The sequence below is a fragment of the Rhodococcus sp. Ni2 genome, assembly GCF_021352185.1.
Taxonomy (GTDB): domain Bacteria; phylum Actinomycetota; class Actinomycetes; order Mycobacteriales; family Mycobacteriaceae; genus Rhodococcus_F; species Rhodococcus_F qingshengii.
On record NZ_WOXZ01000003.1, the window covers coordinates 458,936 to 689,621 of the forward strand.

A 230,686-nucleotide genomic window follows, 5' to 3' on the forward strand; every position below is an offset into this window, starting at 1 on the left:
TGGGCATCGTTCGATTCTCCGATCGATCGTTCTACTTGACGAACGGTGTCACTTCGTTCAACATAGAATACATGCGTTCTTTATGGCGAACAGTTGATCGAGACACGGTTCGGGTGAGCGTGCTGATCTGTCTCTCCGTGGCCATCGTCGGTGTGTCCTACGGTGTGACGGCGGGATCGGCTGGATTCTCGTTGTGGCAGCTTTTGGCGTTGGCTGTACTCGTTCTGGGAGCGTCTTCGGAGTTCTTGTTCATCGGAATCATCGCGGCCGGAGGCGGCGCCGTCGCTGCAGTTGTAGCCGGCTTGCTGATCAACTCCCGAAACTTCGCCTACGGATTGGCAGCGGGATCTTTTCTCGGCGAGGCTCGCCACACGGATTCAGGCTGGCGCAGGGGCTCGGGCTGGCGCAAGTTGGTCGGCGCGCACCTGGTCAACGACGAAAGCGTCGCGGTTGCCATGGCGCAGGGCTCGGTGAAGCAGAAGCGTGCGGCCTTCTGGTTCTGTGGGATCGGGATCGCGGTGTCGTGGCCGATCGGAGCTCTCCTGGGCGGGCTGCTCGGCAGAGTCGTCCGAGACCCCGGCGCGTTGGGATTGGATGCCGCGTTTCCGGTTGTCATTCTGGCCCTTGTCTTGCCTGCGCTGAAGGAAAAGGTGACGCTGCTTGCCGCCCTGATCGGTGCAGCAGTCGCGGTGGCCACGTCGCCGTTCCTGCCGTCGGGTACCGCTCCGCTCGTTGCGCTGCTGAGTATCGCGGTGACGATACCGTTCCGGGAGAAGGTTCGATGAATACCGCGTCGGTCTGGATCGGTATCGTCGTGTTCGCTTGCGGTTCTTACGCTTTGCGGGCAAGTGGCGTTCTGCTCCGCGCTCGGGTGAAGCTTTCGGTTTTTGCCGAGAAAACCCTCGATCGTGCTGTCGTGGTCCTGCTGCTCGCAGTGGTTGTGACATCGACGGTCTTCACCGGGCATGACGTTGCGGGGCCGGCGCGGATGCTCGGCGTGGTGGCCGGAGGCATCTGCGCCTGGTTCAAGGCGCCGTTGGTGGTCGTGGTGATTGTCGCGGCCGGCACTACTGCAGTACTCCGACTGTCAGGAGTGTCGTAGAGTCGATTCGGTGCGCGTTGAATGTGTGGTCGAATTCAGGCGAGTGCGGATGCCGTCGATGAACAGGTCCAGGCCGAACTGGAAGCGCACTGTCGGATCGCCGTCGAGGAGGTCCTCGTCGGAACCGCCGCCGATCACCTCGGGGGAGTCGGGGGAAATGGGCGCTCGGGTCAGTGCCCCCATTTCTTCCATCTGCGCTCGGGACTGCTCGTCCACGGTATGGCCGAGTACGTAATACAGCAGGGCGTACGCCGCGAGTTGGGCGTGCTCGCGTGAGAGACCGGATTCTTGCCCGGCTTGTACGAAATGCTCGCGCACCTTGCTGTTCGTCATCCGCGAGGCGAAGGTGGCGCTGACCAACTCGGCGCCGTCGCGGTGCGCCAGTAGGGCAGACCGAAGTCTGTGTGCCAGTTCGGAATACGCTTCTTGCCACGTGTCTGCGTCGACGGGGGCGTCGAGGTCTTCGAGGATCTTGTCGACGACCGCGCCGAGCAAGGTCTGTTTGTTCGGGAAATGCCAGTAGAGAGCGCCGGGTTGGACACCTAGTGAGGTCGCGAGCCTGCGCATCGTGAGGTCGGCAAGTCCGAACTCGTCGAGTATCGCCATGGCGCCGTCCAGCACGTCGCCGCGTCGCAACTGCACTTGTTGCTCCCCTCGTTTCGTCCCGCTGTGGAGCGCTTTCGATCGAATGTCGATCGGACCCGCCTTTGACAGTATTCCACCACGTCTCTAACGTGAACACCGTTCAACTTGTACGGTGTTCAATTTTGCTGGTTTCGAAGGAGACGTCTGTGACCCCGCCCCCGATTAGCACGGCCCCTGCGACGGTCGACATCCTCGACCAGGCGCGCGAGCAAGTTCTCGAAAGAGGAGTTGGCCTGACCGAAAGCCAGGTGCTCGACGTACTCCGACTCGACGACGACAGGCTCGAAGACCTGCTGGCTCTCGCCCACGATGTGCGTATGAAGTGGTGTGGACCGGAGGTCGAGGTCGAGGGCATCATCAGCCTGAAGACGGGCGGCTGCCCTGAGGACTGCCATTTCTGCTCGCAGTCCGGACTCTTCCAGTCGCCGGTTCGCGCGGCGTGGTTGGACATCCCGAGCTTGGTGGAAGCTGCCAAGCAGACTGCGAAGTCGGGCGCTACCGAGTTCTGCATCGTGGCCGCCGTCCGCGGACCCGACGCCCGGTTGCTCGCTCAGGTTGCCGCAGGCATCGAGGCGATCCGCAACGAGGTCGACATCCAGATCGCCTGCTCGCTCGGCATGCTCACCCAGGAGCAGGTCGACCAACTGGCCGCCATGGGTGTGCACCGGTACAACCACAACTTGGAAACTTCGAAGTCGCATTTCCCGAACGTCGTGACCACGCACTCGTGGGAAGAGCGGTGGAACACGCTTCGGATGGTTCGTGAAGCAGGCATGGAAGTGTGCTGCGGCGGAATCCTCGGCATGGGCGAATCCCTGGAGCAGCGCGCAGAATTCGCGGCCAACCTGGCTGAACTGGAGCCGGACGAGGTCCCGCTCAACTTCCTCAACCCACGTCCGGGTACCCCGTTCGGTGATCTGGACGTGCTGCCCGCCAGCGAGGCGCTCAAGTCCGTGGCGGCATTCCGTCTCGCGCTGCCTCGCACGATCCTGCGCTTCGCGGGTGGACGCGAGATCACTCTCGGCGACCTGGGTGCCAAGCAGGGCATCCTCGGCGGAATCAACGCCGTGATCGTCGGCAACTATCTGACGACCCTCGGACGTCCCGCCGAGAAGGATCTGGATTTGTTGGTGGATCTGCAGATGCCGATCAAAGCACTGAACGACACTCTGTGAGCACTCCGGTGACCGAGGAGCGGTACAACCCGTTCACCGGGCGTCGGATCGTCGACGGCGTCGACGATCCGACGCCGACTGCGGCGTCGATGGGGCTCGAGCCTCCTCGCTTCTGCGAGCAGTGCGGGCGCCGCATGATCGTTCAGGTCAGCCCTGACGGATGGTGGGCGAAATGCTCCCGACACGGTGTCGTCGACTCGATCGACGTCGCGCGCAGGTAGCGTCACTCTGTGTGATCTCTCTTCGGCAGATTCGTCTGCGCACCGCGATCGTGATCGCCGCAACCATTGCGGGCGTGAGCGTGCTCGTCGGTGTGCTGTGGGCGTTCTTGGCTCCGGCCGAGCACCTGTTGGTGGTGTCCGAGGGGCGCGGCGTCGCGTTGACGGGTGAGAGCCTTCATCAGTTCGACGCGAGCGCCGTGTTCATCTGGCTGGCACTGATCGTCGGTGTGCTGTCGGCGGTGGCGGCCTGGTTGGCACGCCTGAGTCGAGGTCCTTACGCCCTGGGCGGGTTGATAGTCGGTTCAGTGGCAGGTACCGGACTGATGGCACTCGTGGGTTCGGGCGTGACAAAACTGCGTTTCCCCACGGCCGACAATCCGGCGGTCGGGGAGATCATCGCGCGGGCCCCGAACGTCGGAACTTTGCTCGTGCTTCTGTTTCAGCCGCTCGCGGCGTGCGTCGTGACATTGGTTCTTGCAGTGCTCAATCCGTACGACGACCTCGGGGTGGGGGACCACCCGGAATCCGGGGATCCGGAATCTGGGGATCCGGCCACCGACACCGAACAGGCCGAAGTCGAAAGCCAGCCGAAACTTCCGTAACTGTTGCGTCGCTACGCCGCAGAGGTCGACGAGCGCTTGGTTTCGGCTTTCATTCGCACGTCACCCAACAGTCGCCCGGAAATCAGCGCGCCCAACCGGCGGGTTGCGAAGCGAGTGCTGATCGAGGACACCCAGTTCGGCAGTCCCGATACGACGGTCGGCGGCGCGTAGCGTCGATCCAGTGCTCGGAAAGCGGTGTCCACCACCTGAGTTGCCGTCTGCATTCGCCCGACCGCCGCGTCTTCGGAGCCGACTACGTCGAAGAACTCGGTGCGCGTCGGACCGGGGCACACCGCCAATACAGTCAATCCGCTGCCGCGAGCTTCGGCCCAGAGTGCTTCGGTGAAGTTGAGTACAAACGCCTTGGACGCGCCGTAGACGGCCATGCCCGGTGTCGGCTGGAACGACGCTGTGCTGGCGATGTTGACCAGTGCTCCGCGGCCGGTGAGAAGGTCGGGCAGGAATGTGTGTGTCAGCTCGACCAGCGTGGCGATGTTGAGTTGAATTTCGGACGTGACGCGCTCGAGATCTTCGTCCACGAATGCCCCATGTGTTCCGAATCCGGCGTTGTTGATCAGCGAGTCGACGGTGATGCCACGGTTTGTCAGCTCCTGGTGCAGCGATGCACCGACGCCGGGTGCGGCCAGGTCGGCGGGCAGGACTGTCACGATGATGCCGTGGACGCCACGGAGTTCGGTGGCGAGTGCCTCGAGGCGGTCGGCCCGCCTGGCGACCAGAACCAGGTTTGCGCCGCGAGCGGCAAAGCGATGAGCGAATTCCACTCCGAGCCCAGCGCTGGCTCCGGTGATGAGGACGGTGGTTCCGGCTACGTCGATGGCCATGGTGGCTCCTTCGGTTCGGGTGATCCCAAATGTAGGCACTGACACCATAGTTGTCAATGACAACATTTTGATATGGTGCCACCATGCCCGCCCACGAACAGCCGTATCATCACGGCAGCCTGCGACAGGAACTCCTGGCGTCGGCCGAAGCGACACTCGAACGAGATGGCGTCGACAAGTTGTCGCTGAGGCAACTCGCGCGTGAGGCGGGCGTGAGCCACGCGGCTCCGGGCAAGCACTTTCGTGATCGCCAGGCTTTGCTCGATGCCTTGGCCGAAAGTGGATTCCATCGGATGACCGGTGCGCTCGAGCGGGCAGTCGCGGATGCTCCACCGACCGCGAGGGCCCGGTTCTCCTCGCTCGCCAATGCCTACGTGGATTTTGCGCTGGAGCATCCGGGCCTGCTCTCTCTGATGTACAGCAACAAGCATGCGCCGGGCGCCGCCGAAACTGTCGTCAACGCGGGGCACGCGACGATGGACCTGACCGTCCGGCTCGTGTCGGAAGCTCAGGCCGCAGGTGACATTGCCGCCGGTGATCCGGAAAGCATTGCGCTGGTTGCCTTTGCGACGTTCCACGGCGTCGCGACGCTTGCTGCGGGCGGAATGTTGGGCGACGTGCCGGTGGGCGAGGTGGTGAACGCGGCCTCGACGGTCTTCTGGGCGGGCCTTTCCAGGGCTGTCTGAGGTGGGGCGCGCAATTCCCCAGAGTTCTCACAGAACCAGCACAAGGGAAGCACAAGATTGCGGACTTACATAGGAGTCAAGAAGTTTGATTCCGAGTGGAGGTTCGGCAATGAGTGTTTCAGAGATCGCCCCCAACAGGGGAGTTGTACTTGTCACGGACATCGGATTCGAGCACGGTGCGCGCACGGCCGCCGAGTTTCTCGACGCTGGTTGGAGCGTGGCAGTCACGGCGCGGACGGTCACCGAATTGGTTCGCGTCATGGCGGGAAAACCTGCCCATCGCTTCTTTGCGATTGTCGCCGATCCGACGGATCGTTGGCAGGCCGATCGGATTCTCGATCGGGTGACGACTCGGTTCGGTGTAATCAACCGGGTCATCGATCCGGCCGGCGCCGTGACCTCGGTGTGGTTGCAGCGCGGAAGTCTCGAAGCTGTTGCCTGACAGTGCGATCGGTGTCAGCTTGGCGGCCGTAGTGCGGCGAATTCGTCGGTGACCCGCAAGGTGGAGTCGGTGAAACGGTACAGGGCGGGTGGACGTCCACCCGACTTGCCGGACGGTGCGGTGTTGCCGGTGGGAGTCAGAACGCCTCGACGCCCCAGCACGCGTTGCAAGTTGGTGGCATCGACCTGGTAACCGAGGGCAGCGCAGTAGATTTCGCGCAGTGTCGACATCGCGAACTCTTCCGGGGCCAGCCCGAATGCGATGTTGGTGTACGAGAGTTTCGCGGCAAGTCGATTGCGCGCGTGCCGTACGACGGTTCCGTGGTCGAACGACATCTCCGGCAACTTCGAAACGGGGTGCCAGGCCGTGTCCGGTGGCAGTTGTGGGTCGGCGCTGAGGGGAACGAGTCCGAGGAAGGTCGACGCGATGCGGCGCGGACCCGGCACGCGCTGTGGATCACTGAAGACGGAGAGCTGTTCGAGGTGGGCGACCTTTCTTAGGTCGACCTTCTCGGCGAGGAGTCGTCGAGCGGAGGTCGTCAGGTCCTCGTCGTCGCGCAAAGTGCCCCCGGGCAGGGACCACGTGCCCTTCTGTGGGTTGAGTGCACGCTGCCACAGCAGCACGGCCAACTCTTCACGCCCTTGCGGGCAGTGATCGCCGTCACCTGCGGCGATGCTTGCGGGGAAGGTGCGAACTTGGAACACCGCTGCAAGCACTTCGTGGGTGGTGTTACTATTGGGCACGTTTTCGATCCTAAGTCGAAAACCTCGAATACGGAAATCCGGGCCAGCCCGTCCGGATTTGAACTGGGTGACGAGCCCGGGTTCACGGTGAAGGAGAACGCCATGACGACCACGACGTTATGGGAGGGATCGGCCTCGCAGATTCACGACGGCCCCGGCGGATACAACGGAGTCGAAGCGACCCCCGAGTGGGCCGCTGAGATCAAACGTCTGGCTCGCGAACGCGGCGCGACGATTCTTGCGCACAACTACCAGCTGCCTGCGATTCAGGACGTCGCCGATCATGTCGGTGACTCCCTCGCGCTGTCGCGAATCGCTGCCGAGGCGCCCGAGGACACGATTGTCTTCTGCGGTGTGCACTTCATGGCCGAGACCGCGAAGATCCTGTCGCCGTCCAAGACCGTGCTGATCCCGGACGAGAGAGCCGGCTGCTCTCTGGCCGACTCGATCAATGCCGAGCAGCTTCGTGAGTGGAAGGCCGACAACCCGAACGCGCTGGTGGTGTCGTACGTGAACACAACCGCAGAGGTGAAGGGTCTCACCGACATCTGCTGCACCTCGTCCAATGCCGTCGACGTGGTCAACTCGATCGATCCCGACCGCGAGGTTCTGTTCCTGCCGGACCAGTTCCTGGGAGCTCACGTCAAGCGCGTGACGGGCCGTACCAACATGCAGATCTGGGCCGGTGAGTGCCACGTGCACGCCGGCATCAACGGTGACGAGCTAACGGCCAAGTCCAAGTCGCACCCAGACGCCGAGCTGTTCGTGCACCCTGAATGTGGTTGCGCTACTTCGGCTCTGTACCTAGCCGGTGAAGGCGCGGTCCCCGCGGACAAGGTCAAGATTCTCTCCACCGGCGGAATGCTCGACGCTGCCCGCGTCACCAAGAGCAAGCAGGTTCTGGTCGCGACCGAGATCGGGATGCTGCACCAGTTGCGCAAGGCAGCGCCCGACGTCGATTTCCAGGCCGTCAACGACCGCGCGTCGTGCCCGTACATGAAGATGATCACGCCTGCCGCGTTGCTTCGCTGCCTTCTCGAGGGCAAGGACGAGGTCCACGTCGATCTCGAGATGGCCAAGCGTGCACAGAAGTCAGTGCAGCGCATGATCGAGATCGGTAATCCGGGCGGCGGCGAGTGACCAGCCCTGCCGGGCGTTTCGCCTGGGAGGCTCATGCCGACCTGGTCGTCGTGGGAGGCGGTGTCGCGGGCCTCACCGCTGCGCGCACCGCTTCTCTGCGGGGACTGAAAGTACTCACGGTCAGCAAGGGCGGTCCGACGGACACCGCGACTCAGTACGCGCAGGGCGGCATCGCGGTCGTCGACGATCTGAATACGGATTCCGTCGAGTCGCACGTTTCGGATACGTGTGAGGCCGGCGTCGGTTTGTGCGACGAGGAAGCCGTCTATTCCATCGTCGAAGCTGGTCACGACGCTGTTGCTGCGCTGGCCGCGTTGGGAGCGGTCTTCGATCGCGGGCGAGACGGCGAGGTGTCGCGCACCCGCGAGGGTGGGCACAGCACGCGTCGGATCATCCATGCCGGCGGCGACGCCACTGGCGCGGAAGTGCAGCGGGCTCTCAATGCTGCCGGGCTCCCCGTTCTGTTCGGTGCAGCGGCAGTCCAGGTGGTGACCAACCGGCGTGGGGTGTGCGGACTCATCGTCTCCTCGCCGGAAGGCCTCGGAGTGATCCATGCGCCCGCGGTGCTGCTCGCTACCGGCGGACTCGGTCAGCTGTATGCCTGCAGCACAAATCCGCCCGGAGCGACTGCCGACGGAATCGCGTTGGCACTCGAAGCCGGTGCGGCGATTGCGGACCTGGAGTTCGTTCAGTTCCATCCGACGGTGCTCTTCACTCCGGGCGGGGTAGGCCGCCGACCCCTGATCAGTGAGGCGGTCCGCGGCGAGGGCGCGATTCTTGTCGACACCAGCGGTGATTCGGTCACCGCAGGTGTTCATCCGCTGGGTGATCTCGCCCCGCGTGACGTGGTCTCGAGGGCAATCGCAGCACGCCTACGCGATCTCGGCACTGATCACGTCTATCTCGACGCTCGCAAGCTCGACGGTTTCGATTCGAGATTCCCGACCATCACGGCGTCCTGCCTCGAAGCGGGCATCGATCCACGCACCCAATTAATTCCGGTCGCTCCGGCCGCGCACTATTCGTGCGGCGGAGTCGCCACCGACGTCCATGGACGAACGGGAGTGCCTGGTCTCTACGCAGCAGGCGAAGTGGCTCGCACGGGATTGCACGGCGCGAATCGTCTTGCGTCCAACAGCCTTCTCGAGGGTTTGGTAGTCGGGGAGCGTGCAGGAATCGCAGCTGCCGAGCGTCGCGAGGTTCATGCCGAAGTGGTCAACGTGGTGCGCAAGCCGATGCCGATCCTGCCGCGAGAGACCGTGCAGTCCGTCATGACGGCACACGCGTCGGTGGTTCGCGACGGAGGCGGTCTCCAGATTGCGCGAGCCGCGCTTGCCGACGCCGAACAGACAGTGGCGGTGGCTGCTCCGGACCTCGAAGACGCGGCGCTCACGTTGACCGCGACTGCATTGGTCGACGTGGCCGTGGCGCGAACCGAGAGCCGTGGCTGCCATACCCGCACCGACTATCCTGAAACAGATCCGAATCAGCGTCGCAGCACTCGGATCAAGATGGGTGCCGACGGAGCGCTCGAAATACCCGACATGTTGTTGACAGGAGTTCATTGATGACCGAGCAGAAGATCCTGCCCGCGCCGCTCGACCGTGACGAGCTGCTCACATTGGTCAGGCTCGCTCTGGACGAGGATCTGCGCTATGGCCCCGACATCACTTCTACCGCAACGGTTCCCGCCGATGCGGTCGCGAAGGCGTCGGTCGTCTCACGCTCCTCGGGTACTGTCGCCGGCATCGACGTCGGACTGCTTGTTCTCGACGAGGTGATCGGCGCGGGTAACTACGAGGTCGTTGATCGGGTGGCCGACGGAACTCGGGTTGCGCCAGGTCAATCGGTGCTCACTGTTGTCGCGCCCACCCGCGGACTTCTCACGGCAGAGCGCACGATGCTCAACCTCGTCTGCCATCTCTCGGGAATCGCCACGGCGACATCACAGTGGGTCGACGCCATTGCCGGCACTCATGCCAAAGTGCGGGACAGCCGAAAGACGCTGCCCGGACTGCGTTCTCTGCAGAAATATGCAGTCCACGTGGGCGGAGGCGTCAACCACCGTATGGGATTGGGCGACGCGGCGTTGATCAAGGACAACCATGTTGCTGCTGCCGGTTCGGTGGTCGCAGCACTTCGTGCGGTCCGTGAGCTCGCCCCGGACATCGAGTGCGAAGTTGAGGTCGACAACCTCACTCAGCTCGATCAGGTGCTGGCGGAGAACGTGGAACTTGTTCTGCTGGACAACTTCCCGCTGTGGCAGACGCAGATCGCGGTCCAGCGCCGAGACGCTGTTGCTCCAGAAACCAAACTCGAGTCATCCGGTGGTCTCACCATCGACGTTGCCGCAGAGTACGCCCGAACCGGCGTCGACTACCTCGCTGTCGGTGCCTTGACGCACTCGGTGACGGTCCTCGACCTCGGGCTCGACATGTAGGTGTCGCTATTGCTCGGCGTCGAGCAGTTGCGGGACGGCCGAGCGAAGCGCGTTTGTCACGGTTGCGACCGCCGGGTGAGCGTCGGAGCCCGCTCGGTGTGCAATCTTGGTCCTTCGTCGAATGGGCATCGGCGTCAGGCGCACACCTAGCGGCGGATGGATTGCTCCGAGTTCAGGAACCAGCGAAACACCCTGTCCCGCAGCGACGAGGGCGAGAACGGTGGCGAACTCGTCGATGTGGTGTCGCACTTTCGGGGTGAATCCAGCTGCCTGGCATGCGCGAATAGTCATTGCATGACAAGCAGTTCCGGGAATTGCGGTAATCCAGGGACGTTCTACGCAGTCGGTCAGCGATGCGACAGCGTCGTGGGGATCTGACTCGATGTCACTCGATGCGAGGTACACGGCTTCGCTGCACAGCGGCAATGTCGTCAGGCCCGGTTCGGTGGGGCGAGGGACGAAGTCGTAGTCGTGAATCAACGCCAAGTCCAGAGTCCCAGCTCGTAGGTCGTCGGCGACGTCCGCCGGGTCGATCTCCGAAACCATCGGTTCCAACCCGGGATGCTCGCGAGACAGGGCGATCAATGCCGCCGGGAGGATCGCCCGTGCCGCGGTCGGGAACGTTCCGAGGCGCAGCGGCCCCGCCAGTCCACGACGTGCGTCGACCAATTCACCTGACGCCTGCTCCAGGCGTTGCAGGATGGCTTCGGCATGACGTGCGAGGTTCTCACCGGCGGGTGTGAGTCGGACGCGACGGCCTGTTCGTTCCAGCAGCGGCACGCCGGCTTCACGTTCGAGGACGGCCAACTGCTGCGACACCGCGGAGGGACTGAACGACAGCGCCTCGGCAACGGCAACGATGGTTCCGCGCAGCGCTAGTTCGCGCAAGAGCTTCAGTCGGCGAACATCGAGCATCAGCTCAGCTTACGCTCGACGATGGAAATGCGAACTAGACCTACAAGGTTTGTTCGGTGAGGCTGAGTTCTATGACTACGACTCGAGTTGACCTGGCCGGAATCCATGTTCCACTGATCACGCCCTTCGAGAGCGACGGTCGTATTGCAACCGATGCACTCGAACAGCTTGCGCACCAGGTCCTCTCCGAGGGTGCGGTCGGACTCGTTGCGCTGGGGACTACAGCGGAAGCCGCAACACTCACCGAACAGGAGAGAGTGACCGTTCTGGATATCTGTGCGAATGTGTGCCGTGCGAGAGGTGCGACGTTGATCGTCGGCGCGGGCAGTAACGACACGGCGGCCAGTGCGCAGGCGCTCGGGAGGCTGGCTCGGTGGCCTGAGGTCTCGGCGGCGTTGGTGCCGGTTCCCTCCTTCACGAGGCCGTCGAAAGCCGGTGTGGTGGCGCATTTCGCGCATCTGCAGTCGTCCAGCCCAGTGCCGCTGATCGTCTATCACGTGCCGTACCGGACTGCGTGCGATCTGGACAGCGGCACTTTGCAGGAGGTGGGTACTTTGCCCGGGGTTGTTGGTGTGAAGTATGCCGCGGGCGGTATCGACGCAGCTGCCGTCGAACTCTTCGCGGATCTTCCGGGCGACTTCGCCGTACTGGCGGGGGATGATCTATTTCTCGCGCCTCTTCTGGCCTTGGGTGCGGCCGGTGGCATCTTGGCGTCCGCTCATGTGTCGACCGCTGAGTTCGTCCGCTTGGTAAAAGCTTGGGACAGTGGCGATGTGGACGGCGCCCGTGACCTCGGGCGGAGTTTGTCGAAGCTGTCCGGAGCTCTGTTTTCCGAACCGAACCCGACTGTGATCAAGGGCGTATTGCATGCGTTGGGACAGATTCCGACTCCCCATGTGCGACTGCCGTTGCTACCTGCGGGTGACGAATCGGTAGCGCGGGCGCTCGAGGTCTACCACTCTTGACTCGAACGGGTGTTCGAGTATGATTTGAGGAGGGGATCGGGGGATTCAATGACTGTCTTGTTGTCGGATGTGGTGTCTGGTTCTGCGGTGGGGTTACGCGGACGGTTGTGGCGGTTGACTGCTGCTGAGTTGCGCGCTGCTGCGGTGTCGGCGAGTGCGGAGATTCTGCGCCTCGAAGCCGTTCGTGTGGCGGTGGTCGACGAACTTTCGTTGCGTTCCGATGATCAGGTGATTGCCAGCCGCGGTGTGGGTGCGTGGTTGGCGGCGAACACGATGCTGCAGGTTCGGGACGGGAAGAAGATCGCCGCGTTGGGTGCGGCTTTGCGGCCGTTTCCGGCGGTGGCGGCTCGGTTCGATGGCGGGGACTGCTCCTTCGATCATGCCGTGTTGATCGTGGCGTTCTGTGAGTCACCGCCGAAGGGGATGCCGGAGGAGGCGCTACCGAAGTGCATCGATTTGTTGTTGGCTGCGGCATCGGGGGTGGAGGCGACGACCACGAAGGTGCGGAACGTAATCGCGACCTTGGAGCGGTTGTTCGAATCGGATGAGATCCCGCCCGCCGAGGATGTCGATCTCAATGAGTTGCGGATCGCCTCGACGCTCAATGGTCGAGTGGTGGTGCGTGGTGATTTCGATGCCCTGACCGGTGAAATGTTGTTGTCGGCGTTGTCGAGTCTGACGATGCCGACCCCGGCACCGGATGGGACGCCGGATTCTCGGTCGGCGGCGAAGCGGACTGCGGATGGGTTCACCGAACTGATTCGCCGCTATCTCGATTGCGCCAAGACTGGTACCGATGGTGGTCAGCGTCCGCATGTGAACGTGCACATCAATGCTCGGAATCTGGCGGAGCATCGGGATTGCGCCGCCTCGCCTTCCGACGGTGAAGAGTCTCTGTCGGATCTCGATGTCGGGCACATGCCCTGGCTCGGACCGCTGTCGGTGTCGCAGAGCAGGCTTCTCGGGTGTGATTGTTTCCTCTCGACCGTTCTGCTCGACGATCACGGCGCGCCCTTGGATGCGCAACCAGGAAAGAGGTTGGTGAACGCCGAACAGCGGGTCGCGTTGATTGCCCGAGACAGAGGCTGCGCGTTCCCGGGGTGTTCATGTGTGCCCGCGTGGACTGATGCGCACCATATCCGGCACTGGGCGAACGGTGGCCCGACGGTGATGAACAATCTGGTCCTGCTGTGCCGTTCACATCATCGGTTGATGCACCGGAAATCAGGGTTCGTCGGGAAATGGGCGATCCGCATCGGGGTCGACAACAAACCGTGGTTCATCCCACCACCCTCGATTGACCCGCAGCAGCATCCGCGACCGGCCAACACCACATTCAAAACCTGACTGAGTGGTGACACCCGTTCAGACGCATAACTTCACGCCGATAGGCTTCAACTCGTAGATACACCCGGGTTGGGGCCTGGAGGCCGTGTTGTTGTGAACGGCTGCAGATTTGGGGGAGGTGGTTGTGGACGTTGTGCAAGCGGTCGAGACCGATGGGCCGGAGATTCTGGCGCTGCGGCATGCGGCAGAAGACTGGTTGGCAGAACGCGGAATCATCCAGTGGCGCCCGCGTGAAGTGTCTGTCGAGCAGGTCGAGCAGCAGATTTCGAGAGGGGAGTTCTTTGTTGCGCGAGACCGGGAGCAGTCGAGGATTGTCGGCGCCCTGCGGTTGATCTGGTCGGACCCTGTGGTCTGGCCCGATTCGAACGAGCGTGCTGGTTACGTGCACGGATTGGTCATCGATCGAGAATTCTCGGGAACCTCGATGGGCGAACGCTTACTCGTCTGGGCCCATCGACGGTCCGCGCAGGAGAACGCGCAGTACCTGCGGCTCGATTGTGTAGAAACCAACGTGCGGTTGCGCCGCTACTACTTGGACGCCGGTTTTACCGAGGTAGGGCGTCGTGACTTCGGAGACGATGCCGACACCGGTTGGTTCAGCGTCGTGCTGTTCGAGCGCTCCCTGACCTGAGCCATTCACAGCAACTTTCCAGCCGGCTCCCAGTGCCGCCAGGGTTGGAGACGCGATCGTTGGCGGGACAGTAACTCGTGAAGGGACTTCCTGATGACCGCCGTTCTGCATCCGGCCCCGCGTCAGCGGCCGGCACCAACTGCCCATCGCGCGGAGCCCTCGCCGTCGTGGTTCCGCACGCGCAGTACAGGATTGGCGCTGACGATCCTGTTGGCAGCAACGGCAGTCCTGTATTTGTGGAATCTGACCGCGAGTGGCTACGCCAACACCTTCTACGCTGCAGCGGCGCAGGCCGGCTCCCAGAATTGGAAAGCGTGGTTCTTCGGGTCCCTCGATACCTCGAATTTCATCACGGTCGACAAACCGCCCGCTTCATTGTGGGTCATGGGTGTGTCCGGGCGAATCTTCGGATTTTCGAGTGCCAGCCTTCTAGTTCCGCAGGCATTGATGGGCATCGGATCAGTTGCGCTCGTATACGCGGCCGTCAAACGAGTGGCGTCGCCCGCTGCGGGTTTGGTGGCGGGAGCTGTGTTGGCAGCTACGCCCGCTGCCGCCCTGATGTTCAAGTTCGACAATCCTGATGCGCTGTTGGTTCTGCTCATGACTCTTGCCGGCTACTTCGTGATTCGGGCTATGGGCACGGCGATCGGTCGTCGAGCCGCGATGTGGGTGGCGCTCGCAGGAGTAGCGCTGGGGTTTGCCTTTCTCACCAAGATGCTGCAAGGGCTGATGGTGTTGCCTGCATTTGGTGCCGCGTATTTGATCGCCGGACAGGTGCGCTTGCGGACTCGCCTGGCCCACCTGGTCATCGGTGCTGCGTCCGTTGTCATATCGGCTGGGTGGTGGGTGTTGGCAGTGTGGCTGTGGCCCGCTGATTCTCGCCCGTACATCGGCGGATCGACCAACAACAGCGTCATGGACTTGGTAATGGGATACAACGGATTGGGTCGACTTTTCGGGAGCACCGGTGGCGGTGGCGGAATGGCCGGTGGCAGTGCGGGTTCGAGCTTCGGGGGGAGTACCGGACTGGAGCGGCTGTTCGGCAGCGAGATGGGTATCCAGATTTCCTGGCTGATACCTGCGGCACTGATCGCAGTGGTGTTCGGACTGCTCGCTCGGGGACGCGCACCGCGCACAGATCTTGTCCGTGCGTCGTTGATCCTTTGGGGTGGTTGGTTTCTCGTTACCGGCCTGATCTTCAGCTATATGTCCGGCACGATCCACCCCTATTACACAGTTGCGCTGGCGCCCGCCGTCGCGGGGATGATCGGGACCGGTGGATACGCTCTGTGGTTGGTCCGTGCCCGTTGGATCGGACGTTGCGGGTTGGCTGCGACGATGCTGGCCGCAGGAATCTGGAGCTGGGTGTTGTTGCACCGCAATGCCGACTGGCTGCCGATGCTGAAGTGGATTCTGTTGGCGGGCACTGTCGTCGGCGCGATTTTGGTTTTAGTGGGAGCCAAGGATCGATTCCGCAAGCTCGCTGTCGCTGGATTGATTCTTGGATCGTTGGCAGGGATAACCGGTTCTGCGTCTTACGCGATTGCCACTGCCGCAACAGCGCACGGCGGATCCATCCCGACGGCCGGACCAACCGGCGCCGTGTCCGACTCCGGAATGGGCGGGGGAGGAGGTATGGGTGGGGGCCCAGAGCTGCAAAACGGTGACGCTCCGCCGAATTCTTCTGACGCGACTGTAAATCCGGCGTCGAACGGGCAAGAACTGAGTAGCGGCAGTGAAAGTACTTCCGAGTTGACGGGAATGCTGGTCAATGCGGGCACCACGTGGTCGGCCGCGACCAACGGCTCGCAAAGCGCAGCAACCTACGAGTTGGCCAGCAATACCGCGGTGATGGCGATCGGCGGTTGGAGTTCCGATCCCGCACCGACATTGGATCAATTCATCCAGTACGTGGCAGACGGAAAAATTCACTACTACATTGCGGGTAGCCAGGGCGGAAGCCAGAGAGAGGGCCAAAGCGGGGACAGCACGTCGAGTGCCATCCAGGAATGGGTCGAAGCCAATTTCGCATCGACGACCGTGGGAAATTCCACGGTTTACGACCTCACTGGGTATGTCGGATAGTGACGTAGTTGTTGCCGTAGGCAATGATCGAGAAATGTCTGGGCGCACCGCACACGAGTCGAACCGTCGCCGCGAGCAATGGACCTGGCGTGACGGGCTGGTGATCGTCTCGATCGTCGCCTTGGGAACTGTTGTCGCGGCGGTGACGAACGAGGACACGGGCACGTCGATTCCCGGCTGCGATTCGGTGGCATCGCCGGGTCCGCCGGTGCGTATCAACTACGGTTTTGCCGGTGAGCCCGGTTATGACGACCCGGACTATCCATGGTTCTCGGGACCGAAGGCCACCGCCATGAGCGACGCACTACTCGAATCGCTGCCTTCCGATGTCGACGTTGTATTTGCGAGTCCATCGAAATCGCTCGAGTTTGCGCCGATCCAGAATTACCGGGGTGCCTCGTTTCCTGACGGGGTCGACCCGATCGAGTTCAGCGGTTCTACGTCGGCGAAGGGAACCTTGACTCGCGTCGGGCGGACTGCGGATATCTCGGTTCAGGTGCGTGCATGGGATCAGCCGGTGCCGCCGTGCTTGGAGGGTCTGGTGGATCGGCGGGAGCATCTCGAAAACGGAACAGTGCTCGACATCGCCGATTTCGAGGACAGAGCCGATTTCGAAGACAAAGACGGTTCGGAAGTCGGGGGCGAGCGCGGAGTCGTCGCGTATCTCGGTGATGGATCCCGGGTTGTTGCCAGCGTCGACACGTCGACCGGAACTTCGTCGGATGCTTCCCCGCTCTTGACGATGGACGAACTGATCGCGTTAGCGACCGCGCCGGGGCTTGCGGTGACTGCGCAGGTTCCAGACTCGACGCCGCCGCCGATGGCATCCTGCTACACCGATTCTGTGAATGCCGGTCCACCTGCGTCGCGCATGGATATCGACCGACTGAATCAGTTGCTCGATGCACGTTGGAAGGATCTCGGCGCGGCAGGCGTCACTTTGGAGCGCCCGCTCGGTTCGTTGGTTCCAGATGATTACGGACAGGGAGGAGTGTGCGAGCGGATCGTCGCCTCGACAGCGGACGGCAGCAGCGATGTCGAAATATCAGTTGGTACCGCTGTGCCGGAACCGGGTGAGACACTGACGTTGCCAGGCTCCACCACCGTGACTCGCCTGGTCGATCCCGATGGCTCGGGCGATGACACGGTCCGAGTTGTTCACCCCTCCGGCGAAACAGTAGTGGTGACCCAGTTCGTGTCATCGGCGGGCTCCACATCGGCGTCGCCTTTGACGATCGAACAGCTCGAGTTCATCGCAACCACTCCAGGGCTGGTGATTTCGGCTCGGTGACGGTGGTGCTGGCACAATAGTGGCGAATTGTTCGTACCCAGAGACGTCGGAGGCTCAACGAATGGGCGATGCCAGCCCTGCTCGCGGTGACGACTTCTCCACGTGGTTCATCGATCAGTTCTCCGTGTACTGGCAGTCCGGCGGTGGGGCCCGCATCGAAGGACGTATTGCGGGCTATCTGCTGATCAGCGAGTCGCCAGGGGTCAGCGCCGAAGAGTTGGCGCAGGCACTCGGAGCAAGTCGCGGATCGGTGTCCACCTACATTCGTCGGTTGATCGAACGGGGGTTCGTCAAGCTCACGCGCAAGCCTCGGGATCGGACTCACTACTACGTCATGGATTCCGACGTGTGGGGCGGATTCCTCGAAACAGAGCACGTGTATCTCGAGAATCAACGCAAGCTTGCGACCGAGGCCCTGCAGTACGCAAATCCCAACGGTCCCGCGTACATTCGTGTGCTCAACATGCGCGATTACATGGGGTGGATCATCGACAATCGCATGCTGAGCAGTGAGTGGATGCGATTCAAAGCTGAACGCGACGGCAAGAAACCCGCGTCCGAATAGGACGCGGATTTCTCGATCGCACGATGCTGATCTACATCACTTGTTCAGCTTCGCGATTGCCTCGTCGATCATCGGCACGTAGCGCTCGAGCGACCAGGGCACGGTCAGAGGGTTGATCATCGAGGAACCGGTGACGAAGGGCTGTTCGGTCGGAGCGATGACAGTTCCCCGAGCCACAGCGGGGATTGCCTGGTAAGCGGGCTGCGCTTCGATCTCGGCCCGATTGGCCGGGTCCGAGTAGAAGGTGAAGAGCAGGTCGGACTTGTCGAGGAGGTTTGCGTTCTCGAGGCCGATGACGGCGGAGTCTGTTCCTTCGGATTCCGTCAAGGTGTAGACGACGGGATCCACCTGCAGGCCAAGTGCGCGGACCATGGCCACACGCTGCTCTTCGGCGAAAAAGACGCCGAGGGTTCCTGGGCCCGTGTTGTAGATGAAAGAGAAGCTGACGTCGGCGTAGTTCGGATGTGCTGCAGTCGATTCCGCGAACTGCGACTTGATCTTGTCGATTTCGGCTGTCGCCTTCTCGGATTCGCCCATGGCTTTGCCGATGACGTTGATCTGGTCTTCCCACGTGATGGTCCAGGGGCTCTCGGCGTAGGCGACGGTCGGCGCGAACGCGTTGAGTGAGTCGAACTGCTGCTGTGTGATGCCGGACCAGGGGGCGAGGATCAGGTCGGGTTCGAGAGCGATGATCGCCTCGATGTTGAGATCGGTTCCGCCGGTGAACTGCTCTGGCAGTTCGCCACCTTGCTTCGTGACCGCTTCGTGGACCCACGGCAGATACCCGGTGTCGTCGCTGCCCCATGCGTACTTTTCGACGCCGACGGGGATCGTGCCGAGCGCTATTGCGGTCTCCGCCGACCCCATGCCGAGAGTCACGATTCGCTCGGGCTTTTCGGTGATGACGGCGTTTCCGAGCGCACTTTCGATGGTGACGGTTTCGAAGTCGCTGCTGCTCGATTCGGTTGCGGTGTCGTTGTTACTGCATCCGCCGATTACCAGGGCGGCAATGACCAATCCACTCAGCGCCACAGTTCGGCGAAGTGAGCGCACACGGGCGTATCGCATGGGGTACCTTCCGTTGTCGATGCGCCGAGGAGTGAGACTCCGACGGATCGCAGCCGACGGCCGGTTCCAGGCGCGTCAGGAAGCATAGGCTAGCCTTTGCCAAAGTTTCAAATCTGCTGAAAGTTCACGAGTCCGACAAACGGCGACATGCCAGGGGCCTCGTCGACGTTTGCCGGACAAGCTCAGCAGCTAGGAACGTCGACGGTAATCTTCGGGTCGTCGACAAGCGGCTGGACCGGTACGCGAGCTTCGCCCTCGGCTGTGGGCTCGGTCAGATCGAACTTCAGCTCAACCGTCTGGCCTCGCGGAATGACGGCCCTGGTCATGTAGGCCGGGTGACCCTGTTCAGTTCCGTTGACGGCAAACGAAATCTGTCCACCCACGGAGACGGCATCGAGTTTGGCGCCGGCTGTCGCAAGCAGAGTGACTGCAGCCACATTGGTGCCATTGGGCAGTCGTCCGGGGTTGTCGACGATCCCGCTGACATATTCGGTCAGGTCGGCGTCGGGCGCGTTGTTGGTCAGTCGAACGGTGACCGTTGTCTTTCGGGTGTCGCCGGTGCACGTCTGGGCTGTGTAGTCGATTTCTCGTGTGAGGTAGTAGTCGAGCTTGTTGCCGGCTTGGTTGTTGATCACCACACCGGCATACGGAGCCGCATCATCGGGAATGGTGTGCCCGAGGACGGTGTCGTCAAGAACCGATTGTTCGTCGGGGTGAGAGCTCCACACTGCGATTCTGCCCTCGCTGACACCTCTGCCCAGAGCCTCCAGTAATGCGCTCGGCGACTTGATGTTCCCGGTCATCTTCGCCACGACACGGGCCGCGATTGTCTGCAGATACTGCTTTCGTGCCTTGTTGTCGGAGGGAAAGCGTGCGTACGCGGTCGACTCGGTCAACTCAACGACGTTGTCGGCGGTGACCGACTCTCCGTCCGGCATCTCTACTGGTCCCACCGCCGCGAGGAGGTAACTCAGTGCTATCGGATCGGTCGCTATCGCGCCGTCGACCAGCTCACCCCCGGACTCCTGTGACCACAGGGACTGCCAGATCTGCGCTGCGTAGGGAAAGTGCGAGCTGAGGTTGCTGTTGCGAAAATCGGTGGTCGGTCGACTGTTTCCGTACAGCTGGTTGAAGTCAGGACCAAGGTCTATCGGTTGATTGTCCAGTGTTAGTTCGGAGTTGGGGGAGAGTGTGTCCACCCGAGCGGCGCCGTTGTCGACTCGGACGATGCCGTATCCACCCAACAGGCCGCCGGTTCCTCGCGCTTCCGCATTGGTCTGGAAACCGATGAAGTAGTTGCGCGGTCCGTCGGTGCCGAGCATCGCCGGTGCGATGCGCGCCGCGGTGGCGGTGTTCGTCAGGAGGGTAGCCAGTTCGCTTGTCTGCGACTGTAATTCTGCTCTGGCATCGTTAACTCGGCCCAGGTACTTCGATTCGGGAACTTCCTGTGCCTGCGACGACAGCAATTCCGCGGCGATAGCTGTTTCGGCCAGTTTCGGTTCCGCTTCGCGTAACGGTGCGAGTGCCAAGCGCCCACCGGGCTGCACCAATTCCGTTGGTGCGAGTGAAGTTCCGGTAGTCACGGCAGGGCCGAGAACGTCACGCGTAAGCCCCTGAACGACCTCGGTCATCTGGCGCGTCGACTCGAACGGCGACCCGATGACGGGAATTGCGGCGGTGATGTTCCAGGGGAGTGAATGGGTGTTGTCATATGCGGCCGATGCTTCGCGATCGGCTTCCGCCGCGGCAGACTCTGCGACTCCCGTATCTCCGGCCAGGAGAGCGCTCTTCGCCGACTGTGCGTGGTCGCGAGCCGCCTCCAGGTTGTCTTTCGCCTCGTATGCCGTGTACCCGAGCCATGCCACGAAACCGCCCACTACCAGCGTCGTTGCGGTGATCGCGACTGCCGTTCTACGGCTTCGGAGAAAAGCGGCCGCCCCCTTGGTTTCGCGCTCCGGGCCCCTCGGTGGGATGGTGTTGGAGCCGCTCGGTTCAGCCCCGGAATCGTCGTCGGACTTTGGTCCCACCGTGTCGTTGTTCATCCGCTGAAGCTCCTGACGTTTGAGTGCGTGAAAGCTGCGTCGACATGTCTAGCAGTGTTGGCCCAGTGGTGAAAACTTAGACGAGACAGTAGGGTTCGGTTCGGCCGTTCGTGGTGTTCGCTCCCATGGATTCACGTGATCAGCCACCGAACGTTCGTGAAAAACAAGGCTGGTGAAATGTGAGGTGACGGGTTGAGTGCTTTTCCGTTGTCTCGGGCTCAGCTCGCGCTGTGGTTCGCGCAGCAATTGAGTCCGTCAACTCCGTTCGTGGTGGCTCAGTACGTGGAACTACGCGGACCGGTTGACGTCGACGCGCTGATCGAGGCAACGAATACGGCATGTCATGAATTGGAGTCGCCGTTCGTTCGCCTCGTCGCTACCGATGCCGAGCCGGCACAGGTCGTCGATCATTCGATCGTCGACGATCTCGCATACCTCGACTTACGCAGCGACCGCGACCCGGTTCAGCGCGCGAACGAGTGGATGACAGCGGAATACTCACGGCCACTTGACGTGATGTCTGACCGCCTGATCTCGGCAACCTTGCTTCACCTGGCAGATGAGCACTACTACTGGTACTCGCACGCCCATCACCTCGTGCTCGACGGACATGCGGCGATGACACTCACCGCTCGGGTGGCCGAGCGCTATTCGCATCTGGTTCATGGCAAGACGCTGACTCCTTTCGGTGGTCTCGGGGTACGTGCACTGCATGACCTCGACGTCGATTACCGATCCTCGTCGCGGTATCGATCGGACGAGCAGTACTGGACGGAGATGTCCGAAGGCCTGCCCCGCCCGGTTCGCCTCGCCGACGGCGCCGGCCTGACGTCCATGCCGCAGCGCATGATGGTTCGGACACTGAATCCAACTCTTGCAAAACAGCTTTCGGATGTCGCGACCGAGTGGACTACGTCCGAGGTGGCGGTCCTCGTCGGTGCATTCGCGTCCTATCTCGGTCGCATGACTGATTCCGATGACGTAGTCCTCAGCTTGCCGGTGTCCGGCCGCACCACGGCGACGTCGAGACGTTCAGGTGGGATGCTGTCCAACATCGTGCCTGTTCGTGCGCAACTCGAACGGGATCTGTCGCCACGAGAACTGGTGCGTCAGATCTCGGTTCAAATGACCGGTGCGCTACGCCACCAGCGATTCCGCTACGAGGACATGGGCTTCCAGGAAGGTCAGGGCGGATCCCGTGAGGCGGCGGGCCCGGCCGTGAACGTCATGATGTTTCACGAAGCCATTCGGCTCGGCGACGTCGTCGGCGAGTTTCACGTCCTCACATCCGGCCCCACCGAAGACCTGTTCTTCAGCATCTATCCGTCGATCGCGGGGGAGAACGTTCGCCTTTCCTTCGAAGCCAATCCGCACCTCTACAGTGAACGTGACCTGGCGATGCATCATCGTCAGTTCGTTCGGCTACTCGAGGGGTTCCTCGACTCTGCTACCCGTGCGCTCGGTGACCTCCGCATCCTCTCGACGGATGAAGTGAAGGATCTGGTCCCCGCGCTGGGTCCGCGGACGGACGGATTCGCGACGCTCGATTCGGTCATCAGAGGCGGCGCAGGGCAGGGGAGTGCTGTCGCGATCCGCGAGCAAGGTGTGGACGTCACTTATGACCAGCTCGGCGCTCGCGCGGATGCACTCTGCGCCTTGCTCGTGGAGAACGGAGTCGGACGAGGCGACGTCGTCGGGATCCTCACCGAGCGCTCGACCGATTCCGTAGTTGCATTCCACGCGGTAGTGCGGGCTGGTGCTGTCCTTCTTTTCGTGGATCCTCAAACACCCTCCGAGCGTGTCGCTTTCATTCTCGACGACGCCGACGTGTCCGTTGTGGTCGGTGGCGAACTCGTGGACGTGCCGGCTTGGGTGTGCGTCGTTGATCCCAGTGGCGACGAGACCGTCGAAGGGCCGGTGGATCGACGCGTGGGGGCGGGTTCATCTATCGCCGACCTGTCTCTGGACGACACCGCCTACGTGGTCTACACCTCTGGTTCTACCGGGCGACCGAAGGGTGTCGCGGTCACGCACCGAGGCATTGTGCCGTTGCTGCGTTCTCACGCACGGCGTCTGAACATCGATAGTTCCTCCCGCGTCGCGCTCCTTGCAAACACATCGTTCGACGTGGCGATCCTCGAGATTCTGCTTGCACACGGCTGCGGCGCGACCGCAGTGATCGTTCCTCCCGGATTGATCGGCGGAGTGGACCTCGAAGACTATTTGCGGCTCGAAGGTGTCACGCACCTGAACTCGACGCCATCGGTTCCGTTGACGATGGATCCTCGGGCTTTGCCGGAACTTCGAGTCCTGAACGTCGGCGGCGAGCGACCGCCGGGAGCGCTAGTGGATGCGTGGTCGAGTCACGTCGACATCGTGAATTCGTACGGCCCCAGTGAAGCGACCGTCGCGGCATTCATGAGCGAGCCACTCGAGCCTGGCGGTGATACTCCGATCGGGCGTCCGATCGACGGCGTTGCCGCTGTGGTGTTGGATTCGTGGTTGCGTCCGACTCCGGTCGGCGCCGCGGGGGAGCTGTACGTGATGGGACACGGACTGGCGCGAGGGTACCTTTCTCCGACGCTCACCGCGGAGCGTTTCGTAGCGGCGCCCTTTGGTGCCACTGGTGCCGGCGAGCGCATGTACCGCACCGGGGATGTCGTGCGATGGAACGATGCCGGTCAACTCGAGTTCTTGGGTCGCTCTGATCAACAAGTCAAGATCCGTGGAGTACGCGTCGAACTGGGCGAGATCGAGGCTGTGCTCCTGTCGACTCCCGGCGTTGCGCAAGCAGCGGTGGTCGAGCGATCCGGGTTGCTTGCGGCGTATGTGACCGTGGCCGAAGGTGCAGCTCATCCGTTGAGCCAGACGATGGTGCTCGATCATCTGGCTTCCCGACTTCCTCGTTCCATGCTGCCGAGTTCGGTGACTATTTTGGCAGCATTGCCCGTCACGAGCCATGGAAAGACTGACCGTTCAGCGCTCCCCGAACCGGCGTCGTCCGCGCCGGCCGAGCAGCGCGCGGCGGTCAACCGTCCGATCGAGTACGACGAGGAATTGATTGCCTCGGTGATGGCCGAGGTCCTCGGCGTCGGAGTTCTCGGACCGCACTCCGACTTGTTCGCCTGGGGCGGTAGTTCACTCGACGCCGTGTATGTTGCCGCGCGAGTGAGTTCCGCTCTCGGAAGACGGGTTGGTGTCAGGGACGTGTTCGGTGCCCCGACGCCGGCGCGCCTGGCCCGGGTAATCCGTGCGGGGCGGGCGGAGTGGATGGTGGAACCCCAACGCATTTCGGACGACCTCGTCGTGGAAATCGCACCGGCGCAACAACGCCTGTGGTTACTCAACCGTCTGGATCCCCAGTCGTCGGCGTACAACATTGCGTTCGAGGTCGCGTTCAGTGGTGCTCTGGATATCGAGGCGATGAGGGCGGCGGTAGGTGACCTGACCGATCGCCATCTCGTCTTGCGTACTGTTTTCTCGTTCGACCAGAATCACGATGCGTGGCCGATCCAGGTTGCGACCGCGACTCCGGTGACTCTGATCGAGGTTGCGTCCGAGGATTACGAGGCTGCGTCAGCGGATTTGGTTGCGGCGGGTTTCGACCTGGCGACCGATGCGCCTCTTCGCTTGATCCTCGCCTCGGGCAGCGACGCCGACCACCGCATGACCGTGGTTGCCCATCACATCGCCCTGGACGGCCTTTCGTTCGCGACGATCGTCTCGGACCTCATCGCGGCGTACGACGCTCGCGCCGACGGACGGTCGCCGATCTGGCCTTCGCCCGCTCTCGACTACCGCGACTATTCCGCTTGGCACAGAACCATTCTCGGTGATCCCGCGGATCCACAGAGCTTGGCAGGACGCCAGCTGGAATTCTGGTCCGACACACTCGCCGGTGTTGATCCGACTCTGGCGCTTCCCGTGGACAGATCCCGCCGGCCGGACCAACCGTCGTCGGCGCGGGACGTGACGTTCGAGTTCCCCTCACCTATCCATGCGGCGCTGAACGAGATCGCTCGCGCGCACGACTGCACAACCTTCATGGTGTTGCACGCCTGCCTTGCGATCGCACTGAGCAAGATCACCGGTGCGTCCGATGTGGTCATCGGGACCCCGACCTCCGGACGAACGCATCCTTCGTTCGACGGTGTCGTCGGTATGTTCGTCGGGACCGTCGCGCTGCGAACGCTCCTTCGCGGCGGAGACACGTTCGGTGAGTTCTTGACTCGGGTGCGCGAGGTTGATGTGGCGGCCCTGTCCAATGCGGACGTCCCGTTCGACTGGGTGGTCGACCGTGCGGTCGGTGGGGCCGTAGGCGAGAAGAATTCTTTCCTCCGAGTTGTTCTCGCTGTCGATCCGGTAGCGCCCGACTCCGAGATCGCGATGGGAACTCTGACGGCGCACGGCACTCCGCTACCCCCCGTGCACCCTCGCTTCGACCTCGAAGTGACGGTGCGCGAGGATCGTACGATTGACGGCGACGCGAGCGGTATTCGCGGTACATTCCGATATGCCGACGATTTGTTCGATGCAGGCACCGTGCAGAGCTGGGTCGAGCGGCTTCGTCGAGTGTGTGGCTCGATTACCGAGAACTCGTCAATCATGCTGCGTGACATCGATGTTCTCAGTGTTGCGGAACGCGAAGAATTGTCGGCTCGGGTGCCGGCGCCGTCGATTGTCGCGCAGTCGCTGCCTGACCTCTTCGGGGCCGTCGCAGCCCGGCATCCGAATGCAATCGCGGTGTCGAGTGGCGATACTCGTTTCACCTATGAAGAGGTGCGAGTTCGTTCGGAGGGCCTTGCCGCTGTCTTGATCGATCGAGGAATTCGAGTCGGTGATCGCGTGGCGGTCGCCCTGCCTCGATCGGTCGACCTCGTCGTAGCCATCATCGCTGTCGTTCGCGCGGGCGCGACGTACGTACCGATCGACTTGCAGTATCCCGACGCTCGTATCCACTACGTACTTGCCGATGCAGGCCCGAAAGCGATTCTGTCGACGGACGAATCTGCTGGGCGGTTCGTTGGGTACGAGCAACTTGTCATCTTCGTGGACGAGACGACTGACGCTACGGCCGACTGGCCCGTTGCACAGTCGGAGTCCGCCGCCTACGTGATCTACACTTCCGGATCAACTGGAGCACCCAAAGGCGTAGTGGTGTCTCAGGACAACGTGTTGGCGCTGCTCGCCTCGACCCGAGAGATCTTCGACTTCAACGCCGAAGATGTATGGACGATGTTTCATTCGTACGCATTCGACTTCTCGGTCTGGGAGATGTGGGGTTCGTTGACCACTGGCGGATCCCTCGTGATCGTGGACGGTGATGTCGCGCGCTCACCCGAAAGATTCGCGGATCTGATTGTGCGGGAACGAGTGACCGTTCTCAATCAGACCCCGGCCGCCTTCTATGCGTTGGCGGAAGTCACGCAGGAAATGCTGCTTCCGCTCCGGACGATTGTTTTCGGCGGTGATCGCCTCGACGCCGGGCGCGTGGAGGCTTGGTTCGATCGGCACCCGGACGTGCGGGGCGTCAACATGTTCGGAATCACCGAAACCACAGTCCATGTCACCAGTTTCGATCTTGTCCCCGGTGACGAGACTGTCTCGCCGATCGGGTCCCCACTACCAGGGTTGCGCAGCTACGTACTGGACGCGTCGTTGAAGCCCGTCCCTCCGGGATCTGTCGGCGAACTGTATGTTGCGGGTCCGCAGGTGGCCGAAGGCTACTTGGGTCGACCCGCGATGACGTCTTCGCGATTCGTGCCTGAACCCGGATTCGATGGATCACGGATGTACCGCAGCGGCGATCTGGTCCGTTGGCGAGCCGGCCGACTCGAATATGTTCGCCGCGCCGACGGTCAGATGGCACTGCGCGGTTACCGCATCGAACCGGGCGAGGTCGAATCCGCGCTGTTGGCTCACACGTCGGTGGAGCAGGCCGCGGTAGTGGTGAGAGAACTCGACAGCGGGCCGACTTTGGTCGGTTACATCACCCCGGGGAGCGGACACGACCTCGACGGCGTCTTGCGGACTGCTCGTTCGTTGCTGCCCGCGCACATGGTTCCGTCGGCTTTGATGGCGCTCGCGTCATTACCGGTCACGATCAACGGCAAAATCGACCGAGCATCGTTGCCGACCCCGGTGTCTCTCACGCAGCCGACTCGGCAGTCGCGAGACTTCTTCGAGCAGACAGTCGCAGCCATTCTGAGCGATTTGATGGAAGTTCCGCATGTCGATCCGGTCCGGAACCTCTTCGATCAAGGCGCCAATTCCTTGATCGCCACTCGTCTTTCGTCGCGTCTGAACTCCGCCCTGGGCTGTAACCTCGACGTCCGCGATGTGTTCGAGCACCCATCCGTCGATCAGCTCGCAGACATCGCTGCTGCGCGGATAGGTGTAGGGCGAACCGGCGCGGAGCACGCGTCTGACGTGTCCTTGGGGCCTCGTTCGGACAACACGGAAGTGCACCTGTCAGCTTCCCAGCATCGAATGTGGATTCTGAATCAGTTGGATACAGACTCCGCCGGATACAACATCCCGATCGTGCTGCGCTTGGCAGGCGAGCTGGACGTGGTTGCGGCCGAACTGGCAATTCGTGACGTGATCAATCGCCATCGCACTCTGCGGACCGTGTACCCGGTTGTCGGCGGCGGCCCGGTTCAGACGGTGCTCGACGCCGAGGATGCGCTTCCGGCCTTTCAGCTCGAGGCACTCGACGGCGGCGACGCCGAAAATTGTGTAGCAGAACTGGTGGGTTCGGGCTTCGATGTCACCGTTGATCCGCCCGTACGTGCGGCACTTCTCCAGGTTTCACCTGTCGAGCACATCCTGGCTGTCGTCGTCCATCACATTGCCGCCGACGCTCGATCACTCGAATTGTTGGTCCGCGACTTCACTGCGGCGTACATCGCCCGCTCGGCGCAGCACGCTCCGCAGTGGTCGCCGCTCGCGCTCGAATACTCCGATTACAGTGCATGGCAAAGGGAATCGGGGATTCCCGAGACGGTACGCAGCTACTGGATGCAGGCTCTCGAAGGACTTCCCGAGCAGGTGACGCTTCCCCTCGATCGTCCACGTTCGACGTTCGCCCGTGCGTCGAGCTGTCGGGTGGAGATCTCAGGTTCGGTACGAACGGGCCTTCAGACACTCGCACGATCGAACAACGCGACCATGTTCATGGTTGTACACGCCGCTCTCGCGGCGCTGTTGGCGAGGTACAACGGTAGCGATGACGTAGCTGTCGGCACTGTTGTGTCCGGACGCGTCACACCTGAACTCGACGAGCTGGTCGGCATGTTTGCCGGCACGATTGTTCTTCGAACCGAAGTCGATCCGTCGAACTCGTTCGGCCGGTTGGTCGAGCAGGTTCGTCAGCGTGACGTAGCGGCGTTCGCGCACGCAGAGATGCCCTTCGAATCGCTGGTCGATCTGATCGACCCACCGCGATCGCGTTCGCGACATCCGTTGTTCCAGGTGGCGCTCTCGTTCCGAACTGCTGAGACCGCCGCGTGGTCGATACCAGGGCTGGACATCACACAGATTGCTCCTGAAGTCAGGCACGCAAATTTCGATCTGCAGGTCAACGTCACGGACGAGGGGGTCGGGGGCGAACTCGGTCTCGAATTCGTCTACAACGCTGATCTATTCGATGATCTGACGGTATCGAGCTTTGCGGGCCGGTTCGAGCGCTTCCTGAATCAAGTGTCTGTCGACCCGAATGTCGCCGTAGGGCAAATCGACCTGTTGGACAGTGCGGAACGAGCTCTTCTCGTCCCCGCACACGGCGCGGTCGACCGGCCTGATCGATCTCGACTTTCCGGTACGACACTTGCCTCCATGCTGCGCTTCGGCGTCGAATCCGCCCCGGACGCTGTGGCGGTCGAGGGTGAGGGCAACACACTGACTTACCGGGAACTCGATGCCCAGTCGGATGTCGCAGCCGACGAGTTGCGCTCCCGGGGAGTTGGAGTCGACCAGGTCGCTGCTTGGACTGCAGATCGGTCGATTGCGTCGATCGTGCAACTGTGGGCAATCGCGAAGGTCGGTGCAGCTCCGGCATTGACGGACCCGGAACAGCCGCAGGCGCGAGTACGCGATGTCCTCGAAACACTGGGCACCGGAGCGATCGGCGGCCGCAACGCTGGTGGTGAAGACGCTGGTGCTGAAGACGCTGGTGGTGAGAAAGTCACCGACTCGGTGCGCGAATATTCCGAGAACCTGGCGGCCTACGTAGTTTTCACGTCAGGAACGACCGGAACCCCCAAGGCTGTGGTCGTGACCAACGGCGGGCTCGGTGTGATCGCCGAAGACCTGCCCGGTCGATTCTCGGCTGGGCCAGGTTCTCGCGTATTCCATCGCGGAGCGCCAGGATTCGACATGACGTTGCTCGAGGTGCTCATCGCCAGTGCGTCCGGTGCCACGCTCGTTCTGGCGAAGAACGAAGAACTGTTCGGCTCGGGACTCGCATCAGCACTGAGGCGCGAGCGAATTACTCATCTGTGCGCCACACCTACTGTCGTCGCCTCGATCGGCGATCCTTCGCTGCCGGACCTTTCCACGGTGATGTTCGGGGGCGAGCGACTCGGCGGCGCGTTGGCGAAGCGCTGGCAAGCCGGACGCCGAGTCATCAACGGATACGGACCTGCCGAGTCGACGATGTATTCGCTTGCTACCGAACCACTGTCGATCGAACAACTGTCGGGTGACACTCACGACGGATCGATCGGGTATCCACTGGCCGGGGTCGACGCCGTCGTGCTCGATGATCGACTCGAACCGGTGCCGCCGGGAGTCGCCGGCGAACTGTATCTCTCAGGTCGAATGCTCGCTCGCGGTTACGCCGGCCAACCGGCCCGAACTGCGGAACGATTCGTGGCAACCGGTTCAGGCGCCCGGATGTACCGGACGGGCGACCTGGTGATGTGGAAGCCGGAAAGCCCCAAATCCGAGGGAAATACGTATCGCCTGCATTATCTCGGGCGAACCGACGTGCAGGTGAAGGTCAACGGTGTCCGGATCGAACCGGGTGAGATCGCGGCAGTCATTCAGTCTGTCGCGAACGTCGACTTCTGTGTCGTCGGGGTTCGGTCGGCCGAAGGTGGAAGTCCTCTGTTGGTCGCCTACGTGAGAAGTTCAGGTGCCGAAAGAGTTGACACTGGTCAACTTCGCGCTGCCGCCGCAGAAGTCCTTCCGACGTACATGGTTCCGCATGCCATCGTCGACATCGAGGGCGAGCTTCCGATGCGGAACGGCAAGGTCGACTTCGCCCGTCTCCCGTCTCCGACACTGGATGCTTCCCGTGCAGAGGGGCCGGCCACCGCCACCGAACGTGTTGTAGCCGGAGCTTTTGGTTCCGTCCTCGGTGGGAATGAGGACGACCGCGACGCAGACTTCTTCTCGCTCGGGGGCAACTCGCTGTCGGCCGCGGAGGTTACCTCGCTCTTGAGTAGTACTCTGGGGCTGGTTGTTCCGCTCAGGACCGTATTCGAGCATCCAACAGTTGCGGCGTTGGCAGCCCGGCTCGATTCGCTCGAGCAGAACGACTCGGTGACCGATCTTGTCCGACTGGAACCGCGCCGCGACCCCACGCCCGCACCCCTGTCACGAAACCAGCGTGCGATGTGGGTACTGAATCAGCGGAACACAGCGAGTGGTGCGTACAACCTGCCGATCTGCATCGAGATCGACGGTGAACTCGACGTGTCCGCGCTGCGTCAGGCAGCGACGGATCTTGTCGGTCGTCATGACGTCCTCAGAACCCGGTATCCGGGCACTCCACCGGTTCAGGTCGTGGAACCTCCGACCTCTGTGACAATGGAAACGCGGCTGGTCGCCGACATCGAGGTCGAGGTGCTGCTGCGAGAGTTCGGCTCGCGCGGTTTCGATGTAGCGGCAGACCTGCCGGTGCGCTGGATGCTGCTCCAGGTGTCACCGGTCCGGCACGTTCTGGCAGTGAGCTTTCATCACATCGCAGTCGACGGGGTGTCGATGCGAACGGTGGTCGGCGACCTGCTGACCGCCTACGGCAAGCGACGAGCTGGACTGGATTCGCAATGGTCTCCGTTGCCGATCCAGTACGGGGATTTTGCCGCGTGGGAGGCAGCACGTGACGTTTCCCCTGGCGTCGAGCAGTTCTGGCGCCGAACGCTGGACGGTGTGACATCTGTGTCTCCGCTGACGGTGGATCACTCCGATGGCGGGCCGGATACCTTAGCGCAGCGAGTGAACTTCGTGATACCAGCCGTCATCACCTCGGCACTGCAGGCGCGAGCCGACCGATTGAAGGTCTCGCTGTTCGCGGTGGTTCATGCGGCGTTGTCGGTGGTGCTTGCCAAGCTGAGTGGAAATCCCGATGTCGTGATCGCGACAGCTGTCGACGGACGGCGGGCGCCTCAGCTCGACGGCGTGGTCGGCATGTTCGTGGATACGGTGCCTCTTCGCCTTCGGATCGACGGGGACGTGCCGATCGATCTTTTGTTGGGTGCAGCTTTCGATGCTGATGTGGCAGCGTTCGAAAACAGCTCTGTTCCTGCCGAGTTGGTTGGTGAGCTGCTCGGTGGACGAACTCCCCAGATTGCGCTGGGTCTGCAGAACTTCGCGATCCCTGCCGTGGAGGTTTCCGGCCTCACGATCGAGGCTCGCGAAATCGAGACCGCGACAACGAAGTTCCCCATGCATGCCTCGCTCGCACCCGCTGACGACGGTTCATTGACCGGAGCGCTCATCTATGCCGCGAGCGCATTCGATCCTTCGAGCGCCGACGCGGTTACCCGACAGCTGTCGAGAGTGCTCACCTCGATTGCCGAGGATGTACCAGTACTCGTTTCGGATCTCGTGGTGGGCGCGGCGCCCAGTTGGACTGCTGCCGAGGTCGATTCGTCCCGCACACTGACCGAGATCTTCGCCGCCACCGCGGCGCGATTCCCGAACAACATTGCACTCGACGACGGACACCGCACGGTGACGTATGCCGAACTCGACTCTGCCTCGGATGCCCAAGCCTGGGAACTGGTGGCTCGGGGAGCAGGACCGGGTGCCGTGTACGAGATTCCGGCGGTACGGACTATCGCGTACCTGGTCCGAATGTTGGCGATCTCGAAGACGGGAGCGGCATTCGTGCCGATCGACCCCGACCTACCGCCGGCACGTCTGAAGCAGCTGCGCACCGTCCTCTCCGATCGCAGCCCTGTTCCGGGTCGGCAGTATCCGGATTCAGTCGCGTACGTTGTTCACACGTCCGGGTCGACCGGTGAACCGAAAGGCGTTGCAGTCACCCACCGAGGACTGGGCCTGCTGACCGACGATGCTGTCCGCAAGTACGGCGTGACTTCGGACTCGGTTGTGCTGCACGGTTACAAACCGACGTTCGATGCAGCAATCCTCGAGATGATGTTGGCGATCGGCGCCGGGGCTACCTTGGCGGTCGCTCCTCGGGAGGCTTTCGGCGGAAGGGCACTCGAAGAATTCGTCGCAGAACGCGGCGTCACTCACATGTTGTCCACTCCAGCCGTTCTCGACACGATGGCTCCGGAGCGGTTCGATTCGCTCGAGGTGGTGGCAGTCGGTGGCGATGTGCTCTCACCTTCCACCGCGCGTGCGTGGAGTCGCCGCGCGCGAATGCTCAATGCGTACGGACCGACGGAATGCACGGTGGTCACCACTGTCGCCGAAGTGGATCATCGGGTCACCATCGGAGTCCCGCTCGCCGGAATCGGTGCAGAGGTGCTCGATACGCGACTGCGTCCGGTGCCGTGGGCCGGGATCGGTGAGTTGTACGTCAGCGGGCCCGGGCTTGCGATGGGCTATGCCGGAGATCCTGCCGGCACCGCCACGTCGTTCATCGCAGCACCCGGTGGGCACCGCCGTTATCGGACCGGTGATCTGGTTCATCGCCGCACGGATGACACGCTCGGATTCGTCGGACGTTCCGACCGTCAGATGAGCGTGCGAGGAATCCGCGTCGAGCCCGCCGAAATCGAATCAGCTCTGCGTCGGTGCACGGGCGTCGAGGCTGCGGCGGTTGTCCTCGTCGACGACATCGCCGTTGCGTGCGCGGTTGGCGATGGTGTGGAGGCGGATCAGCTGACAATCGAGTTGGCCGCGATGTTGCCTGCGTATCTGATGCCCGGCCGCGTGGTCGTATTGGAGTCGATCCCGCTCACGACGAACGGAAAACTGGATGCAGATGCGTTGCGGCGCCATGTGTTCGAGAGCCAGGCGCCCGATGCAGCAGTGACGGTTTCGGAGGAACTCGTCACCGCTGTCATGTCGGAACACGTGTCCGGAAGTTTCGGCGCTCTGCACAACCTGTTCGAATCAGGTGGTGATTCGTTGGCCGCGGCAGCGGTGGCAGGTCGACTCGCCTCGATCTTCGCGCGAGATGTGCCTGTTCGCGCCGTCTTCGACAATCCGTCGCCGCGAGCGATGTCTCAGTGGCTGTCGGCGAGCGCGTCTGATGGCAAACGCCGCGAACTGACTCGACGTGATCCCGGCAAGCCGGCCCCGCTGGCGCCCTCGCAACAACGACTCTGGCTGATCAATCAGCTTCAGCCGGAATCGACTGCGTACAACCTGACGTTTGCAGCGGTCCTGTCAGACGACATCGATCGTTCGGTCTTGAGCAGCGCCCTCGGCGACGTCGTCGATCACCATGCCGTATTGCGAACTGTCTGTGTTCCGGGCGAATTCGGTCCGCAACAACTTGAAATGGACTCTGTTGCATTCGATCTCACTGCGGTATACGTCGGCGATATCCGTGCGAGCGCTTCGGCATTCGCGACTGTGCCGTTCGATCTCGAACGAGATGTTCCGTTCCGTGTGCGTGTGTTCACCGAAAAGGCGGGAGTCGACTCTGCAGGACTGACGGTCCTGGTCATCGTTGTTCACCACATCGCGATCGACGGAGCGTCGATGGGCCCGATCCTGACCGATTTCGTGGCAGCCTTCGAGGCCAGGTCGGCAGGTCTTCCCTGGGATCGCTCGTCGGGGGAGATCAGCTACGGCGACTACAGTTTCTGGGCGAGAGAGAGCTTGGGTGACCCCGAGGATTCTCTCAGCATGGCCCACCGGCAACTCGACTACTGGTCGGACGCACTTTGTGGCGTCGAGGATGTGTTGGCTCTACCCGTCGACAACCCCCGGAGTCCCGTGTCTTCACGATCCGAGGAGATGGTGACGGAAGTCCTCGACGGCGCCACCTACGACGCGTTGTCGGCGTTGGCTCGTTCGCATGGCGTCACGGTATTCATGGTCGTCCACAGCGTGATTGCCGTGCTGCTCGCTCGCGAGTGCGTCACGGACGACGTCGTGGTGGGAGCAGCTGTGAGTCTGCGGAACGATCCGGCGCTGCTGAGCGTCGCCGGAATGATGGTGGGTACTGTCGCATTGCGCACGAGGATCAACTCCACCGATCGCTTCGCTGCTGTTCTGGACGAGGTTCGCCGTGCCGATCTGGAAGCAATGGCGAACGCGGACGTCTCGTTCGACGACGTCGTTGCGAAGGTCGATCCGCCGCGCAGGATGAACGAGCATCCGCTGTTCACGGTCATGCTGGCGTACCGGCGAGCGCTGGAGTTGCCGCAGATCGACGGCATTACCGTCTTCGACATCGACAACGCAGGGGCGTCGACCGGTTACGACTTGACGTGGGACCTGGTCGACACCGGTGACAGTCTGACTATTCGATTGCTGTATGCGACGGAGAAGTTCCGCGAGTCGACCGCGGAACTGTTCATGCAGCGGGTGAGACGTATCGCCGAATCAGTGACCGCGGAACCCGAGATTGTGATCGGGGAGATCGAACTGCTGTCCGGACTCGAACGCTCGGCGCTGACTGCTGCGAATCCTCGCCACGTCGAACCTCTGACGATTGCCGACATTTTCGAACGCGCTCTGCGTCAGGCGCCCGACGGCGTCGCGCTGGAAGAGAACGGCAGACGCTGGACTTACCGCGACCTGCACGAGGAGTCGTCGCACTGGACACGCGAGTTGGTGGTCCGAGGAATCGGACCCGACGACGTGGTGGCCGTTGCGCTCGGGCGCGGGCATCTGTGGATCGTTGCGTTGTGGGCAGTAGCGCGTGCAGGCGCAGCGTGGCTGTCGCTCGATCCGGCGCTGCCGACAGCGCGCCGGCAGACGATGGTCGAGGAATGCGGTTCGGTTGTCGGTTTGACAGCGGGAGGTGCATCCGAGAGTTTGCCCGAGTGCGTCGAGTGGGTGGCGATGGACGAATCCCGCACTGCTGGTGGCGCTGCCGAGGTATCGGCAACGCCGGCTCACCCCGACAACCTCGCCTACGTCATCTACACGTCGGGTTCCACGGGAAGACCCAAGGGCGTGGAGGTTTCACACCGCGGAATCATGAACGTCTGCACCGCACACGCCGAGATCGCCGAGCTCGAGCGTGGCCCCCGAGTCCTGCAATTGGCGTCGTCGACCTTCGACGCGTCGGTGATCGAGATCCTTCTCGCGGCTGCAGGGTGTGGAACGCTGATTCTGACTCCCGACTTCGTCTACGGGGGAGAAGAACTCACGAATCTGCTGATAGCCGCCGACGTAACACATCTGATCGTGACGCCGACGGTCCTGGCGACAGTCGATCCGGATGCAGTGCAACCGTTGATCGTCGAATCGATGGGGGAGCCGCTCTCTGCGCGCCTTGCGTCGGCGTGGTCACCCCGACATCGCATCGTCAACGGATACGGACCGACCGAATCAACGATCGCGGCATCGATTTCCGCACGGATCACTGACGCGGACGTCACTGTCGGCACTCCAGTCCCTGGTACGACAGCATTTGTTCTCGATCAGAGGCTCCGACCGGTTCCGGATGGCGTTGCGGGAGAACTGTTCCTCGCCGGTGAGAATGTGGCACGGGGGTACGTCGCTTCCCCGGCTCTGACGTCCGAGCGCTTTGTTGCCAATCCTCATGCGGTGGGGACCCGGATGTATCGCACGGGTGACCTCGTGCGTCGTAGGCGTCACGACCGAGCGCTCGAGTACCTGGGTCGCAACGACGCGCAGGTGAAGGTGCGGGGTGTCCGCGTGGAACCGGCGGAGGTCGACGCGGCTCTGTCAAGCCATGGAGCAGTGGCCTTCTCGGTAACCGTTGTCTGTGACGACGGGCACGGATCCGCTGAGCTCCGTTCGTATGTGACGTTGGCGGAAAACGGTTCGGCGACGGAATCGGAGCTTCGCGGGTTCGTCTCCGGCCTGCTGCCGAAGCACCTGCTGCCTTCGTCGGTGACGATAGTGGGCGAGGTACCGTTGCTCGCTTCGGGGAAGATAGACGCAGCGGCACTTCCTGCTCCTTCACCGCAGCCGGGGTCGAGTGCGGATCGACCCATCTCGGATACCGAACGTCACGTGGCACAGGCATTCGAGGGCGTGACCGGCGCGAAATCGGTCGGCCGCTACGACGACTTCTTCGAGCTCGGCGGGACATCGATGGGTGCAGTTCGAGTGGCTACGCGCTTGCGTGAGAGCCTGAACAGGGAATTCCCGGTTCAATGGATTTTCACCGACCGAACTGTGGCGGAGCTTGCCTCTCGGATGGATCTCGTTCATGCCGATGTCTTCGAGGGTGATTCGCTTCGTTCGGATCCGCTGGACACGGTCGTCATGCTCGGCGGCGACCCCGATGACCAACGGCCGCCGTTGTTCTGTGTGCATCCGGTCAGCGGAATCGCCTGGTGCTACGCCGGACTCGTCGGTCAGCTGCGGGGTCGACGGGTGTACGGCATCCAGGCAACGGGAGCAGGTGAATTGCCAGGCACGGTGGCGGAGTTGGCGTCGGGGTACGTCGATGCCGTACGGACGGTGCAGCCATCAGGTGAATACCATCTACTCGGTTGGTCTGCCGGCGGAACGATCGCGCTCGAGATGGCGAGCCAACTCGAAGAGGCCGGCGATCTGGTCGGTTCGGTTGTCATGCTCGACGCGCTGTTACCGGAGATGATGCCATCGGTACAAGCGGCTCCGAAACCTTCCGAACTATTCGCGCAGATCGGGCTATCCGAGGTTGAAACTGAAACTGCAGCACTGACTTTCACAGACGTTGCGACAGAGATCCGAAGGCAGACCGGTATGGATTTCCTTTCCGACACGGTACTCGAATCCGTAGTGGGTCGGGTGGAAAAACTGTCGCGAATCGTTCGGGACCACACGCCGAGGCACTATTTCGGGTCAGTGGAACTGTTTGTGGCGCAGCATGATCTGCCTGAACATCGTCACCTGGTCGAAAGGTGGTCCGAACTGGTGGGGCCGTTGCGGGCGTACCTGGTCGACTGCTCCCACTCGGAAATGTCGAGCACTGAGGTGTTGGCGGAGGTCGCCCAAGTTCTCGTCGGCTATCTCGAAGGTGTCGATTCGGATTCGAAGGATCGCAATCATACTGGGGTGCAGTAGATCTAACGGGCCGGGACTTTGGTCCGGAATTGTCACTCCCGTGGTCCCCTTGCTTCAGTTCCGCAAGTGGAATCGGTATCATTTCCCTTGTGGCAGTAAGCCATTCAGAAACTATCTCCGGAGGATCGTATGTTGGGTTCCCTTTTTTCCATCAGCTCTGAAATCGGTGTTCCGTCCGTCGACGCGCTCTTCGAGGCTGCTCGGACCATCATCGGCGCGCTCTTCGGCCTGAGCTGACACGTCGCAGCGACCTTCCCCCGCGGTGAAGAAAGTCCCTGTTCTCCGACAAGGAGGACAGGGACTTTCGTGCAGCCTGCCGGTGAGCGTTTGCGTGGCGGTGAGTGAGTGACCTACCGGCCGTTCTGTTGATACGCGATCGCTGTCAGCAATCCGACTTCGTCGTTCACGTCTGCGGTGCTGCTGAGCCCGATCTTGTGGGTCGACTGCCCGGGAGCTTTGGCCGGGACAAGAAGTTCGGATTCGGGGGCCTCGACAAAACGTAGTCCGAGGTCGACTCGGGCCTTGGTGGCCGCTGCGATGGCGGCGAATTGGCGAGCGCGAACGAAGGGCGTGTAGGTTCCGCGGCCTTCGACCCGAACATCGGTTCCGAGTTCGTCGATCAGACGTCGGGCTGCATCGAAGATCGGCCGCAGTGCCGCCTTCGGGCCGCTGTACTGCTGGTCGATGTATTGCTCGACGGTCGGCTCCACCCATCCGGACTGTTCGGCAGTCTCGAATGCAATTGCCCACTGCGAATTCTGCGGCACACCGTGCTCTGCTTTCAGCCACTTGCGCACTTCGTTCTGATCGAGCGGGTCGACCCCGGACGTCCGTACGGCCTCAACCCATTCTTCGAGGGTGCGCCCGGTACGGTCGCGCATGGACGAGGTGACTGCGGCCATCATGTCGGAGGGTTCCATGTGTCTGTTCTATCGGTTGTCACTGTTCTACTGGTTGTCGCTGTTCTTCCGGTTGTCGCCGCTCTCTCGGTTCTCACTGTGCACGGGGAGCTCGCTCAGTCGATGCCGAGCATCGTCTTGAACGCGCGCACGCCGGTCACTTCGACGGGATACGGCGGTGCGACAAAATCTTCGCGGCTGAGGGTGAAGAGACGACGCACGGTCATGCGACCGTCGGCAGCCAACTCCTCTACTGTGCCGTCTGCGCGGTACCCGACTTTGGTGGACACCGTGATCGAGGCGGGGTTGTCCGAGAATGCCGACGACACGACGCTTCGTGCACCCAAAGAGTCGAATGCGAATGCGCAGATTGCCTGTCGGGCGAGAGTGCCGACACCCCGGCCTTGGAACCCGCGTCCGATCCACGAGCCGGTTTCACCGGTACGACTGGTAGGAAAGTCCGTCGCGGCGAACGCCTGGCAGCCGACGATTTCTCCGTCGACGACAATGGCTGTTTCGAATTTCCAGTCGGTCATGGTCATCGCTCCGCGGACCGACCAGTGGTATTGGATGAATCTTCGCGACACTTCGTCGGGAGTGCCCACCGTCCAGGGGACGAGAAACGGCATCTGTTCGGCAGGGTGAATGCCGGCTCGGACCAGCGCAGTGAGTTCGGGGAAATGATCGTCGCGCACAGGGAGCAAGGTGATGGGCCCACACGTGATCGTGACTCCGTACGGAGGCCAGATCTCTCGCAGTGGGTCAACCATCGTCTTCAGACCTTCGTTTCGTGTGCGAATCGGGTCACAGTCTGGCATGCCAGGCACGTCCGAGTGAGCGACTTCTGGTCATCGGGATTCTTTTGCCCTCGCGGTACGGAGTCGTGACATTAGTGTGTGGACGGTGACTACAGACAAACCGGTACGTCTTCGTGAAGGTAGATCGCCTGACAGGCTTTCGCGTGGTGTGGTGGCCGGATACGCAGCGGGAAGTGTCGGTACGGGTGGATTCGGTGTTCTGCCAGGTCTGGTACTGGCGTACTACCTGACCGACACGCTCGGCGTTGCCGCGGCGCTCGCGTCGCTTGTGGTCATTGTCCCGAAAATCGCCGACGTCCTGATCGATCCGCTGATCGGGTCGATCAGCGACCGAAGCTCTCATCGAACTGGTACGCGAGTGCCACTCATGCTCGCAGGCGCTCTGGGACTGCCGTTGCTCTTCATTCTCACGTTCTCGGCCCCGGTGTCGGCCGGCCCCGGAGTCGGGGCGATGTGGGTGCTCGTCTTCTTCCTGCTCGCGGCGAGTGCCTACAGCCTCTTTCAGGTGCCGTACATCGCGTTGCCGACCGAGTTGACCGGCGATTACCACGAGCGTACCCGGTTGGTATCGGTTCGAATTGCGGTGTTGGCCCTGACAATTCTGGTCATCGGCGCCGGCGGACCCGAGCTACGCGACGCTGCCGGGGGCGGAGCACGCGGTTATCTGGTCATGGCGATCGGGGTGTCGGCGCTGATGTGCGGGGCAATGATCTGGGCAGTTCGCGGAGCCGCGCGCCACACGGTGACTCACGCGGACGCGCCGGTCGGCTCGTTGCTCTCGCAGTACCGGGACGGGTTCGACGCGATACGACGTACCCGCGCGTTCCGATTGCTGGTCATCGTCTTTGTGCTCCAAGCTCTTGCCACCGCTGTGATGTTGGCGGGTGCGCAATATCTGGCGACCTATGTGATGGGCAACGAAGGTGCGCTCACCGGTCTGTTCGTTGCACTCGTCGGACCAGCTCTCGTCGTCATGCCGCTGTGGTACCGGTTCTCGCATCGGTACGGAAAGCTTCGCGGTTACGTGGTGTCTTCGGTTCTGTTCGTCGTCGCCACGGCGTTGTTGACGCTTGCGGCTGTCGACGCGGGTTCGTGGATCTACGGTGCCGTCGCGCTTGCCGGCGTCGGCTACGCCGGCATGCAGGTGTTCCCGCTGGCGATGCTTCCGGACGTCATCGAGGACGACGCGCGAATCGGTGGGCGCCAACGCGGTGGTTCGCTCAGTGGTATCTGGACCGCCGCGGAAACCGCAGGCCTTGCCCTGGGACCCGCGGTGTTCTTGGGTGTACTCGCGGTGACCGGCTTCGTCTCGAAAACTGCGGGCGAGACTGTCGTGCAACCGGAATCGGCGCTGACCGGAATTGCCCTCGGCTTCTCGGTCGTGCCGGCGATCCTGGTTGCGATCAGCCTGGTCGTATTGCGGAATTACCGCACCGAACAAGAATCCACTCACGAGAACGAAAGGTGAACGATGAGTTCCACTCGGGCCGAGGAACTTCAGGGCAAGATCGTCGAGAGCGCAAACCTCGAGAAGAGGGCGGCCGACATCTTGAGTCGGTTGCGTTCGCTTCGCGAGCAGGACGCTCCGACGCACGGAGGCCGGGTTCTGTCGTACGTGTACGACAGCGGCCTCGCAGCGCTCGACGAGTTGGCAGCGGACGCAGCTCGATTGGTTCAGCCGGTCAACGGTCTCGACCCGACGGTGTTCCCGTCCACCGCGGTGATGGAGCGTGAGTTGGTTGCGTTCGCACGCGAGTTCCTCCATGGAGCTTCAGACCCAGCCGCAGATACAGACGCCGGAGGCGTAGTCGTCGGCAATGTCACCAGCGGCGGAACGGAGAGTTGTGTGTTGGCCGTCAAGGCAGCTCGCGACTTCCGTGGGCTCCCGCCGGGTGAGGGTTCGCTGGTTCTTCCGACCACCGCGCATGCCGCTTTCCACAAGGCAGCTCACCTGCTCGGACTGGAACTGATCCTGGTACCAGTAGATCCCACGTCGGGGCGCGTCGGCGCACAAGATATTGCGACGGCAGTTCGGAAAGACACGGTCTTGATCGTCGTCTCCGCGCCCAGCTACCCGTTCGCGGCGCTCGACCCGATCGCCGATGTCGCGGAAGTTGCTCGTGCACATTCGATTCCACTGCATGTCGACGCCTGCATCGGTGGGCTTGCGTTGCCGTGGTGGGGTGATCTGCCACCCTGGGATTTCCGGGTGCCCGGGGTCACCAGCATGTCCGTCGACTTCCACAAGTACGGATACTCGCCCAAAGGCGTTTCGGTCCTGCTGCACCGAGGGCGAGATCTGCATCGCAAGCAGTATTTCGGACTCACGGACTGGCCGGGGTACCCGGTGGTCAATCCCACGCTTCTCGGTTCCAAATCCGTTGCTGCTCTTGCCGGTGCTTGGGCGATTTCGCAAGTCCTCGGGCAATCCGGGTACGCCGAATTGGTGTCCCGGGCGCAGCGGGCCACTCGTGCACTGATCGGCACGGTCGAGGCAATCGAGGGTCTTCGCGTCGTGGGCTCGCCGGTGGGACCATTGTTCGCGGTCGCTACCGACGATTCCGTGCCGCTCGAACGGCGAGTGGATCCGCATCGCTGGGTGAGCGCTGTCGGTGCTCGCGGCTTCGTCCTTCAAGGGCAGCCGGCGTCGACGCAACCTGACGGGACGACGTTGCCTCGAACAACCCACCTCACCGTCACCCCGGTGACGGAATCTGTGCTCGGCGAGTTGACCAGCGCACTCGTCCTCGGTGCCGACGACGTTCGCGGCTCGGCGGCAGCCGAGGCGCCGCCGGCCCTGGCAGAGTTGGCCGGAGCATTCGAACGTGGCGATGTCACCGTCGCCGATGTTCTTGCGTTGCCCAGTGACGCCGTCGCGGCAGCGTTGACGTCGGCGGGGCTGGATCCTCGGGGCTCTTCCGATTCTCCCTTGGACATGGCGGCCGTCCTCGCGGCAGTGGAATCGCTGCCACGTGAGGTCACGAAGAGACTGCTGGTGGAATTCCTCGCCGGAATGGTGGAGCCCTGAACTCGGCGATGAATACCGAAACCGCGATGAACACTGTCCAAAACTCGGACAAATGGCGCGAAAGATTCGCGAATCGGGCGTAAGTTTTCTGTCATCGGCTAACCATCTTTTGTCGGAGGGTTGATCAGTGACTGGTGCCGCGGCCAAGATTTTGACGGTGTTCGAGGAAGTGATCGGGGTTCCGCTTCCGGTTCGCGTGCGATGTTGGGACGGTTCGGAGGCAGGGCCACCGGACGCCGCTGCGCAGGTTCACTTCCGGAATCGGCGTGCCCTACGGCGGGTCCTTTACTCTCCCAACGAATTAGGGCTGGCGAGGGCGTACGTTTCCGGCGATCTGGACGTAGACGGCGATATCTTCGCGCTCCTCGACGTTCCGGAACTGGTCACGCGGCTCGGTGAGAATCGTTTGTCGACGTTGCCGCTGCGCTCGATTGTTCGCGCCGCCGGTACTTTCGCCGGCTTGGGAGCGGTGGGTCCACCACCGTCACCCCCGGCGATCGAGATGCGTAGTAAGCGAGGCAAGCGGCACAGTAGATCACGCGATTCGGCGACTGTCTCCCATCACTACGACGTCGGGAATCGCTTCTACGAACTGTTCCTCGGGCCGAGCATGGTCTATTCGTGCGGATACTGGCCGGAAGGTGTCGAATCTCTCGAAGCTGCTCAGTACGCGAAGCTGGACTTGATTTGCCGCAAGCTCGATCTGAAGCCGGGAATGCGACTGCTCGACGTCGGCTGCGGTTGGGGATCGATGGCATTGCACGCCGCCCAGAACTACGGCGTCGACGTCGTCGGAGTCTCGCTGAGCAACGAGCAGGTCGAATACGCCAAGGGGCGAGTTTCCGACGCGGGTTTGACCGATCGCATCGAGATTCGGGTGCAGGACTACCGCGACGTCGACGATGGCCCTTACGACGCGATTTCGAGCATCGGCATGTCCGAGCACGTGGGCCTGGTCAATTTGCCGGTGTACACGGCAAAACTCTACGACCTGCTCGTGCCGCAGGGTCGTCTGCTCAATCATGCCATCGCCGCGGTGAAGTCGTTGTCGGACAACGTCGATGACGGTCCCAGCTTCATCGACAGGTACATCTTCCCGGACGGTGAGATCCTTCCTTTGAGTAAAACCATTGATGCGCTGGAACTTTCGGGTTTCGAGACGCGTGACAGCGAAGCGTTGCGCGAGCATTACGCACTGACACTGCGCGCATGGGTGCAGAACCTTCGCGAGAACTGGGACGCATCGGTCTTACAGGTCGGTGCTCCCCGGGTGCGTACCTGGTTGCTGTATCTCGCTGCCAGTGCCCTGGGTTTCGAGGAGCCGCACAGGCTTACGATTCATCAGGTTCTGGCCGTGAAACCAGGGGATCGGGGGGCCAGCGGCATGGCCCGCTCGCGTGACAGTTGGTATCGATCGATTGAAGTCCCGCAGATCGAAACCGGTCCGCGCGTCGACTGAGGCCTATACGTTGGATTTCCATGAGCACCCGGAAGGTTGTCCTCGCGGCACTGAAGGTTTCGGCCGTTGCGGTATCGGCGCTGTTGCCGACCTCGCTGCTGTTCACACCGATGTCGAACGCCGAACCTGTGAACGATTTCTACGATGCGATTCCGGGCGACGTCGGTGATCCGGGTTCGGTGATTCGGACGGAACCGCTGGCTCTGGCCGGTGCCGTCGGCGGAGTGCCTGGTGTGGGGACCCGGATCCTGTATTCGAGTACCGACGCCCACGGATCCAAGGTTGCTGTGTCGGGCTCGTACCTGGAGCCGGCTGCCCCGTGGTCAGGAGCGGGCCCCCGCCCGACGGTGGTGATCGGTCCGGGTACGCAGGGCCAAGGTGATCAGTGCGCGCCGTCGAGGATGTTTCCCACTGCCGGTCAGCTCCGCCTGGCGGAACCCGGGAATCCGTCGAACTACGGTGCCGGTGTGGACAGTGTCGGTGTCAACTACGAGTCAGCTTTTGCTTTCGCTTTCCTCGCCCAGGGCGTTCGTGTATTCGTCACCGACTACATCGGACTCGGAACACCCGGCGTCCATACCTACGTCAATCGCGCCGAGGAAGCCCATGCGATGTTGGACGGTGCACGCGCTGCCCGAGCCCTCGCGCAGGCAGGAGAGGACGATCCGATAGCGCTGTGGGGCCATTCGCAGGGCGGCGGCGCCACTGCCGCTGCAACCGAACTGGCACCCGAATACGCGCCTGAGTTGAATCTGGTCGGGAGTTACGCGAGCGCGCCCCCGGCAGACCTGGCAAGCGTTCTGCGTCATATCGACGGTACCGGCCTGATGGCCGCGATCGGTTACACGATCAACGGCGTCCTCGACCGCTATCCCGCCGCCCGAGAGCCGATCGAATCTCGACTCAACGACTACGGCCGGTCCGTGCTCGCCGACGTCGCCGGGCAATGCCTCATCGATTCCCGAACCAAGTACGGGAAGCAGTCGACGGCGTCGTGGACCACAGACGGACGACCACTCGCCGACGTGGTGGAATCGGTACCGGAGATCCAACAGGTGATCGAGGAACAACGCATCGGGTGGCGAACCCCGGCCTCGCCGATTCTGGTCAACGGAGCGCTCAACGACGATTTCATCCCGTACGAGCAAACCCGGCGCCTGGTTCAGGACTGGTGCGCGCGCGGGGCCGAGGCGACGTTGTTCACCGACACTTTGCCTGCGGTGAATCCGGGGAGCGGCAACAACCACCTCGCGCCGGCCGTAGCGGATTTCGGCGTCGGATTGCAGTACGTGCTGGACAGATTCAACGGCAAGCCGATAGTCGGTGCGTGCAACGCCTGAGTCGCCGTGTCACGTAACCACCGTCTCACTTCTAACAGTGGTTGACTGAGCCCGTGAACGATCGACCGCACGACCTTCCGATCAACCCGGTTCCACGGAGCGCCCTGGGTGCCGGGCCGGCGCTGAGAGTGTCGACGGGTCTGCTGCTCGGTGTGGCCGCCGGTGTCGTCACGGCGTTGGTCGGCTATCCCCGATTCGCGTTTCTGATCGGCTGGGATGTGGCGGCGATGGTGTTCACGGTGTGGACGTGGATTCTGGTCTGGCCCTTCGACGCGACGCTCACCGCAAGCCACGCAACGCGCGAAGAGCCGGCCCGAAACGTCGCGCACCTGCTGATTCTCGGTGCCGCCGTCGCGAGCCTGGTCGGTATCGCGTTCCTGCTCCTGGCGGCACCCGACGGACATCACTACCAAGTAGTGGCGGCATCGGTTGCAGTCGGCAGCGTCGTGATCTCGTGGCTGGCGGTCCACACGCTCTTCGCCCTCGGATATGCACGGCTGTACTACTCCGGCCCCGACGGCGGAATCGATTTCAATCAGGAAGAACCGCCGAGGTACAGCGATTTCGCCTACGTGGCGTACACGGTCGGGATGAGCTTCGCGATTTCCGACACCAACTTGAAGTCGTCGGACATGCGCGCGATGGCACTCGGCCACGCATTGCTGTCGTACCTGTTCGGTTCGGTGATCGTGGCGTCCGTCGTCAACTTGATTGCGGGCCTGTGATCTCTCGAGCCGTGTGACCGATCAAGCCGCTGCACGCCCGATGCTCGAGAGGAAGCCGGCGGCTCCGAAGAACAGACCGGCGAACACTCGATTGGTGGTTCGCTGCTGTTTGGGGGAGCGCATCAAGGTGAGCACCCGGGCGGCCAGGCCGGTGTATCCGGTCATCACGATCACGTCGACTGCGCACATCGTGGCGGCGATGATCAGATACTGCGGCAGCAGCGGCGCCGACGGGTCCAGGAACTGCGGGAGCACTGCGAGCATGAAAACGACGGCCTTCGGATTGCTCGCGTTCACGAGAAATCCGCGAAGCATCATCATCGGACCGGAGCTGCTCGCGGCTGCCTCGTCGGTCTCCACCTCGGTGGGCGCCGATCGCCACTGCCTGATCCCCAGGTAGACGAGGTATGCGACACCGAACCACTTGATCAAGGAAAAGGCCACGGTCGAACTGGCGAGAATTGCACCGACCCCCGCCGCGACAATTCCGATCTGCAGCAACAATCCCAACTGCAGCCCGAAGATGTTCCAGTATCCGCGTCGCAAGCCGTAGGCAAGTCCCGACGACATCGACGCAATGGCGCCGGCCCCCGGCGACAGGCTGATCACCCAACTTGCTCCGAAGAACGCCAACCAGACGTGCCAACTCATGTCGAAAGTCCTTTGATCGGGAAATACTCCCGACAACGAGCACGCACGGGATCAGAAAAGTGTAGACGGACAGTCCTGCTCACTGCTCGCGACAGTGCAATGATCGGGAGATGACGTCGTATCCCGTACTGGACCTGACACCCGACGAATTGCTGACCACAACGCGGACCGTTCGAAAGCGTCTGGATCTGACCCGTCCCGTGCCGTTGGACCTGGTGAAGGAATGCCTCCAGATCGCCCTGCAAGCGCCCTCCGGTTCGAATCGCCAGGGCTGGCAGTGGATGGTGGTGACCGATCCGGCACTGCGTGCAGCAGTCGGGCAGATCTACAAGGAAGTCACCGACGAGTACCTTGCCTCTCACGGTTCGGCGGCAAAACTCTTCGCCGATGATCCCGATCGCGCGCCGATTCAACAACGCGTGGGCACCAGCGTCGCGTGGCTCGGTGAGCACATGGGTGAGGTGCCGGTCCTTCTCATTCCGTGTATCAAGGCGGGCAAGACGCTGCCGGAGGGGAACCAAGCCGGCCTGTGGGGTTCGCTACTCCCGGCTGCGTGGAGTTACGCGCTGGCCGCGCGGGCACGTGGGCTCGGTACGGCGTGGACGACATTGCATTTGCAGCGTGAAGCGGAAGTTGCCGAGCTGCTGGGCATTCCGGCCGGATTCCATCAGGCTGCGCTCATCCCGACGGCGTACTTCACCGGCGAGACGTTCAAACCCGCCGCCCGTGAACCGGTCGACAACGTGCTGCACGTGGACCGATGGTGAGCCTGATCTACTCGGCGATCTGCTCGATCGACGGGTATGTGGCCGATGAGCAGGGGAACTTCGACTGGGCGGTTCCCGACGCGCAGGTCCACGCGTTCGTCAACGAGCTAGAGAGGGGAGTCGGCACGTACCTGCTCGGGCGCCGGATGTACGAGACGATGATTCCCTGGGAAACAATGGCGTCCGAGGATCTCGAGCGTTCTTCGGTGGCAGGAGGACCTTCGGCTCCGGGCGAGTTTGCCGGTATCGAGGCGGCGACCGCCGAGTTCGCTCAGATCTGGCGTGGAATCGACAAGATCGTGTACTCCACGACGCTGAACGAGGTGTCGACCGCACGTACCAGGATTGTCCCGAGCTTCGATGAAGACTTCATCCGTTTGCTCGAGAGTGAAGCGGTACAAGATATCTCGATCGGTGGACCGACGGTTGCGGTTAGTGCTTTCGCGGCGGGTTTGGTCGATGAAGTCAGACTGTTCCTGTGTCCGGTCAATATCGGTGGCGGATTGCGAGCTCTCCCGGAAAGCCGGCTTGATCTGCAACTGCTCGAGGAGAAAACCTTCGACGGCGGCGTCATCTATCTGCGATACGCCGTTCGCTAAGCAATCACCATCACTGCCGTGACGACGCCGAGTAGAGCGATGTAGGCGGCGGCATGGACTTGGTCCGGTATGGCGCCGACGATTCGTCGGCTCAGCGCGATCGCCGGTAGGGAACCGGCGAGTAGTGCACAGACGGCCAGAAGGTCGACAGCGCCGACTCTGCCCGCCGACAGATCCGAGGCTGAACTGTGCCCTGATGAGACCGCATACACCGCAGTCGCGACGACGGCGACAGGCAAGCTCAACGGGTTGGCGCTCGCGGCGGCGTCGGCCATCGGAACTCCGCGGCGTCGCATCATCGGAACCGTCATGACGCTCCCGCCGACTCCGAGGAAACTTGCGACGGCACCGATGCCTATCCCGACAGCGCGGACGCCGTGACGGTCAAGATGTTCGCGAGGTTCAGATGGTGTCAGAAACCCTTGTCGCAGAAGACTGTCCAAGATTGTCACCAGCAGGTAGAGCACAAACAGAATCCGGACGACGCCGTCGTCTACGTGGCCCGCCGCAACCGCTCCGAGCCCGGCTCCGAGTGCGACGGGGCCGATCAGAGGTCTGATGTACTCCGTCCGAAGCCGTCCTGACTTCCTGAATGCGACTGTGGCACCGAGTGAATTGACCACCATCACAGCCGCCGAGGATGCTACGGCGACATGCATCGGATCGATGACGTCCGGCCTCAGCGTCGATGCAGCGTAAACGACTGGGACAGTGACAAACCCGCCACCGAATCCGAACAGAACGGTGGTGACTCCGGTCAAGGCGCCGAAAGCGAGAAGGATGAGGGCGTAGTGAAGCACTCGATGAACGGTAGCGATTTCTCCGCTGGCGCACATTCGAAGGTTCGCCAGGTTCCATTGTCAATCAGACACGGACTCGGTAGGTTCCTCCGGTGCGCAACATCTCGATCAACGACGTCGATCACTCACCCCGCGGTGTTCTCGCAATCGGAACCGACTACCCACCCGGTCACGTGCTGGCCGCCCACGAACATCGACGAGCCCAGTTTCTCTTCGCTGTGAACGGTGCGATGAACGTCGAAACCGAAGACGGTGAGTGGACTGTTCTGCCGTCCAATGCGGTCATGATTCCCGCCGGTGTCGCTCATGCCGTGACAATGGACGGCGTCAGCACGCGAAGCCTCTACATCGAACCGTCCGCAGCGCCGTGGTTCCCGGTCAGGTGCCGAGTCGTCGCAGTATCGTCGCTCCTGCGTGAGTTACTTGTCGCTGCAGTCGACGTGGATGTCGAGCTGAATGTGGAGGACGACTTCCCCGCACACGGACGCAGCGCCGCGGTATTTCAGCTGATCCTGCACGAACTTCGCGATCTTGCGCCCCTACCTGTGGAACTCCCGCTGCCTCGGCACCCGGGATTGCGGGCGTTGTGCGCGCAGTATCTCGCAGCCCCGTCGATCCATGACTCGCCCACGCGGTGGGCTGACCGACTCCACGTCAGTGAACGGACACTGCACCGCTTGCTGATCTCGGAAACGGGGATGAGCGCGTCGTCGTGGATGCAGCGTGCCTGCATTCTTCACGCGCTTCCGAAACTTTCTGCCGGGGCCAGTGTGACGGCCGTTGCGTCTGAACTCGGATACTCGACGCCGGCTGCCTTCGCGGCGATGTGCACCCGAGTCTCGGGTGCACCGCCCAGTAGCTATCGGGCGCGCGTCACGACACAGACACAGGGATGATGTCGGCGACGACGTCGTGGATGAGACCGTCACGGACTTCGAAGGTTTCACGAATCTCCACGGTCATGAGGCGAGTGCCGCCGATTCCCGCGTCCAGCAGGTAGGTGGTCGAGACGATGTCCCCGGCCTCCGACATCTCGAGGTCTCGGACGCCCTGGATAACGCGGTATTGGATGCCGTTTTCGAGGTCGGCGGACATCTGTGGTCCGGAGAACCCCGTCTTGAGTCCGGCTTCGACGCGGGTCGCATCCGGGGCGAAATGAACATCGGAGACGTCATGGGAGACGAGGGCGTCGATGTAGGCGCGTGCTTGCGCCTCGCGGGGTGAATCGGCCGGGTTCGGGGCTGCCGTCGCAGCGCCTCCGGCAACCAGGATCAGGACAGCGGTGGCAGCGGCAGTTCCGGCGATATTTCGCAGTGTTCGCATGGGACATCCTAACGACGAGGAGTGGAGGAAATTCGGAAAACGGCCCTCATCGAGTAGCCGTACAGCTGCGGGGAGGATCGACGAGCGAGCAGAAAGCCGGGGCCATGACGGGCACGTAGTCGGCTCCGACGCCGTTGTCGTGGATGATTCGGCGGTAGGCGGCGACGCCGTCGGTCGGGATTCGGGCCGCAGTGGGATCGCCGAGAACATCGACCGTGTAGAGGCCGAATCGAGGTCGGTACGAACCCCATTCGTAGTTGTCGGTGATGGACCAGTAGTTGTAGCCGATCACGTCGGCACCGTCTTCTCGGGCGCGTTCCATCCAATAGATGTGATCGCGTAAGTGATTCGCGCGTGTGTATCCGTCGGCGCGCGGCGCTCCGTTGTCGGTGGGCATGCCGTTCTCGACGATGTAGAGGGGGAGTTCCGGATACTTGCCCGAGTACCGCATCAATGCGTCGTACAGGCCTTCGGGCTGCGGCGTGACGTTGTAGAACTCGTCGAGTGCGGCGTACGCGGCAGTCGGATTGTTCAGGGCCACACCGTAGTAGTAGTCGATGCCGAGAAAGTCGAGCTTGTCGCGCACTCGATCCGTGAATACCGAATCGATCGCCTCGGACACGCCGGGAATGAAGGAGAAATTACTGCTTACGCGGGCACCGGGATCGAGAACATGGATGCGGTCGTAGATCGCCCGGTGGACTCGGACCAATGAGTCGAACATCGACGGCGCCTGCGTGAGTGCGATTCCGCCGTAGGTCAATTCGCGCTGAACGTACACAGTCGGCTCGTTGATCGTGATCCAGAGCGCCCCGATTCCGGAGTACCGCTCGACTACCTTCTCTGCGTTGACCAGCCAATCGGCTTCCGTCTTCGGATTTGTCCAGCCGCCTTGATCGACAACCCATCCCGGATACACCCAGTGGTCGAGTGTGATCATCGGAGTCATGCCCCGCGCGCGGATGTGAGCTACCACGTCGTCGTAGTAGGCGAATTCGGTCTCGTTCCAGCTCCCGGCGGCGGGCTGAACTCGCGCCCACTCGACGCCGAATCGGAAAACCTTCGATCCCAGATCGGCCGCCCGGTCGATGTCCTCGGCGTAGCGATGACGGAAGTCGACCGAGTCACCGATCTTGTCGTGGGTTCGTCCGGAATCGGAGTATCGAGACCAGTTGCTGTCCGGCGACGAACCTTCCGATTGGAACCCGGAGGTGGCAACGCCCCAGAGGAAGTCATCCGGTACCTCAGCCGAGGCGTGAGCGGGAAGGGCCAGCACCCCGAACAGGCACGTCAGTGCCATCAGCGCAGGCGCAATAGACCGTGACAGGGCTCCCATGCCTGGGAGACTAAGTCATACAAGTGTCCAGTCGCAGGCGTTTCGTCCGATCCGCCCGCGGCAGGACCGTGTCACTCAGTGACCCAGCCGCTCAGAAATTCCGCTCAGAAAACCATGGTCATCGATCCCGGGTTCCACGTCCCGGAGCGCTGAACGGTCGTTTCGTCGACCTGGGCAGGTACTGCACTCGGATCGATCGGTGTGTACTTCTCGATCGAACCCCAGTCGCGAGCCCAGTCGTTGTCGAGATACGACGGAATGGTCTGAGCGGTCAGGAGCAGATCGATCCACCCCAACGGTCCACCACCGTAGTGGTCCTGCCAGGCACTGGTCACGAGCGCGCCGGAATGGTCGGGAAGGATCCGATACTCGGGGACCTCGGCGACACCGACCCGATGATCGAAGGGGCGTTGGCATGGGAATGCCAGTCCGACAGCCCAATCCAGCATGACGGGCGCCTGTGAACCGACGACGTCGTTGAGCTTCTGGGTCTTCGGAACCCGCGGCGGGGTGACGGCCACCCATTGGTCGGGCTTGCTGTCGTAGTCGCTGACGACCAGTCGAATGCTGTTGGCTTCGACGGGAATCTGATCCAACGGCACACGCAGGTTCCGCCATGACGGCGCCGGGCCGATGTCGAGGGGCGCGATCTTTCCGAGTGTTTCGACAGCGTCTGTTTCGGCATCGTCGACGCCACGCGCTGTGCCGTACTCGACCTCGACGTTCTGGCCGTAGGTGACGATTCCGTCCTTGTCGACGGACCGAACACGACCAGCCGCGGCAATCGAGATGATGTCGCCACGTGTGGCGTTCTCGCCCACGTCGGGGAGTTGGTACCAGTCACTGGTCAGAGTGCCGGGGGAGGGCTGACCGTAACTACCCATGACGGGTGTTGTCGCCGGGTCGAGACCGAACGGCAACGCGACCGAACTGCCGTTGACTCCGGTCTGTCCGGCGCCACCGCCGGTTCCGGCCGAGTTGCCGGCGGTGTCCTCGGAGGTGTCGACGGTGTTCGCGCCGCCGGTAGCCGTGGCTTCCTTGTCTGCTCGAAGGTCGGAGGCGACGCCATTCGGATCGAATCCCGTAGCCCCACCGGCGGACAGTCCTGTGGCGACACTGCCCGAGAGGGGCGTCAGCATCGAGGCGTTCGGATCGGTCTCGAGCAGAACGTCGTTGGCGAGTCCGCAGTGTTGGCCGAGAACGGCGTCGACGTTTGCACGGCCCACCGAATAGGCCGGGTACTGGGTGACCGCGCCCTTGGCCATGGACAGCACCTCAAAGAGGACCATGGCACCTGCGGCAACCGTCAGTGGCGAGATGGCAAGCAGTCGAGCGTGCTTCGCGGACGGTTCCTTCCCCGCGGTGTACGGCTCACGGAAGAAGTACCACGCGGCGACGCCGAGCATCAGCACCGTCAGCCCGAGGAGGACGGTGCTCGCGCCGAGTCCGCTGATGGACACAGGCTTGTCCCACCACGGAACGCTGTAGCTGGACACGTAGTAGTAGCTGTTGCTGCCGGTGAATGCCACCGCGAGGAGGAACAGGACGGCCGCCGCGAAGAGGGCCCGATTGCGCGGCGAGCGCAGGAGTTTTGTTCCTACGGCGACGGCCGTCATCATCGCCAGAACGGCGGTGAGTCCGGCAAAGATTCCGAAGTGGTGCGTCCACTTGGTCGGCGAGAACATCAGCAGTGGCAGTGCGCCGATCGTCAGCCCCACGACGCGGCGTGACGGGCCGGCGGCCAAACCGGGAATCCGGCCCCCCTTGCGCAGCATCATCGCGGTGCAGACGCCAAGGCACAGAACCATGACGAACACACCGAATCTGCGAGTCAGGGAACCGTCGACGGAGATGTTGAAGAGGTACTGATAGCGGAGGTACTCGTCGAACCAGGGCTGATTCGGTGAGATCGAGTGGACGCGTTGCATCTCGATGACGGCGGCCAGACTTTGATCGCCGAACGCGGGGATGAGAATCGAGAGTCCGGCAGCTAGCAGTGGCCCGACAGCCGCGACGTAACCGGTGGTGCGCGCACGTTCGATGATGATGCGCATGATCGGGCGTATTCCGGCGATGAGTGCGGCAAAGCAGATGAGGCCGGAAGGGCCGGCAGTCAAGGTGAATCCGGCGATCAGGATCGCGACTGCGACCGGCAGAAGTCGTCTCGTCGCGACGGCGCGTTCGATCGAGCACCAGGTCAGCAGCACGCCGAGGGCAACGATCGGTTCGGGGCGCAGTCCGTTGTTGAACGGAAGCCAGAAAGCGAGGAAGACAAGCGCGCCGGTCCAGAGGGCGAGTCGATTTCCGCGAATGGCGGCGCCCAGCCGAGGCGCAACCTCCCGGCTGATGACGAGCCAGGTGATGATGCCTGCCAACAGAGCAGGCAGACGGACCCAGGGGCTTGCGGTGCTGACGTGGGCCAGGAGTCCGAGGATGTTGTAATACGGCGTTCCGAACGGGGTTTCGGGGACCGCGAACCACCGGAAGTAGTTGGACATGTAGCCCGATTGCTCGGAGGCTCTTGCCATCGTGAACTGGTAGCCGTCGTCGGTGGTGGTAGCGCCGATGAAGTGCCACAGCACCAGAGTTCCGACGACGACCCCGTCGAGGACGGTGAACTTCCACCATCGGGCGGGCAGAAATTTGCGTGTGCCCCGGCCGTCGCGGTTGTCGAGGCGGTGCAGCGCGAAGAGGGACACGACAGCCGTGAGTGCCCCGAGAATCATGGCGAGAGTCTTGATCACCGACGGGCTCGACGTGAAGCGAGAGTCCGCCTCGATCGAGACGTTCAAACCGGCTGCCGCCGAATCGAGGTCGCTGAAGACGCCGACTACCTGTGGTCGGCTGTCGCCCTCGATGACGCGCGGTTCGGAACCGGTGGCGCTGAAGGTGGTTCGGGTCGGCTCGGCGGCGAGCGTGAGCGCGCATCCAGTCTGCAGATCAGCAACGGGTGTCGAGAGCAACACTTGATCACGCAGGACAACGTCGACCCGAGCGGGAGCGTCGGCGGATTCGGGGGAGACGGTGGCAACAAATCCGTAGCGGCGCGCATCGGGGGCACCCGGAGGTGCAGTCGAGACGAGTGTTCCGCCGGTGGCGGCCAACTCGCTGATCGACGCGCACGGAATCGATGCCTCCATGCGCAACGGTGTGTACGAGACCAATGGCGCCTCGACGCTTGTCGTCGACCCGGCCTGCGGCCAGTTGACGACGGCGGTGTCCTGCTCGATCGGCAGGAACGGCACTGATCCGCACAAAACTATGCCGAGGATCGATGCGACAATCGCAACGATCCGTGCTCGGTTCGGTCCGCTGGATCGCTGAGGGGTCGGCAAGGCCGGAGGTGCGGTCGTGGCCACGTCACTGTCTGTCACGACTTTGGACCCTAGCTGTGCGTGACGTGTTTGTTATAAAAGCGCGAGTAATGGGATGGTCGTGTTCCCGGTGTCATTCCTCGGGGTGGGGTTGTCGGCGATCGAGGCGGGGGGTGCTGTGCGCGAATTTCACGAGTCCATTCCCCTGAGCCCACTACTGCGGCGTTCGGCGGTCGCATTGTGCGTCGTCCTCGGAATTGTCCTGGTAATTGTCTGCGGGTTCGCGGCAATCGTGGATCGCGACTCGGCGGGCTACGTCGGCGCCGTGTTGTCCGCGGTCCTGTCCTTCGGGTTGGCCGCGTACATGTGGAAGGTGCGCGTGATCATCACCACAGACGTCGAACGAGTGTCGATCGCGCTGTCTCCGGGGCTCCGTCAGGTATTTAGGTGGGACGAAGTTGTGTCTGCCACTGCAGTACATATCGGGATGGGCTCCGGAATCGGTTATCGAATGACCGGCCCAGGTATGCGGGTAATTCTCGCGTCACCCGGCGACGGGGTCCGCTTTCGTCTGCATGACGGCCGTGAAATCTCGGTGGCAACACCTCGAAGGGACGAGCTGATCGAACTCGCCCGGCGGCGGGCGCCGGACCTGCAGTGAGCGTTGCAGGTGGACCGGTGAAAAACGGGGTGCGCCTATCCTGGATAATTGACATCAGTTCTGTGTTTCAGGCGCGCTGTTCAGGGCCTGTGATGCCGGACCGGTTTGCTGCCGCTTGCACAGGCACCCCGTTTGCGTACGAGAGGAACTCTCATGCTTGCCCGCACCGACCTGCGTGGTCGTACCCCATCCACGGCCGAACTTCGCGCCGCGCTTCCCCGAGGTGGAGTGGATGTGGACGCGGTACTGCATCAGGTTCGCCCGATGGTCGAAGCCGTCCGTGATCGCGGGGCAGAAGCCGCCCTCGAGTTCGGCGAGAAGTTCGACGGCGTTCGTCCGGCTTCGGTTCGTGTACCAGCAGCCGAGCTCGAGCGCGCACTTCGTGAACTCGACCCCGCAGTCAAGGAAGCCCTCGAGGTTGCGATCGAGCGCACCCGCACGGTGCACGCCGACCAGCGTCGCAAGGACACCGTCACCGAGGTTGTTCCGGGTGGCACGGTCACCGAGCGTTGGGTTCCGGTCGAGCGCGTCGGGCTGTACGTGCCCGGCGGCAATGCCGTGTACCCGTCCAGCGTTGTCATGAACGTCGTGCCGGCTCAGACGGCCGGCGTCGGATCACTTGTTGTCGCCTCGCCGCCCCAAGCCGACTTCGGCGGATTGCCGCACCCGACCATCCTTGCCGCAGCAGCCATGCTCGGCGTCGACGAGGTGTGGGCCGTCGGCGGCGGGCAGGGCGTCGCCCTCCTTACCTACGGCGGAACCGACACCGATGGAACCGAGCTTGTCCCGGTCGACCTCATCACCGGTCCCGGCAACATCTACGTCACTGCCGCCAAGCGTCTGTGCCGCGGACTGGTCGGCATCGACGCGGAAGCCGGTCCCACCGAGATCGCGATCCTCGCCGACCACACCGCTGACCCGGTCCACGTTGCCGCCGATCTCATCAGCCAGGCCGAGCACGACGTGATGGCCGCCAGCGTTCTTGTCACGACCAGCGTCGACTTGGCCGACGCGGTCGACAAGGCTCTGGCTGCGCAGCTCGAGATCACCAAGCATCGCGAGCGCGTCACCACGGCACTGACCGGTAGCCAGTCGGGCACGGTGCTCGTTTCTAATGTTTCCGCTGGTCTGCGCGTCGTCAATGCGTATGCGGCAGAGCACCTCGAGATCCAGACCGAGGATGCAACCGGGGTGGCAGCTCAGGTCACCAGCGCTGGTGCCGTGTTCGTCGGCCCGTGGGCGCCGGTCAGTCTCGGCGACTACTGCGCCGGCTCCAACCACGTTCTGCCGACGGCCGGGTGTGCACGCCACTCCTCCGGTCTGAGTGTGCAGACGTTCCTTCGTGGAATCCACGTGATCGACTACTCCGAGTCTGCACTGAAAGACGTTGCCGGACATGTCATCACGCTGGCCAATGCGGAGGATCTGCCGGCTCACGGCGAGGCTGTGCGTCTGCGATTCGAGGCTCTGCGATGAGTAGTGCTCCTGGAGAGTCGATTTCGGTCGACGCCCTGCCGATTCGCGAGAACCTGCGTGGAAAGTCGGCGTACGGCGCACCGCAGTTGACGGTTCCGGTTCAGCTCAACACGAACGAGAACCCGCATCCGCCGACCCAGGCGCTCATCGACGATGTGGCCGAATCCGTGCGCGAAGCCGCGAAGGAACTGCACCGCTACCCCGACCGTGACGCTGTGGCGTTGCGGACGGATCTGGCGGCGTACCTGGCGAAGCAGACAGGTGTACCGGTCACCGTCGACAATCTGTGGGCGGCAAACGGATCGAACGAGATTCTGCAGCAACTTCTTCAGGCGTTCGCAGGTCCGGGACGTAGCGCGATGGGTTTTGTGCCTTCGTACTCGATGCACCCGATCATCGCCGACGGTACCGATACCGAGTGGGTCGAGGTCTTCCGTCGGGACGACTTCGCACTCGACGTGGATGCTGCCGTCACCGTGATCGCGGAACGTCGACCCGACGTCGTGTTCGTGACCAGCCCCAACAACCCGACCGGACACAGCGTCGGCATTGCAGAACTGCGACGCATCCTCGACGTGGCGCCGGGCATCGTGATCGTGGACGAGGCGTACGCGGAGTTCTCCGCTGCCCCGAGCGCGATGACGCTGATCGACGAGTTCCCGGCCAAGCTGGTTGTGACCCGCACCATGAGCAAGGCTTTCGCGTTTGCCGGTGGCCGACTCGGCTACCTCGCCGCCGCTCCCGCGTTCATCGACGCACTGTTATTGGTGCGCTTGCCTTATCACCTCTCGGTGGTCACGCAGGCGGCGGCACGTGCCGCCCTGCGTCACGCCGACGAGACCCTCGGCAGTGTGCATGCCTTGTCCGCCGAGCGCGATCGCGTGTCGAAGGCGCTGGCGGACACCGGTTTCCGAGTGATTCCCAGTGACGCGAACTTCATCTTGTTCGGACAGTTCACCGACAGTGCACAGGCGTGGAAGGAATACCTCGACCGCGGGGTTCTCATCCGCGACATCGGCATCCCCGGATACCTGCGGGCCACCGTGGGACTCGAAGCCGAGAACGACGCGTTCATCAAGGCCAGTGACGAAATCGCAGGCACCCAGCTGGTCGACACGAATTCAGGAGAGACGGCATGAGCGATCGCATCGCGCGGATCGAACGAACAACTCGGGAATCAAGCATCGTCGTCGAACTGAATCTGGACGGGACCGGCATCGTCGACGTCTCCACCGGCGTTCCGTTCTTCGACCACATGCTCAACGCCCTGGGTACGCACGCCAGCTTCGATCTCGACGTCAAGGCGAAGGGTGACGTCGAGATCGACGCTCACCACACCGTCGAGGACACCGCGATCGTTTTCGGCCAGGCGCTCGGCCAGGCTCTCGGCGACAAGAAGGGCATCCGTCGTTTCGGCGACGCTTTCATCCCGATGGACGAAACGCTGGCGCACGCGTCGGTCGACGTCTCCGGTCGCCCGTACTGCGTGCACACCGGTGAGCCCGACTACATGGTGCATTCCGTCATCGGCGGGTACCCGGGCGTTCCGTATCACGCGGTGATCAACCGCCACGTGTTCGAGTCGATCGCATTGAATGCACGTATCGCACTGCACGTTCGGGTTCTGTACGGCCGCGATCAGCACCACATCACCGAGGCGGAGTACAAGGCCGTTGCGCGAGCTCTGCGTGAGGCGGTCGAGCCGGATCCGCGCGTGAGCGGCGTGCCGTCGACGAAGGGCACACTGTGAGCGTCCTCTTCACCTACTTGCTGTTCATCGGCGCGGGTATTGCCGTGGGCGGCGCCTACTCGATGTTCAAGGTCAACAAGCTTGCGTCGGGAATCCTTCTGGCGTTGGCGGTTCTGGCGGCGGTAGCGGGCGCACTGCGTCTGTGACGCGAAAAGTGACTGTGTCTGAGACGCGAAAAGTGACTGTATCTGAGACGCAAGATCCTGCTCCATCGCCGGGGTTGCTTCGCACACCGGGCATGATCGGTGTCCTGATCATGGCGGCAGCAGCTTTCGGTGGCTGGTCGTTGCTGTTGCCGGTGGTGCCGTTGCTGGTTGCGCAGTCCGGCGGATCGGATGCGCTTGCCGGATCGGTGACCGGTGTCTTCATGGCGGCCACGGTCTTGACGCAACTGCTCGTGCCTCGGTTGTTGCGGACGCAGGGCTACCGGCGCGTGCTGGCGGTCGGGTGTCTGCTCCTCGGTCCACCGTCGTTGGTGCTGTTGATCTCGGCCGACGCCGGTCCTGTCCTGGCGGTTTCCGCGGTGCGTGGTATCGGTTTCGGCATGCTGACGGTGGCCGGCAGTGCACTGGTGGCGGAGTTGGCGCCCAAACGAATTCTGGGCCGTGCCACCGGTGCTCAGGGAATCGCGATCGCAGCGTCACAAATGGCGGGGCTTCCGCTGGGGCTTGCAATCATGGAACGGTGGTCGGCGACACCGGTGTTCGTCCTCGGTGCGCTGATCCCGGCGCTCGCGCTGGTGGCCATTGCCGGGTTGCCGAAGATCTTCGCCCAGCCGACCGGGGAATCCGTTCGACTGAGTGTGTTCGCCGTCTTGGTTCCGGTGCTCGCTCTGGCGTGTGTGTCCGCCTCGTTCGGCGGATTGTCGTCTCTACTGCCGATCGCAATCTCGGAGCGCGCGGCCGTTGCTGGAGTGGTGTTGGCGACCGCCAGTGGGTCGATGTTGGTCGGCCGGTACTCGGCGGGACTGATCGCCGATCGTCTCGGCAGTGGTCGGACACTCGCGCCGGCATTGGCGTCGTCGACCATCGGATTGGTGCTGTTCGCGATCAACGTCGACGGCGGGTCGACGCCGGCCTTGTTCTGCGCGGCGGTCCTTTTCGGGCTCGGGTTCGGGGCGGTGCAGAACGAATCCTTGGTCATGGCGTTTCAGGCTGCCGGCCCGAGGCAACTCGGATCCGCCAGCGCGATCTGGAACATCGGCTACGACGCCGGCACCGGACTCGGTGCACTGGCGTTGGGATTCGTGGCCACGACTGCCGGCTACGCATGGGTGTTCGCGGTCTCCGCGGTAGTTGTCGCGCTCCTCCCGGCACTGGCCGCGGGCGGCAAAGTGATCGGCAGCAGGGTTGCCCGATAGAGTTGGGGCATGAGCGCTTCCACGATTGCTGTCCTCGATTACGGCTCCGGCAACCTGCATTCGGCCACTCGCGCACTGGCGCGCACCGGGGCGCAGGTGGAGGTGACCAACGACATGAAGGTTGCACTGGCGGCCGACGGTCTCGTGGTGCCCGGCGTCGGCGCGTTCGCGGCCTGCATGGAAGGTCTGCGTGCAGTGCAGGGTGACCGAATCATCGGCAGACGCCTGGCCGGTGGCCGACCGGTGCTGGGCATCTGCGTCGGCATGCAGATTCTGTTCGACCGGGGAGTCGAATTCGGTGTCGAGGCGGAGGGCTGTGGCGAATGGCCCGGCACCGTCGAGAGGCTGCAAGCAGAGGTTTTGCCGCACATGGGCTGGAACACCGTGGAGGCGCCGGAGTCCAGCACCCTGTTCGAGGGCATAGACGCCGATACCCGCTTCTACTTCGTCCACTCCTACGGTGTGCAGAGTTGGGAGCTCGCGCCGTCCGAGCACATTGCACCCCCGAAGCTGACATGGGCCGATCACGGCGGAAAGTTCCTCGCTGCCGTCGAGAACGGTGCGTTGTCGGCAACGCAGTTCCACCCCGAGAAATCCGGTGACGCAGGCGCCGAGTTGCTGAGCAACTGGGTGCAGAGTTTGTGACCGGGGGATCCGGACCGAACCGCGGTGACGATTTCTCCCTCGCCCGTCTGGCGTTGTTCTCGCTCGGCGCCGCTGTGGCTGCGCTGGCGGTCGCAACCGTCGTCATCGTTGTTCTCAAACCATCGCCGGGCGTCGGCCTCGTGATCGGTCTCGTGGGGGTCGTCGCTGCGATTGCGGCAATGGGCGTCGTATCCAAGCGGATGACCCGAAAAGCGTTCGGTGACCCGGAAGACGGTTCGAGGTCCTGACCTACTAGGGTTACCGCACGTGAGCCTGGTCCTTTTGCCTGCTGTAGATGTCGTCAACGGTGAAGCTGTTCGCCTCGTGCAAGGAGAGGCGGGAAGTGAGACCGGTTACGGGTCGCCCCGCGACGCTGCTCTTGCGTGGCAGAACGACGGTGCCGAATGGGTGCATCTTGTCGACCTCGACGCTGCTTTCGGGCGTGGGTCCAACAGTGAACTGTTGGCCGGCGTCATCGGCGACCTGACGGTCAAGGTGGAACTGTCCGGTGGAATCCGCGACGACGCTTCCCTGGAAGCCGCACTGGCCACCGGCTGTGCTCGCGTGAATCTCGGTACTGCCGCTATCGAGGATCCCGAGTGGTGTGCGCGTGCATTGGCCAAGTACGGCGACAAGATCGCTGTCGGCCTCGATGTTCGTCTCGTCGACGGTCAGTACCGCACCCGTGGTCGCGGCTGGGTCACCGACGGCGGCGATCTGTGGGAGACCCTCGCGCGTCTGGACCGTGACGGCTGCACTCGTTACGTCGTCACCGACGTCTCCAAGGACGGCACACTCACCGGTCCCAATCTCGAACTTCTCAGCCAGGTCTGCGCGGTCACCGACGCGCACGTCGTCGCCTCCGGTGGTGTGTCGACCATCGAGGATCTACTCGCCATTTCCAGCCTGGTTGATCAGGGTGTCGAGGGCGCGATCGTGGGCAAGGCATTGTATGCCGGTCGCTTCACTCTCCCCGAAGCACTGGCAGCAGTTTCCGGATAGATTTTCCAGATGACTCCGACGCGTGACCTCGACGAACTTCTCGCGATTGCGGGTCGGCTTCTCGACGGCGTCCACGATCAGTTCGTCTCCGGTGTCGGCGCCCCGAGTGCGGTCCGCAAGGGCTGGGGTGATTTTGCCACCGAGGTCGATCTTGCGCTCGAGAAGCGGTTGACCGCGGAGTTGTTCGAGCAGACCGGCATCGAGGTGCACGGCGAGGAATTCGGCGGTCCCGACGTCGGTTCCGGGCTCGTCTGGGTTCTCGACCCCGTTGACGGTACTTTCAACTACTCGGCCGGATTGCCCACTGCCGGAACGTTGTTGGCGCTTCTCGACGACGGTGTCCCGGTGCTCGGATTGACCTGGCTTCCATTGATCGGTCACACGTACGCGACTCGCGCCGGCGGTCCGTTGTTGGTCAATGGAATCGCCGTACCGCCGCTGGAGCCAACCGATCTGGCGTCGTCGATCGTCGGCTTGGGTGCGCTCAACGTCAACAGTCGAGGGCGGATCCCCGGCAGTTTCCGTCTCGACCTCCTCGCCGAGATCAGCAAGGTGTCCTCGCGGATCCGGATACACGGTTCAACCGGAGTCGATCTGGCCTTCACCGCGGCCGGCATCCTGGGCGGTGCGATCGTCTACGGCCGCAACGCGTGGGACAACGCGGCCGGGGTCGCGCTCGTTCGCGGTGCGGGCGGGGTGGTCACCGACCTGGCCGGCCGCCCGTGGACCGTAGAATCGGAGTCGGTGCTCGCTGCCGCTCCGGGCATCCACGGTGAGATTCTCGATATCCTCAACGCGCTCGGTGATCCGCGCGCTTCGTCCTCAGGAGGACCACAGTCATGACCCTCGCAGTTCGTGTGATTCCGTGCCTCGACGTCGACGCCGGGCGAGTGGTCAAGGGTGTCAATTTCGAGAATCTTCGCGACGCCGGAGATCCGGTGGAACTCGCGGCAGCGTACGACGCTCAGGGCGCCGACGAACTGACCTTCCTGGACGTGACCGCCTCCACGTCGGATCGCGGCACGATGCTCGACGTCGTAAGTCGCACTGCCGAGCAGGTTTTCATTCCTCTGACCGTCGGCGGTGGAGTGCGCACGGTCGCGGATGTCGATCGTCTGCTGCGTGCCGGTGCCGACAAGGTCAGCGTCAACACCGCGGCGATTGCGCGCCCGGAACTGCTGAAGGAACTGAGTGAGCGTTTCGGCTCGCAGTGCATCGTCCTCTCGGTCGATGCCCGCACCGTTCCCCAGGGGCAGCCGGACACACCGTCGGGGTGGGAGGTCACGACGCACGGGGGCAAGCGCGGCACCGGGATCGACGCTGTCGAGTGGGCCGAGCGTGGTGCAGAGTTGGGAGTGGGGGAGATCCTGCTCAACTCGATGGATGCCGACGGCACCAAAGCGGGCTTCGACCTTCTGATGATCCGCGCTGTCCGTGCAGCGGTCCACGTACCGGTGATCGCCAGTGGCGGTGCCGGCCTGGTCGAGCACTTCGCCCCGGCTGTCGGAGCGGGCGCGGACGCAGTTCTCGCAGCAAGTGTCTTCCACTTCGGCGATCTGAGCATCCCGGAGGTCAAGGATGCGATGCGTGCCGAGGGAATCGTCGTTCGCTAGGCGTTCTCGGCGCGGATTCCGTCGAACATGAGGCGGCTGATGGCTTGGTTCAACGCCGTGCAGTCGACGGACGAACCGGCTCGCAATCCTTGAATCGCACTTGCCAGCATCATGCCGTTGACGGCGTGGGCAGTGTTGTCGACATCGAGGTCGGCGCGTAGATAGCCGCATTCGACTCCGTGGTGCAGGTACGCCGCGGTCAACGAAGCCGACTGGTCGAGTAGATCGAGCATCCGGCCCGTCAGATCGGCGTCGACGCCCGTCGTCTCGAACAGCAGAACCCGCGGGATGCGGGGGTCGTCGAAGAAGATGCGGGGGAGCGCCTCGGCGATCCGTCCCACCTGGGCGCGGTACTCGTCCAGTGTGCTGGCGGCGTCGGGAGCATTCTCGGTGGCCAGTGCGCTGATGATCTTTGCGACGAGGTCGTCGATGACGTGATCGATGATGTCGCGCTTGTTCTCGAAGTACCGGTAGAAGGTCCCGTGGCCGATTCCGAGAGTTGTTGCGATGTCGGCAATTCCGGTTGCGTGATAGCCGCGCTGGGCGAAGCACTCGAATGATGCGTCGATGATCTCGCGGCGCAATTCCGCCTTTTTTCGTTCCGCTCTGGTCATGGCCTTCGTCACATCAGGAATGATACCGTTCTCAATAACGGAATGACGTGTCAGTTTCTGATGTGCAGTTTTCTGATGTGCAGTTCACGAGAGGGATTCTCCGATGGCAGTGCAGTACGACGCAGTTGTGGTGGGGGCGGGCTTCGGCGGAATGGGTGCGGCCATTCAACTCAAGCGGCTGGGCCTGAACAACCTGGCGATCCTCGAGCGCGAGGACGATCTGGGTGGAACCTGGCACGTCAACCGCTATCCCGGTCTGGCTGTCGACATCGCGTCGGTCACCTACTCGTATTCGTTCGAGCCCAATCCGAACTGGTCCAGGCTTTTCGCACCGGGCGCGGAACTGAAGAAGTACGCCGATCACGTCGCGGACAAGTACGATCTGCGGAAGCACATGACGTTCGGTGCCGTGGTCAACGGAGCCCGCTGGGACGAGGATTCCTCGCACTGGGTCGTATCCGTCGAAGGCGCGCCGGACATCACTGCCAAGTACCTCCTGACTGCGACGGGTTTCCTCTCGCAACCGCATCGGCCCGACATCTCCGGTATCGACGACTTCGCCGGCAAGATCATCCACACCACGGCCTGGGACGATTCCTACGATCTGTCCGGCACCAAGACCGCAATCATCGGAACCGGCGCCACCGCTGTGCAGTTGATCCCCGAGGTGGCGCGGCAGGCCGCAGAGTTGACCGTCTACCAACGCACCCCGATCTGGGTGGTTCCCAAGATCGACGTCCCCATTCCGAATGCAGTGCAGAAGCTGTTCTCGCGTATTCCGCTCACCCAGCGAATCGCGCGCGCTGTCAGTTCGTCGATCCTAGAAATGATCATGGTCAGCGCGGTCCTGCACTACAAGCAGGTCAAACTGTTGAACAAGGGTGCGGCGGCCGCATCACGTGCGTTTCTGCGGTCCCAGGTCAGCGACGCCAGCCTTCGCAAACAACTCACACCGGACTACGACTTCGGGTGCAAGCGTCCCACATTTTCCAACAGCTACTTCCGTACGTTCACCAAGGACAACGTGCATCTCGAAACGACGCCGATCGACCACATCGCTGCCGACGGAATCGTCACCGCCGACGGTCGCAAGACCGAGATCGACACCTTGGTGCTGGCAACGGGATTCAACCTCTGGGATGTGAATTTTCCAGCCATCGAGGTTATCGGCCGTGAGGGCCGAAACCTCGGTAAGTGGTGGCGCGACAACCGTTTCCAGGCCTACGAAGGGGTCGCGGTTCCGTATTTCCCCAATTTCCTCACGCTCGCCAGTCCGTACTCGTACAGCGGGTTGTCCTACTTCACGACGATCGAATCCCAGATGCAGCACATGGATCGACTGTTCGGCGAGGTGAAACGGCGCGGCGCGGAAACATTCGAGGTCACCGAAACTGCCAACGCCGAGTTTCTCGACCGGATGACCGAGAACCTGGCGGACTCCGTCTTCTACGGCGGTAGTTGCCAGACTGCACGAAGCTATTACTTCAATCAGCACGGCGAGGCTGCGATTCTGCGGCCCACGTCTACACGGAATGCGTTCGTCGAAGCGAAACGCTTTCCGCTCGAGGACTATTCGATCATCTAGGCGGGCTTGTCCCGCGTTCGGCTATCTTGCCGAGCTGACTCCGGTCGGAACCGATATCACGGGATAACGGTTCTGCCGGTTCAGTCGGGAAGTGACCGAGATGTGCATCAGTCGGCTCACCGCGGAGGCAGCGCCTTTTCGCGGAGATCCGATCACGATGGTAAATGCGTCGTATTTGTCCGCGGTTGCGAGAATGACACCGGCCGGGTCTCCATAGGTGCAGTCGTACGTCCAGGTGTCGGCGTGTGAGGCAAGTGCCGAGGTTGTCTGCTCGCGTTGCGACACCATCTCGTCGTGCAGACGCGTTTCGAATTCTGGTGAGTCGGTTTCGACAGGTAGGTCCTCGGACGTGATGCAGTGAACGACGTGGAGGGCTGAATCCTCCTTGGCGGCAAGCGTCAATCCGTAGCTGATGACATTCTTGCTGGTAGCACCTGGGCCGATCCCGACAACGATGTGGCGGGCCGGGACGCGATCGGTACTCGGGTTCGCGAGATGGCAGATGTACTCCGGGTGCGGACCGTCATGACGTTGATGGTTCATGTCGGATCTTCTTCCAGAGCGAGAAGCGAAGGAACTTCCATTCTAGGGCGGCCGTGCAGGGGAATTCCACGGAAGTCACAGGTGGAAGGTATAAACGTCATATGAGCCTTGATCCCGCAATCGCGGCGAAGCTGAAGCGAAACGACGCCGGACTGTTCAGCGCGGTTGCGCAGGAGAAGTCGACCGGTGATGTGCTGATGGTCGCGTGGATGGACGACGAAGCGCTCGCGCGAACACTGGAAACCCGTAAGGGGACGTACTATTCGCGCTCGCGGCAGCAGTACTGGGTCAAGGGAGAGACCTCCGGGCACACCCAGTACGTGCACGAGGTGCGCCTCGACTGTGACGGCGATTCCGTCTTGCTGATCGTCGATCAGGAGGGCGCCGCGTGCCACACCGGCACTCACACGTGTTTCGACACCGACGTCCTGCTCGCTGCTGAGCAGTGACGCGAGATGGCCACTGACAAGACTCCACAACCGCTCGATTACTCGTTCACCGCTCCCATCGAGAAAGACGGTGCGTTCGCAACGTTCTTGACCGTGCCCGGCTCGGCGGAAATTCTGGGAACCAGACGCGCTGTGAAGGTGGTCGGAACCCTCGATGGTGAGCATCCCTTCGAGGCGACGCTGATGCCCTCCGGCGACGGACCTCACTGGCTTCCGCTGCGCGTGGCGCTGTGCAAGGCGATCGGCAAGAGCGCCGCTGGAGAAGAGGTAGCGGTACATCTACAGCAGCGACTGAGCTGAAAGTTTCGCTCGAACCGAGGAGTCTCATGGTCGACAAAGCAGTTGATTCGTTGCAGTTGGTGGCGCGAGAACTGGGCCCGTTCGGCGGAGACGAGGGGAAAACGCGCATGCTGCGCATGTCGCGGACTCTCGCGGCACCAATAGGCACGGTCTGGGCGGCGATCACCGAGTTCGACCGCATTCGCCAATGGTTCATGCCGGTCGCGGGAGAAGCCATGATCGGCGGCCACTATCAGCTCGAGGGCAACGCCGGCGGCGAGATTTTGGCGTGCGAAGCTCCTCGAACTCTTCGCATCACCTGGGAATATGGCGGCGATGTGAGCTATGTGACTGTAAATCTCGCCGAAAAGGGCAGTGGTGCAACGCTGTTCGATTTCGAACATGCCGCGGACGTGGAGCCGGATCGGTGGGCCGAGTACGGTCCAGGTGCCGTCGGCGTCGGGTGGGACATGGGACTGCTCGGGCTGGCTCGACACGTGGAACTGGGGATCGCGACGCCACTCGAGACACCCGAGTGGTCGGCGAGCGACGAGGCCAAGGCATTCATCGCGGGAAGCAGTGAACTGTGGGCCGAAGCTGCGATCGCATCGGGCGACGACCCGGATGCGGCTGCAGCCGCCGCGGCTCGCACGACCGCTGATACACCGGGTAGATCACCTCTACGAGGACTAACATCGGATTAGTCTGGTTGTTGCGGGACTTCCGCGCCACGAGCGGAGACGACGATGGTGTATCGGCTCATCGAAGTAGTAACGGTGTTCGTTCACTTCGGGTTTGTCCTCTATGTGGTGCTGGGTGGATTCGTGGCGTGGAAGTGGCGTCGTACCATCGGTTTCCACCTTCTTGCAGTCGTCTGGGGAGTCGGTTCGATAGCGGTCGGATACGACTGCCCGCTGACCAATCTCGAGAACTGGGCCCGCCGGATGGCCGGGATCGCGGAGTTGCCGTCCACCGGATTCATCTCGCACTACATCACCGGCGTGTTCTATCCGGCGAGTATCGAAGGCCTTGTACAGGCGCTCGCGGCGACAGTGGTTGTCGGATCCTGGGTAGGATACGTGCTGCTCGGACGGCATGCGAAGGGCGAGGTCAAAGCCTCTTCAGCGACCTGATTCCGTACAAACGATCCCAGCCGTTTCCGAATGGAAACGACTGGGAGGTGCTACCAGGATTTACGCGCGAGTCAGGGCTACCACCGGGATTGTGCGGATCCCAGCGGTCTTCTCCGCGTATTCGGCAAATCCCGGGTATCGACTGGCCTGCTCGTCGTAGATGCGGTCACGCTTCTCGCCGGTTACTTCGCTGACGGAGACCGGGTATGTTTCGGTGCCGATCTCGACCTCTGCCTGGTCGGTGGCAACGAGGTTGTAGTACCAGTCGGGATTGGTCGGGGCACCGGCCTTGGATGCAAAAACGTAGATGGTCTTCGGATCCTGCTCGTCTGCCAGATACATCATGGGACTCACGAAATCGCGTCCGGATTTGCGTCCTGTGTGGTGGACCAACACCATGGGCGCACCTTCGAAGGGGCCACCTACCTTGCCCTCGTTCTCCCGAAATTCCGCAATGATTCCTGCGTTCCAATCGTCGGTACTCATCGTTGTCTCCCGGTCTGCGAGTGGCGAAGGGCTCTGCCGCCAAGCTTTGCACAACTGGTGAATCGACGAGAGGTCATCTTCGGCGTCCAGCATGATCTACTATCTACGTATGAACGCAGATAGTGGTGTTTGTCGCCGTAAGCTTCCCGATGATCAAGTCGACCTCGTCGTCGAGGTGTTCCGCATGCTGGCCGACGCAACCCGTGTGCAGGTTTTGTGGGCATTGGTAGACCGCGAGTGCTCGGTGAACGAACTGGCGGAACGCGTCGGCAAGCCGGCGCCCTCGGTGTCGCAGCACCTGGCGAAATTGCGCATGGCAAGGTTGGTACGAACGCGCCGCGATGGTACGACGGTGTTCTATCGCCTGGAGAACGACCATGTGCGCCAACTGGTTACGGACGCGGTCTTCAATGCGGAGCATGCCGGACCCGGATTGCCGGGGCATCACCGTAGTGAAGGTGAACTTCGGGAGATACACCCGGAGCGCTCGGCGAACGTCGATCGGACCGATCAAGAAGAAGGTGCGTCGTGACGCACGAACCCAAGACGTCCCACGGCCACGGCCACGGCCACCGCCATGTCCACGGGCCGAAGGGATTTCGATCGGCAGTCCGCGAAGTGTTCTCGCCGCACAGTCACGACGCTGCCGACAGTGTCGACGACGCATTGGAATCGAGCGTAATCGGCATCCGGGCGGTCAAGATCAGTCTTGTTGCGCTCGGAGTCACCGCAGTTGCTCAGGTCGCGATCGTGGCGATCTCGGGTTCGGTGGCGCTGCTGGCGGACACCATTCACAACTTCTCCGACGCGCTCACGGCAGTCCCACTCTGGATTGCCTTCGCGCTCGGTCGGCGCGCTGCGACCAGGCGCTATACCTATGGTTTCGGGCGTGCGGAGGATTTGGCCGGACTGTTCGTGCTCGCCATGATCGCACTGTCGGCAGTGATCGCCGGTGTCGAGGCGGTGAGGCGATTGATCAACCCGGTCGAGATCGAGCACCTCGGTTGGGTAGCGGCGGCAGGTTTGATCGGTTTCATCGGAAACGAATTGGTGGCGTTGTATCGGATCAGGGTCGGCAGGCAAATCGGTTCAGCGGCCCTGGTGGCCGATGGATTGCATGCTCGGACCGACGGATTCACTTCGCTCGCAGTCCTTCTGGGGGCGGGGGGAGTTGCGCTGGGTTTCCCGTTGGCAGATCCGATCATCGGCCTTGTCATCACCGTTGCCATCGTGGCGGTGCTCAGGACTGCAGCGCGAGACGTCTTCCGGAGGTTGATGGACGGCGTCGAACCTGAGTTGGTGGACGACGCAGAGCATGCATTGATGCACGAACCTGGAGTCCTCGGTGTTCGTGATCTGAAGATGCGGTGGATCGGACACCGACTGCATGCCGATGCAGAACTCGACATCGATCCCCGGGCAACACTTGCCGAAGCTCATGCGATTGCACACAGCGCCGAGCATTCGCTCACTCACGCGGTGCCCAAACTCGCTACTGCCTTGGTGCATGCGTACCCGGCGCATGACGCGGCCAACTCCGAAGTCTGATACCGGCCGCCTTCCCGGTGATCTGTGCTTGATGTCAAGCGCAGGCGGCTTCCCAGGCGAAACCGTCTGGGTCTGTGAAGGTTTCAGACGCGCCGGCAACGGTCAGACGGTGTGATCCGGTGCCTTCCGGAGCAACCCCGGCATCCTTTGCCAAAGCGCGGCGACCATACAGTGCGAGTGTCACATTGTTTGCTGCACTGGTGAATTCGACGTACTTGCGACCGAAGCTCTTGGACACCTCGAGTCCGCGGTCGAGGTAGAACTGCTTGCTGGCCTTGACGTCTTCGGCGCCGAGCAGCAGCACGAGGCTGTCGATCGTGCGGGTGGCCGGCCCGTCGTTCTTCTTCGACGACGTGGCGATCTTCCAGATCGAACCGTCTGGAGCCTGGACGACTCCGCCGTATCCCCAGAGGGATTTCTTGACAGGCTTCAAGGCGGTGGCACCGGCTGCGAGTGCTGCGCCGACGAAGGCGTCGACGATGTTCGGTTGGGAGACGACGAGCGAAAGGGTGTACCCACGAAACCCTGTTGTCGGTTCGTTCGATTCGCGTAGCTGGATTCGATCTCCGACGCCGAGAGCGTTGTAGAAGGCTTCGGCTGCCGCGAGGTCGGGAACGTCGAGTATCACGGATTTCGCGGTGGTCATCTGGGCGCTCCCTGCTGATGTGTGGATTGGCGACGTGTGGTCGGAAGTGGACTTCTGTGGTGTGTTCATGTGTTTCAACGTAATTGCGGGTCCCGTGGTTGTGCTTCTCGATTTCTGATCGGTTTGCTGAGACTGCTTTCAAGGTGCAGCACTCACGCAGGCCTTAGGTGGGCGATTTGTCGTGAATATCCTGTTCAGCCGATGTTTTCTCGATAGGCTGGTGAGCGCTGATCGGACGTACCTCACGCCACCATGGAACGGGGAAACCAGTGATCGCACTGCGACGAAAGTCGTTAGCCGCAGCAGTTGTGGTGTCCATGACGATGGCGTTGGCCGCGTGTACCTCCGGTGAATCGGCGCCCGAGGTGGGCGGCAATTACGGCTCTGGCGGAACCGCCGTCGACTATCGGGAGCCGGTGAAACTGAGTAGCCGAGATGGTGTTCTCGAGGTGCGCTTGTCCGCTCATCAGGGAGTGATTCCGCTCGATACCGCTTCGGCGCCCGTGTCGAATTTTCTGCTCTTCGGGTACGAGGTCATCCGCGGTACGGCGTCGGACGGATCGACCTCGGCGAGTGACGTCTATCCGGCGCCGACTCTCCGCGTCAATCCCGGAGAGCGATTGATCATTCATTACGACAACGATTTGCAGGATCTCACGATCCAGGACTTCTACGATCCGGCATTCACACCTGCGGGCGGGGGCGTGCCGATCTATCCGCCGGCGCTGACGTCGGCTCCGCTGAATCTGCACACGCACGGAGTGCACGTGAGTCCGGACGGCAATGCGGACAACGTGTTGCTCAACATTCCAGCCGGCCAGGGAAACGTGTACGACTACGCGATTCCGGGGACGATGCCGAACGGTCTGTACTGGTATCACAGTCACCGGCACACCCTCACCGCCCAGCAGACGTACATGGGCCTGGCCGGGCTACTGGAAATCGGCCGGCCGGACGGCAATCTGCCTGTCGTGACGGCAAACGACGTTCCGATTCGCGATATGGCACTGCAGTACAACTTCGTATTCGACCGCAAAGGAAAGGGCCGACAGCTCAACGACGCGAACTGGCCCCAATTCGTCAGTACGTTGACGCCACCCGCCGGTACGGAACTAGCCGACGGGACGTACCGTCCGAGCCTTGCTCCGGTGAATTTCTCGGACACCACCGAGGGCGCGCAGTATTTCACCAACTGGTATACCGGACCGTTGTCCCCGGCCAATCATCGTGGACAGAATCAATTCGTTCCAGGCAATCTGCAGAGCTTCGTGGGTGAATCGACGACTGTACCGGCCGATCCCTCACTGCCGGACAACCAACGCGATGTGCAGTACACCGTGAACGGTCAGTTCCAGCCGTCGCTGAAACTGAAGCCGGGGCAGACCGAGATCTGGGTGCTTGCCAACATCAGCGACTTTGCCTACATGCCGGTCACGTTGACGGAAACCGCAACCGGCGCCCATCCGAAGTTCGCCATCGTAGGGCAGGACGGAAACCCGTTCGACGAGGTCAGGCCACCCGTGGACGGGGACGGAACCAGGCTGGTGATTCCGCCGGCCTCGCGATACGCGATCGCAGTGACGATGCCGGAGTCCGGCGATCTGGTGCTGGAGATGCCACCGCTCGAAGGTGCAAAGCCGGTGAGCAATCCAGGCATTCTCTACACCAACAACGGTACCGACAATCCGCCCGCCGAACTCGGAACCGTCACCGTCGACCCGTCGGTGATCAGTTACGCGGACGGATTCTTCACGTTCCCGACTCAGCAGTTGATCCGTGCGACGCCAGACGAGGGCGAAGGAAAGACGACTCCCTTCGAGTTCGGACAGAAGCTCGATACCTACACCTCGTTCGTGGATACCGCAGCGATGACGCCCGACGTGACCCGCAACCTCACAGTGTCCGGTGGGTTCGGAAACGAGAAGGCCAGCAACAGTGATCCGAAGGCCTTCACCTACGAATTCGCCGACAACACGTTCCCCAACATTCCGCTGATTCAACCGCGACTGAATTCCGTTGAGGAATGGAAGATCACGAACCTCAACAACGACGAACACCCGATGCATATTCACGTCAACGACTTCCAGGTAACGGAAGTTGTGGATCCCGTCGCAGGTACCACGACAGGGGTTCAGCCATGGGGAATCGACAACGTGAACGTGCCCGCTCCGGTGACTGACGAGAATGAGAATGCTCTCGAGCCTGCGTCAGTGACGTTGCGAACGAAGTTCACCGAGTACACCGGAACCTTTGTGATTCACTGCCACCGACTCAATCACGAGGACAACGGTTTGATGGCGACTGTCAACGTGATTCCCGAGGTATCGACATATGCCGTCGCGATACCTGGTTCGGCCGGCGTGCCCGCCAAGGTGCAGATATTCGATGCCAACGGCGACAAACTGATCACTGCTGTGACGCCCTTCCCGTCGTTCGAAGGCACCCCGAGTGTTGCGATGGCGGACGTGAACGGAGACATGGTGCTTGATCTGGTCGCTGGAACAGGTGCAGGCTCGGCTCCGGAAGTGGTGGCGTACAACGCAGTCGGCGGCGTGCCGTTCACCGACGAGTTGGCAAGATTTGCCCCCTTCGATGTGGGTTTTCGTGGCGGAGTGAACATCGGCGGCGTCGATATCGACGGAAACGCACTGGCGGACAACATCATCGTTGCCTCGGGCCCAGGGATGGAGTCGCAGGTCAAGATTTACTCCACCGACCTTCCGGCGGACAAGAGGTCCGCACCCGCAGAATTCGGTTCGTTCTCGCCGTACCCGGGATCGAGTAGCGGAGTCACGTTCGCAACCGGAATGGTTGACAGTCACTCCGGTCGAGCGAGCATCGTGACCGCACCGGGTGCGGGCGAGGAGCCGTTGATCAAGACGTTCCGCTACGACCTGTACGAACCGACGGCGGCTGCGCAGGGCGGCTCCGATGAACACGCAGGTCATACGGCTGGTCCTGTAATGACGTCGCAGTTCTTGGCATTCGATCAGGGCTACCGCGACGGGGTGTCTCTGTCGACGGGTTGGGTGGCCGGCGCCGAGGGCGGCGCAAAGTCGATAGTGGCAGGCATGCTCGGAGGAGAAGGATCAATCCGCGTCTTCTCGAGTGGATCCAGGCTCGACGGTGCACCCGAGATGTACCTCGAGAGTCCAGATCACCATTCGACGGACGTGGCATTTCGGAAGGTTGCAGCTTTCGACCCGTTCACCGCTCCAGAGTCGGGTGTGGGAGTGGCCACGACGAGCACGACTACCGGCGCGGATCTCCTCGTCAGCGGCAGCAACGGAACGGGTGCCGAAGTTCGGAAATTCACTCTCGGTCGTGCCGATCCGTCTGCGACCACATTGACACCGACGCTTGTGGGAACGCTGCCGCCCTATCCCGTCGGCGGGGGAGTTCTGCCGCTCGGCGGCCGATGATCCGGTTTTGAGAGTTGCTGAAAGTAGTTTCATATCAACGTGTCTCGAGCCTTCCTGTTCTCGAAGTTGTCCGGTTTGTCTCTGGTTATCGAAAGTGTGTTCGATTAAACTTTCGGTATGGACAGTCGGGGAGCGTGGCAGCTGGATGGTGAGGGCCTCAAGGGCGAGGTTCTGGGTCTGGTGCGTGTCCGGCACGAGTTGCAGTCGCGGATGGTGTTGTTGATCGTGGAGATGTTTTCCCGGGAGGTTCTCGGCGGGAGAGGTTTTCGGGCGATCGCGCAGTGGTTGCATGGTTCGACGAATTTGGAGATCGGTGAGTGCAGTCTGTTGGTCGGGTTGGCGAGGTTGTTGATGCTCGAGCCTGTTGTGGGCGATGCGTTTCACCGTGGTGACGTGGATGCGTTGAAAGCCCGTCAGGTGGCGTCGTTTTGTCAGCATCCACCGAAGAACATGACCCTGGCGGATGTGGACAAGGCTCGCGGGATTCTGTTGGGGTTGGCGTCGCAGAACATTGCCGATTGTGATGCGGTGCGGGCGGCGATCCGGCGGATCGAGAAGCAGTACGGCAAGCGTGAGGACGGCGTTCCGGTGGGTGAGGATTCGGAGCGTAACGAGTTCTACGCGTCGAAGGGTTTGTACGGGCGTGTGACCGTGAAGGGTGATCTGGATGCGGTGAACGGGGCCCGTCTGATCACGTTGTTGTCGAGTCTGTCTGCGCCGACGCCGGAGAAGGACGGCGTCAAGGACACGCGTACTCCGGCGCTGCGGCGGGCGGATGGGTTTTGCGAGTTGTTGCGCCGGTACGAGCGGGCGGGGTTGGGTCCGGTCGAGGGCGGGGTGAAACCGCACATCACGGTCACCGCCAGCGCAAAAGACATGACAGACCTCAAGGCGTTGAAAGACCTCTTGCCGTCCACTGAGGAGTTGGGTTTCGCGTGGGCGGATTGGGTGGGCCCGATCAGTATCGATACCGCGCGGATGTTGGCGTGCGACTGCACGGTCACGCGGATTTTGTTGGATGAGAATGGTGTTCCGCTCGACTGCGGTAAGGAAGCGCGAACAGCGACGGTGCCGCAGCGGCGGGCGTTGGCGGTTCGTGATGGTGGGTGTGCGTTTCCGGGGTGCGGGACTCCGTCGGGGTGGTGCGATGCTCATCATATTGTTCACTGGGGTGATGGTGGCCCAACGGATCTCGATAATCTGGTCTTGTTGTGTGGTCATCATCATCGGACGCTGCATCACACGGAGTGGCGGGTGGAGATCGGTCCGGATCGGAAATCGGTGTTCTATCCACCGATGTCGATCGATCCGTTCCAGCAGCCGATCGGCGGGAACAGCCCACCAACGGCCGCGTGAACGGACATAACTGAAAATGCCAGCGTATGCACCGGGGAAGAATCATGCCCCGTTACATGCGCTGGCTTTTCGTGTTCCGGAGAGTTCAGGGCAGCGACCAGAACTGAGTAGTCACGAGGTAGAAGACGATAACCCAGAACAAGGTCACAGCGGCGACGATTGCCACCCCTTGTGCGTTGGTTTTTGCGACAGGAATCCCCGGAGGCGGACGCAGCCAACGGCGCAGGAGTCGATTCACGTAGTACGGCATCGTGAAGAAACTCATGATGAAGCTCGACAGCAGATTGCCGATCAACAATCCGAGCCAGAGTGGCAGCTTCAGCGGTGACAGCGCCAAAGTAAGCAAGACGACAGTCGGGTAGAGACCGACCCAGACCGCGATCGAGGTTTTTGTCTCCGAAGGTGGAGGGGCCTCGTTTCCGTTCTCGTCGAAGGCAAACCAACTGCCGAACGAATTGTCCACGGTTCGCAGTTCGAAGTCGTGAAACTTGCGGCCCTCGGCGAGGAGTTGTTGTCGCTCAGGGGAAGTCAGCCACGTATCGAGGTGGGCAGCATTGTCGAAGCGATACAGCAGGGTCCATTCATCCTGCACACCGTCGACGGGGCGAAACAGTTCGGTGCCGCGGAATCCGTCGAAAGCACTCTCCACCTCCCGAAGGCGATCCTGCCAGGCAAGGAACTCGTCGATGCTGTCGTCACCTACTCGGTGCGTCACTACGACGGTCAGCAGTGGGTCCGGAGGCCTGATCCCGCCGCTCACTACCTGCTGCGTGGCCGGGCCGTCGAAGAACTGACGACCGCTGTCGAGGTAGTCCTGCCTCGTCGCGCTGTTGATCCACGCTTGAACATGAGCGATGGAGTCGAAGCGGTACACGATCACCCAATCAGGTTGGGTGGGCGTCGGAGCAGCGATTTCTGCCCCGAGGAAGCCTGCATAATCTGCGGCGGCTCGGTTGAGATCTTTCTGCCAGACCTCGAATTCTTTCTCCAGTCCGGCACGCACTCGCTGGCCGATGATGACCGTCGCGGCGCTGTCCGCCGACGTGTGCGCGGTCATCGGTTCAGGCCTGTGTAGATGCGTTCCGGGGTGAGCGGTAGCGACCGGAATCGTGACCCGGTTGCATCCTGCAGTGCGTTCGCCAATGCAGGGGCAACCGGATTGATGCAGCACTCCGCCATGCCCTTGGAGCGGAGAGGACCGACGGAGTCTGATGACTCGACGAGGATCACCTCCGTGCGTGGGATATCTGCATATGTCGGGATCCGGTAGTTACGTAGATTCGGGTTCATCATCGCGCCGTTTGCGTCTACGTGGAAGTTCTCGGTGAGTGCGAAGCCGATGCCCTGGGCGACGCCACCTTCGATCTGTCCCCGCACCTGCGCCGGATTGATGATCACCCCAGCGTCGGTGGCTTGGACGCTGTAGAGAATGCGGATCTCGCCGGTGATGCGATGGACGGCAATCCGGAAGCCATGAGTGTTGGACACCACGCTGCGCGGAGATCCGTATGCCTTCCGCGCCTCGGTGAATCGGATCCCGCGCGGGCGCGCGGCCTCGAGTATCTCTTGCAGTGTTAATCGAGTACTACCGCAGACGATCTTGTCGTCGTCCATCGAGCACTGGTCAATCGACACGCCGGTGTGGTGCGCGGCGAAGGCAAGTAGGCGATCGCGGAGCGCATTCGACGCGCGAAGTACCGCGTTCCCAGCCACAAACAGGCCGGCGCTGGCGAAAGCGCCTGTGTCGAAACCGGTTCGGTCGGTGTCCGACTGAATGATTCGTACACGCGACGGAGTTGTGCCCAGCTGATTTGCGGCGATCTGCACGTGGGCCGTAGAAGTTCCCTCACCGAATTCGACTGTGCCGATGGCAAGTTCGTATACACAGTCTTCGCCGAGGGTGAGCCAAGCCTCGGAAATGTGCTCGGTGGGTGGCGCGGTCTCATGTAGTGAACTGGCGGTACCGGTGCCGATCAGCCAATCGTCTCCGAGCGAGGGAACCTGTTGCCGCTTCAACGCGGTGTCGATCAGATCGATGCATTGCCCCAGTCCGTCTTCGGTGAAGATCACGTCGTCTGGGCCGTCTTCGAGTGCGATCAGCGAATCGCCCGGTCGGACGATATTGCGTCGACGCAGTTCGAGCGGATCCATGTCCAGCGTGATGGCCAATTCGGTCATGGCCGATTCCACGGCAAAGGCCGGTTGCGTCATCCCGTACCCACGTAGAGCGCCGCTCGGAACATTGTTGGTGTACACGGAATACGCATCGAACTTCTTGTTGGCGCAGCGGTAGAGCGAGACCGCCGCGCCGCCGGCAAAGAGTGTCTCTCCACCGTGGTTTCCGTACGCACCGGTGTTCGAGATGTTTCGGTACTGAAATGCCGTGAGGGTTCCGTCAGACTTGGCACCGAGCTTGATCGTGAGCTTCATCGGATGACGCGGCGACGCGGTGGTGAACTCTTCTTCTCGGGTGAACTCGAGGCAGACGGGACGACCGGTGTCGAGGGTGGCGAGCGCCACCAGATCCTCGCTGATCACTTCCTGTTTTCCTCCGAACCCGCCGCCCACGCGTTTGCAGAACACGCGTAGCTGATCCGGGCGGAGGTCGAAGAGATGGGCGAGTTTGACCTTGGCGATGGAGGGGGACTGCGAACTTGTGCGAACGTGAAGGCGTCCGTCTTCCATCCAGGAGATCGAACCGTGCGTCTCGAGGTGCGCGTGCTGAACCCGCGGCGAGAAGTAGGTGCCTTCGTGGATGACGTCGGCCTCGGCGAACCCGGCCTCGACGTCGCCCACATGACCGTGAAGTTCGAGCAGGATGTTGTGCTCTGGATCTCGAACAAAGGGATCGTCGGATCCGTGCAGGGCTGGAGCGCCGTCGGCCATGGCCTCTTCCGGATCGAACACAAAAGGCAGGATCTCGTAATCGACCTTCACCTTCCGACGGCCTTCTTCCGCAGCGACGACGGAGTCGGCGAGGACGGCCACTACACGCTGACCCACGAACCGCACGACGTTGTCGAGAATGTAGGTGTCGTCCGGATCGACAAGGTGGTCGGTATGTATTGCCGTGGTGAAGAGCTTGCGCGGCACGTCTTTCCAGGTGTAGACGCGATGGACACCGGGGACGGCGAGCGCCTCGGTGGTGTCGATGGAGGTGATGCGTGCATGTGCGTGCGGCGAGTGCAGCACTTTCAGGTGCAGCATGCCGTCGATGGCGGTGTCCATAGTGTATTCGGCTCGGCCGGTCACCACGTCGGTGGCCGCCGGCGCCCCGACGCTGGTTCCGACGGCCTGTCCCGGGAGGGCAACTTCGATAGCACCGACACCGTTGACCGCGTCTTCGATGGATCGGTAACCGGTGCAGCGGCACAGGTTTCCCTTGAGCGCTCGCGGCAAGTCTTCTTTCTGCGCGTCGGTGAGCGCCGCCGAGGTCATGATCATCCCGGCGGTGCAGAACCCACACTGAAAGCCGGGTGCATCCCGGAACTGCTGCTGAATCGGATGGAGATCTTCGGGCGTGCCGAGTCCCTCGATCGTGGTTACCGCGCGACCGTCGGCGCGAAAGGCGGGCGTGATGCAGCTGTGTATCGGTGTTCCGTCGAGCCACACTGTGCACGCCCCGCAGTCCCCGCCGTCGCACCCCTTCTTCACCCCGTGGTGTCCGAGGTGCCGAAGAAACGTCCGGAGACACTGTCCCGGGAACGGCTCCTCGTGGAACTGCCGGTCGTTCACCGTGTAGCTCATGACTGGCTCCCCGTGAGTTCGTTTCGGAGCTCGTCGGCGTAGTGGCGGGCGAGGTGGAGGCGGTGGTCTGGGGTTCCGTTGGGATCGTCGAACCAAATGTCGGCCGAAATGGAGTCGACGGCTCGTCGCAGAGAGTGCTCGTCCGGCATGGTGTCGAACGTCAGCCGGATCGGATGGGTGGTGCCGGCGGTGATGGTGAGGTGAAAGTCGTCGGCGCCAGGAGTCTGCGTCGCGATCATGAAGATCGTCGAACGGCCGAGGTGCGTGAGACTGAAGCGGCGGTGGGCGTGCCGTTTGGTGAGTGCGTGCACCGGGAACTCGATGCTCCGAAGGACTTCGCCCGGCTCCAGGACATTCTGGTGGTCACCGGTCACGAAGTCGCACGCGTCGACGGTCCTCACTGTTCCGTCGGTAGCCCATAGTGTGAACGAAGCCTCGAGTGCAACTGCCAGGGTGATCATCGGTCCGGCCGGAAGCGACATACAGATGTTGCCGCCTACGGTGGCCGAATTCCACACCTTGAAAGACGAGAGGAAGTACTCGCAGCTGACGCGAATAAGTGGACTCGCACGCCAATTGTCCGGCGGGACAAACGCATACAGTTCGGCAACGGTGCACGTAGCTCCGACACCGAAATGAGTCGGGCTGACCTCCAGTGGTGTCCAACCGAGCGCGGTGAGGTCGACCAGTCGACGCGTGTCGGGTTGTTCTGCTGAGAACAGCCACGTTCCTCCCGCGAGCCAGGCGTCGCCGGGACGCCACACGTCCCCTGGGCGATCCGGTGGTCGGCGTATCACGTCGGTAATGGTGGTGATGTCCATGCGCCTGCTCCCCTCGGGGGATGTGTCTTCTCGGAGTGGGACATTACCGAGGTGACGAGACGCATTCACACTTTTAGTACATATCGGGCACGCGAAACATGAGCGATACGTACGTGACATCGACTGGTGGGGCGGTGCATGCGCTTGCCGATTCTGGGTACGACTGCTTGAGAGGCGCGATCAGCCTCTTGCTTTCGCGCTGTTGATTCGGACGCGGCTACGCACTCGGCGGCCGCGGAGATCATGCGGGGCGGGGCGCTGTGAAACCCTTCGAGGTAAGTCGGACCGACCCTTCTGATGAGACGCTCTTTCCGCTCTCGGCCGCCCAACGGGCAACCTGGTTCGCTCAGCAATTCGATCCCGAAGTCCCGATTCTGATAGCGCACTACGTGGAGCTGCGCGGCGAACTCGACGTCGAACTGCTGGATCGCGAAACGCGAGCGGTGGCATACGAGTTTCAATCTCCTTTGCTCAAAGTGATCGAGATCGACGGTCAACCGATGCAGTATGTGGACGAGACATCTGAGATCACCGTCCGTCTTGTCGACCTCCGTGGGTCCCCCGATCCGATCGAGGATGCCCTCGGGTGGATGCGCCGAGATTGCCGGACGCAGCTCGACCTGGCAGTCGACGGAATCGTCGCGACCGCTGTGCTGCGCGTCGGGGACGCGCACTATCTGTGGTACAGCCGCATCCATCATGTTGCGCTCGACGGTTTCGGTGCCATGACCATGATGAACCGCATTGCGCATCGGTACTCGGCCTCGGCGGCGAGAAAGGACTCGCAGCCGAGTCGTGCCGCGACGCTGCGCACGCTGTACGACATCGACGAGCGGTACAGAATGTCGGATCGATTTGCCGCCGACCGGGAGTACTGGGCTGAGCGCAATACCACCCTCGCTGGATCCAGCCTGGCGGAGGCTTCTGGGCCCGCGCAAACCGAGAGCCGACTCGAAAGCACACTGATGTCGGACCGAAGTTGTGCCCTTCTCTACGAATCCGAGAACCACGCTGCACCGGTCATCGCTGCGCTCGCGTTGTACCTCGCGCGGATGACGGCGAAAGAGACTGTCCAGATTCATGTTCCGATGTCCGGACGGACTACGGCGGTGCTGCGGGACTCGGGCGGCATGATGGTGAACGTCACGCCACTGCTCATCCGTGTCGCGGCGGTCGACACCGTCGGTGAACTGTTCGCCCAGGTCCAACATGAGCTCATGGGTGCATTGCGGCACCAGCGCTGCAGCCTCGACGACATCCGTCGGGACGCAGGCGTGACGAGCGGTCTGGAAGGCGAAGACTCATATGCCGGGCCCATGGTCAACGTCATGCTGTTTCGCCAGGAGGTGCAGTTGGGCGAGGTGGTTGGGGAGTATCACATCGTCACCTCCGGGCCGGTGGAAGACCTTCTGGTCAACGTGTATCCGAGCGGCGACAGGCTGCGTGTCGACTTCCGGGCAAACCCGATCCGATACGAGGAGGCGGGTTTACGCGAGCACCACCGGAACTTTGTCGGCTTGCTGGAAGAGTTGATCGCGTCTGATTCCGGTGCCGAACTCGCAGACATTCACGGCCCGACGGCCCGAGAGGGCGAGCGACGACAACGCGAAGTCCGGCACCTCGAGTATTGGAGACATGAGCTCGCCGGGGCGCCCGAACTTTTGCAACTTCCCTTCGATCGACCCAGGCCTGCAACGCAATCGCTGGACAGTGCACAGGTTGAGGTCCTGATCGCCACCGACACCCACGCGCGGATCACGGCGATGGCGAGTGATCTCGGGACGGACACTCGTGCGGTCTTACATGCGAGCTTTGCTCTCCTGGTGAGCCGGTTGTCCGGTGCTTCGGATGTTGTGATCGGTACGCCCGCGGGATCCGACGCGAGCATCGTCGCCATCCGGAGTCGCATCGATCTGGAGACGCCGTTCACGGCACTCTTGGGCAGTGTCGTCGAGGTCCGAAGTAATGCGCTGCCGCACAGTGGGATACGGCTCGAGCAGTTGGTTCAGCCATTGCACGTGGAGGATGTACCCGCCTATGCGCCGGTTGTACAGGTGATGTTCGAGTCCGTCGCCGGCGCTGACGAGCACCCTCGCGACATCGGCCGCTTCGATCTCGGAGTGTCTGCAGTCGAGACTTTCGACGAGGTGGGTACGCCGTCCGGAATCTCGGTGAGGCTCGCGTTTGCCACCGATCTATTCGACGCCGAGACGGTACGCGGCCTCGGTTTGCGGCTCGCGTGCGTCCTGGAATCCGTCACAGCGGATCCGGCAATCATGGTCGGCGACATCGATATCTTGTCCGACGACGAGCGATCCGCGATACGGCCTGTCCGCGGTGACCCGCGCGCTTCGCATCGCACCCTGGCCGATTTGTTCGACGGTGCGGCGCGCACACACCCCGACGGCGTGGCCCTGTCGTATCTCGATGCCGAGTTGACGTATCGAGAACTCGACGAGCGTTCGTCGAAGTTGGCCCGAGTCTTGATCGACCGCGGCATCGGTCCGGAAAACAGTGTGGCGCTGGGTTTGACGCGTTCGATCGAATCGGTTGTCGCGATGTTGGCCGTGAGCAAAGCCGGCGCGGCATTCGTGCCGGTGGATCCGACCTATCCGGGTGAACGTGTTCGCTTCATGCTGACCGATTCCGGCGCCGTACTGGGGCTCACGGTCGTTTCCGAACTTCATCGTTTGCCGGATTCGATTTCCTGGATAGCAATCGACGACGCTGAGTTCCGTGGCCGACTTGCACGGTTGTCCGTGCGCTCCATCTCCGATGTCGATCGGGTGCACCCGATCCGGCCCGACAGTCCTGCATACGTGATCTACACGTCCGGATCCACCGGACTCCCCAAGGGGGTGACGGTCTCGCATCGTGGACTGGAAGCGCTTGCTGCCGAACAGCGTTCGCGGTTCGGTGCGACCCAGGATGCGCGAACGTTGCACTTCTCGACCCCGAGTTTCGACGCCTCGATTTTCGAATACCTGCTGGCTTTCGGTGCCGGAGCGACCATGGTGATTGCACCGAGCACGATCTACGGCGGTGACGAGCTGTCTCACTTCCTCGAATCCCAGCGTGTCACGCATGGTTTTGTCACTACTGCGGCGCTCGGAACAGTTTCTCCCGAGGGCCTTTCGGACTTCGGCGAAGTGGTGGTCGGTGGTGAGGCCTGTCCGCCGGATCTCGTGCAGCGGTGGGCTCCCGGCCGACGGCTGTGCAATGCGTACGGGCCGACCGAGACCACCGTCATGTCGAACATCGGCGAGCCGATGGTGTCGTCGGAGAACATCACAGTGGGCGGTCCGCTCCGCGGCTTCGAGGAGATCGTGCTCGATCAGCGATTGCACCCCGTCCCCGACGGTGTTGTGGGCGAACTGTACATCTCGGGAGACGCGCTCGCACGTGGATATCACCGGAAGTATGCGTTGACCGCAGAACGATTCGTGGCAGACCCCTTCGGCCTCCCCGGGCAGCGGATGTATCGAACGGGGGATTTGGTGCGGTGGCGCCGTGGCCGTGGACTCGAGTACGTCGGTCGTAGTGACTTCCAGGTGAAAGTTCGCGGATTTCGTATCGAACTCGGGGAAATCGACAGCGTCGTGCGGTCGTGTCCGCAGGTCGAGAATGCAGTCACCGTGGCGCGTGCGGCTCCCTCCGGGACAGCGATGATCACCACGTACGTCGTGCCTGCCGGCGGAAGTGCGCTCTCGACGGCCGAGCTGACGCGGTACGTCGCGAGCCGTGTTCCGTCGTACATGGTTCCTGCGGCATTTGTTCTACTCGACGAGTTGCCGGTAACTCCGGCGGGAAAGGTCGATCGCGCTGCGTTACCGGCACCTCGGCTCGATGCTCGGTCGGACGACTTTCGACCGCCCGAGGGCGCTGAGGAACTAGTGCTCGCCGAGATTTTTGCCGATGTTCTAGGCGTCGAGACGGTGGGTGCGGGTGACGACTTCTTCGATCTGGGCGGGAACTCACTGATTGCCACGAAGCTGATCGCTCGCGTAAATGCCGCTGAAGAAATCGATTTCGGGGTGCGGACTTTGTTCGAAGCACCGACTATCGAATCATTGGCCCGTCACGTGCGGGATGCGACGTCATCCCGCGTTGATCGCACGCGTTCGAAGCGTCCAATCCTGCAGGCACATTCGTACAGGGACAAGATTCCGGTGTCTGTGGCACAACGACGCCTGTGGTTCGTCAATCAGTTCGACACGTCGTCCCCGGCCTACAACATTCCGATGGTGGTCCGACTGTCAGGTGCCTTGGATGTCGCTGCGATGCAGCGCGCGGTGGGAGATGTTGTCGATCGGCATGAATCGCTCCGTACCGTCTACCCGGCGTCGGTCGACGGCCCACATCAGGTAGTAGTGCCTTCGGAACGCGTGACGTCGAAGATCGCGTGGGAAGTATCCGTGGACGAGGAAGCCTTGGACAGGCGCATCGCCGATCTCGCTCGCGAGGGGTTCGACGTGAGCGCGAACGTGCCCCTGCGCGGCTCCCTTTTTCGGGTCACGCCGGACGATCATGTCCTTGCGCTGGTGGTTCACCATATTTCGGCGGACGGAGCATCCCTCGAGCCGCTGGCCCGCGACCTGACCCGCGCCTACGCGGCGCGGGCTGCGAAACGGGCACCGGACTGGTCGCCTTTGCCTGTGCAGTACGCCGACTACAGCCAATGGCAGATCGAACTGCTCGGCAGTGACGACGATCCGGACACGCTCGAGGCGAAGCAGTTGGACTACTGGACGTCCACCCTGGCCGGTCTACCTGACGTGATCGACCTTCCGCTGGATCGACCGAGACCGGCGGAACGATCCATGCGCGGTGAATCGGTCCGATTCTCGGTGCCCGCAGACGTGCACAGTGAACTCCTCGAACTCGCTCGGAATCACAACACGACACCGTTCATGGTGATGCACGCAGTGCTGGCGGTTCTGTTGGCACGGCTGAGCGCCTCGCCGGACATAGCGATCGGGACTCCGGTAGGAGGGCGCGCCGAGCAAGTCCTCGACGATCTGGTCGGGATGTTCGTCAACACGGTCGTCCTGCGAATCACCGTTGACACCGCCGCGACTTTCGAGGAGATCCTTTCACGAACTCGCGAAGTCGATCTGGCAGCGTTCGGACAAGCCGAGGTGCCGTTCGAGCGAGTCGTCGATGCAGTTGCGCCGGAGCGTTCGTCATCTCGCTCACCGCTCTTCCAGGTTCTGTTGGAATTCCAGAACACCGCAGATCCCCACCTCGAACTACCCGGACTGGGTGTCGATGTTGTTCCAGTCGACGTCGGTGTCGCCAAATTCGACTTGCAACTGTCGCTCTCCGAGCAGCGTGGCAAAGACGGCGTCCCCATGGGTTTCGATGCCGCCTTCACCTATGCCTCCGATATCTTCGAGCGCACCACAGTCGCCGAGTTCGGCGAGCGTTTCGTCCGCCTCCTCCGGTCGGTCGTGTCGGATCCAACAGTGCCAGTAGGGGATACGGAAATTTTGGGCGCGCCCGAGCGTGGGTTGGTGGTGGGTGGTTGGGATGGTGTGGGGGTTGTGGTGGGGGGTTTGACGTTGGTGGATGTGTTGGATGGGCGGTTTGCTGGTGTGGGTGGTGGGGGGTTGGTGTGTGGTGGGGTGGTGTTGTCGTGGGGTGAGTTCGATGTTCGGGTGAATCGTTTTGCGCGGTTTTTGATTTCGTTGGGGGTGGGTCCGGAGTCGCGGGTGTGTGTGGCGTTGTCGCGGTCGGTGGAGTTGTTGGTGGCGGTGTTTGCGGTGGTGCGGGCTGGTGGGGTGTTTGTTCCGGTGGATGTGGGTGCGCCGGTGGAGCGGGTGGGGTTTGTGGTGGGGGTGGTGGATCCGGTGGTGGTGTTGTCGCGGGTTGGTGATGGTGGGTGTTTGCCGGTGGGGGTGGGGTTTGTTGATGTGGGTTGTGTTGATGTTTCGGGGTTTTCGGGTGGTCCGGTGGGGGTGGGGGATCGGTTGGGGGTGTTGTTGCCTGAGCATGCGGTGTATGTGATGTTCACGTCGGGGTCGACGGGTCGTCCGAAGGGGGTGGTGGTGTCGCATGCGGGGGTGGTGAATCGGTTGTTGTGGATGCAGGGGGAGTTTCCGTTGGGTGTGGGGGATGTGGTGTTGCAGAAGACGCCGGTGTCGTTCGATGTGTCGGTGTGGGAGTTGTTTTGGCCGTTGATGGTGGGTGCGCGGTTGGTGGTGGCGGATCCGGGTGGGCATCGTGATCCGGTGTATTTGGTGGGTGTGATCGAGCGGTGGGGGGTGTCGGTGGTGCATTTTGTGCCGTCGATGTTGGAGGTGTTCGTGGGGGAGTTGAGCGTGGGGGAGTTGGGGGTGGGGTGTTCGGGTTTGCGTCGGGTGTTTGTGTCGGGTGAGGGGTTGTCGTCGGTGTTGGCGGGGCGGTTTGCGGGGGTGTGTGGTGCGGAGTTGGTGAATTTGTACGGGCCGACGGAGGCGTCGGTGGATGTGACGTTTCATGTGGTGGAGGGTGTTGTGGGGGTGGGTGTTCCGATTGGTCGGCCGGTGTGGAATACGCGGGTGTTGGTGTTGGATTCGCGGTTGCGGCCGGTTCCGGTGGGTGTGGTGGGGGAGTTGTATGTGGGTGGGGTGCAGGTGGCTCGGGGGTATGAGGGTCGTGTGGATTTGACGGTGGGTCGGTTTGTGGCGGATCCGGTGTCGGGGGTGGTGGGTGCTCGGGTGTATCGGACGGGTGATGTGGTGCGGTGGGGGTGTGGTGGGGTGTTGGAGTTTGTGGGGCGCACGGATTTTCAGGTGAAGGTGCGGGGGCAGCGGGTGGAGTTGGGTGAGGTGGAGGCGGTGTTGGCTGCTCAGGTGGGGGTGGCTGGTGCGGTGGTGGTGTTGCGGTCGGGTGTGGGTGGGGATTTTTTGGTGGGGTTTGTGGTGGGTGAGGTGGGGGTGGTGGTCGATGAGGTGGTGGTGTTGGAGGGGGTGCGGAGGTCTCTTCCGGGGTTCATGGTGCCGTCGGTGGTGGTGGTGTTGGGGGAGTTTCCGGTGACGGTGCATGGGAAGTTGGACCGTAAAGCCCTCCCGGACGTCAACTTCGAACCTCAAGCGCTGCAGTATGTTGCGCCACGAACGCCGGTCGAGGAGACGGTTGCCGCAATCTTCGATGATCTGCTGGGAACGTCGACGGTGGGCGTGAACGACGACTTTTTTGCCCTGGGTGGGAACTCTCTCAGTGCGGCCAGGTTGGTTGCGCGAGTGAATTCTGTTCTCGGCGAACGGATCAATATTCGTGACGTCTTCGATGCTTCTACCGTTGCAGCGCTGGCCGAATTGGCGCAGTGTCGCGGAGGAGAGGGGGCCAAGCCGGCGTTGACGCCGCGGGTTATGACGACAGATATCCCACTTTCACCGGCGCAGGAGCGAATGTGGTTTGCGAATCAGTTCGCCCCCGAGTCCGCCGCCTACAACGTCGCGTGCGCGTTGAGGCTCGAAGGTGCAGTGAACGTGAGTGCGCTTCAGGCTGCATTTGTCGACGTCGTCGAGCGGCACGAGTCCTTGCGCACCGTTTTTCCTCTCATCGATGACGGCCCGCGTCAAGTGATCATGTCCACCTCACAGGTGGTATCGGATCTTGCACCGATACTTGTGCAGGGAGAGGAAGAGCTGCGCGAGCGTAGCCGGCAGATCGCTTCGGATGGTTTCGACGTCACGCAGCAGGTCCCGATGCGCGCCACCTTGTTGCGGCGAGATGACCAGGTCCACTCGCATGTCCTGGTGATCGTGATTCACCACATCGCCGCCGACGGATTCTCGACGGTACCGCTGGCCCGAGATCTCATGAGCGCATACTCCTCCCGAGTGAACGGTGAGGCACCGCAGTGGGCGCCGCTCGGGATCCAGTATGCCGACTACGCGTTGTGGCAACGTGGTTGGTTGGGCTCGGAATCGGACTCTCGGTCTCTGATCTCGAAACAGCTCGGCTATTGGGCCGAGAATCTTGCGGGCGCACCGGAGGTTCTCGACATTCCGACCGATCGACCGCGCGGTGATGTGCGTTCGCTTCGACGCGGACGGATCAGGTTCGTGTTCGGTCCGAAGGTGCATGCCGGTGTGGTTGCCCTGTCGCGCAAACACAACGCCACGGTCTTCATGGTTGTGCACGCAGCCTTGGCAGTGCTGCTGGCGAGGCTCAGTGATGAGGACGACGTAGCCGTCGGAACTCCCATCGCCGGGCGTGGGGAGCGCGAACTCGACGACCTGGTGGGCATGTTCGTCAACACGTTGGTCTTGCGCACTGCAGTGGACCGCGGCGCGACTTTCGGAGACTTCCTCGACCAGGTCCGAAACGTAGATCTGAGCGCCTTCATTCACGCGGACGTGCCGTTCGAAAGAGTCGTCGAGATCGTGAATCCTTCACGTTCGACGGCGTACTCGCCCCTGTTTCAAGTCATGTTGGAGTTCCAAGACATCGAACGGCCTGCACTCGAACTCCCCGACCTGCAGGTGACCGACGTGGGCGTCGAGATCGACACCATCAACTTCGATCTTCAGTTGACGGTGACGCAGAACGCCGGCGCAGCCGGCGAATCGGACGGTCTTCGCGCCGAATTCGGATATGCCACAGATATTTTCGACGAGGAAACGGTAGCGGGCTTCGCCGACCGCCTGCAACGGATTCTCGAGCGCGTTATCACGGATCCGCAATCACGGATCGGAGATATCGAGATCCTCGACGCCTATGAGTCAGCCGAACTGGTACCCGTGCGAGGTGAGATTTCCGCCGCTGTTCAGACCCTTCCGGATTTGCTGACTGCAGCAACAGATATGGCGACTGCCCAGGATCCCGGCGCCGTCGCGTTGGTGTTCGAGGAACGTGAAGTGACCTATCTCGAACTCGACGCGCAGTCGAACCGATTGGCCCGCATGCTGATCGAATCCGGAGTGGGTCCCGAATCGGTGGTGGCGTTGTGTCTCCCACGCTCCATCGAGTCCGTTCTGGCGGTGTGGTCCATTGCCAAGACAGGTGCGGCATTCCTTCCCGTGGACCCGGGACATCCTGCTGCTCGTATCGAGCACATGCTGGGCGACTCCGGTGCAGGGTGGGGGATAACGTCTCGCGCTCACAACGCGGCATTGTCCGGCCTCGTGCCGTGGCTGGTCCTCGACGATGCCGGTTTCGAGGAACGGCTGCGGGCGTACTCGCCATCGAAAGTCACCGACGCGGATCGGAAGGCACCGATTCGCATCGACAATCCGGTCTATCTGATCTACACGTCGGGGTCGACAGGAACACCCAAGGGCGTGACGGTCACACATCGCGGGTTGAGCGACTTCGCGCTCCAGGAGCGTGAGACCTTCGCCGCCACGACCCGATCCAGAACTCTGCACTTCGCTTCGCCGAGTTTCGACGCGTCGGTTCTCGAGCTCGTGATGGCCGTTGGTGCTGGAGCCACGATGGTGATCGTGCCACCGACCGTCTACGGCGGGTCGGAACTGGCGGCGTTACTGGAGCGCGAGCGCGTCACCCATTGTTTTGTGACTCCGGCGGCCTTAACGTCCGTCGACCCAGACGGTCTCACCACTGTCGGTTGTGTCGTGACAGGTGGGGAAGCGTGTCCGCCGGAATTGGTGGCCCGCTGGGCTCCGGGCAGAAAGATGTTCAACGCCTACGGTCCTACCGAGGCAACTGTCGTGTCGAGCATCAGTGCGGCACTGGCTCCGAACGACCCGGTCACTATCGGCACACCTACTCGCGGATTCAGCGAGGTAGTGCTGGACTCGCGTCTGCGAGCGGTACCGGTAGGTGTCGCGGGGGAGTTGTATCTTGCCGGGCCGGCTCTCGCTCGCGGCTATCACCGGCGATACCCGTTGACCGCCACGCAGTTTGTCGCAGATCCCTTCGGTGCGCCGGGAACGCGGATCTATCGCACGGGCGATCGCGTGCGGTGGACGCCCGACCGACGGCTGGAGTATCTCGGGCGCACCGATGCCCAAGTCAAAGTCCGTGGGTTCCGCATCGAACTCGGGGAAGTCGAGGTGGCACTGCAGACGCACCCGCGCGTGGCCCAGGCGGTGACGGCCGTCTGGAACGGCGACGGCAGGGATCGGTTGATCGGCTACGTGGTTCCCGATCGCGGAGCGAGTGTCGATCCGCGAGACGTCCTCGCCCATGCAGGCAAGCGCCTGCCGTCGTACATGGTGCCGGCGGCGGTGGTGGTGCTCGACGCCGTTCCGCTGACGGTTCACGGAAAACTCGACCGCGCAGCGCTTCCCACACCCGATTTCTCGTCCGCCGCCACACCCGACCGGCCACCGCGAACGGAAACCGAGAATCTTCTTGCCGCTCTGTTCGCGCAGGTTCTCGGTCTCGACGCGGTAGGAGTGCATGATTCGTTCTTCGAGCTCGGTGGCGACAGCATCATGTCCATCCAATTGGTGGCCCGCGCTCGCGATGCGGGTGTGATCATCTCACCCCGAGATGTTTTCGACCACAAATCCGTCGCCGCGCTTGCCGAGTCGGCGCACCTTGAGCAGGACAGGCCTGATGTACTCGCGGAGCTACCGGGATCCGCTGTCGGAACTGTTCCATTGAGCCCGGTGGCGCAGTGGATGCTCGACCGCAGCAGTGGCGGGCTGCGTGGCGGCGGAGTGAAACGGTTCTCCCAGGCGCTCTTGCTGACAGCTCCCGCTGATCTCACCCAGGACCTCCTTGTCCGTGGTCTCCAGGTGTTGCTGGACCGCCACGGAATGCTTCGAGCTCGCTTGGTTGAGAGTGACCGGGTCATGGAAGTCTTACCACCCGGCTCGATCTCGGCCGAAGGACTGATCCACCGCGTAGCTGTCGATTCGGTGGACGACGAAGGTTTCAGGGCCTTGGCGTCGGGAGAACTCGAGGCCGTGGCCGACAGCTTGGATCCCGCCACGGCTGACATGGTGCGCGTGATCTGGTTCGACCTGGCCGACAAACCTGACGTGTCGACCGGGCGGGGCCGACTACTTGTGGTGATTCATCACCTGGTTGTCGACGGCGTCTCGTGGCGCATTCTGGTCACCGACCTGGCGTCGGTGACAGCACAACTCCAGGCCGGTGTCACGCCCGAACTGCCACAGATCGGAACGTCGTTCCGGCGATGGGCGCATGGGCTTGTCGAGCACGTGGGCGACCGGAGCGTCGAACTGGACATATGGAAAACGATCCTGGACGGCGATGACCCGTTGATCGGTTCGCGCCCACTCGATCCCACGATCGACGTCGACGACACGGTCGACACCGTTACAGTGGACATCTCGCCTTCGGCGACCAGGAACCTTCTCACCACGGTTCCTGCGGCATTCCACGCCGGCGTGAACGACGGACTCGTCACCGCTGTTGCGTTCGCCTCGATCGAGTGGCGACGACGCCGCGGTATGGATACCGCTGCCGCCCTGATCACGCTCGAAGGACACGGGCGCGAGGAAGGAGCGGTTCCTGGTGCAGACCTCGCTCGCACCGTTGGTTGGTTCACCACGCTCTACCCGGTGCGCGTGGAACTTGGCGCAATCGACGTCGACGACGCACTGGCAGGTGGCGCCGACGCCGGGCGGGCTCTCAAAGCTGTCAAAGAGTACGTGCGTGCGATCCCCGATCATGGAATCGGATTCGGGATGTTGCGGTACCTGTCGGGCGAGAGCGACCCACTCGGCCGATTCCGTTCTCCTCAGATCAGTTTCAACTATCTGGGCCGGATCAGCTCCTCTGACGGAACACAGGACTGGCTGCCGGTGGAGGGCAATCGAAGGCTCGGCGGAACCCAGAACCCGTCCATGCCTGTGGCGTCCGTGATCGACATCAACGCCGCGGTTGAGGACCACGTCGACGGGCCGTGCCTGACAGCATCTTTCACCTTTCCCCGCGGAGTGCTCGACAGGTCTGACATCGCGGAGTTCGCGGAACTGTGGCGTCGTGCGCTCGACGGACTCACCGCGCACGCGTCGCGACCTGATGCGGGCGGTCTGACGCCGTCGGACATTCCCCTGGTCTCGGTGGACCAACAACAGATCGAACGCTGGGAGAACGACTTCCCCGGATTGCACGATGTCTGGTCGGTGTCGCCCCTTCAGGCCGGGCTGATGTTCCATGCCTCACTGGCGGCCACGTCGACGGACGTCTACACAGCGCAGTTGTGCGTCGAGCTCGAAGGATCGGTTGATTCCGAGCGTTTGCGCGGCGCTGCTGCCGGACTATTGGCAAACCACCCGAATCTGTGTGCAGCGTTCGTCTACGACGTACACGGCCTACCGGTGCAGTTGATTGTCGACGATGCCGTGATTCCCTGGACCGAGGTCGACCTGAGTGATCGCGGATCGGCAACCGACACAGATCTGGAGCGCCGCCTCGCCGAGGATCGCAGTGCACCCTTCGACCTCGCTTCGCCGCCACTGCTTCGGCTGACGTTGCTGCGAACCTCGCCGACGAGGTGTGTGTTGGTGGTGACGAACCATCACATCGTTCTCGACGGTTGGTCGATGCCGTTGCTGGTTCGCGAACTGTTGATGCGATACGCGGACGACAGTCTCTCGGTCGAGAGGGCCCCGGCCGATCTTCCCGAGACTCCGTCGTACCGCACCTATCTGGAATGGTTGATGCACCGCGATATGGAGACCTCGCTCGCGGCGTGGGAGGACGCCTTGGAAGGCGTCGACGAGCCGACGTTGTTGGCGCCTTCGACGCCGATCGCGGAGCAGCTGGTGCCCGAAGAGGTTGCCGTCGATCTACCCGATTCGGTGCGCGACGGACTCGGTGCGCTGGTCCAACGGAGCGGGATCACGATGAACACGGTGATCCAGGCGGCGTGGGGTGTCCTACTGTCTCGGATGCTTTCCCGTGACGACGTAGTCTTCGGCGTCACGGTTTCGGGCCGCTCACCCGAGTTGCCTGGTGTGGAAAACATGATGGGGCTGCTGATCAACACGTTGCCTGTCCGAGTGCAACTGGATCCGGACGAGACGTGTACGCAGCTGCTCGCTCGACTGCAAAGCGAGCAGACAGCTCTGCTCGATCATCACTATGTCGGACTCGGCGCGATTCAATCTGTCGTAGGGACAGGCAATTTGTTCGACACACTGTCGGTCTTCGAGTCGTATCCGATCGATACCTCGGGGATGGGCGGGAACACCGACATTGCCGGTATGCGCGTCACCGCTGTGAATGCCCGCGACGCCACGCATTACCCGCTCACCGTGCTGTCGGTCGCGGAACCGACGCTGCAGGTCAGCCTGCGGTACCAGCCGGCGGCATTCGACCGCGCCGCGGTCGACACCATTGCACAGCGAATGTCGCGGATTCTTGCCGCCTTCGCAGCGAACGCGGATACACCGGTGGGTGAGGTCGACGTGTTTGTCGCCGGTGAGCGTGGGTTGGTGGTGGGTGGTTGGGATGGTGTGGGGGTTGTGGTGGGGGGTTTGACGTTGGTGGATGTGTTGGATGGGCGGTTTGCTGGTGTGGGTGGTGGGGGGTTGGTGTGTGGTGGGGTGGTGTTGTCGTGGGGTGAGTTCGATGTTCGGGTGAATCGTTTTGCGCGGTTTTTGATTTCGTTGGGGGTGGGTCCGGAGTCGCGGGTGTGTGTGGCGTTGTCGCGGTCGGTGGAGTTGTTGGTGGCGGTGTTTGCGGTGGTGCGGGCTGGTGGGGTGTTTGTTCCGGTGGATGTGGGTGCGCCGGTGGAGCGGGTGGGGTTTGTGGTGGGGGTGGTGGATCCGGTGGTGGTGTTGTCGCGGGTTGGTGATGGTGGGTGTTTGCCGGTGGGGGTGGGGTTTGTTGATGTGGGTTGTGTTGATGTTTCGGGGTTTTCGGGTGGTCCGGTGGGGGTGGGGGATCGGTTGGGGGTGTTGTTGCCTGAGCATGCGGTGTATGTGATGTTCACGTCGGGGTCGACGGGTCGTCCGAAGGGGGTGGTGGTGTCGCATGCGGGGGTGGTGAATCGGTTGTTGTGGATGCAGGGGGAGTTTCCGTTGGGTGTGGGGGATGTGGTGTTGCAGAAGACGCCGGTGTCGTTCGATGTGTCGGTGTGGGAGTTGTTTTGGCCGTTGATGGTGGGTGCGCGGTTGGTGGTGGCGGATCCGGGTGGGCATCGTGATCCGGTGTATTTGGTGGGTGTGATCGAGCGGTGGGGGGTGTCGGTGGTGCATTTTGTGCCGTCGATGTTGGAGGTGTTCGTGGGGGAGTTGAGCGTGGGGGAGTTGGGGGTGGGGTGTTCGGGTTTGCGTCGGGTGTTTGTGTCGGGTGAGGGGTTGTCGTCGGTGTTGGCGGGGCGGTTTGCGGGGGTGTGTGGTGCGGAGTTGGTGAATTTGTACGGGCCGACGGAGGCGTCGGTGGATGTGACGTTTCATGTGGTGGAGGGTGTTGTGGGGGTGGGTGTTCCGATTGGTCGGCCGGTGTGGAATACGCGGGTGTTGGTGTTGGATTCGCGGTTGCGGCCGGTTCCGGTGGGTGTGGTGGGGGAGTTGTATGTGGGTGGGGTGCAGGTGGCTCGGGGGTATGAGGGTCGTGTGGATTTGACGGTGGGTCGGTTTGTGGCGGATCCGGTGTCGGGGGTGGTGGGTGCTCGGGTGTATCGGACGGGTGATGTGGTGCGGTGGGGGTGTGGTGGGGTGTTGGAGTTTGTGGGGCGCAAGGATTTTCAGGTGAAGGTGCGGGGGCAGCGGGTGGAGTTGGGTGAGGTGGAGGCGGTGTTGGCTGCTCAGGTGGGGGTGGCTGGTGCGGTGGTGGTGTTGCGGTCGGGTGTGGGTGGGGATTTTTTGGTGGGGTTTGTGGTGGGTGAGGTGGGGGTGGTGGTCGATGAGGTGGTGGTGTTGGAGGGGGTGCGGAGGTCTCTTCCGGGGTTCATGGTGCCGTCGGTGGTGGTGGTGTTGGGGGAGTTTCCGGTGACGGTGCATGGGAAGTTGGACCGTAAAGCCCTCCCGGACACTGATTTTGCGAGCGCTGCGTTTCGGACTCCCGCCACTCCTGCCGAAATCGGAATCGCCCGTGCTGTTGCCGACGTTCTCGGTCTCGACCAGGTGGGTGCCGACGACAGTTTCTTCGAACTCGGCGGGGATTCCCTCAGCGCCACTCGAGTCATCGCCCGCATCAACGCCGCATTGCACACCAATATGGGGGTCAATGCACTGTTCGACGCCCCCGTGGTCGCGGACCTGGCGGCCTCGATAGATCCAATCGACTCCGCGCCGGGCGAGCCTGGACTCGAGGAAGCTACTCGTGTGCCCCTCACGAGTAGGGCACGGCCAGAACGTATTCCGCTGTCGTTCGCGCAATCGCGGATGTGGTTCGTCAACCAGTTCGACACGTCGTCTCCGCTCTACAACATCCCCGTCGCACTACAACTGGACGGGTTCCTGGATTCGGGTGCGCTCCAAGCCGCGCTGGGTGATGTGGTGGAACGGCACGAATCCCTTCGAACGATCTTTCCTGCGTCCGCAGACGGGCCCTACCAGGTGATCGCCGAACCCGCGGTCGCTGCTCCTCGAATCCACCCCGTGCCGATTCCCGGCGAGGGGCTTTTCACGGACTTGCGCGCGTTCTTCGACATCGGATTCGATGTGTCCGAAGGGTTCCCGCTGCACGTGAGGTTACTCCGAACCGGACCGGAGCAGCATGTACTCGCGATCGTTGTTCACCACATCGCCGCAGACGGCTTCTCGATGGCACCACTGGCACGCGACCTGATGAGTGCATATACCGCGCGCACGCAAGGTCGGAGCCCGGACTGGGTGCCGCTGCCGATTCAGTACGCCGACTACACCCTCTGGCAGCGTGAGATCGTCGACGCAGACGTTGGTCCGGAAACTTCGCCCTCGGCCGAATTCGATTATTGGACAGCGAAGCTGTCGGGTATTCCGGACGTCTTGCCGCTCCCTCTCGATAGACCACGAACCTCGAAACGGTCTGCCGAGGGCGCGGTGGTTTCGATGGACTTCTCGCCCGAGATCCATCGAGCTTTGAACGAACTCGCACACCAGAACGGTTCGTCTCTGTTCATGGTGATGCATGCGGCTCTGGCGGTATTGCTGGCACGGCTCACTACAGCGGACGACGTAGTGATCGGGACTCCGGTCGCAGGTCGCGGTGCATCGGTGTTCGACGATGTGGTCGGGATGTTCGTCAACACGCTCGTCCTTCGCACACCTGTCTCATCCGGAGCAACCTTTGCCGAGGTGTTGGCCGCGGTGCGGTCAATGGATCTCGGTGCTCTGGACCATGCAGACATCCCCTTCGAGAGGTTGGTGGATTACCTCTCGCCCGACCGTTCCACCGAGCATTCACCTCTGTTTCAGGTACTCCTCGAATTCCAGACCGATACGGGACTGCGCTTCGACTTGCCGGAACTGACGGTTCGCTCGCTCGACGTCGATCTCGCGGTTGCGAAATTCGATCTGCAACTGAGTGTGATGGAGCACGTCGACGAGCACGGTGAGCCCGCTGGTATCAGCGCCGGTTTCCGTTATGCAACAGATATTTTCGATCGAATGTCGGTGGCGCGCATCGCGGCGCGCTTCGAAAGAGTGATCGGCGCCGTGACCGAGAACCAGTCGGTGGTCGTCGGTGATATCGACATGATTCTGGCCGGCGAACTCAGCGGGTTGCTGGTTGCGCCCACGCCCTCTGGCGCCGGAACAGACGAGGATTCGTTGTCGGATCTCTTCGATCGCACGGCGCGGACGTCCGGTGCTGCCGTGGCGGTGCGCTGCGGCGGATTGTCGGTTACGTACCGCGAACTCGACGAGCGAGCAAACCGCCTTGCTCGACTGTTGGTGGCGCAGGGGGTGGGGCCGGAAACCTTGGTGGCAGTCGCGATGGCCCGCTCGATCGACCTGATGGTGGCATTGCTGGCGGTGGTGAAGGCGGGTGGCGGATACGTACCGGTGGACTCGACTTCTCCGGTAAACCGGGTGGACTTCGTGCTGCGTGACGCCCGGCCGAAGTGTGTGTTGACCACCCGGGCCGACGGCGACTACATACGAGACAGTGACGCAATCGCAGACAGCGAGATTCCAGTGATTGCGGTAGACGACCCGGTGATTCTCGATGCACTGCACAGGTTTTCTCCGCTTGCGGTGACCGACCGAGATCGGCTGCTACCGCTCCGACCCGAATCGGTGGCCTACGTGATCTACACCTCCGGGTCCACCGGGCGCCCGAAGGGGGTGCAGGTTTCTCACCGCAGCGTAGTGACGTTGCTGGCAAACACCAGAGCGCTCTTCGGCTTCGGCAGCGGCGATGTGTGGACGATGTTCCATTCGGAGGCATTCGACTTCTCGGTCTGGGAAATGTGGGGCGCACTCGCACACGGTGGCCGACTGGTACTGGTCGACTACTTCACGGCCCGTTCACCAGAGGCATTCCTCGAATTGCTACGGCACGAACGTGTCACGGTGCTCAATCAAACTCCCACCGCCTTCTATCAATTGGCGGAAGCCGACCGGCTTGCCGGGGGTGCGGCCCTGTCATTGCGCTACGTGATCTTCGGCGGAGAAGCGCTCGACTTCGGACAGTTGACGCGCTGGTACGCCCGCCGCGGGACTTCGTCACCAGATCTGGTCAACATGTACGGCATCACGGAGACCACTGTGCACGTCAGCCATTTACCGCTCGATCGTGTGCTGGTGCGTCAACGATCGGCCTCGGTGATTGGTCGGGCGTTACCCGGATTGCGTGTGTATGTGTTGGATCAGCGGTTGCACCCGGTGCCGCCCGGTGTGGTGGGTGAACTGTATGTCTCCGGTGATCAGGTTTCACGCGGATACCTCGGCCGGTTCGGTCTGACGTCCGCGCGGTTCATTCCCGACCTCGCGGTCAGTGGTGCGCGTATGTATCGATCCGGTGACCTGGGGCGCTGGAACGACAGCGGGCAGCTGGAGTACCTCGGACGAAACGATCTGCAGGTGCAGGTGAAGGGGTACCGAATCGAACTCGGCGAGGTGGAGGCTGCACTGCTCTCCGGAGTGGGCGTGTCTCAGTCGGCGGTGGTAGCCCGCAGAGACCGGTTGGTGGGCTACGTGGTGCCGGAGTCCGGTGCCACTATCTCTCCGGCGGCGTTGCTCGAGTATGTCTCACAGAGGTTGGCGCCCCACATGGTCCCCGCTGTCGTGACGGTTCTCGAGGGTTTGCCGCTGACGGTGAACGGAAAGCTCGACCGGAATGCATTGCCTGAACCTGACTTCGGGCGACAGGCAACCGTAAGTCGTGGCCCCGCGTCCGCGACGGAAAACATCCTTGCGAGTCTGTTCGCCGAAGTTCTGGGACTCGAGGAGGTGGGGGTCGACGATTCGTTCTTCACTCTAGGCGGTGACTCGATCATGTCCATCCAGTTGGTGACGCGCGCCAGGTCTGCCGGAGTTCTGATCACACCGCGCGAGGTGTTCGAACGCAAAACTGTTGCGGCGCTGTCCGAGACGGCCGGAACGGCTGGCAACCGTGTCGTCGTCGACGAATTGCCTGGCGGCGGCGTCGGTGAGATCGAATTGACGCCGATCGTCGAATGGATGCTTGACCGTGGTGGAGATTTTCGCCGGTACTCCCAATCTGTTCTGCTCTCGGTTCCTGCCACGCTCGACGAGGTCACGCTGACACTGGCCATGCAGGCTGTGCTGGACCACCACGACATCCTCCGCGCAGGCATCCGGGCGACGCATCATCCTGAATCCGCTCGGCGGATGGACGTTGCGCCTGTAGGTACGGTGCGGGCGGAGACCGTCGTACGCCACGGGAGCCTCGGGGGTTCTGCCGCGGAGACGGTCTCGACAGAACTCGACGCAGCTCTGGGGCGGCTCGACCCGGAGGCAGGTGTGATGGTGCAGGCAGTCCTGCTCGACACCGACGGACAGATTCAAAAGGACCGGCAGAGCCGGAAACAGTTGCTAATCGTGGCGCACCACCTCGTGACGGACGGCGTTTCCTGGCGAATCCTGATCCCCGATCTTGCACTTGCCTGTGCGCAGGTGCAGTCAGGCGTCGACCCGTCACTTGCTCCGGTCGGAACCTCGATGCGTCGATGGGCACATGGCCTCGTCGACGCCGCGCGCGAGCCGGATCGGGTCGCTGAAATCGACTATTGGCGAGAGGTGCTCGAGGGCCCGGATCCGACTCTGGGTGTGCGCGCCCTGACGAAGAGGGACACCGCCTCGGCCACCATTGACATCGAAGTACGAGTTCCCACGGGATTGACCGAGGCCGTGTCGACGACAGTTCCGCAGGCGATTCATGGGAGCGTCGAGGACGGATTGTTGACGGCTTTGGCACTTGCGATGGTCCGCTGGCGCATGGACCGCGGCATCGACAATCCGGAGACATTGATCAGTCTCGAGGGGCACGGACGCGAGGAACAGGTGGTTCCCGGGGCAGATCTTGCTCGCACGGTGGGATGGTTCACGACGATCTTCCCGGTGCGGATCGATCTGAGCGGAGTGGATCCGGGTGACGCCTTCGCCGGCGGCCCGGCTGCCGGCGTCGCTGCCAAGACTGTCAAGGAACAACTCCGGGCGGTGCCGGACCGCGGCATCGGCTTCGGGTTGCTGCGCTATCTGAACCGCGAAACGGCACACACTCTTTCGCAACTTCCGGTGCCTCAGATCAGCTTCAACTACCTCGGACGCGTCGGTGGATCCGACGCCGACGCTTCAGCGGGATGGGTACCGATCCGTGACGAGGACCTGCGGACGGTTGCGGCCGTCGATCTCCCACTCGCCAGCGTCCTCGAGGTCAACGTGATGACGGTCGACAGCGATACCGAGGACGGTCCGCAGCTCGTTGCCGGCTGGACGTTCCCACCGGACATTCTGGGTGCGGACGACGTTCGGCAACTGGGGCAGTGGTGGCTCGACGCACTGGCCGGACTCGCAGAGTTCGCGGCGGGCGGCGGCGGATTCACACCCTCGGACTTCGATCTGGTCGATCTTCGACAGGAGGCGATCGACGACCTCGAAAGTCGGTGTCCCGACCTGAGCGATGTCTGGCCACTCTCTCCACTGCAAGCGGGGTTGTTGTTCCACGCCGAATTGGCCGAACGATCGGTCGACGCATACCTCGTACAAGTGGCTCTCGATCTAGCCGGCGCAGTCGATTCGGAGCGCCTGCGCCGCGCCGCCGACGCGCTGCTCGGCCGGCATGAGAACCTGCGTACCGCCTTCCTTCACAGCGCCGACGGCCGTGCCGTCCAGGTGGTCCGAAGCAACGTGGCAGCGCCGTGGCAGGAAATCGACCTCACGGGTGCACCAGATCAGGAAATTGATCGAGCGCTGGCCGAGGACCGAGCGCGCCCGTTCGACATGGCACGGGCGCCGTTGATCCGATTCACCCTGATCGCTCTCGCCCCCGAAAAGTTCACGCTCGTGCTCACCAATCATCACATCCTTCTGGACGGCTGGTCCATGCCCCTGCTGATCCGGGAATTGGCGACGCTCTATGCCGCCGACGGTCAAGTGGCGGCCTTGCCTCACGCGCGCGCGTATCGCGACTATCTGACCTGGATGAGCCGCCGCGATCAGCAAGCTTCCCGAGCTGTGTGGGCGAGGACGCTGAGCGGAGTCGAAGGACCGACGCTGTTGGCTCCAGCGGTTCGATCGCGTCGACTCTCCACCATGGCGGCCGAGTGGGTGTTCGATCTGGACGAGGAATTCACAACCTCACTTCGCGGAATGGCGCGTGAACTCGGGCTGACGATCAACACGATTGTTCAGGCATCGTGGGGGATCGTCCTTGCTGCACTGACCGGGAGAGACGATGTGGTGTTCGGAGCGACGGTGTCGGGTCGACCTCCCGAGCTGACCGGGATCGAAACCATGGTCGGGCTGTTCATCAACACAATTCCGGTCCGAATCACGCTGCGCCCGAGTGAAAGTATCGGCACACTCCTCGCGCGGATCCAGGCCGAGCAAGCAGAGCTGTCGGATCACCACTGTCTCGGGCTTTCCGAGATCCACGTAGGCGCGGGGCCGGAGATCGGATTCGACACGTTGACTGTCTTCGAATCGTATCCCGTTGACCGTCAGGGGCTTTCGTCCGATACCGATATTGCGGGGGTCCGGATCACCGATGTCGAAGCCAAGGACGCTGCCCACTACCCGCTCAGCCTCGTAGCATCGGTCGACACCAGGCTCCGCCTGAAATTCGAGTACATACCCGAGGTTTTCGGTGCCGCCGACATCGAAGAGATCGCCGGACGACTGCGGCGCGTACTCGAAGCGTGTACCCAGCCGGATCGTCCCTTGGCTGTGGTGTCGGTGCTCGCAGCCTCCGAACATGCTGAATTGGTGCCAGTCCGTGGCACGGCCGGCGGGTCGTCGCGCGTCTTCCCGGAGATCTTCGACGAGGCAGCCCAGCGTGATCCGAACGCACCGGCCGTGGAATCGGCGGACGGCAGCATGACCTACGGCGAGCTGGACATCCTTTCCAATCGCATTGCTCGCATGTTCGTCTCGCACGGCCTGGGAACCGAGGACTATGTAGCGGTCGGTGTCCCACGTTCTCTCGCGTCCGTGGTGTCGATACTTGCCGTCGCCAAGACAGGCGCTGCGTTCGTGCCGATCGATCCCGACTATCCGGACGAGCGGATCAATCACATGCTGATCGATTCGAAGGTCAGCTTCGGATTGACCACCACCGCGGGCCGAGATCGATTGCCCGATATCGCGGAGTGGCTGATTATCGACGATCCGCATTTCACGAAGAAGTGCGAGGGATTCTCGGGGAGCCCGTTGACCGACAACGACCGACTCCGTCCGATCGGGTTGGATTCAGCTGCCTACGTGGTCTACACCTCGGGGTCGACCGGCGTGCCCAAGGGCGTCGTGGTCACGCAGCGAGGGCTCGACAACTTCGCCCGAGACCAGCTCGAACGCTACGGCGCAACTCCACAATCACGCACGCTGCACTTCTCCACTCCGAGTTTCGACGGGTCGCTCTTCGAATATCTGCAGGCTTTCGGAGCCGGGGCGACGATGGTTGTCGCTCCACCCGGGATCTACGGGGGCGAGGACCTGGCGCAACTTCTGGCAGAGCACGCCGTCACGCACGCGTTCGTCACCACAGCGGCATTGGCATCGGTGGACCCGGCTGGGCTGGAACAACTTTCGGAAGTCGTATTCGGGGGCGAGGCGTGCCCGCCCGACCTCGTCGCTCGCTGGGCACCTGGCCGCCGCCTGTACAACGCGTACGGACCGACCGAAGCAACGATCATGTCCAACGTCAGCCCACCGATGACCGCCGGAGAACCAATCACCATCGGTGGACCCGTCAGGGGCGTCAGCGAACTGGTGCTCGACACTCGACTTCAAGCGGTTCCCGTCGGGGTCCCCGGCGAGCTGTACCTGGCCGGACCAGGCGTGGCACGGGGATATCACCGAAGGGCGGGGTTGACGGCAGAACGCTTTGTTGCCAACCCGGCTGACCCAGGAACGCGGATGTACCGCACCGGCGACATCGTGCGATGGACGGCGGACATGTGTGTCGAGTACGTCGGGCGAAGCGACTTCCAGGTCAAGGTTCGAGGCTTCCGTGTCGAACTCGGTGAGATCGACAGTGTGCTGATGTCGGAGCCCAACGTCGGTTTTGCCGTTACGGTTGCCGATTCCGGCCCCACCGGAGACACCCGACTCGTGTCGTACGTCGTGCCCACGGCGGGTCGACTGGACACCAGGATCCTGATTCGCGCCGTGGCCCGGCGCTTGCCTTCGCACATGGTGCCTGCCGTTCTCACGGTGCTGGAGAACATTCCGTTGACCGCTGTCGGAAAAGTCGACCGTTCGGCGTTGCCAAGACCCGAAATCGAGACGACCACAGGGGATTTCCGTCCCCCGGTCGGCCCGGTCGAACAGGCAGTGTCGGACGTGTTCGGCGAGGTGCTCGGCCTCGAACGAGTCGGTACCGACATCAGTTTCTTCGAGCTCGGTGGAAATTCTCTGAGCGCCACTTCGGTCGCGGCGAGGCTACGGGCGGTGCTCGGAGCTACCGTAGGCGTGCGGGATCTGTTCGAGACGCCGACGGTCGCCGAGTTGGCTACGGTGATCGGCCAGTCGGTTGCCGAAGGGTCGGAGCGACTGGGACCGCGCCCCCGACCCGACAACATCCCCTTGTCGTTTGCTCAGCAGCGGATGTGGTTCGTCAATCAACTCGACACCAGTTCTCCTGCATACAACATTCCGCTCGTGGTGCGGTTGAGCGGTGAACTCGACAAACCGGCCTTGAGATCAGCGATGTCCGATGTCATCGCCCGCCACGAATCGCTGCGAACGATGTTCCCGGTCCACGGTGACGGACCGGTCCAGCACATCCTGCCCACCGAGAGCGCCGAGCTGCCGCAACTGACCGAGACATCGGTGACCGACGAACATCATCTCCGTGACGAGCTTGCCCGGATGGTCTCGGCCGGTTTCGACGTCGCCGCACGAATTCCCCTGCGGGCAGCGTTGTTCACCATCGATGAGCGCGAACACGTGCTTGCCGTAGTGGTGCACCACATCTCGGCTGACGGCTTCTCGATGTCTCCGTTGACCCGAGACGTGATGATTGCATACGAGGCCCACGCGTACGGCGGGGATCCCCAGTGGACGCCGCTTCCAGTCCAGTACGCCGACTTTGCGCTCTGGCAACGGGAGATTCTGGGCTCAGTCGACGACCCCGGGTCGGTGATCAGTGAGCAGTTGGCTTACTGGCGACGTGCACTGTCAGGTGCTCCCGACCTCTTGGAACTTCCGCTCGATCGAGACCGGCCGACGCAACAGAGTTTTCACGGCTCGCGGATTCACTTCTCGATCAGCAATGATCTTCACCGCCGTATTCTGAACGTGTCGCGGCAGCACGAGTCCACTGCATTCATGACTGTGCATGCAGCGCTCGCGCTCTTGCTGGCACGTTTGGGCAGCACCGACGACATCGTGATCGGCACGCCGATCGCCGGCCGGGGAGATCGTGCCCTCGATGATCTGGTCGGCATGTTCGTCGGCACGCTCGCACTGCGCACACAGGTGGATCCGGCTCGATCGTTCCGCGAGTTGGTTGAGCATTGCCGCGAAGTCGACCTCGCCGCGTTCGCTCATTCCGACGTGCCCTTCGAGCGGGTAGTGGACGCGGTCGGGCCGAAACGGTCGAGCGCTTATGCACCGATTTCCTCGGTGTCGCTGGAATTCCAGAACAACAAACGACCGATTCTGAAGCTACCGGGACTGGAAGTCCGCGGGATCGACCCTGAACTCGAGGTAGTGAAGGTAGACCTGGAATTCCTTCTGGCCGAGGAGTACGACGATCGCGGTGAACCGGGAGGGATGAGCGGAGCCGTCGACTTTGCCACTGATCTCTTCGACCCCGGTACGGTCGGCGGTTTTGCCGACATGTTCGTTCGTGTGCTCGAGGCCGTGACCCGGAATCCGCAGGTACCGATCGGTGACATCGACCTACTCGGCGATCCCGAACGTCGCGAGTTGACGCCGGCGCATGGGCTCCCCGAAGTACCTCCGAAATTGTGGCCTGAGTTGTTGGCGGACGCCGTGGCGATCGATCCTGACTCGGTGGCCCTGTCGCTCGAGAACCGGCAGCTCAGTTATCGCGACCTGGACGAGTGGTCGAATCGTGTTGCCCGGGAGTTGTGCGGTCGCGGTGTGGGCCCGGAGACCTTCGTGGCACTGGGAATGCCTCGCTCGATCGAATCGGTGGTGGCGATCTGGTCGGTGACCAAAGCCGGAGCGGCTTTTGTGCCTGTCGATCCGGCCTATCCGCGCGAGCGCGTCGAATACATGCTCGCCGATTGCCGAGCCTCGCTCGGTTTGACTGTTCAGACCAGCCGAACTCACCTACCCGACGTTGTTCCCTGGCTGGAACTCGACGACCCACACTTCGCCCGGCGGGTAGCCGCGCTGTCGCCGGAACCGATCACCGATGACGATCGAACCGGTGAACTGAACCTCGATCATCCGGCCTACCTGATCTACACCTCGGGATCTACCGGGAAACCCAAGGGAGTGAACATTACTCATCGAGGTTTGGCGAGCTTCACGGCCGAAACTCGTGAGAGGTTCGAGGTCACTCACGACTCTCATGTCTCTCAGTTGGCATCGCCGAGTTTCGACGCTTCCATCTTCGAGTTGACGATGGCATTCAGCGCCTCGGCGCAAGTCGTGATCGTTCCGCCTGCTGTGTACGGTGGCGCCGAATTGGCCGATGTTTTCCGGCGCGAGCAGGTCACTCATGCCACCATTACACCGACCGCGCTGGCGGCGTTGGGTGACAACGGTTTCGAGGCGCTCCGTGTTCTCGATCTGGTGGGCGAGGCCTGCCCGCCGGAGGTCGTCGCGCAATGGGCGCCGGGTCGGAGGCTGCACAACGGCTACGGCCCGACTGAAACCACCGTGCAGGCGAGCGTCAGCGATTCGATGAAACCCGGTGCGGGAGTGAATATCGGCTCGCCGGCAGTGGGCTTCGGCTTCCTGGTGCTGGACGAGCGTTTGCAGCCCGTCCCGGTGGGCGTGCCGGGGGAGTTGTACATCATCGGTCCAGGTATGGCACGTGGGTACCATAATCGGGCGTCGCTCACGTCGGAACGATTTGTCGCGTGCTCGTACGGGTCGCCGGGGCGCCGGATGTACCGCACCGGAGATGTCGTGCGTTGGCGTGAATCCGGCGGTGACAGTGCCAAAATCGTTGGCTCCGGCGATGGAGTGCATCACACGCTCGAATACATCGGGCGCAGCGACTTCCAGGTCAAGGTCCGTGGTTTTCGGATCGAACTCGGGGAAATCGATGCAGTTCTCTCACGCCATCCGTCGGTGGACTTCGCCGCGACTGTCGGCCACACGGGACCGTCGGGTGAAACGGTCCTGGTGTCGTACGTGCGTGCGTCAGCTGCCGACGCCACCGGCACTGACGAGATACGGGCGTACGCAGCCAACCGACTACCCTCGCACATGGTTCCGTCGGCAGTGGTGCTTCTCGAGCGGATTCCGATGACACCGGTGGGCAAGCTCGACCGAAAGGCCTTACCGGAACCCGAATTCGGTTCGGCTGCAGCCGAGTTCCGCGAGCCGGTCACCGACACCGAGCGTGCCGTGGTCGACTCGTTCGTCGAGGTTCTGGGTGTCGACCGGGTGAGCACTACCGACAGCTTCTTCGACCTGGGCGGGTCCTCCCTGGTGGCCACCCGAATCGTCAGCGCACTGCACTCTCGTTTCCGACGGAGAATCCCGCTTCAGTGGATGTTCCTCGACCCGACACCCGCTGGAATCGCTCGACGCCTCGACATGCCGACAGCCGACGCCGGTATGGAAGAGCTTCTCGCCGTGGTTGTTCCACTGCGGACGAAAGGGACTGGGCGACCGCTGTTCTGTGTGCACCCCGGTATCGGCCTGTCCTGGGGGTATGCCGGCTTGGTGCGGTATCTGCCCGAGGACAGACCCGTGTACGGACTTCAGCTCCCCGCTCTCAGCGACGACGGTGACTATCAGTCGATCGAACAGTTAGCCCATCGCTACGTCGAAGAGGTGGAGGCCGTTTCGCCGGACGGGCCGTACGACTTACTCGGGTGGTCCCTCGGCGGAGTCATCGCGCACGCCATGGCCGTCGAACTGCAATCGTCCGGCCGCGACGTCGCCACACTGGCGATGATGGACAGCTACCCCGACAACGGCGATGCCCCTGCGTCAGCCGAACTCGACGTCCGAGACCTACTGCGAGGACTCGGCCTCGAGATCGAGACCGACCGAGATCTGACCTTCGACGAGGCGGCGGCCGTGTTGGCCCGGAGGCTCGGGCCCGAGACGGGAGTCGACGGTCGGGACCTCGAACGGATTGCCCGAGGGTACGAGACTTCACAGAGAATCACGCACCAGTTCGTTCCCCAGGTCTACGAAGGAGATCTGCTGATCTTCCTGGCATCGGGAGAAGACGACACGATTCCGCGCGACAGGTCGCCGCAGGAATGGAGCCCACTCGTGACGGGCCGGATCGTGGAGGTGCCCGTGCGCTGCGAACACAACGAGATGATCGAACCTCCGGCCATGGCGGTCATCGGACCGGAGCTCGCCCGGGTGCTCTCGATGTTTTCCGGATACCCCGAACGGGCATGACAACTTCAAGCCACCAAGCCGCACGCCCGCGAAGCGAGCGCCACCGAGCTGTTGCCGGGCACCGCAATCGAGCACGAGGAGCGGCAATGAGAAGAATCGGACGTACTCGGGCAATGCTTGTCGTCGCCCTCGTCGCGTGGACGGGACTGTTCGGCGAAGCAGCGTTGGCCTCGGCTGACCCGGCCCCGACATCCCCTTCAGGCGGTTCAGCTCTCGATCACGTCGAGGATATCAACGCCCGTCAGCTGACTATGTACGTCTACTCGGCTGCGATGGACAAGGTGATTCCGCTCGAGGTGATTCGGCCGGCAGACACAAGTGCGCCCCGGCCGACCCTCTATCTACTCAATGGCGCCGGCGGAGGCGAGGACACGGCGACGTGGCAGACACGGACAGACGTCGTCGACTTCTTCGGCGACAAGAACGTCAACGTCGTCACCCCGATCGGCGGTGCCTACAGCTACTACACCGACTGGGAGAAGCCCGATCCTGTTCTCGGACTGAACAAGTGGACCACATTTCTCACCCAGGAGTTGCCACCGATCGTCGATGCCACGCTCGGGACTACGGGTACGAATGCCGTTGCCGGATTGTCGATGGCAGGTACCTCGGTTCTGAGCCTGGCCGAGGCGGCGCCATCCGTTTACCGTGCCGTCGGTGCTTTCAGCGGGTGTGCCGAGACGAGTACTCAACCCGGTCAGGACTACGTGAGATTCGTGGTCGGATTCCGCGGCGGCAACGTGGACAACATGTGGGGTCCTCCCGGCGGTCCGGGCTGGGTAGCCAACGATCCTGTGGTCAACGCCGAGAGATTGCGGGGGGTCGACCTCTACATCAGCAATGGATCGGGCCTGCCCGGCCCACACGAGAATCTGGGCGGACCGATGGTCAACGGCGACCTCGGCGTTCTGGCGAACCAGGTGATCGTGGGTGGAGTCATCGAGGCCGGGACGAACCAGTGCACCCAGCGTTTGGCCGAGCGGCTCGACTCCTTGGGCATCCCGGCCACCTATGATTTCCGGGCAACTGGCACTCACTCTTGGGGTTACTGGCAGGACGATCTTCACAACTCGTGGTCGATGATTGCCGCGTCGATCGGTGCGCGTTAGCCGGCGAACCCTGGGGTCGGTGGCTGAGTTGTTTCTCACTCCGGGACGCTCTTGCCGAACCTAGCCGACCGAACTGCAGGTCAGCGGCGTTATAGTCGCCTCATGAGTTCAGAAACACTCGCTCCCCTCGACACCGACGTACTTGCGCGCAGGTTTGCGTGCCTGGGTGATCCGACGCGGCTGCGAGTGCTCCGACTTGCTGCCGGCGGTCCGATCGACGTCGACACGATTGCACACGCCGCATCACTCGAGCCGTCGGCGTTGAGTGCCCACCTCGAGGCCTTGATCGAGGTCGGTTTTGTCGAGGCTTCGGTGCGTGAAGGCACTTCGGTTGTCAGTGTTGCCGGAACGGCATACTCCGATCTGATGGCAGCGGCCGCCGTCGTGGCTGCTCGTGGTCCGGTCGAAGACACACTGGGAGTTCTTCCCGATGACGTGGTGGTGCGCCGCATGGAATCCGGCGACTGGGATGCCGTTCGCTCGATCTACCGCGAAGGAATCGACACCGGAACCGCGACGTTCACCACCTCGGTGCCATCCGCCGAGAAGCTCGACGCGCAATGGTTACCCGATCATCGATGGGTGGCCGAGATCGACGGCCGCGTCGAAGGCTGGGCGAGCCTCAGCCCGGTGTCCTCGCGTGATTGCTACCGCGGGGTCGCCGAGAACTCCATCTACATCGGTAGCGGCGCTCGCGGGCGCGGCGTGGGCAAGCTGCTGCTTCGCCGACAGGTGCAAGCCGCCGACGCCAGTGAGATATGGACAGTGCAGTCGTCGATTTTCCCGGAGAACCGGGCAAGCGTCGCCTTGCACCAGGCCGTCGGATTCCGAGTCGTCGGCACTCGCTCGCGTATCGCTCAACTGGGTGGGCGGTGGCGTGACACGTTGTTCCTCGAACGTCGCAGCGAGGACGCTGACATCTGAGAAGAGACGCTCAGCCCTTGGCAGCGCTGACTCCGGCGCGTCGCCCGTAGAAGCTGCCGTCTCCGAGGGACGTTCCGGAGGCGTACCCTCCAGCGCAGACGCCGGCGGTGCAGCGTCCAGCGGCAAACAAACCCGGGATCGGTTCGCCGGAGACGTGGATGACCTCCGAGTTGATCGACGTGCGCAGGCCGCCGAGCGTGAATCCGGCGGTGAAATTGCGAAGATCGAGCGCAGCGACGGGTGAGCCGATCGGCTTGACCCACTCCTTCTTCTTTCCCAGTACCGGGTCCTCACCACGGGCGGCGTGGCGGTTGTAGACCTCGACGGTCGACTGGAGGGTGCCTTCCGGCAGACCCATGTCGGATTCGAGTTCCTCGACGGTCTCGGCCACCCACTTGGGCTGGAATCTGAAGAACGGTGTGGAACTGTCGGCGGCGCAGCCCTCTTCGTAGGAAGCTTCGTCGATGATCAGGTAGGCCTGATTCTCGTTGCGCAGCAGCGTCTCCTGGCCGATTCTTCCCGGGTACGTGTCCTCGTTGACGTAGCGCTGGCCGCGTCCGTTGACGAGAATGCCGCGGATCATCAACTGGGGGTCGCCGAAGAATGCGACCTCGGTGGCGTCCATGTGCGCGAGGTCGGCCCCGAGAGCCTGCGCCATCTGGATGGACTTTCCGTCGTGCTCTTCGATAGCCGCACCGGGGCGCCCGATCAGCCGTGGGGCGTACGACTGGATCATCGCTTCGTTGTAGGCGAAGCTTCCCGTCGCCAGAACGACACCCGTGCGTGCTCGAACTGCCACTTCCTTGCCGTACTGCTTGGCGATGATGCCGACCACTCGATCTCCGTCGACGACCAGGCGCTGGACTCGCATGTCGTATTCTGCTCGTACGCCGAGGCTTTCGGCCGTCTCGATCAGTGGCTTCATCAACATGAAACCACCGCCCTTCTCCCCGGTGCGCTTGCCGCTCATCTGTGGAACGTGCCCGCGAGGGGCCGGTGTCGCGATCGTGTTGAACGGTGCCGAGTTCTCGCCGCCGGAATACATGAGTCCGTCGTCGAAGGGTGTTTCCCAGCCGGGTTGGCCGTAGAAACTCTCCTTGAACGGCACACCGTTGTCGACGAGCCAGTTGTAGTGCTCGACGCTGCCTTCGCAGTAGTCGGTGATCTTCTCCTCGTCGGCGCCGGGACCGAGTGCGGCCATCATGAACGATTTCATGTTGGCGGGGGAGTCCTCGAACCCGAGTGCCTGCTGCAACGGGGTCCCGCCGCCCAGATAGATGAATCCGCCTGCCAGCGCCGCAGCGCCGCCCCAGCCGCTCGTGCGCTCGAGCACCAACACGTCGGCGCCCGCTCGCGCGGCCTCGATCGAAGCACTCACTCCGGCAATGCCGTAGCCGGCGACGACGACGTCAGCCTCGAAGTGCCACTGCTCGATGTTTGCGGAGGACTGCGGACGGATTGAGCTGGCCTCGGCCATGGATTCGGATCCTTCGCTCTTCTGGTTGATTGGTGGGGGAATCGGTGGGTGTGATCGATGCCCTGATGGCAGTATCTCGACCGAAAGTCAGTCGGTGTCCGTTTTCGCGGAATCGGCCGCGGCCTTCTCCTTGGCGCGCGCGGCTTTACGTCTGTCGGCCTTCACGGCGATCAGCGCATTGTTGAGCCCGGTGGCCAGCGGCCAGCCGACGTAGTGGCACAGGAAGATTGCGGCCTCTTCGAACTGCTGCTCGGTCAACTCCTCGTTGTGGAGAGCAGCGTTGATCTGGATCTTCGCCACATCGTTCTGCCCCTGGGCGGTGATGGCACCGATCAGGAGTAGTCGTCGATCACGTACCGACAGTCCCGGTCGCGTCCAGATGTCGGCAAAGAGGTGGTCGGCGGTGACCGCGAAGAAGTCGCCGGGAACGTCGGCGGGAAGGTCCCAGCCGTACACCTCGTTCATCTTCGCGACGCCACGAGCACGGGCCTCGGAGATGCGGCTTTCGTCGGTTCCACCGGCATCGGTCATGTGAGTGGTGTCGGTCATGCGTGCTCCCGAGTAGTAGATGCCGTTGAAGGTTCGGCCGGCCTGTCTTCGCTGTCATTCCCGACGCCCAGACCGGCACCGAGTCCGGCGAGCGCAAGGTGCGCGAGCGGCAGGTCGAGATTCAGCCGATCACCGAGGTCGATGGCCAAGGCCAAGTCCTTCTCCCCGAGATTGCGAACATGCCGCAGTATCGAGAACCACGGGTCGTCCTCCGAGACCGGTGCGGTGGTGTCGCGGAGCATGATCGCGCCCGCGCCACCAGTGATCGCATCGGTGTGCCTGACGACCTTTCCGAGCGTGCGGAGATCGAGTCCTGCTGCTTCGGCGAGTCGCGCGGCCTCGGTCGTGGCGGTGAACGAGACGAAGTGAAGAAGGTTGCGTGCGAGCTTCATTCGCGTTCCAGTGCCGACGTCACCGGCGTGAACCACCAGCTCGGCCCAGGATCCGAAGGGCTCGCGGACGGCTTCGAACGCCTCGTCGGAGCCGCCGATCATCACTGCCAGCCTGCCCTGCGCTGCGCCGCCGGCACCGCCACTGATCGGCGCGTCGACCAGCAGAACACCACGCTGTTGACAGATGTCAGCGAGTTCCACCGCCGTGGTGTCCGAGATAGTGGAGTGAATCGCGACGACAGTGCCTGGCTGTGCGGTCGACAGAATCCCGTGCGGCCCGCACACAACCTCGCGTACCTGCGCGTCGTCGAGCACCGTGACGGAGATGATGCTCGCCTGCGCTGCAACGTCGGCGGGCGTCGATGCTGCGCTCGCGCCCGCAGCGGTGAACGGTTCGAGCGCTTCTGCGCGGGCATCACACACCACCAGTCCGCCCGGCCAGTCCAGGAGGCGCTGCGCCATCGGCGCGCCCATGTTGCCTAGGCCGATGTATCCCAGTCTGGTTTTCGAAGCGCTGGCTTTCGGCGCCGATTGCGTCATGACCGGTACACCTGGCCTCCGTCGACGTTGAAGATCTGCCCGGTCACCCAGCCTGCGTCGTCGGAGAGAAGGAACAGGCACATGCCGACGAGATCCTCCGGCGTTCCCATGCGCTGCAACGGGATTCGCTTCACCATGTCCTTGACGATGTTGCCGGGGGTGACGGTTCGAGTCGCCTCCGTGTCGATGGGACCGGGAGCGATGGCGTTGATCCGGATGTTCGACCAGCCGAGTTCGGTCGCGAGTTGTTGTGTCAGGCTGTTGACACCGGCTTTCGCGAGTCCGTAGTAGTTCGAGTACAGCCAGGCTGCTGTGGAGGACTGGTTGACGATTGAACCGCCCTTCGCTCGCATATGAGGTACGACCGCCCGGCACACGTGCAGTGCGCCGTCCATGTTGACGCTCATGAACTTTCGGTAGTAGTCCCAGTCCACCGTCAACAGGGAATCGATCTTCATTCCGCCGTAGATGGCAGCGTTGTTCACCAGGTGCTCGATGCTGCCGAACTGCTCGATCGTGAAGTCGGCGAGTGCCGCAGTCGACTCCCCGTCGGCGACGTCGACGTCCTTGAACACGGCATTTCCGCCGTCCGCGTTGATCTGCTTGGCGACTGCTTCACCGAGTTCGCGATTGAGGTCCGCCACGACCACGTTGGCCCCCTCCGCGGCCAGAGCGCGGGCATACGCCTCTCCGATACCCTGCGCTGCTCCGGTGACTATCGCGGTGCGACCGTCGAAACGTCCCATGTCGACCTACTTTCGTGGTGATGATCCTGTGGTGAGGGTGTGGAATGTCAGGAAGGTGAAGCGACGAGCTTGGTTTCGAGGTATTCCTCGAAACCCGCGAGGCCCATTTCGCGGCCGATCCCGGATTGTTTGTAGCCGCCGAACGGTGCGTCGGCCGAATACCAGACGCCGCCGTTGACGCTCAGCGTTCCGGTTCTGACACCGGCAACGACGTGCGCGACGCGATCGGGATCGGTGCCCCACACCGACCCGGACAGGCCGTAGGGGGAATCGTTGGCAATCCGGATAGCGTCGTCGTCGTTGTCGTACGGAAGGATCACGAGGACGGGCCCGAAAATCTCCTCCTGCGCTACGCGAGACGAGTTGTCCAGCCCCGCAATGAGAGTGGGCTCGACGAAGAATCCCCTCTCGCGATCGTCGGGACGGCCCCCACCCGTCACGATCGTGCCGCCCTCTTCGACCGCGAGGGCGAGGTAGCTCTCCACCCTGGCGCGCTGGCGCGCCGAGATGACCGGGCCACACACCGTTCCGCGCGCGCTGGGGTCGCCGGCTCGGATACCCGCCATCGCGGCAGATGCCGCGGCCAGAGCATCGTCGTACCGAGCGCGCGGCACCAGAAGTCTGGTACTGAGCGCGCATCCCTGACCGGCATGAACGCAGACGGAGAACGCGGCAACCGAGCATGCACCCTTGATGTCCGCATCGTCGAGGACGATGAATGCGGACTTACCCCCGAGTTCGAGGAAGACCTTCTTGAGAGTTTGCGCGGCCGTGGCCATCACTGTGCGTCCGGTGGCGGTGGAACCGGTGAAGGACACGAGATCGACGCGCGGATCGCTGCACAGCTGCGCGCCTAGGGAGTGATCCGTCGACGTCACGACGTTGACTACGCCGGCCGGGATCTCGGTTTCTTCTGCAATCACCTTGGCGACCAGCGCGGCGCACCAGGGCGTGTCCGGCGCGGGTTTGAGAACGATGGTGTTGCCGGCTGCGAGGGCGGGACCGAGCTTGGCGAAATTGATCTGGTGCGGAAAGTTCCACGGTGTGATTGCGCCGACGACGCCGACGGCTTCCTTGAGCAGTCGGCGATGGGTCGGAATCCCCATGGGTGACGCGTGCCCGAGATCTTGTTCCCACGAATAGGTTTCGATCAGATCGGCCCAGTAGCGAAGATCTTCGATCGGGCCTTCGAGTTGCGGACCGCTCGTCAGCATGACCGGTGCGCCGACCTCGGCGACGGTGATCTCACGCAACTCCTCGATGTGGGACTGGAGTGCATCGCACAGTTGGCGCAGGCAGCGAGCGCGAAACCCGTGATCGCGTGCCCATTCGGTGTCGTCGAACGCACGGCGCGCAGCGGCGATGGCCGCGTCCATGTCCGCGGCGGTGCCTTCGGCCGCACGGCCGATCAGTTCCTCGGTCGCCGGGTTGAAAACTTCGAAGGTTCCGCCGGATCCAGGAACCAGCTTTCCGTCGACGAGAAGTGCAGAACTGTCTGCGGGTCGAAGCGTCATAGCGCAAACCCTCTCTTTCTGGACATGTGTCTGGACTCTAGTTCACACTTGTGGTTGAGGCAATGGTTTCTGGGGCATAAGAGATTTCGAGAGCCCAGCAGTCTCGAGAGGGTCTCGGATCTGCTTCGACGAAAAGCGCCTCGTGTCCGGTGCGGCGCCGCTACGGTTCACCGCACATTCACAACCACGTCTTCACATCCACAGGAGAGAGGTCGAAATGAACAGAGTTGACGGAAAAGTGGTGTTGGTGACCGGCGCTGCTCGAGGTCAGGGGCGCAGTCATGCCGTCCGTCTCGCGCAGGAGGGCGCGCACATCATCGCCTTCGATCTGTGCGCAGACATCGCCAGCAACGAATACCCGCTCGCCAGTCCTGCCGATCTGGAGGAAACCGCTCGCCTGGTAAAAGAGGCCGGGCAGCAGGTGGTGACGGCGCGTGTCGACGTCCGTGATCGCGCCGGACTCGAAACAGCACTTGCCGAGGCGGTAGGGCAGTTGGGCGGATTGCATGTCGTCGTGGCGAACGCCGGTATCTGTCCGCTGGGCAAACACGTGTCGACCGCCGGTTTCGTCGACGCCTTCGATGTGAACTTTCTCGGTGTCGTCAATACAGTGCACGCGTCGATGGAATACCTCGGCGAAGGGGGTTCGATCATCGCGATCGGCTCTGTTGCCGGTCTGGTGCCGCAGACCGGATTCAACGGGCAACAGGCGCTCCAGGGTCCGGGTGGCGACGGATACGGCCTGGCCAAGAAGCTGATTCAGGCCTACACCAGTTCGTTGGCGCTGACCCTCGGGCCGAGTTCCATTCGCGTCAACGCGATTCATCCGACCAATGTGAACACCGACATGTTGCAGAGCATGCCGATGTACCGGACGTTCCGTCCCGACCTCGAGAATCCGACCGCCGAGGATGCGGCTGTGACGTTCCCGTTCATGCAGGCGATGCCGATCCCGTGGGTCGAACCCGCGGACATCTCGCATGCAGTCGTGTACCTGTCCTCGGACGAGTCGCGATTCGTCACCGGCCAGCAACTGCGCGTGGACGCTGGTGCCGGGATGAAGATCGGTCTGTAGTAGAACTTTTCGCGTCGCTGCTGCCTGTTCGTGGTGAATTTTCCAAGTTTCCCCATTTCGTTGCCCTGGACAGGACGCTGTAGTAACGTCCAGACACGTGTCCAGCAAACGGGGCGATTCAAGTGGCGGGGGATCGATTGTCTACGAATCCACTCGCAGGCGCCTCACGGGCAAACAGGCGGAAACTGTGGCCAGGCTTGCCGAAGCAACAGTGAAAGTACTACGCAAACAAGAGTTTTCCGGGCTGACTGTCCGTTCGGTTGCGGCCGAAGCGGGTGTAGGAACTGCGACCGCCTACACGTATTTCGCGTCCAAGGAGCATCTCGTCGCAGAGGTTTTCTGGCGAAGACTTCAGAACTCGTCGGCGCCTGATGGCTCAGGGTTGGATCGCACCGCGCACGTGCTGTCTGTACTTCGAAATATCGCGCTGCTTCTCGCGGACGAACCGGAGGTATCGGCCGCCGTGACCAATGCACTGCTCGGATCCGACCCTGAAGTTGAACATCTTCGCGGCCGGATCGGGCTCGAGATCCATCAACGACTCGCCTCGGCGTTGGATCCGAATGGCGAACCCGAAGTGTTGGAAGCGCTCGAAATGCTTTATGCCGGGGCGCTTCTGCGGGCAGGGATCGGCTACGGAACCTACGCGCAAATCGCTGGACGCCTCGAGGCCTCAGCTCTACTGATCCTGGAGAAATCATGACAGAAGCTTTGATCGATCCGGTGGTCTTCAATCCGTACGACTACCACTTTCACGACGATCCGTATCCGACGTACAAGCGTCTGCGCGAAGAATCACCCCTGTATCACAATCCGGACGTGGGATTTTGGGCATTGTCGCGATATGCGGACGTGGTCGACGGATTCAAGGACAACAAGCGTCTGTCGAGCGCAAACGGAGTATCACTCGACCCCGCAGCCTACGGTCCACACGCGCATTATGTGATGTCGTTTCTCGCTATGGATGATCCCCGCCATATGCGGTTGCGCCAGTTGGTTTCTCGCGGATTCACACCGCGGCGTGTTGCGGAGCTCGACGGCCGGATACTCGAACTGACGAAGCAACATCTGATACCCGCGCTGGGCGCGGGGGAGTTCGACTGGATTACGGAGGTGGCGGGAAAGCTGCCGATGGACGTCATCTCCGAACTCATGGGTGTCCCCGAACCCGACCGAGCCGAACTGCGGCGCAAGGCGGATCTGGTGGTGCATCGAGAGGCGGGTGTTCTCGACGTGCCGCAACCTGCGGTGGAGGCTTCGATCAGTTTGATGGGCTACTACAAGGAGATGATCGCGCAGCGTCGCCGATCGCGGACGGACGATCTGACCTCGGCCTTGCTCGACGCCGAGATCGACGGAGACAAGCTTTCGGACCAGGAGATCCTCGGATTCATGTTTCTGATGGTCGTGGCCGGAAACGAGACCACGACCAAGCTTCTCGGAAACGCTCTGTACTGGGGTTCGCACCACCGGGAGCAGATCGCACCGGTCCTCGACGATCCCGAACGAGCCTCGGAATGGGTGGAAGAGACTCTTCGCTACGACACGTCGAGTCAGATCGTGGCTCGGACTTCGGTTGTCGACCTCGAATACCACGGGCGCACGATTCCGGCGGGGGAGAAGGTCCTGCTCCTGATCGGATCGGCCAACCGAGACGCCGACGTCTTCGACGATGCCGACAGCTTCCAGATCGGCCGGAGTTCGTCGGGCAAACTCGCGAGTTTCGGTGGTGGCGTGCACTTCTGCCTCGGTGCCCACCTTGCCAAGCTCGAAGCCAAGATCGCCCTGGCGGAGTTCGGGCGTCGGGTCAGCGACTACGAAGTCGTCGAGTCCGGAATCGAGCGTGTTCATTCGACAAATGTCCGGGGCTTTGCGGCCCTGCCGGTGAAAGTGCAGGTGCGCTGATGCCTCGTTTCGAACCCAATCCTGTTCGCCGGCCGGCACTGATCAGTGGTGCGTCGTCGGGAATCGGCACAGCCACCGCGTATGCCCTGGCCGAACTCGGGCATCCGGTTGCACTCGGTGCGCGTCGAGTCGCCGAATGCGAAGCCATCGCCGAGAAGATCCGCAGCAACGGTGGTGAAGCGTTCGCCCACTTCCTCGACGTCACGGACGGTGATTCGGTCGACGGGTTCGTCTCGGCCGCAGAGGCAGTCCACGGCCCCGCGGAAATCGTCGTCTCCGGTGCCGGAGACCTCGAATTCGGGGCTGCGGACGAGATGAATCCTGAGGCGTTTCTACGGCAGATCCAAGTTCACCTCGTCGGTGCGCAGCGATTGGCGCATCGTGTTCTCCCCGGTATGAGGCAACGACAGCGCGGTGACTTCGTACTGATCGGCTCGGATTGTGCCGAGCGCCAGCGTCCACTCATGGGTGCGTACGACGCAGCGAAGGCCGGGCTCGAGGCAATGGGGCGTCAGATGCGAATGGAGCTCGAGGGAACAGGCATTCGCGCGTCGATCGTGCGACCCGGGCCGACACTGACCGGCATGGGGATGGACACGACGCCGGAGATCATCGGACCGGTCGGGGAATCGTGGAGCAAGTGGGGGTTCGCCCGCCATGGTTACTTTCTGCGCGCCTCGGACATCGCCAATGCCATCGTCGCCGTTGTGTCGGCGCCGCGAGGAGCACACATCGTGCTCGTCGAAGTTCAGCCCGAGGCGCCACTGGACAAACTTCCCACTGCGAACTCACAGGAGACGACATGACGCACGGAGTGCAAGAGACGTCGCGAACACTGCCAGAGCCGCCGCGGGTGTCCGGCGGGGATCTCCCGCACGGGCATCTCGAGGAACTGCGAACCGACCCGATAGCGCTCATGCGCCGGGTGCGTGAGGAATGTGGTGACGTCGGCGCCTTTCAACTTGCCGACCGCACAGTGATCTTGCTGTCCGGAGCCGAGGCAAACGAGTTCTTCTTCCGCTCCACCGACGAGGATCTCGACCAACAAGCGGCTTACCCCTTCATGAAGCCGATATTCGGTGAAGGCGTCGTCTTCGACGCCAGCCCGGAGCGGCGTAAAGAGATGCTGCACAACTCGGCTCTGCGCGGCGAACAGATGCGCGGGCACGCCGCCACGATCGGCCGCGAAGTCGAGGCGATGGTCGCGCAGTGGGGAGACGAAGGCGAGATCGATCTGCTCGACTTCTTCGCCGAGCTGACCATCTACACCTCGTCGGCGTGCCTGATCGGCAAGAAGTTCCGCGACGAACTGGATGATAGCTTCGCCAAGCTGTATCACGAGCTCGAACAGGGAACGGATGCATTGGCTTTCGTGGATCCGTACGCGCCGATCGATAGTTTCCGCCGCCGCGACGAGGCCCGGTTGGCGTTGGTCGCTCTGGTACAGGACATCATGAACGGGCGCATCGCGAATCCTCCGCATGGCAAGGATGACCGCGACATGTTGGACGTGTTGGTCTCGGTCAAGGACGAGAACGGCGACCTCCGGTTCAGTGCCGACGAGATCACCGGAATCTTCATCTCGATGATGTTCGCCGGCCACCATACGACTTCCGGCACGGCAGCGTGGTCGCTGATCGAGATGTTGCGGCATCCCGAAACCATGACGGACGTCGTCGACGAACTCGACAATCTGTACTCCGACGGCGCCGACATCAGTTTTCATGCCCTGCGCCAGATTCCGGTTCTCGAGGCTGTGGTCAAGGAAACCCTTCGACTGCATCCGCCGTTGATCATCCTGTTGCGGGTGGCACGTGGAGATTTCGAAGTGGGCGGCTTCGAGATCCGAGAGGGCCATCTTGTCGCCGCGACACCCGCGATCTCCAATCGAATCGCCGAGGACTTTCCCCGGCCGGACACCTTCGATCCCGGGAGGTACATCGACCCGAATCAAGAGGACATCGTCAACCGCTGGACGTGGATTCCGTTCGGAGCCGGCCGGCATCGCTGCGTCGGCGCTGCGTTCGCCCAGATGCAGCTCAAAGCGATCTTCTCGATCCTGCTGCGGGACTTCGAGTTCGAGATGGCGCAGCCGTCGGAATCCTACCGAAACGACCACAGCAAGATGGTCGTCCAGTTGCAGCAGCCGTGCGCGGTGAGGTACCGGCGCCGAACACGTCCCGGGCGTGAGGGGTGATCATGCACGTCGAAGTCGACCTCGACCTGTGCCAAGGCCATGCGGCGTGTGAGCTGGAGGCACCGGAGATCTTTGTCGTCCCGAAGCGGGGGAAGGTCAGTCTTCTGGACTCGGACCCACCCGAGTCGCTCCGCGGTGAAGCCGAGATGGCGGTCAGGTACTGCCCGACCGGCGCCCTGAGAATTGTCGATTGATTGCAGCGAATTCATGTGCTCGAGGGAGGAAGTTCAGATGACGGGTTTCGACCGCGCAGAGCTCGACGAGATGGTCCAACGCTGGATCGAGGCGAACAAAAAGGCCGAAGCCGCCGGCGATTGGAAACCGTTGGCGGACATGTATACCGAGGACGCCACGTACGGGTGGAACTACGGCCCCAAGCAGGATTTCATGGCGGTGGGGCGCGAGGAGATTCGCGAAGTCGCGCTCGGTCTCGAGATGAAGGGCCTCGAAGGCTGGGAGTATCCGTATCAAGACTTTGTGATCGACGACCGTAGCGGAAACGTGATCGGCTTGTGGAAGCAGATTTCCGATGCCAAGCGTGAGGACGGTAGCAACTACTCCGTCTACGGTATCGGTGGTAGTTGGTTCCGCTACGGCGGGGATTTCCAATGGTCGTGGCAGCGTGACTTCTTCGACTTCGGGAACGTGTCGGCACTGTTCATGGAGATGATCGGCAACAACGCTCTCTCGAAGGGGATGCAGGGCCGGATCCAGCGATCGATCTCGGGCGACCCGCTACCGGGCTGGTATCCGGTGGGCACCGCGCCGGTTTCGCTGTGGTGAGTCCGATGTCGGTGCGCGATTCCTTCGAGGCACTCTCGCAGCGCGACCTTGCCGTGCTGGTGCCCGAGTTGCTCCTGTGCGGGCAGCTGATCGATCGCTCGGGCATGGCGCATCTGATCGTCGAATTCGGACGCGAGGGTATGGCACAGGTGGCCGTCGAGGAGTGGGAGTCGGCCAGCCCCTGGTACACCCGCCGCATGCAGAAGGCTCTCGGATACGAGGGCGACGACGTCGTGACGATCTTCAAAGGATTACAACTCGACATCGGCGCTCCTCCACAGTTCATGGACTTCCGATACCGGGTCGACGATCCGCTGCACGGTGAATTCTGGCTCGACCATTGCGGAGCACTCATGGACGTCGAGCCGTTGGGCGATGAGTTCGTGACCTCGATGTGTCACGACATCGAGGATCCGACTTTCGATGCAACGGCCATCGCGACCAACCCGCGCGCCCAGATCCGGCCGATTCACCGACCACCGCGCAGGCCCGCCGACCGACATCCGCACTGCGCCTGGACCGTGTCCATCGACCCGTCGCACACGCCTCCCGTGATGACCGCGTACACCGAGCAGATCGGAAGCACCGCCGCGGTGACGGTCGAGCTGAGCCCGATCGATCACGGTGGGGACGGTAGGGCGGACTACTCGGGTCCGTTGTTGTCCGACCTGAGGTTTTCCGACTTCTCGCGATCAGCCTTGGTTCGTATCGCAGAGGAGATCTGCGTGCAGCATCATCTGTTGGCGTTGGGCTTTCTGGCAGCGGTTCGCCGCCGTGCCGACGAAGACAAGGCTCGCGAGATCACGCGAAAGCAATTGACCGGAATCGCGGGAGTTGCGGCACAGCGTATTCGAGATGCGCTCGGGCTTCCTTCGACGCTGGAATCGTTGGCATTGGTCCTGTCCGTGCATCCCTTGCTGAATCCGAAGCAGTATGTGGAGAGCGAGATTCGACAGGACGGCGGTGCTCTGGAGCTGCGGATCTCGCGAGAAGCTCTTGTCGACCGAGACGGCGGTTGGCCGACCTTGCTCGGCAGCGAGCACCTCGATCCTCTCCAAGCTTTGGTCCGCGGCGTGAATCCGCACTTCACCGTGAGAGTGGTGGCCGAAGATGCCGCGGGGCTTCTTCTGGCCGTCGACATCACCGAAGCTCCCGCTCCGGAATGCGTCGAAGTCGCCATCACGAAGGTCAGTACCGGCGCGGCATTCGTATTCGAAGATCGCGGAATCCCCTTGCCTCTCTTCGTCGTCTGACCGGCCGAACCCGAAGGACTCAACCTATGGCGTACACGTTTGCAGACCTGTTCGAGCATTCCGTCGATGCGATGCCCGATCGCCTCGCGCTGATCGTTTCCGGCGACGAGGTGACATACCGTGAGCTCGACGAGCGGGCCAACCGATTGGCGCATTACTTCCAGTCCGTCGGGTTAGGTGTCGGTTCGCACATCGGTATTCAACTGCACAACTCGATCGAGGCGATGGTTGCTGTCCTCGCGGCCTTCAAGATCCGCGGCGTTCCCATCACGGTGAACTACCGCTACACGAGCGACGAATTGGTTTACCTGTACGAGAACGCGGATCTCACGGCGTTGGTTTTCCATCGTGGTTTCGCTGAGCGGGTCGCCGAGGCGTTGGTGTCCGCGCCGCGGGTCAAGTACGTGATCGAGGTGGCGGACGAACTCGCTCTCGGGAACGAACCGTCGATTCCGGGGGCAGTGGCGTACGAGGATGCGCTCGGCAACCAATCCCCGCTGCGCGTAGGTGAACATGCTTTTCCCGAGCGTTCCGGCGACGACGTCTACGTTCTCTACACCGGCGGAACAACCGGACGACCGAAAGGCGTCGTCTGGCGGCAGGAAGACATCTGGCGCGTATTGGCCGGCGGTTACGACTTCTATTCGGGTGAGCCGATCGCCGACGAGTACCAGCAGTCGCGCGGTGGCGCCGCGGCAGCCGAACCGATGCGGTGGTGCATGCTTCCACCGCTGATCCACACCTCGGCACTGATGCCGACGTTCAACGCTCTGTTCTCCGGAAACACCGTCATCTTCGAACCGAAGTTCGATGCGGCACAGGTCTGGAAAGTCGTCGCCGAATATCGCCCGCAGGTCATGGTCATCACCGGCGACGCCATGGGCCGTCCACTGGTCGAAGCCCATCACGAATTGCAACCGGATGCGTCGAGCCTGGCCGTGCTCGCCTCCGGCGCTGCGCTCTTCTCCGGATCGGTCAAAGATGCGTTCTTCGACGTCTTTCCGAATCTGATGATCTCCGATTCGGTTGGATCGTCCGAAACAGGCTTCGGCGGAATCGGATTCGCAACCAAAGGGCTCGAGCAGCGTGGCGGACCCAAAGTGGGCGCCAACAGATTCACGGTCGTCGTCGACGACGACAACCGAGTGTTGGAGCCGGGCTCGGGCGCCGAAGGATGGCTGGCGAAACTCGGAAACGTTCCACTCGGCTACTACAACGATCCGGTGAAGTCGGCCGAGATATTCCGCGAGGTGAACGGCGCGCGGGCAGTGGTGACCGGAGACCGGGCGCGGATCGAGGACGACGGCTCGGTCACCCTCCTCGGACGGGGAAACATGGTGGTCAACACCGGCGGCGAGAAGGTCTTCGTGGAAGAAGTCGAAGCCGTGGTGAAGGCCCATCCCGACATCTACGACGCGACAGTGATCGGTGTTCCGGACGAGCGGTGGGGCAATCGGGTGGCGGCAGTGCTTCGCATCCGCGACGGTGTGGAACCGGATTTCGAATCCATCGAGAAGCACGCCCGCAGTCACCTCGCCGGCTACAAGATTCCGCGTTCCTTCTGGATCGCCGACGAGGTCGTTCGAGCGCCGAGCGGCAAGCCGGACTACCGCTGGGCCAAGGAGTTCTCACAGAACAGCGACCCGGTCCACCGGATCGACTAGCGCTCACACGCAACACCCGGCACCCGGCACCCATCCGTAAAGGAGCATCTGCAATGCCTGAGATCGACCTTCCCGACGGGTTCGACGTGACCGACCCACATCTGTACGGCGAGCGCGTCCCGCTTGCCGAGTTCGCCGAACTACGACGATGCGCTCCGGTCTGGTGGAACGCCCAGGAACCGGGTACCGGCGGATTTCACGACGGTGGTTGTTGGGTTGTCTCCCGCCACGCAGACGTCCGCGACGTCTCGTTGCGCAGCGAGGAGTTCTCGAGCAACGTCAACGGCTGCATTCCGCGGCATGAAGACAATATCTCGGCGGAGGAGTTGGAGGCGACAAAACACGTCCTCATCAACAAGGACGCCCCTGAGCACACACAGCTGCGCAAGTTGGTGGCGCGCTTGTTCACTCCGCGGTCGGTGGAAGCGATGCGGGCCGGGTTGGAAGCGCGGGCAGAAGACATAGCGTCGGCTGCCGTGGCGGAAGGTAGCGGTGATTTTGTCAGCCAGGTCGCCAGCGAGTTACCCATGCAGGCGATCTCGGAGCTGATCGGTGTACCGCAGGACGGGCGCCGTCAGCTGTACGAATGGTCGAATCAGATGACGGGATACGACGACGAGTCGCTCGCCGGCGAGTCTCGGATGGCGTCGGCGCAGATCCTGGGCTACGCCTATCAACTGGCTGAGGCGAGACGGGAGGAACCGCTCGACGACATCATCTCACGCTTGGTGCATGCCGACATCGACGGGCAGAAACTCACCCCGGAACAGTTCGGTTTCTTCGTCATCATGTTGGCTGTCGCGGGCAACGAAACGACGCGAAACGCAACGACACTCGGCATGATGGCATTTCTCGAGCATCCGGATCAGTGGGAATTGTACAAGCGCGAGCGTCCGCGCACCGCCGCGGACGAGATCATCCGCTGGGCTTCGCCACTGACGTCGATGCAACGAACAGCAGTGGTGGACACACAGATTGCCGGCACTGCGATTGCGAAGGGGCAGCGCGTCGTACTGCTCTACGGCTCGGCGAACTTCGACGAAACCGTCTTCGGGAACCCCGACGTCTTCGACATCACCCGAGACCCGAACCCGCACCTCGCGTTCGGAGGAACCGGGCCGCACTACTGCGTCGGCGCCAACCTGGCCAGAATGGAGGTCGATCTGATCTTCGGCAAGATCGCCGATCACATGCCCGACATCAGCAAGCTCGGCGATCCGAGCAGGCTCTCGTCCGGTTGGCTCAACGGGATCAAGCAATTCAAGGTCGACTACGGCAACTCCACGTCATGTCCTTCGGGGCATTGACGTGTACAGCGGAAGAGTTGCACTTGCGGGCCCGATGCGCGAACTCGGCCAGTTCTACCGGATGGGCGCCGATGTCGCAGTGGGCTTGTTCCGCACCCGCTTTCAGGTGCAGGAGTTTCTCGAGCAGAGTTGGATGATCGCCCGGGTGTCGATCGTGCCGACCGTATTGGTGGCCGTGCCGTTCACGGTCCTGGTGAGTTTCACGCTCAACATCCTGCTCCGTGAGATCGGTGCCGCCGACCTCAGCGGCGCCGGGGCCGCGCTCGGCGCCGTGACTCAGGTCGGTCCGGTGGTGACGGTGCTGATCGTGGCAGGTGCGGGCGCGACTGCCATCGCCGCCGATCTGGGATCGAGAACGATTCGTGAAGAGATCGACGCCATGGAGGTGCTCGGGATCGATCCGATCACTCGGCTGGTGATTCCTCGGGTGGTCGCGTCGACCGTGGTGGCTTTGCTGCTCAACGGACTCGTCTGCGTCATCGGCATCGCCGGCGGTTACGCCTTCTCGGTGTTTCTCCAGGGCGTGAACCCTGGCGCCTTCGTCGAGGGAATCACGTTGCTGACCGGCCTGCCCGAGGTGGCGTTGTCGATGGTCAAAGCTGCACTTTTCGGGATGCTGGCGGGATTGGTGGCCTGCTATCGCGGACTGTCGGTACGGGGTGGGCCGAAAGGCGTGGGGGAGGCCGTCAACGAAACGGTGGTGTACGCATTCATGGCGTTGTTCGTCGTCAACACCATCGTCACCGCGGTCGGCATCCGATTGACGGCGGGGTGATCGAGGTGACGCTGTCGGATTCGCTGGCACAAATCGGCAAGTTCGGACGCACGCGGGCGCGGGTGGCTCGAACGTCACGCTCGATCGACGACGTCGGGCGACAAGCTGTCTTCTTCGCGCGCGCCATCGCTCACATCCCGTGGGCAATTCGCAAACACCCGAAAGAAGTGTTGAGGCTGGTAGCCGAGATCAGCATGGGCACCGGAGCTTTGGCAGTGATCGGCGGCACGGTTGCGGTCGTAGGATTTTTGACTCTCGCCTCGGGCGGCACCATTGCGATCCAAGGTTTCAGCTCACTGGGAAATATCGGAGTCGAAGCGCTCACCGGATTCTTCTCCGCCTTCATCAACGTTCGTATCGCTGCGCCGGTCATCGCGGGAATCGGCCTGTCGGCCACGATCGGCGCAGGTTCGACCGCGCAGATCGGTGCCATGCGCATCAGTGAGGAAATCGACGCCCTCGAATCGATGGCGATCAGTTCGGTCCCGTACGTCGTCAGCACCCGCGTCACCGCAGGGATGATCGCGATCTTGCCGCTGTACTCACTGGCGCTCGTGGGATCATTTCTGGCCGGACGATTCACCACGGTCGTGCTGTTCGGTCAGTCCTCCGGTCTTTACGACCACTACTTCACGACGTTCCTCGATCCGGTCGACGTCGCATGGTCCTTCGTTCAAGTGCTCGTGATGGCACTACTGGTGATGCTGATCCACACGTACTACGGATACAACGCGTCCGGGGGACCGTCGGGCGTGGGAACTGCAGTGGGCCGCGGGGTTCGGCTCTCGCTGATCTGCGTCGTGGCGGTGACCCTGCTCGTCTCACTCGCGCTCTACGGCGGTTCCGGCAACTTCAATCTGTCCGGTTAGGGGGACTGCGTGCACAGATACGGCTACAAGTTGGCTGCTCTGGGCTTGGCTGCGGCGATCGTCGGGGTCATCGCGTTGTCGGTCGCGTCTTTCAACCAGGTGTTTGTCGCTCGCGTCCCGATCACGGTGATCGCGGAGCGCGCGGGGCTCGTGATGGATCCGGGCGTGCGGGTGAAGATGGCCGGGGTGACCGTGGGCTCGGTGGAGTCCATCACGCCGACTGACGACGCCACCGCACAACTGTCGTTGTCGATCGATCCCGAAGCGCTCGAATCGATTCCGTCAAACGTGAATGTGGCGATCACGTCGAACACGGCCTTCGGCGCGAAGTTCGTCAGCCTGTCCTCGCCGGAGCAGCCGAGTAGTGCGCGACTTGCCGCCGGAGCGACGATCGACGCATCCCGGGTGACCGTCGAGCTGAACACGGTGTTCGAGAAACTCACCACCGTGCTCCGGACGGTGGACCCGGGCAAACTCGATTCGACATTGGGTGCCCTCTCGACTGCTCTGCAAGGACGCGGCGAACGGCTCGGGGTCGCACTCGAACAAGCAGATTCTTCCTTGCTCGAATTCAACACTGCACGTGAGGCTCTCGATCATGTGTTGACGGATTTACCAGCCGTCACACAGACCTACCGCGACGCTGTTCTCGACTTGATGGACACCCTCGACTCGCTCACGACGACGGGAACCACTGTTCTCGACGAGCAGCAGAATCTTGATCTCCTCTTGCTCAACGTGATCGGGGTCGCCCGCACCGGAGAAGATGTACTGGGAGCCAACGCCGACGGTATCGACACCGTTCTGTCGTTACTGCGGCCGACCACCGCACTGCTCGAGGAATACTCCCCGGTGATTTCCTGCATGTTCCACGGACTTCAGGAGAGCAAGAAGATCGGCGACGGCGCCTACAACGGACAACCAGGAATCAAGATGTCGATCGGTCTGATCGCCGGAACCGAACCGTACCGATATCCCGACGACCTCCCGAAGGTCGCGGCAACCGGTGGCCCGCAGTGTATGGGCCTTCCACTGCGCGACCCGAACATCAATGCGCCGTACCTGGTGACCGATACCGGGGTGAATCCGTTTGCGCCCGAGCGTCAGCCGAATGGTGGGCAACCGATGAACACGGTTCCGGATCTGATGAGCTACCTGTTCGGGACGGAGATCCGATGAAAGTTCGTGGGTACACCGTCAAGTTCGGAATTTTTGTTCTGGTGATGATCCTCGTCAACGCCGGGCTGATCCTCGTGTTCGGCCAGATGCGAGGTGGCGAGGCGAGGTCGTACTCGGCGGAGTTCGTCAACGCCTCCGGGCTCAGAGCCGGCGACAAGGTGCGCATCGCCGGTGTGCCGGTCGGTTCTGTCGGCTCCGTCGAATTCGGTGGGAATCACCGTGCCCACGTGAGTTTCAGTGTGGATACGGGTGACACCGTGACCGTATCGACCAGAGCCGCTGTTCGATATCAGGATCTGGTGGGTAATCGATACCTCGAATTGCTCGACGATCCGGGGATCGCGGAACCGCAACCGGAGGGCGAGAGCATCCCCGTCGATCGCACCGCACCGGCACTCGACCTCGATGCGCTACTCGGTGGTTTCAAGCCGCTGTTTCAAGCCCTGGACCCGGAGCAGGTCAACGCGTTGTCGATGTCCTTGCTCGAGGTGTTTCAAGGCCAGTCCGGAACTGTGGCATCGGTGCTGGCGCACACCGGATCGATTACGAACACTCTCGCAGAGCGCGACCAACTGATCGGTCGAGTGATCGGCAACCTCGACGGTGTGCTCAGCGAATTGCGCAGCCGCGGTGGTCAGTTCAGTGACACTCTCGATCACCTACAACAGCTGGTCAGCGGGCTCGCGGCGGACCGGGAGATGATCGGGACTGCCGTCGAGAGTGTGAACACCGCATCAGGCACCTTCGCCGATCTCCTCGCCGGAGTTCGCCCGGACATCGCGGGAAACCTGTCGAAGCTGGACGCAAGCCTGAATCCGCTGATCGAGCAACAAAGTGAGCTCGATCGGATTCTCGCGTCCATGCCCTCGAACTACAAGCAGCTGATCCGAGTCGGCTCGTACGGGTCGTTCTTCAACTTCTATCTGTGCGGAATCGCACTGAAGGTCGACGGTGCCGACGGTACGCCGCTCACTGTCGACCTGGTGGATCAGACGACCGGAAGGTGCGCACCACGATGAGAGAGATGGCACAGAGCCAGGCCGTACGCGTGGGGGTCGTGGGATTGGTTGTCACGGCCGCCGTCGTATTGGCATCGCTCCAGTATCAGAATCTGCAGTTCCTGAAATCGGGTGTCGGGTACAGCGCGGTGTTCGCCGACGCCAGCGGTCTCGCGCCGGGAGACGAAGTCAACGCCGCCGGAGTGAAGATCGGAACGGTGAACCGGATCGAGGTCGAGCACGGACTCGCCCGCGTGGACTTCACACTCGACGGCTCGATCGGTTTGGGAGAAAGCACATCGGCGGCCGTCACCACGATGTCGTTGCTCGGCAAGCGAGCGGTATCACTCGATCTGGACGGTCCGGGAAGGATCGCGGTCGGCGGCGAGATCCCGGTCGAGCGAACAAGATCGGCGTACTCGCTGCCCGACGTACTCGGTGACCTCACCACGACGGTCGAGGACATCGATCTCGACCAACTCTCCGAATCGCTCGACGCAGTGGGACAGGTGATGTCCGACAGTGCGCCGAACCTGAGGCCGGCACTGGACGGTGTCGCACGGATCTCCGACAGCGTCAATAGACGCGACGACATGTTGCGCACCTTGCTGTCCGATGCAAACGACGTCGCCGGGACGTTGGCCGAGCGTGGACCACAGGTCAACGCGCTACTCGTCGACGGCAATGCCTTGTTGGGAGAACTGGATCGGCGACAGGCGGCGCTGGGGGAAGTGATCACGAACATCTCGGCGTTGTCGACCCAGCTGAGCGGACTCGTCCACGACAACGAGGCGCAGTTGCAGCCGGTCCTCGGCAAACTCGACACGGTTGTCGGCATTCTGCAGAACAACAAGGACAACCTTTCTCAGGGAATCGACGGTCTCGGTACGTACGTGGGCACGCTCGGTGACACCGTGGCCAGCGGCCCCTTCTACTACGCCTACGTTCAGAACCTGGTGCCAGCGCAATACACCCAACCGTTGATCAACGCGATGTTCGGGCTACCACCCGCGCCGCTACCGATTCCGGAGGTTCGATGATGGGTGCCTTACGAGTTCGCAAACCGGTGAACTGGCGTCGAATCGCCGTCGTTGGTGGAAGCGTCATCGGTGCGGCGATCGTCGTCGTGTCGGGATACCTTGCGGTGCAACATCTGCGCTACTACAACGTGACGGCCTACTTCACCTCGACGACCGGTCTGTATGTCGGTGACGACGTTCGTGTCGTGGGAGTCGACGTCGGCCGCGTCACCGCGATCGCCCCACAGGGAGATCGAATGCGTGTCGAACTGAAATTGGCGCGCGAGGTTCCCGTCGCCGAGGACGCGAAAGCGGTGATCGTTGCCCAGTCGCTGGTCTCGGCCCGCTTCGTGCAATTGACGCCGGCGGTGACGGACGGCGCCGACGCACTGAATGACGGTGCGGAGATCCCACTCGACAGAACGGCCGTCCCGGTCGAGTGGGACCAGATCAAGGAACAGCTGGGCCGGGCTGCCGATGCTTTGGGTCCCGTCGGGGACGATCGCGGTCCCGCCGCCAACTTCCTCGACGGTGCCGGATCCGCACTGGCCGGCAACGGGGAAGCGCTGGGGCGCTCGGTGACCGAACTCTCGGAGGCTATGAGCACACTCGACGAAGGCGGAGCCGATCTGTTCGGCACCATCCGCGGCCTGCAGACCTTCACGACCGCACTCGCCGCAAGCGACGAACAGATCGTTCAGTTCCAAGGACGACTGGCAAATGTCTCGAGTGTGCTCGCCGAGAGCCGGACGCAATTGGCTCCGGCTCTCGCCGATCTGGACGCCGCCGTCGTCGACGTACAGCGGTTCGTCGAACAGAACCGAACCGGCTTGACGGAGCAGATCGCGAAGTTGGCCGACGTGTCCCAGGTACTGGTCGACAAGCGCGCAGGCCTCGAGAAGGTACTGCATCTGGCTCCGACAGCGTTGTCGAACTACTACAACGTCTACCGGCCGGCCCAAGGAGCGATGGTGGGTGTGCCCGCATTCCAGAACGTCGGCAACCCGATCGACTTGATCTGCGGCGGAATCGCCGGCCTGGCCAACGACACCTCGAAGAAGGGCGCGGATTTGTGCATCGAATACCTCGGCCCGTTGCTCAACACGATCAAGGCCAACTACCCGGACCTGAGCATCAATCCGACCCGGGCGCTCGGCGCTCTTCCGGACCAATTGGTGTACAGCGAGCCTGATCTGGAACCGACTGGCGCCTTGGGCTTTCCGACGGTACCGGTGGCGTCTGATCTGACCGGCTTGCTCATGCCGTCGACAGGATCACGATGACTGGCCGCCGGTGGGGAACAGTGTGTGTGGCGGCGAGCGCCGTGCTCGTTCTGACGGGTTGTCAATGGAGCGGGCTGAATTCGGTGTCGCTGCCGGGCGCGGCCGGCCGCGGTGAGGGAAGTTTCTCGGTCGTGATCGAGATGCCGGACGTCACGTCGATCAGTCCCAACTCTCCGGTCATGGTCAACGACGTGACAGTCGGAAGTATCAGTGCGATCGAGACCGACAACTGGCACGCACGGGTGACGGTTGCGCTCGACGGTTCGGTGTCCCTGCCCGCCAATGCGACGGCCAAGATCGGCCAAACCAGCCTGCTCGGGTCCAAACACGTTGCGCTTGCGCCGCCTACCGATGTTGCGCCGGAAGGGCGGTTGTCGGAGGGATCGGTGATCCCCCTCGCGTCGGCCGGCGTCTATCCCACCACCGAGGAAGCGTTGACGGCACTGTCATTGGTCCTCAACGGCGGCGGGCTCGCTCAGATTCACAGCATCACCACGGAGCTGAACACGGCGCTCGGCGGACGGACCGACGCGGCTCGCGACCTGCTGAGTCAGATGGATACCGTGACCGAAACACTCGACCGCCAACGTGATGCGATGGTCACGACCATGGAGAATCTCGACGTCTTCGCCGGTGAAATCACGGCCCAGCGAGATGTTCTCGGTCAGGCCTTGGAGATGCTCGATCCTGCCTTGGCGGAACTGAGCGCCCAGCGCGTGAGCCTGACCACCGCGCTCGATGCGGTCGGTAGGTTCGGGGACGTCGGGACCGATCTGGTCGATCGGACCCGCGACGATCTGAAAGCCAATTTGAGCTCCTTGGAATCGACGCTGCAGAAGGTGGTCGAAACGGGGCCGGACCTGATCAACAATTTGGGCAACCTGAGTACCTTTCCCTTCCCTCAGACGACCATCGACGACGGAATGCGCGGCGATTACACCAATCTGTGGGCGCTGATCGACCTCACGAGTAATCGTCTCCAGTCGGGGCTCGGCTTCGGCACTCCGTTCGGGGCGCCGCAAACCCCCGTGGAGAACGGAGTACTGGTCGATCCCTTGACCGCCCCACTCGGCACAGGGCAGCCCGGCCCACCTGGCACAGCGCAACCCGCCCAGGGAGGTGGACGATGATTCTCACGAAGTTGGTGCGAAGGCAATTGACGATCTTCGCGATCCTGGCGGTGATAGGCATGAGCGCAGCGGCTATCTCGTACCTGAGAGTTCCGACCATGCTCGGCATCGGGCGCTACTCGGTGACAGTCGAACTGCCCGACGCCGGCGGCCTGTATCGGAACGCGAACGTGACCTATCGCGGCGACACCATCGGTCAGGTCAGGTCGGTGCGTCTGTCTCCGGGAGTGGTACGCGCCGAATTATCTTTGGAGAGTGCGGTTCCCGTTCCCTCCAGCGGGCTCACAGTAGCGGTGCGAAGCGTGTCGGCAATCGGCGAGCAATACGTCGACATGCAACCGAGCACCGCGGACGGACCCTTTCTGACCGACGGAGACGTGATCGGCCCCGACGCTGTCACGATCCCGACCGAGATCGGACCGGTCCTCGATCAGGCGCAGGCGATGCTCGCATCCGTACCGCAGGACAAGTTGCGATCGGTGATCGACGAGTCCGCGGCAGCTTTCGGAGGCAGGGGAGAGGATCTGGCTCGTCTGCTGGATTCGACCACTTCGTTCGTCGATCAGATGTCTGCTGCCACAACGCCGGCTACGACGCTCGTACAGCAGTTGGATCCGCTCCTGCAGACACAGGTGGTGACGGGCGATCAGATTCGCCAGTGGGCGTCCAGTGTCGCTCAACTCAGTGGACAGTTGGCGGTCGCCGACGGGTCCGTGCGCAATATCCTCGAGACCGGACCGGGCTTCGCGACTGAAGCCGACCTGCTGTTTCAAGGCCTCAAGCCCACTTTGCCTGTGCTGCTTGCCAATTTCACCAGCACCGCTCAGGTGGCTTTGACGTACAACGCCGGGTTGGAGCAGGTGCTCGTCATCTTGCCGCCACTGGTTGCGGCACAGGAAACCGTTGTCCAACGCGGGCAGGTGGACGGCGCCGCGAACGTCAACTTCCACCTCCAAGCGCAGGACCCCGCGGCGTGCTCGACCGGTTACCTTCCGGCCGATCAGCGACGGGACCCGACCCAGATGAGTGTGCCGGACACCCCGGCTGATCTGTACTGCAAAGTTCCGCAGAACTCGGTCTTCGCAGTTCGTGGATCCCGGAACATTCCCTGTATGGAGGTACCGGGCAAACGAGCACCGAGCCCGGAGATCTGTCGGAGCCCCGAAGCGTACGTGCCGTCGGGGACCAATGCTCCCGGCGAGTTGTACACCGGGCCTGACGGTGTCGACTATCAACACACGGAATTAGCTCCTGCTGCTTCCGATTCGGGGGAGGGTGAGCCGTGGCAACAGTTGCTGACGCCGACGAATCGTTGAGAGGCGAGGTGCTCGAGCCGGTCCTAGGGAAACGCGGTGTTCTCACTGCCTTGGCATGGATCGCACTCGCGGCTCTGAGCGTCGTTGTGGTCTTCGGTGCTCTGGCAGTTCAATCCGACCGGGCGCGCGAGACCCAGCGTCAAGAGTACGTCGACGGTGCGGTCGCAGGAGCCCTCGCTCTGATCGACGTTCACTCTGCCACAGTCGACGAGAATCTCGCGACGCTACAGGCCCTGAGTACGGGAGCCTTTGCCGACGAACTGAAGTCCGGCGAATCTGCGTTCGTCGCGTCCATCCGTGATTTTGCCGTCGATTCCGACGGGCGTGTCGACACCGCAGCCCTGGCATCGGAATCCGGAACCTCGGGGGTGGTACTGATCGCGGCATCGGCTCAGGTCGCCAATTCAGCGGGAGAGTCTTCGGCGCGAACCTACCGTCTGCGCGTCGGTGTCGAGGACGTCGACGGGCGGGTACTGATGTCGAGTGTGGAGTTCGTGCCGTGAAGCGCATGGTCATAGCGCTTGCAGCGTTGGTCTTGATGGGAGTCGGCGGCACTGCGATCTGGAGTCACCACCGTTCGGGGGACGCTGAAACCGCACGTGCCGAGGTGATCGGTGTGGCGCCCACGCTCGTCGAGAAGCTCTTGAGCTACAACAGCGATACCGTCGACGACGATCTCGCACGAGCGGCCGAAGGCGCCGGCGGATCGTTTCAGGACAGTTTCACCGAATTCGGATCGAAAACAGTTGCCCCACAGTCGAAGGAGCAGGGAATCAGCACGAAAGCGCGAGTAGTCGATGTCGGAGTGCTCTCCGCTGCTGCAGACCGAGCGGAATTGCTCCTGTTCGTCGATCAGATCACGACGAGTATCGCGCGGCCGGCACCAGCGTCGACGTCGAGCCGAGTCGAGGTGACACTCGATCGAGTCGACGGCACATGGCTGGTGAGTGCCATGACCCCCATCTAGTGAAGGTTGTCGCGGCCCGCCATGATCAGCCTGGCAGTGACTTCGAGCCGGTCTGCGATCTGCGAATAGGACTCGTAACCCATGCCGGCTCGGACAAGCGCTCCGGACCAGGAGATTTCGAGTGCTTCGAGTACGTCGGGATCGTATGACGGCCCCAGCGCCTCGATGAGCCGCTCGCGGATGTTCTTGCCGATACGTCCCCGAAGGTGTTCGACGTCGGGATCGTTGCCCATCATCGCCGTGGTCACGGCCGCGGCCAGCTCCGGTTCGTCGGAAACGAGGAGTGCGACGCTTCGAAGGACCGAGCAGACCTGCGCTTCTCGTTCCGCCTCGGGGGAGGGCTCGTGCGGTACCGCGTCGAGTCGGCGCCAGAACAGTTCTGCCACAAGGTGACTCTTGGACGAGAAATAGGTGTACGCCGTAGCCGCGGCGACACCGGCTTCCGCTGCCACCATCCGCACGGTCAGATCCGCAAACCCTTTGTCGCGCAGGACCGTGATCGCTGCCGCGGTCAATCGATCGACGGTTTCGGCTTGCTGCTGGGTCAGTCTGCGGCGAGTGGACTCGAACTTGGTCTTACCAGACATGTGTCCAGACACTACGGGATCAGACCCGTGCGAGCAAAGTGTGCGCTATCGCTGCTCGTTCTCGCTCCCGCTCGGCGTCATGTCTCGCTCCCGCTCGGCGTCATGTCTCGCTCCCGCTCGGTGGGACAGAATTTCGAACCCCCGCGATCGCTAAGTCCATGTGTTAGAACGATTTCTAGAACATGTTCGGAAACTGTGCCCAGAATCAGAGAGGCTGACGATGACGAAGTGGGACGAGACGTGCGACGTACTCGCTGTGGGATCAGGTGGTGGACTCACCGGCGCGTACACGGCAGCCCGCGAAGGCCTCGACGTCATTGCGATCGAAGCAACCGACAAGTACGGCGGAACAACGGCGTACTCGGGCGGCGGCGGAATGTGGTTCCCGTGCAACGCCGTTCTTCGTCGGGGCGGGGACGTCGACACCATCGAGGATGCGCTGGAGTACTGCCGATCAGTGGTGGGTGATCGTACACCCGCCGACGTTCAGGAAGCCTACGTTCGAGGTGGCGCCGGGTTGATCGACTACCTCGAAGAGGACTCGAACTTCGAGTTCCAGATACTGCCGTGGCCCGACTACTTCGGTGAAGAGCCCAAGGCTCGAGCGAGCGGACGGCACATTGTTCCCAAGCCGATGAACGCGAACAAGCTGGGTGCGCTTCGTGATTCGCTTCGTCCGCCGCTGGCGACGGAACGGCTGGGGGAGGAGTTGCCGAAGTACCTCGTCGGCGGCCAGTCGTTGATCGGTCGATTCCTGTTGGCTCTTGCGGAACTCCCGAACGCCACCATGCACCTGAAGACCACTCTCGAGGAACTGGTTGTCGAGGACGGAGTGGTGGTCGGAGCCGTCGTCGACCGAGATGGTCGGCGTCGAACCATTCAGGCACGCAGAGGAGTGATCCTCGCCGCCGGTGGATTCGAGCAGAACGAGACCATGCGTGCCGAATTCGGTGTCCCCGGATCCGCTCTCGACACGATGGGCTGCCCTGGCAACCTCGGGAAGGCGCACCAGGCGGCCGTCGCTGCGGGTGTCGACACCGACCTGATGGGCGAGGCCTGGTGGTCGCCGGGACTCACCCATCCAGATGGGCGCTCCGCGTTTGCGCTGTGGTTCACCGGCGGAATCTTCGTGGACGACGACGGTCGTCGATTCGTCAACGAATCAGCGCCGTACGACCGCTTGGGTCGCGCCGTCATCGAACACATGCGGGCAGGGAAAGTAACCACGCCGTACTGGATGATCTACGACAACAGAGAAGGCGCAGTGCCGCCGGTGAAGGCACCCAACGTACCCATGGCACAGACGGAGCAGTATGTGGCTGCGGGGTTGTGGAAGAGTGCACAGACACTCGAAGACCTCGCTGCCCAGATCGATGTTCCCGCAGCGGAACTGGTGGAGACCGTGAAGCGATTCAACGCGTTTGCGGCGACTGGCGTCGACACGGACTTCGGTCGAGGAGACACTGCGTACGACCGCGCCTTCTCCGAGGGGGCTTCGCCGCTCGTGCCGATCGATCAAGGGCCGTTTCACGCTGCCGCTTTCGGCATCTCCGACCTCGGGACCAAAGGTGGTCTACGGACCGACGCGACCGGGAGGGTGCTCAAAGCCGACGGTACGGCGATTGCCGGGTTGTACGCGGCGGGGAACACGATGGCAGCGGCCAGCGGGACTACGTACCCCGGCGGTGGAAACCCGATCGGAGCGAGCATGCTGTTCAGTCACTTGGCTGCACTCGACCTCGCGAAGCTGCCGTCTTGATCATCAGTCGCTCGTCTCGGGGATGTGGTCAGGCCTTGCCGAGTCCGGCGGCGATTCCCTTGTCCAGTTGGGTGAGCATTGCTGTACCCAACGACGAAAGCTGGGCGACCTGGCGATCGTCGAGGCCCTCGAAGAGGAGACCTTGAACTGAGGCGACGTGCGGCGGTGCGGCCGCGACCACCTTTGCCATTCCCTCATCGGTGAGCACTGCGTTGGAGCCGCGGCTGCCACGAATGACTTCCCGTTTCACCCAGCCGGCCTTCTCCATCTTCGTGATCACGTGCGAGAGGCGGGACAGGGACGCGTTCGCGCGCTGGGCCAGTACCGACAACTGGAGCTTGTGGTCGGGGGCGTCCGAGAGTGCCGCGAGTACGAAGTATTCGAAGTGTGTGAGTGCCGAATCGCGTTGTAGTTGAGTGTCGAGTGCGGCAGGCAACCGTGTCACGAGAGCGATCAGTGTCAGCCATGCTTCTTGCTGCTCGGCTGTGAGCCACTTCGTCTGAGACTGCGCGTCGGGCTGCGCGGTCGGTTCACTCATCGGTGACTTCTCCTTCGGGTCGAGCATTCTTCGTGCACGGAGCGTGCTTGTGTACAGCGTCTCAGACGCATGTCCAGAAGAATCCTGCGGGGAATAGTTGCGGGACGCAAGTGTTGAGTTCTATATTAGGTTGAATCTTCAACTTACGACGAATGTCTATCCCGAGGAGTCCGTATGTCCACCACAACCATGCCTGCGCTGTATCTCAGCCACGGTGCTCCGCCGCTGGTGGACAGCGCGTTGTGGGTCGACCAGTTGGGGGCGTGGGCCGGTGATCTTCCGCGGCCGACGGCAATCCTCGTCGTATCGGCGCACTGGGAATCAGCACCGCTGACGATCGGATCGACGACCACGGGCACCCCGCTCATCTACGACTTCGGTGGTTTTCCCGAGAGGTTCTACCGCGCGAAGTACAACTCTCCCGGCGCTCCGGAACTCGCCGCCCAGGTTGCCGCGTTGATGCCGGACAACGAACGCGTGGTTCAGCAGCCGAATCGAGGCCTGGATCACGGTGCCTACGTGCCGCTCACGGTGATGTACCCGGACGCAGACATCCCGGTACTGCAAATTTCGCTGCCAACCCTCGATCCCGAGCGTTTGCTCCATCTCGGACAGCGCCTACGGCCACTCCGTGAGCAAGGTGTACTGATCGTGGGATCCGGATTCACCACGCACGGGCTACCGTTCCTGCGCGATCCGTCACCGGAGGCGCAGGCCCCGGGATGGTCGGCGGAATTCGACGCGTGGGCAGGGGAGAGGTTCGCTGCCGGTGACGTCGATTCCTTGATCGACTTCCGCGCTCAAGCTCCCGGGATGCCGTACGCGCATCCGACCATCGAGCACTTCGCCCCGTTGTTCGTCACGCTCGGTGCGTCATCCGATCCGGAACAGGTGCCCACCCAGGTGATCGACGGATTCTGGATGGGGCTTGCGAAGCGCTCGATTCAGGTCGCCTAGAGATTTCAAATCGCGCAGAGAATCAGGTCGCCCAGGTGGGTCAGCTTCGATTGCGAAGGAACTCGAGCGCCTGGTCGCCGTGGGTGTTGGCGCGTAGTTCACTCGAGATGACTTTGAGGACGGTGCGGTCGGTGTCGATCACGAAGGTCGAGCGTTTGACCGGAGCCAACTTGCCCAGGAGTCCGCGCTTGACGCCGAACTGTTCGGCTACCTTGCCGTCGGTGTCGGCGAGTAGGGGGTAGTCGAAGGATTGTGCGGTGGCAAAGGTGGACTGAGCTTCGACCGTATCGGTGCTGATGCCCGCTCGCGAAGCGCCCACCGCGGCGAATTCGCTGCCGAGGTCACGGAAGTGGCACGCCTCGGCGGTGCACACCGGCGTCGAGGCTGCCGGGTAGAAGAAGAGGACCAGGGGTCCGTTCTCGAGCAGGCTCGTCAGCGAGCGCGGAGTCCCGTCCTGGTCGGGCAGTGAGAAATCGGGAGCGAGTTGGCCTGGTTTCATTCGGCCGAGGTTACCCGCGCACGACGACCGTGTGGGGGAGCCTGGGATGATGGAGGCATGCACGGCGAGCCCACCTCCATGTCCGCACGGTCGTCCGACACCGCGATCGTCGGTGACGCGTCCGATTCCACCACCACCCGGGAGCAGTTCCGTGCCCTCGCAGCTGAGCACCGGGTCGTTCCGGTCACTCGGAAAGTGTTGGCGGACTCCGAAACTCCGCTCTCGGCATACGAGAAGTTGGCCGGCAATCGTCCAGGCACCTTCTTGCTCGAGTCGGCCGAGAACGGTCGTTCGTGGTCGCGGTGGTCGTTCATCGGCGTCGGAAGTCCGGCTGCACTGACCGTCGTGGACGGAGAGGCGGCCTGGTACGGCAACGTTCCGGCCGGCGCTCCGGCCGGCGGCGACCCGATCGACGCGCTCGGTGCCACCCTCGAGCTGCTTCGTTCGGAGCGGCTGCCCGACCTGCCCCCGCTGACCGGCGGAATGGTCGGATTCCTCGGCTACGACGCGGTGCGGCGCCTCGAGAGATTGGGTGACTCCGCGGTCGACGACCTGCAGATCCCCGAGATGGTCATGCTGCTTGCCGCCGACATCGCCGCAGTCGATCACCACGAAGGGGCGATCACCCTCATCGCCAATGCCGTCAACTGGGACGGCACGGACGAGCGCGTCGACACGGCGTACGACGACGCAGTCGCAAGGTTGGACGCGATGACTCGTGCTCTCGCGGCGCCGGCGAAATCGACGGTGTCGACATTTTCGAAAGCGACTCCGAACTACCGTCGTCAGCGCACCACCGAGAGCTTCGGTGTCGATGTCGAAAAGTTGATCGGCGACATCGAAGCGGGCGAGGCATTCCAGGTAGTTCTCTCGCAGCGATTCGAGATCGATTGCACTGCAGCACCGATCGACGTGTACCGGATGCTGCGAGCGTCGAACCCCAGCCCGTACATGTATCTGCTCAACGTGCCGAACGGTGATGGAGAGACGGCGTTTTCGATCGTCGGTTCGAGCCCTGAGGCACTGGTAACCGTCGCCGAGGGCGTCGCGACAACACACCCGATCGCTGGAACCAGATGGCGCGGTGCCACAGAGGAGGACGACATCCTGCTCGAGAAAGATCTCCTCGCCGACGAGAAGGAAAACTCCGAGCACCTCATGCTCGTCGATCTGGGGCGAAACGATCTGGGTCGTGTCTGTCGCCCGGGCACGGTGAAGGTGCACGACTACCGGCACATCGAGCGGTACAGCCACGTGATGCATCTCGTATCGACGGTCACCGGACATCTGGCCGAGGGAAAGCACGCTCTCGACGCCGTCACCGCATGCTTCCCCGCTGGAACCCTCTCGGGGGCACCCAAGGTCCGAGCGATGCAGCTGATCGAAGAACTGGAACCGACCAGGCGCGGTATCTACGGCGGCATCGTCGGCTACCTCGACTTCGCCGGCGACGCCGACACCGCGATCGCGATCCGAACGGCATTGATCAAGGACGGGATCGGATACGTCCAGGCGGGCGCCGGCGTCGTCGCCGACTCGGATCCGGTCTACGAGGACACCGAGGCCCGCAACAAGGCGATGGCAGTGCTGAGCGCGATTGCGTCGGCGCACACCCTGCGCACCATCGGAGGTGACGATCAGTGAGTGAGAACGAGTCGAGTGCAGCGGAGCCTACAAGCGTTTCTCGTGGCACCGCCGTGCCGAGAACGCTTCTGCTGGCGTTGTCGGCAGCAGCTCTGTGGGGCAGCTCACGAATGACGTGGGTTCATCTGACCTCGAGCGACGGCAAGACGCTGGAGAGGACGACGGATCTCGACGGCAGCACCTGGGCGGCGGCGATGACTCCGCTCGCGCTCGCGCTTCTGGCGGCGATCGCGGCGTCGTTTGCGGTGCGAGGTTGGGCACTTCGGGTAGTCGGACTGTTGGTTGCCCTCGTCGCCGTCGCGGTAGCGGTTCCGGCAGTGCAGTTGTTGGTGTCCGGAGCCTCTGCGGACCGAGCGGTGGAGTTGGCCGAGTTGTCCGGTCACCCGGAAGATCTCTCGACGACTGTTTCGGTACTGCCTGCCTTGCTTGCGTTGGTCGGAGCGGTGGCGGCGCTCGGCGCGGCAGTACTTCTGATGCGCAAACCTCCAGTGCGAGGCGGGTTGTCGTCGAAATACGACAACCCTGCCGCGCGCCGCGAGGCCGCGGCCAAGCTTGGTCAGGGAGACAAACCTGCATCGGACGAGCCTGTGACACAACGGATGTTGTGGGATGCGCTCGACGCCGGAGAGGACCCGACAGCGACTGACGGGGACGACGGAGTTGGGGGAGACAACGGCGCGAAACCGGGGTCGTCCCACTGAGTAAGACTGAACCCTCACCTGCGTGGGTACCCCGACGGAGTAGCAAAATTTCGTCCCACTAGGCTGAGACCACCCTGATGACGTATCTCACATCGGGCTCTTGCCCAGAAAGGATTCGGGCCACGATGACCGTACTCGACTCGATTCTCGACGGGGTGCGCGCTGACGTCGCCGCCCGCGAAGCCGTACTCGACTTCGCTGCAGTCAAGGCTGCTGCGGCCGCTGCACCGCCTGCACTCGATGCTGCAGCAGCACTTCTGGAATCGAGCATCGGCGTCATCGCCGAGGTCAAGCGAGCGAGCCCGTCAAAGGGTGCGTTGGCCGACATTGCCGATCCCGCTGAGCTTGCCGCGGCGTACCAAGCCGGTGGCGCACGCATCATCAGTGTTCTCACCGAAGAGCGCCGTTTTCACGGCTCGTTGGCCGACCTGGACGCAGTCCGTAAAGCGGTCACCATTCCGGTGCTCCGCAAGGACTTCATCGTGGGGCCGTACCAGATTCACGAGGCTCGCGCTCACGGCGCCGACGTCATCTTGCTGATCGTCGCGGCACTCGAGCAGCAGGCGCTCGCCTCGTTGATCGATCGCACCGAATCTCTGGGAATGACTGCCCTCGTCGAGGTGCACACCGAGGAAGAAGCCAACCGCGCGCTCGAAGCCGGCGCCAAGGTGATCGGTGTGAACGCCCGCAATCTCAAGACTCTCGAGGTGGACAAGAACACCTTCGGTCGCATCGCTCCCGGTCTTCCGACCGAGACGATCAAGATTGCCGAGTCCGGTGTTCGCGGAACTGCCGATCTGTTGGCGTACGCCGGGGCGGGCGCCGACGCAGTGCTCGTCGGTGAAGGCCTCGTGACCAGCGGCGACCCTCGCAAGGCCGTCGCAGATCTGGTCAATGCAGGTGCGCACCCGTCCTGCCCCAAACCGTCTCGATAAATCGCTTCACCCGCCCGGCGTGCTTTGATGCACCCGGGCGGTGACCAGCGACACCGTTGGGGCAGACTGGTGGGGTGACTTCACGTACTCAGGAACCAGGCTCCGGTGCAATATTCAAGGGCGGCAATCTGCCGCCGGCCAGCGCGGGACTCACCGAGCGCTCCCACGATCCCGACGCCGGAGGCCATTTCGGCGTCTACGGCGGACGGCATGTGCCGGAAGCCCTCATGGCGGTTATCGACGAAGTCACCGCGGAGTACGAAAAGGCTCGAGCGGACGACACGTTCTTGAACGAACTTGACCGCTTGCAGCGCGATTACACCGGGCGCCCGTCGCCGATTTTCGAGGCAACGCGAATGAGCGAGTTCGCCGGCGGTGCGCGCATCCTTCTCAAGCGTGAAGATCTGAACCACACCGGTTCTCACAAGATCAACAACGTTCTCGGTCAGGTTCTGCTGGCAAAGCGTATGGGCAAGACCCGCATCATCGCCGAGACCGGAGCGGGCCAGCACGGTGTGGCATCGGCCACCGCCTGTGCACTGCTCGGTCTCGAGTGCGTCATCTACATGGGTGCTGTCGACACCGAACGGCAAGCACTCAACGTCGCGCGCATGCGACTTCTCGGCGCGGAGGTCGTCTCGGTCGAGACCGGTTCGCGCACGCTCAAGGACGCGATCAACGAAGCCTTGCGCGACTGGGTTTCCCACGCGGACAACACCTATTACTGCTTCGGTACCGCGGCAGGCCCGCACCCGTTCCCCACCATCGTTCGGGACTTCCAGCGAGTGGTCGGCCTCGAAACACGCGTCCAGGTTCAGGCACTGACCGGCCGCCTGCCCGATGCAGTCACAGCCTGCGTCGGAGGCGGCTCCAACGCAATCGGAATCTTCCACCCGTTCATCGACGATCTGTCGGTACGGCTGGTTGGCTACGAAGCAGCCGGCGACGGTGTCGAAACCGGAAGGCATGCAGCAACGTTCGCCGGCGGTACCCCTGGCGCATTCCAGGGTGCCTACTCGTACCTGCTCCAGGACGAAGACGGTCAGACCATCGAATCGCACTCGATCTCTGCTGGTCTGGACTACCCGGGCGTCGGACCCGAGCACGCTTACCTGAGCGATATCGGGCGCGCGACCTACGAACCCGTCACCGACAGTGAAGCCATGGATGCGCTGCTGCTGCTCTCACGCCGCGAGGGCATCATCCCGGCCATCGAATCGGCCCACGCCGTCGCCGGCGCACTCCGACTGGGCAAAGAACTCGGTGAGGGCGCGATCATCGTCGTCAATCTCTCCGGTCGCGGTGACAAGGACATGGACACCGCCGCAAGCTGGTTCGGTCTTTTCGACGGCGCCTCAGGTCAGGCAGCCGCTCCGGATGATGCAGCAGACGAGAACGACAACACGGAAGGCTCGGACAAGTGAGCGAACGACCATCACGCCTCGCACCCACCTTTGCCGCGTGCAAGGCTGACAAGCGTGCCGCCCTCGTCGGTTACCTGCCTGCCGGTTATCCGACCGTTCCCGAATCGATCGACGTGTTCAAGGCGATGGTCGACGGCGGCTGCGACATCATCGAAGTCGGTGTCGCGTATTCCGATCCGGTCATGGACGGTCCGACCATCCAGCGTGCAGCCGAAACCGCACTCACCAACGGCGTTCGCCTTCGCGACATCTTCACCGTGATCGAGCAGATCAGTTCGGTCGGCGGCAAGGCCGTCGTGATGACCTACTGGAACCCGGTACTGCAGTACGGCGTCGACAAGTTCGCACGAGACCTCGCTTCCGCCGGCGGGCTCGGACTGATCACCCCCAACCTCATTCCGGAAGAAGCCGGCGCCTGGATGGAAGCATCCGAGGAGCACCACCTCGACCGGATCTTCCTTGTCGCTCCGTCCTCGACGGAAGAACGACTCGCGATGACACTCGATGCGAGTAGTGGATTCATCTACGCGGCCTCGACGATGGGTGTCACCGGCGCTCGCGACGCCGTGTCTTCGATGGCTCCGGAACTGACCGCACGAATCCGCGCGCATTCCGACATTCCCGTCGGCGTCGGATTGGGAGTTCGCTCCGGCGCACAGGCTGCCGAAATCGCGGCATACGCCGATGCCGTCATCGTCGGCTCGGCTCTGGTCTCCGCGGTCGAGAACGGCCTGGGAGCGGTTCGCTCGCTCACCGAAGAACTCGCCGAGGGCGTCCGCTCGGCTACCGTGGCGTCGTGACCTCAACTGTGGACCTGCTGGCCTATATCCCCAGCCCGCCCCAAGGCGTCTGGTACGTCGGACCGGTGGCGCTTCGCGCCTACGCGCTCTTCATCATCCTCGGCATCATCGTCGCGATCGTGTGGGGAGATCGTCGTTGGGTCGCCCGCGGCGGCGAGAAGGGGACCGTTCTCGACATCGCGATCTGGGCCGTTCCCTTCGGTCTGATCGGTGGCAGGCTCTACCACGTTTTGACCGACTGGCCCGCCTATTTCGGCGAGAACGGTCAGCCACTCGACGCACTCAAGGTGTGGCAGGGAGGCCTCGGAATCTGGGGAGCAGTGTTCCTCGGCGGCATCGGTGCGTGGATCGGCTGCCGTCGACGCGGCATTCCGGTGTCCGCGCTCGGTGATGCGATTGCGCCCGGAATCTTGCTCGCGCAGGCCATCGGTCGTATCGGCAACTACTTCAACCAGGAGTTGTACGGTCGCGAGACCACAGTCCCATGGGGCCTCGAGATCTTCGAGCGTGTGAACTCTTCCGGCCAGCTCGATCAACTGGCAGGTGTCTCCAACGGAGAAGTCATTCGGGTCGTTCACCCGACGTTCCTCTACGAAGCTGTGTGGAACGTCCTGATCGTGATCCTGCTGGTCCTCGTCGACCGCCGATTCAAGATCGGCCACGGACGCCTGTTTGCTCTGTACGTCGCGGGCTATTGCCTGGGCCGGTTCGTCGTCGAACTGATGCGCGACGATTTCGCCTATGAGATCGCCGGCATTCGCGTCAACACATTCACTTCGGGGATCGTGTTCTTCGCCGCACTGGCCTACTTCTTCCTGGCGAAGAAGGGTCGTGAGGATCCGGCTGATTTGAAGTCGAAGGACTACGTCGCTGCGGTAGCTGCCGGCGAAGCAGGAGTCGCGGCGCCAGTTACCGAAACTGATTCGGCGAAGGCCGATGCTGAAGATTCTGAATCCGATGCTGCTGAATCCGCTTCCAGTGAGGCAAGCGCCTCCACGGCAGCGTCGGATGAGTCGTCGGACGCGGTGAAGCTGTCGAAGAAAGACAAGCCGTGACAGGTCCCTATTCGCAGGGGGGATTCCCCGAGGATCAGGGACCGGTCTACGGCGCGCCCAATCCGTACGGATATCAGCAGCCATTGCCGCCTCCATCGATGTACGGGTTCGGAGATCCCTACGCCCCGTACGGTCGGCACCCGGTAACCGGGGAACCGTATTCCGACAAGTCGAAGGCCACCGCTGGACTGTTGCAGATCTTGCTGGGCTTCTTCGGAATCTGTGGAGTCGGGCGCCTCTATATCGGAAGTGTCGGCATCGGATTGTGCCAACTGCTCGGCATGTTCTTCGCGCTGTTCATGTCGGCGTTCCTCATCGGAATTCCATTTGCGATCGGAATCTGGATCTGGGCGTTCGTCGACGGCATCGTGATACTTTCGGGCAATGCGCGGGACGGTGCTCGCCGGCCATTGCGAGGATGAGTCGCGAGCGCGAACCGAGGAAACATGTGTGGGGGACTGGCCTCGAGAAGGTCGAACCTTCTCGAAGTCCGATAACAAAAGCTATTACGTACCGTCGTCGAATCGAAGGAAAGTACGTTGCCTAACTTGAACAAGAATCCGGAACCTTCCGAGTCGGGGGACTCGTCTGGATCACAGCCGCCGGTTCCACCGCAGTTCGGGTCGCCGTTCGACTACGACGCGACGGCGGATGCGTCGTTGACGGAAACCTCGGCACCCACCGAAAAGACGCCGTCGACGGAGACCACCGGCACCGGTCCAGGCTGGGACACGTATTCGGGAGTCGGAAACGGTCCGGGGTGGGGAAACCACCCCATCTACCCGCCGCCGACCGGAACCGAATCGACCACAGCGTTTCCCGCTGCCGATTCTGATTCCACCCCGAATCAGCCGACAGCGCCGTACACGTCGCAGGAAAGTTACGCCGCCCAGAACTATCCGGCGCCTGACTACTCGAGCCCGACCCAAACCCCGACGGACGGTCCCGTCTACGGTGCACCGGCAGATCAGACTCCGAATCCCTACGCGGCTCCGCCGCAGGGCTACCCCCAGCCGGGATACTCACAGCCGGGATACTCACAGCCGGGTTACGGTCAGCCTCAGGGGTACCCACAAGCTCAGGGTTATCCTCAGCCTGGCTACGGCCTGGTCGACCCGTCCGCACCATACGGACGTGACCCGATGACCGGTGAACCGTACTCGGACAAGTCGAAGACGACTGCCGGATTGCTGGGCATTCTGCTCGGCGGATTCGGTGCAGGACGTTTTTATCTCAACCAGCCCGGCATGGCTGTCGCACAGATCGCGGTCACTTGGTTGACGTGTGGAATCGGTGGCATCTGGCCGCTCATCGACGGAATCATGATGTTGACCGGCAGTGTGCGCGATCAGTACAACCGCCCTTTGCGTAGCTGATCGAAACGACCCTCGGCAAGTGTGACCCCCTGATGCCTCCGTATCAGGGGGTCACCGTTTTGCTCTCGCGACCTGCGGTTATGGGCTGATAAACTAGCGCACGTCGGCTGCATGTCCGCGTGGAGGTCGCCGAGTGCTGTTTTCTCGAATACCTGAACCTCGGGGCCTGTACGACCCCGATCAGGAAACCGATTCGTGTGGTGTAGCCGTGGTAGCAGACACCTCTGGACGCCACCTGCATTCCATTGTCGACGATGCGCTCGCGGTCCTGGGCAATCTCTCCCATCGCGGCGCAGTTGGGCGCGAATCCAACAGCGGAGACGGCGCGGGCATTCTGATTCAGCTGCCGACGGAGTTCTTCGACGCGGTGACCGAGTTCGAGCTTCCACCACCCAACGCGATGGGTGAGAACACCTACGCGGCCGGAAACTGCTTTCTCCCGGTGGATCAGGAAGCACGTTGGCGCGCGGTAGTTCGGATACACCGGTACGCAGCGGCAGAAGGACTGCGGATTATCGGGTGGCGAGAGGTGCCGGTCGACCGAGACTGCGTCGGAACCGTTGCCGCGCAGTGCGCTCCGTACGTCAGTCAGTGTTTTGTGACGTGCGCCGAGTCGCGAGATCGTAGTGTGGGCGGAATTGCCTTGGACAGACGAGTGTTTGCGCTCAGGAGACAGGTCGAGCGGATTCACTGTGCCAACACTGCAGTGTATTTCCCCTCATTGTCCGCCCGAACCATCGTGTACAAGGGCATGCTGACGCCGACGCAGTTACCCGGTTACTTCACCGACCTACGCGACGACCGAATGCGAACTGCGTTGGCAGTCGTGCACAGTCGATACTCCACGAACACATTTCCGTCGTGGCCACTCGCTCAGCCGTATCGCTGCATCGCCCACAACGGCGAGATCAATACGATTGTGGGAAACAGGAATTGGATGCGCGCTCGCGAGCCGATGCTGCGGAGCACACTTTTAGGTGGGGACATCGATCGCCTGTTTCCGATCTGCACCCCGGGAGGATCCGACTCTTCGTCGTTCGACGAAGTACTGGAGTTTTTGACGCTCGGGGGCCGCAGTGTGCAACACGCCATCGCGATGATGATTCCCGGAGCCTGGGAGAACGATTCTTCGATGCCCGACGAGATAAAGGCCTTCTACCAATTTCACGGTTGTCTGATGGAACCGTGGGACGGTCCGGCGTCCGTGACGTTCAGCGACGGCATTGTTGTCGGGGCCGTGTTGGATCGCAACGGTCTTCGCCCAGGGCGATGGTGGCGGATGAAGAACGACCGTATCGTGTTGGCCAGTGAGAGCGGTGTGTTCGACGCTCCCACGTCCGAGGTGTTGGAGAAGGGGCGCCTCGAACCGGGACGCATGTTTCTCGTGGACACCGCTCGCCATCGGATCGTTTCCGATGCGGAGATCAAGTCCGAACTCGCGAGCACAGCCCCCTACCGGGACTGGGTCGACGGGGGATTGGTCGACCTCGAGGAAATCCCCGAGACTGCGCCTGCCCGAGGCGATCCGGCTCCGCTGTTGCAACGGCAGTTGCTCTTCGGATACCACGCCGAGGACCTGCGGGACATTCTTGTCCCGATGGCAAGCTCAGGATCGGAGCCGTTGGGATCGATGGGTGTCGACACGCCTCTCGCCGTTCTTTCGGATCGGCCGAAGCTGTTGTACGACTACTTTATTCAGCTCTTTGCTCAGGTGACCAACCCGCCTTTGGACGCGATTCGCGAGGAAGTCGTCACTACGCTTGGTGTCACCCTCGGCGCTGAGCAGAACTTGTTCGAAGCGTCGGCGCTGTCGTGCCGAAGGATTGTTCTCGACAAACCGGTGATCGGACCGGGGAAGATGGCGAAGGTCGCCGAACTATACGGCGCAAGAACTCCGAGAAGCGCTGTCCTTCGCGCAGGTTTCGATCCGAGGGGCAGTCTCACCGAAGGCGTCGAGAGGCTTCGTGAGTCCGCCCGAACAGCCGCCGCAGCCGGAATCGAGATTCTGGTGATCTCCGACCGTGGATCAGGCCCTGAGCAGGCTCCCATTCCGTCATTGCTCGCAGTATCAGCCGTGCACCACGATCTGGTTCGTCATGGCCTGCGGACCAAGGTTTCCCTTGTCGTCGACTCGGGTGACGCGCGCGAAGTTCATCACATCGCGCTGCTGATCGGCTACGGTGCGGCGGCTGTCCACCCGTATCTTGCTCTCGAATCTGTCCAAGCCCTCAGCGAGCAGGACGAACTTCCCGGGATAGATCCGAAGACTGCGTCGGACAACTACCTGAGAGCAACAAATTTCGGCGTGCTCAAAGTGATGTCGAAGATGGGAATCGCTACGGTTCACTCCTACACGGGCGCACAGGTATTCGAGGCCGTGGGCTTGGGTCGAGAGTTGGTCGACGAATACTTCTGCAACACACGGAGCCGGATCGGCGGGATCGGTATCACCGAAGTCGCGCGCGAAGTTCTGATGCGCCACACGGCTGCGTTCTCGTCGTCCGCAGTGCAGCATCGTCAGTTCGACAATCGTCAGTTGACCGACAGCGGACAGTACCGGTATCGCCGCGATGGTGAATTGCATGTGTTCACACCCGAATCCGTGTTCTTCCTTCAGCATGCGACCCGGACGGGGCGAAGTGAAATCTTTCGCCGCTACAGCGATGAAGTCGATCGACTGAGCGCGCAGGGCGGAACACCGCGGGGATTGTTTCGATTTCGGTGTGAGGTTCGTCCGCCGATTCCGCTCGATCAGGTCGAACCCGTCGAGATGATTCTCGCTCGATTCAACACCGGTGCGATGAGCTACGGTTCCCTCTCTGCGGAGGCGCACGAGACGATGGCGGTTGCGATGAATGCTCTCGGCGGGCGTTCCAACACCGGTGAGGGCGGAGAGTCGCCGGAGCGGTTGCGTGACGACAAGCGTCGAAGCGCAGTCAAGCAGGTCGCGAGTGGGCGCTTCGGGGTGACCAGCGATTACCTGGTCAATGCCACCGACATTCAGATCAAGATGGCCCAAGGTGCCAAGCCCGGTGAAGGAGGGCAGCTTCCGGGGTCCAAGGTGTACCCGTGGATCGCGGAAACCCGGTACTCGACGCCTGGGGTCGGGCTCATTTCTCCGCCCCCGCACCACGACATCTATTCGATCGAGGATCTCGCCCAATTGATCTACGACCTCAGATGCGCAAACGATCGCGCGCGGATACACGTGAAGTTGGTCAGCGCATCCGGAGTCGGGACTGTTGCGGCAGGTGTGGCCAAAGCGCACGCCGACGTGGTGCTGATCTCCGGTCACGACGGCGGGACGGGTGCTGCGGCACTCTCGTCCATCCACCACGCGGGTACGCCGTGGGAGATCGGGCTGGCCGAAACTCAGCAGACCCTGGTGCTCAACGGGTTACGCGATCGGATCGTCGTCCAGTGTGACGGGGGTTTGCGCACGGCGCGGGACGTCGTCGTCGCCGCGTTGCTGGGGGCGCAGGAGTACGGGTTTTCCACGGCGCCACTCATCGCGGCCGGGTGCGTCATGATGCGGGTATGTCACCTCGACACCTGCCCTGTCGGAGTAGCGACGCAGAATCCCGAACTGCGCGAGCGATTCACCGGCCGGCCCGAGTACGTCGAGAACTTCTTTCGCTCCATCGCCGACGACGTACGACGGCTGTTGGCAGAACTGGGGTTTCGAAGTATCGACGATGCTCTGGGGCACGCAGACGTATTGGAAATGTCTCCGGCGGTGGCACATTGGAAGAGTCGCACGTTGGACCTCTCACCACTCTTCGACGTTCCGGCGGCGCCGGCCGGCGCGGCCTTCCAACCGTATGTACCTACTTCGAGCGAACTCGAACGCACCCTGATCAAGTTGGCTGCGAACTCCCTCGAGGACGCTCGACCGGTGCATATCGAACTGCCAGTACACAATACGGATCGAGCGGTGGGAACGAGGCTGGGCGCTGAGGTGACCAGACGCTACGGCGCCGTCGGGCTACCTCAAGGCACCATCGACGTCGTGCTCCGTGGAACGGCAGGCCAGTCACTCGGTGCGTTCCTGCCACCGGGCATCTCGCTGGTCGTTGTCGGCGATGCAAACGATTACGTGGGAAAGGGGCTCTCGGGTGGACGAATCGCGCTTCGGCCGAGTGAGGACGCACCCTTCGTGGCCGAGGAGCAGGTGATTGCCGGCAATACGCTGCTGTACGGCGCTACGAGCGGTGCGCTCTATGCCAGGGGGCGTGTCGGGGAACGATTCGCGGTGCGCAACTCGGGTGCGGTCGCTGTGGTGGAAGGCGTCGGCGACCATGCGTGCGAGTACATGACCGGGGGTCGCGTCGTCATCATCGGCCCAACCGGTAGGAACCTTGCTGCGGGAATGTCCGGCGGACTTGCCTTCGTACTCGACGTGAAGGCAGAAAAGGTCAACCGCGACATGGTCGTTCTGGAGCAGCCCTCGGCGGAAGACTGTCGTCAGCTGGTCGACATTCTCGGCACGCATTTGGCCGCTACCGGTTCGCCGGTGGCGGCAAAACTACTCGACGACTGGGGTGGACAGAGTCCGAGATTCACCAAAGTCTTGCCTGTCGATTATCAGAAGGTCGTGGAACAGAACCAACTGGTGGAGCCGGCTCATGCCTGACCCACGCGGGTTCCTCAACGTGAAACGATCCGGCGCACCGACCAGACCGACCGACGTGCGCGTCGGCGACTGGGCGTCGGTATACGAGTCGCTGGATCCCGTCGTGCGAAATCGAGACGTATCTGCACAGGCCTCGCGTTGCATGGACTGCGCTGTGCCGTACTGCCATTCGGCCGACATAGGGTGTCCGCTCGGCAATCTCATTCCGGAATGGAACGACCTGGTTCGGCGTGGACGGTGGTCCGAAGCCTCGGAGAATCTGCATTCCACCAACAATTTCCCCGAGTTCACCGGACATCTGTGCCCCGCACCGTGCGAAACGGCGTGCGTTCTCGCACTCGACGACGAGCACACGTCGGGGGGTGTCACCATCAAGCGCATCGAACAGGCGATCGTCGACAACGCCTGGGAGTCGGGTTCACTGGGACCACGGCCGCCGGTAGTTCACAGCGGAAACCGTGTTGCGGTTGTCGGTTCGGGACCGGCGGGACTGGCCGCGGCTCAACAACTGACACGAGCCGGACACAGTGTCACGGTGTTCGAGCGGAGCGATCGGATCGGGGGACTCCTTCGCTACGGAATTCCGGAATTCAAGTTGCCCAAGGCCCTCATCGACCGGCGGCTGGACCAACTGACCGCCGAGGGGATCAGATTCGTCACCGACTGCGCCGTCGGAGTGAACGTGAGCGCGCACGACCTCTCGACGGAATTCGAGGCGGTAGTCCTGGCGGTCGGGGCTGATCGTGCCAGAGACACCGACGTACCGGGTCGTAGTCTTCGCGGAATCCATCGTGCGATGACGTACCTGCGTGCGGCCAACCACGAATGCGAGGGTGATGGTGCGTCGAGCATCTCGGCGCGAGGTAAGAACGTCGTGATCATCGGTGGCGGCGACACGGCCGCCGACTGCCTCGGCACGGTGCATCGCCAAGGCGCCCTCTCGGTGACGGAATTGGATTACCACGTCCCACCTCCGGCACACCGCGATCGAGATCGCGACCCATGGCCGCTGTGGCCGCGGCTCCTACGCACCTCGCCGGCGGACGAGGAGGGCAGTGACAAACGATTCCGATGGGCGGCGCAGGAATTTCTCGACGACGGTGGGGGTGCGGTCCGCGCAATCCGGATGGTTCCGGTAGCCGTGTCACGAGCGAAGGACGGACAACGGACCCTGGTGGAGACCGGCGACACGACGGATCTGGTGTGCGAGATGGTCCTGCTCGCTCTGGGTTTCGACGGCGTCGAAACCGCCCCGCTGCTCACCGACCTTGATGTCGGCACCGATCCACTCGGCAGAATCAAGTGTGATGTCGGGTGGCAGACCCGGACACCCGGCGTATTCGTCTGCGGCGACGCGCATCGCGGGGCGTCGCTGGTCGTGTGGGCGATTGCCGAGGGACGGTCGGCCGCACGTGCCGTCGACATGTTTCTCACAGGCGAGTCGGCGCTTCCGGCTCCGGTTCATCCAAAGGCATTTCCGCTGTTCGTGAGCTGACCAACTGAATCGAGTAAGTACAGAAAGTGCAGGTCGCAAATGCCGGATAGAAGTGCGGTGGGGTAGCGACTAGGCTCGAGCCGTGAACCGACGGACAAAAATTGTATGCACACTTGGACCTGCGACAGCTTCTGGCGACCGCATCCGTGAGCTCGTGGAGAGCGGCATGGACGTGGCGCGCCTCAACTTCAGCCACGGCGAGCATGCCGATCACGAAGAAAACTACATTCGCGTCCGCGCCGCGTCGGACGCCACCGGAAAGGCCGTCGGTGTTCTCGCCGACCTTCAGGGGCCCAAGATTCGCCTCGGCCGATTCAAGGACGAGCGGACCACCTGGGCCAACGGTGAAGAGGTTCGTATCACCGTCGACGACGTCGAGGGAACGCACGATCGCGTCGGGACCACGTACAAGGAATTGGCGCGCGACGCCAAGGCCGGCGATCGACTGCTGGTCGACGACGGAAAGGTCGGCCTGGTCGTCACGTCCATCGACGGCAACGACGTCGTCTGTCGGGTCACCGAAGGCGGTCCGGTCAGCAACAACAAGGGCCTCTCACTGCCCGGTATGAACGTCTCCGTTCCAGCCCTGTCGGGCAAGGACATCGCCGACCTCGAGTTCGCTCTCAAGCTGGGTGTCGACTTCATTGCACTCTCCTTCGTTCGCTCACCGGCGGACGTCGAATTGGTTCACGCCATCATGGATCGAGTCGGGCGCCGCGTTCCCGTCATCGCGAAGCTCGAGAAGCCCGAGGCCATCGACAATCTCGAAGCCATCGTGCTCGCGTTCGACGCCGTCATGGTCGCCCGCGGTGACCTCGGTGTCGAGTTGCCGCTCGAGCAGGTCCCGCTCGTTCAGAAGCGCGCAATCCAGATTGCTCGTGAGAACGCGAAGCCGGTCATCGTCGCGACGCAGATGCTCGAGTCGATGATCGAGAACTCACGTCCCACTCGCGCAGAGGCATCCGATGTCGCCAACGCCGTTCTCGACGGCGCCGACGCAGTCATGCTCTCGGGCGAGACTTCGGTGGGCAAGTACGTCATGGAAACCGTTCGCACCATGGCCCGCATCGTCGAGGCCGTCGAGAACGAATCGACCCGTGTCCCACCGTTGACCCACGTCCCGCGCACCAAGCGCGGTGTCATCTCGTACGCAGCACGCGACATCGGCGAACGTCTCGACGCCAAGGCCTTGGTTGCGTTCACTCAGTCCGGTGACACGGTGCGTCGACTGGCTCGTCTGCACACGCCGCTGCCGTTGCTCGCCTTCACACCGCTGCCCGCGGTGCGCAGTCAGCTGACGCTGACGTGGGGAACCGAGACGTTCCTGGTCGATGCGGTGGCCACCACCGACGAGATGGTGCGTCAGGTGGACAGTGCGTTGCTCTCCCTCGGGCGGTACGTCAAGGGCGACCTCGTGGTCATCGTTGCCGGATCCCCTCCGGGAACTGTCGGTTCCACCAACCTCATTCACGTCCACCGTATCGGCGAAGAGGACCACTGAGTGACCCACGCGAACGCGTCCACCGACCTCGGTACTCTCCTCGGTCTGTTGGATCTGGAGCAGATCGGTGAAGACGCGTTCCGTGGATACCACCCGAAACAGGTAGGTTCGCGGACGTTCGGCGGTCAGTTGGTGTCTCAGGCACTGATGGCCGCCGGGCGGACCGTCGACGGTGATCGCCCCATCCATGCGGTGAATGCCCATTTCATTCGCGGCGGAGATGTCAAGGCGCCCATCGAGTATCGGGTGGATCGTCATCGCGACGGGCGGGCGTTCGCCAACCGTCAGGTGACTGCCTATCAGGGTGAGAACGAATTGTTCGTGATGCTCGCGGCGTTCCAGGACTCCGGCAAGGGGCTCGACCATGCTGTCGAGATCCCGGATGTTCCACTTCCGGAGTCGTTGCCTCCCATCGGCGATCATCTGGTGGGGTACGAGGAAAAACTGCCGCATTTCAGTGCGGCGCTCAAGCCGATCGACATGCGGTACGCCAACGATCCGGCGTGGATCCTCAAGGGCACCGGCGAGAAACTCAACCACAATCGGGTGTGGATGCGCCCCGACGGTGATCTGCCGGACGATTCGCTCATTCACGCTGCGACGCTGGCATATTCGTCCGACACCACCGTGCTCGATTCGATTCTGACCACTCATGGTTTGTCCTGGGGTCATGATCGTATCGTCGCGGCGACGGTCAATCATTCGATCTGGTTCCATCGCCCGTTCCGGTTCACCGACTGGGTTCTGTACGCCACCGAATCGCCGGTCGCCGCAGGTTCGCGCGGTCTGGCAACGGGACGGTACTTCTCGGTGGAAGGTCTGTTGTTGGCGACGGTGGTCCAAGAAGGAATGATCAGGCATTTCCCGCGTAAAGGGGAATGAGATGCGGGCCCGAGACCGAACTCGGGCCCAGAATCAAGCAGACTTGCGATATTGCGGTGAGAGTTCGTCGGCGCGGTCCCACGGAGACCAGTCGACTTCGCGTCCATCGAGTTGGGCCGCAACAACTTCCAAGCCCGCGTGCCAGCCGGCGGCGTGCGCGTACGCGGATTCCTCGTCCTCCATCGTGTGGGTGAGAGTCAGCCAACAGCCGCCGGTGCCGTCCGGTGCCAGTTCCCAATGAAGAGTGTCTGCGTCCCAAAGGAATTCGAGAATTCGGTGCGGGTGGACGCTGATGACCGTCCCGCGCGTCACGTGATCTGCGGGCAGTCCGAAACGCTCGACTTGTTCCGGTGTCACCTTGAACAGTAGATCCGCGCCGGGAGTGAGATCGAAATCGACGTCCGCCGGAAACCAGGCGTCGAGGTACTCGCGTTCCGTTATCACTTTCCAGACCTTGTCCGGTGCGTGCGGAATCGCCAGTTGGAAGCTCAGTGACACCCGACCGTCATAGGTCAGGTTTATCTTGCCGTTGTCCATCGGTGCCTCCAATGCTTGGTGCCCGTGCGGTTGCCCCCATCGTGCCATCTAATTGCACAGGATGGAATAACTGCAGGTCAGATCGTTACCTATTGATAGGTTATGTCGATTTGTCTCGTTTTGTGAGTGGCGTTCTCGACGCGTTTCGTGGCGGTGAAGCAACCGCGCGGTACGCTGACCACGCACGACTGGCGCGGGTGGGGATTACCACCGGGGAGTGCACATCGCGAGGCATCGACCGCCTGGGTGCTTCACACATCTTGTGTGAAGGGGGATCCATGTCTACCGAGAATCGGCCTACCGAAAACGTCTCTACCAAGAATCTGTCGACCCAGACCGCGCCCGCTCGAATAATCGACGGACGCGCAATTGCCGATGCTGCGCTCGCGGACCTGTCAGTGCGCACCAGGCAGTTTCGTGATGAGGCGGGGCACGTTCCATGCCTGGCCGCCGTCATCGTGGGAGCGGACCCGGCCTCGAAGGCGTATGTACAGATGAAGGCCAAACGATCTGTCGCCGTCGGAATGACGTCGCGGACGGTCGAACTCCCGGTGAGTACAACCACCGAAGAACTGGTCGGCGTGCTGAGAGCGTTGTCGGCGGACCCTTCGATCGACGGCATACTGCTGCAACACCCGGTGCCAGACCACATCGACGAACGGGCCGCGTTCGATGCCATCTCGGCCGACAAAGACGTTGATGGCGTCACTTCGGCATCTTTTGCGGCAATGGCGTTGACCGGTGGGGGATTCGAATCGTGTACGCCGAGTGGCATCCTGCGCCTCCTCGACGCCACAGGCGTCGAACTCTCCGGAAAGCATGCCGTCGTGGTCGGCCGAAGCCCGATACTCGGATTGCCGATGGGAATGCTCCTCCTGCGTCGAGGCGCAACGGTGACATACTGCCATTCGCGCACCGTCGACCTGGCCGCACACGTCGCCTCGGCAGACGTCGTCATCGCGGCCGTCGGTGTTCCGGAACTGATCAAAGGGGCGTGGATCAAGCCTGGGGCATTGGTGATCGATGCGGGGTACAACGAGGGCAACGTCGGAGATGTGGAGTACGCCGCTGCGCTCCCACATGCCGGTGCGATCACACCGGTGCCGGGTGGCGTCGGCCCCATGACGGTGGCAGTCCTGCTGGAACAAACACTGGCAGCAGCAGTTCGAGCAGCGGACGTTCGGGCATGCAGTGAGAATCATGACAGTCGTGTTGAACCGGACCCCGCAATCGCCTCGGATCGATTGTGAGACCTCGGTTTCGCGACGGAGTATTCATCCGCCCCGCGATAACCGAATTACCGCGTCGCGCACCGCTGCGCTGGAATGGCTGAGCTGAGCCCGCAATTGGGTATTCGACAGTCAGCTGTGTGCTGTGGGGATGTCGATCGTCAACTGGGACGGTGAATCGGATGCCGATACGGTGTATGCCGGACGGATGTCGACCGTGCCGACAAACGACTGCAGGATCGCACTGTTCCTGGCTGCACTGTCTATGCGCGTGATGTTTTCGCCCTCGTGAGATACGGAGTTGAGCGACGAATCCGATTGGACTCCCATCAGGTCGACTTGAAGTATCGATCGACTTCCGACGTCCACGACTGTGCTGTCACCCGCTCGGATTGCTTCACTGACGTACTCGGTTTTCCAGAAGACAGATCCGCTTCCGTCGAAGCGATAGGTGATGCGCGCGAAACCATCGTGATCGATCACGTCGATCTCGGTCACATCGACGCGCGGAGTCGGTGAAGGGACCTCCGTGTCGTTCGGGAACGGGGGAGGCATGGAGATCTCGGTGGATGGGGCATCGACAGCGGGAGAGCCGACCTGAAGGGTGCCGGTCTGTGTTGCAGCATCGAGCGCGGCCTGGGTGGAAGATTCGCCGGCAGTGCTGGATTCGCCGGCAGTATTGGATTGGCCGTCTGTTTGACACCCGGTGAGCAGCGCGAGAATCGATATGGCTCCGAGCAGAGCAATCAGCCGGTGACCGTTCATGGATCGAATCTAACGGCGGTCGATCTGGGGTACAGCCGAATGCCGAAACCTTGCGGTGCGGCCAGCTGCGGCAGGTGGTGCCCTCGGTGAGACTCGAAATAAAAATCGGTCACCTAGGGTCCAGCGGTGATGGAGCCGCACGAGCCGTCACCTGCAAATGTACCAATTATCTAGTGACACGACTTGATGCTCACTGAGGGCGGAATGTGTCCAAACCGTGTCCACATAGCGCCCCCGATTGTTCAGTACACCTGTGCAATTCCCCACTCGGCTAAATCTTCGCCGTCGTAGGCGGCTTTGACATTCGCTGCGGTCATGAATGCGTTGGAGTCAGGAGCCAGGTCCTCAAGTAATTTGTCGAGCTCTAGTTCGTTGGCACCTTCTGACAGCGATTTTCGAATTTTGTGCCAGTGTCTCGCGAAAGGCGTCCTGCCGTCTTTCTCGGACGTCATGTGCCAGAGCATTCGGTAGGCGCGAACGTCGGGTGTGAGCTGAAAGTCTGGGAAGAGCGAATTCATATTGCGCGGGATTCGCCATGAATGTCGGCGAGGGGATAGACGCGCGCGGCGACCTGTTGGGGTTGCGGTCCCGCGAACGGTCAAGGACCTACGGTCAGCTGCGTGTTTGGTCCCCTTCACCAATGCCCAAAGGGGATATATCACGGTGACACTGGCTCCCGGCTCCAGTCGTGCCGAATTCTTGTCGTGCCCCTCGTGTGCTTGAACGGGTATTCCAGCAATGCTTCGTCTCCAAAGTTTCCACCAGGTCATTCGTCCGAGGTCAAGCGAAACGTCCTCTACTGAGACCGCAACGCGGCCGATGTTCGTGACCTGGATTAGCGCCAGTTCCACTCCGAATTGGCTAATTCCGCCATCGAAGAGATGTTGATTGGCCGGGAGCCCACTTCTTCCTTTGCCTCGGTAAATAGTGTTTTGGTGATCGAGAAATCCCGGCCGCAAACGGACCTTCAAGCGAGACCCGGAGAGTCTATAGAGCATGAACTGCCACACAAGGCCGCCGAGCGTGACACACGCGCTGACAACTGAAACTATGAGGGCGATTTGGGCAGTTTCCACAAATGCGAGGGTAAGCGAATCGCAATCGAGACTGTTATTCGGTGTCGAGTGTCTCGGTCGAGTGGCACTGATGAAGGCAATCATCCTGTGAACGTCCGTCAGCAGGGTAGCTGTCGTGGTGGTCGCTTACGATCCGCAGATGAGTTTATGGGCGCAACTGGTCAGCGGGCCAGCAATGGGTGGTTTGTTGGCGCTAGGCGGAGTTTTCTTGACCCAACGCAACTCGCGTTCCGAGAAACAACGAGACCGCGAGGTCCAGGTCGAAGACAAACTGCGAGAGGAAGTCAGCGAACTCTTGGCATCGCGCGCGACGACTACACGCCTGCAGACAGACCTCGCGGTTGCTTGGGTGCAGGGTCGTGATGCGGACGCCGCAGCGGATCGCGAGGGGTCGAGCGAGGCCGACAAAGCGCTGAGCGAGGCAGCGAAAGATGTTGTCGAGAATCAGATTCAGATGTACGAAGAGCACACCGAAGAACTGCGGCGGAGAGTTCAAATGGTTTCACTCCTAACCGTCGACCGATCTTTGAACTCCGCGCTTGAGCAGCTTCGAGAACTGACTTTTGGCGAGGTTATGTTGCCGACCGATTACGTCGATAAGGGTGCGATACCAGAGACATCTGTTCTCGAAGTGCGACGGCTAGTCAGAGAAACCGAGGACGCTTTCGGTGCCATCGAAGACGCGACGCGTTCTCTAGTCGCAAACCATGGATTAACCCGGCCGCAGGGCCTACGGGGCAGAGCTAAGGCGAAGTGGCAGAAGCTCAAGCGCGCCCCGGCCAGCACTGGCTAGGAGATCAGGAGGAGTTCCCTGAACAGCCGAGAACCCCCTACCTGCTGGCCATTGGCCGAGTGGGTAAGGGGTTCTCTGGTTGCGACGGTTGATCGCACGCGAAGTGAGGGGCGCAGGCTGGATCAGTGGGGGAGAAAGGCTTGCCCTAACCTGCCTTCGATTCCGGTTCCTGATGCGAATTGGAGTATCAGGCAGGTGACGTTGACGCCCGCTGTCGAATTGGTTCCGGCACTGTCGTTCTGGGGTCTCGCTTGGCCTCGGAGGGATTCGGAGCCCGTGGGGGCCTCGGAATACCCCCGCGAGGAGGTCGAGAACCCCCACGACCGGGGACGAGAGCCCCGCAGAATGTCGGAGGGAGAAACAGCCAATTGACCTCGGAGGAGTTGGCCCCCAGGTACTTCGACATTTGTGACGGGGTATATCGGACCGGACCCTCTCGGACCCCCTCGAACTCTCTAGCGGTGCGGCAAACTATCGAGCTCGCGCTCGGTGGGTTTGCGGGCAGGTTCCAACGGTCCGGACTCTGCATCCGCCATGATCGCTCGCGCTTCGGTGACCGTGTTGAGCACTCGCAACGGCACCTTGGCCCACACTCCACCCCGTAGGCCGTGGTGTGTACCCCCGAATGCGTGCCCCGCCTGAATCAACTGAGCAGACGAGGCCGAGAAGAACGCGGCTTGTGCGTGGTCCTCGGTGTACTCGGTTGTCCTCACAACACCGAAGTGCACAACCATGAGACGAACGAGGTTGCGAATCGAATCGGCCTTTGCCTGTGCCTGCGGCAGGGCGCGCCATGCGTCGATCTGCTCGGGTTCGCCGCTGGCGAGGATGGCCTCGGCTGATGCCCCGCCATTCAGCCGCCGGCCCGCCTCGGCGAAGGCGCCGGCGGCTTCCTCGAATTTGGGTCGAAGGGTGTCCATCAGGGCGTCACCCCCGGCTCCGCGCAGGTCTTCGGTGAATTGCTGGATGAGGGTATGGACGGCGATTTCGCGTGGGCGCGACGAGTGGTACTCGCGGGCGCTGGCCGTACCCACGTCCGAAATGAAACCTTCGATTTCAGCGGCCGTCAGATCAGGATCGCTCAGAAGCCCTTCGAGATTCGGTGCTCTTGAAACCTCCGATCTACTGGCGATAGCCGATGCAAGCTCGGCGGTCTTGGCTAGCGACTGGGGCAGTTCGGCCCCGAGTGCCTGAACGGTGTCGCGGAGGCGTTGGACGTCATTGATGTTTGCAACCATGTTCTAGCTCCTCAGGAGAACCAGCCGTCGTCGTCAGACGAGGCGGTGTTGTTGGTGGTTGGGGTCTCGGCCGGTGCCGATGCGGCGATGTCGGCTTCGAGGTCGGCGGCGTCGAACCATCCGAGGTCGTCGGCGCTGGCGGCGCTGGCGGCGCGGGCGAGGTGGGTGGTGTTGCTGGTGCCGGTGGTGAGAGGTGCGGCCGACGCGGTGAGGTCTGCCGTGTCGAACCATCCGAGGTCGGCTTCGGGTTGCTTCCCACCTGCGGCGAGGTGGCGCTCGTGCCACACGCGGTCCTCAGTGGAGGTCGGGTTGTTCGAGGCCAGCAGCACGGGCTGCAAGGCCCGCAGTCGTTCGGTGGTCTCCACCGGGTTGAGGTCGTATTGGTCGTTCCAGTACCCGATTCGAGCTGCGAGGATTCGGCCTGTGGCTACGGCCGCTTTCACGGTGGCGTCTCGCGTGGCGTAGAAGCCCGGATACTGGCGCTTCAATGCGCGTTTGTCGGCGGCAGCGGCGAGGACTCGTGTCCGTTCCTTCGCTGTCATTGGGGGTTTCTTCTTGGTGTTCATGAGTTGCCTTGTCGTTGGTGTCGTTTGCGGGCCTCGATCTGCCAGGGGTCGAAGGTCCAGTTCTGGCCGATCTTGTGGCCGTCGAGGCGACCTCGGCGCGCCAAGTCCCGCACGGCGTTTGGAGTGACCCCGAGAAGGTTTGCGGCCTGCTCGGTTGTCAGCCGCTCGGCGTCCTGGACCAGTCCATCATTGGATGTTGTTGCGGCACTGGCGGTTATGGCGTTCGCGCCTGCGCGGCTGGCGTTCTCGAGCGCTACGCCCGCGGCCAGTACGTCGCGGGTGAACCCCGGTGCGCCGCGGGCGCGGAGCTGCTCGTTTCCGGTTCTGATGGCCTTCGCGACGAGGGCGGCAGCTCTGGGGTCGAGCGCGACCACGCCTGTGATGAACGCGGCCGGGGTCATCGCTTGGCGGCGATTTCTTCGCGGAGTGCTCGCACTTCCTGAGTGAGTCCGAGTAGCGCCTGCGCGACTGCCATTCGGGACGCCACCTGCGCTTGCGGTCCGATGCCTGCGCAACGGGTTTCGTCGATCAGGTCGAGAACGTTGTCGTCAGAGAGGGCGGTGTCGATATTTACGTTGATCTTCACGGGTCTTCCGTCCGGTCGTGGGTTGTTGGCCGAACCGCTCTCGGGGTGGTGTTCTGGTGTCTCGCGTCCAACGGGAGACGTTTGCGGGGGTTGGTGGGCATTCCGACCCCCACGAGGGATCAGACCGTGAGGGAAGCCGCTTCGGATTCGATTTCCGTGTGGGTCGGTGGGAACATGTCGCGACGTTGGCGAGCCTGAACGCGACGGTTCAACTCGCGTTGCGATTCTCGGAGTTCGACTTTCGCCCAATGCGCGGTTACCTCTCGATCCCGCACGTCAGCCGACAGGACGAGGTCGAGATTTTTGTTGATGAGCTCGGCCGCCAACAGAAGGTCTGCGGCGCAGGCGTTCGTCAGTGCGAGGAGTTGGCGGGTCGGGCGGATCTCCGAACATGGGATGAATCCGAGGCGGCCTTGGAGCCATAAGCGGCGAACTCGGACCGCCAACCCGAGCACCCCTCGTGGGCGTTTCGGCACATCTTCAGTCGGGACTGCGGCCCACGCTGCTTTCCAGTTAGTGTCGTCCAGGTTCGGGATCGAGAACCCGCGCCAACCCCGCTGCGTGTGGGAGCGCAGGTCAGTGGTTTTCCCGGCGTGGTTCTGGGAGATGATCTGTTTCGAATGAAGCTCGAGCGGTGTCTCGTACCCGAGGTTGTTGCACCATTTGGCGAGGTCGCCGAGGGCCTCGGCAGTCGAGAGCGAACCTTGGGCGTCTTGGACTACTCGGGAGTCCCACCAGGCGCTGACAACTTCGATCAGTTCGTTGTACTGCAGGTTCCGCGTCATTTGAGATCTCCTTGGATTCGAGGGCGGCGGGGTGGACACCTCCGCGTGGGTGCTGGCCATGCGGCCAAAGGTCAGGGGGCGTTCCCCGCGAAACGGTCAGGTCGGAACGTCCCCCAGACGAGCCAAAAGCGGAGGCGCTCCCCTCCGAAGGCGTCGTTGTTGTGTCTCGTTTGGCTTCCCTTGGCCTCGCGGGCGTTCCGACGGTTTCGGTGCCCGTGCGGCGTGGGAACGCCTCCGCTTTGGCTTTCGAGAGTGTGGAGCTGCGCCCGCAACAGGTAAAGAACGGTCTCGCAACGGGCGTTCGGCCGCACCCGTTGCCTGCTCCGTCGCAGGTCAGAGTGGGTGAGAGTGGAGTTCCGCAACGGGGACAACGCGTCCAATCGGAAGGAGCGTTCCGCGTAAAAAGAACGTGGCGAATTCTCACGTACGAAAAACTCCCACTTTCACCCGTTGCCCCCGTTGCCTTGAAGGTCTTTTGAGCGTTCCTGTGCAGGTCAGAGGTGGTGAGTTGGTGCAACGGGTGCGTCATCGTTACCCGTTGCCTACCCGTTGTGAAGGCTCGTCTACCCGTTGCGCGTTCCATTTCACGCCTCGTTCTCGGAGGGGCGCGGACGAAGTTTCAGACCACGAACGCCTCTTACACCGTTTCGCACTGCGGACTTGAAACCCTTTGACTTGGAAATCTTTTGCGCTGCAACAAGGCCGGGGACGCGCCGCTCATGTTCGACGCCTTCATTTTCTTGCCACCATGAGATATCGGCTCGTAGCTCTGCTCCCGAGGTCCACTCCTCCGGGTCGATGACAATGCGCTCGTTCCACCAGCCGTCGAAGGGTGAGAGCTCTCGGAACGAGGCGGCCGAGGCCTTCTTGACGTCGTCGTGCCAATTCGCCTGGATGAGACCCTCGGCCTTGTATGCCTGGTACCCCTCTACGAGCCAGGCGAGCACCGCAGGCCAGACGTCCGAGTTCTCGTGCGGTGACGCCTTCTTCATCGAGTCCTCAATCTGATGATCGAATGGGAGAACCAGAATTCGACGTTGCAACGCCGCGTCAGCGTCCGGAATCAGCGGCATCTTGTTGGTCGCGATCACTGGTGTGAAGTCTGGGATCTTCTGGACCAGCACCGGCGAGTGGGGAAGCCGCGCTCCAACCGTCTCGTTACCCGTCAACCGTTTGAGCAACGAAGCGTGCAATGTTTGGACGACTCCTGACTCGGACATCTCCGCGAAGCGCGCATAAAGCGCGGTTGACAACTCGGCTGTTGCGCCTGCCTCGCGCTTCTCTCGGAAGAAAGAGGGGTCAACCGTGGTCGCGTAGTCGTCGCCGAGAACTGTCCGGATTACTTCTTTCAACGCTGATTTGCCCGTCGAGGTGTCACCCAAGAGCAGGACCAGTAAGCGGTCGGGGTTTCCCTTGAGCAGCGCGGCGTACCCGAGCACCTTCTGAACAAACTTGCGATACTCCCGGTCAGGCAAGAATGTGTCGAGGTAACTCGTCCATTCAGGGTGGGTCGCGTTCTGCTGGTAGTCGCACGCAGCGGACTTGGTGACCAAAACGTCGCGGGAACGTTGGATTAGCTCTCCGGTGGCGATGTTGATTACACCGTTCAGGACGCCGAACAATTCGGGCGTGGAGTCGAACTCGTCCGGGTCCACAGCGAAGCCGAGTCGCTGCGCGCGGTTGTGACCAAGTGCGATGGCGGCCTCAACGCGGGGACGGTTTCCGCACTGCTGCGCCCATGCGTCGAGCGTCCGAGCGAACGCGCGGGCTTCCTTCAATTCGTCAGAACCCCGTTGGACGTTCTCGGCCGCGATGGCGTCGGCCTTCTCCTTCGCCTCGTCTGCGCGTCTCTGCCATTCCCGCTCGACGCTATTCTCGAACTCGGGGCTGAGTTCTGAATTTTTGCGGTCTACCCAGCCTCTCGACACGTCGAAGTGCTTCCACCAGCCAGAAGTCGAACGCACGGCGAGAAGGTCTCCCTCGTGGGCGTTGACAAACATCGCGGCATTGGTCGAATCGTTGCGGACGTCTTCGCGTGGAGGCTGCGCGAAGCTCGTTTCGACCTCGTCTGGGGCTCCCTTAGGGATTCTCAATTTATTGCACTCCGATCCAGGTTGGAGACCCCATCGACCGGAGGGAGAGAGTCATTTGTATTGGGGTATTGGTCCGCAGTCCAGGCCGCGATTCGGTCCACGTCGGCCGGGTCGAGTCCGATCTGCACTGCCATGTCGCGGAGTCGGTTCACGAGGTCGGGCGAGCCGCCGTAGTCCCGGTACGCTGCGCCGATGTATCGCTGGTAGTAACTGCGGCGTCCGTCGCCTGGCCGCTTAACTGCGAGGTGTCGGACAAGGTGGAGCCCAGGCGTTCCCACGGAAGCTCCTCCTGATCTCGTGACCACGGGAGGGCGCGGCTTCGGTTCGGGGCGCTGAATGTGCTCGAGCCACGCGGCCGGAAGTTCGGCGATGGGGAGGTCTCGCCACACGCGGTAGATGCGGCCGGATTTGTGGACGGACCCTGGAGCCAAGACGAACCCCTTGTCGGTCTTGAGGTCTACGCCCGGAATCGCGGCCAGCAGAGGACGCTCCGAAGAACATGAGTAGTAGTAATGGCTTCCGCGATTGGTGCGGACGACGCGTGTCGGAGGCAAGGAGAGGCCGCGCTCGTTCATCCACGGGGTGAGGAGAGCAGCGGAGTCGATATCCACGACGACCATGCCTGCGGCCGGACGAATACCAATGTTCCCGTTCGCGTGAATGCGGGTCCACTTCTCGATCTGCACCTGGTCGGTAGTCGCGTCGAGGTGTCCGTGCGACCCCGCGTAGGGGGTCTTGTCTCGCGGGACGAGCGGGAAGACGGACCAGCCGTCAGCGGCGAGCGCGGGCGCATGGTCAGCGAACGGGCCAGCAGGAGGCGCTATGGAGCGGGGTGCTGATTTAGCTTGTCGTGCTAAGGATTTCACTATTACTCCTCATTTGTTCTGAGGAGCGCGTGTTACGCTGGGGTTCTCGTGTTCAGCGTGTACGTGCGCGCTCCGTTCGCCCCGGTTGCCTGCCAGCAATTGGGGCGGACTGCTGCTCGGGGTCATTGCTCTTTCGGGACGCGATGGCCTGGAGGCAGAGGCAGGATTCCGACCCTCCGGCGTTGCCGCGCTTCGTAGTTGCGAGCCTTCTTGCGGAGTCGCTCCCGCTCGCGCGTTTCCGGATCGGATGCTGCGATTCGTTCTGCCCGCTTGCGCCAGTTCTCGCGAGCTCTGATGCGCGCCAGCTCTTTGTGTTCGGGAGTTCCGGGCTTGGGTCGCTGTACCGGGGCCTCGCTGGCCTCGTCATGTCTAGGTTCTGGGTTGCTCATAGGAAACGAAAGCATGTGGTATTCCTGACGCAGAAGTATTACTACCTCGGCCACAATCGGCCGAAGCGGAGGGAGGTCAAGAGGGAGAAAAGCCCTCGGCAACAACTGATTTCGGAGATGGTTCCTCGTGGCCGCTCGTTGGTCTTCCGGACGAACGAACGCGCCCAGCGGGTACCCGAATGGAAGCGGGGTCCGCTGGGCGCGTCGGGGATTACTGGTGTCAGGCGTCACGCGGTCAGAAGACGAGCGCGCCCCAGATCAGCAGGTAGACGAGACACGCCCACCCGGTGGTTTTCAGCTCGAATCGCTCCTGGGCGGTCATTCGGCGGCCTCCGCATCGAGCGCCTTCTGATCCTCTACGACCCCGTTCAGTTCTGTTAGTGCCGTCAGCAATTCTGTAATCTTGCCGCTGGGAACCTCTGTGCAATCGCCCTCGGTTGCGACGAACTCGACTGTGTACACGGCCTCGGTAAACGTGCCGTCGTTGTTGCGTCTGATCGTCCGGAGGGCCTGGACAATCATTTCGTCAGTCGCCCACTGCGCCAGGGTGTCGATTCGCTCGGTGGGAGCGAGCCGCCCGTACGCGACTGAGAGCACCAAGGACCACGAACCTCTCAACCGTGTTCATTCGGCGGCCTCGGCTTCCTGGTGGCGAGCCATCTCGCGAACAGCGGTCTGTAGCTCGTCGATCAGGGAGTGAACGTCGTCCACATCACGCATGACAAAACGTGGGCCAGATTGACGGCCAATCGATACTGATCCATCCGTCGGCGAGAACTTGGCGCGAACGGGGGCGTCGGGGCTTGGTTGCGTGTTGTCGGGGGTGCTTGATTCAATAGGCATGTTGATTTCGCTTTCGGTCCGAGCCGCGCGCTCGGGTTGGTGGTTGGATTCGCCCCCGGTGTTGGCGCACTGGGGGGCGTTTCGTATTCAGGCCGTCGCGTCGGCGGCCGTTCCGGTGCGAATGTCGGAGTCGATGTAGTCCCGCAGGTCTTGGACCGCGTAGGCGACTCGATGGCCTAGCTTCCTGAACTTCGGACCCGCGCCTCGATACCGCAGTGCGGCCAGCGCTCCTTCGCTCGTGAGCAGCACCTCGGCCGCCTCCTTCGCTGACAACAACCGTGGAATCTCGGTGGGAGTCACAATCGCCTCCAATTTCGTGTCGATGATGGTCGCTCCGATTGGAGTAACACGAGAAAATATAAACATGTCGTGTCACATCGCGTCAAGTGGCGCGACTTGTTCTATAGTGGGCGCATGACAACAGATTTGGCCGATGTGATCGGTGTGAACGCAAGAAGATTGCGACTGGAGACAGGAGTAACGCTCGAGCAGCTCGCTAGAGCACTGAGGGATCGAGGAATGCCTTGGAGCACAGGACGTGTCGGCGACATGGAAGCCGGGAGGGTCAACCCAACGATGCCCACGATTCTCGGTTTGGCAGACGCACTCGGGGAGGTGACAGGGGGCACTGTGCGACTGGTGGACCTGGTCGCCACTGACGGCTTCGTGGAGCTGACGGGCGGCCTCGCGGTCTCGTCGGCCGCGCTCGCACGAGCCCTGGAAGGTGGACCTGTCCGGTTCGAGGGCGACGACCGCGCACCCTGGGCGGGCGTCGAGACCGCACAGCAACATGAGGTGCACGAGACGCTGACGGACCGGGCGCGGGCGAACGGGTGGCCGGGGGTTGCCGAGGCGAAGGCGGACCTGAGGGTTACTACGGATGCCGAACTGAACGCGGTCTTCGACGCGGCGGACGGCGCGGCCTTGGCGGACAAGCGCGCAGCTAAGGCATTCGACGTTGAAATGGTAGAGCTGATGGCGGCAGCACTGCGGCTGTGGGGTCATTCACTCGCCGACGAGCGGGAGCGGCTGGCAGCACTCGAGCCTGACGCGAACAACCAGCGCCGAGGACAGATTTCACGAGACCTGCGCGCACAGCTCTCGGCCGCCCTGGAGTCCAAGTAATGGCGACCGTTTCTGAGTATGCGACCAAGGCTGGAACCCGGTACGAGGTCCGCTACCGAACACCGGACCACCAAACGACCCGCAAGCGCGGGTTCAAGACGAAGCGGGACGCGAACGCGTACGCAGCGCGAGTCGAGGTGGACAAGCAGACAGGGGCATTCGTACAGCAGAGCGCAGGGCGAGCGACTATCGGAGAGTTGGGCGTTGAGTGGCTCGGGCGGCAGGCGCACCTCAAACCCTCGTCTGCCCGCGTCGTGAAATCGGCGTGGGACAACCACGTTCAGCCGAAGTGGGGCCAAACCCCAGTCGGCCGAATCAAACGAACCCACGTACAGCAATGGGTGGCAGATATGTCGGTCGATAGCGGTCCTGTCACCATCACGCGGTGCTTCGGCGTCCTCGCGTCGATCTTGGATGATGCGGTCGCGGACCGACTGCAAGTCGTCAACCCCGCTCGAGGGGTGAAACTGCCTCGGCGAAAACGAGGGGAGCAGACCTATCTGACGATGGCGCAACTGCAAGCGTTGGCCGAGCAGGTGGGGGAGCGTCGAGGTCTCGTGTTGCTCCTCGGGTTCGGCGGACTGCGGTTCGGTGAAGCGGCAGGGTTGAGGGTTCGTCACCTGGACCTGTTGCGCCGACGGGTTCGCGTTGTCGAGAACGCGGTCACTGTGGCTGGACGAGTCGAGTTGGGCTCGCCCAAGTCTCACGCCCAACGCACCATTGCGGTACCTCGTTTGGTCGCGGAGGCACTCGCGAGGCAGTGCGAGGGTAAGGGGAGGGATGACATCGTCTTCCCGAACGTGCGAGGCGGCCACATGACGTTGCCCTCGGGGAAGTCGTGGTGGTCCGGTGCGGTGGAACGGTGCCAGGCAGACGATCCGAGTTTCCCGCAGATTGGTGTTCACGCGCTGCGCCACACTGCGGCCTCGTTGATGATTGCGGCCGGAGCGAATCCGAAGGCGATCCAAGCTCAGCTCGGACACGCGTCGGCGACGCTGACGATGGACCGATACGGCCACCTGTTCGCTGACCAGCTGGGCGACCTCGCGGACGCCTTGGACGCGGCGGCCGCGGAGTCTGTGTCCAAATCGTGTCCAGAAGATTCTCCGGAAGCCGCTTTAGGATGACCAAAACCCCCTGTCGCCAGGGGGTTTTGATGTTTATCTCGTTGTGCCCTCGGTGAGACTCGAACTCACACTGGACGGGTTTTGAATCCGTTTCCTCTGCCAATTGGGATACGAGGGCTTGTTGCGATGACTACATTAGAAGATGCGATTTCAATGTCAAACACCGGTACCCTCTAATCGTTCGCGTCTCGTGTCGGGGCGGTTCGATGGAGGAGGATGGTGGCCATGAATTCGCCGCAGCCGCAAGGCAATCAGCTCGCACCCCGTCGTGTTGTCGTCGCTGAAGACGAGGCGTTGATCCGCATGGATCTGGTCGAGATGCTCCGCGAAGAGGGCTACGACGTCGTCGGTGAGGCCGGTGACGGGCAGGTCGCGGTGGAGTTGGCCGAGTCGCTCAAGCCTGATCTGGTCATCATGGACGTGAAAATGCCCAGGAGAGACGGCATCGACGCCGCTTCGGAGATTGCCGCCAAACGCATCGCTCCTGTTGTCATTCTCACAGCGTTCAGTCAGCGCGAGTTGGTCGAGCGCGCACGCGATGCCGGCGCCATGGCTTACTTGGTCAAGCCGTTCTCGATCAGTGACCTCGTTCCCGCTGTCGAATTGGCGGTCAGTCGTTTCCGCGAGGTGACGGCGCTCGAGCGTGAGGTCGCTGATCTTTCGGACCGGCTCGAAGCACGCAAGCTGATCGAGCGAGCCAAGAGTGTTCTGATGGTTCGCCAAGCGCTCACCGAACCTGAGGCGTTCAAGTGGATTCAGCGCGCCGCGATGGATCGGCGCTCCACGATGAAGGCGGTCGCACAGGTCGTACTGGAAACTCTGGGCGGTGAACCGGACGCTTGAGCAAAGTGTCCGGGTTACCCGGTTGCTGCGTCGACCGTCGAAACGTCGCGCAGCGCTACAGCCGTGTAAACACTGTGCACCTTCAGATAACAGTCAGGTCACAGGGCTTTCTTGAAGGATCGCGAAACGGTTCCAAGGTCTAGCGTCTGATCCCACAGCGAGCGCCAGTTCGGGTGGCGCGAGCACCGGCTGATCTTAGGAGCGTGGGATGGCTAGACGAACACTTGTGCGTACTGCTGCAGTTCTCGGCGCGGCATCACTGGCACTTGCAGGCTGTAGCTCGGACAAGTCGGATGACTCGTCTTCGAGTGGCTCTACGTCCGGCGCTTCTGCCGCGACGACATCCGTCACGACTGATTGCACCCCGGAGCAGGCCAAGGCCGGCGCCACCCCGTCCACGGAAGCGCTGCGCATCGGCACGCTTCTTCCCGATACAGGCAGCTTGTCGTTCCTCGGGCCGCCGATGGTCGCGGGCACCCAGCTGGGAGTCAACGACGTCAATGCAGCCGGAGGCGTTCTCGGCCAACCGGTCCAGCTGATTCCCGGCGATTCGGGTGACACCACAACGGACACCGCCAATACCACCGTCGACCGCGAATTGGCTGCAGGCACTCAGGTCATCGTCGGCGCCGCGTCGTCTTCGGTCTCGCTCAAGGTGATCGACAAGATCGCCAGCGCAGGCGTCGTGATGTTCTCGCCTGCCAACACCTCGGACCAATTCGTCTGCTACCCCGACAAGGGCATGTACTTCCGCACCGCTCCGACGGACGTACTGCAGGCTCAGGCCGTCGCACAGCTCATTTCGGACGACGGTGGTCAGCGCGTAGCGATCATGGCCCTCAACGACCCGTACGGGACGGGTCTGGCGGACAACATCGAAAAGAATCTGATCGATTCGGGTGTCCCCTCCGATCAGATCGAGAAGATCATCTACGACCCGAACGCGCAGTCGTTCAACTCCGAAGTCGATCAAGTCAAGAACTTCAATCCGGATGCAGTGGCACTGGTGGGCTTCGAAGAGTCGGCGAAGATCATCACGCGCATGCACGAAGTGGGCATCGGCCCGTCGGACGGAATGGCGATGTACGGCGTCGACGGCAACATGGGTAACGCTCTCGGCGAATCCGTGGCGAAGCCGTTGCTCGACACCATGCAGGGAACGACGCCCCTGACGGACGTCGGAGCTGCCTTCCAGGATCGTCTGAAGGCTGTGAACCCCTCTCTGATCGACTTCAACTACGCCGGAGAGTCATACGACGCGGTGGTGATCTCAGCGCTCGCTGCCGAGCAGGCGAAGTCGACGGCCGGTACCGACATCGCGGCCAACATCAACAGCGTCACCGAAGGCGGCACCAAGTGCACGTCCTACGTCGAGTGCCTGCCGTTGGTGAAGGCGGGAACCGACATCGACTACGACGGCATCACCGGTGAGTTGGACTTCAACGATTCGGGGGAGCCGTCCATCGGTTCGTACGGAAAGCTCAAGTTCGGCCCTGAGAACACCCTGACCACAGAAGGATTCGTGGTGGTGGGCAAGTAAGCAGCCAAGGAGAATGGGCCAGGGTCTCGCGACCCTGGCCCATTCTCGTGTCTGTCCTACTTCTCTTTGCTTCCGGCAAGCGTTCCCAAGTACAGCTCGATCACTTTGGGGTCGTTCATCAGATTGGCGCCGGTGTCGGTGTACGCGTTCTTACCCTGATCGAGTACGTAACCGCGGTCGCAGATCTGAAGGCAGCGGCGCGCGTTCTGCTCGACCATGATGACCGAGACACCGGCAGCATTGATCTTCTTGCAGCGGATGAACACCTCGTCCTGGAACATGGGGGACAGGCCCGCGGACGGTTCGTCGAGCAGCAGCACCGACGGATCCATCATCAGGGCCCGGCCCATCGCGACCATCTGGCGTTCGCCGCCGGAGAGTGCGCCGGCCTTCACCTTTCGTCGTTCACTCAGAAGAGGGAACAGTTCACTCACGAAGGCGAATCGTTCCGCGAATGCCTTGGGCCGCAGATAGATGCCCATTTCGAGGTTTTCTTCGATGGTCAGAGTCTGAAAGACGTTCTGTGTCTGAGGGACGTACCCGACTCCCTTCTGAACGAGGACGTGAGCGGGCGCAGACGTGATGTTGTCCTCGCGTAGGGTGACCGACCCTTCGCGTACCGGTATCAGTCCGAACAGTGATTTCAGGAGTGTCGATTTGCCTGCGCCGTTCGGTCCGATGATCCCGACGATTTCCCCTTCCTTCAGGAAGAAGTTGCATTCACGCAGGATGTTGACGCCGGGAATGTAGCCCGCGACGAGGCTGTCGGCGCGGAGCAGGGCACCTGCCGACAGTCGCTGATGCTCCTCGGCCGTCGCGGCGAACTCTGCAGGCGTGAGTGAACGTGCGTGGTTCTCGCTCATGGCTTCTCGTGCCTTCCGCGCGGTTCCTCGGGACTCGATTCCAGCGTCGCGGCGAGATCGGCCGGAAGGTTGTCGATGTCGGGTTCCGACAGGTCCCCGCCCGTCTCGAGGGTTTCGACCTCGGCTTCAGCCAGGGCGGCGGCCAGAACGGCCGTCTCGCCCACCGGATTTCCGTTGTCGTCGAACTCGAGGGCCTGGTCATGGTGGCTGCCCAGATATGCGTCGACGACGGCTGTATTGGACGAGAGTTCGTCCGGGGTGGATTCGGCGATGACGCTGCCCTGCGCCATGACCACCACCCAATCGCTGATGTCTCGGATCACGTCCATGTCGTGCTCGACGAACACGACGGTCATTCCGTCGTCGCGCAATGACTTGATGTGTCCGAGCAGGCTTTGCGTCAGAGCAGGATTGACCCCCGCCATCGGTTCGTCCAGCATCACCACCGAGGGCGAGGTCATGAGTGCGCGAGCCATTTCGAGCAGTTTGCGCTGCCCACCGGAGAGTGAACCGGCGAGGTCGTCGGCCTTGGTGTCGAGTTTGAATCGTGCGAGGAGTTCGTTGGCGCGTTCGGTGATCTCGCGTTCCTGGCCTTTCCAGATCCACGGGACGAGAGATGCAAAAATGCGTTCACCACGTTGGCCGGTGGCACCGAGACGTACGTTGTCCAGCACGGTGAGTTTGGAGAGCGCCTTGGTCAACTGGAACGTCCGTACCACTCCTTTCCTGGCTACCTGGTGGGGATACATGCGGCCCAGCGATTGACCGTCCATCGACCACGTACCGGTGTCCGGCCGGTCGAATCCGGTAAGGAGGTTGAAGAGCGTCGTTTTTCCGGCACCGTTTGGACCGATCAGACCCGTGATGCACCCTCGTTGAATCTCGAGGTGATCGACGTCGACGGCCTTGAGACCGCCGAACGTCCGCGAGACGTTGTCAGCGACCAACACCGGGTCGGGTTTCGCCGATCCGGGAAGGTGAGGAACGTCGGCAAAGATCTTTGCTCTGGTATCGGCGTCAAGCATTGAGTTGCACCTCCCGCTTGTTACCCAGTATTCCCTGCGGTCTGAAGACCATCAGGAGAGCAATCATCAATCCGAGCAGGACATACCTGGTGGCCCCGACCTGTTGTTCGGTCAGCGAGAGCAGCGGATTCTCGCCGGAGATCGCCTGACGCAGCAAGGCATCAGGGATGGCGAGGAGGAACCAGAACAACATTGCGCCGACCACCGGGCCGAATACCGTTGCCGCCCCGCCCAGAATCAGTGCGCCGAACGCGAAGAACGTCTGCGCGGTCGAGTAGAAGTCCGGGTTGATGGACTTGGTCTGCAAAGCGTTGAACACCCCGGCCAGACCACCGATCACGCCGCCGAGAACCAGCGCCTGCATCTTGTACACGAACACGTTCTTGCCCAACGATCGCGCTGCGTCCTCGTCTTCGCGAACCGCCTTGAGGACGCGCCCCCACGGGCTGTGCGTCAACAGGTAGACAAATCCGCACAAGATCAAGACCAGGGTCCACCCCACGACCATCGACCAGAGGTCGTCTCCGTAGAACTTCACGCCGAGAAACGAGTATTGCTTGGCCGAGTCGAACGGGCTCAGTGCGGTGAACGGATCTGCGAAACCGAAGAGGCCGTTGGTGGAACCGGTCACCGAATCCGACGCGGTCGAGCGGAAGATCAGACGCAAGATCTCCGAGGCCGCGATGGTGACGATGGCGAGATAGTCGGCGCGCAGACGCAGCGTCGGAATACCGAGCACGAGCGCGAGAAGGCCGGCTGCGGTGAGTCCGACGAGGATGCCGAGCCAGAGCGGCTGGTCGTAGGTCACGGTCATGATGCCGACGCCGTAGCCGCCGAGAAGGGCAAAACCGATCTGACCGAAATTGAGCAGTCCGGCGTAGCCGAAGTGCAGGTTCAACCCGATTGCCAACAGTGCGTAGAAGATTGCCGACGGCCCGATCAGCTGGGCGAAGGAAACCTGGAAAGCTCCCATGATGTCCATGTTCGTCACCCGATCCTTTGTCTGGATCCGAGGATGCCCTGGGGGCGAACCACGAGGATCACGATCAAGACGAGAAGTCCGCCGATGTATTTGAGGTCTGGGTTGATGATGAGCGTCGAGAGTTGGACCAGAAGTCCCACGATGACGCAGCCGAGTAGCGCCCCGTACGCGGTTCCCAGACCACCGAGGGTGATTCCGGCGAACATGAGCAGCAACAGTTTGAAGCCCATTTCCCACTGGACGCGTCCGCCGAGCTCGGAGATACCGAACAGCACACCGCCGAGGGCGGCCAATCCGCCGCCGAGACCCCAGACGAACATGATCACGCGCTCGACGTTGATACCGGACGAGGCGGCGAGGTCACGATTGTCGGAGACGGCACGCATGGCCTTTCCGATGCGAGTCTTCTGCAGAAGCAGTGCGACGCCGACCAGGACGACCAGACTGACGATCATGACTATCGCGTTGGCGTCGGTCAGTGCGATCGGGCCCCAGTTCTTCTCGACCTGGCCCTGGTAGTCGTCGAACGGTTCGGCGCGGTCGGAGAAGAAGATCAGGATCAAGTAGCGCAATGAAATCGCGAGACCGATCGAGACCACCAATTGCGCGATCAACCCGGTCTTGCGCTTACGCAGTGGTTTCCAGACGATTCCGTTGGTCAGCAGGCCGATGCCGATGCCGACGAAGATCGCGAGGATCGTGGCGGGAATCAGCGGAACGCCGAAGGACGTGTTGATCACCCAGGCAGCAACGGCTCCCAACGTCACCATCTCGCCGTGAGCGAAGTTGGTCAGGCCAGTGGTGCCGTAGATCAGGCTCAAACCCACACCGGCGATCGCGATCACGAGGCCGAACCGCAGACCGTCGACCGTCGTGCGGATCAGCTTCTCGCCGAAGCTGACATTCGAGGCGGTACGTACCTCGCCGAACGAGAAGATCACGGTGTTCGCGCGGCCGGCCACCACCTCGCGTTCGACAGCGGCTTGCACACTGACCCCGTCGGGAAGTGTGTCGGCAACGATCTCGAAGGTGTAGGTGCCCGGTGCCACGGCCAGTTCCCAACGGCCGTTCGATGCCGATTCTCCGGTGGCGACTTCCGTGCCGGAAGAATCGAGTGCACGGACGGTGACGCCCTCGAGGCGTGTGCCGCCGTTGTTGAGATTGCCGCTGACGGGGACAGCGTTGTCGGGAACCGGTGCTGTCGGTGTTGCGGATGCCGTCGGGCTCGGCGGTGTAGGGGAAGTGGTCGGTTCCTGAGCCGAAGCAATTCCGGCCAGGCTGAGTAATGCGAAGAACGTCAGTAATGCAAAGGCCAGTAGTCGGCTGAGTGTCGCGAGGGTCTGCCGTTTCACTACGGGTGGGGCCACGTACGTCCTCCGAGCGGGTCGGGAATAGCGCGTCTGGACAAAGGTGCCGCGCAGCACAGGGATTGTTTCGTTGCTGCGATTTCCGGACTCTAACGGCTCCGTTCGCTTCAGATGGGGTTCTGAGATTTCCGGGATGTTTCGGTTCCGTATCGAAGGCCGAAGGCTGCATCAATTGTCCGATTCTTGTGTCTGTTCCTGCGTAAACAACGGCGAAGGCGTCGATGTCGGTCGCGATCCCTAGACTGATGAACCGTGAGCCCCGCAACCACAACTCGGTCCAGCACGTCCACCGCTTCAGCCGGCACCACCGGCAAGGCGGACGATCGCCCTCTTCTGATGCTTCTCGACGGGCATTCGTTGGCATTTCGCGCCTTCTATGCGCTGCCTGCAGAGAACTTCAAGACACACAGTGGGCAGGCCACGAACGCGGTGTACGGCTTCACGTCGATGTTGATCAACCTTCTTCGTGACGAGCAGCCCACCCACCTGGCCGCGGCCTTCGACGTGTCGCGTCAGACGTTTCGCGCCGACCTGTTCCCCGAATACAAGGCGCAGCGCGCGAAGGCTCCGGACGAATTCAAGGGCCAGATCGACATCACCAAGGACGTTCTCGGCGCGCTGGGCATCCCGGTCATGGCCGAGGAAGGTTTCGAAGCCGACGACGTGATCGCCACCTTGACCACGCAGGCGGAGGCACTCGGATACCGGGTTCTCGTCGTGACCGGTGACCGTGACTCGCTGCAACTGGTGACCGACAACGTCACTGTGCTCTACCCGAAGAAGGGTGTCTCGGAGCTCACCCGATTCACGCCGACGGCCGTAGAGGAGAAGTACAGCCTCAGCCCGGCGCAGTATCCCGATTTTGCTGCACTGCGCGGCGACCCGAGTGACAACCTCCCCGGCATCCCCGGCGTCGGCGAGAAGACCGCCACCAAGTGGATCCGTGAGTACGGCGACCTGCAGGGACTGGTAGACAACGTGGACAAGGTCCGCGGCAAGGTGGGCGACTCACTGCGGGAGAACCTCGCGAACGTCCTGCTCAATCGTCAGCTCACCGAAATGGTTCGCGACGTTCCCTTGCCGTACACGCCCGAGCAGTTGGTGTTGGCCCCGTGGGACCGCGAGAAGATTCATGCGTTGTTCGACGATCTCGAGTTCAAGGTTCTCCGCGATCGACTGTTCGCGACCCTGTCGTCGTCCGAGCCCGAAGCAGAGGAAGGGTTCGAGGTCAGCGGCGACGCACTCGCCCCGGGTGCGGTTGCCTCGTGGCTCGACGCCCACGCACGAACCGGTGAGCGTCACGGCGTGACCGTGCTCGGAACCAGAACTCCGTTCGCCGGCGACGTCACTGCACTCGCGATCGCGGCCTCCGACGGTGAATGTGCATACATCGCGGCGTCGACGGCAACACCGGAAGACGAAGCAGCTCTCGGTGATTGGCTCGCCGACGCATCGCAGCCGAAGGCGCTGCACGAAGCCAAGTGGGCGATCCATGCTCTGCGTGGGCGTGGTTGGACGCTCGGTGGACTGACCAGCGATACTGCTCTGGCCGCGTACCTCGTCCGGCCGGGCCAGCGCAGCTTCAATCTCGACGACCTCTCGCTCCGCTACCTCAAGCGTGAACTGCGCGCCGAAACATCCGGCCAGGAACAGCTTTCACTGCTCGACGACACCGAGCAGCTCGATGCCGAAGCGGCCGAGACCGCGATGCTCAGCGCTCAGGCCGTTCTCGACTTGGCAGCTGCACTGGACACCGAGTTGGAGTCGATCGAATCCAAGTCGCTCCTCTCCGACATGGAACTGCCGTTGACGATCGAGCTCGCTCAGATCGAGGCCACCGGCATCGCCGTCGACAGCGCGCATCTGCACGATCTTCAGAGCCGTTTCGCCTCCCAGGTCGCCGACGCAGCAAACTCGGCCTACGAGGTGATCGACAAGCAGATCAACCTGGGTTCGCCGAAGCAGCTGCAGGTGGTCTTGTTCGAAGAACTCGACATGCCCAAGACGAAGAAGACGAAGACGGGCTACACCACCGACGCCGAGGCGTTGCAGGGTCTGTTCGACAAGACAGGACACCCGTTCCTCGAACACCTTCTCGCGCACCGTGATGCGACGCGTATGAAGGTGACCGTCGACGGTCTTCTCAAGGCCGTAGCCGAAGACGGACGCATTCACACGACGTTCAACCAGACGGTTGCCGCGACCGGACGTCTGTCGTCGACCGATCCGAACTTGCAGAACATCCCGGTGCGAAACGACGCGGGGCGCGAGATTCGCGACGGATTCGTAGTCGGGCAAGGGTTCGACGTTCTGCTCACTGCCGACTACAGCCAGATCGAAATGCGCATCATGGCGCACGTATCAGGCGACGAGGGACTGATCGAGGCATTCAACACCGGTGAGGACCTGCACAGCTTTGTCGGCTCGCGCGCATTCGGTGTACCGATCGAAGAGGTGACTCCAGAACTGCGGCGCCGGGTCAAGGCGATGTCCTACGGTCTGGCCTACGGGCTCAGTGCCTACGGATTGGCGTCGCAGCTGAAGATTTCGACCGAAGAAGCGAAGCAGCAGATGGATGCGTACTTCGCTCGTTTCGGCGGCGTGCGGGATTACCTCCACGCGGTGGTCGAGCAGGCACGTAAGGACGGCTACACCTCGACGCTCTACGGTCGTCGTCGCTACCTGCCGGACCTCAACAGCGACAACCGTCAGCGTCGTGAGGTTGCCGAACGTGCTGCCCTCAATGCGCCGATCCAGGGCACTGCGGCCGACATCATCAAGGTGGCGATGATCAACGTGCAGAAGGCTCTCGCCGACGCCGGACTGAAGTCGCGCATGCTGTTGCAGGTGCACGACGAATTGGTGCTCGAAGTGGTTGCCTCCGAGTTGGAGGAGGTCACCGCGCTGGTCAAGGACAAGATGGCCACAGCCATCGAGCTGTCGGTACCCCTGGATGTTTCAGTGGGAACCGGTCGAAGCTGGGACAGCGCGGCTCACTAGGCAGCAACGAAAAAGGCTGGGCCGGAATCGACTTCGATTCCGGCCCAGCCATTTCACGCTATTCAGCAGATGCGGTCTGCTCTGCGATCTGCTTGCGGACCTCGTCCATGTCGAGTGCCTTGACCTGAGTGACGAGCTCTTCGAGCTGAGCGGCGGGAAGCGCGCCGGCCTGGTTGAACACGAGTACGCCTTCGCGGAAGGCCATGATCGTGGGGATGGAGCGGATGTTGGCGGCCGCTGCGATTCCCTGCTCGGCCTCGGTGTCGACCTTGGCGTGAACGACGTCGGCATGCTTCTCCGAAGAGGCTTCGAACGTCGGTGCGAACTGGCGGCACGGGCCGCACCAGGAGGCCCAGAAGTCCACGAGGACGACGTCGCTGCCGTTGATCGTTTCGTCGAAGTTCTGCTGGGTGAGTGTCTGGGTGGCCACAGGGGTCCTTTCCATTGTGCGGGCTGTTGGTGTGTGCAACGCCCCGGAACCGCTGATTCTTCCCTGAGCCGATTTCAGCTTGCGTTCTCGGTCGCCCGAAACGTCCGGCGGTAGGCCTGCGGCGTGGTGCAACGCAGACGAATGAAGTGCTGGCGAAGCACGGCACCGCCGCCGAATCCGACGCGTTCTGCGATGACGTCGACGGAGAGGTCGGAATTCTCGAGGAGGTGTTGGGCGGCCAGTACTCGCTGATCGCTGAGCCAGCGGGCGGGGGTTGTTCCCGTTTCCGCTTGGAAACGGCGCGCGAACGTGCGCGCGGACATGTTCGCGCGGGCCGCGACCATGCCCACAGTGAGGTCGAGGGCGAGGTTCTCCGTCATCCAGTCGAGGAGCGGGGCAAGGGTTGCACTCGGCGTCGAGGCGAGGGGAGTGGCAACGTACTGGGCTTGCCCACCGTCACGATGGGGCGGCACCACCATCCTTCTCGCGATGCCATTGGCAACGCGAGAACCCTGTTCTTTTCGGACGATGTGCAGGCACAGGTCAATTCCTGCCGCGGTGCCTGCGCTGGTGAACACCGGATCTTCGTCCACGTACAACACGTCTGGATCGACCTTGGCTTCCGGATACGTCTGGGCAAGCCTCTCTGCATGCCGCCAATGCGTCGTGCATCGCCTTCCGTCCAGTAGTCCAGCCGCCCCGAGGACAAACGCTCCGGTGCACAGACTCGCCACCTTGGCGCCCCGGGCTACGGCCTCGTTGAGTTTGACCAACAGGGGATCGACACTCGAGTCGGGACTCGGTGAGCACATGTACGCGTCGCCGGCGTCGTAGGTTCCGCCGGCGGACACGACGATGAGATCGGCGTCGTCGAGAGAATCGAGGTTGTACGGAACATCGATGTTGTACCCGAACCGCGTTCGGATCGGACCCGGAACTGCGGCGATCAGAGAGAAGTCGTACGTGGGGAGGCCGTCGTCGGATCGGTCGAAGCCGAAGACTTCACATGCCACGCCGAGTTCGAACGCCTCGGTCATCGGCATCAGTGGGACCACCACTTTCGCGAGCATCTTTCGAGTGTGACAGAAAAACAGGAAAGTGGCAGAAAATCGTCCAAGTCTGGCTTTTCTGCCACTACTGCCACGTGGGACATTCCGTCAGGCTGGACACATGGCAATCATCGTCGTCAGCGTCTTGGTCCTACTGGTCCTGAACGTACTAGCTCTTGCCGGCCGAACGCCCGACACTCGTCACGACGTCAGTCCGCACGGAGACTTCACCCTTTGAGGGCAAGTCTGGCCTTTCAATACACCGCAGCTGCGGTGGTGTGGGGAGCCAGTTTCCTCTTCATGAAGATCGGGCTCGAAGGTCTGTCCTTCACGCAGGTAGTTCTGTGGCGCTTGGTCTTCGGTGCGCTCGCGCTGGTTCTCGTGTCAGCGGTCAGCCGGATCGGCCTACCGAGGGACTTTCGCGTCTGGAAACACATGGCTTTTCTCGCAGCGACACAATGCATCGTGCCGTGGCTGCTGTTCAGTTGGGCGGAGCAAAACATGTCCTCGGGACTCGCGAGCATCTACAACGCCACCACGCCACTGATGACTATGGCTGTCTCCCTTGCCTTTCTGCCGGGGGAGACGCTGACGCGATACAAATCGCTGGGGTTGCTTCTCGGATTCGGTGGGGTGCTGATCGTATTGGCGCCGTGGAATCTCGGCGTCGGCGGAAGTGTCAGTTCTCAGGTCGCTTGCCTGGGAGCGACTGCCTCGTACGGGATTTCGTTTGTCTACCTCAGACGTTTCGTGCTTCCTCTCGGCGTCGACACCCGCACGGTCGCGTTATTGCAGATCAGTATCGGTGCATTCGTGATGGTTCTGGCCTCACCGGTCATCGCGAATACACCGATGCACCTGACGCCGGCAGTTGTCCTGTCGATGATCGCTCTGGGCGCACTGGGGACCGGGCTCGCATTCATCTGGAACACCAATGTCGTTCAGGGGTGGGGGCCGACTGCGGCGTCCACCGTCACTTACCTCAGTCCAGTGGTGGGCGTCGCTCTCGGCGCAATAGTCTTGAACGAAAGCGTTGGCTGGAATCAGCCGGTTGGTGCACTCACGGTGATCGCGGGAATCCTGGTGACCCGACGTGCAACCCGATCTGTCACAGCGGCGGCGTCAGTAACCACTCCGTCTTCTGTTCGCCGTCCCAGCGCCTGATCGCGCCGCTGCGCCCGTGAATCACGTCGTTACCGACCAGGGCAATGGCTTCACCCAGACGTGCAGGTTCGACGCGTCGGGCGAGCGTCACATGAGGAGTCCACCCGCCGGGCTCGACGTGGGCGGGAAGCGCCGTCGAACCAACGGTTGCCTCGGCTATTTCTCGGTGCAGGTGAAGGAGTGCGCGCGAAGGAATGACCGAGCGCGCCAAGACCATCTGCTTGCCGCCGAACACGATGTAGCCACCGAGTCGGACCTCGAAGTCCGGGGCCGAGAAGCGCCGCTTCAACAGTTCGTCGACCTCCGCGGGGATCTCACGGGCGACGAACAGTGTGATGTGCGGACGGTTGGACGGGCTGTGATGAGAGGCCTGACTTGGTAAACCGGCGTCGGCGAGAAGCTGCCACTGTGCTCGGACTTCCGACTCACTCACTGGATCGAGGAGCAATTCCACCGACTGGACCATGGTGAGCAATGATTGCCTGATGACAGGTGCGAGCGCAATCGGTACTTCGGCCATGCGGCTGGGACTCATGCACGGCGACGGAATCGGCCACGAAATCGTCCCGGCGACACGGCAGATCGTGGATGCGGCGTTGTCAGCGGTTCATGCTCCGCCCGTCGAGTGGGTCGAGCTTCCGCTCGGGAACACGGCCATCGACAGCCACGACACACCGATTCCCGACGAGACCATCGATTCGTTGGGGCAGCTGCAGGGTTGGATTCTCGGACCCCACGACAGTGCGTCCTATCCGGAGAGGTTTCGCGGACAACTCACACCCGGCGGCGTCATCCGGAAGAAGTTCGAGCTGTTCGCGAACATTCGGCCGGCAGCGGCGTTCCCCGGTGTCAAGGCAATGGTCCCCGACATGGATCTGGTGATCGTCCGCGAGAACACCGAGGGGTTGTACGCGGATCGGAACATGGCAGTCGGCAGCGGCGAGTTCATGCCGACGCCCGACATCGCGCTGGCCGTCGGTGTGTTCACCCGCGCTGCGTGTGAACGGATCGCACGCACTGCCTTCGCGTTGGCGTCGCGAAGGCGCAATCACGTCACGATCGTCCACAAAGCCAACGTCCTCACACTGACCACCGGCCTGTTCCGTGACGCCTGCCGAACAGTCGCTGCGGAGTACCCACACGTAGTCGTCGACGACGAGCACGTCGACGCGATGGCGGCGCACCTGGTTCGGCGCGGCGGCGACTTCGATGTCGTGGTGACCGAAAACATGTTCGGCGACATCTTGTCGGATCTGGCGGGCGAGCTGTCCGGTTCACTCGGAACCGCGCCGTCGATCAACGCTTCCGAGACGCAGGTCATGGCTCAGGCTGCGCACGGTGCCGCACCCGACATCGCCGGGAAGAATCGGGCGAACCCGACGGCACTGTTCCTCTCGAGTGCAATGATGCTCGACTGGCTCGGTGATGCGCGTGGCGATCGGTTGTTGTCTGCGGCAGCACGCCGGATTTCAGATGCCGTTCGCACGACCATCGCGTCGGGCATCGCGACCGCGGACCTCGGCGGTTTGGCATCGACCAGCGAATTTTCCGAAGTCGTGTACGCACACACTCTGCGTCGCTGATTCTTGTACGACAGGCCGGAATCTTGCGAAGTCGGCGACGGTGGAACTCCTGCCGTAACCTACCGTTCGACTGAATTTCGGATGGACGTTGCAAGTGCGGCGATCGACGAGTGGAGAGCAGAGTCGTGGTCGATGAAAACGCACGGGCACCAAGGCCACGTGGCGTGAGTTATGGCTCGAGCAGTGGCGGGCGTATCCGCGCCAACGTGGTGCGAGTCTTGTTGGTGGGCTTGATCGTCGCACTGTGCGGCGGGTGTGTGACCAACAACGAGGGCCTCGTTCCGGAGGGGCCGCCACTTGACATCCAGAAGGTGCCCGAGATCGCCGCCCTGTTGCCCCCGAACGTCAGGGAGTCGGGCAAGCTGCAGGTCGGGGTCAACATTCCTTACGCACCAAACGAATTCAAAGATGAGAATGGCAAAATCGTCGGCTTCGACGTCGACATCATGAACGCAGTGGCGACTGTGCTCGGGGTCGAAGCTGTCTATAACCAGGCCGACTTCGACAAGATCATCCCCGCTATCCAGTCGGGAAGCTACGACCTCGGCATGTCTTCGTTCACCGACTCCAAGGAGCGGGAGAAGTCGGTCGACTTCGTCACGTACTACAGCGCAGGTATCCAGTGGGCTCAGCGGCCGGACAATCCCGTGGACCCGAACAATGCGTGTGGGTTGCGAGTGGCGGTACAGACCACAACTACCGAGGACATCGACGAAGTACCCGCCAAGAGCGAGGCATGCGTTGCTGCGGGCAAGCCGCCCATCGAGAAGATCAAGTACGACAGTCAGGACGATGCGGCCAACGCACTCATCCTGGGTCGAGTCGACGCGTTGTCTGCGGATTCACCGGTGACCGGCTACGCGATCAAACGGAGTAAGGGGCGGATGGAAGCTGCGGGTCAGCCCTTTGATTCCGCGCCGTACGGCTGGCCGATCGTGAAGGGTTCCGCCCTTGGTCCCGCCCTGCAGCAGGCAATGCAGTACCTGATCGACAACGGCGTCTATCAACAGATCGCGCAGACCTGGAGTGTCGAGGCCGGCGTCATCGAAGTATCCAAGATCAACGGCGCGGAAAGCTGATGAACATGACAACAACTGAGACTGGCGATCCGGCGCCGATCAAGGCGATCCCACTGCGCAGACCGGGCCGATGGGTCGCAGCAGTCGTGGTGGTGGTCCTGGTAGGGCTCTTTATCTACGGTTCGGCGACCAATGAACAGTTCGGCTGGGCGACTTACCGCCCGTACCTCTTCGACGCTCGAATTTCGAAGGCCGCCTGGGTCACCATTCAACTGACAATTCTGTCGATGGCAGCCGCGATCGTTCTGGGCATCGTCCTCGCGGTAATGCGGCTGTCGCCGAACCCGGTGCTGAAGTCCGCTGCCTGGGTGTATTTGTGGGTCTTCCGCGGCACGCCCGTTTACGTCCAGCTCGTCTTCTGGGGTCTCTTCCCCTCCATATACAAGAGCATCGATCTCGGCGTTCCGTTCGTCCATCAGTTCGTGCATTTCGACATGCAGGATCTCCAGGCGGCGTTTCTCTTCGCAGTCATCGGACTCGCATTGAACGAGGCGGCGTACATGGCCGAAATCGTCCGTGCAGGTATCGCCTCGGTCAACGAAGGTCAGACCGAAGCGTCAGTGGCTTTGGGAATGACGTGGGGCCAGACGATGCGGCGAACGGTCCTTCCCCAGGCGATGCGGGTGATCATCCCACCGACCGGCAACGAATTGATCAGCTTGCTCAAGACGACTTCGCTGGTGACCGCAGTGCCGTTGAGTACCGAACTCTACGGACGAGCGAGAGACATATCCGGTGCAAATTTCGAGCCGATCCCACTCTTGATGGTCGCGGTTACGTGGTACCTCGCAATGACCAGTGTTCTCATGGTCGGCCAGTACTACGTCGAACGCCACTATTCGAAAGGGTCGACGAGGACGCTCACCACTCGCCAGCTTCAGGCACTCGCCGACGCACAGGGCAAAGAAACGGTAGTGGAGACACTCCCGGATATTCCAGGAGGAGAACGCAGATGACACCGATGGTCAAGGCAGACCGGGTCTGTAAGAACTTCGGCGCGCTCGAGGTTCTCAAAGGGGTCTCACTCGAAATCGATCCCGGCCAAGTTCTGTGCCTCGTCGGGCCGTCCGGGTCGGGCAAGTCGACGTTCTTGCGCTGCATCAATCACCTCGAGCAGGTCAACGCCGGCCGACTGTACGTCGACGGCGACCTGGTGGGCTACTCGGAGAAGAACGGAAAACTGTACGAACTTCACCCGCGAGCAGCGGCCAAACAGCGCCGCGACATCGGGATGGTGTTTCAGCACTTCAATCTGTTCCCACACCGCACCGCTCTCGAGAACATCATCGAAGCGCCGACGCAGGTGAAGCGCGTCAGTAAGAAGAAGGCTGTCGAACGAGCGAAGGACCTCCTCGATCAGGTCGGGTTGAGCGCCAAAGCCAACGCCTACCCGGCCCAGTTGTCGGGTGGTCAGCAGCAAAGAGTTGCCATCGCCCGCGCACTCGCGATGGACCCGAAGCTCATGCTGTTCGACGAGCCGACGTCCGCGCTCGACCCCGAACTGGTCGGTGAAGTTCTCACCGTGATGAAGCAGTTGGCCAAAGAAGGCATGACGATGGTGGTCGTCACCCACGAGATGGGATTCGCCCGCGAGGTCGCCGACCAGTTGGTGTTCATGGACGGGGGAGTTGTGGTCGAGGCAGGCGAGCCGCGGGAACTCCTGGCCAATCCTCAGCACGACCGGACCAAGGCTTTCCTGTCGAAGCTGCTGTAGCCGTCAGGGTTTGACGGCGCTGAAAATTGCAGTGCCCGGAAAGAGTTGGCCGCGCAGGGGACTCCACTGTCCCCATTCGCGGTCCAACCACTCCGGCCATTCGGGCTCGATGATGTCGCGCACCTGAAGTCCGGCGGCGACGATCTCACGAACCCGGTCGCCGATGGTGCGGTGATGCTCGACGTAGGTGGGGACTCCGTTGTCATCGACCTCGACATACGGGGTGCGGTCGAAGTAGGGGAGGGTCGCGGTCAAGCCCTTCGGCCCGGGATCGTCGGGGAAGATCCATCGAATCGGATGGTTGACGGCAAAGACCCACGATCCGCCGGGACGCAGAACCCGGGCGACTTCGTTCATCACTCGCTGCGAATCGGCAACGAACGGGACGGCGCCGAACGCAGAACAAACGATGTCGAAACTCTCGTCGGCAAACGGCAGGAGTTCCGCACTTGCCTGAATCAACGGGACGGCCGGTCCGCCGGCATTCATCGCGTCCTGCCCGCGGGCGAGCATCCCCATCGAGATGTCGAGACCGACGGCCCGAGCACCATGTCCGGCGAGCCATCGGGCACACGGCGCCGAGCCGCAACCCACTTCCAATATGTCTTTGTCGACTATGTCGCCGAGCAAGTGGTGATCGCCCTCGTGCAGCCCTTCGGGGCACCAGACGAATTCACCTTCCGCGCTGTTCACGCCCAGAAACTCGCCGTGGGTTCGGTGGTAATCGTCGGCGTCGGCGTCCCACCACGCACGGCTGGCGCGGTCGCTGGAATTCGAATCGACACGGACTCGGCCGACGCCGCTGGTACCGAGAATGGAATTGGCAGCGGCATGGCGCTCGTCAGACATGAACAACACAGTAGAACGGGTGATGCGGGCGCAGGGTACCCGGGTTTGCCCGGCAAGATAGCCGACGCGTAGTCTTACTCACGCGAGTGTCTGTCATCCGACCGATTGTCTATACGAGATCTTTACCAAGGTCTCGGAATCGGTCGGACCGAGGGAGCTCGCGGTGCGCTTCCGCGGTGTGGAATGTGATCCGGTATTCGGTTGTTCGTTATTGATGCAGCTGGGTACTTCGATCTAGTACTTCACAAAGTACTTCCAACATTTGTACGCCACAGTTGCGCATCTCGTCCGACAAAATCCATCAACCGACCACAACTCGTCCGGAGCAATTCAACATATGCCCTCCACAACCGTCACCTCGCCGCAGGTTGCCATTAACGACATTGGCTCCGCCGAGGACTTCCTCGCCGCCATCGATGCCACGATCAAGTACTTCAACGATGGCGACATCGTCGAAGGAACCATCGTCAAGGTCGACCGCGACGAGGTTCTGCTCGACATCGGTTACAAGACCGAAGGCGTCATCCCTTCTCGTGAGCTCTCCATCAAGCACGACGTCGACCCCAATGAGGTCGTCTCCGTGGGAGATGCGGTCGAGGCTCTCGTCCTCACCAAGGAGGACAAAGAAGGTCGACTGATCCTGTCGAAGAAGCGCGCTCAGTACGAGCGTGCCTGGGGCACCATCGAGGAGCTCAAGGAGAAGGACGAGGCCGTCAAGGGCACCGTCATCGAGGTCGTCAAGGGCGGCCTCATCCTTGACATCGGTCTTCGTGGCTTCCTCCCCGCTTCGCTCGTCGAAATGCGTCGCGTCCGCGACCTCCAGCCGTACGTCGGCAAGGAGATCGAGGCCAAGATCATCGAGCTCGACAAGAACCGCAACAACGTGGTCCTGTCGCGCCGCGCATGGCTCGAGCAGACTCAGTCCGAGGTTCGCAGCGAATTCCTGCACCAGCTCCAGAAGGGCCAGGTCCGCAAGGGCGTCGTGTCCTCCATCGTCAACTTCGGTGCATTCGTGGACCTGGGCGGCGTAGACGGTCTGGTTCACGTTTCCGAGCTGTCTTGGAAGCACATCGATCACCCGTCCGAGGTTGTCGAGGTCGGCACCGAGGTCACCGTCGAGGTTCTCGACGTCGACCTGGACCGCGAGCGCGTCTCCCTGTCGCTCAAGGCAACGCAGGAAGATCCGTGGCGTCAGTTCGCCCGCACGCACGCCATCGGCCAGATCGTGCCCGGCAAGGTCACGAAGCTGGTTCCGTTCGGTGCATTCGTGCGCGTCGAAGAGGGAATCGAAGGCCTCGTTCACATCTCGGAGCTCGCTGAGCGCCACGTCGAGGTTCCGGACCAGGTTGTCGGCGTCGGCGACGATGCACTCGTCAAGGTCATCGACATCGACCTCGAGCGTCGTCGTATCTCGCTGTCGCTGAAGCAGGCCAACGAGGATTACAACGCCGAGTTCGATCCGTCCAAGTACGGCATGGCCGACTCGTACGACGAGCAGGGCAACTACATCTTCCCCGAGGGCTTCGATCCCGAGACCAACGAATGGCTCGAGGGCTTCGACAAGCAGCGTGAAGAGTGGGAGAACCGCTACGCCGAGGCTGAGCGTCGCCACAAGATGCACACCGCTCAGATGGAGAAGACCGCTGCAGACGAGGCCGCTGAGGCTGCCACCGCTGCTGCCGGCTACTCCTCGGAGACGGCTGCTGCAGACGACGCCGAGGCTCCGGCTGCTGCCGGCTCCGCTCCGGCCGAGTCCGCTGGCGGATCGCTTGCCAGCGATGCACAGCTCGCCGCACTTCGCGAGAAGCTGTCGGGCAACGCATAAGGATTGCCGCTTGATCTGATCAGGCGAGATCTGTGAAGAACCCCGCCCCTGCACGTGCAGGGGCGGGGTTCTTTTCTCTGCCAGGTGTCACTTGCGAGCGAAGAATCAATTCAGTGAGTGAACACAAAAATGACCGGCACCGAAGGGTTGCCGGTCATTTTGTACTTCGTGAAGAGAACTCAGTTTGCGGGAGCAGGCACCCAGTAGGTGGCGGTCGCTTCGGCTGTGCGCTTACGCATCGACGCGAAGCTGTGTCGGCCTTGGCTCACGAGCATCGTGAACCACGTACGACGGTGCTCTGCCAGGGCAAAAGCAACTTCGGGAAACTCTATGCAGTGCACGCCGTTCGGCATTCCGAGGCGGTGCTGACCGTGATGGTCGCGATCTGCTCGCATGGCGTCCACTTTCTCGAGAAGGTGCAGGTACAGGTGCGTTCGCTAGAACATAACCGCACGGTCACCGAAATTGTGGTATTTGAGCCTCGAACGCCCCGGCGTGTTCGATCAGTAGGCGTGTCTGAATCTCTCGGGCGCGGAGATGAGAGGGAGATGAGAGACTGTCGAGTGTGTTGAGAGTTGGCCTCACTGGAGGCATCGGAGCCGGTAAGTCGACAGTGTCGAAAATCCTCAGCGAACTGGGAGCCGTCATCGTCGACGCCGACCTGATCGCCCGAGAAGTGGTCGAGCCCGGTACTCCGGGACTTGCCGCTCTGGTCGATGCATTCGGCGACGGGATTCTGTCCGAGGACGGCAGCCTCAACCGACCCGCGCTGGCGTCGTTGGCGTTTGCCGACGACACGTCACGCGGAACTCTCAACGGCATCCTCCACCCACTGATCGGTGCGCGGACGATGGAGCAGATTTCGTCTGCGCCGTCGGATGCAGTGCTCGTTCAAGATATTCCGCTGTTGGTCGAGGGTTCGATGGCGCCGGCATTCAATCTGGTCGTCATCGTCTACGTCGACGAGGAGGAACGAGTTCGACGCTTGGTGGGCTCGCGCGGCATGCCTGAATCCGACGCTCGTGCGCGCATCGCAGCGCAGGCAAATGACGATCAGCGTCGTGCTGTTGCCGACGTGTGGCTCGACAACAGCGGAGAGCCGGGTTCACTCGACGACGTGGTCCGCGACTTGTGGGCGAATCGACTTGTTCCCTTCGAGAAGAACCTCCGCGAGGGCACGGTAGTGCGCGCACTGCCCGAGCTGACTCCAGCCGACCCGTCGTGGCCGGCGCAGGCCGAACGAATCATCGGCCGGTTGTCGTTGGCGTCCGGTGACCGCGCGCGCCGTATCGATCACATCGGATCGACCGCAGTGCCTGGTCTCGATGCCAAGGACGTGATCGACATTCAGATCACTGTCGAGCACCTCGGCGTTGCCGACGACCTCGCGGAAGATCTGGCCGCTGCCGGGTTCCCCCGGATCGAGCACATCGTCGCCGACGACCCGAAACCGTCGTACCTCGGTGGCGAGACCGATCCGGCGGTGTGGGCGAAGCGGATCCACGGGAGTGCCGATCCAGGGCGCCGCGCGAACATTCGCATTCGGGTGGACGGTTGGCCAGGTCAGCAGTTCGCGATCCTCTTCCGCGACTGGCTTCGCGCCGATGCGTCGGCGCGTGCCGAATATGCCGAACTCAAGGTCAAGGCAGCCGAGAGTGCCGCCGGCATCGACGACTACGCCGCTGCGATCGACGCCTACCTGGGTGTCAAGACGCCGTGGTTCGACGCCGCTTTCCACCGGGCATGGGAGTGGGCCGAGAAATCAGGCTGGTCCCTCTAACCACTCAGCGCCACGTGACCGGCATGCCCACCGAGGTGAGCCAGGCGTCGAGATCGTGACCGTGGGCGGCGATGCCGTCGATAGCGCGGGCCGCGTTCAGCATCGCACGCTCTGACGTCTTCGGGTCGAGAATCCCGGCGGTGTTCGCCTCGAGCAATTCGTCGACGTCGAGCAATTCGACGCTGCGTCCGGTCTGCACGATCAGGTCGAGGTAGTGGTCCTCGGACGTCCAGACCTGGTCGCCGCGGATGAAGTCGCCGATGTCGACATAGAAATCCCAGTCTCGGATGTGTTCCGGGGTGAAGTGCAGGATCGACGCCCGAATTCCGAGTTCGGGAATGATCCAGGACTCCAAGTAGTGAAACCGGGGATGGTCGGCGTGGCGCGCCATGTACAACCCCCACGGTTCTTCGCGGTAGTGCTCGACCGGGCGAACGAAGCCCTTGGGATCGACGTTGGTGCGAGCTGCGATGTCGAAGGTTTCGACCTTCGGCCGGTGAATGTGGGGACGTTCCTCGCTCATGGTCGAAGAACCTACCGCCGAACTGCATTTTCGGCTGAACGCGGACGAGCGGGCATTGTGTCGGTAGGTGCGCTTACCCTGGTTTCATGGCGTTTGCTTCCGAACATCCCGTGGTCGCGCATTCCGAGTTTCGGCCGGTTGGTGACATCGAGCGCTCAGACGCGCGCTTCGAGGTCGTCAGCCCGTACGAACCGGCAGGCGATCAGCCGGCAGCTATCGCCGAGCTGGAGAAACGGATCAACGAGGGGGAGAAGGACGTAGTCCTCCTCGGTGCGACCGGTACCGGTAAGTCGGCCACGACTGCGTGGTTGATCGAGAAGCTGCAGCGCCCAGCTCTGGTGATGGCTCCGAACAAGACTTTGGCGGCTCAGCTCGCGAACGAGCTTCGGGAAATGCTACCCAACAACGCGGTCGAGTACTTCGTCTCGTACTACGACTACTACCAACCCGAGGCGTACATCGCCCAGACGGACACCTACATCGAGAAGGATTCGTCCGTCAACGACGATGTCGAGCGGCTGCGCCACTCGGCGACGTCCAGCCTTCTGTCACGACGGGACGTGGTCGTGGTGGCCTCGGTGTCGTGCATCTACGGCCTCGGTACACCGCAGTCGTACCTCGATCGCTCGATTCAGCTGGACGTCGGTGTGGAGGTGCCGCGGGATGCGTTCCTGCGTCTGCTCGTCGACGTTCAGTACAACCGCAACGACATGGCGTTCACGCGAGGTTCGTTCCGCGTGCGCGGCGACACGGTCGAGATCATTCCGTCGTACGAAGAGCTGGCGGTCCGCATCGAATTCTTCGGTGACGAGATCGAGGCACTGTACTACCTCCATCCACTGACTGGTGACATCGTTCGCCAGGTCGACACGGTTCGTATCTTCCCGGCGACGCACTACGTCGCCGGCCCTGAACGCATGGAGCGTGCCGCCAAGGACATCGAGGCGGAACTCGAAGAGCGACTCGCCGAGCTCGAAGGCAAGGGCAAGCTCCTCGAGGCTCAGCGTCTGCGCATGCGTACGCAATACGACCTCGAGATGATCAAACAGGTCGGATTCTGCTCCGGCATCGAGAACTACTCGCGCCACATCGACGGCCGTGGCCCTGGAACTGCCCCCGCAACCTTGATCGACTACTTCCCGGAAGATTTCCTTCTGGTCATCGACGAGTCGCACGTGACGGTTCCTCAGATCGGCGCCATGTACGAGGGCGATATGTCGCGCAAGCGAAACCTGGTCGAGTTCGGATTCCGGCTACCGTCGGCAACAGACAACCGCCCTCTGACTTGGGAAGAATTCAGTCAGCGGATCGGTCAGACCGTCTACTTGTCGGCGACACCAGGTAAGTACGAGTTGGGTCAGTCCGGCGGTGAGTTCGTCGAGCAGGTGATCCGCCCGACCGGATTGATCGATCCCGAGGTCATCGTCAAACCCACCAAGGGACAGATCGACGATCTCGTTCACGAAATCCGCGAGCGAGCGGAACGTGACGAGCGTGTGCTGGTCACGACGTTGACCAAGAAGATGTCGGAAGATCTGACCGATTACCTGCTCGAACTCGGTATTCGCGTCCGCTACCTGCACTCGGATATCGATACGCTCCGGCGAGTCGAGTTGCTCCGTCAGCTCCGCCTGGGGGAGTACGACGTGCTGGTCGGCATCAACCTCCTGCGTGAGGGACTCGACCTTCCCGAGGTGTCGCTGGTCGCGATTCTCGATGCCGACAAAGAAGGTTTCCTACGTAGCTCCACCAGCCTCATTCAGACCATCGGCCGAGCGGCTCGAAATGTATCCGGTCAAGTGCACATGTATGCGGACAAAATCACCGCTTCCATGGCGCAGGCCATCGAGGAAACCGAGCGACGACGCGAGAAGCAGGTCGCCTACAACGAGAAGATGGGCGTCGACCCACAACCTCTACGCAAGAAGATCGCGGACATTCTCGATCAGGTGTACGAGGAGGCAGAGGACACCGCGGCGTCCGTGGACGTCGGTGGTTCGGGTCGCAATGCGACGCGTGGTCGGCGTGCGCAGGGTGAGGCCGGTCGTGCGGTCAGTGCGGGTGTGTACGAGGGGCGCGACACCAAATCGATGCCTCGCGCCGAATTGGCAGATCTGGTCAAGGAACTCACCGATCAGATGATGAACGCTGCCCGCGACCTTCAGTTCGAGTTGGCTGGGCGATTGCGAGACGAAATCTCGGATTTGAAGAAGGAGCTTCGAGGAATGGACGCCGCGGGTCTCAAGTAGGTCGCCTCGCGTGCGTTCGTGCTTTCGACCGCTACGGTTTCAGGTATGGATGCACAGACTGCAGGCAAGACCGCGCGGACTCTCGAACTTCTCCATTCCTTGGCGTACTTCGTCCCGGAGACGGAGAAGGAACTTGTCGGCGTCGGGTTGGAGCCTGGCCGAATGGTGTACTTTGCCGGGCGATCAGCTCCGCTCGGCGCTCCACCCGCGACTGTCGTCACGGCCACCTTCTTCAACTTCAATCCTGAATTGATCGCCAGTGTCATCCCACGTGCCTGGGAATTGGCAAGGCCCACAGAGGTTGTCGCCGCGCGGTATCGGGCAATCGACGCGGCGTACGTCCGCCTGTTCGGTGCAGACGTGACAGGATCGGCGGACATGGCCGAGGCCGCCGAACTCGTGTCGATCGCTGCCCAGAACATTCCTGGAGTGGACGGCCGCCCTCTGTACGCGGGTTGGGCGTCGCTCGACTGGCCGGCCGAGCCGCACCTGCGTTTCTGGCACGCGCTGACACTGCTGCGTGAGTATCGCGGTGACGGCCACATTGCGGCCCTTCAGACCGCGGGATTGAACGGCCTGGACGCGTTGATCACGCACACCGCGACGGGAATCGGGTTTCAGCGCAAATTCGCGCAGACTCGTCGCGGATGGTCGCAGGAACAGTGGGACGAGGCCGTCGAGAGTTTGAAGGACCGCGAACTGCTGCATCGTTCGTCCGGTGCGCTGACCGAGGACGGGCAGGACTTGCGTGACGTCGTCGAAGACCTGACGGACGACCTCGCTTTGGCTCCGTGGGATGCGCTGGGTGAGGAGGGTGCCAAGCGGTTGCTGGAATTGGCGACGCCGTGGCGTACCGCCCTGGTCGAGCAGGAAGTATTTCCGGCGGCGCTGTTCGGGCCCCGCTTTGGCAAACTTCGCTGAGTGGTCACCACCGAACAAATGTGTCTGTGACGAAGAATCACATTCACTGTGGGCTTGTGGCGTGTACTGCAAATAACACTATCCGCGGCACAATCCCGCTAATGTCAGCGCAGCGGTTGTCGAGCGGGCGCAACAGCGTTGCGCCCGGTGCCGGCCGTACCGTCCGTCCCGTAACCATGGAGGAATGAATGAGTGCCTACCGGACCGTTGTCGTAGGAACCGATGGCTCCGAGTCGTCACTGAAGGCAGTCGACAGAGCTGCCGCCATTGCCAGTGGCTCGGACGCTCAGCTCGTCATCGCGTGTGCGTACTACCCGGCTGATCCCAAGGACGTGAGCGCTGCCGCTGATGCGTTGGGTAACGAGGCCTACCAGGTCACCGGTTCCGCTCCGACCTACGAGATCCTTCGCACCGCTCGTGAGCGCGCACATGCCCAGGGGGCAAAGGATGTTGTCGAGCGCGCCGTCGTCGGCGCTCCCGTCGAATCGCTTCTCGCTTTGCTCGACGAGGTGAAGGGCGACTTGCTGGTCGTCGGAAATCGCGGATTGAACACGTTGACCGGGCGTCTACTCGGATCGGTGCCTTCCGATGCCGCTCGCAAGGCGACGTCCGATGTCCTGATCGTGCACACCGTTCGCTGAACTACCGGCAGTAGTCGGCCTCGGCCGCATCGACGAACACTTCAGCCAGCTGATCGGCGCTGGGGGGTGTTGTCGATGCGGCCGAGCCGTTTCCGGAGGTGACCATTGGTTCGCTTGCTCCGTTCAGCGATACCGCCCGCAGATTCGCGATGATCATCGCTCGATCCGTTCCGGCCGCGAGCTGCTGGCAGACGCCGTCACCGAGCGCCTGCAACATGTCGTCGGAAAAGGCGGGCGTGACCCCGGTAGACGCAAGCGCCGCCCGCAGCCGATCTGCCTCGTCTACCGGTTTTTCTGTCGGTGCGGCAGCAACAGCAGCGATGTCGTCGCTGCCGGCAGCAGCCGTCGAACTCGAATCATCCTCTGAGCAACCGGCTGTCACCGCCGCAAGCATCCCGACGCCGATCACCACGCGAGCGATCTTGCGGATGGGTGCGGCGGAACTTGCGGGCAGGCCAAGCACGAGGGGTCATTCCTTCAGTCGTCGACAGAAATTGGAGTGACACCACCATTCGTGGTGTCACGCACGAACCTACTCCGTGATGCTCACGAATCGAAGGCCAACTCTGCTGCTTCGACGCCGTCGAGAACCGAGGGGAGCGACTCGACGTGAATGATGCCGAGCCTCTGGGTAGCGCGGGTCAATGCGACGTAGAGGTCGTTCATTCCGCGTGGTGACTCGTCGAGAATGTCGGCAGGTTCGACGATCAACACTGTGTCGAACTCGAGTCCCTTGACGTCCTTGACGGACAGGACGCTTACGGTGTCACTCGCAATGCCCGCCAGATCGGCAACGACCTCGGAACCGGCGATCACTGCGGTGATACCGGGATGCGACTCGGACTCGATGCAACGGCGCACGGTCGATTCCAATTCTTCGGCCGTGGTCTTGAGTGCCCACGGCGCGAATCCGCTGTCGCGTACCGACCGGGGCACGGATTGCTCCGGGTCGATCTCTTCGAGTACACGGTGCGCGACATCCATGATCTCCGAAGGAGTTCGGTAGTTGACGGTCAGTTCGGTGAGCTTCCAGCGCTTGGCGACGTAAGGCTCGAGAATCTTCTGCCAGGACGAGGTTCCAGCCGGATCCCCGGTCTGGGCTGTATCGCCGACCAACGTCATCCAGCGATTCGGTATGCGCCGCATCAGCATTCGCCACGCCATTTCGGAGAGCTCTTGGGCTTCGTCGACGATCACGTGACCGTAGGTCCAGGTTCGGTCGCCGGCAGCGCGTTCTGCCGTGGTCTGGCGCTGGCCCTGATCGTGGCGTTGGGCGAGTTGGCTGGCGTCGATCAAGTCGTACGCCATCAAGATCTCGGGATCCATCTCGTCTTCGAGATCCTGTGGTGCAGACCCGGTGAGGATGTCGAGGGCGCCCTGGGCGTCGGCGATCTGCGCGCGCCATTCACGTTGTGCGCGTTCGCGTTCGGCGGCGTCGTCGACGCCGAGAATCTCGGCCAGTTCGTCGAGCAGGGGAGCATCGGCCGCACTGAAACCCGGTCCGACGCTCTGCAGAAGCTCGTCGCGTTGGGCGTCGTCGAGTTGCGGCGCTGCCTTGGCCAACCTCGCCGGCGACGTCCACAGTTCCGCGAGGATTTGCTGCGGCGACAATTCGGGCCACAGCTTTCCGATGGCGGACATGATGTCAGGGTCCTCACGCATCTCGTCGCGAATGTCGGCGATGTCGTCCCGACTGAGGAGTGACCCACCGTCGACGAGGTTTCCGCCGATGAGTTCGGCCATCTGCAGTGCCAACGCCTCGATGACTGCTGCCACGAAGATCGGGCGCGCCAGGTTGTGTGGGCGACGCGACGACCGAGCGCGCCCGCGCGCCTTCGTGACAGTCTTGCGATCCAGTTTCAAGTCGTACGTGTCGAATCGAAGGGTTATCGGCTTCGACGGAACTTCCTGCCGATCCCGGACGGCGTTCTTGAGTACGTCGAGGATCGCGAGGGAACCCTTGATCTCACCGGCGGCGAGGGAATCCGTACGAGTCGCACGCACTCCGGGATACAGGTCCCCGATCGTCGAGAGCAGAACTCCGGTCTCGCCGAGTGAAGGAAGCACCTGGCTGATGTAGTCGAGGAACGTCGCGTTCGGCCCGATGATGAGAACACCGGCCTTGGCCAGTTGCTGACGGTAGGTGTAGAGCAAGAAGGCGGCACGGTGAAGGGCGACTGCGGTTTTACCGGTACCCGGACCGCCCTGGACGACCAAAACGCTCTTGTGCTCGGAGCGGATGATGGCATCCTGCTCACTCTGAATGGTCTCGACGATGTCGTTCATCTGACCCGTACGCGCTGCGTTCAGAGCGTCCAGGAGTGCGCTCTCACCGGCGACGCCACCGGCTTCGGTCACCACGCCGGCGGCTCGGGCAGCGTCGAGGTCCAGGTATTCGTCGTTGATTCCGGTGACTGTTCGGCTCCGACTGCGGATATGGCGTCGTCGCTTGACGCCCTCAGGTGCCGCGGGCGTCGCCAGATAGAACGGGCGTGCCATCGGAGCTCGCCAGTCGAGCAGTAGCGTTTCGTAGTCGTTGTCGGTGTCCAGAATTCCGAGTCGGCCGACGTAGCGTCGCTCGTCGTCGAAGTCGATGCGTCCGAAACACATTCCGTTCTCGGCTGCGTCGTACTTGGCGAGATCTTCGGTGTACATGGCGTTGAAGGATTCGCGTTCGCTGCGTGCTTGCGGGGTTCCGCCGGTCTCGAGGAGGACCGTGCTCAAGCGAGTTTGGGCATACTTTCGAAGATCGTCGAGACGGGAGTACAACATCGTCACGTACTGCTGCTCGAGCTCTTGCTCGTTCAGTGACGGGTCCGCGTCGGGCAAAGGATCTCCTAGGCTTGATGAGAAATTCACACGCTGCAAAAGCGCCAAGACAGTCTAGTTCCCCCAGATGAACTGCCGCATAGATACAGGTCAGGCCACCCGAAGGTGGCCTGACCGTGTCTTTCGGTGCACTCAGTGCGTCAATTCGTCCTTCTTGGCGCGAGCCTTTTCGAGCGCCTTCTCTGCGCGCTTGCGAGCACGCTTACCCAGCACCTCGGTCTGCTCCGACGCCGTTTCGGCCCACTCGTTGCTCTTCTCGAGGGCGAGTTCGGCGAACTCCGAGCTGCGCTTGCTCGCCAGCTCTGCCAGTTCGGCGCTGCGCTCGCGTGCGGTCTCGGCCAGTTCGGAGCCGCGCTTCTGCGCGACTTCGAGGATGTCCGGGCCGCGTTCCTTGGCGACCTCTCCGAATTCCGCGGCTCGCTTGCTCGCGATCTCCGCGAACTCGGAGCTGCGCTCCTTCGCAAGTTCGAGCCAATCCGTGCCGTGTGCCTTCGCGGTTTCGGCAAGCTCGGAACCGCGTTCGGACGCCACCGACAGAGCATGCTCGACGCGATCGCTCGTGTGATCGGTCTGCGATGCGACCAATGGAAGTGCTGCGGCGATAGACGCCTGGGCTTTCTTCGCGGCGCGACGGCCGCGCCAGCCGAGCGACGGCTTGCCCTCGGTGTCGACGGAGGCGATCATCAGTCCGCCGAGCAAGCTGACGTTCTTGATGAAGTTTGTGCGCTGCATCGCTCGCAGTGACGGATCGGTTTCGTTCCAGAAGTCGTGACCGGCAAGCGTGGTCGGTACCAGGCTCCCCGCGAGCACCAACGACGCGAGCCGCGGCGCCTTGCCGGTGGCCAGCAGGGCACCGCCGCCGATCTGGACGGCGGCGTTGATCTTGACGAGTGTTTCCGGATCAGCAGGCACCTTCTGCGTCACTGCTCCTGGCAGCGTCTCGACGGATTTGTCGATCAGCGGTGACGCTTTGGCTGCTCGCTGAGCAGGGTTGCGCAAAGCATCGATTCCCCCGGCGATGAAGATCGTGGAAAGCAGTGGACGAGCAATTCGACGTACCAGCATGTTTCAAGCCTCCCGATGTAGGTTCGTTTTCCACCCTAGCGATCTCACAAGGAATTGGTCCGGTTCGGCGATCCCGGCACGCCTGACCCGGTCGCCGGATTCCTGGTCGCCGAAGCGCGCTGTACTGCGACGATGACTTCTCCACTGATCCGGACACACCGTTCTGAAGTATCCGTTACCGCGTATCCGCATACGGCGTGTTCGAAGGTGTCACAGTATGCGCACCGTTCGAGCACGATGGTGTTGTGACCACCAAGATGACTCAGAACCTCGGCTCAACCCTTCCCACCGGCTGGGGACAGCTGTCGGACGAGGAGAACGAGAGAAACTGGGCGATCTTTCGTGACCGCTTTGGGTTCACGCCCGGCATCGACGCACGATCTTGGCCCGCCATCGCCGAGCCCATCCCGTCCGTGGTCTTCGATTTGGGTGCGGCGCCAGCTGCGACTCCAGGGGCGTGGGCCGCTCGCGTGGATGCGATCAACGCCGAAGCGTTGCGCTGTTTTGTCACCGATTGGAACGACGATCCCAACTTCGTCGTTCTGGATTGGCAGCATCCGGGCTACACCTTCGACGCGGAGGCACACGCTGCTGCGAAGGAGCTTGCGGAGTGGCGTGTCCCGGTCTATCCGAACGGTGACTACTACATATTCAGTCGGGACGACTTCACGGAAGGGACCTTCGGCCATCCGTGGGAACGCACGCTGTGTGTGTTCGGGGAACGGATGGTCGAAGGACTGGGCCGGACTCTGTCGACCTGGCTTCCGCGACTTCGAGTCAACGGTGAACAGGTCGACAGCCAAGTCGGTTAGCGGGGTCCAGTACGGAACAGGTGAAACGTCACCAACCGCGTTCGCGCCACTCCGCCAGGTGCGGGCGCTCGGCGCCGAGCGTCGTGTCCTTGCCATGCCCGGGGTAGACGACGGTCGCGTCGTCGTACCTTCCGAACAGCTTGTTTTCCACGTCGTCGAGCAGAGAAGTGAACTTCTCGGGGTCGGCGGTCTTGCCTACTCCGCCGGGGAAGAGTGAGTCGCCGGTGAAGAGGTGAACCTGTCCGCTCGGTTCGGTGAGAGCCAGCGCGATGGAGCCGGGCGTGTGGCCGGACAGGTGAATGACGTCGAGGCTCAAGTTGCCAACGGTCACCTTGTCGCCGTCTTCGAGGAGTACGTCCGGGGTGACGGGAAGGACCTCTGCGTCGAGGGGGTGCGCGGCGGTCGGCACCTTGGTTGCGGCGTGAACGTCTTCGAGGGCCAACCAGTGATCGCCGTGCTGGTGGGTGGTGACGATGGAATCGAAAACAGGTGCTTCCTGTTCGATGAGCGCGATGATCTTCTCGGCTTCGTTGGCCGCATCGATCAGGAGAGATTTCCCGGTCGTGGAACAGGCGACGAGGTAAGTGTTGTTGTCCATGGGGCCGACCGACATCTTCGTGATGACGGCGCCTTCGACTGTGCGCCGCTGAGGGGCAGAATCGGGGGAGACCTGACCGGTGTAGGAGTCGTCGATCACGATGGGCTGATTCGTCATGAAACGCAGGCTACCTTCGAATAGGGGCAGGTAGAGCGATGGGCTCGCCTGGTGAGAAAAACGTGTCGGTGGCTCGGCCTACGATGACGATCGCTCGAGGACTCGCGTTTGCGAGGCCACTCGAGACTTCTCCGGGGGGACGGCCCCGGACGATTGACAATGAAGGGAATTGGTGTGGCGGATCGCCTGATCGTGCGGGGTGCGCGTGAGCACAATCTGCGAGGAGTCGATCTCGACCTCCCGCGAGACAGCCTGATCGTCTTCACCGGGTTGTCCGGCTCCGGCAAGTCCAGCCTCGCGTTCGACACGATCTTCGCCGAAGGTCAGCGCCGCTACGTCGAGTCGCTCTCGGCATACGCGCGTCAGTTCCTCGGTCAGATGGACAAGCCGGATGTGGACTTCATCGAGGGATTGTCTCCTGCGGTGTCGATCGACCAGAAGTCGACCAACCGCAACCCCCGTTCGACGGTGGGCACCATTACCGAGGTCTACGACTACCTCCGCCTTCTCTATGCCCGCGCGGGTTCGGCGCACTGCCCGGTGTGTGGTGAGAAGATCGCACGTCAGACGCCCCAGCAGATCGTCGACCAGGTGCTCGAGATGGAGGAGGGCATCAAGTTCCAGGTCCTCGCACCAGTGGTCCGTACTCGTAAGGGCGAGTTCGTCGATCTCTTCGATCAGCTCAACACCCAGGGCTACTCGCGAGTGCGCGTCGACGGTGTCGTCCATTCGCTGGCCGATCCGCCGAAGCTCAAGAAGCAGGAAAAGCACGACATCGAAGTAGTGGTCGACCGATTGCAGGTCAAGGCGAGTTCGAAGCAGCGCCTGACCGACTCGGTCGAGACCGCACTTCGCTTGGCTGAAGGCATCGTGGTCCTCGACTTCGTCGACCGTGAAGAAAATGCACCTGATCGTGAGCGTCGTTTCTCCGAGAAGTTGGCCTGCCCGAATGGCCACGCACTCGCGATCGACGATCTCGAACCGCGCTCGTTCTCCTTCAACTCGCCCTACGGCGCCTGCCCGGAATGCACCGGCCTCGGTATCCGCAAGGAGGTCGACCCGGATCTGGTGGTTCCCGATCCCGACCTGAGTCTCGAAGACGGAGCAATCGCGCCGTGGTCGATGGGCCAGAGTTCGGAGTACTTCGGACGTTTGCTGTCCGGCCTCGGCGACATTCTCGGATTCGACATGAAGACGCCGTGGAACAAGTTGCCGGCGAAGGCCCGTAAAGCAATCCTCGAAGGCAGCGAGGAGCAGGTTCACGTCCGTTACAAGAACCGGTACGGCCGTACCCGTTCTTACTACGCGGAGTTCGAAGGTGTGATGCCGTTCCTGCATCGCCGGCTCGAGCAGACCGAATCGGATCAGATGAAGGAACGGTACGACGGGTACATGCGCGACACCCCGTGCCCGGCGTGTGGTGGTGCTCGGCTGCGCCCGGAAATCCTGTCGGTAACTATCGCGGCTGGGGACTTCGGCAGTAAGTCCATCGCCGAGGTCTGTGAACTGTCGATCTCCGATTGCGCGGACTTCTTGAACAGCCTCACTCTCGGCTCGCGCGAAGAGGCGATTGCGGGTCAGGTCCTCAAGGAAGTTCAGGCACGACTCGGGTTCCTGCTCGACGTCGGCTTGGAATACCTTTCCCTCTCGCGTGCCGCTGGCACGTTGTCCGGTGGCGAGGCCCAGCGAATCCGCTTGGCAACGCAGATCGGTTCCGGACTCGTCGGCGTGCTGTACGTACTCGACGAGCCGTCCATCGGCCTGCATCAGCGTGACAATCGACGACTGATCGAAACCCTGACGCGCTTGCGCGACCTCGGCAACACGCTGATCGTCGTCGAGCACGACGAAGACACTATCCGCACGTCCGACTGGGTAGTCGACATCGGACCGTACGCCGGCGAGCACGGTGGCAAGGTCGTCCACAGCGGGCCATACGAAGAACTGCTGACGTGTGAAGAATCTCTGACCGGCGCCTACCTGTCAGGTCGTAGCTTCATCGAGGTTCCGGCCATTCGTCGACCGGTGGACCGCAAACGCCAGGTCACGGTCGTCGGAGCTCGCGAGCACAATCTCGACGGCATCGACGTGAGTTTCCCGCTGGGTGTTCTCACCGCTGTCACTGGCGTCTCCGGTTCGGGCAAGTCGACGTTGGTCAACGACATTCTCGCGACCGTCATGGCGAACAAACTCAACGGTGCACGCCAGGTACCTGGGCGTCACACACGAATCAACGGTCTCGATCAGCTGGACAAGCTCGTGCAGGTCGATCAGTCTCCGATCGGCCGGACTCCGCGATCGAACGCGGCGACGTACACCGGCGTGTTCGACAAGATCCGAACCCTGTTCGCGGCCACGACGGAAGCGAAAGTCCGCGGTTACCAGCCCGGCCGATTCTCGTTCAACGTCAAGGGTGGACGCTGCGAGGCGTGCTCCGGCGACGGAACCTTGAAGATCGAGATGAACTTCCTGCCGGACGTGTACGTGCCCTGCGAGGTATGCCACGGCGCTCGGTACAACCGCGAAACGCTCGAGGTCCACTACAAGGGCAAGTCGATCGCCGAGGTACTCGACATGCCTATCGAGGAAGCAGCCGAGTTCTTCCAGCCGGTCACCTCAATTCACCGGTACCTCAAGACGCTGGTCGACGTCGGCCTGGGCTATGTCCGACTGGGTCAGCCGGCTCCGACTCTGTCCGGTGGTGAAGCGCAGCGCGTCAAGCTCGCCGCCGAATTGCAGAAGCGGTCCACCGGTCGCACGGTGTACATCCTCGACGAGCCCACCACGGGTCTGCATTTCGAGGACATCCGAAAGCTTCTGATCGTGATCAACGGTCTGGTCGACAAGGGCAACAGCGTGATCGTGATCGAGCACAACCTCGACGTGATCAAGACGTCGGACTGGGTCGTCGACATGGGGCCCGAAGGTGGATCCGGCGGCGGAACCGTTGTGGCGCAAGGTACCCCGGAGGACGTTGCCGCGGTCCCCGAGAGCTACACGGGCAAGTTCCTCAATGAGGTTCTCACCGCACAGCACGCGCCCGTCAAGGCCAAGCCGATCACCAAGAAGCGTGCAACGAAGGCAGTTGCCGCAAAGAAGGCGGCGCCACGGAAGAAAGCTGCTTCCGTGAGCTAGTAGAAGGTGAGCAAGTAGAAGTCGGTCAGTGATGCCGGGTCGGAATCCGATCCGGCATCACTGCTTTGTCGATCAGGAATCGGCGGCCTCGAGGATCACCTGGGCGACGTCTTCGGGGCGCGACCACATCGGCCAATGGCCGGTCGGGAGGTCGACGTACGTCACGGGGAGTTTCGCCAGTTCGGCGGCCATCGGATGACCTCCGTCGGCCATCTGGGCAATCACCGCGGACGGGAACGTGCTGCAAACGACGGTTGACGGCACCTGGTAGCGCTTTTCGTTCGTCAGGACAATCGGCTCACGCGCCGGCCCGGCCGGTTCGGGGACGGCGTTGGCGCGAAACGCCTCGAGTGCCTTCTCGTCGAGTCCTTCGAGGCTGCTGCCGTCTGCTTCAAGTTCTGCCCACGTCGGCAGCGGTATCTCGACGACGTCAGCGGCCAGATCCGGTCGCAGCGCTGCGCCGTCGGGCATGGGGCCCGAGTCGACGTAGACGATCCGAGCGACGCGATCCGGGATGCGATCGGTGACGGCGTACCCCACCGGGCCGGCGCCGCTGTGTACGACCAAGACCGTGCGCTCGTCGGAGTCCGATACGGCGTCGACGACTGCACGGACGTGAGCGTCGAAGGTGACCGCTGATCGATCTGTGTCTACTGCGTCGAGCCCGGGCAGTGTCAGGCTGGTCACGCGGGTGTCGGAACGTTCGAGGTGTGGGAGTACTGCATCCCAAGCCCATGAACCGAGCCAGAATCCGGGAACAAGAACGATGTGAGTTTTCATGGACTCACAGTGCACCCGGGTTGGTGACAACAGAGTGTCACCAATTATGTCACCGTTTGGTATCGGAATCTGAGACACTGGTGAACGTGAATCGAGCTGCGAGATTGCATGCTCTCGTCGAGGAACTTCGGCGACAGGGCGATCGAGGGACTACGTGCTCCCGATTGTCCGAGGAATTCGGTGTCACCACCCGGACGATCAAGAGGGATATCGAGACGCTGATGATGTCGGGTGCGGCGATCGAAGCGCGCTCAGGCCCCGGGGGTGGTTACCGACTCGTAGGTCGCGCTACGCTACCGCCGGTGAATTTCACTGTTCCGCAAGCAGTTTCGATCGCGTTGGCCTTGACGGCGATGGGTGATGCTCCGTTTGCGCCGGATGGGCGAGCAGCGCTGGCGAAACTGCTCGATGTGATGGACGAGGAGAGTCGTCGCAAGGTCGCGGAGCTCGGTGGCCGCGTGTGGATTCGCGGTGACGGCGGGGCTCTGACGGATTCGCGCGCGAACCGGCAGGCCGTCGAGCAGGGTCTCGAGCAGAGTCGCGTCGTGTCGTTGCACTACGTGGATGGGGACGGTGCGGAGACGGTGCGGGCAGTTGAGCCGCACATTCTGGCGCAGGACCGTGGTCAGTGGTTTCTCATCGGCTGGTGTCGCGAGCGCGACGCCGTGCGGTGGTTTCGACTCGATCGAATGCGTCGGGCCACGCTGACGAACGATCACTTCACACCACGCGATTCGACCGTCTTCGGGCAACCGCCCGAAGACGCTCGGCCTGTTTCTCCCCGTAGGTGAGTGACTCAGTCGATCATGTTGCGGGCTGCGGCAACGGAATCCGTGATCAGTTCGGTCAGGGCCGTCATATCGACGTCGCTCAGCCGTTTGACGTACAGGCAGCCCTTGCCGATTTTGTGCTTGCCGAGGCGAGCGAGCGTGTCGGTGTAGTCGTCGAAGTTCAGCGACAAGTACAACGTGAGCGCGGTGGCCCTGGGGGAGAATCCGATCAGTGGGGTGTCACCTTCGTGGCCACTCGCATATCGGTAGTGCCGTGCCCCGAATCCGATGATGCTCGAGCCCCACATGACAGCAGGCTCGCCGGTTGCGGCCGACAGCAGGGAGATCAGCTCCACGGCGTCGGCGCGTTTGCGGTCGTCGACGCGTGAAATGAATGCGTCGACGTCCTCGGGCGTGGGTTGAGTCTTGTTGGCGGTTGCCAACTCAGTAGACCGGACCGGTGAACTTCTCGCCCGGTCCCTTTCCTGGCTCGTCCGGGTGCGAGGACGCCTCACGGAAGGCGCGCTGCAGGGCTTGGAGGCCTTCACGGATGGGTCCGGCATGAGGGCCGAGGTATTCGACCGACGCAGTCACGAGTCCGGCAAGTGCCGTGATGACGCGACGCGCTTCGTCGAGGTCCAGGTAGGGGCTGGAAGACGGATCGGCGTCGGAGAGGCCGAGTTTTTCGGCAGCCGAACTCATCAGCATCACTGCAGCGCGGCTGATGACCTCGACCGCGGGAACTTCGGAGAGTTCGCGGACGTCGGGGTTCGCGCCGTCGGTGTTCTGTTCTGCCTCGAAGTTCTCACTCATGGATGTAAGGATTCCATCAGGCCGTGACGGTGTTGAATCGGGCCTCTCCCGGCAGCACTGGGAGCGGCACCGATTTCTTTCATCTGTGGCGACCTGTTACTCTTGTTGCAACGACCGCCTCCGACTTGTTCGGGGGCAGCAAGTGGAGTCCGACTCCCACCTCTGCACGGCAGGTGAAACTGCAGTTCAGTGGTTCCGGTCACCTGTTATCGGAGATCATTCTTCGTCAGGTTCCTCGCTCAGTCGAGGAGATAGGTTTCGGCGTGAGCTGGATCCTATGTGATCGGTCGACATCGGGCCCCGCGGATGAGCAATCATCACAGCGGGGCTTTTTTGTTGGGGTGCGGGCGGTACGGGCTGCGTGCGGTCATGAAGACCGCACCGTTCAACCTAGGAGGCCCCATCAGCACTGAGACCCGCATCAACGATCGTATCCGCGTTCCCGAGGTTCGTTTGGTCGGACCTGGCGGCGAACAGGTAGGCATCGTGCGTGTTGAAGATGCACTCCGCTTGGCCCTTGAGGCCGACCTCGACCTGGTCGAGGTAGCTCCTGACGCCCGTCCACCGGTCTGCAAGATCATGGACTACGGCAAGTTCAAGTACGAGGCTGCACAGAAGGCACGTGAGTCACGTAAGAACCAGCAGCTGACGGTCATCAAGGAGCAGAAGCTCCGACCCAAGATCGACGACCACGACTACGAGACCAAGAAGCGCAACGTCGTTCGCTTCCTCGAAGCCGGTTCCAAGGTCAAGGTCACGATCATGTTCCGCGGACGTGAGCAGTCACGCCCCGAACTCGGCTACCGCCTTCTGCAGCGTCTGGGAGCAGACGTCGCAGATCTCGGATTCGTCGAAACCTCGGCAAAGCAGGACGGCCGAAACATGACGATGGTCCTGGCACCGCACAAGGGCGCCAAGACTCGTGTCAAGGCGCAGGAGAGCGCTCAGGCGCCAGTGGCTCAGGCTGCTCCGCGTCCGGCTCCGGCCGCACCGGCTTCCAGTGAAGCAGCTCCGGAAGCACCGGCGACCGGCGATGCCGCTCCCGAGGCTCCGGCCAGCTAGTCGATTTCCCAAGATCCACCACGTAACAAGAACTGAGGACTCCATGCCCAAGATGAAGAGCCACAGCGGCGCCTCGAAGCGATTCAAGGTGTCCGGCAGCGGAAAGCTCATGCGCCAGAAGGCCGGCCGTCGCCACCTTCTCGAGCACAAGTCCAGCAGGGTTACCCGTCGTCTCGACGGTGTCGCTGTTGTCAGCCCTGACGACGCTCCGCGCATCAAGCGCATGCTCGGCATCTGAGTCGCCCCCTTACTGACCACCCGGGGCCGTACTTTCAGCCCCTAGATTGACAGGATTTTTCAAGTGGCACGCGTAAAGAGGGCGGTCAACGCCCAGAAGAAGCGTCGTTCAATTCTTGCTGCATCCAGCGGCTACCGTGGACAGCGTTCGCGTCTGTACACCAAGGCCAAGGAGCAGCAGCTCCACTCGCTCACCTACGCGTACCGCGACCGTCGTGCGCGCAAGGGCGAGTTCCGCAAGCTGTGGATCACGCGTATCAACGCTGCAGCTCGTGCAAACGACATCACGTACAACCGCCTCATCCAGGGCCTGCGTCTGGCAGAGGTCGACGTCGACCGCAAGATCCTGGCCGAGCTCGCTGTCTCCGATGCCGAGGCCTTTGCCGGCCTGGTCGCACTCGCGAAGGCCGCTCTGCCGGCTGACGTGAACGCTCCTGCCGGAGAAGCAGCCTGATTCACGCATCACAGCAACGGCCCGTGGACCCGCTCACCGAGCGGACTCCGCGGGTCGTTTCTGCTGTCAAGCTCCTGCGCACAGCAGAACGACGCAAAGCAGGACGTTTCCTCGTCGAGGGCGAGAACTCGGTCACCGAACTGTTGAACGGTGCACTCTCGAATGGCGAGGCCCGCCCGGTGCACGACCTCTTCTACACCGAGGACGCAGCCGAGCGCTATCAGCACGTCATCGATCGGGCGCTGACCGCTGGAGTTCGTGTTGCTCTTGTGACCGATCGAGCCATCAAAGCTCTCAGTGATACCGTCACGCCGCCCGGACTCGTTGCCGTCAGCGATCTACTGGATGTACCGCTGAGCGCAGCCGTCCATCAGGAGACCCGCCTGCTCGCAGTGCCGGTCGAGGTCAACGAACCAGGTAACGCGGGCACCGTCATTCGCATCGCAGACGCAGTGGGTGCCGACGCGGCAATCCTCGCCGGCGACAGCGTCGATCCGCATAACGGCAAGGTCGTTCGTTCGTCGGCGGGCAGCCTGTTTCACCTGCCAGTCGTCCGCGATCGAGACACAGTGTCGGTGATCGAGCAGATTCGCGCAGCCGGCATTCAGATTCTCGCGACTGCAGCTGACGGCGAGGTCGATCTCGACGAGGCCGACGAGTTGCTGAGCAAGCCGACGGCCTGGCTGTTCGGTAACGAAGCGCACGGTCTCGATCCGGCGATCGCCGCGCAGGCTGATCATCGGGTCAGGATTCCGATCCATGGCCGCGCCGAAAGCTTGAACCTCGCGACAGCGGCGGCAATTTGCCTGTACGCAAGCGCGCGGGTGCAAAATCGCGCCACCGATCACGGCTGAAAACGCACGCGAAGACCTCACGGAATCCCATTTGCGGAAGCCTGAGACAATACAAGAGCAGAGACAATGCTCGAGCGAGTTCGAATGCTCGCTCGCAGTACAAGAAGTAAGCAGTACAAGAAGCACGCAGTACGAGAAGTAAACCGAGAAGCGACAGGAGCGTCACAGCCGTGGCCAAAAATGAGGGCGCGACACCGCCGGAGGTCGACGCGAGTGTACTCACCGAAGAGGCGTTGACCGCTGCGGCTGAGAACGCCGAGAAGGCGCTGGCGGACGCCGCTGACCTGGACGCGCTGGCGCACGTCAAGGTGGAGCACCTGGGGGACAAGTCCCCGATCGCCCTCGCGCGCCGGGGTCTCGGCAGCCTTCCGGGCAAGGAAAAGGCGGACGCCGGTAAGCGCGTCAACATCTTCCGCACTCGGATCAACAACGCGTACGACGCTCGTCGTGAGGTCCTCCTCGCCGAGCGTGACGCCGCGGTGTTGGTTGCCGAGGCAATCGACGTCACTCTGCCTTCCGATCGTCACCCCGTCGGGGCGCGTCACCCGATCAGCCTGATTTCCGAGCAGGTCGCCGACGTATTCGTCGCGATGGGTTGGGAAGTTGCCGAGGGTCCGGAGGTGGAGACCGAGCACTTCAACTTCGACGCGCTCAACTTCTTGCCGGATCACCCTGCGCGCACGATGCAGGACACCTTCCACCTGGCGCCCGAGAACTCTCGCCAGGTGCTGCGTACCCACACCTCGCCGGTGCAGGTCCGCACGATGCTCTCGCGTGAGGTGCCGATCTACGTGGTGTGCCCGGGCCGCACGTTCCGCACCGACGAACTCGATGCGACGCACACGCCTGTCTTCTCGCAGGTCGAGGGCCTGGCCGTCGACAAGGGCCTGACCATGGCCAATCTGCGCGGAACTCTCGACGCGTTCGCTCGTGCCCTTTTCGGCCCCGAGACGCGTACCCGTATGCGCCCCAACTACTTCCCGTTCACGGAACCGTCGGCCGAGGTCGACGTCTGGTTCGCGAACAAGAAGGGCGGCGCAGGCTGGGTCGAGTGGGGCGGCTGCGGCATGGTCAGCCCGAACGTTCTGCGCGCCAGCGGTATCGATCCCGACGAGTACTCGGGTTTCGCATTCGGCATGGGCCTCGAGCGGACCCTGCAGTTCCGCAACGGTATCCCGGACATGCGCGACATCGTCGAAGGTGACGTGCGTTTCACGCTGCCCTTCGGTGTCGCAGGCTGACCGATCCGGTCCGCGGAACCTTCACAAAGACTTATCGACAAACGAGAGAGCTGAGCAGACGTGCGAGTAGCGCAATCCTGGCTGACCGAGATCCTGCAGCGGGCAACTCCCAACTGGGAGGTGACCCCGGAAGAGCTGGACGCCGGGTTCGTCCGGGTGGGACTCGAAGTCGAGGAACTCGACACACTCGAGGCGATCGACGGCCCGTTGGTCGTCGGCAAGGTCGTCTCCATCACCGAACTGACCGAGTTCAAGAAGCCGATCCGCTTCTGCCAGGTCGAGGTCGGCGAACCCGAGCCCCGTGGCATCGTCTGTGGCGCGCGCAATTTCAACGAGGGTGACCTCGTCGTCGTTGCGTTGCCCGGCGCGGTGCTGCCCGGCGGATTCGAAATCGCCACTCGCAAGACGTACGGCCAGGTGTCCGACGGCATGATCTGCTCCGTCTCGGAACTCGGTATCGGCAAAGACCATTCGGGCATCTTGGTGCTCGAGCCCGGTACCGCCGAACCCGGCGCGGACGGCAACGAGTTGCTCGGTCTCGGTGACACGATCATCGAACTGAACATCACCCCGGACCGTGGCTACTGCTTCTCGGTCCGCGGTCTCACGCGAGAACTCGCGTGCGGCTTCGATCTCGAATACGCCGATCCCGCTTCGGTTCCCGCTCACCCGGCTGAGGGTGAAGCCTGGCCGGTGCGCCTCGAACCGGAGTCCAAGGCTTCGCGTTTCGTGATGCGGAAGATCACGGGTATCGATCCGCAGGCAGTGAGCCCGTGGTGGCTGCAGCGTCGACTGCTGCTCTCGGGTGTTCGCCCGATCTCGCCGGCCGTCGACGTCACCAACTACGTGATGCTCGAACTCGGTCAGCCTCTGCACGCGTTCGATGCGACCGCAGTGCAGGGCGACCTGGTGGTCCGTCGCGCCAAGGCGGGGGAGAAGCTGACGACGCTCGACGACGTCGAACGCACGCTCGATCCCGAAGACGTTGTCATCGCCGACGATTCCGGAGTCATCTCGCTGGCTGCCGTCATGGGCGGCGCAACCACCGAGGTGGGAACGGCAACGACGGACATCCTCCTCGAAGGAGCTACCTGGGATCCGCTCGCAGTCTTCAAGACGGCGCGCCGGCACAAGCTGCCGAGTGAGGCGAGCAAGCGTTTCGAGCGCGTCGTCGATCCGGCAATTCCGCTCGCGGCCGTCGACCGCGCAGCCGCTCTGCTGGTCGAGATTGCCGGCGGACGGATCGAACCGGTCCTGACCGACGTGGGCGATGTCGCCCCTCGCGCTGCCATTCGCATGGATATCGACCTGCCCGACCGTGTCGCCGGAGTCACGTACCCCAACGGCACCGCAGCTCGCCGCCTCACCCAGGTTGGCTGCAACGTCGAGGTCGGCGTCAGCGAAGAAGGACACGGCCAGTTGGTCGCGACGCCGCCGTCGTGGCGTCCGGACCTGGTGCAGCCTGCGGACCTCGTCGAGGAAGTTCTTCGCCTCGAAGGTCTCGAGCAGATCCCGTCTGTGCTTCCCGCCGCTCCGGCCGGACGTGGGTTGACTCCGTCGCAGCGGCGAAAGCGCACGGTCTCGAAGGCCGTGGCTCACGCCGGTTACGTCGAGGTCCTTCCTCCGGTCTTCCTGCCTACGAACGTCTTCGACGTCTGGGGCCTCGACGCGGATGATCCGCGCCGCAACACCAGCAAGGTCCTCAATCCGCTCGAAGCCGATCGTCCGGAGTTGGCGACCACGCTGCTCCCGGGTCTGCTGGAGATCCTGGCTCGCAACGCTTCTCGCGGTCAGCGTGATCTGTCGCTGTACGGCATCGCGCAGGTCGTCCTGCCGGGCCCCGACACCAAGCCGGTGGATGCATTGCCGGTGGATCGTCGTCCGACGGACGAGCAGATCGCGAACCTGATCGCGTCGTTGCCGGCTCAGCCCGTGCACATCGCTGCAGTGTTGAGTGGTTTGCGTGAGCCGAGCGGCCCCTGGGGTCCTGGCCGTCAGGCCGAGGCTTCGGACACTTTTGCAGCCGTGCGGGTCATTGCAGCTGCAGCAGGCGTCGAGGTGGAACTGCGTGCGGCGCAGTACCTGCCGTGGCATCCCGGCCGTTGCGCCGAGGTTGTCGTTGACGGCAACGTAGTCGGTCATGCGGGCGAACTGCATCCGGCTGTTCTCGAGCGCGCGGGACTGCCCGCGCGCACCTGCGCACTGGAAATCGATCTCGACGCTTTGCCATTGGTCGAGAATCTGCCCGCTCCGCGCATTTCGCCGTTCCCCGCAGTGCTCCAGGACGTGGCAGTTGTTGTCGATCGCGACATTCCGGCAGCCAAGGTGCAGGAAGCTCTGCGTTCCGGCGGCGGCGAACTTCTCGAAGACATTCGCCTCTTCGACGTCTTCGAGGGCGAGCAGGTCGGTGAAGGCCGCAAGTCGCTCGCGTTCGCGTTGCGATTCCGTGGTGTCGACCGGACGCTGACCGAGGACGAGGCCAGTGCCGCGCGTGATGCGGCAGTGGAGGCGGCGTCCAAGGCCGTCGGTGCGCAGATGCGCGGCTGATTTCCTCAACTGATCACAGAGCCCACGACCGTTGCCGGTGGTCGTGGGCTCTGTCGTGTTATCGGCTTTTCGACTGAGGTGAATCGGAAAGCCACACATCTGGCGCAACGGTGTCCGTCCGTCGCCCTTGCTGGTCGAGCACGTGGCCGAGCAGTTTGCGCAAATACAGCACGATGGATCGTTCCGTGACGCAAAGACCCGGAATCTCCTTGCGCAGACGAGTTTCGAATGCATCGAGTTCTGCAGGAGAATGCAGCCACAACTGAACCACCAGGTTGTCGGCGCCCACCACCGCGAAACAGTTTCGGACTTCCGGCGCTCGGCTCAGCACTCGTCCCGCCGTATCGAGAAGCTCGGGTTCGACGCGGCACCACAAAGTGGCGAGCACGGGAAGCCCGGCCAGCGGCCGCGCGAATTCACACCGCAGCGCCACCAACCCCGAAGACGTGAGCCGGTCGATCTGGCGTTTGCACGCAGCGGGACTGACACCGATCGCGTCGGCCAACTCCTTCATGGGAGTGCGCCCGTCGTAAGCGAGCTTCGTCAGAACCTTGCGATCCTGTTCGGATATCCCGGTCGGCCGAGCGCGCACGGCAGTACGGTTTTCGCTGGTGGTCAGCACACCCTTCTCGGACGGTGCCAGCGCATTGAGTCTCCATCGCCCACCTTCGGTGAACCAGCGTGTGATGATCGAGGTTCGTGTCGCCAGTACACCGTCGATCGTTGCGACGTCTTCCGAGATGAAGCGCGACATCGACGCCAGATCCGCGGTACCGGCTGTGACGAGCAGATCTGCTCTGCCCGTTGATGCTTCGATGGTCACGGCGTGGGCCGAGCGAGTCAGCCGTGCCGCGATGGTGTCGAGAAGAGCAGGTGAGCAATCGATTTCGATGATCGCTGTGACGATGCTGCCCAGGACCTGTGGCCCTGGAGTGACCGTGACCCAGGCCAACGACGATTCGGAGAGTCGATTCCAACGACGGGCGAGAGTCGCGGCGTCGAGTTCGAGTGGTTCGGCCAACGAAAGCCACTTCGATCGCGGTGCGAGCTGGAGCGCATTGATTATCCTCAGATCGATTTCATCTATCCTGCGACCGTTGCCGGCATCTGGTGCACTCATAACGTCATTATCCGGCATATTGCTGCAAGATTCGGACTATCTGCGACGCTCGACGGATGATCACAGAGGAGAAGTACGCGCTGATCGGAGCGGGCCCGTCTGGATTGGCCGGCGCGCGAAACCTCGATCGGGCCGGGATAGCGTTCGACGGCTTCGAGAGCCACGACGACGTCGGTGGGCTCTGGGACATCGACAACCCGCACAGCACCGTCTACGAGTCGGCGCACCTCATCTCTTCGAAGGGCACCACCGCATTCGCGGAGTTCCCGATGGCTGATTCGGTGGCCGACTACCCGAGCCACGTCGAACTTGCCGATTATTTCCGCGACTACGCCGATACTCACGATCTTCGCAGGCACTTTGCCTTCGGCATTACCGTCGTCGACGTTTCGCCGGTCGATTCGCTATGGCAGGTCACCACGCGCAGTCGCAGCGGTGAGACAACAGTCGCGCGGTATCGAGGCGTGATCATCGCGAACGGAACGCTGTCGAAGCCGAACATGCCGACTTTCCGGGGCGACTTCACCGGCACGTTGATGCACACGAGCCAGTACCGCAGCGCCGAGATCTTCCGCGGGAAGAAGGTACTGGTCATCGGAGCGGGCAACAGTGGATGCGACATCGCCGTCGATGCCGTCCACCAGGCCGAGTGCGTCGACCTGAGCGTTCGGCGAGGCTACTACTTCGTCCCCAAGTATCTGTTCGGCCGACCCTCGGACACCTTGAATCAGGGAAAGCCGTTGCCGCCGTGGATCAAACAACGCGTCGACACCTTGGTACTCAAGCAGTTCACGGGTGATCCGGTGCGGTTCGGATTTCCGGCACCGGACTACAAGATCTACGAATCGCATCCGGTCGTGAACTCGTTGATCCTGCACCACATCGGGCACGGTGATGTGCACGTGCGCGCCGACGTCGACCGGTTCGAGGGGAAGACGGTGCGGTTTGTCGACGGATCGTCTGCCGACTACGACCTCGTTCTCTGCGCCACGGGGTATCACCTCGACTATCCCTTCATCGCGCGCGAGGACTTGGACTGGTCGGGCGCTGCCCCGGACCTGTTCCTCAACGTCGCGAGTCGCCGCCACGACAATCTCTTTGTTCTCGGCATGGTCGAAGCATCCGGTCTCGGGTGGCAGGGCCGTTTCGAGCAGGCCGAGTTGGTGGCCAAATTGATCACCGCACGTACCGAAGCCCCCGCCGCGGCGCGGGAATTCTCGGCGGCGGCGGCCGGTCCTCCTCCCGATCTGTCCGGGGGATACAAGTACCTGAAGTTGGGACGAATGGCCTACTACGTGAACAAGGACGCCTACCGCTCGGCGATCAAGCGGCACATCGGACTGCTTGATGCCGCTCTGACGAAGGGAGGACAGTGATGCCGATCGACGACGTGGTGCTCAACTTCAACCCGGGATCGTTGATGATCCTCAACGCGGTGCTGGCCGCGATCATGCTGGGGATCGCCCTCGACACCTCGGTCGACGACTTTCGTCGTGCGCTCACCAAACCCAAGGCGATGGCGGTGGGTATTGCTGCGCAGTTCCTGCTGTTGCCGGCAGTGACTTTTCTCCTGACGCTGATTCTCTCGCCGGCTCCGTCGGTAGCACTCGGCATGATCCTGGTGGCGTGCTGCCCGCCAGGGAACATCTCGAACGTCCTGACTCACCGGGCGGGCGGCGACGTCGCACTCTCGGTGTCCATGACGGCGGTGTCGAACGTCCTCGCGATCTTCCTTATGCCGCTCAATCTTGCGTTCTGGGGGAGCCGACGCCCGGAGACCGACGCTCTGTTGCAGTCCGTGAACCTGAATGCGCTCGAGATGGTCGCGCAAATCGCCCTGATCATCGGTGTGCCGTTCGTTCTCGGCATCTGGGCGGCACGAAGGTTTCCGGAGATCGCCGCGAAAGCGCAGCCTTGGGTGAAAAACGGTTCGTTGGTGGCGTTGTTGATCTTCATCGTCGCGGGGGTGTCGGGGAACGCGTCGTACTTCGTCGACTACATCGGGGTGGTACTGCTCGCGGTCTTCCTGCACGACACGGTTGCCCTAGCACTGGGATACTTCTGCGGCGCCGTCACCGGGTTGAACGAATACAGCCGTCGCGCCGTCTCTTTCGAGGTCGGCATCCGCAATGCCGGGCTGGGGCTTGGCCTGGTGTTCACGTTCTTCGACGGGCTCGGTGGCATGGCCGTCGTGGCCGGCTGGTGGGGGATCTGGGACATCATCGCCGGGTTGGCTCTGGCGACGATCTGGTCCAAGCGACGCGCCCGAAAGGCGGTACCGGCATGACCGTCGCACTCGTCACGGGCGGAAACGGGTTCCTGGGTACCGCTGTCATCGACGCACTGATCGCGCAGGGCATCACCGTCGTCTGTGTCGACCTCACGGTCAAGGACACGCCGGACGATCGCATCCGCCGCGTCAGGGCGGACGTCTGCGACCCCACAGAATTGGGGCGGGTGTTCGGTCAGTACCGACCGAACGTCGTGATCCACCTTGCGTCCATCGTGAATCCCGGCAAGAAAACGACAGCAGAGCAGGAGTACCGCGTCGACGTCGACGGGACACGAAACGTGCTCGCGGCCTGCGTCGAACACGGGGTTGGACGGGTCGTCGTGTCTTCGTCCGGAGCGGCGTACGGCTACCACTCCGACAACCCACCGTGGATCACCGAGGACGTACCTGTCCGAGGCAACGACGAATTCACATACAGTCGCCACAAACGCCTGGTCGAGGAGATGCTCGCCGAATATCGCGTCGAACACCCGGAGTTGGAACAAGTTGTCTTCCGGATCGGCACGATCTTGGGCGAGAGCGTCGACAATCAGATCACCGCGTTGTTCGATCGCCGCAAGCTGCTCAAGGTTGCCGGGAGCGACAGCCCCTTCGTCTTCGTCTGGCACACCGATGTCGCGGGCGCTTTTGCGGAGGCCGTGACCGGAAACCAAGTGGGCATCTTCAATGTCGCGGGCGACGGCGTGCTGACCGTCGACGAGTTGGCTTCCCGGATGGGCAAGAGCACGGTGACGCTTCCTGCATGGTTGTTGCGAGGCGTTCTACGCGTCGGACGGCGATTGGGCGTAACGGAACACGGTCCGGAGCGCGTCGGATTTCTCCAGTACCGACCGGTTCTCGACAATCGGCGGCTCAAGGAACAGTTCGGATACGTCCCCGAATATTCGAGCGAGGAAGCGTTTGCCGCGTATCTCGCGTCACGCTGACCCCTTCGACGGACGGTCGTGGAAGGATCGGAATTGTCCGTCGGTGTTTTCGAGAAGGGACTGACAGTGTCACGAAATGATGGGTCCGAACATGATGGGTCCGTGCACCAGGTAGTCGAGGCCGCCAGTGCACTCGACGACAAGGACTTCCTCGCGGTCGTCCGCGCAGTGGTCGAGCGTCGTCCGAGTTTGTCGGTCCTTCTTTCCGTGGTGGACACCGCTGCCGCGAGCCTCGAGCCGAACCGCGTCGAGGACGAGAACGAGATCACCGACGCCGAAGAAGTCGAACTGCCCGACACCGTTGTGGAGGTCGACGAGATCATCGACGTCCCGGTGGTACTTGCGACCGATCCGAGAATTCCCGAACCCGACTACACCGAAGGGGGAGTGCCCACTTTCGACCGCGTTCGGGAGAAGATAGAGGGGCGCTTCGGTACTTCAATAGGTTCGTCCGAACTGGCGCACGAGAGTCCTGCCGGAAAGTCCGTCGACGAGCAGTGGGACGAGCGCCAGAAGGCCGCAAAGGCCAAGCTCGAGGAGATCCGGCGATCCATGGGTAAGTAATTATGCATTCCGATGCACAATGATGCATACTGTGTGACATGACTGAAGGTGGTACGACCGAGAACGCACGCAAGCCGATCAGAGTCGCCGTTGCCGGCGCCAGTGGGTACGCCGGTGGTGAGGTTCTGCGTCTGCTTCTCGGGCACCCCTCCTATGTCGACGGCAGCCTGGTGATCGGTTCGCTGACCGCCGGTGGCAACGCCGGTTCGACGCTCGGTGAGCATCATCCGCACTTGCTTCCACTCTCGTCGCGGGTACTCGAAGAGACCACTGTCGAGATCCTCTCGGGTCACGACGTCGTCTTCCTCGGTCTCCCACACGGAAATTCGGCTCAGTACGCCAAGTTGCTGCCCGAGTCGACGGTCATCATCGACTGCGGCGCGGACTTCCGGCTGCAGGATCCCGCAGCCTGGGAGAAGTACTACAAGAGCGCTCATGCCGGCACCTGGCCCTACGGTCTTCCTGAATTGCCCGGTGCCCGTGAGAAATTGGTAGGCGCAACCCGCATCGCCGTTCCGGGCTGCTACCCGACGGCAGCGAGCCTCGCGCTGGCCCCCGCCGTTGCCGCGGGGATCGTGGACTCACACGTGAACGTGGTTGCGGTCAGTGGCACTTCGGGCGCCGGCCGGGCACCGAAGGCTGATCTGCTGGGTTCCGAGGTCATGGGCTCCGTCCGTGCGTACGGCGTCGGCGGCGTCCATCGCCACACCCCTGAGATCATTCAGAATCTCTCGGCCGCAGGCGGCAAGGACATCAGTGTCTCCTTCACTCCAGTCCTCGCGCCCATGCCGCGCGGCATCCTCGCGACCTGCACGGCAGCCACCACGGCCACCGAAGAGCAAGCGCGCGAAATCTACGACAAGGCATACAACGACGAGCCGTTCATCCACGTACTGCCTGCCGGAGTCTTCCCGCAGACCGGTGCCGTGATCGGATCCAATGCCGTACAGATCGGGGTCACCGTTGACGCCGACGCCGGTCAGCTCGTTGTCATCTCGGCAATCGACAATCTCACCAAGGGCACCGCCGGTGGCGCGGTGCAATCGATGAATCTCGCCCTTGGCCTACCCGAGACCGCAGGTCTCTCTACCGTGGGAGTAGCTCCGTGAGCACCGACAATCCGCAGCAGATCGACAACGCAACCGAGCCTGACGCGACCGTTGCAGACGTGGTTCACGTCGCCGAGGGACGTCTGCTCCGCACGCAGGGCGTCACCGCACCTGCCGGATTCCGCGGTGCCGGAATTGCTGCCGGTATCAAGAAGAGTGGCAAGTCGGACCTCGCATTGGTGCTCAACGAGGGACCCGATCTGGCCGCTGCCGGCGTCTTCACCCTGAACAAGGTCAAGGCAGCTCCGGTGCTCTGGTCTCAGCAGGTCCTGACGACGGGCAAGCTGCGCGCGGTGGTGCTCAACTCGGGCGGCGCGAACGCCTGCACGGGCGCGGGTGGATTCCAGGATGCACACAAGACTGCCGAGGAAGTTGCTTCGGCACTGAGTAATTGGGGCACCGAGACGGGCGCGATCGAGGTCGCTGTCTGTTCGACCGGACTTATCGGTGACCGCTTGCCCATGGACAAGCTGATCCCCGGTGTCACCGAGGTAGTGCACGAACTCGCTGGCGGAATCTCCGGCGGCACCGACGCGGCATACGCGATCATGACCACCGATACCGTGCCGAAGCAGGCGTCGCTGCACCACGCGAACAAATGGAACGTCGGCGGAATGGCCAAGGGCGCAGGCATGCTCGCGCCTGCGCTGGCCACGATGCTGTGCGTCGTCACGACCGATGCTGTCGCAACGGCCGAGCAGCTCGATACCGCTCTGCGCGCCGCCACCCACCTGAGCTTCGATCGCCTCGACGTCGACGGCGCCACGTCCACCAACGACACAGTGCTCCTGTTGGCCTCCGGCGCCAGCGGTGTCACGCCGACGCAGGACGAACTGAACGCCGCAGTGCTGGCCGTGTGTGATGATCTCGCGGATCAGTTGATGGCAGACGCCGAGGGCGTCACCAAGCGGGTCAAGGTGACGGTTCGCGGCGCAGCGTCCGAGTCCGATGCGTTGATCGGCGCCCGGACCATCGCCCGCGACAGCCTGGTCAAGACAGCGCTTTTCGGTTCCGATCCCAATTGGGGTCGCGTTCTCGCCGCAGTGGGTATCGCTCCCATCGAGCTCGATCCCGATCGAATCAGTGTGTCCTTCAACGGGAGTCCCGTCTGCATCGACGGCGTCGGCGCTCCGGGAGCGCGTGAGGTGGACCTGAGCGGGATCGACATCGAACTCGACATCGACCTGGGAATCGGCAACGAGTCCGTGAGCATTCGCACCACGGACCTCTCGCACGCGTACGTCGAAGAGAACTCGGCGTACTCGTCATGACCGAGACGTATCCCGTGATCAGCGAGCATCAGAAGGCGCATGTCCTCGCCGACGCGCTGCCGTGGCTGCAGCGATTCCGAGACAAGGTGGTCGTGGTCAAGTACGGCGGAAACGCCATGATCGACGAGACACTCAAGACCGCCTTCGCCGCGGACATGGCGTTCCTGCGGACTGTCGGCATCCACCCCGTCGTCGTGCACGGCGGCGGCCCGCAGATCAACGCGATGCTGGCACGCCTTGGCATGAAGGGTGAGTTCCGCGGTGGTTTCCGGGTCACGACGCCCGAGGTGATGGACGTCGTCCGGATGGTGCTCTTCGGTCAGGTGGGCCGTGAACTCGTCGGGCTGATCAACGCGCACGGTCCCTACGCGGTCGGTATCTCCGGTGAGGATGCGCACTTGTTCACCGCTACTCGACGCACTGTTGCGGTCGAGGGAGAGCAGACCGACATCGGCCTGGTCGGAGACGTCACTACCGTGAACCCGGACGCGGTACTCGATCTCATTGCAGCAGGACGTATTCCGGTGGTCTCGACCATCGCACCCGACGCCGACGGTGTCGTCCACAACATCAACGCCGATACCGCTGCTGCCGCACTGGCCGAGGCGATCGGTGCCGAGAAGCTCGTTGTCCTCACCGACGTCGAGGGCCTGTACACCGATTGGCCGGACCGAGCCTCGCTGGCCACCGAGATCGACACCGACGCCCTTGCTCAGTTGTTGCCGAGTCTCGATGCCGGCATGGTGCCCAAGATGGAGGCCTGCCTTCGCGCGGTGCGCGGAGGTGTGCCGTCGGCGCACGTGATCGACGGTCGGCTCGAACATTCAGTCCTACTCGAACTTTTCACCGGTGAAGGAATCGGCACGATGGTCGTGCCGGGTTCCTCGGTCGCCGGTCCCCAGCAGGGAGCTATCTCATGAGCACGATCGATCTGCAGCAGCGGTGGTCCGCTTCGCTGATGAACAATTACGGCGTACCCCGGGTTGCTCTCGTCCGCGGTGACGGCGCCGTACTCACCGACGCCGACGGCAAGCAGTACGTCGACTTCCTGGCCGGAATCGCCGTCAACATTCTCGGACACGGACATCCGGCCGTCGTCGAAGCCGTGACTACTCAGCTGTCGACACTCGGCCACGTGTCCAACCTGTACGCCAGCGAGCCGGTCGTCGAGTTGGCGGAGCAGCTGCTCGCTCATCTCGGCAACGTCACCGGGCGCGCGTTCTTCTGCAACTCCGGTACCGAGGCGAACGAGGCTGCCTTCAAGCTCGCTCGCGCCACCGGCCGGAAGAAGATCATCGCAGCCGAAGGCTCCTTCCACGGTCGCACGATGGGGGCACTCGCTCTGACGGGTCAGCCGGCCAAGCGGGCGCCGTTCGAACCGATGCCCGCCGGTGTCGAGTTCGTGCCGTACGGCGACGTCGAGGCACTCGAGCAGGCCGTCGATTCCGACACCGCCGCTGTGTTCCTCGAACCGATCATGGGTGAGGGCGGCGTCGTGGTGCCACCCGAGGGATACCTCGTCGAGGCTCGGCGGATCACCGCCGAACGTGGTGCGCTGCTCGTACTCGACGAAGTGCAGACCGGCATCGGCCGGACCGGCTGGTTCTACGCACATCAGGCAGTCGGCATCGTGCCGGACGTCATCACTCTTGCGAAGGGACTCGGCGGCGGAATGCCGATCGGCGCCTGCATCGCGACCGGGGCAACGGCAGAGTTGTTCGGACCGGGCAAGCACGGTACGACGTTCGGTGGCAATCCGGTGTGCGCTGCGGCGGCGCTTGCCGTGCTGAAAACCATTGCAGCGGAAGACCTGATCTCACGCGCCGACAGCTTGGGCAAATCGATCTCGGCGGGCATCGAAGATCTGGGCCATCCGTTGGTCGACTACGTACGGGGATCAGGACTGTTGCTGGGTGTCGTGCTGACCGAGGACGTCGCGCCGGCAGTGGAAAACGCAGCGCGCGAAGCCGGGTACCTTGTGAATGCAGCGCAACCCGGAGTGATCCGGTTGGCGCCGCCGCTCATCCTCACGGACGAGCAGGCCGAAACCTTCGTGGCAGCACTACCTGCCATCTTCGACAGTGCACTATCGGCTGACCAGCCGGGGGAGAAGTGACTACCGTGGTGAAACACTTTCTCAGGGACGACGATCTGACTCCTGCGCAGCAGGCCGAAGTTCTCGAACTCGCAGCTATTCTCAAGAAGGACCCGTTCGCTCGGCGTCCGCTCGAGGGTCCCCGCGGAGTCGGTGTCATCTTCGAGAAGAACTCGACGCGTACACGTTTCTCGTTCGAGATGGGCATCGCACAGATGGGCGGTCACGCTGTCGTCGTCGACGGGCGCAGCACTCAACTCGGTCGTGAAGAGACCTTGGCGGACACCGGACGCGTTCTCTCCCGCTACGTCGACGCCGTCGTGTGGCGCACGTTCGGCCAGAAGCGCCTGGAGCAAATGGCTACGGGCGCAACGATTCCCATCGTCAATGCATTGTCCGACGAATTTCATCCCTGTCAGGTTCTGGCCGATCTGCAAACGCTGATCGAACAGAAGGGTGAGCTCAAGGGGCTGAAGCTGACCTACCTGGGCGACGGCGCCAACAACATGGCTCACTCGCTGATGCTCGGCGGAGTGACCGCAGGCATAGACGTCACCATCGCAAGCCCCGCCGGCTTCGAACCGGCGGACTGGGTCGTGGCAGCAGCACGCAAACGCGCCGAGGAAACCGGCGCGACCATCACCCTGACGCAGGACCCACAGGCCGGCGTCGTCGGCGCCGACGCGTTGGTCACCGACACCTGGACCTCGATGGGTCAGGAGAACGACGGACTCGATCGGGTCGGACCTTTCCGTCCGTTCCAGATCAACAAGGAGCTGCTCGCAAAGGCAGATCCGAAGGCCGTCGTCCTGCACTGCCTGCCCGCGCATCGCGGCGAAGAAGTCACCGACGAGGTTCTCGACGGGCCGCAGAGTGTTGTCTGGGACGAGGCGGAGAACCGTCTGCACGCCCAGAAGGCATTGCTCGTGTGGCTGCTGGAACAGCGAACCCAACTGGACCCGGCGTGAGCGTCGCTCCCACTCGGGCTGGTCGCCAGTCGCGCATCATCGCGCTTCTGGCGGCTCACCCTGTCCGAAGTCAGACGGAGCTGGCGGCCTTGCTCGGTGCCGAGGGCATCGAAGCAACGCAGGCGACGCTCTCGCGTGACCTCGAAGAGCTGGGAGCGGTGAAACTGCGTGCCGCCGACGGCGGCGCCGGTGTTTACGTGGTGCCGGAGGACGGGAACCCGGTACGCGGTGTGGCCGGCGGTACCGACCGCCTCTCACGGCTGTTGGGTGAGTTGTTGGTCTCCACCGATTTCAGCGGCAACATGGCGATCCTCCGGACACCGCCGGGAGCCGCGCACTACCTCGCGAGCGCACTGGATCGGTCCTCGATGCCGGACATCGTGGGCACGATCGCCGGAGATGACACCATCTTCGTGGTGGCCCGGGAACCGCTTTCCGGAGCGGAACTCGCGGCCATGATCGAATCGCTCGCCTGACCCCTTATTCTTTGATAGAGATTTTCAACCGAAGGAGCACAAAAACCATGGCCGATCGCGTCGTACTCGCCTACTCGGGCGGGCTGGACACTTCTGTTGCCATCAGTTGGATCGGTAAGGAGACGGGCGCTGAAGTTGTCGCCGTCGCCATCGATCTGGGGCAGGGTGGCGAGGACATGGAGGTCGTGCGTCAGCGCGCGATCGACTGCGGCGCAGTCGAATCCGTTGTCGTCGACGCCCGCGACGAGTTCGCGGACGAATACTGCCTGCCGACCATCGCGGCCAACGCCCTGTACATGGACCGCTACCCGCTCGTCTCGGCCATCAGCCGTCCGCTGATCGTCAAGCACATCGTCGAAGCTGCACGCTCGCACGGCGGCACCATCGTCTCGCACGGTTGCACCGGTAAGGGCAACGACCAGGTTCGCTTCGAGGTCGGATTCGGCGCCCTCGCACCCGACCTGCAGGTCATCGCACCGGTCCGCGACTACGCCTGGACCCGCGAGAAGGCCATCGCCTTCGCCGAGGAGAACAACATCCCGATCAACGTCTCCAAGAAGTCGCCGTTCTCGATCGACCAGAACGTCTGGGGCCGCGCCGTCGAGACCGGATTCCTCGAGGATCTGTGGAACGCGCCGACGAAGGACGTCTACGACTACACCCAGGACCCGACGGTCAACTGGAACGCACCCGACGAGCTCATCATCAGCTTCGACAAGGGCCGCCCGGTCGCCATCGACGGCCGCCCGGTGTCGGTTCTCGAAGCCATTCAGGAACTGAACAAGCGCGCAGGCGCTCAGGGCGTCGGCCGTCTCGACGTCGTCGAGGACCGTCTCGTGGGCATCAAGAGCCGTGAGATCTACGAAGCTCCCGGCGCGATGGTTCTCATCACCGCACACCAGGAACTCGAGCACGTCACCCTCGAACGCGAACTCGGTCGCTACAAGCGTCAGATGGAGCAGCGTTGGTCCGAGCTGGTCTACGACGGCCTCTGGTTCTCGCCCCTCAAGGACGCACTGGACACGTTCGTCAACAAGACGCAGGAACGCGTTACCGGCGACATCCGTCTCTTCCTGCACGGTGGAGCCATCACCGTCAACGGTCGTCGCAGCCCGGAGTCGCTCTACGACTTCAACCTCGCGACGTACGACGAGGGCGACAGCTTCGACCAGTCCGCATCGAAGGGCTTCGTCGAGATCCACGGTCTGTCGTCGAAGGTCGCCGCGAAGCGCGATCTGGGACTCTGAGCCATGACGGCTCGCGGTGACGGAGACGCTCAAAAACACGGCACCAACGAAGGTGCGCTGTGGGGCGGGCGGTTCGAGTCCGGACCGGCCGCTGCCATGGCGGCGCTGAGCAAGTCGACTCACTTCGACTGGGTCCTCGCTCCGTACGACGTGCGGGCGTCGCAGGCGCATGCGCGTGTGCTGAACAAGGCCGGTCTGCTCAGCGAAGCCGATCTCGTGACGATGCTCGACGGTCTCGACCGTCTGGCGGCAGATGTCGCCAGTGGCGCCTTCGGGCCCAGTGATTCGGACGAGGACGTACACGGCGCACTCGAGCGTGGTCTGATCGAGCGTGTCGGGCCTGAGGTCGGTGGACGCCTGCGTGCTGGACGTTCACGAAACGACCAGGTGGCCACGCTGTTCCGCATGTGGCTTCGCGATGCGGTCCGCCGCATCTCCACCGGAGTTCTCGACGTGGTCGATGCTTTGGCGACTCAGGCCGGGGCGCATCCGGATGCCGTGATGCCGGGCAAGACGCACCTGCAGGCGGCTCAGCCGGTCCTGTTGGCGCATCACCTGCTCGCTCACGCACATCCACTGTTGCGGGACGTGCAGCGCCTTCGCGACTTCGACGTGCGAGCTGCGGTGTCCCCGTACGGTTCCGGTGCACTGGCCGGTTCCTCGCTCGGTCTCGACCCCGAAGCCATTGCAGCGGAATTGAAGTTCGACAGCTCGGCCGAGAACTCGATCGACGCAACGGCTTCGCGTGATTTTGCGGCCGAGGCAGCGTTCGTGCTTGCGATGATCGGTGTCGATCTCTCCCGTATGGCGGAAGAGATCATCATCTGGAGCACACCGGAGTTCGGCTACATCACGCTTGCCGACGCATGGTCGACGGGATCGTCGATCATGCCGCAGAAGAAGAATCCGGATGTCTCGGAACTGACGCGCGGTAAGTCGGGTCGTTTGATCGGCAACCTGACCGGATTGTTGGCGACGCTCAAGGCTCAGCCGCTGGCGTACAACCGCGATCTGCAAGAGGACAAGGAACCGGTTTTCGACTCGGTTGCGCAGCTCGAGATGCTGCTCCCGGCCATCACCGGTCTGGTGCAGACGCTCGAGTTCCACACCGAGCGCATGGCGGAACTAGCTCCGGCAGGGTTCACGTTGGCCACCGACATCGCGGAGTGGATGGTGCGTCAGGGCGTGCCGTTCCGGGTTGCACACGAGGCTGCTGGAGCGTGTGTGCGTGTCGCCGAAGCGCGAGGCGTCGGACTCGAAGATCTCACGGACGAGGAACTGGCCGGCGTCGACAGCGCGCTGACACCCGCTGTTCGTGAGGTGCTGACAGTCGAGGGTTCCATCGCTTCGCGCAACGCGCGAGGCGGCACCGCGGGGGTGCGGGTTGCCGAGCAGCTGGACGGAGTCAAAGCAGTGGCGCAGTCACTGCGGGAATGGACCCTGTGACCTCGCGGTCACGAGTGTTGTCGCTCTCTTTTCGGCAGTAGTCCTTCGGTCGTACGCGGTCAGGTAGCAGAATTTGCTCCCTGACCGCGTACGCGTATTCGTCGTCAGTAGGCTTGTCGCGCGCGGGAAAAATGAGACTGACGTCACATGGTGAGTAACTTGGGAGTGAAATGGTGGGATTGAATTCCAAGTCTGTGCTGGGCCCGATTCGTCGGGTGGTTGCGACAGCACAAAACGGCCTCGAGGTCGTCCGGTTGGGTGGGCTGGAAACGGATGCGACCACGTCGCCGTTCGAGATCGTCGAACGCGCAGCGATGTATCGGCTACGGCGCTACTTCCCGGACAGTGACCCGGAAACCGTCGGCGCACCGATCTTGCTGATCCCGCCGATGATGATGTCGGCGAACGTGTACGACGTGACCCGTGACCAGGGCGCTGTGGGAATTCTGCATGAGATGGGCCTTGATCCCTGGGTCGTCGATTTCGGTTCGCCCGACTCCGAAGAGGGCGGTTGGGATCGCAATCTCGCCGATCACATCATCGCTCTCAGCGACATCGTCGATCACATCCACCGTCACACCGGAAAAGATGTTCACATCTCCGGTTATTCGCAGGGTGGCATGTTCGCCTATCAGGCTGCCGCGTATCGGCGTAGTCGAAACATCGCCAGCGTCATCACCTTCGGCAGTCCGGTCGACACACTCGCCGCGCTACCCTTCGGCATCCCGGCGGGATTGGCAACCAAGGGTGCAGATTTCCTCGCCGATCACGTCTTCAATCGCCTGGCGGTCACCGGGTGGATGGCCCGTACCGGGTTCCAGTTGCTCGATCCCGTGAAGACGCTGAAGATGCGCGTCGACTTTCTGCTTCAACTGCACGACCGGGAGGCGTTGCTTCCGCGGGAGCAGCAACGACGCTTCCTCGCGACCGAGGGTTGGGTCGCGTGGTCGGGGCCCGCGGTAGCCGAACTGCTCAAGCAGTTCATCGTGCACAACCGAATGATGACCGGTGGGTTCGTCATCAAGGATCAATTGGTCTCGCTCGCCGAGATCACCTGCCCCATCCTGGCATTCGTCGGCGAGGTCGACGACATCGGCCAGCCGCAAGCGGTTCGAGGCATCAGTCAAGCCGCTCCGCGGGCGAAGGTCTACGAATCTACCTTGCGTGCAGGTCATTTCGGTTTGGTTGTCGGTTCCACCGCGGCCAATCACACCTGGCCGACCACCGGTGAATTCGTGCAGTGGACCGAGACGGGTGGACCCCTCCCGGACCGTATCGCGAACATGGTCTACGGCGCCGACCTCGAAGACCAGACCGGTGTGTCGATCAGCAATCGGATCATCCACACCGTCGCCTCGGTCGCTGAAGTAGGTGCAGGAGTCACCAAGGGAATCAGTGACCTTGCCGCCGGTGCGTTGCGCGGCACTTTCGAATTGTCGGGAGAAGCGGCACGAGCGTTGCCACGTCTGGCTCGACTCAACCAGATTCAGCCGCACACCAAGATCTCGCTGAGCCAGTTGCTGGCGGAGCAGCGTCGAAAGGCGCCGAACGGCGAGTGCTTCCTTTTCGACAATCGCGTGCACACGTATGAAGCGGTCAACGCGCGTATCGACAATGTCGTGCGTGGATTGATCTCCGTGGGAGTGCGTCCGGCAGCGCATGTCGGTGTCCTGATGGAGACCCGCCCCAGCGCACTCGCGGCCATCGCGGCCCTGTCGCGACTTGGTGCCGTCGCGGTCATGCTTCCGCCAGGCTCCGACATCACGGCGGCGGTCAAGCTGGGGTCGGTCGATCGGATCATCACCGATCCGGAAAACGTCGATGCTGCAGTGGTTACCGGTCGGCCGGTACTGGTGCTCGGCGGCGGCGATGCCCGTGGCCTCGAGGTGGATCCGTCACACGACGTGATCGATCTCGAACAAATCGATCCGACGAAGGTCAATCTGCCCGGGTGGTACCGACCGGATCCCGGTGTCGCCCGCGAACTCGCCTTCATCATCTTTGCGGAATCCGGCGGTGTGCTCGAGGCCAAGCAGATCACCAACTACCGGTGGGCACTGTCGGCCTTCGGCACGGCCACTGCGGCAGATCTCGATCGCGGTGACACCGTGTACTGCCTTGCACCACTCCATCATTCGTCGAGTCTGCTCGCGACCATCGGTGGTGCCATGGCCGGTGGCTCACGCATTGCGCTCTCACGTGGACTGAACCCCGCGAGGTTCGTCGAGGAAATCCACCGCTACGGCGTGACGGTCGTGAGTTACACGTGGTCGATGATGCGCGAGATACTCGACGAGGATCTTCTTCTCATCGACGGTATTCATCCGGTCCGCCTGTTCATCGGTTCGGGCATGCCCCATGGTCTGTGGAAGCGGACAACGGAGGCGTTCGACCCCGCGCAGGTACTCGAGTTCTATGCGTCGACCGAAGGCGACGTGATTCTTGCCAATGTTGCAGGCTCCAAAGTTGGTTCCAAGGGGCGCCCACTGCCGGGTAGTGCGCAGGTGCGGTTGGCGGCATACGACCCGCTGAGTGGTCGGCTCCTCGAGAACGGAAACGGATTTGTCCGTGAGTGCGCCGAAGACGAGGTCGGATTGCTGCTCGGGCGCGCGGGATTCACCGCCGATCTCTCGGGCGGAGCCATGCGAGGTCTCTTCCAAGCCGGCGATTCGTGGATTCCCACCGAAAATCTCTTCCGCCGGGACGCCGACGGCGACTACTGGCTGATCGACCACAAGAACACGGTCATTTCCACGCTCCGCGGTCCCGTGTTCACCCAGCCGATCGTCGACGCGTTGTCGAGTGTGGCGCGGGTGGATCTTGCCGTCGCATACGGAGTCGGTGACGCGCCGCATCAGCTGGCGGTCGCTGCCGTGACATGGCGTCCGGGGCGGCAGTTCCGTTCTGCCGAGCTTGCAGAGGCCCTCTCGCGCATCGCTTTCGACGCTCGTCCGGATATCGTGCACGTGGTTGACGAGATCCCGGTGGGTTCGTCGTACCGTCCGAGCTCCACTGCGTTGGCTGCGGCCGGATTGCCGGCGCCGGGGCCACGGACCTGGTTCCTCGATTCCGAGTCGCAGTCGTACAAGCGGCTGACCAAGGCAATCGCCGCGCAGTTGATGCCGACGAGGGTGAGCACCGGAGCACGGTAGCCTGGGGACATTCTGTTTGATCGGTTCGAGAGGACTCACGTGGCTATTGATTCGACGTTGCTCAGCATTTTGGCCTGCCCCCAGGACAAAGGCCCGCTGTTGCTGGTCGGGGACGAGTTGCTCTACAACCCGCGCCTGCGTCGTGCCTACCCGATCGAGAACGGCATTCCCGTTCTGTTGATCGACGAGGCACGCGATGTAGCGGACGACGAGCACGAGAAGTTGCTCGCGCGGGCTGAAGGCTAGATCGGTAATTCACCGGTCAGGTACCGCTGGAGGTTCGGAGCCACCAGCGGTACCAAAGCGTCAACGCTCAATGATGCGAGCGGTTCGAGTCCGAGCACATATCGCGTGACAAGCAGTCCGGCCATCTGAGAGGCCACCAATTCCGCTCTGATCAAGCCGGTACCAGGTGGTGTGTCCACCCGCGGAATGATGTCGCGCAATACGACATCGAGCAGAAAGCTCTGGATCAACTGCGATCCGTCGCCGGAAATGGCTGATCGAAAAGCCGCCAGAATCGCCGGCTGGTGTTCTGATTCCCACAGCCCGATTACTGCTCTGAGTAGATTTTCGCCGAGATTTTCGGTCGGAGAGGAGTGAACCGGTCCCAATACCTGGACTGGATCGATCGGTAGCGCGATCGCAGCGGTGAACAACTGCTCCTTGCTTCCGAAATGATGATGAATCATGGCCGGATCGACGTCAGCGGCCGCAGCTATCGATCGAACAGTTGTTCGTCGAAAACCGTTCTGGGAGAACGCCCGTCGCGCCGAATCGAGGATCTGCGCGCGAGTCTCCGACTTGCCCGGTCGTCGCCCCGAACGAATCGGTACCGGACTCGTGTCCTTGTCGGTCATGGAGTGCGGCGATCGAGTGTGGCCGCGGCCAGCGATAGCGCGGCGGCGGCGAAGCCCGCCATGACGGCGAGATCACGCCACATCTGACCCGTCGCGTCGGCATGCATTGACACTTGCTGAAGTGCGTCGACGGCGTAGCTCAAGGGGAGGACGTTGCTGATCCATTCGAGCCAGGTCGGCAATTGGTCGCGCGGCACCAGGAGTCCGCAGAGGAAGAGCTGTGGAACCACAACTACCGGCATGAATTGCACCGCTTGGAACTCGGTCTTCGCGAATGCGCTGGCCAACAGGCCTAGCGCAACGCCCAGTATTGCGCCGAGAACTGCAATGACGATGACCCAGGCAAGACTGCCGGCGATGGTGAGTCCCAGGAATCCGAAAGCAACCGCGCACGCGAGGGCTGCCTGGGCGGCGGCGGAGAGCGAAAATGCCGCCCCGTATCCGGCGAGAAGGTCGAGTTTGCCCATTGGAGTGGTGAGCAGGCGTTCGAGGGTTCCTGAACTGCGTTCGCGCTGCATGGCGATGGACGTGACCAGGAACATCACCACAAACGGCAAGATTCCCAACATCGTGATCGCCACTCGTTGGAAGAGCGAAACCTGGCCGGGTGGCGTGGGTACGTCTTGGTAGAGGAAATACAGCAAAATCATCAACAACGACGGGACCAACAAGATCATGGCCACCGTGCGATGGTCCTGGCGGAGCTGAAGCAGAATGCGGACGGTCGTTGCACCGAAGATCCTGATGCTCATGATATTTCGCCTCCGACGGGTGAAGTCCGAATCAGCTCGAGAAAGGCGTCCTCGAGCCGTTCACATCTGGTTTTGGCGCGCAATTCATCGGGTGTGAGTTGAGCGAGGAGGTGCCCGTCTCGCATCAGGATCAGCTCAGCGCAGTGGTCGGCCTCATCCATGACGTGGCTGGAGACCAACAGGGTGGTTCCGCTGCGAGCAAGGTCAGCGAATCGTTCCCACAGTTCGACACGAAGCACCGGATCGAGGCCGACGGTCGGTTCGTCGAGGATCAACACATCAGGTGACGCCACCAACGCGCAAGCCAGCGAGACTCGCCCGCGTTGACCACCAGACAGATCGGCGGCGGTCTGGTCGGCGTATCGGCTCAATCCGACGGCGTCGACCGCTGCTGCGACGTCGGCGCCGGACTTGCCGTAAAGAGCGCCGAAGTACTGGACGTTTCGAGTGACCGTCAGGTCGCCGTACACGCTGGGGGATTGGGTGACATATCCGACCCGGTGGCGAAGAGCAACGGAACCGGCGAGATCGCCCAGCACTCTGACCTCACCACTTTCGACGATCTGTGTTCCGACAATCGCGCGCATCAGGGTTGTCTTGCCGCAGCCGGACGGGCCGAGCAGTCCGGTGATCGATCCTGCTGATACCTGCAGGTCAAGCGAGTGAAGAACTTGTTGCTTGCCGCGAATGACTCGTAGTCCGCGGATATCTATTGCCGGCGTTGTGGTCACGGTTCGCCTCGTTTCAATAATTCATCACTTGTTGAATTATGCGACTCGGCCGACCGATGAGTCAACGGCGTGGGCACAATCGAAGGGTGAGCATCGAGACCTTGGAAAATGTGGAGAACCCGTTGGAAGCGGGCCTGACAATTCTCGGCTCGACCCTGACCGTCGACGACATCTCGCTGAGGATCGTCGAGGTCGAGGCGTACGGAGGGGAGAAGGACGGGCCATGGCCGGATCCGGCAGCACATTCGTATCGGGGGAGAACGCCGCGGAACAGCGTGATGTTCGGGCGGGCGGGGCGTCTCTACGTCTACCGCAGCTATGGAATGCACTTTTGTATGAACATCTCGTACGGCCCGGATGGTGTCGCGGGTGGTGTTCTGCTCCGAGCGGCCGAAATCGAGGCCGGTCACGATGTGGTGTCTGCTCGGAGATCGCCGGACCGGCCGTCTCACCAATGGGCCAGAGGGCCGGGTAATCTCGGTGCTTCCGCCGCAATCACGCTGGGGGACAACGGAACAGACGTGTTCGACCCGGCGTCGCGGATTCGGCTCGAATTGGGGG

The 230,686-nt window shown here is 62.5% G+C and carries 186 protein-coding genes and 1 tRNA gene (2 of these 187 cut by a window edge); 123 read left to right on the forward strand and 64 right to left on the reverse strand.

Annotated elements, in window-relative coordinates; genetic code table 11:
• Positions 1 to 7 carry the start of a helix-turn-helix domain-containing protein gene (locus GN300_RS28655; RefSeq protein WP_047270126.1) on the reverse strand. Its footprint begins 566 nt before the window's first position, so the window shows 7 of its 573 coding nt (coding positions 1–7); it begins with the start codon at positions 5 to 7; its stop codon lies off the left edge, out of view.
• A gap of 64 nt (positions 8 to 71) precedes the next feature.
• On the opposite strand from GN300_RS28655, the gene GN300_RS28660 reads away from it, so the two are divergent.
• Entirely contained in the window at positions 72 to 785 is a 714-nt protein-coding gene (locus tag GN300_RS28660) for an AzlC family ABC transporter permease (protein WP_063316277.1), read from the forward strand.
• Positions 782 to 1,102 carry an AzlD domain-containing protein gene (locus tag GN300_RS28665; protein WP_030537096.1) on the forward strand — a complete coding sequence of 107 codons (321 nt, stop codon included), beginning with the start codon at positions 782 to 784 and terminating at the stop codon, positions 1,100 to 1,102. Before GN300_RS28660 ends, GN300_RS28665 begins: the two co-directional genes overlap by 4 nt.
• Here GN300_RS28665 and GN300_RS28670 read toward each other — a convergent pair.
• On the reverse strand, positions 1,088 to 1,744 hold the full coding sequence (locus tag GN300_RS28670; protein WP_063316124.1) for a TetR/AcrR family transcriptional regulator C-terminal domain-containing protein: 657 nt from the start codon (positions 1,742 to 1,744) through the stop codon (positions 1,088 to 1,090). The genes GN300_RS28665 and GN300_RS28670 overlap by 15 nt on opposite strands.
• Positions 1,745 to 1,908: 164 nt before the next feature.
• Between GN300_RS28670 and bioB the strand changes: the two genes are divergently transcribed.
• The 3 genes from bioB to GN300_RS28685 are packed head-to-tail and all read left to right on the forward strand — an operon-like array spanning position 1,909 to position 3,745.
• A complete protein-coding gene (bioB, locus tag GN300_RS28675) occupies positions 1,909 to 2,922 on the forward strand; it encodes a biotin synthase BioB (protein ID WP_024487821.1) in 1,014 nt (337 codons plus the stop codon).
• Positions 2,919 to 3,143 carry a hypothetical protein gene (locus GN300_RS28680; protein WP_003941741.1) on the forward strand — a complete coding sequence of 75 codons (225 nt, stop codon included), beginning with the start codon at positions 2,919 to 2,921 and terminating at the stop codon, positions 3,141 to 3,143. The genes bioB and GN300_RS28680 overlap by 4 nt, the downstream gene beginning before the upstream one ends.
• Positions 3,144 to 3,154: 11 nt before the next feature.
• Positions 3,155 to 3,745 (forward strand): DUF2567 domain-containing protein, encoded by a 591-nt coding sequence (locus GN300_RS28685; RefSeq protein ID WP_007733080.1) that lies wholly within the window; start codon positions 3,155 to 3,157, stop codon positions 3,743 to 3,745.
• Positions 3,746 to 3,756: 11 nt separating this feature from the next.
• Here the strand turns inward: GN300_RS28685 and GN300_RS28690 are convergent, their stop codons facing one another.
• Positions 3,757 to 4,587 carry an SDR family oxidoreductase gene (locus GN300_RS28690; protein ID WP_047270127.1) on the reverse strand — a complete coding sequence of 277 codons (831 nt, stop codon included), beginning with the start codon at positions 4,585 to 4,587 and terminating at the stop codon, positions 3,757 to 3,759.
• An 83-nt stretch (positions 4,588 to 4,670) separates the two neighbouring features.
• Here GN300_RS28690 and GN300_RS28695 point away from each other — a divergent pair, with 83 nt between their 5' ends.
• Both GN300_RS28695 and GN300_RS28700 read left to right on the forward strand, forming a co-directional pair.
• On the forward strand, positions 4,671 to 5,273 hold the full coding sequence (locus GN300_RS28695) for a TetR/AcrR family transcriptional regulator (protein WP_007733070.1): 603 nt from the start codon (positions 4,671 to 4,673) through the stop codon (positions 5,271 to 5,273).
• A gap of 109 nt (positions 5,274 to 5,382) precedes the next feature.
• Positions 5,383 to 5,715, forward strand: a complete 333-nt coding sequence (locus tag GN300_RS28700; protein WP_003941794.1) for a hypothetical protein — start codon at positions 5,383 to 5,385, stop codon at positions 5,713 to 5,715.
• A gap of 14 nt (positions 5,716 to 5,729) precedes the next feature.
• Here the strand turns inward: GN300_RS28700 and GN300_RS28705 are convergent, their stop codons facing one another.
• A complete protein-coding gene (locus GN300_RS28705; RefSeq protein ID WP_007733069.1) occupies positions 5,730 to 6,458 on the reverse strand; it encodes an NUDIX domain-containing protein in 729 nt (242 codons plus the stop codon).
• Between the two features lie 102 nt (positions 6,459 to 6,560).
• Between GN300_RS28705 and nadA the strand changes: the two genes are divergently transcribed.
• The 3 genes from nadA to nadC are packed head-to-tail and all read left to right on the forward strand — an operon-like array spanning position 6,561 to position 10,038.
• Positions 6,561 to 7,598: a quinolinate synthase NadA gene (nadA, locus tag GN300_RS28710; RefSeq protein ID WP_003941702.1), complete on the forward strand. Its 1,038-nt coding sequence runs from the start codon at positions 6,561 to 6,563 to the stop codon at positions 7,596 to 7,598.
• On the forward strand, positions 7,595 to 9,166 hold the full coding sequence (locus GN300_RS28715) for an L-aspartate oxidase (protein ID WP_063316123.1): 1,572 nt from the start codon (positions 7,595 to 7,597) through the stop codon (positions 9,164 to 9,166). Before nadA ends, GN300_RS28715 begins: the two co-directional genes overlap by 4 nt.
• Positions 9,166 to 10,038 (forward strand): carboxylating nicotinate-nucleotide diphosphorylase, encoded by an 873-nt coding sequence (gene nadC, locus GN300_RS28720; RefSeq protein WP_003941805.1) that lies wholly within the window; start codon positions 9,166 to 9,168, stop codon positions 10,036 to 10,038. The genes GN300_RS28715 and nadC overlap by 1 nt, the downstream gene beginning before the upstream one ends.
• A 6-nt stretch (positions 10,039 to 10,044) precedes the next feature.
• Here the strand turns inward: nadC and GN300_RS28725 are convergent, their stop codons facing one another.
• On the reverse strand, positions 10,045 to 10,953 hold the full coding sequence (locus tag GN300_RS28725; RefSeq protein WP_063316122.1) for a LysR substrate-binding domain-containing protein: 909 nt from the start codon (positions 10,951 to 10,953) through the stop codon (positions 10,045 to 10,047).
• A gap of 71 nt (positions 10,954 to 11,024) precedes the next feature.
• On the opposite strand from GN300_RS28725, the gene GN300_RS28730 reads away from it, so the two are divergent.
• The 6 genes from GN300_RS28730 to GN300_RS28755 all read left to right on the forward strand — a co-directional run bounded on the left by GN300_RS28730 (position 11,025) and on the right by GN300_RS28755 (position 17,837).
• On the forward strand, positions 11,025 to 11,918 hold the full coding sequence (locus tag GN300_RS28730) for a dihydrodipicolinate synthase family protein (RefSeq protein WP_047270128.1): 894 nt from the start codon (positions 11,025 to 11,027) through the stop codon (positions 11,916 to 11,918).
• Positions 11,919 to 11,966: 48 nt separating this feature from the next.
• Complete coding sequence (locus GN300_RS28735; protein ID WP_063316121.1) at positions 11,967 to 13,265, forward strand: HNH endonuclease signature motif containing protein; 1,299 nt, start codon at positions 11,967 to 11,969, stop codon at positions 13,263 to 13,265.
• Between the two features lie 124 nt (positions 13,266 to 13,389).
• Complete coding sequence (locus GN300_RS28740; protein WP_228401044.1) at positions 13,390 to 13,896, forward strand: GNAT family N-acetyltransferase; 507 nt, start codon at positions 13,390 to 13,392, stop codon at positions 13,894 to 13,896.
• Between the two features lie 93 nt (positions 13,897 to 13,989).
• Entirely contained in the window at positions 13,990 to 15,981 is a 1,992-nt protein-coding gene (locus GN300_RS28745) for a glycosyltransferase family 39 protein (RefSeq protein WP_082845753.1), read from the forward strand.
• A gap of 34 nt (positions 15,982 to 16,015) precedes the next feature.
• Positions 16,016 to 17,272 (forward strand): hypothetical protein, encoded by a 1,257-nt coding sequence (locus GN300_RS28750; protein WP_063316120.1) that lies wholly within the window; start codon positions 16,016 to 16,018, stop codon positions 17,270 to 17,272.
• Positions 17,273 to 17,333: 61 nt separating this feature from the next.
• The gene (locus GN300_RS28755) at positions 17,334 to 17,837 is read left to right on the forward strand and encodes a GbsR/MarR family transcriptional regulator (protein WP_063316119.1); all 504 of its coding nucleotides are present in this window, start codon (positions 17,334 to 17,336) and stop codon (positions 17,835 to 17,837) included.
• 36 nt (positions 17,838 to 17,873) lie between these two features.
• Here GN300_RS28755 and GN300_RS28760 read toward each other — a convergent pair whose 3' ends face one another.
• Both GN300_RS28760 and GN300_RS28765 read right to left on the reverse strand, forming a co-directional pair.
• The gene (locus tag GN300_RS28760; protein ID WP_063316118.1) at positions 17,874 to 18,905 is read right to left on the reverse strand and encodes an iron-siderophore ABC transporter substrate-binding protein; all 1,032 of its coding nucleotides are present in this window, start codon (positions 18,903 to 18,905) and stop codon (positions 17,874 to 17,876) included.
• Between the two features lie 182 nt (positions 18,906 to 19,087).
• Positions 19,088 to 20,947 (reverse strand): DUF4012 domain-containing protein, encoded by a 1,860-nt coding sequence (locus GN300_RS28765; protein ID WP_058039485.1) that lies wholly within the window; start codon positions 20,945 to 20,947, stop codon positions 19,088 to 19,090.
• 192 nt (positions 20,948 to 21,139) lie between these two features.
• Between GN300_RS28765 and GN300_RS28770 the strand changes: the two genes are divergently transcribed.
• Positions 21,140 to 37,351: a non-ribosomal peptide synthetase gene (locus tag GN300_RS28770; protein WP_063316117.1), complete on the forward strand. Its 16,212-nt coding sequence runs from the start codon at positions 21,140 to 21,142 to the stop codon at positions 37,349 to 37,351.
• A 350-nt stretch (positions 37,352 to 37,701) separates the two neighbouring features.
• Here the strand turns inward: GN300_RS28770 and GN300_RS28775 are convergent, their stop codons facing one another.
• The gene (locus GN300_RS28775; RefSeq protein ID WP_063316116.1) at positions 37,702 to 38,271 is read right to left on the reverse strand and encodes a DUF5655 domain-containing protein; all 570 of its coding nucleotides are present in this window, start codon (positions 38,269 to 38,271) and stop codon (positions 37,702 to 37,704) included.
• 95 nt (positions 38,272 to 38,366) lie between these two features.
• Positions 38,367 to 39,020: a GNAT family N-acetyltransferase gene (locus tag GN300_RS28780; protein ID WP_197487728.1), complete on the reverse strand. Its 654-nt coding sequence runs from the start codon at positions 39,018 to 39,020 to the stop codon at positions 38,367 to 38,369.
• A 124-nt stretch (positions 39,021 to 39,144) separates the two neighbouring features.
• On the opposite strand from GN300_RS28780, the gene GN300_RS28785 reads away from it, so the two are divergent.
• From GN300_RS28785 to GN300_RS28805, 5 genes are all read left to right on the forward strand, one after another.
• Positions 39,145 to 40,536 (forward strand): MFS transporter, encoded by a 1,392-nt coding sequence (locus GN300_RS28785; RefSeq protein ID WP_180279626.1) that lies wholly within the window; start codon positions 39,145 to 39,147, stop codon positions 40,534 to 40,536.
• A 3-nt stretch (positions 40,537 to 40,539) separates the two neighbouring features.
• Entirely contained in the window at positions 40,540 to 42,096 is a 1,557-nt protein-coding gene (locus tag GN300_RS28790; protein ID WP_176742016.1) for an aminotransferase class V-fold PLP-dependent enzyme, read from the forward strand.
• Positions 42,097 to 42,223: 127 nt separating this feature from the next.
• A complete protein-coding gene (locus tag GN300_RS28795) occupies positions 42,224 to 43,555 on the forward strand; it encodes a cyclopropane-fatty-acyl-phospholipid synthase family protein (RefSeq protein WP_063316114.1) in 1,332 nt (443 codons plus the stop codon).
• Positions 43,556 to 43,575: 20 nt separating this feature from the next.
• Positions 43,576 to 44,895: a lipase family protein gene (locus tag GN300_RS28800; protein WP_063316113.1), complete on the forward strand. Its 1,320-nt coding sequence runs from the start codon at positions 43,576 to 43,578 to the stop codon at positions 44,893 to 44,895.
• A 53-nt stretch (positions 44,896 to 44,948) separates the two neighbouring features.
• Complete coding sequence (locus GN300_RS28805; protein ID WP_030537075.1) at positions 44,949 to 45,620, forward strand: DUF1345 domain-containing protein; 672 nt, start codon at positions 44,949 to 44,951, stop codon at positions 45,618 to 45,620.
• A gap of 21 nt (positions 45,621 to 45,641) precedes the next feature.
• Here GN300_RS28805 and GN300_RS28810 read toward each other — a convergent pair whose 3' ends face one another.
• Positions 45,642 to 46,271 carry a LysE family transporter gene (locus tag GN300_RS28810; protein ID WP_037130153.1) on the reverse strand — a complete coding sequence of 210 codons (630 nt, stop codon included), beginning with the start codon at positions 46,269 to 46,271 and terminating at the stop codon, positions 45,642 to 45,644.
• Between the two features lie 110 nt (positions 46,272 to 46,381).
• Here GN300_RS28810 and GN300_RS28815 point away from each other — a divergent pair, with 110 nt between their 5' ends.
• Complete coding sequence (locus GN300_RS28815; RefSeq protein ID WP_003942413.1) at positions 46,382 to 47,038, forward strand: nitroreductase family protein; 657 nt, start codon at positions 46,382 to 46,384, stop codon at positions 47,036 to 47,038.
• Positions 47,032 to 47,637, forward strand: a complete 606-nt coding sequence (locus tag GN300_RS28820) for a dihydrofolate reductase family protein (RefSeq protein ID WP_030537073.1) — start codon at positions 47,032 to 47,034, stop codon at positions 47,635 to 47,637. Before GN300_RS28815 ends, GN300_RS28820 begins: the two co-directional genes overlap by 7 nt.
• On the opposite strand, the gene GN300_RS28825 is transcribed toward GN300_RS28820, so the two are convergent.
• Positions 47,634 to 48,437 carry a sulfite exporter TauE/SafE family protein gene (locus GN300_RS28825; RefSeq protein ID WP_233405719.1) on the reverse strand — a complete coding sequence of 268 codons (804 nt, stop codon included), beginning with the start codon at positions 48,435 to 48,437 and terminating at the stop codon, positions 47,634 to 47,636. The two genes, GN300_RS28820 and GN300_RS28825, sit on opposite strands and share 4 nt — an antisense overlap.
• 92 nt (positions 48,438 to 48,529) lie before the next feature.
• Here GN300_RS28825 and GN300_RS29945 point away from each other — a divergent pair, with 92 nt between their 5' ends.
• Entirely contained in the window at positions 48,530 to 49,333 is an 804-nt protein-coding gene (locus tag GN300_RS29945) for a helix-turn-helix domain-containing protein (RefSeq protein WP_054187183.1), read from the forward strand.
• On the opposite strand, the gene GN300_RS28835 is transcribed toward GN300_RS29945, so the two are convergent.
• The 3 genes from GN300_RS28835 to GN300_RS28845 all read right to left on the reverse strand — a co-directional run bounded on the left by GN300_RS28835 (position 49,311) and on the right by GN300_RS28845 (position 54,470).
• Positions 49,311 to 49,760: a hypothetical protein gene (locus tag GN300_RS28835; RefSeq protein WP_007732260.1), complete on the reverse strand. Its 450-nt coding sequence runs from the start codon at positions 49,758 to 49,760 to the stop codon at positions 49,311 to 49,313. The two genes, GN300_RS29945 and GN300_RS28835, sit on opposite strands and share 23 nt — an antisense overlap.
• 46 nt (positions 49,761 to 49,806) lie before the next feature.
• The gene (locus GN300_RS28840) at positions 49,807 to 51,060 is read right to left on the reverse strand and encodes a glycoside hydrolase family 1 protein (protein ID WP_007732259.1); all 1,254 of its coding nucleotides are present in this window, start codon (positions 51,058 to 51,060) and stop codon (positions 49,807 to 49,809) included.
• Positions 51,061 to 51,200: 140 nt separating this feature from the next.
• Positions 51,201 to 54,470: an arabinosyltransferase domain-containing protein gene (locus tag GN300_RS28845; protein WP_371747822.1), complete on the reverse strand. Its 3,270-nt coding sequence runs from the start codon at positions 54,468 to 54,470 to the stop codon at positions 51,201 to 51,203.
• A gap of 118 nt (positions 54,471 to 54,588) precedes the next feature.
• Here GN300_RS28845 and GN300_RS28850 point away from each other — a divergent pair, with 118 nt between their 5' ends.
• The 11 genes from GN300_RS28850 to hisF all read left to right on the forward strand — a co-directional run bounded on the left by GN300_RS28850 (position 54,589) and on the right by hisF (position 62,917).
• Positions 54,589 to 55,071, forward strand: coding sequence for a hypothetical protein (locus tag GN300_RS28850; protein ID WP_231917356.1), 483 nt, complete (start codon positions 54,589 to 54,591; stop codon positions 55,069 to 55,071).
• A gap of 153 nt (positions 55,072 to 55,224) precedes the next feature.
• Positions 55,225 to 56,547 carry a histidinol dehydrogenase gene (gene hisD / locus GN300_RS28855; protein ID WP_063316111.1) on the forward strand — a complete coding sequence of 441 codons (1,323 nt, stop codon included), beginning with the start codon at positions 55,225 to 55,227 and terminating at the stop codon, positions 56,545 to 56,547.
• Positions 56,544 to 57,686, forward strand: coding sequence for a histidinol-phosphate transaminase (locus GN300_RS28860; protein ID WP_042449556.1), 1,143 nt, complete (start codon positions 56,544 to 56,546; stop codon positions 57,684 to 57,686). The genes hisD and GN300_RS28860 overlap by 4 nt, the downstream gene beginning before the upstream one ends.
• Complete coding sequence (gene hisB / locus GN300_RS28865) at positions 57,683 to 58,297, forward strand: imidazoleglycerol-phosphate dehydratase HisB (RefSeq protein WP_003942383.1); 615 nt, start codon at positions 57,683 to 57,685, stop codon at positions 58,295 to 58,297. Before GN300_RS28860 ends, hisB begins: the two co-directional genes overlap by 4 nt.
• A complete protein-coding gene (locus tag GN300_RS28870) occupies positions 58,294 to 58,443 on the forward strand; it encodes a hypothetical protein (protein WP_007732248.1) in 150 nt (49 codons plus the stop codon). Before hisB ends, GN300_RS28870 begins: the two co-directional genes overlap by 4 nt.
• 92 nt (positions 58,444 to 58,535) lie before the next feature.
• Positions 58,536 to 59,657, forward strand: coding sequence for an MFS transporter (locus tag GN300_RS28875; RefSeq protein ID WP_063316110.1), 1,122 nt, complete (start codon positions 58,536 to 58,538; stop codon positions 59,655 to 59,657).
• Between the two features lie 9 nt (positions 59,658 to 59,666).
• Positions 59,667 to 60,302 (forward strand): imidazole glycerol phosphate synthase subunit HisH, encoded by a 636-nt coding sequence (hisH, locus tag GN300_RS28880; protein WP_063316109.1) that lies wholly within the window; start codon positions 59,667 to 59,669, stop codon positions 60,300 to 60,302.
• Entirely contained in the window at positions 60,299 to 60,550 is a 252-nt protein-coding gene (locus GN300_RS28885; RefSeq protein ID WP_042449550.1) for a hypothetical protein, read from the forward strand. Before hisH ends, GN300_RS28885 begins: the two co-directional genes overlap by 4 nt.
• A 19-nt stretch (positions 60,551 to 60,569) precedes the next feature.
• Positions 60,570 to 61,304 (forward strand): bifunctional 1-(5-phosphoribosyl)-5-((5-phosphoribosylamino)methylideneamino)imidazole-4-carboxamide isomerase/phosphoribosylanthranilate isomerase PriA, encoded by a 735-nt coding sequence (gene priA / locus GN300_RS28890; RefSeq protein WP_003942371.1) that lies wholly within the window; start codon positions 60,570 to 60,572, stop codon positions 61,302 to 61,304.
• Positions 61,305 to 61,313: 9 nt separating this feature from the next.
• A complete protein-coding gene (locus GN300_RS28895) occupies positions 61,314 to 62,147 on the forward strand; it encodes an inositol monophosphatase family protein (protein ID WP_003942414.1) in 834 nt (277 codons plus the stop codon).
• A complete protein-coding gene (hisF, locus tag GN300_RS28900; RefSeq protein WP_063316108.1) occupies positions 62,144 to 62,917 on the forward strand; it encodes an imidazole glycerol phosphate synthase subunit HisF in 774 nt (257 codons plus the stop codon). Before GN300_RS28895 ends, hisF begins: the two co-directional genes overlap by 4 nt.
• Here hisF and GN300_RS28905 read toward each other — a convergent pair.
• Complete coding sequence (locus GN300_RS28905) at positions 62,914 to 63,531, reverse strand: TetR/AcrR family transcriptional regulator (RefSeq protein ID WP_030537064.1); 618 nt, start codon at positions 63,529 to 63,531, stop codon at positions 62,914 to 62,916. The genes hisF and GN300_RS28905 overlap by 4 nt on opposite strands.
• A gap of 103 nt (positions 63,532 to 63,634) precedes the next feature.
• Here GN300_RS28905 and GN300_RS28910 point away from each other — a divergent pair, with 103 nt between their 5' ends.
• Positions 63,635 to 65,116 (forward strand): NAD(P)/FAD-dependent oxidoreductase, encoded by a 1,482-nt coding sequence (locus GN300_RS28910; RefSeq protein ID WP_030537063.1) that lies wholly within the window; start codon positions 63,635 to 63,637, stop codon positions 65,114 to 65,116.
• Between the two features lie 21 nt (positions 65,117 to 65,137).
• On the opposite strand, the gene GN300_RS28915 is transcribed toward GN300_RS28910, so the two are convergent.
• On the reverse strand, positions 65,138 to 65,659 hold the full coding sequence (locus GN300_RS28915; protein ID WP_054828036.1) for a universal stress protein: 522 nt from the start codon (positions 65,657 to 65,659) through the stop codon (positions 65,138 to 65,140).
• A 101-nt stretch (positions 65,660 to 65,760) separates the two neighbouring features.
• Here GN300_RS28915 and hisI point away from each other — a divergent pair, with 101 nt between their 5' ends.
• Genes hisI through GN300_RS28935 form a run of 4 tightly spaced genes read left to right on the forward strand, consistent with a single transcriptional unit; the run spans position 65,761 to position 67,520 of the window.
• Positions 65,761 to 66,108, forward strand: a complete 348-nt coding sequence (gene hisI / locus GN300_RS28920) for a phosphoribosyl-AMP cyclohydrolase (RefSeq protein ID WP_003942390.1) — start codon at positions 65,761 to 65,763, stop codon at positions 66,106 to 66,108.
• 6 nt (positions 66,109 to 66,114) lie between these two features.
• Positions 66,115 to 66,408: a DUF1905 domain-containing protein gene (locus GN300_RS28925; protein WP_054828037.1), complete on the forward strand. Its 294-nt coding sequence runs from the start codon at positions 66,115 to 66,117 to the stop codon at positions 66,406 to 66,408.
• 26 nt (positions 66,409 to 66,434) lie between these two features.
• Positions 66,435 to 67,091 (forward strand): SRPBCC family protein, encoded by a 657-nt coding sequence (locus GN300_RS28930; RefSeq protein WP_063316107.1) that lies wholly within the window; start codon positions 66,435 to 66,437, stop codon positions 67,089 to 67,091.
• A 42-nt stretch (positions 67,092 to 67,133) separates the two neighbouring features.
• The gene (locus GN300_RS28935; protein ID WP_030537060.1) at positions 67,134 to 67,520 is read left to right on the forward strand and encodes a DUF2784 domain-containing protein; all 387 of its coding nucleotides are present in this window, start codon (positions 67,134 to 67,136) and stop codon (positions 67,518 to 67,520) included.
• Positions 67,521 to 67,580: 60 nt separating this feature from the next.
• On the opposite strand, the gene GN300_RS28940 is transcribed toward GN300_RS28935, so the two are convergent.
• The gene (locus GN300_RS28940) at positions 67,581 to 68,006 is read right to left on the reverse strand and encodes a nitroreductase/quinone reductase family protein (protein ID WP_029255500.1); all 426 of its coding nucleotides are present in this window, start codon (positions 68,004 to 68,006) and stop codon (positions 67,581 to 67,583) included.
• A 109-nt stretch (positions 68,007 to 68,115) separates the two neighbouring features.
• On the opposite strand from GN300_RS28940, the gene GN300_RS28945 reads away from it, so the two are divergent.
• Complete coding sequence (locus GN300_RS28945) at positions 68,116 to 68,538, forward strand: metalloregulator ArsR/SmtB family transcription factor (RefSeq protein ID WP_003942406.1); 423 nt, start codon at positions 68,116 to 68,118, stop codon at positions 68,536 to 68,538.
• Positions 68,535 to 69,554 (forward strand): cation diffusion facilitator family transporter, encoded by a 1,020-nt coding sequence (locus GN300_RS28950; protein WP_031331634.1) that lies wholly within the window; start codon positions 68,535 to 68,537, stop codon positions 69,552 to 69,554. Before GN300_RS28945 ends, GN300_RS28950 begins: the two co-directional genes overlap by 4 nt.
• 34 nt (positions 69,555 to 69,588) lie before the next feature.
• On the opposite strand, the gene GN300_RS28955 is transcribed toward GN300_RS28950, so the two are convergent.
• Positions 69,589 to 70,200: a glyoxalase gene (locus GN300_RS28955; protein WP_021333651.1), complete on the reverse strand. Its 612-nt coding sequence runs from the start codon at positions 70,198 to 70,200 to the stop codon at positions 69,589 to 69,591.
• Positions 70,201 to 70,469: 269 nt separating this feature from the next.
• Here GN300_RS28955 and GN300_RS28960 point away from each other — a divergent pair, with 269 nt between their 5' ends.
• Both GN300_RS28960 and GN300_RS28965 read left to right on the forward strand, forming a co-directional pair.
• Entirely contained in the window at positions 70,470 to 73,622 is a 3,153-nt protein-coding gene (locus GN300_RS28960; RefSeq protein ID WP_063316106.1) for a multicopper oxidase family protein, read from the forward strand.
• 117 nt (positions 73,623 to 73,739) lie between these two features.
• Entirely contained in the window at positions 73,740 to 74,978 is a 1,239-nt protein-coding gene (locus GN300_RS28965) for an HNH endonuclease signature motif containing protein (protein WP_063316105.1), read from the forward strand.
• An 85-nt stretch (positions 74,979 to 75,063) separates the two neighbouring features.
• Here the strand turns inward: GN300_RS28965 and GN300_RS28970 are convergent, their stop codons facing one another.
• From GN300_RS28970 to GN300_RS28980, 3 genes are read right to left on the reverse strand one after another with little or no spacing between them, the layout of a single operon-like run.
• The gene (locus GN300_RS28970; protein ID WP_021333615.1) at positions 75,064 to 76,035 is read right to left on the reverse strand and encodes an antibiotic biosynthesis monooxygenase; all 972 of its coding nucleotides are present in this window, start codon (positions 76,033 to 76,035) and stop codon (positions 75,064 to 75,066) included.
• Positions 76,032 to 78,725: a molybdopterin-dependent oxidoreductase gene (locus GN300_RS28975; protein WP_063316104.1), complete on the reverse strand. Its 2,694-nt coding sequence runs from the start codon at positions 78,723 to 78,725 to the stop codon at positions 76,032 to 76,034. The genes GN300_RS28970 and GN300_RS28975 overlap by 4 nt, the downstream gene beginning before the upstream one ends.
• Positions 78,722 to 79,546, reverse strand: a complete 825-nt coding sequence (locus GN300_RS28980) for an FAD binding domain-containing protein (protein ID WP_063316103.1) — start codon at positions 79,544 to 79,546, stop codon at positions 78,722 to 78,724. Before GN300_RS28980 ends, GN300_RS28975 begins: the two co-directional genes overlap by 4 nt.
• Positions 79,547 to 79,806: 260 nt before the next feature.
• Between GN300_RS28980 and GN300_RS28985 the strand changes: the two genes are divergently transcribed.
• From GN300_RS28985 to GN300_RS28995, 3 genes are all read left to right on the forward strand, one after another.
• Complete coding sequence (locus tag GN300_RS28985; protein ID WP_233405720.1) at positions 79,807 to 106,599, forward strand: non-ribosomal peptide synthase/polyketide synthase; 26,793 nt, start codon at positions 79,807 to 79,809, stop codon at positions 106,597 to 106,599.
• Between the two features lie 86 nt (positions 106,600 to 106,685).
• Positions 106,686 to 107,708, forward strand: coding sequence for an alpha/beta hydrolase family protein (locus GN300_RS28990; RefSeq protein ID WP_063316101.1), 1,023 nt, complete (start codon positions 106,686 to 106,688; stop codon positions 107,706 to 107,708).
• Between the two features lie 102 nt (positions 107,709 to 107,810).
• The gene (locus GN300_RS28995) at positions 107,811 to 108,632 is read left to right on the forward strand and encodes a GNAT family N-acetyltransferase (RefSeq protein WP_003944042.1); all 822 of its coding nucleotides are present in this window, start codon (positions 107,811 to 107,813) and stop codon (positions 108,630 to 108,632) included.
• Positions 108,633 to 108,642: 10 nt separating this feature from the next.
• Here the strand turns inward: GN300_RS28995 and GN300_RS29000 are convergent, their stop codons facing one another.
• The 5 genes from GN300_RS29000 to GN300_RS29020 all read right to left on the reverse strand — a co-directional run bounded on the left by GN300_RS29000 (position 108,643) and on the right by GN300_RS29020 (position 113,850).
• Entirely contained in the window at positions 108,643 to 110,109 is a 1,467-nt protein-coding gene (locus GN300_RS29000) for an FAD-dependent oxidoreductase (RefSeq protein WP_050656861.1), read from the reverse strand.
• 87 nt (positions 110,110 to 110,196) lie between these two features.
• Positions 110,197 to 110,658: a carboxymuconolactone decarboxylase family protein gene (locus tag GN300_RS29005; protein ID WP_082845752.1), complete on the reverse strand. Its 462-nt coding sequence runs from the start codon at positions 110,656 to 110,658 to the stop codon at positions 110,197 to 110,199.
• Entirely contained in the window at positions 110,655 to 111,590 is a 936-nt protein-coding gene (locus tag GN300_RS29010) for an NAD(P)-dependent oxidoreductase (protein WP_063316100.1), read from the reverse strand. The genes GN300_RS29005 and GN300_RS29010 overlap by 4 nt, the downstream gene beginning before the upstream one ends.
• Positions 111,587 to 112,336, reverse strand: a complete 750-nt coding sequence (locus GN300_RS29015; RefSeq protein WP_063316099.1) for an SDR family oxidoreductase — start codon at positions 112,334 to 112,336, stop codon at positions 111,587 to 111,589. Before GN300_RS29015 ends, GN300_RS29010 begins: the two co-directional genes overlap by 4 nt.
• Positions 112,337 to 112,383: 47 nt before the next feature.
• Entirely contained in the window at positions 112,384 to 113,850 is a 1,467-nt protein-coding gene (locus GN300_RS29020) for an aldehyde dehydrogenase (protein ID WP_003944082.1), read from the reverse strand.
• A gap of 217 nt (positions 113,851 to 114,067) precedes the next feature.
• Here GN300_RS29020 and GN300_RS29025 point away from each other — a divergent pair, with 217 nt between their 5' ends.
• The 20 genes from GN300_RS29025 to GN300_RS29120 all read left to right on the forward strand — a co-directional run bounded on the left by GN300_RS29025 (position 114,068) and on the right by GN300_RS29120 (position 133,570).
• Entirely contained in the window at positions 114,068 to 114,925 is an 858-nt protein-coding gene (locus GN300_RS29025; RefSeq protein ID WP_047272231.1) for a mycofactocin-coupled SDR family oxidoreductase, read from the forward strand.
• Positions 114,926 to 115,061: 136 nt separating this feature from the next.
• Positions 115,062 to 115,628 carry a TetR/AcrR family transcriptional regulator gene (locus GN300_RS29030; RefSeq protein WP_024487471.1) on the forward strand — a complete coding sequence of 189 codons (567 nt, stop codon included), beginning with the start codon at positions 115,062 to 115,064 and terminating at the stop codon, positions 115,626 to 115,628.
• Complete coding sequence (locus tag GN300_RS29035; protein ID WP_003944019.1) at positions 115,625 to 116,830, forward strand: cytochrome P450; 1,206 nt, start codon at positions 115,625 to 115,627, stop codon at positions 116,828 to 116,830. Before GN300_RS29030 ends, GN300_RS29035 begins: the two co-directional genes overlap by 4 nt.
• Positions 116,830 to 117,636: an SDR family oxidoreductase gene (locus GN300_RS29040; RefSeq protein WP_003944110.1), complete on the forward strand. Its 807-nt coding sequence runs from the start codon at positions 116,830 to 116,832 to the stop codon at positions 117,634 to 117,636. The genes GN300_RS29035 and GN300_RS29040 overlap by 1 nt, the downstream gene beginning before the upstream one ends.
• Positions 117,633 to 119,027 (forward strand): cytochrome P450, encoded by a 1,395-nt coding sequence (locus GN300_RS29045; RefSeq protein WP_063316098.1) that lies wholly within the window; start codon positions 117,633 to 117,635, stop codon positions 119,025 to 119,027. The genes GN300_RS29040 and GN300_RS29045 overlap by 4 nt, the downstream gene beginning before the upstream one ends.
• Before the next feature lie 2 nt (positions 119,028 to 119,029).
• Positions 119,030 to 119,221, forward strand: a complete 192-nt coding sequence (locus GN300_RS29050; protein WP_020907945.1) for a ferredoxin — start codon at positions 119,030 to 119,032, stop codon at positions 119,219 to 119,221.
• A 37-nt stretch (positions 119,222 to 119,258) separates the two neighbouring features.
• Positions 119,259 to 119,810 (forward strand): hypothetical protein, encoded by a 552-nt coding sequence (locus GN300_RS29055; RefSeq protein ID WP_007728648.1) that lies wholly within the window; start codon positions 119,259 to 119,261, stop codon positions 119,808 to 119,810.
• 5 nt (positions 119,811 to 119,815) lie between these two features.
• Entirely contained in the window at positions 119,816 to 121,063 is a 1,248-nt protein-coding gene (locus GN300_RS29060; protein WP_082845766.1) for a hypothetical protein, read from the forward strand.
• Between the two features lie 26 nt (positions 121,064 to 121,089).
• Entirely contained in the window at positions 121,090 to 122,727 is a 1,638-nt protein-coding gene (locus GN300_RS29065; RefSeq protein ID WP_007728656.1) for an acyl-CoA synthetase, read from the forward strand.
• Positions 122,728 to 122,780: 53 nt separating this feature from the next.
• On the forward strand, positions 122,781 to 124,034 hold the full coding sequence (locus tag GN300_RS29070; RefSeq protein WP_007728658.1) for a cytochrome P450: 1,254 nt from the start codon (positions 122,781 to 122,783) through the stop codon (positions 124,032 to 124,034).
• Positions 124,035 to 124,068: 34 nt separating this feature from the next.
• Positions 124,069 to 124,809, forward strand: coding sequence for an ABC transporter permease (locus GN300_RS29075; protein WP_030536769.1), 741 nt, complete (start codon positions 124,069 to 124,071; stop codon positions 124,807 to 124,809).
• Positions 124,806 to 125,678 (forward strand): ABC transporter permease, encoded by an 873-nt coding sequence (locus GN300_RS29080; RefSeq protein WP_003944051.1) that lies wholly within the window; start codon positions 124,806 to 124,808, stop codon positions 125,676 to 125,678. Before GN300_RS29075 ends, GN300_RS29080 begins: the two co-directional genes overlap by 4 nt.
• Positions 125,679 to 125,687: 9 nt before the next feature.
• Positions 125,688 to 126,857 carry an MCE family protein gene (locus GN300_RS29085; RefSeq protein WP_063316096.1) on the forward strand — a complete coding sequence of 390 codons (1,170 nt, stop codon included), beginning with the start codon at positions 125,688 to 125,690 and terminating at the stop codon, positions 126,855 to 126,857.
• Positions 126,854 to 127,876 carry an MCE family protein gene (locus tag GN300_RS29090; RefSeq protein WP_063316095.1) on the forward strand — a complete coding sequence of 341 codons (1,023 nt, stop codon included), beginning with the start codon at positions 126,854 to 126,856 and terminating at the stop codon, positions 127,874 to 127,876. Before GN300_RS29085 ends, GN300_RS29090 begins: the two co-directional genes overlap by 4 nt.
• 5 nt (positions 127,877 to 127,881) lie before the next feature.
• Positions 127,882 to 128,895 (forward strand): MCE family protein, encoded by a 1,014-nt coding sequence (locus GN300_RS29095; RefSeq protein ID WP_063316273.1) that lies wholly within the window; start codon positions 127,882 to 127,884, stop codon positions 128,893 to 128,895.
• Positions 128,895 to 130,157 (forward strand): MCE family protein, encoded by a 1,263-nt coding sequence (locus GN300_RS29100; RefSeq protein WP_042450459.1) that lies wholly within the window; start codon positions 128,895 to 128,897, stop codon positions 130,155 to 130,157. Before GN300_RS29095 ends, GN300_RS29100 begins: the two co-directional genes overlap by 1 nt.
• Positions 130,154 to 131,287: an MCE family protein gene (locus GN300_RS29105; RefSeq protein WP_197487727.1), complete on the forward strand. Its 1,134-nt coding sequence runs from the start codon at positions 130,154 to 130,156 to the stop codon at positions 131,285 to 131,287. The genes GN300_RS29100 and GN300_RS29105 overlap by 4 nt, the downstream gene beginning before the upstream one ends.
• Positions 131,284 to 132,603, forward strand: coding sequence for an MCE family protein (locus tag GN300_RS29110; RefSeq protein WP_042450461.1), 1,320 nt, complete (start codon positions 131,284 to 131,286; stop codon positions 132,601 to 132,603). Before GN300_RS29105 ends, GN300_RS29110 begins: the two co-directional genes overlap by 4 nt.
• Positions 132,570 to 133,106, forward strand: a complete 537-nt coding sequence (locus GN300_RS29115; RefSeq protein ID WP_233405721.1) for a hypothetical protein — start codon at positions 132,570 to 132,572, stop codon at positions 133,104 to 133,106. Before GN300_RS29110 ends, GN300_RS29115 begins: the two co-directional genes overlap by 34 nt.
• A 5-nt stretch (positions 133,107 to 133,111) precedes the next feature.
• On the forward strand, positions 133,112 to 133,570 hold the full coding sequence (locus GN300_RS29120) for a hypothetical protein (RefSeq protein WP_233405726.1): 459 nt from the start codon (positions 133,112 to 133,114) through the stop codon (positions 133,568 to 133,570).
• Here GN300_RS29120 and GN300_RS29125 read toward each other — a convergent pair.
• Positions 133,567 to 134,157, reverse strand: coding sequence for a TetR/AcrR family transcriptional regulator (locus tag GN300_RS29125; protein WP_003943994.1), 591 nt, complete (start codon positions 134,155 to 134,157; stop codon positions 133,567 to 133,569). The two genes, GN300_RS29120 and GN300_RS29125, sit on opposite strands and share 4 nt — an antisense overlap.
• Positions 134,158 to 134,377: 220 nt before the next feature.
• Between GN300_RS29125 and GN300_RS29130 the strand changes: the two genes are divergently transcribed.
• Positions 134,378 to 135,916 carry an FAD-binding protein gene (locus tag GN300_RS29130; RefSeq protein ID WP_063316094.1) on the forward strand — a complete coding sequence of 513 codons (1,539 nt, stop codon included), beginning with the start codon at positions 134,378 to 134,380 and terminating at the stop codon, positions 135,914 to 135,916.
• A gap of 28 nt (positions 135,917 to 135,944) precedes the next feature.
• Here the strand turns inward: GN300_RS29130 and GN300_RS29135 are convergent, their stop codons facing one another.
• The gene (locus GN300_RS29135) at positions 135,945 to 136,454 is read right to left on the reverse strand and encodes a MarR family winged helix-turn-helix transcriptional regulator (protein ID WP_030536759.1); all 510 of its coding nucleotides are present in this window, start codon (positions 136,452 to 136,454) and stop codon (positions 135,945 to 135,947) included.
• Positions 136,455 to 136,628: 174 nt separating this feature from the next.
• On the opposite strand from GN300_RS29135, the gene GN300_RS29140 reads away from it, so the two are divergent.
• Positions 136,629 to 137,411 (forward strand): dioxygenase, encoded by a 783-nt coding sequence (locus GN300_RS29140; protein WP_003944012.1) that lies wholly within the window; start codon positions 136,629 to 136,631, stop codon positions 137,409 to 137,411.
• Between the two features lie 40 nt (positions 137,412 to 137,451).
• Here GN300_RS29140 and GN300_RS29145 read toward each other — a convergent pair whose 3' ends face one another.
• A complete protein-coding gene (locus tag GN300_RS29145; protein WP_007728696.1) occupies positions 137,452 to 137,910 on the reverse strand; it encodes a peroxiredoxin in 459 nt (152 codons plus the stop codon).
• Positions 137,911 to 137,967: 57 nt separating this feature from the next.
• On the opposite strand from GN300_RS29145, the gene GN300_RS29150 reads away from it, so the two are divergent.
• From GN300_RS29150 to GN300_RS29205, 12 genes are all read left to right on the forward strand, one after another.
• The gene (locus GN300_RS29150) at positions 137,968 to 139,554 is read left to right on the forward strand and encodes an anthranilate synthase component I (protein ID WP_007728697.1); all 1,587 of its coding nucleotides are present in this window, start codon (positions 137,968 to 137,970) and stop codon (positions 139,552 to 139,554) included.
• Positions 139,551 to 140,255, forward strand: a complete 705-nt coding sequence (locus tag GN300_RS29155; RefSeq protein WP_030536757.1) for a TIGR02234 family membrane protein — start codon at positions 139,551 to 139,553, stop codon at positions 140,253 to 140,255. Before GN300_RS29150 ends, GN300_RS29155 begins: the two co-directional genes overlap by 4 nt.
• Before the next feature lie 125 nt (positions 140,256 to 140,380).
• On the forward strand, positions 140,381 to 141,190 hold the full coding sequence (gene trpC, locus GN300_RS29160) for an indole-3-glycerol phosphate synthase TrpC (protein ID WP_003944016.1): 810 nt from the start codon (positions 140,381 to 140,383) through the stop codon (positions 141,188 to 141,190).
• Between the two features lie 74 nt (positions 141,191 to 141,264).
• Positions 141,265 to 142,614: a tryptophan synthase subunit beta gene (trpB, locus tag GN300_RS29165; protein WP_007728699.1), complete on the forward strand. Its 1,350-nt coding sequence runs from the start codon at positions 141,265 to 141,267 to the stop codon at positions 142,612 to 142,614.
• The gene (gene trpA, locus GN300_RS29170) at positions 142,611 to 143,414 is read left to right on the forward strand and encodes a tryptophan synthase subunit alpha (RefSeq protein WP_003944010.1); all 804 of its coding nucleotides are present in this window, start codon (positions 142,611 to 142,613) and stop codon (positions 143,412 to 143,414) included. The genes trpB and trpA overlap by 4 nt, the downstream gene beginning before the upstream one ends.
• The gene (lgt, locus tag GN300_RS29175) at positions 143,411 to 144,469 is read left to right on the forward strand and encodes a prolipoprotein diacylglyceryl transferase (protein ID WP_172403549.1); all 1,059 of its coding nucleotides are present in this window, start codon (positions 143,411 to 143,413) and stop codon (positions 144,467 to 144,469) included. The genes trpA and lgt overlap by 4 nt, the downstream gene beginning before the upstream one ends.
• Positions 144,466 to 144,891, forward strand: coding sequence for a TM2 domain-containing protein (locus GN300_RS29180; RefSeq protein ID WP_030536756.1), 426 nt, complete (start codon positions 144,466 to 144,468; stop codon positions 144,889 to 144,891). The genes lgt and GN300_RS29180 overlap by 4 nt, the downstream gene beginning before the upstream one ends.
• Positions 144,892 to 145,017: 126 nt before the next feature.
• Complete coding sequence (locus GN300_RS29185) at positions 145,018 to 145,845, forward strand: TM2 domain-containing protein (RefSeq protein ID WP_058037526.1); 828 nt, start codon at positions 145,018 to 145,020, stop codon at positions 145,843 to 145,845.
• Between the two features lie 133 nt (positions 145,846 to 145,978).
• Positions 145,979 to 150,478 carry a glutamate synthase large subunit gene (gene gltB, locus GN300_RS29190; RefSeq protein WP_063316093.1) on the forward strand — a complete coding sequence of 1,500 codons (4,500 nt, stop codon included), beginning with the start codon at positions 145,979 to 145,981 and terminating at the stop codon, positions 150,476 to 150,478.
• The gene (locus GN300_RS29195) at positions 150,471 to 151,973 is read left to right on the forward strand and encodes a glutamate synthase subunit beta (RefSeq protein ID WP_063316092.1); all 1,503 of its coding nucleotides are present in this window, start codon (positions 150,471 to 150,473) and stop codon (positions 151,971 to 151,973) included. The genes gltB and GN300_RS29195 overlap by 8 nt, the downstream gene beginning before the upstream one ends.
• An 82-nt stretch (positions 151,974 to 152,055) precedes the next feature.
• Positions 152,056 to 153,474 (forward strand): pyruvate kinase, encoded by a 1,419-nt coding sequence (gene pyk / locus GN300_RS29200; protein WP_003944038.1) that lies wholly within the window; start codon positions 152,056 to 152,058, stop codon positions 153,472 to 153,474.
• Positions 153,475 to 154,356, forward strand: a complete 882-nt coding sequence (locus GN300_RS29205; protein ID WP_003944096.1) for an acyl-CoA thioesterase II — start codon at positions 153,475 to 153,477, stop codon at positions 154,354 to 154,356. It begins immediately after the preceding gene.
• A gap of 33 nt (positions 154,357 to 154,389) precedes the next feature.
• On the opposite strand, the gene GN300_RS29210 is transcribed toward GN300_RS29205, so the two are convergent.
• Positions 154,390 to 154,893, reverse strand: a complete 504-nt coding sequence (locus GN300_RS29210; protein WP_042923025.1) for an SRPBCC domain-containing protein — start codon at positions 154,891 to 154,893, stop codon at positions 154,390 to 154,392.
• A gap of 278 nt (positions 154,894 to 155,171) precedes the next feature.
• On the opposite strand from GN300_RS29210, the gene GN300_RS29215 reads away from it, so the two are divergent.
• Entirely contained in the window at positions 155,172 to 156,143 is a 972-nt protein-coding gene (locus GN300_RS29215; protein ID WP_063316270.1) for a bifunctional 5,10-methylenetetrahydrofolate dehydrogenase/5,10-methenyltetrahydrofolate cyclohydrolase, read from the forward strand.
• 111 nt (positions 156,144 to 156,254) lie between these two features.
• On the opposite strand, the gene GN300_RS29220 is transcribed toward GN300_RS29215, so the two are convergent.
• Together GN300_RS29220 and GN300_RS29225 are read right to left on the reverse strand one after the other, a co-directional pair.
• Entirely contained in the window at positions 156,255 to 156,887 is a 633-nt protein-coding gene (locus GN300_RS29220; protein WP_063316091.1) for a hypothetical protein, read from the reverse strand.
• A gap of 242 nt (positions 156,888 to 157,129) precedes the next feature.
• Positions 157,130 to 157,339 carry a hypothetical protein gene (locus GN300_RS29225; protein ID WP_156511741.1) on the reverse strand — a complete coding sequence of 70 codons (210 nt, stop codon included), beginning with the start codon at positions 157,337 to 157,339 and terminating at the stop codon, positions 157,130 to 157,132.
• A gap of 739 nt (positions 157,340 to 158,078) precedes the next feature.
• Between GN300_RS29225 and GN300_RS29230 the strand changes: the two genes are divergently transcribed.
• Entirely contained in the window at positions 158,079 to 158,756 is a 678-nt protein-coding gene (locus tag GN300_RS29230) for a hypothetical protein (protein WP_063316089.1), read from the forward strand.
• 455 nt (positions 158,757 to 159,211) lie between these two features.
• On the opposite strand, the gene GN300_RS29235 is transcribed toward GN300_RS29230, so the two are convergent.
• From GN300_RS29235 to GN300_RS29280, 10 genes are all read right to left on the reverse strand, one after another.
• Positions 159,212 to 159,994, reverse strand: a complete 783-nt coding sequence (locus GN300_RS29235; protein ID WP_063316088.1) for a hypothetical protein — start codon at positions 159,992 to 159,994, stop codon at positions 159,212 to 159,214.
• Positions 159,995 to 160,005: 11 nt separating this feature from the next.
• Positions 160,006 to 160,536 (reverse strand): hypothetical protein, encoded by a 531-nt coding sequence (locus GN300_RS29240; protein ID WP_156511740.1) that lies wholly within the window; start codon positions 160,534 to 160,536, stop codon positions 160,006 to 160,008.
• 20 nt (positions 160,537 to 160,556) lie between these two features.
• Positions 160,557 to 160,961, reverse strand: a complete 405-nt coding sequence (locus GN300_RS29245) for a helix-turn-helix domain-containing protein (RefSeq protein ID WP_063316086.1) — start codon at positions 160,959 to 160,961, stop codon at positions 160,557 to 160,559.
• A complete protein-coding gene (locus tag GN300_RS29250) occupies positions 160,958 to 161,146 on the reverse strand; it encodes a hypothetical protein (RefSeq protein WP_063316085.1) in 189 nt (62 codons plus the stop codon). The genes GN300_RS29245 and GN300_RS29250 overlap by 4 nt, the downstream gene beginning before the upstream one ends.
• Positions 161,147 to 161,265: 119 nt before the next feature.
• Positions 161,266 to 161,931 (reverse strand): hypothetical protein, encoded by a 666-nt coding sequence (locus GN300_RS29255; protein WP_063316084.1) that lies wholly within the window; start codon positions 161,929 to 161,931, stop codon positions 161,266 to 161,268.
• A 584-nt stretch (positions 161,932 to 162,515) separates the two neighbouring features.
• Positions 162,516 to 164,024, reverse strand: coding sequence for a phage/plasmid primase, P4 family (locus GN300_RS29260; RefSeq protein WP_156511739.1), 1,509 nt, complete (start codon positions 164,022 to 164,024; stop codon positions 162,516 to 162,518).
• Positions 164,021 to 164,890 carry a bifunctional DNA primase/polymerase gene (locus GN300_RS29265; protein ID WP_197487726.1) on the reverse strand — a complete coding sequence of 290 codons (870 nt, stop codon included), beginning with the start codon at positions 164,888 to 164,890 and terminating at the stop codon, positions 164,021 to 164,023. The genes GN300_RS29260 and GN300_RS29265 overlap by 4 nt, the downstream gene beginning before the upstream one ends.
• A 122-nt stretch (positions 164,891 to 165,012) precedes the next feature.
• Positions 165,013 to 165,294, reverse strand: a complete 282-nt coding sequence (locus tag GN300_RS29270; RefSeq protein WP_233405722.1) for a hypothetical protein — start codon at positions 165,292 to 165,294, stop codon at positions 165,013 to 165,015.
• Positions 165,295 to 165,597: 303 nt separating this feature from the next.
• Positions 165,598 to 165,876 (reverse strand): hypothetical protein, encoded by a 279-nt coding sequence (locus GN300_RS29275; protein WP_063316081.1) that lies wholly within the window; start codon positions 165,874 to 165,876, stop codon positions 165,598 to 165,600.
• A gap of 333 nt (positions 165,877 to 166,209) precedes the next feature.
• Positions 166,210 to 166,422: an AlpA family transcriptional regulator gene (locus tag GN300_RS29280; protein ID WP_233405723.1), complete on the reverse strand. Its 213-nt coding sequence runs from the start codon at positions 166,420 to 166,422 to the stop codon at positions 166,210 to 166,212.
• Between the two features lie 114 nt (positions 166,423 to 166,536).
• Here GN300_RS29280 and GN300_RS29285 point away from each other — a divergent pair, with 114 nt between their 5' ends.
• Together GN300_RS29285 and GN300_RS29290 are read left to right on the forward strand one after the other, a co-directional pair.
• The gene (locus GN300_RS29285; protein ID WP_156511737.1) at positions 166,537 to 167,247 is read left to right on the forward strand and encodes a helix-turn-helix domain-containing protein; all 711 of its coding nucleotides are present in this window, start codon (positions 166,537 to 166,539) and stop codon (positions 167,245 to 167,247) included.
• Entirely contained in the window at positions 167,247 to 168,374 is a 1,128-nt protein-coding gene (locus GN300_RS29290) for a tyrosine-type recombinase/integrase (RefSeq protein WP_063316079.1), read from the forward strand. The genes GN300_RS29285 and GN300_RS29290 overlap by 1 nt, the downstream gene beginning before the upstream one ends.
• A gap of 44 nt (positions 168,375 to 168,418) precedes the next feature.
• On the opposite strand, the gene GN300_RS29295 is transcribed toward GN300_RS29290, so the two are convergent.
• Positions 168,419 to 168,492 (reverse strand) — tRNA-Leu (locus GN300_RS29295).
• A 107-nt stretch (positions 168,493 to 168,599) separates the two neighbouring features.
• On the opposite strand from GN300_RS29295, the gene GN300_RS29300 reads away from it, so the two are divergent.
• Both GN300_RS29300 and GN300_RS29305 read left to right on the forward strand, forming a co-directional pair.
• Complete coding sequence (locus tag GN300_RS29300) at positions 168,600 to 169,217, forward strand: ANTAR domain-containing response regulator (RefSeq protein ID WP_003944029.1); 618 nt, start codon at positions 168,600 to 168,602, stop codon at positions 169,215 to 169,217.
• Positions 169,218 to 169,425: 208 nt separating this feature from the next.
• Positions 169,426 to 170,757: an ABC transporter substrate-binding protein gene (locus GN300_RS29305; RefSeq protein WP_003944031.1), complete on the forward strand. Its 1,332-nt coding sequence runs from the start codon at positions 169,426 to 169,428 to the stop codon at positions 170,755 to 170,757.
• Between the two features lie 56 nt (positions 170,758 to 170,813).
• Here the strand turns inward: GN300_RS29305 and GN300_RS29310 are convergent, their stop codons facing one another.
• The 4 genes from GN300_RS29310 to GN300_RS29325 are packed head-to-tail and all read right to left on the reverse strand — an operon-like array spanning position 170,814 to position 174,943.
• On the reverse strand, positions 170,814 to 171,620 hold the full coding sequence (locus GN300_RS29310; RefSeq protein WP_007728720.1) for an ABC transporter ATP-binding protein: 807 nt from the start codon (positions 171,618 to 171,620) through the stop codon (positions 170,814 to 170,816).
• On the reverse strand, positions 171,617 to 172,645 hold the full coding sequence (locus GN300_RS29315; protein ID WP_063316078.1) for an ABC transporter ATP-binding protein: 1,029 nt from the start codon (positions 172,643 to 172,645) through the stop codon (positions 171,617 to 171,619). Before GN300_RS29315 ends, GN300_RS29310 begins: the two co-directional genes overlap by 4 nt.
• A complete protein-coding gene (locus GN300_RS29320) occupies positions 172,638 to 173,627 on the reverse strand; it encodes a branched-chain amino acid ABC transporter permease (protein ID WP_003944088.1) in 990 nt (329 codons plus the stop codon). Before GN300_RS29320 ends, GN300_RS29315 begins: the two co-directional genes overlap by 8 nt.
• Positions 173,628 to 173,632: 5 nt before the next feature.
• The gene (locus tag GN300_RS29325) at positions 173,633 to 174,943 is read right to left on the reverse strand and encodes a branched-chain amino acid ABC transporter permease (RefSeq protein WP_233405727.1); all 1,311 of its coding nucleotides are present in this window, start codon (positions 174,941 to 174,943) and stop codon (positions 173,633 to 173,635) included.
• Between the two features lie 303 nt (positions 174,944 to 175,246).
• Between GN300_RS29325 and polA the strand changes: the two genes are divergently transcribed.
• The gene (gene polA, locus GN300_RS29330; protein WP_063316076.1) at positions 175,247 to 177,994 is read left to right on the forward strand and encodes a DNA polymerase I; all 2,748 of its coding nucleotides are present in this window, start codon (positions 175,247 to 175,249) and stop codon (positions 177,992 to 177,994) included.
• A 58-nt stretch (positions 177,995 to 178,052) separates the two neighbouring features.
• On the opposite strand, the gene trxA is transcribed toward polA, so the two are convergent.
• Complete coding sequence (gene trxA / locus GN300_RS29335; RefSeq protein ID WP_003944106.1) at positions 178,053 to 178,424, reverse strand: thioredoxin; 372 nt, start codon at positions 178,422 to 178,424, stop codon at positions 178,053 to 178,055.
• A gap of 74 nt (positions 178,425 to 178,498) precedes the next feature.
• Positions 178,499 to 179,494, reverse strand: coding sequence for a helix-turn-helix domain-containing protein (locus GN300_RS29340; RefSeq protein WP_003944097.1), 996 nt, complete (start codon positions 179,492 to 179,494; stop codon positions 178,499 to 178,501).
• A gap of 213 nt (positions 179,495 to 179,707) precedes the next feature.
• Between GN300_RS29340 and GN300_RS29345 the strand changes: the two genes are divergently transcribed.
• Positions 179,708 to 180,637, forward strand: a complete 930-nt coding sequence (locus GN300_RS29345; protein WP_030536745.1) for a DMT family transporter — start codon at positions 179,708 to 179,710, stop codon at positions 180,635 to 180,637.
• Here GN300_RS29345 and GN300_RS29350 read toward each other — a convergent pair.
• Positions 180,582 to 181,157, reverse strand: a complete 576-nt coding sequence (locus tag GN300_RS29350) for a 2'-5' RNA ligase family protein (RefSeq protein WP_080712755.1) — start codon at positions 181,155 to 181,157, stop codon at positions 180,582 to 180,584. The genes GN300_RS29345 and GN300_RS29350 overlap by 56 nt on opposite strands.
• Here GN300_RS29350 and GN300_RS29355 point away from each other — a divergent pair.
• The 4 genes from GN300_RS29355 (at position 181,123) to GN300_RS29370 (ending at position 185,013) form a co-directional block, all read left to right on the forward strand.
• Entirely contained in the window at positions 181,123 to 182,220 is a 1,098-nt protein-coding gene (locus GN300_RS29355; RefSeq protein ID WP_063316269.1) for an isocitrate/isopropylmalate dehydrogenase family protein, read from the forward strand. The genes GN300_RS29350 and GN300_RS29355 overlap by 35 nt on opposite strands.
• 164 nt (positions 182,221 to 182,384) lie before the next feature.
• On the forward strand, positions 182,385 to 183,299 hold the full coding sequence (locus tag GN300_RS29360; protein WP_371683520.1) for an ABC transporter substrate-binding protein: 915 nt from the start codon (positions 182,385 to 182,387) through the stop codon (positions 183,297 to 183,299).
• Positions 183,299 to 184,255, forward strand: a complete 957-nt coding sequence (locus GN300_RS29365; protein ID WP_063316075.1) for an amino acid ABC transporter permease — start codon at positions 183,299 to 183,301, stop codon at positions 184,253 to 184,255. Before GN300_RS29360 ends, GN300_RS29365 begins: the two co-directional genes overlap by 1 nt.
• Positions 184,252 to 185,013 carry an amino acid ABC transporter ATP-binding protein gene (locus GN300_RS29370; protein WP_003944053.1) on the forward strand — a complete coding sequence of 254 codons (762 nt, stop codon included), beginning with the start codon at positions 184,252 to 184,254 and terminating at the stop codon, positions 185,011 to 185,013. The genes GN300_RS29365 and GN300_RS29370 overlap by 4 nt, the downstream gene beginning before the upstream one ends.
• 3 nt (positions 185,014 to 185,016) lie before the next feature.
• Here the strand turns inward: GN300_RS29370 and GN300_RS29375 are convergent, their stop codons facing one another.
• Entirely contained in the window at positions 185,017 to 185,862 is an 846-nt protein-coding gene (locus GN300_RS29375) for a class I SAM-dependent methyltransferase (protein WP_063316268.1), read from the reverse strand.
• Positions 185,863 to 186,199: 337 nt separating this feature from the next.
• Between GN300_RS29375 and rpsA the strand changes: the two genes are divergently transcribed.
• Positions 186,200 to 187,687: a 30S ribosomal protein S1 gene (rpsA, locus tag GN300_RS29380; RefSeq protein ID WP_003944095.1), complete on the forward strand. Its 1,488-nt coding sequence runs from the start codon at positions 186,200 to 186,202 to the stop codon at positions 187,685 to 187,687.
• 179 nt (positions 187,688 to 187,866) lie between these two features.
• On the opposite strand, the gene GN300_RS29385 is transcribed toward rpsA, so the two are convergent.
• Complete coding sequence (locus GN300_RS29385) at positions 187,867 to 188,082, reverse strand: hypothetical protein (protein ID WP_003944056.1); 216 nt, start codon at positions 188,080 to 188,082, stop codon at positions 187,867 to 187,869.
• 170 nt (positions 188,083 to 188,252) lie between these two features.
• Here GN300_RS29385 and coaE point away from each other — a divergent pair, with 170 nt between their 5' ends.
• Complete coding sequence (coaE, locus tag GN300_RS29390) at positions 188,253 to 189,467, forward strand: dephospho-CoA kinase (RefSeq protein WP_063316074.1); 1,215 nt, start codon at positions 188,253 to 188,255, stop codon at positions 189,465 to 189,467.
• 4 nt (positions 189,468 to 189,471) lie between these two features.
• Here the strand turns inward: coaE and GN300_RS29395 are convergent, their stop codons facing one another.
• On the reverse strand, positions 189,472 to 189,990 hold the full coding sequence (locus GN300_RS29395; protein ID WP_054187412.1) for a DUF402 domain-containing protein: 519 nt from the start codon (positions 189,988 to 189,990) through the stop codon (positions 189,472 to 189,474).
• Between the two features lie 86 nt (positions 189,991 to 190,076).
• On the opposite strand from GN300_RS29395, the gene uvrB reads away from it, so the two are divergent.
• The 3 genes from uvrB (at position 190,077) to GN300_RS29410 (ending at position 193,801) form a co-directional block, all read left to right on the forward strand.
• The gene (gene uvrB, locus GN300_RS29400) at positions 190,077 to 192,239 is read left to right on the forward strand and encodes an excinuclease ABC subunit UvrB (RefSeq protein ID WP_007728743.1); all 2,163 of its coding nucleotides are present in this window, start codon (positions 190,077 to 190,079) and stop codon (positions 192,237 to 192,239) included.
• Between the two features lie 45 nt (positions 192,240 to 192,284).
• Positions 192,285 to 193,160, forward strand: coding sequence for a hypothetical protein (locus GN300_RS29405; protein ID WP_021344388.1), 876 nt, complete (start codon positions 192,285 to 192,287; stop codon positions 193,158 to 193,160).
• Between the two features lie 188 nt (positions 193,161 to 193,348).
• Entirely contained in the window at positions 193,349 to 193,801 is a 453-nt protein-coding gene (locus GN300_RS29410) for a universal stress protein (RefSeq protein ID WP_003944055.1), read from the forward strand.
• A gap of 1 nt (position 193,802) precedes the next feature.
• Here GN300_RS29410 and GN300_RS29415 read toward each other — a convergent pair whose 3' ends face one another.
• From GN300_RS29415 to GN300_RS29425, 3 genes are all read right to left on the reverse strand, one after another.
• On the reverse strand, positions 193,803 to 194,264 hold the full coding sequence (locus tag GN300_RS29415) for a DUF732 domain-containing protein (RefSeq protein WP_007728747.1): 462 nt from the start codon (positions 194,262 to 194,264) through the stop codon (positions 193,803 to 193,805).
• A gap of 83 nt (positions 194,265 to 194,347) precedes the next feature.
• Positions 194,348 to 196,630, reverse strand: coding sequence for an ATP-binding domain-containing protein (locus GN300_RS29420; protein ID WP_007728751.1), 2,283 nt, complete (start codon positions 196,628 to 196,630; stop codon positions 194,348 to 194,350).
• Positions 196,631 to 196,762: 132 nt separating this feature from the next.
• Positions 196,763 to 197,695: a DoxX family protein gene (locus tag GN300_RS29425; RefSeq protein WP_003944048.1), complete on the reverse strand. Its 933-nt coding sequence runs from the start codon at positions 197,693 to 197,695 to the stop codon at positions 196,763 to 196,765.
• 245 nt (positions 197,696 to 197,940) lie between these two features.
• Between GN300_RS29425 and GN300_RS29430 the strand changes: the two genes are divergently transcribed.
• A complete protein-coding gene (locus GN300_RS29430) occupies positions 197,941 to 198,507 on the forward strand; it encodes a DUF2716 domain-containing protein (protein ID WP_233405724.1) in 567 nt (188 codons plus the stop codon).
• A 28-nt stretch (positions 198,508 to 198,535) separates the two neighbouring features.
• Here GN300_RS29430 and GN300_RS29435 read toward each other — a convergent pair whose 3' ends face one another.
• A complete protein-coding gene (locus tag GN300_RS29435; RefSeq protein WP_054187410.1) occupies positions 198,536 to 199,222 on the reverse strand; it encodes an MBL fold metallo-hydrolase in 687 nt (228 codons plus the stop codon).
• 174 nt (positions 199,223 to 199,396) lie between these two features.
• On the opposite strand from GN300_RS29435, the gene uvrA reads away from it, so the two are divergent.
• Positions 199,397 to 202,357 carry an excinuclease ABC subunit UvrA gene (gene uvrA, locus GN300_RS29440; RefSeq protein ID WP_197487731.1) on the forward strand — a complete coding sequence of 987 codons (2,961 nt, stop codon included), beginning with the start codon at positions 199,397 to 199,399 and terminating at the stop codon, positions 202,355 to 202,357.
• 72 nt (positions 202,358 to 202,429) lie between these two features.
• On the opposite strand, the gene GN300_RS29445 is transcribed toward uvrA, so the two are convergent.
• Positions 202,430 to 203,137, reverse strand: a complete 708-nt coding sequence (locus GN300_RS29445; protein ID WP_063316072.1) for an alpha/beta fold hydrolase — start codon at positions 203,135 to 203,137, stop codon at positions 202,430 to 202,432.
• Positions 203,138 to 203,217: 80 nt separating this feature from the next.
• Between GN300_RS29445 and GN300_RS29450 the strand changes: the two genes are divergently transcribed.
• A complete protein-coding gene (locus GN300_RS29450) occupies positions 203,218 to 203,928 on the forward strand; it encodes a YafY family protein (RefSeq protein WP_054827277.1) in 711 nt (236 codons plus the stop codon).
• Positions 203,929 to 203,933: 5 nt separating this feature from the next.
• Here the strand turns inward: GN300_RS29450 and GN300_RS29455 are convergent, their stop codons facing one another.
• Positions 203,934 to 204,350, reverse strand: coding sequence for a DUF1801 domain-containing protein (locus GN300_RS29455; protein WP_003944044.1), 417 nt, complete (start codon positions 204,348 to 204,350; stop codon positions 203,934 to 203,936).
• A 1-nt stretch (position 204,351) separates the two neighbouring features.
• A complete protein-coding gene (locus GN300_RS29460; RefSeq protein WP_007736262.1) occupies positions 204,352 to 204,720 on the reverse strand; it encodes a DUF1844 domain-containing protein in 369 nt (122 codons plus the stop codon).
• Positions 204,721 to 205,089: 369 nt separating this feature from the next.
• On the opposite strand from GN300_RS29460, the gene infC reads away from it, so the two are divergent.
• The 6 genes from infC to pheT all read left to right on the forward strand — a co-directional run bounded on the left by infC (position 205,090) and on the right by pheT (position 211,115).
• On the forward strand, positions 205,090 to 205,782 hold the full coding sequence (gene infC / locus GN300_RS29465) for a translation initiation factor IF-3 (RefSeq protein ID WP_003944008.1): 693 nt from the start codon (positions 205,090 to 205,092) through the stop codon (positions 205,780 to 205,782).
• A 43-nt stretch (positions 205,783 to 205,825) separates the two neighbouring features.
• The gene (rpmI, locus tag GN300_RS29470) at positions 205,826 to 206,020 is read left to right on the forward strand and encodes a 50S ribosomal protein L35 (protein WP_003944043.1); all 195 of its coding nucleotides are present in this window, start codon (positions 205,826 to 205,828) and stop codon (positions 206,018 to 206,020) included.
• Between the two features lie 63 nt (positions 206,021 to 206,083).
• Entirely contained in the window at positions 206,084 to 206,473 is a 390-nt protein-coding gene (gene rplT / locus GN300_RS29475; protein ID WP_003944011.1) for a 50S ribosomal protein L20, read from the forward strand.
• A gap of 23 nt (positions 206,474 to 206,496) precedes the next feature.
• Complete coding sequence (locus tag GN300_RS29480; RefSeq protein WP_007736261.1) at positions 206,497 to 207,327, forward strand: RNA methyltransferase; 831 nt, start codon at positions 206,497 to 206,499, stop codon at positions 207,325 to 207,327.
• Positions 207,328 to 207,497: 170 nt separating this feature from the next.
• A complete protein-coding gene (gene pheS, locus GN300_RS29485) occupies positions 207,498 to 208,568 on the forward strand; it encodes a phenylalanine--tRNA ligase subunit alpha (RefSeq protein ID WP_063316071.1) in 1,071 nt (356 codons plus the stop codon).
• Positions 208,569 to 208,628: 60 nt separating this feature from the next.
• Positions 208,629 to 211,115, forward strand: a complete 2,487-nt coding sequence (gene pheT / locus GN300_RS29490; RefSeq protein ID WP_063316070.1) for a phenylalanine--tRNA ligase subunit beta — start codon at positions 208,629 to 208,631, stop codon at positions 211,113 to 211,115.
• A gap of 58 nt (positions 211,116 to 211,173) precedes the next feature.
• On the opposite strand, the gene GN300_RS29495 is transcribed toward pheT, so the two are convergent.
• On the reverse strand, positions 211,174 to 212,235 hold the full coding sequence (locus GN300_RS29495) for an Lrp/AsnC family transcriptional regulator (protein WP_063316069.1): 1,062 nt from the start codon (positions 212,233 to 212,235) through the stop codon (positions 211,174 to 211,176).
• A 56-nt stretch (positions 212,236 to 212,291) separates the two neighbouring features.
• On the opposite strand from GN300_RS29495, the gene GN300_RS29500 reads away from it, so the two are divergent.
• The 14 genes from GN300_RS29500 (at position 212,292) to GN300_RS29565 (ending at position 228,028) form a co-directional block, all read left to right on the forward strand.
• Positions 212,292 to 213,611: an NAD(P)/FAD-dependent oxidoreductase gene (locus tag GN300_RS29500; protein ID WP_007736253.1), complete on the forward strand. Its 1,320-nt coding sequence runs from the start codon at positions 212,292 to 212,294 to the stop codon at positions 213,609 to 213,611.
• Complete coding sequence (locus GN300_RS29505) at positions 213,611 to 214,522, forward strand: bile acid:sodium symporter family protein (protein WP_007736251.1); 912 nt, start codon at positions 213,611 to 213,613, stop codon at positions 214,520 to 214,522. The genes GN300_RS29500 and GN300_RS29505 overlap by 1 nt, the downstream gene beginning before the upstream one ends.
• Positions 214,519 to 215,454 carry an SDR family oxidoreductase gene (locus GN300_RS29510; protein ID WP_054781544.1) on the forward strand — a complete coding sequence of 312 codons (936 nt, stop codon included), beginning with the start codon at positions 214,519 to 214,521 and terminating at the stop codon, positions 215,452 to 215,454. The genes GN300_RS29505 and GN300_RS29510 overlap by 4 nt, the downstream gene beginning before the upstream one ends.
• A 102-nt stretch (positions 215,455 to 215,556) precedes the next feature.
• Positions 215,557 to 216,018: a hypothetical protein gene (locus GN300_RS29515; RefSeq protein ID WP_054187435.1), complete on the forward strand. Its 462-nt coding sequence runs from the start codon at positions 215,557 to 215,559 to the stop codon at positions 216,016 to 216,018.
• 38 nt (positions 216,019 to 216,056) lie between these two features.
• The gene (gene argC / locus GN300_RS29520) at positions 216,057 to 217,127 is read left to right on the forward strand and encodes an N-acetyl-gamma-glutamyl-phosphate reductase (protein ID WP_063316068.1); all 1,071 of its coding nucleotides are present in this window, start codon (positions 216,057 to 216,059) and stop codon (positions 217,125 to 217,127) included.
• A gap of 20 nt (positions 217,128 to 217,147) precedes the next feature.
• Positions 217,148 to 218,398: a bifunctional glutamate N-acetyltransferase/amino-acid acetyltransferase ArgJ gene (gene argJ, locus GN300_RS29525; protein WP_058037535.1), complete on the forward strand. Its 1,251-nt coding sequence runs from the start codon at positions 217,148 to 217,150 to the stop codon at positions 218,396 to 218,398.
• Positions 218,395 to 219,318, forward strand: coding sequence for an acetylglutamate kinase (gene argB / locus GN300_RS29530; RefSeq protein ID WP_007736229.1), 924 nt, complete (start codon positions 218,395 to 218,397; stop codon positions 219,316 to 219,318). The genes argJ and argB overlap by 4 nt, the downstream gene beginning before the upstream one ends.
• Positions 219,315 to 220,514, forward strand: a complete 1,200-nt coding sequence (locus GN300_RS29535) for an acetylornithine transaminase (RefSeq protein WP_007736227.1) — start codon at positions 219,315 to 219,317, stop codon at positions 220,512 to 220,514. Before argB ends, GN300_RS29535 begins: the two co-directional genes overlap by 4 nt.
• On the forward strand, positions 220,511 to 221,461 hold the full coding sequence (argF, locus tag GN300_RS29540) for an ornithine carbamoyltransferase (protein WP_021334039.1): 951 nt from the start codon (positions 220,511 to 220,513) through the stop codon (positions 221,459 to 221,461). The genes GN300_RS29535 and argF overlap by 4 nt, the downstream gene beginning before the upstream one ends.
• Positions 221,458 to 221,937: an arginine repressor gene (locus GN300_RS29545; protein ID WP_007736224.1), complete on the forward strand. Its 480-nt coding sequence runs from the start codon at positions 221,458 to 221,460 to the stop codon at positions 221,935 to 221,937. Before argF ends, GN300_RS29545 begins: the two co-directional genes overlap by 4 nt.
• Positions 221,938 to 221,984: 47 nt before the next feature.
• A complete protein-coding gene (locus GN300_RS29550) occupies positions 221,985 to 223,184 on the forward strand; it encodes an argininosuccinate synthase (RefSeq protein WP_007736221.1) in 1,200 nt (399 codons plus the stop codon).
• A 3-nt stretch (positions 223,185 to 223,187) separates the two neighbouring features.
• Positions 223,188 to 224,630 (forward strand): argininosuccinate lyase, encoded by a 1,443-nt coding sequence (gene argH, locus GN300_RS29555; protein ID WP_063316067.1) that lies wholly within the window; start codon positions 223,188 to 223,190, stop codon positions 224,628 to 224,630.
• A gap of 170 nt (positions 224,631 to 224,800) precedes the next feature.
• Positions 224,801 to 227,782 (forward strand): acyl-CoA synthetase, encoded by a 2,982-nt coding sequence (locus GN300_RS29560; protein ID WP_063316066.1) that lies wholly within the window; start codon positions 224,801 to 224,803, stop codon positions 227,780 to 227,782.
• A gap of 39 nt (positions 227,783 to 227,821) precedes the next feature.
• Positions 227,822 to 228,028, forward strand: a complete 207-nt coding sequence (locus tag GN300_RS29565) for a Trm112 family protein (RefSeq protein ID WP_003944045.1) — start codon at positions 227,822 to 227,824, stop codon at positions 228,026 to 228,028.
• Here GN300_RS29565 and GN300_RS29570 read toward each other — a convergent pair.
• From GN300_RS29570 to GN300_RS29580, 3 genes are read right to left on the reverse strand one after another with little or no spacing between them, the layout of a single operon-like run.
• Positions 228,025 to 228,642: a TetR family transcriptional regulator gene (locus tag GN300_RS29570; protein WP_003944108.1), complete on the reverse strand. Its 618-nt coding sequence runs from the start codon at positions 228,640 to 228,642 to the stop codon at positions 228,025 to 228,027. The genes GN300_RS29565 and GN300_RS29570 overlap by 4 nt on opposite strands.
• Complete coding sequence (locus tag GN300_RS29575; RefSeq protein WP_003944033.1) at positions 228,639 to 229,394, reverse strand: ABC transporter permease; 756 nt, start codon at positions 229,392 to 229,394, stop codon at positions 228,639 to 228,641. The genes GN300_RS29570 and GN300_RS29575 overlap by 4 nt, the downstream gene beginning before the upstream one ends.
• Positions 229,391 to 230,125: an ABC transporter ATP-binding protein gene (locus GN300_RS29580; protein ID WP_063316065.1), complete on the reverse strand. Its 735-nt coding sequence runs from the start codon at positions 230,123 to 230,125 to the stop codon at positions 229,391 to 229,393. The genes GN300_RS29575 and GN300_RS29580 overlap by 4 nt, the downstream gene beginning before the upstream one ends.
• An 86-nt stretch (positions 230,126 to 230,211) precedes the next feature.
• Here GN300_RS29580 and GN300_RS29585 point away from each other — a divergent pair, with 86 nt between their 5' ends.
• On the forward strand, positions 230,212 to 230,686 hold the 5' portion of the coding sequence (locus tag GN300_RS29585; RefSeq protein WP_063316064.1) for a DNA-3-methyladenine glycosylase. Its footprint extends 134 nt past the window's final position; the window shows 475 of its 609 coding nt (coding positions 1–475); its start codon is at positions 230,212 to 230,214; its stop codon lies beyond the right edge, outside the window.

Coding starts and splice junctions, on each gene's coding strand:
- GN300_RS28895 (WP_003942414.1), top strand. CDS start 61,314: ATGACTCCGACGCGTGACCTCGACGAACTTCTCGCGATTGCGGGTCGG.
- GN300_RS28965 (WP_063316105.1), top strand. CDS start 73,740: ATGGACAGTCGGGGAGCGTGGCAGCTGGATGGTGAGGGCCTCAAGGGC.
- argH (WP_063316067.1), top strand. CDS start 223,188: ATGACGGCTCGCGGTGACGGAGACGCTCAAAAACACGGCACCAACGAA.
- hisB (WP_003942383.1), top strand. CDS start 57,683: ATGAGCGATCGCATCGCGCGGATCGAACGAACAACTCGGGAATCAAGC.
- GN300_RS28840 (WP_007732259.1), bottom strand. CDS start 51,060: ATGGCACTGACGTGCCTGTTCGGGGTGCTGGCCCTTCCCGCTCACGCC.
- GN300_RS28790 (WP_176742016.1), top strand. CDS start 40,540: ATGAGTTCCACTCGGGCCGAGGAACTTCAGGGCAAGATCGTCGAGAGC.
- GN300_RS28745 (WP_082845753.1), top strand. CDS start 13,990: ATGACCGCCGTTCTGCATCCGGCCCCGCGTCAGCGGCCGGCACCAACT.
- GN300_RS29245 (WP_063316086.1), bottom strand. CDS start 160,961: ATGACCCCGGCCGCGTTCATCACAGGCGTGGTCGCGCTCGACCCCAGA.
- GN300_RS28955 (WP_021333651.1), bottom strand. CDS start 70,200: ATGACCACCGCGAAATCCGTGATACTCGACGTTCCCGACCTCGCGGCA.
- rpmI (WP_003944043.1), top strand. CDS start 205,826: ATGCCCAAGATGAAGAGCCACAGCGGCGCCTCGAAGCGATTCAAGGTG.
- GN300_RS29285 (WP_156511737.1), top strand. CDS start 166,537: ATGACAACAGATTTGGCCGATGTGATCGGTGTGAACGCAAGAAGATTG.
- GN300_RS29220 (WP_063316091.1), bottom strand. CDS start 156,887: ATGAACGGTCACCGGCTGATTGCTCTGCTCGGAGCCATATCGATTCTC.
- GN300_RS29120 (WP_233405726.1), top strand. CDS start 133,112: ATGGTCATAGCGCTTGCAGCGTTGGTCTTGATGGGAGTCGGCGGCACT.
- GN300_RS29130 (WP_063316094.1), top strand. CDS start 134,378: ATGACGAAGTGGGACGAGACGTGCGACGTACTCGCTGTGGGATCAGGT.
- GN300_RS29095 (WP_063316273.1), top strand. CDS start 127,882: ATGGCACAGAGCCAGGCCGTACGCGTGGGGGTCGTGGGATTGGTTGTC.
- GN300_RS29075 (WP_030536769.1), top strand. CDS start 124,069: ATGCGCGAACTCGGCCAGTTCTACCGGATGGGCGCCGATGTCGCAGTG.
- GN300_RS29055 (WP_007728648.1), top strand. CDS start 119,259: ATGACGGGTTTCGACCGCGCAGAGCTCGACGAGATGGTCCAACGCTGG.
- GN300_RS28780 (WP_197487728.1), bottom strand. CDS start 39,020: ATGGTTGACCCACTGCGAGAGATCTGGCCTCCGTACGGAGTCACGATC.
- GN300_RS28725 (WP_063316122.1), bottom strand. CDS start 10,953: ATGCTCGATGTTCGCCGACTGAAGCTCTTGCGCGAACTAGCGCTGCGC.
- GN300_RS29225 (WP_156511741.1), bottom strand. CDS start 157,339: ATGACGTCCGAGAAAGACGGCAGGACGCCTTTCGCGAGACACTGGCAC.
- GN300_RS29320 (WP_003944088.1), bottom strand. CDS start 173,627: ATGGACATCATGGGAGCTTTCCAGGTTTCCTTCGCCCAGCTGATCGGG.
- GN300_RS29510 (WP_054781544.1), top strand. CDS start 214,519: ATGACCGTCGCACTCGTCACGGGCGGAAACGGGTTCCTGGGTACCGCT.
- GN300_RS29060 (WP_082845766.1), top strand. CDS start 119,816: ATGTCGGTGCGCGATTCCTTCGAGGCACTCTCGCAGCGCGACCTTGCC.
- GN300_RS28975 (WP_063316104.1), bottom strand. CDS start 78,725: ATGAGCTACACGGTGAACGACCGGCAGTTCCACGAGGAGCCGTTCCCG.
- GN300_RS29140 (WP_003944012.1), top strand. CDS start 136,629: ATGTCCACCACAACCATGCCTGCGCTGTATCTCAGCCACGGTGCTCCG.
- GN300_RS28945 (WP_003942406.1), top strand. CDS start 68,116: ATGAACGCAGATAGTGGTGTTTGTCGCCGTAAGCTTCCCGATGATCAA.
- GN300_RS29105 (WP_197487727.1), top strand. CDS start 130,154: ATGACTGGCCGCCGGTGGGGAACAGTGTGTGTGGCGGCGAGCGCCGTG.
- GN300_RS29460 (WP_007736262.1), bottom strand. CDS start 204,720: ATGAGTGAGAACTTCGAGGCAGAACAGAACACCGACGGCGCGAACCCC.
- GN300_RS29410 (WP_003944055.1), top strand. CDS start 193,349: ATGAGTGCCTACCGGACCGTTGTCGTAGGAACCGATGGCTCCGAGTCG.
- GN300_RS29290 (WP_063316079.1), top strand. CDS start 167,247: ATGGCGACCGTTTCTGAGTATGCGACCAAGGCTGGAACCCGGTACGAG.
- GN300_RS29405 (WP_021344388.1), top strand. CDS start 192,285: ATGGATGCACAGACTGCAGGCAAGACCGCGCGGACTCTCGAACTTCTC.
- GN300_RS29125 (WP_003943994.1), bottom strand. CDS start 134,157: ATGTCTGGTAAGACCAAGTTCGAGTCCACTCGCCGCAGACTGACCCAG.
- hisI (WP_003942390.1), top strand. CDS start 65,761: ATGAGCCTTGATCCCGCAATCGCGGCGAAGCTGAAGCGAAACGACGCC.
- GN300_RS29425 (WP_003944048.1), bottom strand. CDS start 197,695: ATGCTGGTACGTCGAATTGCTCGTCCACTGCTTTCCACGATCTTCATC.
- GN300_RS29135 (WP_030536759.1), bottom strand. CDS start 136,454: ATGAGTGAACCGACCGCGCAGCCCGACGCGCAGTCTCAGACGAAGTGG.
- nadA (WP_003941702.1), top strand. CDS start 6,561: ATGACGACCACGACGTTATGGGAGGGATCGGCCTCGCAGATTCACGAC.
- GN300_RS29045 (WP_063316098.1), top strand. CDS start 117,633: ATGACGCACGGAGTGCAAGAGACGTCGCGAACACTGCCAGAGCCGCCG.
- GN300_RS29505 (WP_007736251.1), top strand. CDS start 213,611: ATGCCGATCGACGACGTGGTGCTCAACTTCAACCCGGGATCGTTGATG.
- GN300_RS29110 (WP_042450461.1), top strand. CDS start 131,284: ATGATTCTCACGAAGTTGGTGCGAAGGCAATTGACGATCTTCGCGATC.
- GN300_RS29495 (WP_063316069.1), bottom strand. CDS start 212,235: ATGAGTGCACCAGATGCCGGCAACGGTCGCAGGATAGATGAAATCGAT.
- GN300_RS29350 (WP_080712755.1), bottom strand. CDS start 181,157: ATGGCCGAAGTACCGATTGCGCTCGCACCTGTCATCAGGCAATCATTG.
- GN300_RS29040 (WP_003944110.1), top strand. CDS start 116,830: ATGCCTCGTTTCGAACCCAATCCTGTTCGCCGGCCGGCACTGATCAGT.
- GN300_RS29010 (WP_063316100.1), bottom strand. CDS start 111,590: ATGACGCAATCGGCGCCGAAAGCCAGCGCTTCGAAAACCAGACTGGGA.
- GN300_RS29000 (WP_050656861.1), bottom strand. CDS start 110,109: ATGGCCGAGGCCAGCTCAATCCGTCCGCAGTCCTCCGCAAACATCGAG.
- GN300_RS29145 (WP_007728696.1), bottom strand. CDS start 137,910: ATGAAACCAGGCCAACTCGCTCCCGATTTCTCACTGCCCGACCAGGAC.
- GN300_RS29255 (WP_063316084.1), bottom strand. CDS start 161,931: ATGACGCGGAACCTGCAGTACAACGAACTGATCGAAGTTGTCAGCGCC.
- GN300_RS29315 (WP_063316078.1), bottom strand. CDS start 172,645: ATGCTTGACGCCGATACCAGAGCAAAGATCTTTGCCGACGTTCCTCAC.
- rpsA (WP_003944095.1), top strand. CDS start 186,200: ATGCCCTCCACAACCGTCACCTCGCCGCAGGTTGCCATTAACGACATT.
- GN300_RS28760 (WP_063316118.1), bottom strand. CDS start 18,905: ATGCGATACGCCCGTGTGCGCTCACTTCGCCGAACTGTGGCGCTGAGT.
- GN300_RS29235 (WP_063316088.1), bottom strand. CDS start 159,994: ATGGTTGCAAACATCAATGACGTCCAACGCCTCCGCGACACCGTTCAG.
- GN300_RS28775 (WP_063316116.1), bottom strand. CDS start 38,271: ATGGAACCCTCCGACATGATGGCCGCAGTCACCTCGTCCATGCGCGAC.
- GN300_RS29015 (WP_063316099.1), bottom strand. CDS start 112,336: ATGGGACGTTTCGACGGTCGCACCGCGATAGTCACCGGAGCAGCGCAG.
- GN300_RS28750 (WP_063316120.1), top strand. CDS start 16,016: ATGTCTGGGCGCACCGCACACGAGTCGAACCGTCGCCGCGAGCAATGG.
- GN300_RS28700 (WP_003941794.1), top strand. CDS start 5,383: ATGAGTGTTTCAGAGATCGCCCCCAACAGGGGAGTTGTACTTGTCACG.
- GN300_RS29570 (WP_003944108.1), bottom strand. CDS start 228,642: ATGACCGACAAGGACACGAGTCCGGTACCGATTCGTTCGGGGCGACGA.
- GN300_RS28735 (WP_063316121.1), top strand. CDS start 11,967: ATGACTGTCTTGTTGTCGGATGTGGTGTCTGGTTCTGCGGTGGGGTTA.
- GN300_RS29270 (WP_233405722.1), bottom strand. CDS start 165,294: ATGCTTTCGTTTCCTATGAGCAACCCAGAACCTAGACATGACGAGGCC.
- hisH (WP_063316109.1), top strand. CDS start 59,667: ATGAGCGCTTCCACGATTGCTGTCCTCGATTACGGCTCCGGCAACCTG.
- GN300_RS29210 (WP_042923025.1), bottom strand. CDS start 154,893: ATGGACAACGGCAAGATAAACCTGACCTATGACGGTCGGGTGTCACTG.
- GN300_RS28755 (WP_063316119.1), top strand. CDS start 17,334: ATGGGCGATGCCAGCCCTGCTCGCGGTGACGACTTCTCCACGTGGTTC.
- GN300_RS29310 (WP_007728720.1), bottom strand. CDS start 171,620: ATGAGCGAGAACCACGCACGTTCACTCACGCCTGCAGAGTTCGCCGCG.
- GN300_RS28995 (WP_003944042.1), top strand. CDS start 107,811: ATGAGTTCAGAAACACTCGCTCCCCTCGACACCGACGTACTTGCGCGC.
- GN300_RS28990 (WP_063316101.1), top strand. CDS start 106,686: ATGAGAAGAATCGGACGTACTCGGGCAATGCTTGTCGTCGCCCTCGTC.
- GN300_RS28910 (WP_030537063.1), top strand. CDS start 63,635: ATGGCAGTGCAGTACGACGCAGTTGTGGTGGGGGCGGGCTTCGGCGGA.
- GN300_RS29025 (WP_047272231.1), top strand. CDS start 114,068: ATGAACAGAGTTGACGGAAAAGTGGTGTTGGTGACCGGCGCTGCTCGA.
- GN300_RS28925 (WP_054828037.1), top strand. CDS start 66,115: ATGGCCACTGACAAGACTCCACAACCGCTCGATTACTCGTTCACCGCT.
- GN300_RS29370 (WP_003944053.1), top strand. CDS start 184,252: ATGACACCGATGGTCAAGGCAGACCGGGTCTGTAAGAACTTCGGCGCG.
- nadC (WP_003941805.1), top strand. CDS start 9,166: ATGACCGAGCAGAAGATCCTGCCCGCGCCGCTCGACCGTGACGAGCTG.
- GN300_RS28860 (WP_042449556.1), top strand. CDS start 56,544: ATGAGTAGTGCTCCTGGAGAGTCGATTTCGGTCGACGCCCTGCCGATT.
- GN300_RS28695 (WP_007733070.1), top strand. CDS start 4,671: ATGCCCGCCCACGAACAGCCGTATCATCACGGCAGCCTGCGACAGGAA.
- GN300_RS29365 (WP_063316075.1), top strand. CDS start 183,299: ATGAACATGACAACAACTGAGACTGGCGATCCGGCGCCGATCAAGGCG.
- GN300_RS29435 (WP_054187410.1), bottom strand. CDS start 199,222: ATGACGAATCAGCCCATCGTGATCGACGACTCCTACACCGGTCAGGTC.
- GN300_RS28665 (WP_030537096.1), top strand. CDS start 782: ATGAATACCGCGTCGGTCTGGATCGGTATCGTCGTGTTCGCTTGCGGT.
- GN300_RS28935 (WP_030537060.1), top strand. CDS start 67,134: ATGGTGTATCGGCTCATCGAAGTAGTAACGGTGTTCGTTCACTTCGGG.
- GN300_RS29065 (WP_007728656.1), top strand. CDS start 121,090: ATGGCGTACACGTTTGCAGACCTGTTCGAGCATTCCGTCGATGCGATG.
- GN300_RS28970 (WP_021333615.1), bottom strand. CDS start 76,035: ATGACCGCGCACACGTCGGCGGACAGCGCCGCGACGGTCATCATCGGC.
- GN300_RS28875 (WP_063316110.1), top strand. CDS start 58,536: ATGATCGGTGTCCTGATCATGGCGGCAGCAGCTTTCGGTGGCTGGTCG.
- GN300_RS29445 (WP_063316072.1), bottom strand. CDS start 203,137: ATGAAAACTCACATCGTTCTTGTTCCCGGATTCTGGCTCGGTTCATGG.
- GN300_RS28905 (WP_030537064.1), bottom strand. CDS start 63,531: ATGACCAGAGCGGAACGAAAAAAGGCGGAATTGCGCCGCGAGATCATC.
- GN300_RS28915 (WP_054828036.1), bottom strand. CDS start 65,659: ATGAACCATCAACGTCATGACGGTCCGCACCCGGAGTACATCTGCCAT.
- GN300_RS28820 (WP_030537073.1), top strand. CDS start 47,032: ATGGTGAGCCTGATCTACTCGGCGATCTGCTCGATCGACGGGTATGTG.
- GN300_RS29100 (WP_042450459.1), top strand. CDS start 128,895: ATGGGTGCCTTACGAGTTCGCAAACCGGTGAACTGGCGTCGAATCGCC.
- GN300_RS29535 (WP_007736227.1), top strand. CDS start 219,315: ATGAGCACGATCGATCTGCAGCAGCGGTGGTCCGCTTCGCTGATGAAC.
- infC (WP_003944008.1), top strand. CDS start 205,090: ATGAAGACCGCACCGTTCAACCTAGGAGGCCCCATCAGCACTGAGACC.
- GN300_RS29550 (WP_007736221.1), top strand. CDS start 221,985: ATGGCCGATCGCGTCGTACTCGCCTACTCGGGCGGGCTGGACACTTCT.
- GN300_RS29355 (WP_063316269.1), top strand. CDS start 181,123: ATGACAGGTGCGAGCGCAATCGGTACTTCGGCCATGCGGCTGGGACTC.
- GN300_RS29395 (WP_054187412.1), bottom strand. CDS start 189,990: ATGAGCGAGGAACGTCCCCACATTCACCGGCCGAAGGTCGAAACCTTC.
- GN300_RS29215 (WP_063316270.1), top strand. CDS start 155,172: ATGTCTACCGAGAATCGGCCTACCGAAAACGTCTCTACCAAGAATCTG.
- GN300_RS29500 (WP_007736253.1), top strand. CDS start 212,292: ATGATCACAGAGGAGAAGTACGCGCTGATCGGAGCGGGCCCGTCTGGA.
- GN300_RS28980 (WP_063316103.1), bottom strand. CDS start 79,546: ATGGACATCACCACCATTACCGACGTGATACGCCGACCACCGGATCGC.
- GN300_RS28765 (WP_058039485.1), bottom strand. CDS start 20,947: ATGAACAACGACACGGTGGGACCAAAGTCCGACGACGATTCCGGGGCT.
- GN300_RS29020 (WP_003944082.1), bottom strand. CDS start 113,850: ATGACGCTTCGACCCGCAGACAGTTCTGCACTTCTCGTCGACGGAAAG.
- GN300_RS29560 (WP_063316066.1), top strand. CDS start 224,801: ATGGTGGGATTGAATTCCAAGTCTGTGCTGGGCCCGATTCGTCGGGTG.
- GN300_RS28940 (WP_029255500.1), bottom strand. CDS start 68,006: ATGAGTACCGACGATTGGAACGCAGGAATCATTGCGGAATTTCGGGAG.
- GN300_RS28930 (WP_063316107.1), top strand. CDS start 66,435: ATGGTCGACAAAGCAGTTGATTCGTTGCAGTTGGTGGCGCGAGAACTG.
- GN300_RS28660 (WP_063316277.1), top strand. CDS start 72: ATGCGTTCTTTATGGCGAACAGTTGATCGAGACACGGTTCGGGTGAGC.
- GN300_RS28810 (WP_037130153.1), bottom strand. CDS start 46,271: ATGAGTTGGCACGTCTGGTTGGCGTTCTTCGGAGCAAGTTGGGTGATC.
- GN300_RS29240 (WP_156511740.1), bottom strand. CDS start 160,536: ATGACAGCGAAGGAACGGACACGAGTCCTCGCCGCTGCCGCCGACAAA.
- GN300_RS28690 (WP_047270127.1), bottom strand. CDS start 4,587: ATGGCCATCGACGTAGCCGGAACCACCGTCCTCATCACCGGAGCCAGC.
- GN300_RS29070 (WP_007728658.1), top strand. CDS start 122,781: ATGCCTGAGATCGACCTTCCCGACGGGTTCGACGTGACCGACCCACAT.
- GN300_RS29195 (WP_063316092.1), top strand. CDS start 150,471: ATGCCTGACCCACGCGGGTTCCTCAACGTGAAACGATCCGGCGCACCG.
- GN300_RS29300 (WP_003944029.1), top strand. CDS start 168,600: ATGAATTCGCCGCAGCCGCAAGGCAATCAGCTCGCACCCCGTCGTGTT.
- GN300_RS28730 (WP_047270128.1), top strand. CDS start 11,025: ATGACTACGACTCGAGTTGACCTGGCCGGAATCCATGTTCCACTGATC.
- GN300_RS29050 (WP_020907945.1), top strand. CDS start 119,030: ATGCACGTCGAAGTCGACCTCGACCTGTGCCAAGGCCATGCGGCGTGT.
- GN300_RS29305 (WP_003944031.1), top strand. CDS start 169,426: ATGGCTAGACGAACACTTGTGCGTACTGCTGCAGTTCTCGGCGCGGCA.
- argC (WP_063316068.1), top strand. CDS start 216,057: ATGACTGAAGGTGGTACGACCGAGAACGCACGCAAGCCGATCAGAGTC.
- trpC (WP_003944016.1), top strand. CDS start 140,381: ATGACCGTACTCGACTCGATTCTCGACGGGGTGCGCGCTGACGTCGCC.
- GN300_RS29375 (WP_063316268.1), bottom strand. CDS start 185,862: ATGTCTGACGAGCGCCATGCCGCTGCCAATTCCATTCTCGGTACCAGC.
- GN300_RS29005 (WP_082845752.1), bottom strand. CDS start 110,658: ATGACCGACACCACTCACATGACCGATGCCGGTGGAACCGACGAAAGC.
- GN300_RS29090 (WP_063316095.1), top strand. CDS start 126,854: ATGAAAGTTCGTGGGTACACCGTCAAGTTCGGAATTTTTGTTCTGGTG.
- GN300_RS29150 (WP_007728697.1), top strand. CDS start 137,968: ATGCACGGCGAGCCCACCTCCATGTCCGCACGGTCGTCCGACACCGCG.
- GN300_RS29035 (WP_003944019.1), top strand. CDS start 115,625: ATGACAGAAGCTTTGATCGATCCGGTGGTCTTCAATCCGTACGACTAC.
- GN300_RS29575 (WP_003944033.1), bottom strand. CDS start 229,394: ATGAGCATCAGGATCTTCGGTGCAACGACCGTCCGCATTCTGCTTCAG.
- GN300_RS28815 (WP_003942413.1), top strand. CDS start 46,382: ATGACGTCGTATCCCGTACTGGACCTGACACCCGACGAATTGCTGACC.
- hisD (WP_063316111.1), top strand. CDS start 55,225: ATGCTTGCCCGCACCGACCTGCGTGGTCGTACCCCATCCACGGCCGAA.
- GN300_RS28835 (WP_007732260.1), bottom strand. CDS start 49,760: ATGCGAACACTGCGAAATATCGCCGGAACTGCCGCTGCCACCGCTGTC.
- uvrB (WP_007728743.1), top strand. CDS start 190,077: ATGGCGTTTGCTTCCGAACATCCCGTGGTCGCGCATTCCGAGTTTCGG.
- GN300_RS29385 (WP_003944056.1), bottom strand. CDS start 188,082: ATGCGAGCAGATCGCGACCATCACGGTCAGCACCGCCTCGGAATGCCG.
- argB (WP_007736229.1), top strand. CDS start 218,395: ATGACCGAGACGTATCCCGTGATCAGCGAGCATCAGAAGGCGCATGTC.
- hisF (WP_063316108.1), top strand. CDS start 62,144: ATGACCCTCGCAGTTCGTGTGATTCCGTGCCTCGACGTCGACGCCGGG.
- GN300_RS28800 (WP_063316113.1), top strand. CDS start 43,576: ATGAGCACCCGGAAGGTTGTCCTCGCGGCACTGAAGGTTTCGGCCGTT.
- GN300_RS29340 (WP_003944097.1), bottom strand. CDS start 179,494: ATGCTCGCGAAAGTGGTGGTCCCACTGATGCCGATGACCGAGGCGTTC.